The 230,686-nt window shown below is 71.5% G+C and carries 213 protein-coding genes, 4 tRNA genes, 1 other RNA gene, 4 pseudogenes and 1 riboswitch (1 of these 223 cut by a window edge); of the genes and pseudogenes, 90 read left to right on the top strand and 132 right to left on the bottom strand.

From position 1 onward, the window contains the following. Both ABD250_RS07625 and ABD250_RS07620 read left to right on the top strand, forming a co-directional pair. On the top strand, positions 1-191 hold the 3' end of the coding sequence (locus ABD250_RS07625; RefSeq protein ID WP_182658470.1) for a redoxin domain-containing protein. It extends 310 nt beyond the left edge of the window; the window shows 191 of its 501 coding nt (coding positions 311-501); the start codon falls outside the window, past its left edge; its stop codon occupies positions 189-191. An 8-nt stretch (positions 192-199) separates the two neighbouring features. Next, a complete protein-coding gene (locus ABD250_RS07620; protein ID WP_344391573.1) occupies positions 200-910 on the top strand; it encodes a TetR/AcrR family transcriptional regulator in 711 nt (236 codons plus the stop codon). Positions 911-1,062: 152 nt separating this feature from the next. On the opposite strand, the gene ABD250_RS07615 is transcribed toward ABD250_RS07620, so the two are convergent. From ABD250_RS07615 to ABD250_RS07605, 3 genes are all read right to left on the bottom strand, one after another. Beyond that, a complete protein-coding gene (locus ABD250_RS07615; RefSeq protein ID WP_344391571.1) occupies positions 1,063-1,578 on the bottom strand; it encodes a holo-ACP synthase in 516 nt (171 codons plus the stop codon). Continuing rightward, on the bottom strand, positions 1,575-10,949 hold the full coding sequence (locus ABD250_RS07610; protein WP_344391569.1) for a fatty acid synthase subunit beta domain-containing protein: 9,375 nt from the start codon (positions 10,947-10,949) through the stop codon (positions 1,575-1,577). The genes ABD250_RS07615 and ABD250_RS07610 overlap by 4 nt, the downstream gene beginning before the upstream one ends. Before the next feature lie 318 nt (positions 10,950-11,267). Then, positions 11,268-11,762, bottom strand: a complete 495-nt coding sequence (locus ABD250_RS07605) for a hypothetical protein (RefSeq protein ID WP_241730593.1) — start codon at positions 11,760-11,762, stop codon at positions 11,268-11,270. 170 nt (positions 11,763-11,932) lie between these two features. Here ABD250_RS07605 and ABD250_RS07600 point away from each other — a divergent pair, with 170 nt between their 5' ends. The 8 genes and pseudogenes from ABD250_RS07600 to ABD250_RS07565 all read left to right on the top strand — a co-directional run bounded on the left by ABD250_RS07600 (position 11,933) and on the right by ABD250_RS07565 (position 17,735). Continuing rightward, positions 11,933-13,552, top strand: coding sequence for a sodium-dependent transporter (locus tag ABD250_RS07600; protein WP_182658372.1), 1,620 nt, complete (start codon positions 11,933-11,935; stop codon positions 13,550-13,552). A 3-nt stretch (positions 13,553-13,555) separates the two neighbouring features. Next, positions 13,556-13,708, top strand: a complete 153-nt coding sequence (locus ABD250_RS07595) for a methionine/alanine import family NSS transporter small subunit (RefSeq protein WP_182658371.1) — start codon at positions 13,556-13,558, stop codon at positions 13,706-13,708. 153 nt (positions 13,709-13,861) lie between these two features. Beyond that, positions 13,862-14,725 (top strand): maleylpyruvate isomerase family mycothiol-dependent enzyme, encoded by an 864-nt coding sequence (locus ABD250_RS07590; RefSeq protein ID WP_182658370.1) that lies wholly within the window; start codon positions 13,862-13,864, stop codon positions 14,723-14,725. Between the two features lie 79 nt (positions 14,726-14,804). Continuing rightward, positions 14,805-15,314, top strand: coding sequence for a gluconokinase (locus ABD250_RS07585; RefSeq protein WP_182658374.1), 510 nt, complete (start codon positions 14,805-14,807; stop codon positions 15,312-15,314). A gap of 202 nt (positions 15,315-15,516) precedes the next feature. Beyond that, a pseudogene (locus tag ABD250_RS07580) lies at positions 15,517-16,084 on the top strand (DUF1538 family protein); the annotation flags it as partial. Between the two features lie 24 nt (positions 16,085-16,108). Further along, positions 16,109-16,936, top strand: coding sequence for a DUF1538 domain-containing protein (locus ABD250_RS07575; protein ID WP_311201590.1), 828 nt, complete (start codon positions 16,109-16,111; stop codon positions 16,934-16,936). Next, on the top strand, positions 16,933-17,283 hold the full coding sequence (locus ABD250_RS07570; protein ID WP_182658964.1) for a P-II family nitrogen regulator: 351 nt from the start codon (positions 16,933-16,935) through the stop codon (positions 17,281-17,283). The genes ABD250_RS07575 and ABD250_RS07570 overlap by 4 nt, the downstream gene beginning before the upstream one ends. A 62-nt stretch (positions 17,284-17,345) precedes the next feature. Then, positions 17,346-17,735, top strand: a complete 390-nt coding sequence (locus tag ABD250_RS07565) for a CBS domain-containing protein (protein ID WP_182643873.1) — start codon at positions 17,346-17,348, stop codon at positions 17,733-17,735. Positions 17,736-17,752: 17 nt separating this feature from the next. On the opposite strand, the gene ABD250_RS07560 is transcribed toward ABD250_RS07565, so the two are convergent. After that, positions 17,753-17,834 (bottom strand) — tRNA-Leu (locus ABD250_RS07560). A gap of 58 nt (positions 17,835-17,892) precedes the next feature. Between ABD250_RS07560 and ABD250_RS07555 the strand changes: the two genes are divergently transcribed. Beyond that, a complete protein-coding gene (locus ABD250_RS07555; RefSeq protein ID WP_182658963.1) occupies positions 17,893-18,429 on the top strand; it encodes a hypothetical protein in 537 nt (178 codons plus the stop codon). Then, positions 18,426-18,800, top strand: a complete 375-nt coding sequence (locus ABD250_RS07550) for a DUF3817 domain-containing protein (protein WP_344391558.1) — start codon at positions 18,426-18,428, stop codon at positions 18,798-18,800. The genes ABD250_RS07555 and ABD250_RS07550 overlap by 4 nt, the downstream gene beginning before the upstream one ends. Before the next feature lie 37 nt (positions 18,801-18,837). Here ABD250_RS07550 and ABD250_RS07545 read toward each other — a convergent pair whose 3' ends face one another. The 7 genes from ABD250_RS07545 to clpS all read right to left on the bottom strand — a co-directional run bounded on the left by ABD250_RS07545 (position 18,838) and on the right by clpS (position 23,633). Then, the gene (locus ABD250_RS07545; protein ID WP_344391556.1) at positions 18,838-19,500 is read right to left on the bottom strand and encodes a non-canonical purine NTP pyrophosphatase; all 663 of its coding nucleotides are present in this window, start codon (positions 19,498-19,500) and stop codon (positions 18,838-18,840) included. Then, complete coding sequence (rph, locus tag ABD250_RS07540) at positions 19,497-20,288, bottom strand: ribonuclease PH (RefSeq protein ID WP_259845019.1); 792 nt, start codon at positions 20,286-20,288, stop codon at positions 19,497-19,499. The genes ABD250_RS07545 and rph overlap by 4 nt, the downstream gene beginning before the upstream one ends. Positions 20,289-20,355: 67 nt before the next feature. Next, entirely contained in the window at positions 20,356-21,135 is a 780-nt protein-coding gene (locus ABD250_RS07535; RefSeq protein ID WP_182659542.1) for an MBL fold metallo-hydrolase, read from the bottom strand. An 82-nt stretch (positions 21,136-21,217) separates the two neighbouring features. Further along, complete coding sequence (gene murI / locus ABD250_RS07530) at positions 21,218-22,033, bottom strand: glutamate racemase (RefSeq protein ID WP_179524845.1); 816 nt, start codon at positions 22,031-22,033, stop codon at positions 21,218-21,220. After that, a complete protein-coding gene (locus tag ABD250_RS07525; protein WP_179524844.1) occupies positions 22,030-22,713 on the bottom strand; it encodes a rhomboid family intramembrane serine protease in 684 nt (227 codons plus the stop codon). Before ABD250_RS07525 ends, murI begins: the two co-directional genes overlap by 4 nt. A gap of 10 nt (positions 22,714-22,723) precedes the next feature. Beyond that, the gene (locus tag ABD250_RS07520; protein WP_179524843.1) at positions 22,724-23,335 is read right to left on the bottom strand and encodes a DUF2017 domain-containing protein; all 612 of its coding nucleotides are present in this window, start codon (positions 23,333-23,335) and stop codon (positions 22,724-22,726) included. 4 nt (positions 23,336-23,339) lie between these two features. Then, positions 23,340-23,633, bottom strand: a complete 294-nt coding sequence (gene clpS, locus ABD250_RS07515) for an ATP-dependent Clp protease adapter ClpS (RefSeq protein WP_370650897.1) — start codon at positions 23,631-23,633, stop codon at positions 23,340-23,342. Positions 23,634-23,737: 104 nt separating this feature from the next. On the opposite strand from clpS, the gene ABD250_RS07510 reads away from it, so the two are divergent. Together ABD250_RS07510 and ABD250_RS07505 are read left to right on the top strand one after the other, a co-directional pair. Next, positions 23,738-25,090, top strand: a complete 1,353-nt coding sequence (locus tag ABD250_RS07510; RefSeq protein ID WP_182657986.1) for a nicotinate phosphoribosyltransferase — start codon at positions 23,738-23,740, stop codon at positions 25,088-25,090. Between the two features lie 36 nt (positions 25,091-25,126). Continuing rightward, positions 25,127-27,235 carry an ATP-dependent DNA helicase gene (locus ABD250_RS07505; RefSeq protein WP_182657987.1) on the top strand — a complete coding sequence of 703 codons (2,109 nt, stop codon included), beginning with the start codon at positions 25,127-25,129 and terminating at the stop codon, positions 27,233-27,235. A gap of 260 nt (positions 27,236-27,495) precedes the next feature. On the opposite strand, the gene ABD250_RS07500 is transcribed toward ABD250_RS07505, so the two are convergent. The 3 genes from ABD250_RS07500 to ctaD all read right to left on the bottom strand — a co-directional run bounded on the left by ABD250_RS07500 (position 27,496) and on the right by ctaD (position 31,437). After that, complete coding sequence (locus ABD250_RS07500) at positions 27,496-28,308, bottom strand: aminoacyl-tRNA hydrolase (protein ID WP_259845009.1); 813 nt, start codon at positions 28,306-28,308, stop codon at positions 27,496-27,498. Further along, complete coding sequence (gene serB / locus ABD250_RS07495; protein WP_182657689.1) at positions 28,305-29,534, bottom strand: phosphoserine phosphatase SerB; 1,230 nt, start codon at positions 29,532-29,534, stop codon at positions 28,305-28,307. The genes ABD250_RS07500 and serB overlap by 4 nt, the downstream gene beginning before the upstream one ends. 142 nt (positions 29,535-29,676) lie before the next feature. Beyond that, on the bottom strand, positions 29,677-31,437 hold the full coding sequence (gene ctaD / locus ABD250_RS07490) for an aa3-type cytochrome oxidase subunit I (protein WP_107748506.1): 1,761 nt from the start codon (positions 31,435-31,437) through the stop codon (positions 29,677-29,679). 331 nt (positions 31,438-31,768) lie between these two features. On the opposite strand from ctaD, the gene ABD250_RS07485 reads away from it, so the two are divergent. Further along, positions 31,769-32,830, top strand: coding sequence for a TroA family protein (locus ABD250_RS07485; RefSeq protein ID WP_338404113.1), 1,062 nt, complete (start codon positions 31,769-31,771; stop codon positions 32,828-32,830). Between the two features lie 103 nt (positions 32,831-32,933). Here the strand turns inward: ABD250_RS07485 and nrdF are convergent, their stop codons facing one another. The 5 genes from nrdF to ykgO form a co-directional block, all read right to left on the bottom strand. Next, on the bottom strand, positions 32,934-33,950 hold the full coding sequence (gene nrdF / locus ABD250_RS07480; protein WP_182609498.1) for a class 1b ribonucleoside-diphosphate reductase subunit beta: 1,017 nt from the start codon (positions 33,948-33,950) through the stop codon (positions 32,934-32,936). A gap of 55 nt (positions 33,951-34,005) precedes the next feature. Next, positions 34,006-36,087 carry a class 1b ribonucleoside-diphosphate reductase subunit alpha gene (nrdE, locus tag ABD250_RS07475; protein WP_241730439.1) on the bottom strand — a complete coding sequence of 694 codons (2,082 nt, stop codon included), beginning with the start codon at positions 36,085-36,087 and terminating at the stop codon, positions 34,006-34,008. Positions 36,088-36,155: 68 nt separating this feature from the next. Further along, positions 36,156-36,602 carry a class Ib ribonucleoside-diphosphate reductase assembly flavoprotein NrdI gene (nrdI, locus tag ABD250_RS07470; protein ID WP_182657691.1) on the bottom strand — a complete coding sequence of 149 codons (447 nt, stop codon included), beginning with the start codon at positions 36,600-36,602 and terminating at the stop codon, positions 36,156-36,158. 44 nt (positions 36,603-36,646) lie between these two features. After that, positions 36,647-36,877: a glutaredoxin-like protein NrdH gene (gene nrdH, locus ABD250_RS07465; RefSeq protein ID WP_277817551.1), complete on the bottom strand. Its 231-nt coding sequence runs from the start codon at positions 36,875-36,877 to the stop codon at positions 36,647-36,649. A 585-nt stretch (positions 36,878-37,462) separates the two neighbouring features. Beyond that, positions 37,463-37,585 (bottom strand): type B 50S ribosomal protein L36, encoded by a 123-nt coding sequence (gene ykgO, locus ABD250_RS07460; protein ID WP_003852698.1) that lies wholly within the window; start codon positions 37,583-37,585, stop codon positions 37,463-37,465. 215 nt (positions 37,586-37,800) lie between these two features. On the opposite strand from ykgO, the gene nadE reads away from it, so the two are divergent. Then, positions 37,801-38,673 carry an ammonia-dependent NAD(+) synthetase gene (nadE, locus tag ABD250_RS07455; RefSeq protein ID WP_182658178.1) on the top strand — a complete coding sequence of 291 codons (873 nt, stop codon included), beginning with the start codon at positions 37,801-37,803 and terminating at the stop codon, positions 38,671-38,673. Between the two features lie 55 nt (positions 38,674-38,728). On the opposite strand, the gene ABD250_RS07450 is transcribed toward nadE, so the two are convergent. Both ABD250_RS07450 and ABD250_RS07445 read right to left on the bottom strand, forming a co-directional pair. After that, entirely contained in the window at positions 38,729-39,823 is a 1,095-nt protein-coding gene (locus ABD250_RS07450) for a serine hydrolase domain-containing protein (RefSeq protein WP_182658179.1), read from the bottom strand. 61 nt (positions 39,824-39,884) lie between these two features. Then, on the bottom strand, positions 39,885-41,234 hold the full coding sequence (locus tag ABD250_RS07445) for a glycoside hydrolase family 1 protein (RefSeq protein ID WP_182658180.1): 1,350 nt from the start codon (positions 41,232-41,234) through the stop codon (positions 39,885-39,887). Between the two features lie 132 nt (positions 41,235-41,366). Here ABD250_RS07445 and ABD250_RS07440 point away from each other — a divergent pair, with 132 nt between their 5' ends. Continuing rightward, entirely contained in the window at positions 41,367-41,786 is a 420-nt protein-coding gene (locus ABD250_RS07440) for a YccF domain-containing protein (protein ID WP_182658181.1), read from the top strand. Here ABD250_RS07440 and ABD250_RS07435 read toward each other — a convergent pair. Then, positions 41,738-42,619, bottom strand: coding sequence for a helix-turn-helix domain-containing protein (locus ABD250_RS07435; RefSeq protein ID WP_182658182.1), 882 nt, complete (start codon positions 42,617-42,619; stop codon positions 41,738-41,740). The genes ABD250_RS07440 and ABD250_RS07435 overlap by 49 nt on opposite strands. A gap of 80 nt (positions 42,620-42,699) precedes the next feature. On the opposite strand from ABD250_RS07435, the gene ABD250_RS07430 reads away from it, so the two are divergent. Then, the gene (locus ABD250_RS07430; protein ID WP_182658183.1) at positions 42,700-43,206 is read left to right on the top strand and encodes a VOC family protein; all 507 of its coding nucleotides are present in this window, start codon (positions 42,700-42,702) and stop codon (positions 43,204-43,206) included. 73 nt (positions 43,207-43,279) lie between these two features. On the opposite strand, the gene ABD250_RS07425 is transcribed toward ABD250_RS07430, so the two are convergent. The 10 genes from ABD250_RS07425 to prfB all read right to left on the bottom strand — a co-directional run bounded on the left by ABD250_RS07425 (position 43,280) and on the right by prfB (position 50,588). After that, a tRNA-Ala gene (locus ABD250_RS07425) sits at positions 43,280-43,352 on the bottom strand. 133 nt (positions 43,353-43,485) lie between these two features. Continuing rightward, positions 43,486-44,229 carry a thioredoxin domain-containing protein gene (locus ABD250_RS07420; RefSeq protein WP_182658184.1) on the bottom strand — a complete coding sequence of 248 codons (744 nt, stop codon included), beginning with the start codon at positions 44,227-44,229 and terminating at the stop codon, positions 43,486-43,488. A 166-nt stretch (positions 44,230-44,395) separates the two neighbouring features. Then, positions 44,396-44,769, bottom strand: a transfer-messenger RNA (tmRNA) gene (gene ssrA, locus ABD250_RS07415). Between the two features lie 83 nt (positions 44,770-44,852). After that, a complete protein-coding gene (locus tag ABD250_RS07410; RefSeq protein WP_182638675.1) occupies positions 44,853-45,701 on the bottom strand; it encodes a DMT family transporter in 849 nt (282 codons plus the stop codon). Next, on the bottom strand, positions 45,698-46,207 hold the full coding sequence (gene smpB / locus ABD250_RS07405) for an SsrA-binding protein SmpB (protein ID WP_182658185.1): 510 nt from the start codon (positions 46,205-46,207) through the stop codon (positions 45,698-45,700). The genes ABD250_RS07410 and smpB overlap by 4 nt, the downstream gene beginning before the upstream one ends. A gap of 59 nt (positions 46,208-46,266) precedes the next feature. Then, entirely contained in the window at positions 46,267-47,169 is a 903-nt protein-coding gene (ftsX, locus tag ABD250_RS07400; RefSeq protein WP_182658186.1) for a permease-like cell division protein FtsX, read from the bottom strand. Further along, positions 47,169-47,858, bottom strand: a complete 690-nt coding sequence (gene ftsE / locus ABD250_RS07395) for a cell division ATP-binding protein FtsE (protein ID WP_182658187.1) — start codon at positions 47,856-47,858, stop codon at positions 47,169-47,171. Before ftsE ends, ftsX begins: the two co-directional genes overlap by 1 nt. A 53-nt stretch (positions 47,859-47,911) precedes the next feature. Then, on the bottom strand, positions 47,912-48,586 hold the full coding sequence (locus tag ABD250_RS07390) for a hypothetical protein (protein WP_182658188.1): 675 nt from the start codon (positions 48,584-48,586) through the stop codon (positions 47,912-47,914). Then, positions 48,586-49,482, bottom strand: coding sequence for a mechanosensitive ion channel domain-containing protein (locus ABD250_RS07385; RefSeq protein WP_182658189.1), 897 nt, complete (start codon positions 49,480-49,482; stop codon positions 48,586-48,588). The genes ABD250_RS07390 and ABD250_RS07385 overlap by 1 nt, the downstream gene beginning before the upstream one ends. Then, positions 49,479-50,588 (bottom strand): peptide chain release factor 2, encoded by a 1,110-nt coding sequence (gene prfB / locus ABD250_RS07380; RefSeq protein ID WP_179524822.1) that lies wholly within the window; start codon positions 50,586-50,588, stop codon positions 49,479-49,481. Before prfB ends, ABD250_RS07385 begins: the two co-directional genes overlap by 4 nt. A 166-nt stretch (positions 50,589-50,754) precedes the next feature. Here prfB and ABD250_RS07375 point away from each other — a divergent pair, with 166 nt between their 5' ends. The 4 genes from ABD250_RS07375 (at position 50,755) to ABD250_RS07360 (ending at position 54,971) form a co-directional block, all read left to right on the top strand. Next, the gene (locus ABD250_RS07375; RefSeq protein WP_182638672.1) at positions 50,755-51,564 is read left to right on the top strand and encodes an inositol monophosphatase family protein; all 810 of its coding nucleotides are present in this window, start codon (positions 50,755-50,757) and stop codon (positions 51,562-51,564) included. Positions 51,565-51,684: 120 nt separating this feature from the next. Next, positions 51,685-53,091: an acyl-CoA dehydrogenase family protein gene (locus ABD250_RS07370; protein WP_182652425.1), complete on the top strand. Its 1,407-nt coding sequence runs from the start codon at positions 51,685-51,687 to the stop codon at positions 53,089-53,091. Positions 53,092-53,140: 49 nt separating this feature from the next. Then, entirely contained in the window at positions 53,141-54,346 is a 1,206-nt protein-coding gene (locus ABD250_RS07365; protein WP_179524819.1) for an acyl-CoA dehydrogenase family protein, read from the top strand. A 136-nt stretch (positions 54,347-54,482) separates the two neighbouring features. After that, the gene (locus ABD250_RS07360) at positions 54,483-54,971 is read left to right on the top strand and encodes a GAF domain-containing protein (protein WP_179524818.1); all 489 of its coding nucleotides are present in this window, start codon (positions 54,483-54,485) and stop codon (positions 54,969-54,971) included. 18 nt (positions 54,972-54,989) lie between these two features. Here ABD250_RS07360 and ABD250_RS07355 read toward each other — a convergent pair whose 3' ends face one another. The 3 genes from ABD250_RS07355 to ABD250_RS07345 form a co-directional block, all read right to left on the bottom strand. After that, the gene (locus tag ABD250_RS07355; protein WP_344391532.1) at positions 54,990-55,457 is read right to left on the bottom strand and encodes a hypothetical protein; all 468 of its coding nucleotides are present in this window, start codon (positions 55,455-55,457) and stop codon (positions 54,990-54,992) included. A 151-nt stretch (positions 55,458-55,608) separates the two neighbouring features. Beyond that, a complete protein-coding gene (locus ABD250_RS07350) occupies positions 55,609-56,319 on the bottom strand; it encodes a chymotrypsin family serine protease (protein WP_179524816.1) in 711 nt (236 codons plus the stop codon). Between the two features lie 165 nt (positions 56,320-56,484). Next, positions 56,485-57,087, bottom strand: a complete 603-nt coding sequence (locus ABD250_RS07345; RefSeq protein WP_179524815.1) for a TetR/AcrR family transcriptional regulator — start codon at positions 57,085-57,087, stop codon at positions 56,485-56,487. A gap of 157 nt (positions 57,088-57,244) precedes the next feature. On the opposite strand from ABD250_RS07345, the gene ABD250_RS07340 reads away from it, so the two are divergent. Further along, positions 57,245-58,405 (top strand): acyl-CoA dehydrogenase family protein, encoded by a 1,161-nt coding sequence (locus ABD250_RS07340; protein WP_179524814.1) that lies wholly within the window; start codon positions 57,245-57,247, stop codon positions 58,403-58,405. Positions 58,406-58,415: 10 nt separating this feature from the next. Here the strand turns inward: ABD250_RS07340 and ABD250_RS07335 are convergent, their stop codons facing one another. From ABD250_RS07335 to ABD250_RS07295, 9 genes are all read right to left on the bottom strand, one after another. Then, positions 58,416-59,522, bottom strand: a complete 1,107-nt coding sequence (locus tag ABD250_RS07335; RefSeq protein WP_182658191.1) for an FAD-dependent oxidoreductase — start codon at positions 59,520-59,522, stop codon at positions 58,416-58,418. Positions 59,523-59,576: 54 nt separating this feature from the next. After that, positions 59,577-60,410, bottom strand: a complete 834-nt coding sequence (locus ABD250_RS07330; protein WP_182658192.1) for an enoyl-CoA hydratase/isomerase family protein — start codon at positions 60,408-60,410, stop codon at positions 59,577-59,579. Further along, positions 60,388-61,854 (bottom strand): aldehyde dehydrogenase, encoded by a 1,467-nt coding sequence (locus ABD250_RS07325; RefSeq protein ID WP_182658193.1) that lies wholly within the window; start codon positions 61,852-61,854, stop codon positions 60,388-60,390. Before ABD250_RS07325 ends, ABD250_RS07330 begins: the two co-directional genes overlap by 23 nt. A 231-nt stretch (positions 61,855-62,085) precedes the next feature. After that, positions 62,086-62,748, bottom strand: coding sequence for an ABC transporter permease (locus ABD250_RS07320; RefSeq protein ID WP_206685731.1), 663 nt, complete (start codon positions 62,746-62,748; stop codon positions 62,086-62,088). A gap of 85 nt (positions 62,749-62,833) precedes the next feature. Further along, positions 62,834-63,589: an ABC transporter ATP-binding protein gene (locus ABD250_RS07315; protein WP_182658194.1), complete on the bottom strand. Its 756-nt coding sequence runs from the start codon at positions 63,587-63,589 to the stop codon at positions 62,834-62,836. Then, positions 63,582-64,133 carry a TetR/AcrR family transcriptional regulator gene (locus ABD250_RS07310; RefSeq protein WP_206685732.1) on the bottom strand — a complete coding sequence of 184 codons (552 nt, stop codon included), beginning with the start codon at positions 64,131-64,133 and terminating at the stop codon, positions 63,582-63,584. Before ABD250_RS07310 ends, ABD250_RS07315 begins: the two co-directional genes overlap by 8 nt. Positions 64,134-64,253: 120 nt before the next feature. Further along, a tRNA-Met gene (locus ABD250_RS07305) sits at positions 64,254-64,330 on the bottom strand. 113 nt (positions 64,331-64,443) lie between these two features. Next, positions 64,444-67,479 carry a UPF0182 family protein gene (locus tag ABD250_RS07300; protein WP_182658195.1) on the bottom strand — a complete coding sequence of 1,012 codons (3,036 nt, stop codon included), beginning with the start codon at positions 67,477-67,479 and terminating at the stop codon, positions 64,444-64,446. A 66-nt stretch (positions 67,480-67,545) separates the two neighbouring features. Beyond that, positions 67,546-68,604, bottom strand: a complete 1,059-nt coding sequence (locus tag ABD250_RS07295; protein WP_182658196.1) for a PDZ domain-containing protein — start codon at positions 68,602-68,604, stop codon at positions 67,546-67,548. A gap of 80 nt (positions 68,605-68,684) precedes the next feature. On the opposite strand from ABD250_RS07295, the gene ABD250_RS07290 reads away from it, so the two are divergent. Continuing rightward, positions 68,685-70,073 carry a zinc-dependent metalloprotease gene (locus ABD250_RS07290; RefSeq protein WP_182658197.1) on the top strand — a complete coding sequence of 463 codons (1,389 nt, stop codon included), beginning with the start codon at positions 68,685-68,687 and terminating at the stop codon, positions 70,071-70,073. A gap of 66 nt (positions 70,074-70,139) precedes the next feature. Here the strand turns inward: ABD250_RS07290 and ABD250_RS07285 are convergent, their stop codons facing one another. Next, on the bottom strand, positions 70,140-70,853 hold the full coding sequence (locus tag ABD250_RS07285; protein WP_338404148.1) for a M48 metallopeptidase family protein: 714 nt from the start codon (positions 70,851-70,853) through the stop codon (positions 70,140-70,142). A gap of 123 nt (positions 70,854-70,976) precedes the next feature. Here ABD250_RS07285 and ABD250_RS07280 point away from each other — a divergent pair, with 123 nt between their 5' ends. Continuing rightward, positions 70,977-71,951, top strand: coding sequence for a hypothetical protein (locus ABD250_RS07280; RefSeq protein ID WP_344391525.1), 975 nt, complete (start codon positions 70,977-70,979; stop codon positions 71,949-71,951). 8 nt (positions 71,952-71,959) lie between these two features. Further along, positions 71,960-73,276, top strand: a complete 1,317-nt coding sequence (locus ABD250_RS07275; protein ID WP_179524805.1) for an ABC1 kinase family protein — start codon at positions 71,960-71,962, stop codon at positions 73,274-73,276. A gap of 21 nt (positions 73,277-73,297) precedes the next feature. Here ABD250_RS07275 and ABD250_RS07270 read toward each other — a convergent pair whose 3' ends face one another. After that, positions 73,298-75,418, bottom strand: a complete 2,121-nt coding sequence (locus ABD250_RS07270) for an ATP-dependent DNA helicase UvrD2 (RefSeq protein WP_338404176.1) — start codon at positions 75,416-75,418, stop codon at positions 73,298-73,300. An 85-nt stretch (positions 75,419-75,503) separates the two neighbouring features. Here ABD250_RS07270 and ABD250_RS07265 point away from each other — a divergent pair, with 85 nt between their 5' ends. Further along, positions 75,504-75,776, top strand: a complete 273-nt coding sequence (locus ABD250_RS07265) for a mycoredoxin (protein WP_179524804.1) — start codon at positions 75,504-75,506, stop codon at positions 75,774-75,776. On the opposite strand, the gene nudC is transcribed toward ABD250_RS07265, so the two are convergent. The 8 genes from nudC to ABD250_RS07225 form a co-directional block, all read right to left on the bottom strand. Continuing rightward, entirely contained in the window at positions 75,773-76,687 is a 915-nt protein-coding gene (nudC, locus tag ABD250_RS07260) for an NAD(+) diphosphatase (RefSeq protein WP_179524803.1), read from the bottom strand. The two genes, ABD250_RS07265 and nudC, sit on opposite strands and share 4 nt — an antisense overlap. 98 nt (positions 76,688-76,785) lie before the next feature. Continuing rightward, a complete protein-coding gene (locus ABD250_RS07255; protein WP_179524802.1) occupies positions 76,786-77,865 on the bottom strand; it encodes a potassium channel family protein in 1,080 nt (359 codons plus the stop codon). Between the two features lie 62 nt (positions 77,866-77,927). Then, positions 77,928-81,254: an ATP-dependent DNA helicase gene (locus tag ABD250_RS07250; protein ID WP_344391521.1), complete on the bottom strand. Its 3,327-nt coding sequence runs from the start codon at positions 81,252-81,254 to the stop codon at positions 77,928-77,930. Further along, a complete protein-coding gene (locus tag ABD250_RS07245) occupies positions 81,251-84,550 on the bottom strand; it encodes a PD-(D/E)XK nuclease family protein (protein ID WP_344391519.1) in 3,300 nt (1,099 codons plus the stop codon). Before ABD250_RS07245 ends, ABD250_RS07250 begins: the two co-directional genes overlap by 4 nt. 67 nt (positions 84,551-84,617) lie before the next feature. Beyond that, positions 84,618-85,850: an MFS transporter gene (locus ABD250_RS07240; protein ID WP_344391516.1), complete on the bottom strand. Its 1,233-nt coding sequence runs from the start codon at positions 85,848-85,850 to the stop codon at positions 84,618-84,620. After that, entirely contained in the window at positions 85,847-86,740 is an 894-nt protein-coding gene (locus ABD250_RS07235) for a TIGR02569 family protein (protein WP_259847266.1), read from the bottom strand. Before ABD250_RS07235 ends, ABD250_RS07240 begins: the two co-directional genes overlap by 4 nt. A gap of 26 nt (positions 86,741-86,766) precedes the next feature. Next, a complete protein-coding gene (gene moeB, locus ABD250_RS07230) occupies positions 86,767-88,026 on the bottom strand; it encodes a molybdopterin-synthase adenylyltransferase MoeB (RefSeq protein ID WP_344391514.1) in 1,260 nt (419 codons plus the stop codon). Continuing rightward, positions 87,990-89,033, bottom strand: a complete 1,044-nt coding sequence (locus tag ABD250_RS07225) for a DUF3152 domain-containing protein (protein WP_182658700.1) — start codon at positions 89,031-89,033, stop codon at positions 87,990-87,992. Before ABD250_RS07225 ends, moeB begins: the two co-directional genes overlap by 37 nt. A 159-nt stretch (positions 89,034-89,192) precedes the next feature. Here ABD250_RS07225 and ABD250_RS07220 point away from each other — a divergent pair, with 159 nt between their 5' ends. After that, entirely contained in the window at positions 89,193-89,852 is a 660-nt protein-coding gene (locus tag ABD250_RS07220) for a TetR/AcrR family transcriptional regulator (RefSeq protein ID WP_179524796.1), read from the top strand. On the opposite strand, the gene ABD250_RS07215 is transcribed toward ABD250_RS07220, so the two are convergent. Beyond that, positions 89,849-90,076, bottom strand: a complete 228-nt coding sequence (locus ABD250_RS07215) for a DUF3107 domain-containing protein (RefSeq protein ID WP_107748545.1) — start codon at positions 90,074-90,076, stop codon at positions 89,849-89,851. The genes ABD250_RS07220 and ABD250_RS07215 overlap by 4 nt on opposite strands. Before the next feature lie 288 nt (positions 90,077-90,364). Between ABD250_RS07215 and ABD250_RS07210 the strand changes: the two genes are divergently transcribed. Further along, positions 90,365-91,906, top strand: coding sequence for a DEAD/DEAH box helicase (locus ABD250_RS07210; RefSeq protein ID WP_259848409.1), 1,542 nt, complete (start codon positions 90,365-90,367; stop codon positions 91,904-91,906). A 26-nt stretch (positions 91,907-91,932) separates the two neighbouring features. Then, positions 91,933-93,225: an Rv3212 family protein gene (locus ABD250_RS07205; RefSeq protein ID WP_182658789.1), complete on the top strand. Its 1,293-nt coding sequence runs from the start codon at positions 91,933-91,935 to the stop codon at positions 93,223-93,225. Between the two features lie 40 nt (positions 93,226-93,265). Here the strand turns inward: ABD250_RS07205 and ABD250_RS07200 are convergent, their stop codons facing one another. Then, the gene (locus ABD250_RS07200) at positions 93,266-93,697 is read right to left on the bottom strand and encodes a hypothetical protein (protein ID WP_338404193.1); all 432 of its coding nucleotides are present in this window, start codon (positions 93,695-93,697) and stop codon (positions 93,266-93,268) included. 392 nt (positions 93,698-94,089) lie between these two features. Here ABD250_RS07200 and ABD250_RS07195 point away from each other — a divergent pair, with 392 nt between their 5' ends. Next, the gene (locus ABD250_RS07195) at positions 94,090-94,338 is read left to right on the top strand and encodes a WhiB family transcriptional regulator (RefSeq protein WP_179524794.1); all 249 of its coding nucleotides are present in this window, start codon (positions 94,090-94,092) and stop codon (positions 94,336-94,338) included. A 155-nt stretch (positions 94,339-94,493) separates the two neighbouring features. Here the strand turns inward: ABD250_RS07195 and ABD250_RS07190 are convergent, their stop codons facing one another. Then, positions 94,494-94,709: a biotin/lipoyl-binding carrier protein gene (locus tag ABD250_RS07190; protein WP_017836613.1), complete on the bottom strand. Its 216-nt coding sequence runs from the start codon at positions 94,707-94,709 to the stop codon at positions 94,494-94,496. A gap of 104 nt (positions 94,710-94,813) precedes the next feature. On the opposite strand from ABD250_RS07190, the gene ABD250_RS18085 reads away from it, so the two are divergent. After that, positions 94,814-94,888, top strand: coding sequence for a 50S ribosomal protein bL37 (locus ABD250_RS18085; RefSeq protein ID WP_370650909.1), 75 nt, complete (start codon positions 94,814-94,816; stop codon positions 94,886-94,888). Between the two features lie 73 nt (positions 94,889-94,961). On the opposite strand, the gene ABD250_RS07185 is transcribed toward ABD250_RS18085, so the two are convergent. Together ABD250_RS07185 and ABD250_RS07180 are read right to left on the bottom strand one after the other, a co-directional pair. After that, positions 94,962-95,291 carry a zf-HC2 domain-containing protein gene (locus ABD250_RS07185; protein ID WP_179524793.1) on the bottom strand — a complete coding sequence of 110 codons (330 nt, stop codon included), beginning with the start codon at positions 95,289-95,291 and terminating at the stop codon, positions 94,962-94,964. Continuing rightward, a complete protein-coding gene (locus ABD250_RS07180) occupies positions 95,288-95,965 on the bottom strand; it encodes a sigma-70 family RNA polymerase sigma factor (RefSeq protein ID WP_179524792.1) in 678 nt (225 codons plus the stop codon). The genes ABD250_RS07185 and ABD250_RS07180 overlap by 4 nt, the downstream gene beginning before the upstream one ends. 105 nt (positions 95,966-96,070) lie before the next feature. Here ABD250_RS07180 and ABD250_RS07175 point away from each other — a divergent pair, with 105 nt between their 5' ends. After that, the gene (locus ABD250_RS07175) at positions 96,071-96,607 is read left to right on the top strand and encodes a YbaK/EbsC family protein (protein WP_182658788.1); all 537 of its coding nucleotides are present in this window, start codon (positions 96,071-96,073) and stop codon (positions 96,605-96,607) included. A gap of 7 nt (positions 96,608-96,614) precedes the next feature. Here the strand turns inward: ABD250_RS07175 and ABD250_RS07170 are convergent, their stop codons facing one another. Then, a complete protein-coding gene (locus ABD250_RS07170) occupies positions 96,615-97,409 on the bottom strand; it encodes an SOS response-associated peptidase (RefSeq protein WP_182610188.1) in 795 nt (264 codons plus the stop codon). Between the two features lie 41 nt (positions 97,410-97,450). On the opposite strand from ABD250_RS07170, the gene aroA reads away from it, so the two are divergent. Further along, positions 97,451-98,773 (top strand): 3-phosphoshikimate 1-carboxyvinyltransferase, encoded by a 1,323-nt coding sequence (gene aroA, locus ABD250_RS07165; protein WP_344391502.1) that lies wholly within the window; start codon positions 97,451-97,453, stop codon positions 98,771-98,773. Positions 98,774-98,777: 4 nt separating this feature from the next. After that, positions 98,778-99,827 (top strand): ribosome small subunit-dependent GTPase A, encoded by a 1,050-nt coding sequence (gene rsgA, locus ABD250_RS07160; protein WP_179524789.1) that lies wholly within the window; start codon positions 98,778-98,780, stop codon positions 99,825-99,827. A 13-nt stretch (positions 99,828-99,840) separates the two neighbouring features. On the opposite strand, the gene ABD250_RS07155 is transcribed toward rsgA, so the two are convergent. The 4 genes from ABD250_RS07155 to ABD250_RS07140 all read right to left on the bottom strand — a co-directional run bounded on the left by ABD250_RS07155 (position 99,841) and on the right by ABD250_RS07140 (position 103,508). Next, positions 99,841-100,959, bottom strand: a complete 1,119-nt coding sequence (locus tag ABD250_RS07155) for a ferredoxin reductase (protein ID WP_179524788.1) — start codon at positions 100,957-100,959, stop codon at positions 99,841-99,843. 144 nt (positions 100,960-101,103) lie between these two features. After that, on the bottom strand, positions 101,104-101,625 hold the full coding sequence (locus ABD250_RS07150; RefSeq protein ID WP_179524787.1) for a DUF6912 family protein: 522 nt from the start codon (positions 101,623-101,625) through the stop codon (positions 101,104-101,106). Positions 101,626-101,687: 62 nt separating this feature from the next. Beyond that, positions 101,688-103,094: a wax ester/triacylglycerol synthase family O-acyltransferase gene (locus ABD250_RS07145; protein WP_179524786.1), complete on the bottom strand. Its 1,407-nt coding sequence runs from the start codon at positions 103,092-103,094 to the stop codon at positions 101,688-101,690. Positions 103,095-103,097: 3 nt separating this feature from the next. After that, complete coding sequence (locus ABD250_RS07140) at positions 103,098-103,508, bottom strand: HAD family hydrolase (protein WP_179524785.1); 411 nt, start codon at positions 103,506-103,508, stop codon at positions 103,098-103,100. A gap of 131 nt (positions 103,509-103,639) precedes the next feature. Between ABD250_RS07140 and ABD250_RS07135 the strand changes: the two genes are divergently transcribed. Then, positions 103,640-104,203, top strand: a complete 564-nt coding sequence (locus tag ABD250_RS07135) for an Rv3235 family protein (protein WP_241730677.1) — start codon at positions 103,640-103,642, stop codon at positions 104,201-104,203. A gap of 6 nt (positions 104,204-104,209) precedes the next feature. On the opposite strand, the gene secA is transcribed toward ABD250_RS07135, so the two are convergent. The 12 genes from secA to ABD250_RS07075 form a co-directional block, all read right to left on the bottom strand. Beyond that, positions 104,210-106,987, bottom strand: a complete 2,778-nt coding sequence (gene secA / locus ABD250_RS07130) for a preprotein translocase subunit SecA (protein WP_179524783.1) — start codon at positions 106,985-106,987, stop codon at positions 104,210-104,212. A 165-nt stretch (positions 106,988-107,152) separates the two neighbouring features. After that, a complete protein-coding gene (hpf, locus tag ABD250_RS07125) occupies positions 107,153-107,836 on the bottom strand; it encodes a ribosome hibernation-promoting factor, HPF/YfiA family (protein WP_182609975.1) in 684 nt (227 codons plus the stop codon). A 242-nt stretch (positions 107,837-108,078) separates the two neighbouring features. Next, positions 108,079-108,690: a ComF family protein gene (locus ABD250_RS07120; protein ID WP_304812959.1), complete on the bottom strand. Its 612-nt coding sequence runs from the start codon at positions 108,688-108,690 to the stop codon at positions 108,079-108,081. Positions 108,691-108,850: 160 nt separating this feature from the next. Further along, positions 108,851-110,590: an LpqB family beta-propeller domain-containing protein gene (locus ABD250_RS07115; protein WP_182658672.1), complete on the bottom strand. Its 1,740-nt coding sequence runs from the start codon at positions 110,588-110,590 to the stop codon at positions 108,851-108,853. After that, complete coding sequence (gene mtrB / locus ABD250_RS07110) at positions 110,587-112,314, bottom strand: MtrAB system histidine kinase MtrB (RefSeq protein WP_182658671.1); 1,728 nt, start codon at positions 112,312-112,314, stop codon at positions 110,587-110,589. The genes ABD250_RS07115 and mtrB overlap by 4 nt, the downstream gene beginning before the upstream one ends. Further along, positions 112,311-112,991, bottom strand: coding sequence for an MtrAB system response regulator MtrA (gene mtrA, locus ABD250_RS07105; RefSeq protein ID WP_187700704.1), 681 nt, complete (start codon positions 112,989-112,991; stop codon positions 112,311-112,313). Before mtrA ends, mtrB begins: the two co-directional genes overlap by 4 nt. Before the next feature lie 162 nt (positions 112,992-113,153). Then, a complete protein-coding gene (locus tag ABD250_RS07100) occupies positions 113,154-113,792 on the bottom strand; it encodes a dTMP kinase (protein WP_182658670.1) in 639 nt (212 codons plus the stop codon). A 9-nt stretch (positions 113,793-113,801) separates the two neighbouring features. Then, the gene (ahcY, locus tag ABD250_RS07095; RefSeq protein ID WP_182658669.1) at positions 113,802-115,268 is read right to left on the bottom strand and encodes an adenosylhomocysteinase; all 1,467 of its coding nucleotides are present in this window, start codon (positions 115,266-115,268) and stop codon (positions 113,802-113,804) included. Positions 115,269-115,327: 59 nt separating this feature from the next. Further along, positions 115,328-116,569: a mannose-6-phosphate isomerase, class I gene (gene manA, locus ABD250_RS07090; RefSeq protein ID WP_182658668.1), complete on the bottom strand. Its 1,242-nt coding sequence runs from the start codon at positions 116,567-116,569 to the stop codon at positions 115,328-115,330. A 4-nt stretch (positions 116,570-116,573) separates the two neighbouring features. Beyond that, a complete protein-coding gene (locus ABD250_RS07085) occupies positions 116,574-117,668 on the bottom strand; it encodes a hypothetical protein (protein ID WP_344391487.1) in 1,095 nt (364 codons plus the stop codon). Further along, complete coding sequence (locus tag ABD250_RS07080; RefSeq protein ID WP_182659261.1) at positions 117,661-119,037, bottom strand: phosphomannomutase/phosphoglucomutase; 1,377 nt, start codon at positions 119,035-119,037, stop codon at positions 117,661-117,663. The genes ABD250_RS07085 and ABD250_RS07080 overlap by 8 nt, the downstream gene beginning before the upstream one ends. Positions 119,038-119,144: 107 nt before the next feature. Further along, entirely contained in the window at positions 119,145-119,621 is a 477-nt protein-coding gene (locus tag ABD250_RS07075; RefSeq protein WP_344391485.1) for a DUF3499 domain-containing protein, read from the bottom strand. Between the two features lie 235 nt (positions 119,622-119,856). Between ABD250_RS07075 and ABD250_RS07070 the strand changes: the two genes are divergently transcribed. Next, the gene (locus ABD250_RS07070) at positions 119,857-120,309 is read left to right on the top strand and encodes a metallopeptidase family protein (protein WP_344391912.1); all 453 of its coding nucleotides are present in this window, start codon (positions 119,857-119,859) and stop codon (positions 120,307-120,309) included. Between the two features lie 75 nt (positions 120,310-120,384). Here the strand turns inward: ABD250_RS07070 and ABD250_RS07065 are convergent, their stop codons facing one another. After that, positions 120,385-120,696 carry a WhiB family transcriptional regulator gene (locus ABD250_RS07065; protein ID WP_241727050.1) on the bottom strand — a complete coding sequence of 104 codons (312 nt, stop codon included), beginning with the start codon at positions 120,694-120,696 and terminating at the stop codon, positions 120,385-120,387. A 260-nt stretch (positions 120,697-120,956) separates the two neighbouring features. Between ABD250_RS07065 and cofD the strand changes: the two genes are divergently transcribed. Continuing rightward, positions 120,957-122,009 carry a 2-phospho-L-lactate transferase gene (gene cofD / locus ABD250_RS07060; protein ID WP_344391480.1) on the top strand — a complete coding sequence of 351 codons (1,053 nt, stop codon included), beginning with the start codon at positions 120,957-120,959 and terminating at the stop codon, positions 122,007-122,009. Beyond that, positions 122,006-123,421, top strand: coding sequence for a coenzyme F420-0:L-glutamate ligase (locus ABD250_RS07055; protein WP_344391477.1), 1,416 nt, complete (start codon positions 122,006-122,008; stop codon positions 123,419-123,421). Before cofD ends, ABD250_RS07055 begins: the two co-directional genes overlap by 4 nt. A 5-nt stretch (positions 123,422-123,426) precedes the next feature. Here the strand turns inward: ABD250_RS07055 and manB are convergent, their stop codons facing one another. Beyond that, a complete protein-coding gene (manB, locus tag ABD250_RS07050; protein ID WP_344391475.1) occupies positions 123,427-124,539 on the bottom strand; it encodes a mannose-1-phosphate guanylyltransferase in 1,113 nt (370 codons plus the stop codon). A gap of 81 nt (positions 124,540-124,620) precedes the next feature. Further along, complete coding sequence (locus ABD250_RS07045; protein WP_182659271.1) at positions 124,621-125,499, bottom strand: glycosyltransferase; 879 nt, start codon at positions 125,497-125,499, stop codon at positions 124,621-124,623. A gap of 180 nt (positions 125,500-125,679) precedes the next feature. On the opposite strand from ABD250_RS07045, the gene ABD250_RS07040 reads away from it, so the two are divergent. Further along, positions 125,680-127,233, top strand: coding sequence for an LCP family protein (locus ABD250_RS07040; protein ID WP_259846301.1), 1,554 nt, complete (start codon positions 125,680-125,682; stop codon positions 127,231-127,233). A gap of 37 nt (positions 127,234-127,270) precedes the next feature. After that, entirely contained in the window at positions 127,271-127,957 is a 687-nt protein-coding gene (locus ABD250_RS07035) for a TIGR03089 family protein (protein WP_344391471.1), read from the top strand. A 117-nt stretch (positions 127,958-128,074) separates the two neighbouring features. Here ABD250_RS07035 and ABD250_RS07030 read toward each other — a convergent pair whose 3' ends face one another. The 5 genes from ABD250_RS07030 to ABD250_RS07010 form a co-directional block, all read right to left on the bottom strand. Continuing rightward, entirely contained in the window at positions 128,075-129,244 is a 1,170-nt protein-coding gene (locus ABD250_RS07030; protein ID WP_182657832.1) for an acyl-CoA dehydrogenase family protein, read from the bottom strand. A gap of 234 nt (positions 129,245-129,478) precedes the next feature. Next, positions 129,479-129,991, bottom strand: coding sequence for a 5-(carboxyamino)imidazole ribonucleotide mutase (gene purE, locus ABD250_RS07025; protein ID WP_182657833.1), 513 nt, complete (start codon positions 129,989-129,991; stop codon positions 129,479-129,481). 29 nt (positions 129,992-130,020) lie between these two features. After that, entirely contained in the window at positions 130,021-131,307 is a 1,287-nt protein-coding gene (locus ABD250_RS07020; RefSeq protein ID WP_182653442.1) for a 5-(carboxyamino)imidazole ribonucleotide synthase, read from the bottom strand. Between the two features lie 22 nt (positions 131,308-131,329). Next, positions 131,330-131,893 (bottom strand): PH domain-containing protein, encoded by a 564-nt coding sequence (locus ABD250_RS07015; protein ID WP_182609608.1) that lies wholly within the window; start codon positions 131,891-131,893, stop codon positions 131,330-131,332. Positions 131,894-131,896: 3 nt separating this feature from the next. After that, a complete protein-coding gene (locus ABD250_RS07010) occupies positions 131,897-132,775 on the bottom strand; it encodes a biotin--[acetyl-CoA-carboxylase] ligase (RefSeq protein ID WP_182657834.1) in 879 nt (292 codons plus the stop codon). A 106-nt stretch (positions 132,776-132,881) separates the two neighbouring features. Here ABD250_RS07010 and ABD250_RS07005 point away from each other — a divergent pair, with 106 nt between their 5' ends. From ABD250_RS07005 to ABD250_RS06985, 5 genes are all read left to right on the top strand, one after another. Then, complete coding sequence (locus ABD250_RS07005) at positions 132,882-134,531, top strand: acyl-CoA carboxylase subunit beta (RefSeq protein ID WP_182657835.1); 1,650 nt, start codon at positions 132,882-132,884, stop codon at positions 134,529-134,531. Further along, complete coding sequence (locus ABD250_RS07000) at positions 134,528-134,794, top strand: acyl-CoA carboxylase subunit epsilon (protein WP_017836652.1); 267 nt, start codon at positions 134,528-134,530, stop codon at positions 134,792-134,794. Before ABD250_RS07005 ends, ABD250_RS07000 begins: the two co-directional genes overlap by 4 nt. Before the next feature lie 220 nt (positions 134,795-135,014). Beyond that, entirely contained in the window at positions 135,015-135,440 is a 426-nt protein-coding gene (locus tag ABD250_RS06995) for a cupin domain-containing protein (protein WP_344391465.1), read from the top strand. 21 nt (positions 135,441-135,461) lie between these two features. Continuing rightward, entirely contained in the window at positions 135,462-136,142 is a 681-nt protein-coding gene (locus tag ABD250_RS06990; protein WP_182640501.1) for a Maf family protein, read from the top strand. 165 nt (positions 136,143-136,307) lie between these two features. Continuing rightward, the gene (locus tag ABD250_RS06985; protein ID WP_182658235.1) at positions 136,308-138,095 is read left to right on the top strand and encodes an ATP-binding protein; all 1,788 of its coding nucleotides are present in this window, start codon (positions 136,308-136,310) and stop codon (positions 138,093-138,095) included. 224 nt (positions 138,096-138,319) lie between these two features. Here the strand turns inward: ABD250_RS06985 and ABD250_RS06980 are convergent, their stop codons facing one another. Continuing rightward, a complete protein-coding gene (locus ABD250_RS06980; protein ID WP_179524760.1) occupies positions 138,320-140,095 on the bottom strand; it encodes a glycerol-3-phosphate dehydrogenase/oxidase in 1,776 nt (591 codons plus the stop codon). 79 nt (positions 140,096-140,174) lie between these two features. Here ABD250_RS06980 and glpK point away from each other — a divergent pair, with 79 nt between their 5' ends. Beyond that, positions 140,175-141,734 carry a glycerol kinase GlpK gene (gene glpK / locus ABD250_RS06975; RefSeq protein WP_182616180.1) on the top strand — a complete coding sequence of 520 codons (1,560 nt, stop codon included), beginning with the start codon at positions 140,175-140,177 and terminating at the stop codon, positions 141,732-141,734. On the opposite strand, the gene ABD250_RS06970 is transcribed toward glpK, so the two are convergent. The 4 genes from ABD250_RS06970 to ABD250_RS06955 form a co-directional block, all read right to left on the bottom strand. Beyond that, positions 141,735-142,808, bottom strand: a complete 1,074-nt coding sequence (locus ABD250_RS06970) for an ABC transporter ATP-binding protein (protein WP_182645687.1) — start codon at positions 142,806-142,808, stop codon at positions 141,735-141,737. Further along, entirely contained in the window at positions 142,805-144,364 is a 1,560-nt protein-coding gene (locus ABD250_RS06965; RefSeq protein ID WP_259846280.1) for an ABC transporter permease, read from the bottom strand. Before ABD250_RS06965 ends, ABD250_RS06970 begins: the two co-directional genes overlap by 4 nt. Before the next feature lie 55 nt (positions 144,365-144,419). After that, positions 144,420-145,445, bottom strand: a complete 1,026-nt coding sequence (locus ABD250_RS06960) for an iron ABC transporter substrate-binding protein (protein WP_179524757.1) — start codon at positions 145,443-145,445, stop codon at positions 144,420-144,422. 100 nt (positions 145,446-145,545) lie between these two features. Then, positions 145,546-146,952, bottom strand: a complete 1,407-nt coding sequence (locus tag ABD250_RS06955; RefSeq protein ID WP_179524756.1) for an NAD(P)H-quinone dehydrogenase — start codon at positions 146,950-146,952, stop codon at positions 145,546-145,548. Between the two features lie 152 nt (positions 146,953-147,104). Here ABD250_RS06955 and ABD250_RS18080 point away from each other — a divergent pair. From ABD250_RS18080 to ABD250_RS06940, 4 genes and pseudogenes are all read left to right on the top strand, one after another. After that, positions 147,105-147,389 (top strand): annotated as a pseudogene (locus tag ABD250_RS18080) (gamma-glutamylcyclotransferase family protein); the annotation flags it as partial. A 93-nt stretch (positions 147,390-147,482) separates the two neighbouring features. After that, positions 147,483-147,641, top strand: a pseudogene (locus tag ABD250_RS18075) (gamma-glutamylcyclotransferase); the annotation flags it as partial. 34 nt (positions 147,642-147,675) lie between these two features. Continuing rightward, the gene (locus tag ABD250_RS06945; protein WP_344391910.1) at positions 147,676-148,509 is read left to right on the top strand and encodes a purine-nucleoside phosphorylase; all 834 of its coding nucleotides are present in this window, start codon (positions 147,676-147,678) and stop codon (positions 148,507-148,509) included. 24 nt (positions 148,510-148,533) lie between these two features. Next, positions 148,534-150,024 (top strand): phosphohexomutase domain-containing protein, encoded by a 1,491-nt coding sequence (locus ABD250_RS06940; protein WP_344391457.1) that lies wholly within the window; start codon positions 148,534-148,536, stop codon positions 150,022-150,024. 95 nt (positions 150,025-150,119) lie between these two features. Here ABD250_RS06940 and upp read toward each other — a convergent pair whose 3' ends face one another. Next, positions 150,120-150,743, bottom strand: coding sequence for a uracil phosphoribosyltransferase (gene upp / locus ABD250_RS06935; protein ID WP_182659578.1), 624 nt, complete (start codon positions 150,741-150,743; stop codon positions 150,120-150,122). A 107-nt stretch (positions 150,744-150,850) separates the two neighbouring features. Between upp and ABD250_RS06930 the strand changes: the two genes are divergently transcribed. From ABD250_RS06930 to ABD250_RS06910, 5 genes are read left to right on the top strand one after another with little or no spacing between them, the layout of a single operon-like run. Beyond that, on the top strand, positions 150,851-151,198 hold the full coding sequence (locus ABD250_RS06930) for a type VII secretion target (RefSeq protein WP_182659577.1): 348 nt from the start codon (positions 150,851-150,853) through the stop codon (positions 151,196-151,198). Then, positions 151,195-152,340, top strand: coding sequence for a C40 family peptidase (locus ABD250_RS06925; protein ID WP_182659576.1), 1,146 nt, complete (start codon positions 151,195-151,197; stop codon positions 152,338-152,340). The genes ABD250_RS06930 and ABD250_RS06925 overlap by 4 nt, the downstream gene beginning before the upstream one ends. Next, positions 152,337-152,708: a hypothetical protein gene (locus ABD250_RS06920; RefSeq protein ID WP_344391453.1), complete on the top strand. Its 372-nt coding sequence runs from the start codon at positions 152,337-152,339 to the stop codon at positions 152,706-152,708. Before ABD250_RS06925 ends, ABD250_RS06920 begins: the two co-directional genes overlap by 4 nt. After that, a complete protein-coding gene (locus tag ABD250_RS06915; protein ID WP_304815629.1) occupies positions 152,705-153,085 on the top strand; it encodes a YbaB/EbfC family nucleoid-associated protein in 381 nt (126 codons plus the stop codon). The genes ABD250_RS06920 and ABD250_RS06915 overlap by 4 nt, the downstream gene beginning before the upstream one ends. A gap of 24 nt (positions 153,086-153,109) precedes the next feature. Further along, positions 153,110-154,330, top strand: a complete 1,221-nt coding sequence (locus tag ABD250_RS06910; RefSeq protein ID WP_182659564.1) for a primosomal protein — start codon at positions 153,110-153,112, stop codon at positions 154,328-154,330. 228 nt (positions 154,331-154,558) lie between these two features. Here the strand turns inward: ABD250_RS06910 and ABD250_RS06905 are convergent, their stop codons facing one another. Together ABD250_RS06905 and ABD250_RS06900 are read right to left on the bottom strand one after the other, a co-directional pair. Then, positions 154,559-155,863 (bottom strand): thymidine phosphorylase, encoded by a 1,305-nt coding sequence (locus tag ABD250_RS06905; protein ID WP_344391451.1) that lies wholly within the window; start codon positions 155,861-155,863, stop codon positions 154,559-154,561. Then, positions 155,860-156,288, bottom strand: a complete 429-nt coding sequence (locus tag ABD250_RS06900) for a cytidine deaminase (RefSeq protein WP_182658292.1) — start codon at positions 156,286-156,288, stop codon at positions 155,860-155,862. Before ABD250_RS06900 ends, ABD250_RS06905 begins: the two co-directional genes overlap by 4 nt. Positions 156,289-156,479: 191 nt before the next feature. Between ABD250_RS06900 and sdhC the strand changes: the two genes are divergently transcribed. The 5 genes from sdhC (at position 156,480) to ABD250_RS06875 (ending at position 161,462) form a co-directional block, all read left to right on the top strand. Further along, on the top strand, positions 156,480-156,887 hold the full coding sequence (gene sdhC, locus ABD250_RS06895) for a succinate dehydrogenase, cytochrome b556 subunit (RefSeq protein WP_182609616.1): 408 nt from the start codon (positions 156,480-156,482) through the stop codon (positions 156,885-156,887). A gap of 14 nt (positions 156,888-156,901) precedes the next feature. Further along, positions 156,902-157,333 (top strand): succinate dehydrogenase hydrophobic membrane anchor subunit, encoded by a 432-nt coding sequence (locus ABD250_RS06890; RefSeq protein WP_179524745.1) that lies wholly within the window; start codon positions 156,902-156,904, stop codon positions 157,331-157,333. Positions 157,334-157,381: 48 nt separating this feature from the next. Beyond that, positions 157,382-159,148, top strand: a complete 1,767-nt coding sequence (gene sdhA, locus ABD250_RS06885) for a succinate dehydrogenase flavoprotein subunit (protein ID WP_182658293.1) — start codon at positions 157,382-157,384, stop codon at positions 159,146-159,148. After that, a complete protein-coding gene (locus ABD250_RS06880; RefSeq protein ID WP_179524744.1) occupies positions 159,148-159,939 on the top strand; it encodes a succinate dehydrogenase iron-sulfur subunit in 792 nt (263 codons plus the stop codon). The genes sdhA and ABD250_RS06880 overlap by 1 nt, the downstream gene beginning before the upstream one ends. Positions 159,940-160,058: 119 nt before the next feature. Next, on the top strand, positions 160,059-161,462 hold the full coding sequence (locus tag ABD250_RS06875) for a D-alanyl-D-alanine carboxypeptidase family protein (protein ID WP_344391448.1): 1,404 nt from the start codon (positions 160,059-160,061) through the stop codon (positions 161,460-161,462). Positions 161,463-161,499: 37 nt separating this feature from the next. Here ABD250_RS06875 and ABD250_RS06870 read toward each other — a convergent pair whose 3' ends face one another. Next, entirely contained in the window at positions 161,500-162,099 is a 600-nt protein-coding gene (locus tag ABD250_RS06870; protein ID WP_179524742.1) for a TetR/AcrR family transcriptional regulator, read from the bottom strand. 252 nt (positions 162,100-162,351) lie between these two features. Between ABD250_RS06870 and ABD250_RS06865 the strand changes: the two genes are divergently transcribed. The 4 genes from ABD250_RS06865 (at position 162,352) to ABD250_RS06850 (ending at position 166,083) form a co-directional block, all read left to right on the top strand. Beyond that, the gene (locus ABD250_RS06865; RefSeq protein ID WP_182658698.1) at positions 162,352-163,500 is read left to right on the top strand and encodes a flavin reductase family protein; all 1,149 of its coding nucleotides are present in this window, start codon (positions 162,352-162,354) and stop codon (positions 163,498-163,500) included. 64 nt (positions 163,501-163,564) lie between these two features. After that, positions 163,565-164,749: a fatty acid desaturase family protein gene (locus ABD250_RS06860; RefSeq protein ID WP_182658697.1), complete on the top strand. Its 1,185-nt coding sequence runs from the start codon at positions 163,565-163,567 to the stop codon at positions 164,747-164,749. A 44-nt stretch (positions 164,750-164,793) separates the two neighbouring features. After that, positions 164,794-165,036, top strand: coding sequence for a hypothetical protein (locus tag ABD250_RS06855; protein WP_182658696.1), 243 nt, complete (start codon positions 164,794-164,796; stop codon positions 165,034-165,036). Between the two features lie 69 nt (positions 165,037-165,105). Beyond that, entirely contained in the window at positions 165,106-166,083 is a 978-nt protein-coding gene (locus tag ABD250_RS06850; RefSeq protein ID WP_344391444.1) for an RNase H family protein, read from the top strand. A 29-nt stretch (positions 166,084-166,112) separates the two neighbouring features. Here ABD250_RS06850 and trpS read toward each other — a convergent pair whose 3' ends face one another. From trpS to ABD250_RS06835, 3 genes are all read right to left on the bottom strand, one after another. Beyond that, a complete protein-coding gene (gene trpS, locus ABD250_RS06845) occupies positions 166,113-167,189 on the bottom strand; it encodes a tryptophan--tRNA ligase (RefSeq protein ID WP_182658011.1) in 1,077 nt (358 codons plus the stop codon). Positions 167,190-167,233: 44 nt separating this feature from the next. Next, positions 167,234-167,707: a PPOX class F420-dependent oxidoreductase gene (locus ABD250_RS06840; protein ID WP_182658010.1), complete on the bottom strand. Its 474-nt coding sequence runs from the start codon at positions 167,705-167,707 to the stop codon at positions 167,234-167,236. Positions 167,708-167,785: 78 nt separating this feature from the next. Continuing rightward, positions 167,786-168,631, bottom strand: coding sequence for an exodeoxyribonuclease III (locus tag ABD250_RS06835; protein WP_182644266.1), 846 nt, complete (start codon positions 168,629-168,631; stop codon positions 167,786-167,788). Between the two features lie 82 nt (positions 168,632-168,713). Here ABD250_RS06835 and ABD250_RS06830 point away from each other — a divergent pair, with 82 nt between their 5' ends. Genes ABD250_RS06830 through ABD250_RS06820 form a run of 3 tightly spaced genes read left to right on the top strand, consistent with a single transcriptional unit; the run spans position 168,714 to position 172,047 of the window. Continuing rightward, the gene (locus tag ABD250_RS06830) at positions 168,714-170,252 is read left to right on the top strand and encodes an FAD-dependent oxidoreductase (RefSeq protein ID WP_241730498.1); all 1,539 of its coding nucleotides are present in this window, start codon (positions 168,714-168,716) and stop codon (positions 170,250-170,252) included. Between the two features lie 3 nt (positions 170,253-170,255). Further along, positions 170,256-171,443: a hypothetical protein gene (locus ABD250_RS06825; RefSeq protein WP_206685725.1), complete on the top strand. Its 1,188-nt coding sequence runs from the start codon at positions 170,256-170,258 to the stop codon at positions 171,441-171,443. A 4-nt stretch (positions 171,444-171,447) separates the two neighbouring features. Then, positions 171,448-172,047: a TetR/AcrR family transcriptional regulator gene (locus ABD250_RS06820; protein ID WP_182658009.1), complete on the top strand. Its 600-nt coding sequence runs from the start codon at positions 171,448-171,450 to the stop codon at positions 172,045-172,047. On the opposite strand, the gene ABD250_RS06815 is transcribed toward ABD250_RS06820, so the two are convergent. The 3 genes from ABD250_RS06815 to ABD250_RS06805 form a co-directional block, all read right to left on the bottom strand. Continuing rightward, the gene (locus ABD250_RS06815) at positions 172,034-173,248 is read right to left on the bottom strand and encodes an MFS transporter (RefSeq protein WP_338404133.1); all 1,215 of its coding nucleotides are present in this window, start codon (positions 173,246-173,248) and stop codon (positions 172,034-172,036) included. The two genes, ABD250_RS06820 and ABD250_RS06815, sit on opposite strands and share 14 nt — an antisense overlap. Before the next feature lie 49 nt (positions 173,249-173,297). After that, on the bottom strand, positions 173,298-174,170 hold the full coding sequence (locus ABD250_RS06810; RefSeq protein ID WP_182639157.1) for a bile acid:sodium symporter: 873 nt from the start codon (positions 174,168-174,170) through the stop codon (positions 173,298-173,300). 79 nt (positions 174,171-174,249) lie between these two features. Beyond that, on the bottom strand, positions 174,250-175,467 hold the full coding sequence (locus tag ABD250_RS06805; protein ID WP_182618215.1) for an NADP-dependent isocitrate dehydrogenase: 1,218 nt from the start codon (positions 175,465-175,467) through the stop codon (positions 174,250-174,252). Between the two features lie 155 nt (positions 175,468-175,622). Beyond that, positions 175,623-175,738, top strand: a riboswitch (SAM riboswitch). A 52-nt stretch (positions 175,739-175,790) separates the two neighbouring features. On the opposite strand from ABD250_RS06805, the gene ABD250_RS06800 reads away from it, so the two are divergent. From ABD250_RS06800 to ABD250_RS06790, 3 genes are read left to right on the top strand one after another with little or no spacing between them, the layout of a single operon-like run. After that, positions 175,791-177,125 carry an O-acetylhomoserine aminocarboxypropyltransferase/cysteine synthase family protein gene (locus tag ABD250_RS06800; protein WP_182618216.1) on the top strand — a complete coding sequence of 445 codons (1,335 nt, stop codon included), beginning with the start codon at positions 175,791-175,793 and terminating at the stop codon, positions 177,123-177,125. Positions 177,126-177,136: 11 nt separating this feature from the next. Next, complete coding sequence (gene metX, locus ABD250_RS06795) at positions 177,137-178,306, top strand: homoserine O-acetyltransferase MetX (protein WP_179524717.1); 1,170 nt, start codon at positions 177,137-177,139, stop codon at positions 178,304-178,306. After that, positions 178,303-178,740, top strand: a complete 438-nt coding sequence (locus ABD250_RS06790; protein WP_179524716.1) for a hypothetical protein — start codon at positions 178,303-178,305, stop codon at positions 178,738-178,740. The genes metX and ABD250_RS06790 overlap by 4 nt, the downstream gene beginning before the upstream one ends. Before the next feature lie 87 nt (positions 178,741-178,827). Here the strand turns inward: ABD250_RS06790 and ABD250_RS06785 are convergent, their stop codons facing one another. Together ABD250_RS06785 and ABD250_RS06780 are read right to left on the bottom strand one after the other, a co-directional pair. After that, positions 178,828-179,175, bottom strand: a complete 348-nt coding sequence (locus ABD250_RS06785) for a DUF3017 domain-containing protein (RefSeq protein ID WP_344391431.1) — start codon at positions 179,173-179,175, stop codon at positions 178,828-178,830. Positions 179,176-179,181: 6 nt separating this feature from the next. After that, positions 179,182-180,042, bottom strand: a complete 861-nt coding sequence (locus ABD250_RS06780; protein WP_182658736.1) for a bifunctional methylenetetrahydrofolate dehydrogenase/methenyltetrahydrofolate cyclohydrolase — start codon at positions 180,040-180,042, stop codon at positions 179,182-179,184. A gap of 60 nt (positions 180,043-180,102) precedes the next feature. Between ABD250_RS06780 and ABD250_RS06775 the strand changes: the two genes are divergently transcribed. The 5 genes from ABD250_RS06775 to ABD250_RS06755 are packed head-to-tail and all read left to right on the top strand — an operon-like array spanning position 180,103 to position 184,043. Continuing rightward, positions 180,103-180,594: a tRNA (cytidine(34)-2'-O)-methyltransferase gene (locus ABD250_RS06775; protein ID WP_095717925.1), complete on the top strand. Its 492-nt coding sequence runs from the start codon at positions 180,103-180,105 to the stop codon at positions 180,592-180,594. Positions 180,595-180,608: 14 nt separating this feature from the next. Then, positions 180,609-181,607 carry a metal ABC transporter substrate-binding protein gene (locus tag ABD250_RS06770; RefSeq protein WP_182617968.1) on the top strand — a complete coding sequence of 333 codons (999 nt, stop codon included), beginning with the start codon at positions 180,609-180,611 and terminating at the stop codon, positions 181,605-181,607. Beyond that, the gene (locus tag ABD250_RS06765; RefSeq protein WP_259846646.1) at positions 181,604-182,401 is read left to right on the top strand and encodes a metal ABC transporter ATP-binding protein; all 798 of its coding nucleotides are present in this window, start codon (positions 181,604-181,606) and stop codon (positions 182,399-182,401) included. The genes ABD250_RS06770 and ABD250_RS06765 overlap by 4 nt, the downstream gene beginning before the upstream one ends. Next, on the top strand, positions 182,401-183,270 hold the full coding sequence (locus ABD250_RS06760) for a metal ABC transporter permease (protein ID WP_182658738.1): 870 nt from the start codon (positions 182,401-182,403) through the stop codon (positions 183,268-183,270). Before ABD250_RS06765 ends, ABD250_RS06760 begins: the two co-directional genes overlap by 1 nt. After that, on the top strand, positions 183,267-184,043 hold the full coding sequence (locus ABD250_RS06755; RefSeq protein ID WP_344391428.1) for a metal-dependent transcriptional regulator: 777 nt from the start codon (positions 183,267-183,269) through the stop codon (positions 184,041-184,043). The genes ABD250_RS06760 and ABD250_RS06755 overlap by 4 nt, the downstream gene beginning before the upstream one ends. A gap of 30 nt (positions 184,044-184,073) precedes the next feature. Here the strand turns inward: ABD250_RS06755 and ABD250_RS06750 are convergent, their stop codons facing one another. From ABD250_RS06750 to ABD250_RS06740, 3 genes are all read right to left on the bottom strand, one after another. Continuing rightward, positions 184,074-185,432 carry an FAD-binding oxidoreductase gene (locus tag ABD250_RS06750; RefSeq protein WP_344391426.1) on the bottom strand — a complete coding sequence of 453 codons (1,359 nt, stop codon included), beginning with the start codon at positions 185,430-185,432 and terminating at the stop codon, positions 184,074-184,076. Between the two features lie 335 nt (positions 185,433-185,767). Continuing rightward, the gene (locus ABD250_RS06745) at positions 185,768-189,091 is read right to left on the bottom strand and encodes an error-prone DNA polymerase (protein ID WP_344391425.1); all 3,324 of its coding nucleotides are present in this window, start codon (positions 189,089-189,091) and stop codon (positions 185,768-185,770) included. Between the two features lie 33 nt (positions 189,092-189,124). Then, positions 189,125-190,048, bottom strand: a complete 924-nt coding sequence (locus ABD250_RS06740; protein ID WP_344391423.1) for a ferredoxin family protein — start codon at positions 190,046-190,048, stop codon at positions 189,125-189,127. A gap of 86 nt (positions 190,049-190,134) precedes the next feature. Here ABD250_RS06740 and ABD250_RS06735 point away from each other — a divergent pair, with 86 nt between their 5' ends. After that, positions 190,135-190,776, top strand: coding sequence for an AMIN-like domain-containing (lipo)protein (locus ABD250_RS06735; RefSeq protein WP_344391420.1), 642 nt, complete (start codon positions 190,135-190,137; stop codon positions 190,774-190,776). A gap of 50 nt (positions 190,777-190,826) precedes the next feature. On the opposite strand, the gene ABD250_RS06730 is transcribed toward ABD250_RS06735, so the two are convergent. Together ABD250_RS06730 and ABD250_RS06725 are read right to left on the bottom strand one after the other, a co-directional pair. Beyond that, positions 190,827-192,479 (bottom strand): DNA polymerase Y family protein, encoded by a 1,653-nt coding sequence (locus ABD250_RS06730; RefSeq protein ID WP_344391419.1) that lies wholly within the window; start codon positions 192,477-192,479, stop codon positions 190,827-190,829. Next, positions 192,476-192,985, bottom strand: a complete 510-nt coding sequence (locus ABD250_RS06725; protein ID WP_344391417.1) for a hypothetical protein — start codon at positions 192,983-192,985, stop codon at positions 192,476-192,478. The genes ABD250_RS06730 and ABD250_RS06725 overlap by 4 nt, the downstream gene beginning before the upstream one ends. A 443-nt stretch (positions 192,986-193,428) precedes the next feature. Here ABD250_RS06725 and ABD250_RS06720 point away from each other — a divergent pair, with 443 nt between their 5' ends. Both ABD250_RS06720 and ABD250_RS06715 read left to right on the top strand, forming a co-directional pair. Beyond that, the gene (locus ABD250_RS06720) at positions 193,429-194,709 is read left to right on the top strand and encodes a DUF2254 domain-containing protein (RefSeq protein WP_182658544.1); all 1,281 of its coding nucleotides are present in this window, start codon (positions 193,429-193,431) and stop codon (positions 194,707-194,709) included. A 100-nt stretch (positions 194,710-194,809) separates the two neighbouring features. Next, on the top strand, positions 194,810-195,763 hold the full coding sequence (locus tag ABD250_RS06715; RefSeq protein WP_182658545.1) for an L-lactate dehydrogenase: 954 nt from the start codon (positions 194,810-194,812) through the stop codon (positions 195,761-195,763). A 1-nt stretch (position 195,764) separates the two neighbouring features. Here ABD250_RS06715 and ABD250_RS06710 read toward each other — a convergent pair whose 3' ends face one another. After that, positions 195,765-195,908, bottom strand: coding sequence for a hypothetical protein (locus tag ABD250_RS06710; RefSeq protein ID WP_179524701.1), 144 nt, complete (start codon positions 195,906-195,908; stop codon positions 195,765-195,767). A 120-nt stretch (positions 195,909-196,028) separates the two neighbouring features. Here ABD250_RS06710 and ABD250_RS06705 point away from each other — a divergent pair, with 120 nt between their 5' ends. Beyond that, positions 196,029-196,430 carry a DUF6157 family protein gene (locus ABD250_RS06705; RefSeq protein ID WP_182658546.1) on the top strand — a complete coding sequence of 134 codons (402 nt, stop codon included), beginning with the start codon at positions 196,029-196,031 and terminating at the stop codon, positions 196,428-196,430. On the opposite strand, the gene ABD250_RS06700 is transcribed toward ABD250_RS06705, so the two are convergent. From ABD250_RS06700 to ABD250_RS06685, 4 genes are all read right to left on the bottom strand, one after another. Then, complete coding sequence (locus ABD250_RS06700) at positions 196,427-197,044, bottom strand: GDSL-type esterase/lipase family protein (RefSeq protein ID WP_182658547.1); 618 nt, start codon at positions 197,042-197,044, stop codon at positions 196,427-196,429. The two genes, ABD250_RS06705 and ABD250_RS06700, sit on opposite strands and share 4 nt — an antisense overlap. A gap of 119 nt (positions 197,045-197,163) precedes the next feature. Next, positions 197,164-197,919, bottom strand: a complete 756-nt coding sequence (locus ABD250_RS06695) for a LuxR C-terminal-related transcriptional regulator (RefSeq protein ID WP_182658548.1) — start codon at positions 197,917-197,919, stop codon at positions 197,164-197,166. Next, positions 197,916-199,109, bottom strand: a complete 1,194-nt coding sequence (locus tag ABD250_RS06690; RefSeq protein WP_182658549.1) for an ATP-binding protein — start codon at positions 199,107-199,109, stop codon at positions 197,916-197,918. Before ABD250_RS06690 ends, ABD250_RS06695 begins: the two co-directional genes overlap by 4 nt. Before the next feature lie 80 nt (positions 199,110-199,189). Continuing rightward, positions 199,190-200,209 (bottom strand): mechanosensitive ion channel family protein, encoded by a 1,020-nt coding sequence (locus ABD250_RS06685; RefSeq protein ID WP_182658550.1) that lies wholly within the window; start codon positions 200,207-200,209, stop codon positions 199,190-199,192. 90 nt (positions 200,210-200,299) lie between these two features. On the opposite strand from ABD250_RS06685, the gene ABD250_RS06680 reads away from it, so the two are divergent. Continuing rightward, complete coding sequence (locus ABD250_RS06680; RefSeq protein ID WP_344391411.1) at positions 200,300-201,517, top strand: PspC domain-containing protein; 1,218 nt, start codon at positions 200,300-200,302, stop codon at positions 201,515-201,517. Continuing rightward, positions 201,514-201,951, top strand: coding sequence for a hypothetical protein (locus ABD250_RS06675; protein ID WP_182658475.1), 438 nt, complete (start codon positions 201,514-201,516; stop codon positions 201,949-201,951). The genes ABD250_RS06680 and ABD250_RS06675 overlap by 4 nt, the downstream gene beginning before the upstream one ends. Positions 201,952-201,994: 43 nt before the next feature. Here the strand turns inward: ABD250_RS06675 and guaA are convergent, their stop codons facing one another. Beyond that, entirely contained in the window at positions 201,995-203,590 is a 1,596-nt protein-coding gene (guaA, locus tag ABD250_RS06670; protein WP_182658476.1) for a glutamine-hydrolyzing GMP synthase, read from the bottom strand. A 161-nt stretch (positions 203,591-203,751) separates the two neighbouring features. On the opposite strand from guaA, the gene ABD250_RS06665 reads away from it, so the two are divergent. The 3 genes from ABD250_RS06665 (at position 203,752) to ABD250_RS06655 (ending at position 206,689) form a co-directional block, all read left to right on the top strand. Next, positions 203,752-204,741: a wax ester/triacylglycerol synthase domain-containing protein gene (locus ABD250_RS06665; RefSeq protein WP_241730607.1), complete on the top strand. Its 990-nt coding sequence runs from the start codon at positions 203,752-203,754 to the stop codon at positions 204,739-204,741. Continuing rightward, positions 204,738-205,268, top strand: a complete 531-nt coding sequence (locus ABD250_RS06660) for a WSD1 family O-acyltransferase (protein WP_338404169.1) — start codon at positions 204,738-204,740, stop codon at positions 205,266-205,268. Before ABD250_RS06665 ends, ABD250_RS06660 begins: the two co-directional genes overlap by 4 nt. Positions 205,269-205,471: 203 nt before the next feature. Continuing rightward, a complete protein-coding gene (locus tag ABD250_RS06655) occupies positions 205,472-206,689 on the top strand; it encodes a wax ester/triacylglycerol synthase family O-acyltransferase (protein ID WP_241730608.1) in 1,218 nt (405 codons plus the stop codon). Here the strand turns inward: ABD250_RS06655 and ABD250_RS06650 are convergent. From ABD250_RS06650 to guaB, 3 genes are all read right to left on the bottom strand, one after another. Beyond that, positions 206,661-208,448 (bottom strand): GMC family oxidoreductase, encoded by a 1,788-nt coding sequence (locus ABD250_RS06650; RefSeq protein WP_182609354.1) that lies wholly within the window; start codon positions 208,446-208,448, stop codon positions 206,661-206,663. The genes ABD250_RS06655 and ABD250_RS06650 overlap by 29 nt on opposite strands. A gap of 88 nt (positions 208,449-208,536) precedes the next feature. Then, positions 208,537-209,676: a GuaB3 family IMP dehydrogenase-related protein gene (locus tag ABD250_RS06645; protein ID WP_179524693.1), complete on the bottom strand. Its 1,140-nt coding sequence runs from the start codon at positions 209,674-209,676 to the stop codon at positions 208,537-208,539. A gap of 6 nt (positions 209,677-209,682) precedes the next feature. Then, entirely contained in the window at positions 209,683-211,218 is a 1,536-nt protein-coding gene (guaB, locus tag ABD250_RS06640; protein WP_182609355.1) for an IMP dehydrogenase, read from the bottom strand. A gap of 111 nt (positions 211,219-211,329) precedes the next feature. On the opposite strand from guaB, the gene ABD250_RS06635 reads away from it, so the two are divergent. Continuing rightward, positions 211,330-211,752 (top strand): DUF5319 domain-containing protein, encoded by a 423-nt coding sequence (locus ABD250_RS06635; RefSeq protein WP_370650868.1) that lies wholly within the window; start codon positions 211,330-211,332, stop codon positions 211,750-211,752. A gap of 81 nt (positions 211,753-211,833) precedes the next feature. Here ABD250_RS06635 and ABD250_RS06630 read toward each other — a convergent pair whose 3' ends face one another. From ABD250_RS06630 to groES, 4 genes are all read right to left on the bottom strand, one after another. Continuing rightward, positions 211,834-212,850 (bottom strand): hypothetical protein, encoded by a 1,017-nt coding sequence (locus tag ABD250_RS06630; RefSeq protein WP_344391403.1) that lies wholly within the window; start codon positions 212,848-212,850, stop codon positions 211,834-211,836. Further along, positions 212,847-213,428: a sigma-70 family RNA polymerase sigma factor gene (locus ABD250_RS06625; RefSeq protein WP_179524690.1), complete on the bottom strand. Its 582-nt coding sequence runs from the start codon at positions 213,426-213,428 to the stop codon at positions 212,847-212,849. The genes ABD250_RS06630 and ABD250_RS06625 overlap by 4 nt, the downstream gene beginning before the upstream one ends. Positions 213,429-213,698: 270 nt before the next feature. Then, on the bottom strand, positions 213,699-215,321 hold the full coding sequence (gene groL / locus ABD250_RS06620; protein ID WP_179524689.1) for a chaperonin GroEL: 1,623 nt from the start codon (positions 215,319-215,321) through the stop codon (positions 213,699-213,701). A gap of 144 nt (positions 215,322-215,465) precedes the next feature. Next, positions 215,466-215,753, bottom strand: coding sequence for a co-chaperone GroES (gene groES / locus ABD250_RS06615; protein ID WP_017837219.1), 288 nt, complete (start codon positions 215,751-215,753; stop codon positions 215,466-215,468). 271 nt (positions 215,754-216,024) lie between these two features. On the opposite strand from groES, the gene ABD250_RS06610 reads away from it, so the two are divergent. Continuing rightward, a complete protein-coding gene (locus ABD250_RS06610) occupies positions 216,025-216,396 on the top strand; it encodes a DUF4190 domain-containing protein (RefSeq protein ID WP_182658473.1) in 372 nt (123 codons plus the stop codon). Positions 216,397-216,432: 36 nt separating this feature from the next. On the opposite strand, the gene tsaD is transcribed toward ABD250_RS06610, so the two are convergent. From tsaD to glmS, 8 genes are all read right to left on the bottom strand, one after another. Continuing rightward, on the bottom strand, positions 216,433-217,470 hold the full coding sequence (gene tsaD, locus ABD250_RS06605) for a tRNA (adenosine(37)-N6)-threonylcarbamoyltransferase complex transferase subunit TsaD (RefSeq protein ID WP_182641210.1): 1,038 nt from the start codon (positions 217,468-217,470) through the stop codon (positions 216,433-216,435). Further along, on the bottom strand, positions 217,467-217,919 hold the full coding sequence (gene rimI, locus ABD250_RS06600; RefSeq protein WP_182610144.1) for a ribosomal protein S18-alanine N-acetyltransferase: 453 nt from the start codon (positions 217,917-217,919) through the stop codon (positions 217,467-217,469). The genes tsaD and rimI overlap by 4 nt, the downstream gene beginning before the upstream one ends. 68 nt (positions 217,920-217,987) lie before the next feature. Then, positions 217,988-218,740: a tRNA (adenosine(37)-N6)-threonylcarbamoyltransferase complex dimerization subunit type 1 TsaB gene (gene tsaB, locus ABD250_RS06595; RefSeq protein WP_259847903.1), complete on the bottom strand. Its 753-nt coding sequence runs from the start codon at positions 218,738-218,740 to the stop codon at positions 217,988-217,990. Positions 218,741-218,745: 5 nt separating this feature from the next. Beyond that, entirely contained in the window at positions 218,746-219,258 is a 513-nt protein-coding gene (gene tsaE / locus ABD250_RS06590) for a tRNA (adenosine(37)-N6)-threonylcarbamoyltransferase complex ATPase subunit type 1 TsaE (protein ID WP_179524685.1), read from the bottom strand. Continuing rightward, on the bottom strand, positions 219,255-220,634 hold the full coding sequence (locus tag ABD250_RS06585) for an alpha/beta fold hydrolase (protein WP_344391391.1): 1,380 nt from the start codon (positions 220,632-220,634) through the stop codon (positions 219,255-219,257). Before ABD250_RS06585 ends, tsaE begins: the two co-directional genes overlap by 4 nt. Continuing rightward, a complete protein-coding gene (gene alr / locus ABD250_RS06580) occupies positions 220,631-221,818 on the bottom strand; it encodes an alanine racemase (RefSeq protein ID WP_425551877.1) in 1,188 nt (395 codons plus the stop codon). Before alr ends, ABD250_RS06585 begins: the two co-directional genes overlap by 4 nt. 29 nt (positions 221,819-221,847) lie before the next feature. Continuing rightward, positions 221,848-223,341: a bifunctional ADP-dependent NAD(P)H-hydrate dehydratase/NAD(P)H-hydrate epimerase gene (locus tag ABD250_RS06575; protein ID WP_344391387.1), complete on the bottom strand. Its 1,494-nt coding sequence runs from the start codon at positions 223,339-223,341 to the stop codon at positions 221,848-221,850. 40 nt (positions 223,342-223,381) lie between these two features. Beyond that, a complete protein-coding gene (gene glmS, locus ABD250_RS06570; RefSeq protein WP_182610790.1) occupies positions 223,382-225,238 on the bottom strand; it encodes a glutamine--fructose-6-phosphate transaminase (isomerizing) in 1,857 nt (618 codons plus the stop codon). Between the two features lie 73 nt (positions 225,239-225,311). Here glmS and ABD250_RS06565 point away from each other — a divergent pair, with 73 nt between their 5' ends. Then, positions 225,312-226,184 (top strand): dienelactone hydrolase family protein, encoded by an 873-nt coding sequence (locus ABD250_RS06565; protein WP_344391382.1) that lies wholly within the window; start codon positions 225,312-225,314, stop codon positions 226,182-226,184. Positions 226,185-226,227: 43 nt separating this feature from the next. On the opposite strand, the gene glmM is transcribed toward ABD250_RS06565, so the two are convergent. The 3 genes from glmM to rplM all read right to left on the bottom strand — a co-directional run bounded on the left by glmM (position 226,228) and on the right by rplM (position 228,720). Continuing rightward, positions 226,228-227,580: a phosphoglucosamine mutase gene (gene glmM / locus ABD250_RS06560; protein ID WP_344391380.1), complete on the bottom strand. Its 1,353-nt coding sequence runs from the start codon at positions 227,578-227,580 to the stop codon at positions 226,228-226,230. A 157-nt stretch (positions 227,581-227,737) separates the two neighbouring features. Then, positions 227,738-228,280, bottom strand: coding sequence for a 30S ribosomal protein S9 (gene rpsI, locus ABD250_RS06555; protein WP_179524679.1), 543 nt, complete (start codon positions 228,278-228,280; stop codon positions 227,738-227,740). Beyond that, complete coding sequence (gene rplM, locus ABD250_RS06550) at positions 228,277-228,720, bottom strand: 50S ribosomal protein L13 (RefSeq protein WP_107748654.1); 444 nt, start codon at positions 228,718-228,720, stop codon at positions 228,277-228,279. Before rplM ends, rpsI begins: the two co-directional genes overlap by 4 nt. Positions 228,721-228,934: 214 nt before the next feature. On the opposite strand from rplM, the gene ABD250_RS06545 reads away from it, so the two are divergent. Continuing rightward, a tRNA-Arg gene (locus ABD250_RS06545) sits at positions 228,935-229,010 on the top strand. A gap of 228 nt (positions 229,011-229,238) precedes the next feature. After that, entirely contained in the window at positions 229,239-229,565 is a 327-nt protein-coding gene (locus ABD250_RS06540) for a hypothetical protein (RefSeq protein ID WP_179524678.1), read from the top strand. Positions 229,566-229,646: 81 nt separating this feature from the next. Here ABD250_RS06540 and ABD250_RS06535 read toward each other — a convergent pair whose 3' ends face one another. Together ABD250_RS06535 and ABD250_RS06530 are read right to left on the bottom strand one after the other, a co-directional pair. Continuing rightward, the gene (locus tag ABD250_RS06535) at positions 229,647-230,120 is read right to left on the bottom strand and encodes a hypothetical protein (protein ID WP_241730590.1); all 474 of its coding nucleotides are present in this window, start codon (positions 230,118-230,120) and stop codon (positions 229,647-229,649) included. Positions 230,121-230,360: 240 nt separating this feature from the next. Next, positions 230,361-230,686: pseudogene (locus tag ABD250_RS06530) on the bottom strand (cation acetate symporter); the annotation flags it as partial.

Raw genomic sequence — 230,686 nt, 5'->3', positions numbered from 1 at the left:
TCACCGAGTGGGGTGCGTTCGGGGAGAAGAAGAACTACGGCAAGACCGTGATGGGCGTGATCCGCTCGACGTTCGCCGTGGAGTCAGACGGGACGCTCTCCCTCGCCCGGTACAACGTCCGGGCCAAGGGCCACGTGGCGATGCTCGCGAAGCTCCTCGGTGTGGAACTGCCCGAACCCACGGAGGGCTGACGCCACCCATGCCGACCGACCCGCCCGAGCGAGTGCAGAAACCAGCACGGGATCCCGCGGACGAGGCCGTCCAGGACGAGCCGAACATCCTGGTGCCCCGCCGCCGGCCCATCCAGGAGAGGAGCCGGCGCAAGTTCCAGGCGCTGCTGTCCTCGGCGCGGGACGTCCTGGTCGAGGTGGGTTTCGACTCGTTCACCTGCGAGGAGGTGGCCTCCCGCGCGGGGGTCCCCATCGGGACGCTGTACCAGTTCTTCGCCAACAAGTACGTCCTGGTGTGCGAGCTGGACCGCCAGGACGCCCACGGGGTGATCGAGGAGATCGAGCGTTTCGCGCAGAAGATCCCCGCGCTGGACTGGCCGGAACTGCTGAACGACTTCCTCGACCACCTGGCGGACCTGTGGCTGAGCGATCCCTCCCGGCGGGCGGTCTGGTTGGCCACGCAGGCGACCCCGGCCACCCGTGCCACCGCCGCGGTCAACGAGCGCGAGCTCGCCAGGATGATCGCCAGCGTGCTCGCCCCGCTCATGCCGGCCACCGAGCGCCAGCGCCGCGCGTTCATGGCCGACGTGCTGGTCCACGTGGCCTATTCGATGCTGAACTTCTCCGTCAGCGCCGGCTCCGCCACGGGCGAGGACATCCACGACGCCACCGTCACGGAGCTCAAGCGGATGCTCACCGCCTACCTGTGGCTGGCGGAGAAGGAAGCCCAGGTCGGCTGACGTACGCCGGCGACGGCAGGTCGGCGGCGCTGCCTGACGCCGGCCGGCCGGCGGCGCGGGTGGCGGACTTCTGGTGCGAGAAGTCGGCCCCCGGACGCGACTCCCGTCCGCCAACCGGGGATACCGCGCCGACCGGGTGACCGGACACCCCGCTACCCGGCCATCGGCCCCTCGAGCACCACGAACGCCAGCGCCGCGTCGCCGTCGTGGCTCAGCGAGACGTGCCAGCGGACGCCCTCCCCCACCGTCGCCGCGACCTGCCGGGCAGCCTCGCCGCCCAGTCGCACCGCCGGCCGGCCCCACGCGTCGCACACGGTCTCGATCTCGGACCACACCAGCAGGTCCGGCGAGATCGGCGGCGCGGAACCGTAGAGCGCCGCCGACCAGGCCTTGACCACGGCCTCCTTCGCCGCCCACCGGGCGGCCAGGTGACGGACCAGGTGGGTGGACCGACCGGATGACGACGACGAGGACCTCGGCCCCGAGACCTCGACACCCGCCGGCTGGGCGTCGTGCACGGCCCCACGGGCCTCGGCGCGCTCGCGGCACTGCCGTCGCTCCGTCGGCGAGAAGGCGGTGGTGAACCGCGTCCCCGGCTCGGCCAGGGACGCGGCGAAGGCGCCGATGTCGACTGTGTCGACCCCGACGCCCCGCACCGCCACGGTCACCGCCAGTCGCTGGCCGCGAGCACGCCGTCGGAGTCGAGACGGGCGGCCGGGTCCAGCAGGACCGCGGCCTCGCGCTCCTTGACCTCGTCGGCCGACCCCTCACCGAGTCGACGCGCCTCCGGACGGCTGTAGAGGGACTCGCCGCCGTAGATCGCGTCGGTCAGGCGCCGGGCGCCGTCGCGCTCGCGCCCCAGCGCCGCCTCGCGGATGCGCTCCGACTCCTGCTCGCCGAGCTGCGCGGCCACCGCGCGATGGAACGCCTCGGGGTGCGTCACGGCGATGAGCCCGGACACGTGACCGAACCCGAGCGAGGTGAGCAGGCCGGCCTTGAGCGGCAGGTCCCCGCCCAGCTGCAGCGTCTCGCGCAGCCACACCAGGTGCCGGTGCCGGTCCAGGACGTCGTCGACGCAGTCCAGGGCCCGGTTGGGGGGCAGTGTCCCCGAACGCAGCATCTGGGTCAGCCCGATGAGCTGGAACGCGGCCGCGCCACCTTTGGCGTGCCCGGTGAGCGACTTCTGCGAGACGACGAACAACGGGTTGCCGTCGGAGCGACCGATCGCCGCCCCGAGCCGCTCGTGCAGGTCCGACTCGTTGGGGTCGTTGGCCTTGGTCGAGGTGTCGTGCTTGCTCACCACGGCCAGGTCGTCCGCGGTCAGGCCGAGCTCTGCGAGACCCCGGGCCAGCGGCGACCGCTTTCCACCACGGCCCGCGCCGAGCGCGCCGAGCCCCGGAGCGGGGATCGAGGTGTGCGCACCGTCGGCGTACGACCCCGCCCAGGCCACCACCCCGTGCACCGGCAGCCCCATGCGGGCCGCGACGTCGCCACGGGCCAGCAGGATGGTGCCGCCGCCCTGGGACTCGACGAACCCGCCGCGCCGCCGGTCGTTCGCCCGGCTGTAGTGGCGCTCGTCGATCCCCTTGGCGGCCATCGCCGCGGAGTCCGCGGTGGCGGACATGTCGGCGAAGCCCTGGATGCCCTCGGTGGACAGGTCGTCGAACCCGCCGGCCACCACGAACTCCGCCTTGCCGGCGCGGATCTTGTCGAAGCCCTCCTCGACGCTCACCGCGGTGGTGGCACAGGCCGCAACCGGGTGGACCATCGAGCCGTATCCGCCGACGTAGGACTGCATGACGTGGGCGGCCACGACGTTGGGCAGCGCCTCCTGCAGCGTGTCGTTGGCGCGGCTACGGCCCAGGATGCCGTCGATGTAGAGCGAGCGCATGCTCGTCATACCGCCCATGCCGGTGCCCTGCGTGTTGGCGACATCGGCCGGGTGGACGTGGGCCAGCAACTCCGCCGGGGTGAAGCCCGAGGAGATGAAGGCGTCCACGGTGGCCACCAGGTTCCACGCCGCCACCCGGTCGATCCCGGAGACCATGTCGGCGGGGATGCCCCACACCGTCGGGTCGAAGCCGGTGGGGATCTGGCCACCCACGATGCGGGTGAGCGTGGTGCGGCGGGGGACGCGGATCTCGGTGCCCGCCTTGCGGGTGACCGTCCACTCGCCGTCCTCGCTGCGGGTGACGACGGTGTTCTCCGGATCGTCCTCCTGGTACGCGCGGGCCTGGCCCTCGTCGTCCACGACGAAGGACAGGTCCTCCGGCAGGAACACCGAGGTCAGCTGCGGCGAGGCGCCCGCGAACATCTCCGCGCGCGAATCGTCGGCGTAGGTGCGCACGCCCACCCGGGCGAGCACCTCGTCGTGGAAACGCTCGGCGATGTCCGCCTCGTCGATCGGGTCACCGGACCCGGTGACGGTCCAGCCGGCGCGCGGCGAGTCCTCCCAGGTGATGAGCCCGGTCGACCAGGCCAGCTCGACCACGCCGGCGGCGCTGAGGTCGCCGGTGGTCTCCACCTCGAAGCGGGTGCGGGCGCTGCCGTAGGGCCCGACCTCGCCGGAGCCCACGATCACGACCATGTCCTCGAGGTCCTGGGTGACCTGGCCCCACTCGGGGCGCTCGTCGGCGGTGACGGTCTGCAGCGACGGCAGGGCCGCGAGGGTCCCGTCGGCGTCCTCGGTCGAGGCCTCGGTCACCGGGGCCGGACGGTCCGCGGCGAGCGCGGCCATGTCCAGGTCGGCGGTGCCGAGACCCCCGGTGAGGTCGACGGTGAGGGGCGCCTCGCCGGCGGACCGACGGACGTCTGGGGTGCACGAGTCCAGCAGCTCGGCGGCGATCCCCGCGGTGGACCAGGTGGACACGCCCGCGGCCTCCACGGCGTCGACGAGCGGATCGTTGTGGCCCATCAGCCCGGTGCCCCGGACCCAGCCGATGATCGCGTGGACGAACGTCACGCGCTCGGACCAGGACTTCTCCGAGCCCCACTTGGCGATCATGGCGTCGAGCGCGGCCTTGGCCTCGCCGTAGGCGCCGTCGCCACCGAAGATCCCGCGGTTGGGCGAGCCCGGCAGCACCACGTGCAGACGGGAGTCGACGTCGGTGTCGGCGCCGATCGCGCCGAGCCCGGCGACGAGCTTCTCCACGCCCCACAACAGGACGCGCATCTCGGTCTCGGCCCGCGGGCCGGCGTCGGCCATCGAACCCTGGACACGCGGGGCGGCGAACGGGAAGAGCAGCGTCGGCGTGAGCGGCGCCTTGAGGACGGTGGTCTGGCCACCGGCCGACTCGGCGTGCTCGGATCCGACCCACTCGACCAGCGCGTCGACGTCCGAGTACGACGTGAGGTTGGCCGGCAGCACCCACAGCGCCGCGCCACCGCGGGCGTGGGAACGGTAGAGGTCCTTGAAGAAGGCCAGCTTGGACTGGTCCAGGTTCGAGGTGGTGGCCACCACGGTGGCCCCTCCCGCCAGGAGCTTTCCGGTGACGGCGGCGGCGATGGAGCCCTTGCCGGCACCGGTGACGACGGCGACGTCGCCCGCGTACCGGCCGACGAACTCCTCGGAGGCCGCCTCCGCGATCTCCCGGTAGGTGACCGCGAGGGCGTCCCGCCGGGCTCCGGCGGCCCGCTCGGCCCACCAGCGGGCCTGCTCGGCCACGATGTCGCCGGCACCGCGGAAGGCCTCCGCGGCGTCGGCGGGGACGTCGGTCCGGGTCCAGAGACGGGCCAGGTCCTCGCGTGCCGAGGCCCAGCGGTCGTCCATGAGGACGGCACGACCGGAGTCGAAGGCCGGGGCCACCACGCGGCGCCAGTCGGCGCCCAGCTCGGCGGCCACCAGGTCGGCGAGCTCGGTGTCGGGGTCGGCCTCGGCGAGCAGGTCCACGGCCTCGGGCTCGAGATGCCCCAGACGGGTGAGCACGCCACGCGCGGCCCGGGCCAGGACGCCGTCGGTCCCGGTGATCTCGTCGGCGAACTCGGTCAGTGCCGCGGAGTCGACGACCCCGCCGCCGCCGGCTCCGGAGGACGGCATGGCCACGGCCACGCCGTTGGCCGCTCCGACCGAGCGGACGGCCGCGTCGATGAGCTCGTCCAGCCCGGCCACGTCCTTGACGCCCGAGGCGTCGAGCGTCGCCAGGTCGCCGCCGCGGATCGAGGCGCCGTCGCGGGTACCGAGGGCGATCTCGGCGGTGACGTGCTGGGCCCAGCCGGTCCCGAGCTCCCAGGGGCCGGTGACGCGCTCGGTGATGTACGCGGCCCGCTTACCGGTGCGGCCCAGGACCGCACGCAGCGCCTCGCCGACCGCGTCGGACAGGACGGGGCCGAAGGGCGAGTAGCCGCGGGCCAGGCGCGAGACCTGGTCGGACAGGGTCGGGAAGTCCGCCTCGGCCGCGCCGTCGATGGCGCCCAGGCTCAGCTCCGTGCCCAGGTCCAGCAGCAGCTGGTTGCGGCGCGAGGAGACGCCGTCACACAACGTCTCGATGGAGTCACCGGGCGCGATCTGCTCGGGACGGACCTTGGTGCGCAGCGCCACCAGCATGCGGGTGGCCGCGGGGGCGCCGAATTCCAGGTCGTCCGGGCGGGGTGCGCCGGGGGCGGCCTCGGCTGCCGCCGGGGTGGTGGATCGGTCCGCACCGGCCGTGCCGGGGGTGTTGACGGCCGGTGCGGGGTCTGTGGGGGCCGCCTGGTCGGCGGCCGGGGTGGTGGACTCGGTGGCGTCCACCGAGTCGTCGTCGTCGACCTCCACGCTGGGCGGCAGGGTGCCGTACAACGCCGCCGAGTCGCGCTCGACGTTGAGTACCTGGGCGCGGGGGCCCCGGTGCGTGGGCAGGTCGAGGGTCTTGGAGGCGAGGTTCGCCACGGTCGGGGCGTTCGCCACACCGACCTCGACGAAGCACTCGATGCCGAGTCCGCCGCGCTCCACGGGCGTGAAGAGCAGCTCCTGGGTCTCGATCCAGCGGACCGGGCTGGCGAACTGCCAGGCCAGCAGCTCGACCAGGAGGAGGCGTCCCAGACGCGTCGGGGTGGCAGACCAGGAGTCCCAGTCGGCCAGGACGTCGGCGAGGGAGTCGGCCGGCACGAGGTCGGCGATCTCCTGCACGAAGTCACGCTCGAGGCTGAACAGGCGCGGGACCAGGTTGGGGATGTAGCGGCCCACCAGCACCGAGATGTCGATGTCGTGCGGGATCAGCGCGTCGAGGGTGGCCCGGAAGTCCGGGACGCCGCCGCGCAGGACGGTGGAGTGGAAGGGCACGTCGATGCCCGGCACCAGGATGAAGGCGTTCTTGCCCCCGGACCGCTCGAGCTCACGCTCGACGGCCTTCTCCAGCGCCTTGCAGCCGGCGACGGTGCCGGCCAGCGCGTACTGGGATCCCGCGAGGTTGTAGTTGACGATCTCGATGAACTCACCCGAGTCCTCGGCCACGGCGGCCACCCAGTCCACGACCTCGTCGTCGCCGATGCCCATCTGCGACGGCCGGATCGCGGCCATCCGGTAGTCGGACCGGCCCTCGGAATCGCGCGGGACCAGCTCGTGCATGGTCGCTCCGCGCTGGAAGACGATCTCCAGCAGCGGCTCGAGCTCGAGCGTGCCGGAGATGGCGGCCAGGGCGTCGTACTCGCCGATCGAGTGGCCGGCGAAGTAGGCGCCGTCGATGAACAACCCGTCGGCCTCGAGTTCGGCGCGCTGCGCCACCGCGAGGCACGCCATGGCGACCTGGGTGAACTGGGTCAGGTAGAGCACGCCGTCGGGATGCCGGTGGACGGTGCCACGGACGGTCACCTCGGTCGGGTTCTCACGGACGAGCGCCAGGATGGAGAAGCCGAGGGCCTCGCGGGTGTGCGCGTCGGCGCGGTCCCAGATCTCGCGGGCGGCCGGGCAGCGGGTGCGTCCCTCCATGCCCATCCCCTTGGCCTGGATGCCCTGGCCGGGGAAGGCGTAGACGGTGCGCGGGGCCTCGGTCAGGGCGGTGGCGGCCATGACGGTGGCACCGTCGACCGTGCACGTGACCTCGAGGACCTGGCCGCCGGCGAGACGGCCGGTCTGGACGGCACGGACCTTGATGTGGTCGCCCGGTCGGACCGGGGCGAGCATGCGGGCGGTCCAGCCGGCGATCCGCAGGGCGGGGGTCTTCCCGTCCGAGGCCTGGACCGCGTGCTGCGCGGCGGCCGAGAGCCACATTCCGTGGACGATCACGCCACCCAGGCCGGCGAGGTCGGCCGCGGTGTCGGAGACGTGGATGGGGTTGTGGTCGCCGGAGACCAGCGCGAAGGCGGTCATGTCGTGCGGCGCGATGAGCGCGGTGGACACCCGCTGCTGGCGGCTCGTCTCGGCCGGGGTCACGGGTGCGCCCTCGGCGCTGACCAGGGCGCCGCCGGCCGGGCGGGGGTCGCCCACCTCGGCGCCGCCGGTGCGGCCGCGGATCGCGAACCGCTCCGAGAGGGTGCACAGGGGGGACTGCGAGCCGTCGGCGGAGACCGAGGCGACCTCGACCGACACCTCGACGACACGTCCGAGGTCGGTGTCGCGGACGTCTCCCGACCGGGCGACGACGACGAGATCGGTCGACTGCTCCGGGAGCGCGGAATGCATGCGGACCCCGTGGTCCAGATGGACCAGGTCCAGCAGGCCCTCGACCACGGTTCCGGCGCCGCGCGGGCGACGCGCCTGCCCGAGGACCGCGAACACGGCCGGCCACGCCGCACCCACGAGGGCGTCCGGGACGCCGTCCGAGGTGATGAGCGGGGTGGGCAGGCTGCCGGCGGTGACGCCGGTGTGGTCGGAGGCGAGGGTGGGCTCGAAGGTGAACCGGGCGGTGGCGACACCATCGGCGACCTCGGGCAGGGCCTCGATCGCGGTCCCTCCGGCTCCGCCACGGCCCACGCCGGCTGCGGTGCTCAGAAGGGTGCGCATGGCGGCTTCCGCGGCGGCGTCGGTGACGACCGGTGCGGCGCCCGTGGCCACGGAGTCACCCAGGGTGATCGTGATGGTCATCTCGGTCGGACCGATGGGCAGGGTCAGGTCGACGGTGCGCCCGTCCGCCGCCGGGGTCAGCACCGCGCCGGAGACCGGGTGGTGGCCGATGCCGTTCGAGTCGATCTCCCAGGCGTGCAGGACGCCGAGGCGGTGGACAGGGCTCACCACGAGGCGGCCCGCCCACGAGACGTCGGGCGCGTTGAGCACGTCCGCGACCGGGCCCTGTGCGGTGGTCACGGTGCCACGGCGGCGGCCGCTCACGGCCTCGGTGGAGGGCAGGTAGCCACGGACACGGTCGACGGTGGCGGACTCGAAGCGATCGAGCAACTCGCCGACAGGCTCGTCCACCCGGGTGATCCCGGCGACAGCGGTGGTGCCGGGGATGATGCACACGGCGTCGGCGTCGTAGCGGGCGTCATGGGCCTGCCACAGTGAGTCCGAGCGCCACCAGCGACGGACGTCGCCGTCGATGACGGGCACGAACGGGACGGGCTTGCCCGGCATGCGACAGATGTCGAGGAACTCGGCGGCGTCGGCGGGGTGCAGAGTCGCGGTGGCCAGGTCCGGGTAGCGGGCAGCGAGTGCGTCGACGACCTCGGTGGGTCGTTCCATCGCCTCGGCGCGGGGGAAGGCCGAGACGATGCGACCGGTGTCCGCGGCGTCCAGGCGGGCTTCGGCGCGCTGCACCATGCGGTGGAAGCGCTCGCGGATCGTGGGATCGAGCCACACCGAGTGGGCGCTCTCGGCCACCGCCCCGGAGGCGGTGCCGGCGGCGGGAGCGGAGGCGAGGGAGAGCTCGGCGAACCGGCGAAGCCACTGCTCGTAGGTCATGGTCCCGAGGTCACCGAAGTACGGCTTGGCGGTGCCGTTGATCGCGGCGACGATCTCCTCGCGGCGCTCGGCCACGGCCTCGGCGTCGCCGGCGACCTCGTCCAGCAGACGCCCGGTGCGGGCGGCGGTGTTGTCGATCTCGTGGATGTCCGCGCCGAGCTGGCTGCGGCCGGAGGCCATTCCGCCGTCGGCCTGGCCGGCACCCACCCAGTGGTCCACGCCGACGGTGTCCACGAGGAGCTGCTTGACCTGCGGGCTGGTGGTGGCCTCGAGCGTCGCCATGGCGGCGGTGCCCACGAGGATGCCGTCGACGGGCATGGCCGGGTAGCCGTGGGCGTTGGCCCAGGATCCGGTGAGGTAGTCCGCGGCCCGCTCCGGGGTGCCGATCCCGCCGCCGACGCACAGGACCACGTTGGGCCGGTCGCGCAGCATCGGGTAGGTGGCCAGCAGGAGGGCGTCGAGGTCCTCCCAGGAGTGGTGGCCGCCCGCGCGCCCGCCCTCGACCTGCACGATCACGGGCATATGGGGTACCTCGGCGGCGATCCGCACGACCTGGCGGATCTGCGCGACCGTGCCCGGCTTGAAGCTCACGTGGCGCAGTCCCGCCTCGGTGAGCTCCTCGATGAGGGCCACGGACTCGTCGAGCTCGGGGATGCCGGCGGTGACGATCACCCCGTCGAAGGGGACGCCCGCGGCGCGGGCCTTCTGGACCAGTCGCTTGCCGCCGACCTGCAGCTTCCACAGGTACGGGTCGAGGAACAGGGAGTTGAACTGCGCGCTGCGGCCGGGCTCGAGGAGCTCGGTGAGGCGCTGGGTGTTCTCGGCGAAGATCGGCTCGGTCACCTGACCACCGCCGGCGAGCTCGGCCCAGTGGCCGGCGTTGGCCGCGGCCGCGACGATCTCCGGGTCCACGGTGGTCGGGGTCATCCCGGCCAGCAGGATCGGCGAGCAGCCGGTGAGGCGGGTGAACGACGTCTCCACGTGCACGCTGCCGTCGGGCAGGGTGATGAGCTGGGGCTGGTACGCCGTCCACGGGCGCTCGATCGACGGGGTGGCACCCGGCGTGAAGAGGTTGCGCAGCCCGCCGCGGGTGGCGGCGGCGACCACACCGACGCCCTGGCCGCGGACCACCGAGCGGTTGAGGCGGGTCAGGGCCTCGCCCGGGCCCATGTCGAGGATCCACTCCGCGCCGGAGTGCAGGGTCTCGGCCATCTCCTCGACCCAGTCGACGGGCTCGGCGAAGACCTGGCGGGCCAACGCGGCCGCGCGGTCGGCGTCCAGGCCACAACGGGCCGCCCAGTCGGACACGATGTCCACCGCGGGGGCCATCGCGGGATGGTGGAAACCGACCTCCACCTCGAGGGGGTCGAAGACGGGGGCGAAGACGGGGGCGAAGACCTCGCCGCCGGTGAGCTTGGCCTCGCGACGGCGGCGGGACTCGGCCTCGAGGTCCGCGCAGTGACGGCGCAGGTCCTCGAGATCGTCCGGACGGCCCACCACGACGTGACGGCGTTGCGCGTTGCGGATGGAGACGGTCGGCCGCAGTGCGGGGTCGACCGCGGAGAAGACCTCGTCGACGAGGGCGCGCAGTCGCGCGCCGTCGATGCCCGACACGCCGACCATGGGGCTGGCCTCGCCACGGCGGAACAGGCCCGTGCGGCGACCGATCAGGGTGGCGGCGGCGCCGATGAGCTCGGCCATCGCCAGGAGGCGGTCGTCGATCGACCCGAAGGTCTCGACCGATTCCACGGCGAGGATGCCCTGGGAGTGTCCGACCACGGCGGCGGGGGCGGTGTCGTTGACGTCGAAGCCCTCGGCGGCGAGCGCGCGGACGGCGCCCACCTGGGTGAGCAGGACGGCCGGCAGGGAGACCGCGGCGGAGGAGAGCGACGCCTCGTCGGGGAGGTCACCGTGGTCCTCGTCCTCGCCGGTGGTGGTGTTGGCCCACTCGATGGGGCGGAAGCCGTGGGGCCGGACCACCGCGATCTCGTCGTGGACCGGCTCGGTGAGGGCGACGGAGGAGTCGACGAGGTCCTGCAGTTCGGGACCGATCCCGGTGCCGTCGATGAGGTCGCTCAACGCGTCGCGCCACGCGATCCCCTGTCCCCCGAAGGCGAGGGCGTAGGCGGTGCCCTCACGCAGGTCGTCCGCGAGCGCGCGGGCCTGGCGGCGGGCCGCGTGTCCGGTCTCGAGCGGGCGGGGTGTGAGGTCGCGGTCGTCGATCGTCACGTGTGGAACTCCTTGGCAACTTCGTCTGGGACATCTCCACGCCGAGACCAGTTGCTGGTCCGACGCAGGGCACAGACTGCCACAGGAAGTTGAGGGAGACCTCAGCTTGAGGGGGTACGGCCGTCCGTTCGGGGGTTAGCCGAGGGGGCCGACGCGTGAGCCCGATCACAATACGGAGCTGGTGGTTCCCCCATATACACAGGTGAGGGGCACCTCAGGTTTAGGGGCACCCATGTTACCGAATCGTTATCTCGTTCTCAGGGGTGATCCGCCCGACGACGGCGTGTCGCCGTCGCCTCCCACGCCCCGGCACAGCCGTCAGGCGCCGCACCGGAGAACGGCCATCATCTCGGCGTCGAGACCCTCGGTGGGGCACAGGTCGACGGCCAGACGGCGCGGCCCGGACGACCACTCGACGTGGGCCGTCCGGACCTCGTCGCCGACGGCGATCGTGACCAGTCCGCCGATCCCCGGTTGCTCTTCGGGCGCCAGCCCCCCTCGTCCGACCGTCTCGACGGCGGTCACCTCGGCGACCGTCGCCGGACCCGGAGCGGGGATCAGACGCACCTGCACCCTGGTGCCGTCGAACGCGCCGACCCAGGCCGCCAGCATCCCCGTCCCGTCCGCGCGCAGGTCGAGGGTGTACCCGTGCGCGAACCACGACCCGGTCTCGCGGACCACCTCGGCGGGAGAGGGCACGGGGGCTGCCGACGTCGGGGTGGCGACGAGGGTGGACACCCCCGCCATCGACGCCACGAGCGCGACCGCGGCCAGCGCGCGTCCCGCTCTCCGTCTCACCTGCATTGTCCTCATGAAGTCACTGTAGTCCCGCCAGTAACACGATCAGGTGCCACGAATGCGTCGAAATGGTCACCAAAACCCCAACCCGCCGACTAGATGTTGGGAGTTGTGGGGACCACACCTATCGTCGTTCCGTCACACCCGGCGGATCCGCCGCCCGATCGCCCGACAAGGAGCCGACCATGACCAGCCCGCCCAACCAAGGTGGGGTGACACCGAGAGAGACATTCTCCCGTCGCTCCGTCTTCGTCTTCGCCGCCATCGGCTCCGCCGTCGGCCTCGGCAACATCTGGCGTTTCCCCTTCGTCGCGTACGACAACGGTGGCGGCGCCTTCCTGCTCCCCTACCTCGTGGCACTGCTCACCGCGGGTCTCCCGCTGCTGTTCTTCGACTACGCCATCGGGCACCGCTTCCGCGGTTCCGCCCCTCTGAGCTTCCGACGGATGAACCGCTTCGCCGAGCCGATCGGCTGGATCCAGGTCCTGGTGTCCTTCGTCATCGCGGTCTACTACGCGGTGATCATCGCCTGGGCGGCCTGCTACGCGTGGTTCTCCGTCGACGAACGCTGGGGGCAGACGTACGAGGAGTCGGCCACGTTCTTCGCCGAGGACTTCCTCCGCGCCGGCAGCGGGTTCGGGATCGACTTCGTCCCGGGCATCGCGCTCGTCCTGGTGGTCGTGTGGATCGTCACGCTCGGGGTCCTGCTCGCGGGCGTCCAGAACGGCATCGGCCGGACCGCGCTGCTCTTCGTCCCGCTCCTGGTGGCACTCTTCGCCGCCCTCGTCGTGCGGTCGCTCTTCCTCGACGGCGCGATGGACGGCCTCAACAACTTCTTCACCCCGGACTGGGGCGTGCTCACCGAGCCGAGCGTGTGGATCGCGGCCTACGGCCAGATCTTCTTCTCCCTCTCGGTCGGCTTCGGCATCATGCTCACCTACTCGTCCTACCTCAAGCGCAAGTCCAACCTCACGAGCTCCGGCCTGGTCGTGGGCTTCTCCAACTCCGCCTTCGAGGTCCTCGCGGGCATCGGCGTGTTCGCCACGCTCGGCTTCCTCGTCTCCACGTCGGCGGGCGCGGGCTGGGAGGACGTCGGCGGCGGTCCGGGTCTGGCGTTCATCGCCTTCCCGGCTCTGATCTCGCAGATGCCCGGCGGCCCGATCTGGGGCGTGGTCTTCTTCATCTGCCTCATCCTGGCCGGCATTACCTCGCTCATCTCCATCGTCCAGGTGGTCATCTCGTCCTTCCAGGACAAGATGGGCAGCAGCCGCACCGTCTCGGTGCTGGCCGTGGGCATCCCGATGGCGGTCGCCTCGATCCTGCTCATGCCCACCGAGACCGGGCTGCAGAACCTCGATGTGATGGACAAGTTCGTCAACAGCCTCGGCATCGTCGGCATCACCCTCATCGCCCTCATCGTGGTGATCTTCGTGATGCGGCTGGCCCCCACACTGCGCGCCCACCTCAACTCGGTGTCCTCGTGGAAGGTCGGCACGTTCTGGATCGTCTGCCTGGCGGTCATCACGCCGATCGTCCTGGGTTACGCCCTGATCCGCGAGATCATGTCCCTCGTCTCCGAGCCCTACGAGGGATACGACGCCGCCATCCTGGGCGTCTGGGGCTGGGGCATGATCGGGACCATCCTCGTCCTGTCGATCGTCCTGTCGGCCCTGCCCTGGCGGGGGGCCCGCCAGCTCGACGGGCCGCCGAGCGTCGACGACGACCCGAGCGACTACAGCTACGAGGAGGGACTCACCCGTCCCGACGAGAACCCGGCTCCCACCCACACGCCCAAGGAGGCCTGAGCCATGGACGCTCCCGCGATCATCATGATGGTGCTGTTCCTGCTCGTGATCTGGGGCGGACTCGTCGCCAGCATCGTGCACTACGTCGGTCACCCCGACGACCCGGAGGGGGCCACAGCCCGTCCGCGAACTCTGACCTCGCGCCGCACGACCTGATCGCCGGCCCCGGCGTCCGCACACCACAGCGGCGCCGGGGCCGGAGTCGTCGAGGTGCCCGGACCAGTCATCGCACCGGAACTGTCACTGCATCGTGAACGCTGACGGTCAAGTGGCCGGGTCCGTCCCCACCGCGGCAGTAGCCTGGTGACCATGGAGACCGAGGGCCGCGACGCCACCACCACAGAACCCACCGGCAGCGCACCCGTCGAGGTGCGCCACCTGATCCAGCAATGGAAGCGCCTCGACGAGCTCCTCACGGGACTGAAGAGAGACGACTGGGCCGCACCCACGGCCCTCCCCGGATGGACCGTCCGCGACGTGGTGGCGCACATCGCCGGAACGGAGCACCTGCTCTCGGGCGAACCGGTACCGGACGTCGACCTCCCGCCCTCGGCCGACGAGTACGTCCGCAACCCCATCGGGGAGCTCAACGAGAAGTTCGTGCAGGAGGCCCGTCCGCTGGCGGTCGAGGACGCGTTCGCGGACTTCCGGGAGGCGGTGGCCGAGCGCACGGGACAGCTCGCCGAGATGACCCCGCAGCAGTTCGAGGCCGAGTCCGACTCCCCCGTCGGTCGCGTCCCGTTCCGTCGCTTCATGGGCGTGCGCGTCTTCGACTGCTGGATCCACGAGGACGACATCCGCCACGCCCTCGGCATGCAACACCACCTCGGCAGCGGCCCGGGGCGGTTCGCCCTCGACGAGATCGTGCGCTCCCTCCCCCGGACCGTGGGCAAGAAGGCCGGCGCCCCGGACGGCGCCCGCGTCCGGTTCCGGGTCACGGGTGAGTCCGACACCGATCTCCCGATGGCCGTCGACGTGATGGTCGCCGGCCGGGCGGGACTCGTGGACGTCGACGACTCCGCGCGGACCACGGTCGAGCTGGTGTTCGACACCCCGACCTTCGTCCGTGCGGCGACCGGCAGGATCACCGCCGAACCCGGCAACGGCGTGGAGATCAGTGGCGACGAGGACCTGGGCAGGAAGATCCTCGGGTCGATGGCCTTCACCATCTGACAGGCCCGTGGCGACTCCGACGGGGCCGGTGCCGGATCGGGCAGAGCCGTTGCCCGCGGCCGTTGCGCACATCGTGGTGATGGGGGTGTCCGGGGCCGGTAAGTCGACCGTCGCCCGCGCGATCGCCGAGCGGACGGGTGCCCTGTTCCTCGACGCCGACGACCTGCATCCCCCCGCCAACCGCCGGAAGCTGGGCGCCGGCGAGCCGCTCACCGACCTCGACCGCGGGCCGTGGCTCGACGCGGTCCGGGACAGGATGCGGCAGCGGGAACGGGAGGGGGCCCGCACCGGCCCGGACCCCGGCGTCGTCGTCGCGTGTTCGGCACTGCGCCGCGCCTACCGCGACGTCCTCCGGGACGTCGACCGGCCGGTGTTCTTCGTCGGACTCGGCGCCGACCCGGAGCTCCTCGCCGCCCGCCTCGCCGCTCGACGCGGGCACTTCGCATCCCACCGGATCCTCGAATCGCAGCTGGCCACCCTGGAGTCCCTGGGCCCGGACGAGGACGGGATCACCTGCCCGATCGCGCTTCCGGTCGAGGAGATCGCCGACAGGGCCCTCGCCGCGCTCCGGAAGGACCGTCGTCGGTGAGCCGGCGGTGAGTCCGCGGTGAGCCGGCGGTGAGTCCGCGGTGAGCCGGCGGTGAGTCCGCGGTGAGCCGGCGGTGAGGTCGCACCGACCCGGTGGACCGACCACGGTCCCGCGACCGTTCCGTGGACGCCCCGGTGGTCGTACGTCAGACTGGGATCCAGGCCGCCTGTCGACCCGACCCCGGAAGAGGACCCCAGCCTCCATGGAGGATCTCCGACACTTCGCCCAGGAGTTCCGGAAAGCCCTGAGGAACCTGTTGCCCATCGTGGCCGTGGTGGTGGCCTTCCAGCTGCTCGTCTTCCGCCGGATGCCCGAGGACCCGTTACAGCTGGTCGCCGGACTGCTGATCGTGGGGGTGGGGATCGCCCTGTTCCTCCAGGGCCTGGACCTGAGCGTGTTCCCGGTGGGCAAGAACCTCGCCAACCAGTTCACCCGCCGCGGGGCCCTGGGGCTGCTGCTCACCTTCGGCTTCGCCATCGGATTCGCCGCGGTCGTGGCCGAACCCGCCCTGATCGCGGTTCGCCGTGTCCGTGGGTCTCGTCCTGGTCCTGGGGATCCTGCGCGTGCTGCGGGGGTGGGCGGTCCACCGGATCCTCATCGGCGGCTACGTGGTGGTCCTGGTGGCCACGTTCGTGGCCCCGCCGGAGATCGTGGGCCTGGCCTTCGACTCCGGCGGGGTGACCACCAACGTCGTGACCGTGCCGTTGATCGCCGCGATCGGGATCGGGTTGGCCAACTCGATCCGGGGCCGCAGCGCCCTCACGGACGGCTTCGGCCTGGTCGCGCTGTGTGTGATGGTCCCGATGATCGGGGTGCAGCTCTACGGGATGTGGGTCTACACCTTCGGCGGTGGCGGCGGTACGCCCACCACGGGGTCTGACCAGGGCTCCACCCCGCTCTGGCTGGAGCACGTGGTGGGCCTGGCTGAGATGGTCCGCGACGTGGCGCCCATGGTGATCGTCGTCCTGTTCTTCCAGTACGTCGCGCTGCGCCGCAAGCTGTCCCACCCGCTGCGCGTGGCCGTCGGGTTCGTCATGGTCCTGGTGGGGCTCTACGCCTTCGTGGTGGGCCTGACGATGGGGCTCTTCCCGCTGGGCACGCAGATGGCCGAGCAGCTCATCGACCGCGGCGTGCCGGCGCTGATCCTGCTGTTCGCCCTGCTCATCGGGTTCGCCACCACCATGGCCGAGCCGGCCCTGGTGGCCATCGCCGACCAGGCCGAGAACGTCTCGCCGGCCGGGATCAACGCCACCGCCATCCGCCTGGTCGTGGCCACGGGGGTGGCGGTCGGAATCGCGCTGGGGGTGTACCGCATCCTGTCCGGCGGGCCGCTGCACTACTTCATCATGGTCTCCTACGCCGTGGTCATCGTCCTGGTTGTCCTGGCCCCGAAGTACATCGTCGCCCTGGTCTTCGACCTCGGCGGGGTCACCACATCCGAGGTCACCGTGCCGCTGGTCACCGCCCTGGGCATCGGACTGGCCAGCGCCATCGACGGCCGCAGCGCGCTGCTCGACGGCTTCGGCCTCATCGCCTCCGCCTCGATCTTCCCGATCATCTCCGTCCTGCTCTATGCCATCGCCCTCGAGAGAATCCCCCGCCTGCGGAAGGAATCGTCATGAAATTCACGGCTGTCGTAGTGATCGCCCCCCCGGAGCTGGAGGACACCGCCATCGAGGTCGCGCAACGAGCCGGGGCGACCGGGGTGACGATCCTGGAGGGCAAGGGCATCGGCGCGCAGCAGAAGAAGACCTTCTTCGGCCTGACCTTCGAGGGCTCCCAGTCAGTGCTGCTCATGGTCGTGGGCACCCACCTGGCCACCCCGATCCTCAAATCCCTGCACGAGATCCTGGTCGACGGGGACAACTCCCACGGCATCGCCTTCAACGTCCCCATCGAGCACCTCACGGGGATAGACCCGCGGCAACTGGTGACGTTCGAGGAATACATGCGCCGGGAGAACACCTGAGCCACGCCCACCCGCTCCCCCGCGCGCGCCCCATACCGCCCGTACAACCCAGGAGGACCCCCATGCTCACCGTCCAACAGGTCATGGTGCCCGAGGTGATCACCATCTCCCCCTACGCCACCCTGCGCGAGGCGCTGTCGATGATGCGCTCCCATCGGGTCAAGAGCCTCGTGGTGGACCGCCAGCACCCCCACGATGCCTACGGTCTGCTCAGCTACAACGAGCTGCTGCGCGCCATCGTCGTCGAGGAGGGCGACGTGGACCTGCTCAACGTCTACGACGCCGCCGTCAAGCCCGCCATCTCCGTGGGAGAGGACCTGTCGGTGAACCAGGCCGCGGCCATGATGAGCCGGTTCCACCTCAACCGCCTGGTCGTGGTCCGCGGCAACGACCTCATCGGCCTGCTCACGATGAACGACATCCTCGCCCGGCTGATCGATGAGCTCGACTGAACCGCGATCTGTGACGGTGCGCCCGGGGAGACTTGAACTCCCACGTCCGTAGACACTGGAACCTAAATCCAGCGCGTCTGCCAATTCCGCCACGGGCGCCCGCCCGGGGGTGCCGGGCGAGGTGAGCTTACCGCGCCGTCGGCGGTATCGTGGAGGGGTGTCCGACACCCTGAGCAACCGCACGGTCGGAGGCGACCCCGCCTCCGGCCCGCCGGTCTCGACCAAGGTCAGGCACCGCCCCTCGTGGATCGCGTTCGTCGTCCTGGGCTCGATCTTCTGCCTGGGGATGGGGTTCTGGCAGCTCGCCCGCTACCAGGAGGCCACGGGGACGGTGCAGAACCTCGGCTACACCTTCATGTGGCCGTTCCTGGCGGGGTTCCTGGTCTACGCGTACCTGAAGTACGTCCGACTGGAGGCCGACGAGGCCGAGTCGGCCCTCCCAGCCGCCGGTGCCGACGGGGACGAGGGTGACGACGACGAGGTCGACGGCCACCCCGACGCTCCGCCCCTGCGCCGGGGTTCGCGCAGGCAGGAGATCGTCACGGAGATCCCCGCGGACCTTCTGCCCCGGCGTCCCGCCGCGGAGGCCCGGACCGGAGATGAGGCTCTGGACGCCTACAACTCATACCTCGCCGAGCTGGCCCGTCAGGACGCGGCCGCCGGCGACCGTCACCAGGAGAGACACACCACATGACCGTCGCAGCCACCCCGGAGACCGACGACCGCAAGCCGGATCCCGACGGCAAGGTCCGCGGGGCGCTCGCCCGGTACCGCGTCCTGGCCTGGATCACCGGCGTCTGGCTGCTGGTCCTCACCGTCGAGATGATCTACAAGTACCTGATCCTGGACAACTCCTCGGACGCTCCCGACTGGTTCACCTACATCGGACAGGCCCACGGTGTCTTCTACATCTTCTACCTGTTCATGACCCTCGACCTGGCGATCAAGGCCCGGTGGCCCGCCTCCCGCACCCTGCTGACCGCCCTGGCCGGGACGGTCCCGTTCCTGTCGTTCTGGTTCGAGCACAAGCGGACCCGGGACGTCCGAGCCGAATACGCGATCTGAGCCGGCGCCGATCTGAACCGGCGCCGATCCGAGCCGGTCAGTCCGTCCGGCTGCGCTCGGCGAGCTCCCGGAGCGCCGGCACGAGCGCCCGCAGGGCCCGGCCGCGGTGGGAGTCGGCGTCCTTCTCCCCCGGTGTGAGTTCCGCCGCGGAGCGGTCCGACCCCTCGGGCAGGAACAGCGGGTCGTAGCCGAACCCGCCCTCGCCGCGCGGATCCCGGAGCACGTGTCCGGCCCACCGCCCCTCCGCGACCCGCTCGACCGGATTCTCCGTCGACGTTTCCGGGTCCACCGCCGGGTCAGCCGCCGAGTACACCAGGGCGCAGCTGGAGAAGAAGGCCGCGCCACGGCGGTCGTCGGGCACATCAGACAGCTGCCCCACCAGGAGCGCGTTGTTGGCCGCGTCGTCGCCGTGACGGCCCGCCCAGCGCGCGGAGAGCACGCCCGGCATCCCGTTCAGCGCGTCCACGGCCAGCCCGGAGTCGTCGGCCAGGCACGCCAGGCCCGTCGCCCTCCACCCGGATCTCGCCTTGATCAGAGCGTTGTCCTCGAACGTCGCGCCGTCCTCCGGCTCCTCGGGGAACTCCGGCACCTCGTCCAGGCCGACCGGCTCGATGCCGACGATCCCCTCGGACTCCAGCACGCGGCGCAGCTCGGCGAGCTTCTTGGCGTTCCGGCTCGCGACCAGCAGTCGCACGGTCACGGCTGGCGCCCCGCGGTCCGGGCGGCCGGAGGCGCGGGCAGCTCACCCGGGTAGGGGGCGGCGAGGGCCTCGCGCTGCAACTCGAACAGCTTGTCGCAGCCGGCCTGCGCGGAGTCGAGCATCGCATCGAGGGTGTCCCGCCCGAACGCGGCGCCCTCGGCCGTCCCCTGGACCTCGACGAGCTGCCCGGCGTCGGTGCAGACGACGTTCATATCCACCCCGGCGCGCGAGTCCTCCTCGTAGGGCAGGTCGCACAGGACCCGCCCGTCCACCACGCCGACGCTCACGGCCGCCACCGCGGACGTGAGCGGGTTGCCGGTGACGGCACCCTTCGCCTTGAGCCAGGTCACCGCGTCCGCGAGCGCGACGTAGGCCCCGGTGATGGCGGCCGTCCGGGTACCGCCGTCGGCCTGCAGGACGTCGCAGTCCAGGGCGATGGTGTTCTCCCCCAGCGCGGACAGGTCGATGCACGCGCGCAGCGACCGGCCGACCAGCCGGCTGATCTCGTGGGTGCGGCCACCCACCTTGCCCCGCACCGACTCGCGCCCCGAGCGCTCGTGGGTGGCGGCGGGGAGCATCGCGTACTCCGCGGTCAGCCAGCCCAGGCCCGACCCCTTGCGCCAGCGCGGCACGCCCTCGGTCACACTCGCCGTGCACATCACGCGGGTCTGTCCGAAGGTCACGAGAACCGAGCCCGCCGGGTGCGAGGTGAAACCCCGCGTGATGGTCACGTCGCGGAGGTCGCCGTCCGCGCGTCCGTCTGCTCTGCCGTCAGTAGATGAGGTCACGCCCGCCGATACTAGCGGCCGGCACCCGGAGACCGGGCCTCGGACACCGGGCCCCGGAACCCGACGCTCAGACCTCGAGCCTGAGATCAGGCTCCGCCAACAGGACCTCGCCGTCGAACTGCGCGGCGGCCTCGGCGCGCACGGCCTCGCGGTCCGTCCACGGGGGGATGTGGGTCAGCACCAGACGGCCCACCCCGGCCAGTCGGGCGGTCCGGCCGGCCTCGGCACCGGACATGTGGATCCCCGGCGGGCGGCCCTCCTCGTGGGTCCACGAGGCCTCGCAGAGGAACACGTGGGCGCCGGCCGCGAGTTCGACCAGCGAGTCGCAGTAGGCGGTGTCACCGCTGTAGGCCAGGACGCGACCGGACTCCGACGTCAGGCGCATCCCGTAGGACTCCGGCGGGTGATCCACCCGGTCGGCCCGCACGCGCAGGCCCACCTCGCCGTCGTCGCCCGTCATCTCCACGTCGGGCGTCACATCCCACGACCCCACCTCGAAGGTGTCCGACAGGTCGTCCACCGCCCCCGGTTCCTCCGCCGAGGCGACCCCGATCCGGTACGCGGTCCCGGACGGCCCGATGAGCGGCACCCGGACCGCGCGCTCGGCCTCCGGACCGTAGCGCCGCAACACCAACAGGCCCGGGACGTCCAGGCAGTGATCGGCGTGGAGATGGGACAACAGGATCATGGCGTCCTCCGGCGCGATGTACCGCTGCAGAGCCCCCAACACCCCCGGCCCCATGTCGATCACGACCGGGGCGACCCCCTCGACCTCCACCAGATACCCGGACGCCGGCGAGGTGGGTCCGCCGATACTCCCCGAGCAACCCAGGACAGTCAGAAACATGGGCACCATCGTGCCACGGCCGGCGCGAGGTCGCCCGGAGTGTGCCCCGGCGGGCGACCCGGAACCGGTCCGCGGGTAGGGATCACACCGCACCCGCGAGGCCGACCGACACGAGACCGGGTCCGAGGAACCGGGACGCCACCCTTCGGAAGCTGTCCGGGTCACCGGTCACGAGGTACTCCCGCGTCGCCGGATCCGCCGCGTCGTGGGGGCGCAGCAGGTCCGCGGCGGTGAGCACGCGCAGCACGTCCTTGGCGGTCTCCTCGGCGCTGGAGACCAGCGTGACGTGATCGCCCACCGCGAGCTGGACCACCCCGGACAGCAGGGGGTAGTGGGTGCACCCCAGGACCAGGGTGTCCACGTCCGCGTCCCGGATCGGCGCGAGGTACGCCTCCGCCAGACCCAGGACCTGCCGACCGCTGGTGATCCCGCGCTCCACGAACTCGACGAACTTCGGGCACGCCACCGAGGTCAGGTGGACCCCGGCCGCCGCGGCCACGGCGTCGTCGTAGGCCAGCGACGCGACCGTGGCGCGCGTGGCGATCACCCCGATGCGGCCCGAGCGCGTGGTGGCCACCGCCCGCCTGGCCGCCGGCTGGATCACCTCCACCACCGGTACCGGGTAGCGCTCGCGCGCGTCCCGCAGCATCGCCGCCGAGGCGGTGTTGCACGCGATCACCAGAGCCTTGACCCCGCGGTCGACGAGGGAGTCCGCGACCGCCAGGGCGTGCTCGCGGACCCGGGCCAGGGGCAGCGGCCCGTACGGACCGTTGGCCGTGTCCCCCACGTAGATCAGCGACTCGTCGGGGAGCTGGTCCATGATCGCCCGGGCCACGGTGAGTCCACCCGCCCCCGAGTCGAACACCCCGACCGGGGCCAGTGGATCGGGAGACGTCACCTCGGCGAGCCGGCGTTCCGCCGCTGCCCGGCGGTGACCGCCTGTGGCGTCCGGTCGCGTTTGAGTCCGTACGCCGAGAGGACCCCGCCGATGGCCCCGCCGAGGTGACCCTGCCAGGACACGCCGTCCAGCATCGGGGACAGTCCCGCGAGCGCCTCGAACCCGTAGTAGAAGCCGATGACCAGACCGACGACCAGGTGCAGGAACCGGCGGGAGAACAGACCCCGGACGATCACGTAGAAGATGTAGCCGAACACGATGCCGGACGCCCCGATGTGGACGGTCCCGGTGCCGCCCAGGACCCACGACACGACACCCGAGGCCAGCCACGAGATGAGCGTGACGCTGATCAGGGGCCGGATCCCGGACATCGCGATGATCGATCCCAGGACGAGCAGGGCGATCGAGTTGCCGATCAGGTGCGCCCAGTCCCCGTGGAGGAAGGGTTGGAAGATGATGCCGGGGAGCCCGTCGGTCGAGAGCGGACGCACCCCGTAGCCGTCGAGCCCCTGCGGGGGCCCGATGGTGGCCTGGATGACCTGGTCGGCCGCCTCGACCACCCACATCAGTGCGACGAAGGCGAAGAGCAGGATCAGTGCCGGCCAGCGGCGTGGCCCCTGAGGGACGGGCCGGGCGGTCTGGACGCCCCCCGCCCGGAACGTGCGTGGATCTGGATTCACCGTGTTCTCCTCACTTCCCGGTCAGAGCGGTGCACAGGGAGTCCTGCATGAAGGTCAACCAGTGGTAGACGTCCAGGTGCGCCGACCTCGGGTCGTCCTCCGCGACGAACTCGGGGATGTCGGTGGCCGGGACGCCGTCCACCGCCCCGGCCTCGAGCAGCAACGCGCCCAGGCCGAGCCTGACGTCGTTGAGACACCCCATCCAGGCCTGTGCCTGCTCGGGGCTGAGCGAGACCGTCCCCCCACGCGCCGGGAGGGACCTGAGGACCGTCGACGCCGCGGCGAGCTTGACGTCGATGATCTCCGGCTCGTGGATCATGCGCATGCCCGAGTTGTGTGCGCGGGCGACCGCGGCGGCGTCCGCGTCGGATCCCCCACCCGGCTCGGGCCGGTGGAAGTCGGGGAGCAGGCGGGCGAGCGGGGCCTCGACGGGGAGCTCGGAGTGGCCGCTGCGCATCCCGGTGATCTCTGCCAACTCGTCCCTCGGCGCGGAGTCGCGCCGCTGCTCGAGCATGTCGACGATGTTGGACACCAGGGCGTGGAGGATCTGCACCTCGTGACCCTCCATGACCGCCTTGACCCGGGGGCCGGTGAGGGAGGACTTGCGCTGCCAGGCCTTCACGGGCTCAGACCTCCCGCTGCATGGTGGCCCACAGTCCGGCCTCCTGCAGCTTCCGGACGTCGTTCTCCACCTTGTCCCGGCTCCCGGACGAGACCACCGCGCGGCCGTCGTTGTGGACCTTGAGCATGAGCTCGTGCGCCTTCTCCCTGCTGTAGCCGAAGACCCGCTGGAACACGAAGGTCACGTAGCTCATCAGGTTGACCGGGTCGTCCCACACCACGGTGAGCCAGGGACTGTCCACCCCGGCGTCGAGCTCGGTGTCCGTGGCTTCCACGGGCGCGGCCGACGGCATCGCCATCACGGGGACGACGCTCCGGTCGTCCGCGATCTGTGTGGTCACGGTGTGCATACGGCCAAGGATACGGATTACCGCCGGGTCGGCCACGCCGTAGAGTCAGCCGGGTGACCGCGACCGCGCCGACGCGCGCCCCTCACCCGCCGGGCCGTCCGTCCAGCGCACTGCTCACGGACAAGTACGAGCTCACGATGATCCGGGCCGCACTGGCCGACGGGACCGCCGACCGCCCCTGTGTGTTCGAGGTGTTCGCCCGACGGCTCCCGGCGGGTCGCCGGTACGGCGTCGTCGGCGGCACGGGCCGACTCCTGGAGCGGCTCCGGGACTTCCGCTTCGGCGAGGAGGAGCTCGCGGTGGTGGCCGACTCCCTCGACGAGCGGACCCTCGGGTGGTTGCGGGATTTCCGGTTCACCGGCCACATCGACGGGTACCCCGAGGGGGAACTGTTCTTCCCGGGATCCCCGGTGCTGAGCATCCGGGGCGGGTTCGCCGAGTGCGTGCTGCTCGAGACCCTGGTCCTGTCCGTGCTCAACCACGACAGCGCGATCGCCTCCGCCGCCGCGCGCATGACCGCGGCGGCGGACGGCCGACCGATCATCGAGATGGGGTCGCGCCGCACCCACGAGGAGGCCGCGGTGGCGGCGGCCCGCGCGGCGTACCTCACGGGGTTCGCGTCCACCTCCAACGTCGAGGCGACCCGGCGGCACGGGGTCCCCTCCGCCGGCACGTCCGCGCACGCGTTCACCCTGCTGCACACCGGACCGGACGGCCCGGACGAGGCGTCCGCCTTCCGATCCCAGGTGGCCACCCTCGGTGTGGACACCACCCTGCTGGTGGACACGTACGACATCACCCGCGGCGTGGCCACGGCGATCGAGGTGGCCGGGCCCGGGCTGGGGGGCGTCCGGATCGACTCGGGCGACCTCGGGATGCTCGCCCGCCAGGTCCGTGTCCAGCTGGACTCCCTGGGCGCCCACCGGACCCGGATCGTGGTCTCCGGAGATCTCGACGAGTACGCGATCGCGGCCCTGCGGGCCGAACCCGTCGACGCGTACGGGGTGGGAACCCGGCTGGTGACCGGCTCCGGCGCCCCCACCGCCGGGATGGTCTACAAGCTCGTCGAGGTGGACGGCATACCGGTGGCCAAGCGGTCCGCACACAAGGAGTCCCTGCCGGGTGCCAAGCGCGCGGTCCGGCTGCACCGGCGTTCGGGCACCGCGGTCGAGGAGGTGCTCCTGCCGTGGGCGGGTTCCCTGCCGGCCGACCCGGGTCTGGAGCAGCGGGACCTGATGGTCCCCCTCATGCGCGACGGCGACACCGCGGCCGACCTGCCGACCCTGGCCGAGTCGCGGGCGCTCCACGAGTCCGCGATGGTGACCCTGCCGTGGGAGGGTCTGGCCCTGAGCGAGGGCGAGCCGGCGGTCCCCGTGCGGGTGGTGCCGCCCGGACCCCGGCGCTGATCCGCCCGCCTCCGACGCAGCCGATAGGGTGACCGGGTGACCGACTCGCTCCCGACCGTCTCCGACCTGCTCGCCACCGCGGTCGAGAGCCTGGGCGGCAGCGAGCGCGCGGGCCAGGTCCGTATGGCCGAGGCGGTGGGCAACGCCCTGTCCACCGGCGAGCACCTCGCGGTCCAGGCCGGCACGGGCACCGGCAAATCGCTGGCCTACCTGGTGCCGTCACTGCGGCACGCCGTGACGACCGGGGGGACGGTGGTGGTCTCCACCGCCACGATCGCGTTGCAGAACCAGCTGGTGGACCGCGACCTCCCCCGGCTGGCCGCCGCTCTCAAGCCGCAGCTCGGCATGACGCCCTCACACGCGATCCTCAAGGGCCGCGGGAACTACCTGTGCCTGCACCGCGTCTCGTCAGGCCCGGTCGACGAGGCCGATCCCGACGAGGTGGTGTCGGAGGAGCTGTTCGACCTCCCGATCGGTGGCGAATCCACCGCTGCCCGCACCCCACGCGAGACCTCCCCGCGCGACTCCGGGCCCGGGTCGCGACTCGGCCAGGAGATCGCCCGGCTGCACGACTGGGCGCAGGACACCGAGACCGGCGACCGCGACGACCTGCCCCGCGGGGTGTCCGACGCGGCGTGGCGCCAGGTGTCGGTGACCAGCCGCGAGTGCCTCGGGCAGTTGTGCCCCGAGTTCTCCGAGTGTTTCGCCGAACGGGCACGGCAGGAGGCGGGTCGGGCGGACGTGGTGGTGACCAACCACGCCCTGCTCGCGATCGACGCCATGACCGACGTCTCCATCCTCCCCGAGCACGACGCGGTGGTGATCGACGAGGCCCACGAGCTCTCCGACCGGGTGACCGGCGTGACGACGGCGGAGCTCACCGGTGCCGCCGTGATCCAGGCGGCCCGCCGCGCGGCCAAGCTCGTGGATCAGCAGACCGCCGATCGCATGGTGGCGGCGGGCGAGGGTCTGGCGAGTCTGCTCGAGCTGTGTCCCGAGGGGCGGTGGGACCTCCTGCCCGAGGGCGCCGACCTCGCGCTGGCCGCGGTCCGGCACACCGCCGAGAACTGCCGGAGCGCCGTTCCCGGCCCCAAGCCCGGAGAGGTCGCGAACGATCCCCAGGGCGCCTCCGACCGGCAGAAGACCCTCGCGGCACTCGACGAGGTCGCCGATGCGGCCGACCGAATGCTGTCCTCGTACGAGCGCCCGGTGACCGAGCGTCTGGAGATCGTGTGGATGAGCGAGGAGGACCGCCGCGGCCGGATCCTGCGCGTCGCCCCGCTGTCCGTGGCCGGGCTGCTCCGGGCGCGGTTGTTCGCCGAATCCACCGTGATCCTCACCTCGGCCACGCTCACGACCGGCGGGAGGTTCGACGGCCTGGCGGCCACCTGGGGGTTGCCGCCGGCATCGTCCTCCCGCCCCGACCCCGCGACCGCCGTCGCCCTGGAACCACCCTCGGACGACGACGCCGGCAGTCTCCGCTGGACCGGGCTGGACGCCGGGTCGCCCTTCGACTACCGCCGCAACGGCATCCTCTACGTGGCCTCGCATCTCCCGGCGCCGGGCCGGGAGGGCGCCTCCCCCGAGGCGGGTGACGAGCTGGTCGACCTCGTCACCGCTGCCGGCGGACGCACCCTCGGGCTCTTCTCCTCGATGCGCGGGGCCAAGGCCGCGGCGGAACTGCTGCGCGAACGACTCGACACCCCGGTGCTGTGCCAGGGCGAGGACTCGACCGCCAACCTGGTGGCGCAGTTCGCGGCGGACGAGGAGACCACGCTGGTGGGCACCCTCTCGTTGTGGCAGGGCGTCGACGTTCCCGGGCGGTCGCTCTCGCTCGTGGTGATCGATCGCATCCCCTTCCCGCGGCCGGACGACCCCCTGCTCTCGGCGCGTCAGCGCGCGGTCGGGGCCCGCGGTGGCAACGGCTTCCTCGCCGTCGCCGGCAACCACGCCGCGCTACTCCTCGCCCAGGGGGTCGGGAGGCTCCTGCGCCGTACCGACGACCGGGGCGTCGTGGCGGTCCTCGACTCCCGGTTGGCGACCGCTCGCTACGGCGGCTATCTCCGGGCCTCTCTGCCACCGTTCTGGCAGACCACCGACCGGGACGTGGTGATCGGCGCCCTCGAGCGGCTCCGCGGCGCCTGAGACCGCGGTCCGGCTCCCCCAGCCGCGCGCCCCGTTTCCCCCACCCGCGCGCGCAGCCGCTCCAGCGCCTGCTCCCCCAGCCGCGCGCAGCCGCTCCAGCGCCTGCTCCCCCAGCCGCAGCCGCTCGCGGCGATGTACCCTCGCCTGCCCCATTGCTCACGCCGCCGTGCATGCCAAGGAGCGGCTGTGGGAGCATTCCGTCGGCTCCGGTGGGTGTATTCCGTCGGCTCCGGTGGGTGGATTCCGCCCGGCTGCGGGTGTCAGCGCTCGTCGACGGCGATGACCGTCAGCGAGCCCGGCGCGACCTCCGTGTACCCGGCGTCGACCACGGCGGCCACTCCCGGGGCACGGGCGGACACGGCCGCCGAGAGGTCGCGCCACCGGGCGGGGTCCGCCTCACGGACGGCCACCGGGAGCCCGCCGTCGATCCATCGCTCGAGCCGGTCGCGGTCCATCTCCGCGATCAGCACCATCACGCCGTGACCGACCTGGGCGGCGGCCTTCCCCACGGACATCTCCAGCGCCCTGTCGACCCACACCACCGGCACACCCGGCGGCGGAGGGCCGGGATCGTCACGCTCGAGGTCGGTACCCCCGATCTGCAGACGGCCGAGTCGCGGGTCCACCTCGTCGACCGGGCCGGGGACGAACGCCCGGGCCGCGCACCCGTCCACCTCGCGGGTCACACCGTCGACCTCGAGAGCGGTACGCCACTGGGCGCCTCGCGCCCGCCGCGCGATCTTGCGCATCCGGGCGTCCAACCACGCGCCGTAGGCCTCGTGCCACCGCCCACCCGGCGCGACACGCTCGTCCAGGCACAGCGCGGCGACGGCGCCCGCGACGGCCTCGAGCAGCGGGGTCCGTCCGGGGAGGTCCGCCTTGGGCAGGTGCAGCACGATCGGCATGGAGCGGACGGTGCCGCGGTCATCCGGGTCCTCGGTCCCGGCCGACCCGGCGCGGAGTCGGGCGTGGCACCAGTCGAGCGCGGCACCGGTCGCAGGATCTCCCGCCGGTGGTGCGTCGGTCGGTGGCTCCTCGGGACGCGGCCCCTCGACCTGTGGTCCCTCGGTCACACGAGCGGGACGCGGCGGTAGGTGCCGGCGGCGGTGTCGGCCGCCTCGATCTCGTCGCGCGTGATGCCGAGGACGAACAGGACGGTGTCGAGGAACGGCTTGGACAGCGACGCGTCGGCCACCTCGCGGAGGGCGGGCTTGGCGCAGAACGCGATCCCCAGCCCCGCAGCGGTGAGCATGTCGATGTCGTTCGCCCCGTCACCCACCGCGACGGTCTGGCTCAACGAGATGCCGAGCTCCTCGGCGAACTCGCGCAGGTAGTCGGCTTTGGCCTCACGGTCCACCACCTCGCCGATGACGCGGCCGGTGAGCACGCCGTCCTCGATCTCGAGCGTGTTGGCCCGCGCGAAGTCGAGACCCAGCTCCTCGGCGAGGCCGGCGATCACCTGGATGAACCCGCCCGACACCACTCCGCAGCGGATGCCGAGACGCTTGAGCGTGCGGATCGTCGTCCGCGCACCCGGGGTCAGAACGATGCTGGCCGCGACCTCGTCGAGGACGGTGGCCGGCAGTCCGGCCAGGGTCGCCACGCGCTCGTGGAGGGACTGGGCGAAGTCCAGCTCCCCCCGCATCGCGCGCTCGGTCACCGCGCGGACCTCGGCCTCCCTGCCCGCGTGGGCGGCGAGCATCTCGATGACCTCACCCTGGACCAGGGTGGAGTCCACGTCGAACACCACCAGACGCTTGGACCGGCGGCCCAGCCCGGCGCCGTCCACCGAGATGTCGACGCCGTGCGCGTCCGACAGGGGCGCCATCGCCTCGCGCAACCTGGCGTCGTCGGCGGCGTCACGACCGGCGGTCGAGACGTGCAGCTCCAGACCTGTCACCGGGTAGTCGGCGATCCCCCGGATGGTGTCGATGTTCGCACCGATCGACGCGAGCGAACCCGCCACCGCGGAGAACGCCGACGCGGTGACCGGACTGCCGAGGATCACCACCGCGTGGGTGGACGGCGGGGTCGCGGGCGCGATGTCGTCGAACTGGACCTCCAGCTGCATCCCCAGATCGTGGACCTGGTCGGTGAGCTCGCGGACCACGGCCACGACGTCCGCGTCGGCTTCCACCCGGACCATGAGCCCCAGGGAGAGGTGGCCGTTGACCACGACCTGCTCGACGTCCACCAGGTCGGCGTGGTGGGAGGCGAGGACCGCCATGATCCTCGCTGTCACACCTGGCCGGTCGGGTCCGGTGACGGTGAGTAGTGCCGGGGTGCCGGGGGTGCTCACGTGTGCTCCTGACGAGTGTTCGTGCTGGTGACTGGGGGTGATGGGCAGGAAGGGCTGACACGCGCCGAACCCCGCCGGAGGACGAGCCTACCGACGGGGTTCAGCGGGGACCGACGCCCGTGGGTGAGTACGGGCGGGTGGGTCAGCCTCTCTGCGGTGACGAGCCGCGCTCGGCCACGTCCTTGACCGCAGCCGGGTCCTGGGCCGCGGCCCGGCCCCCGACGTGGGCCTCCGCACGCATGCGCTCGCTCATGTGCGGGTAGTGCAGTTCGAACGCCGGCCGCTCGGAGCGGATCCGGGGCAGGGTCACGAAGTTGTGACGCGGCGGCGGGCACGAAGTGGCCCACTCGAGCGAGTTGCCCGCACCCCACGGGTCGTCGACCGTGACGATCTCACCGTAGCGCCAGCTCTTGATGACGTTCCAGATGAACGGCAGCATCGCGATCCCGAGGATGAACGAGCCGATGGTGGAGATCTGGTTGAGCACCGTGAAGTTGTCCGTCGCCAGGTAGTCAGCGTAGCGACGGGCCATTCCCTGGTTGCCCAGCCAGTGCTGCACGAGGAACGTGGTGTGGAAGCCGATGAACATCAGCCAGAAGTGCCACTTGCCCAACCTCTCGTCGAGCATCCGGCCCGTCATCTTGGGGAACCAGAAGTACACGCCGGCGAACGTGGCGAACACGATCGTGCCGAACAGCGTGTAGTGGAAGTGGGCGACGATGAAGTACGTGTCCGAGATGTGGAAGTCGATCGGCGCCGCAGCCATCATGACGCCCGTCAGACCACCGAAGAGGAAGGTCACGATGAAGCCGAGCGCGAAGATCATCGGCGTCTCGAACGTCATCTTCCCGCGCCACATGGTGCCGATCCAGTTGAAGAACTTCACACCCGTGGGAACGGCGATGAGGAACGTCATGAAGGAGAAGAACGGCAGGAGCACGGCGCCCGTGACGAACATGTGGTGCGCCCAGACCGCCATGGACAGCGCGGCGATCGCGAGGGTCGCGAAGACCAGACCGGCGTACCCGAAGAGGGGCTTGCGCGAGAAGACCGGGAACACCTCGGAGACGATGCCGAAGAACGGCAGCGCGAGGACGTACACCTCGGGGTGACCGAAGAACCAGAACAGGTGCTGCCACAGGATGGCGCCACCGTTGCCCGGGTCGTAGATGCGGCCACCGAACTGACGGTCGTAGAAGACGCCGAGGGCCGCGGCGGTGAGCAGCGGGAAGATCAGCAGGATCAGGACCGAGGCCACCAGGATGTTCCACGTGAAGATCGGCATCCGGAACATGGTCATGCCCGGCGCGCGCAGGCAGATGATCGTGGTGACGAAGTTGACGGCGCCGAGAATGGAACCGATACCGCCGATGCCGACGCCGAGGATCCACAGGTCCGCGCCGACGGCCGGCGAGTGGATCTTGTCGGCCAACGGCATGTACATCGTCCAGCCGAACGCCGCTGCACCACCGGGGGTGATGAAGCCGGACAGCATGATGATGCCGCCCGCCGTGAACAGCCAGTAGCCCAGGGCGTTCAACCGCGGGAAGGCGACGTCGGGGGCACCGATCTGCAGCGGCATGATGTAGTTCGCGAAGCCGATCACGATCGGCGTTCCGTACAGCAGCAGCATGACCGTGCCGTGCATCGTGAACAGCTGGTTGAACTGCTCGTTGGACAGGAACTGCATGCCCGGGACGAAGAGCTCCGCCCGGATGAGCAGGGCCATGAGCCCGCCGATGAAGAAGAAGACGAAACAGGTGACGATGTACATCAGGCCGAGCAGCTTGTGATCGGTCGTCGTCATCATCTTCCACACGAACGAACCCGGCCGGGCGGTGCCCGTGGGTACGCCCGGCGGATGGTCGAGATCGTCGACCGGCTTGGGGGCCACTGCGGTCATAAGGGTCCTCCTGAACGCCTCACCCGACGCCGCGGGTCGAACCACCGACCCCACGTCGAACGCAAAGGAATAGTGCGTGAGGGCAATCCTAACCCTCCGCTGAGAGCGTCCACCACTCACCCCGCCGAACTCGCCGGGGCGGGTCAGCTGCGGGAATCCGGCCCCGCCACGACACGCCCGAGATGACGCTCGGACCCGCCTCGACCTCCACTTCGACTGCGCCCGCGACCCATCTCCTAGGCTCTCCCCCATGACCGATCTCGCGCCGAGCCGTCACCGCCCTCGCGGACGGGGGTATCCTTCCACCCCCGTACGGGTCACGGTGGGCGTCGTGGGCCCGCTCGTCGTCGGCCTCGTGCTCGCCGGGTGCGGGCCGTCCCCCGTCGACATGGTCGAGCACCCCGTCACCACGACCCCCTCACGGATGGCCGGCGAGGAGCTCCAGCGCTCCGCCGAACCGGAGGAGTCGTGTTCGCCCGTACCGGCGCCGGCCGAGTTCGCCGGCAACGGCGTCAGGCGGGTCGAGTCCGTGGACCCGGCCGACGCGACGGTCGAGGTCCCCCGGTCGCCGGAACGGATCCTGGCGCTCGGGGCCGGGGCCGTGGACGTCGCGTGCGGCCTGGGGCTGCAGGACCTCGTCGTCGGGACCTCCGGTCTGCCCCGCGACGCCGACGTCTACCTCCCCACGCCCCTCGTGGGACTGCCCGACCTCGCGATCACCGGCGACTCGGGCGCGGAGGAGGCCGCGGCCGCGGCCCGTGAACTCGACCCCGACCTCATCGTGTTGGCGGACTCACCCGATCCCGACCCGTCCGTGGTGCGGGCGTTGGCGGAGGTCGCCCCGACGGTCGTGTACGACGCGCGGGCTCTGAACTGGACCGAGAGCACCGAGGCGATCGCCGACGCCTACGGGCGACCGCGTGCCGGCGGGGATCTCCTGCTGGACGTGATCGACCGGGCCCGGTTCACCGCCGACGCCACCACCCCGAGCGACACCTGGGTCTCGCTCGTCTCCGTCTCCGACGCCGACGGCGTCGCGGTCCAGCGGCCGGACACACTCGGGAGCCTCATGCTCGAGGCGGTCGGTGCCGGCCGACCCCCGGCGCAGCGCACGCGGGACGGCCAGCGGATCGAACCCGCCCCAGAGTCTCCTCCCGTGGGCGATGAACTCGACGGTGACGTGATCTTCGCCGTGGTGGGCGGCGGTGACGGTTCGGAGCAGTCCGCGCGGGAGGCCTTCGCCACCGAGCGGTGGACGGACCTCGACGCGGTGGGCGCCCGCCGCATGTTCGTCGTGGACCGGGCCGTGTGGGAGGGATCCGGCCCGGTGGCCGCGCGCGCGGTCCTCGACGACATCCGGAGTTCCATCAACGGGATCGCCCCGGACGGGTAGCCGGGGAGCCGGCCGAGCCGACAGGACGACCCGGCGCACCTGCCGGACGACCTCACCCCGGCACCTGATCGGGTGCCGGGGTGAGGTGGTGACGACGGTCGGGTCAGAAGTCCCAGTCCTCGTCCTCCGTGGCGACGGCCTTGCCCATGACGTAGGAGCTGCCGGAACCCGAGAAGAAGTCGTGGTTCTCGTCGGCGTTCGGGCTGAGCGCCGAGAGGATCGCGGGGTCGACGTTGGTCTCGTCCTTGGGGAACATCCCCTCGTATCCGAGGTTCATCAGCGCCTTGTTGGCGTTGTAGCGCAGGAACTTCTTGACATCCTCGGTCCACCCCACCGTGTCGTAGAGGTCCTCGGTGTAGTCCGCCTCGTTGTCGTACAACTCGAAGAGCAACTCGAAGGTGTAATCCTTCAACTCGTCGCGCTCGGCCTGCCCGATCTGCTCGAGGGCACGCTGGTACTTGTATCCGATGTAGTAGCCGTGCACGGCCTCGTCCCGGATGATGAGCCGGATGATGTCCGCCGTGTTGGTGAGCTTGGCCCGCGAGGACCAGCGCATGGGCAGGTAGAAGCCCGAGTAGAAGAGGAACGACTCGAGGAGGGTCGAGGCGATCTTGCGCTTGAGGGGATCCTCCCCGGAGTAGTACCCGAGGATGATGTGCGCCTTGCGCTGCAGGAAGGTGTTCTCCTCCGCCCAGCGGAAGGCGTCGTCGACCTGCGGAGTGGAGCAGAGCGTCGAGAAGATGGTGGAGTAGCTCTTGGCGTGGACCGACTCCATGAACGCGATGTTGGTGAGCACCGCCTCCTCGTGGGGGGTCGACGCGTCGGGGATCATGCTCACCGCGCCGACCGTCCCCTGGAGGGTGTCCAGCAGCGTCAGGCCGGTGAAGACCCGGGTGGTGAGCTGTTGCTCCGAGTCCGTCAGGGTCTGCCACGACGGGATGTCGTTGGACACCGGGACCTTCTCAGGCAACCAGAAGTTACTGGTGAGCCGACCCCAGACCTGATCGTCGACCTCGTCCGTGACGCGGTTCCAGTTGATCGCCGACACCCGGTCGACGAGCCGGGGGGCGACCCCGGCGGCGGGGCTGTGGGATCCCGGAGCGTGCAGCTCGGCGGTCATCGGATCTCCTCGTGATGGCGGGGGCGGTTCGGGGCGCAGGCCTGAGGCCCGGGGGTCAGAGCATGCACGAGACGCAGCCCTCGACCTCGGTGCCCTCGAGCGCGAGCTGGCGCACGCGGATGTAGTACAGGGTCTTGATCCCCTTGCGCCACGCGTAGATCTGGGCGCGGTTCACGTCGCGGGTGCTGGCCGTGTCCTTGAAGAACAGGGTCAGCGAGAGGCCCTGGTCCACGTGCTGGGTGGCCGCCGCGTACGTGTCGATGATCTTCTCGTACCCGATCTCGTACGCGTCCTGGTAGTAGTCCAGGTTGTCGTTGGTCAGGTAGGGCGCCGGGTAGTAGACGCGACCGATCTTGCCCTCCTTGCGGATTTCGATCCGGGACGCGACAGGGTGGATCGACGAGGTCGAGTTGTTGATGTAGCTGATCGACCCGGTGGGCGGCACGGCCTGCAGGTTCTGGTTGTAGATGCCGTACTGCTGCACCTCGGCCTTGAGTGCGCGCCAGTCGTCCTGGGTGGGCACCGCGACGCCCGCCTCGGTGAACAGCTGGCGCACCCGCTCGGTGGCCGGCTCCCACGCCCGGTCCGTGTACTTGTCGAAGAACTCGCCGGACGCGTACGTGGACTCCGGGAACCCGGCGAACCACGTCCCCCGCTCCCGCGCGAGGAGGTTCGACGACCGGACCGCGTGGTAGAGCACCGTGTAGAAGTAGATGTTCGTGAAGTCCACGCCCTCGGAGGACCCGTAGTGGATCCGCTCGCGGGCGAGGTAGCCGTGGAGGTTCATCTGTCCCAGGCCGATCGCGTGGGACTCGGCGTTGCCCCGCTCGATCGACGGGACCGAGTCGATGTGGGTCTGGTCGGACACCGCGGTCAGGCCCCGGATCGCCGTCTCGATGGTCCGGCCGAAGTCCGGCGAGTCCATGGCCTTGGCGATGTTGAGGGAGCCGAGGTTGCAGGAGATGTCCTTGCCCACGTGCGAGTAGGTGAGGTCCTCGTTGTACGTCGACGGCGTGGAGACCTGGAGGATCTCCGAGCACAGGTTCGAGTGCGTGATCTTGCCGGCGATCGGGTTGGCCCGGTTCACCGTGTCCTCGTACATGATGTACGGGTAGCCGGACTCGAACTGCAGCTCGGCGAGGGTCTGGAAGAAGTGCCGCGCGTTGATCTTGGTCTTCTTGATCCGGCTGTCCTCGACCATCTCGGTGTAGTGCTCCGTGATGTCGACGTCCGCGAAAGGCTTGCCGTAGATCCGCTCGACGTCGTACGGAGAGAACAGGTACATGTCGTCGTTGCGCTTGGCCAGTTCGAACGTGATGTCCGGGATCACCACGCCCAGCGACAGGGTCTTGATGCGGATCTTCTCGTCCGCGTTCTCCCGCTTGGTGTCGAGGAACTTGAAGATGTCCGGGTGGTGCGCGTGCAGGTACACCGCTCCGGCACCCTGGCGGGCACCGAGCTGGTTGGCGTAGGAGAAGGAGTCCTCCAGCAGCTTCATCACGGGGATGACGCCGGAGGACTGGTTCTCGATGTGCTTGATCGGGGCGCCGTGCTCGCGGAGGTTCGACAGCAGCAGTGCCACCCCGCCACCGCGCTTGGACAGCTGCAACGCGGAGTTGATGTTGCGGCCGATGGACTCCATGTTGTCCTCGATACGCAGCAGGAAGCAGGAGACGGGCTCGCCGCGCTGCTTCTTGCCCGAGTTCAGGAACGTGGGGGTGGCCGGCTGGAAGCGACCGTCGATGATCTCGTCGACCAGGCGGCGGGCGAGGTCCTCGTCGCCGTCCGCGAGCGTGAGGGCGACCATGCAGACGCGATCCTCGTAGCGCTCGAGGTAGCGCTTCCCGTCGAAGGTCTTGAGCGTGTACGAGGTGTAGTACTTGAACGCGCCGAGGAACGTGGGGAAGCGGAACTTCTTGGCGTAGGCGTGGTCGAACAGCTCGCGCACGTAGTTACGCGTGTACCGGTCGAGCACCTCCCGCTCGTAGTAGTTCTTGTCGACCAGGTAGTCCAGCTTCTCGTCCAGGTTGTGGAAGAAGACCGTGTTCTGGTTGACGTGCTGGAGGAAGTACTCCCGCGCGGCCTCACGGTCCTTGTCGAACTGGATCCTGCCGTCCGCGTCGTAGAGGTTGAGCATGGCGTTGAGCGCGTGGTAATCCAGGCGCTGCCCCTCGCCCGCCTCGCCGGCGATGGTGCCTTCGGGGGTCACGGTCGGTGCTGCCAAAACTCTTCCAATCCCTCGCGGACGCGGATGACGTCCTCGTGTGTGCCCATCAGTTCGAACCGGTAGAGGTACGGGACCTCGAGCTTCCGGGCGATCACGTCGCCGGAGGCCGCATAGTCCGAACCGAAGTTGGTGTTGCCGGCGGCGATCACGCCCCGGCAGAGGCTTCTGTTGTGCGCGTTGTTCAGGAACGCGACCACCTGTCGTGGGACCGACGCCCCGGTCCTGCCCGTGACCTCGAGGCACCCCCCGTACGTCGGGACGATCAGAACATACGGGTCCGACACGATCGGCACCGCGTCGGTCCTCCGCGTGGGTATGCGCAGCGCCGGGAGCCCCAGACGGTCGACGAACCGCTTGGTGTTCTCGGAGACGTTGGAGAAGTAGACGATCCTCACCGGCTCGGTGGCCGGCAGCGGAGCCGCCATGACTGCCCCCTTCGGATCACATGTGTCCCGGGTCCGCCCCGGGGTCAGGCCGCGACGGTGACGAGGGCCTTGATCCGGTCCGGCCGGAAACCGGACCAGTGGTCGGAACCGGACACCACGACGGGAGCCTGGAGGTATCCGAGGGCCATCACGTACTCACGCGCGTCGTCGTCGACGGAGATGTCGACCACCCGGTACTCGACGCCCTGCTTGTCGAGCGCCTTGTAGGTGGCGTTGCACTGGACGCAGGCGGGCTTGGTGTAGACGGTGACCATCAGTCGTGGACCTCTTTCGGCACGGGCGCCGGGGAGGCGCGGAGGGGATCTTCTCGGACGGTCATCGGTTCCGGCGCTTCCGCCCGGCCTGTGGATAACCGCGGTGTCTGTCAGGGTTCACAGCCCGAATGCCACAAGTGGTATTCCTCGGGGGCCGCAACACTCTAGACACTACCCCTAGTGTCCGACGAGTCAATCGACCACAACATTTTGGTCTTACAACGGTGGTATTCCCAGGTCGCGATCCCGCCTTGTGGACACTTGCCACCCACCGTTGGAACGGTCGACCCGAATGCCGGCGCAACGCTCCCCGACCGCCACCCTGCCACGCGCGAGACGGCGCCGGAGACCCCGTCCGGCGCCCCACAGGTCGTCCCCAACCACCCCACACCTTGTCCCCAACCGCTCCACAGGGGCGACGGCGCCACCGTCGCGGAAGGGGCACCGGGAGGCCCCGCGGCGGCGGGGTCGTCGGGGGTCACCGTCGGCGCGGGTCTGCCCCGCCCCCACGACGACGACGAGGGCCCGCCGCCGGCGAACCGGAGGCGGGCCCTCGAGGGTGCGTGGGATCCCACGCGGACGGACTCAGCCCTGGCGGGCCTTGAAACGGGGGTCCTTCTTGTTGATCACGTAGACCTTGCCGCGACGACGGACAACCTGGGCGCCCGGCTTGTTCTTCAGCGACCGAAGGGACTTGCGGACCTTCATCTGGCGCTCCTTAGGCTCTCGGGGCGGCCGTGATGGCCGCCGACACGACTGGGGATGACTGCGCGACACGTCCGACCCGGAGGTCGGATGCACGACACACAACTGGTCCATCGTAACGGACTGCCCCGTCAGAACTCCAACCGGCGGAACCGGGCACCTCGCCCGCCCTGTCCGCATGTCACGCAGAAGACACACGGGCTTCCTATGCTGACGCCATGACTCAGTCCTCTGCCGCCACCGGCGCTCTCCGCGCGTCCATCATCGCCGAACTCGGCGTTCGTCCCGACATCGATCCGGAGCAGGAGGTGGCCCGGCGGGTGGCGTTCCTGGCCGAGTACCTCCGTAGCACTCCCGCCACGGGTTTCGTCCTGGGGATCAGCGGCGGCCAGGACTCCACCCTGACGGGCCGCCTCTGCCAGCTCGCCGCCGAGAGACTCCGCGACGAGGGCCTGCCCGACGCCCGGTTCGTCGCCATGCGGCTCCCCCACGGAACCCAGGCGGACGAGGACGACGCCGTCGCGGCCCTGGACTTCATCCGGCCCGATGCCCGCGTCACCGTCGACATCCGGGCAGCCTCGGAGGCCTCCTCGGTTGCGGCTGCGGCTGCGCTGGAGGACCTTCCCGACCACGGGGGCCCGCTCCGGGACTTCGTCCGCGGGAACGTCAAGGCGCGCCAGCGGATGGTCGCGCAGTACGCGGTGGCCGGGCAGCTCGGCCACCTCGTCGTCGGCACCGATCACGCCGCCGAGGCGGCCACCGGTTTCTTCACCAAGTACGGCGACGGCGGGGTCGACCTGACCCCCCTGACCGGCCTCACCAAACGGCAGGGCGCAGCGCTGCTGCAGCACCTCGGCGCACCGGAGTCGACCTGGCGGAAGGTCCCCACCGCCGATCTCGAGGATGACCGTCCGGGCCTGCCCGACGAGGAGGCACTGGGAGTGACGTACGAGCAGATCGACGACTACCTGGAAGGCCGCGACGGCGTACCGACGGAGGCCGCTGCCCGGATCGAGCAACTCTTCCTGGCCACCCGCCACAAGCGGGCGGTCCCGGCCACGCCACTGGACACCTGGTGGCGCGAGGGGTGACGACCCGACGGTCGGCCACCGCCGACCGTCGGAGACGACCGGCACCGACGACCGGTCACCGCAACAGCGCCCACACCGAGTCCAGCGCATCCGCCGTCCCCGGTACGTCGAAGGCCTGCGTGGTGAACACCGCCGCGCAGCGGCCCGTGCGCCGGTCGACGTAGCCGATCGTCCCCAGCCCCCCGGCCCAGCCGACGACCCCGTCCGGGCGGATCTCCACCTGCATCCCGTACCCGCAACCGGGACCGATGAACCCCTCCGCACCGGCGCGCTGCCGCGGGGTCAGGTGGTCGGTCGTCATCTCCTCCACGTACTCCGGACCCAGGACGATCCCGCCGTCGACCAGGATGTCGAGGAAGGCCAGATAGTCGGCGACGGTCGAGGCCAGGCCGCACGCCAGGGACTCGAAGCGAGGCGGGTGGGCGAACATGCTCCGGATGTCCAGCGACCGGAGACCCCCGTCGGGTCCGAGCCCGTAGCAGGTGGGGATCCGATCCGGGTCGGCGGTGAAGTCGCAGTCCGCCAGACCGAGCGGACCCGTGACGTGCTCGGCCACCAACCCGGACACGGTGGCGCCCGTGGCCCGCGCCAGGAGCACCCCGAGGACGTCGCTGCTGGTGTGGTAGTGCCAGCCACGGCCCGGCTGGTCCACCAGGGGCAGCCCACCGAGCAGCCGGAGGTACTCGTCCGGCTCCATCGGCGGAGCGTAGGGGCCCGGTGCCACCTGGCGCTCGCTCATGGCGTCGGTCAGCGGGCTGCCCGCGCCCGCCCAGCCGACGCCGGCGGTCATGGTGAGGAGGTGGCGCAGCGTGATCTGCCGCCCGGCCGGCACGGTGCGGTCGATCGGCCCGTCCGGCCGGGTGAGGACCCGTGGGGCGGACAGCTCCGGCAGGAGTATGGCCACCGGGTCGTCGAGCGCGAGGATCCCGAGCTCGACCAACCTCAGTGCGAGCACGCCGCCCACCGGCTTGGTGGTGGACGACAGCGGGAACACCGCGTCCTCGTCGAGCGCGGGGCCGCCGCGCGACCGCGTCCCACCCGCCGCGATCCGCGATCGACCGTTTTCCCGGATCCCGCAGACGTATCCCGTCAGCCGACCGGAGTCGACCAGGGTGTCGAGTTCCCCGGTGACGGAGGCGAACCGTTCCATGGGCTGACCCTACGTCCGGGGTGCCGGCTGGTGAAGGGCTCGTCGGAGGTGGTCCGGGCCGTCAGCCCACCAACCGCGCGAGCGGACCGTGGACGTCGACGGGATGGAGGCAGGTATCGGGGATCGTCCCCAGCGAGCACGTGCCCACCGGCAGGACCGGGCGGTAGCCCTCCGGGACGCCGCCGCGCGCGATCACGTCCCGGTACGCGTCGACCCCGGAGGTCGGTCTGCGCTCGAGCGTCGGATCGGTGAGCACGTCGACCTGGTAGAGGCCGAAACGGGAGTCGTAGCTGCCCCACTCGTAGTTGTCGACCAGGGACCAGTGGTTGTAACCGATCACCGGATACCCGTCGGCGACCGCGCGCTGGATCCAGAAGACGACGTCCCGGAGGTAGTCGCCACGCTCGAAGGAGTCCTCCCGGTGGCCGTTGTGGGTGGGCATCCCGTTCTCGACGATGAACAGCGGCTTTCCGGGGAAGTGCCTGGCGTAGTGCACGATCGACTCGTACATCCCCTCCGGCTGCGGACGGACCCCGGCGAAGTCGTCCCAGGCCGCGCGGATGGTGGTGAGGTTGTCGAGCGCGATGCCGTAGTAGTAGTCGACTCCGATGAAGTCAAGCTCGTCGCGGATGTAGTTGAGCAGCAGATCGTCCGTGGCCGGTGCGAACGCGGGCAGGTACGCCTCGTTGGCGGTCACCATCGCGTTCGGGTCGGCCCGGTGAGCGGCGTGGTATCCCAGCTTGTGGGCCGCGACCACGTTGTCGCGGAACGCGGTGAACTGGTGCAGCCCGACCAGACCTATGCGGAGTTCGTGGCTGAAGAACACGAGGGGTTCGTTGAAGGTGACCCACATCGTCCCGTCGCCGGCCCACCGCTCGGTGATGAGCTCGGCGTAGCGACCGAACGCCTCCACCGAGTCCGGCGAGAGGAACCCACCTCGGTCGACCAGCCATCCCGGATACACGTAGTGGACCATCGTGATCATGGGCGTCATCCCGTGCGCCCGGATGGTGTCGAGGATGCGGTCGTACCGACGTAACGCCTCCTCGTCGTAGCGCCCCGGTTCCGGCTCGATCCGGGACCACTCCACGCTGAGCCTGAACGTGGTGACCCCCATGTCCGCGGCACGGGCGATGTCCTCGGGGTACCTGTTCCAGAAGTCCACGGCATCGTTGACCGGGTCTGCCTCTCCACGCGCCGCGGCGGCGTCGACGTACCGCTTCCAGTTGGAGTCCATATTTGAACCCTCGACCTGGAAACCCGAGGTCGCCACCCCCCAGTGGAACCCCTCGGCCATCCGCGCCTCGGCCCGCGCCTGCACGGATACCGCGATCAGAGCGGTCGCGACCATCCCTATGGCGAGCACCAGCGCGAGCAGAATCCTGGTGACGGCACACTTATGAACACCCATCACCAAAACATGACACATGCCTCGCCGGGCGTCAGCGCTTTGGGCACCGGGTCCCGCATCCGGCGCACGAGGCCCAGCATCCGGCGCACCGGTACCGGGTCGGCGGACCCCCGCGGCGACTACCGTGGTGAGATGCGAACCCTGGGAAACGTGCTCTGGTTTCTTCTCGCCGGCTGGTGGTTGGCGCTGGCCTACGTCATCGCCGGGATCATCGCCTGCATCCTGATCATCACCATCCCGTTCGGCATCGCGTCGTTCCGACTCGCGGCGTACGTCCTGTGGCCGTTCGGGCGGCGGACCGAGTTCCGCAGGGATGCCGGTGCGTTCTCCCTGATCGGCAACATCCTGTGGATCCTGGTGCTCGGCTGGGAACTGGCGATCGCCCACCTGGTCGCCGGGTTGCTGCTGTGCCTGACGATCGTGGGCATCCCCTTCGGCATCGCCTGCTGGAAGATGGTCCCGCTGGCCCTGCTCCCCCTCGGCCAGCGGATCGTGCCCATCCGTCACCCTTCGGAGGATCCCTTCGCCGCCGCGCCGGGCGCACGGCGGTAGGAGCGGGGGCTCAGGCCGAGGACCGTGCGGAAGTCCGCGCTGAGGTGAGCGTGGTCGGAGTATCCGAGTTCCGCGGCGATCCGGGCGATCGTCACCGACGGGTCCTCGCGTAGCCGCTGTGCGGCCTCCTGGAGCCGGTACCGACGGATCATCGCCAGTGGCGGTAGTCCCACGTAGCGGTGCGCGAGTCGCTGCACCGCCCGTGTCGAGACGCCCAGGGCTTCGGCGACCTGGTCCACTCGCACGATCGACCGGTCCGAGGCGACGAGGTCCTCCATCGCATTGGCCATGACGCCGCCGGCGTCCGGGGCGGCCAGGTTCGCGGCGGCCCAGGCGGAGAAGTAGCGCAGCGCCCGGTCGCGGGCGACGGACTCGCCCTGGTCGATGCTCCGCTGGTCGGTCCCGCGCTGGTCGGTTTCACTCGTCCGGCCGACGACCTCGTCCACCTGTCCCATCGCCGCCATGACGGCACGATGCAGCTCGGGGGCCTCGAACGGGGTCTCCGCGTCGCGGAGGCGCCGGGGTTCGGCCGTCAACGAGGCCAGCCCGGCCGGACGGAGCAGGGCCCCGACCGCCCAACCGGTACCGCTCAGGTCGCGGTGGGAGATGCCGGTCGTCGGTCCGGAGAGGCTGACTCCTTCCGGGTCGACGACGAGATTCGACGCGGGAAACGGCAGCAGCTCCTGCCGGGAGGTCTCCCCCGGCGCGAGACGCCAGCGCGGGATCCAGAACCAGCGGATGCGGTCACGCAGTTCCCGCGGGGCGTCCTCGCGGTGGAAGGTGGGCAGCCGGTCCGGGTAGAGGACCCCGCGTCGATCACCGAGATCGGACATCGTCCCCTCCCCGCGTGCCCCACGCGACTGCGTCGCGAATCTTCAAGCCGCTCACGTGCATGCTCTCGTAGGTTCATCGCATGACAGAGAACACCACGCCCCGGACCGGGGTCACCGGAGAACACACCACCGACGGCGTCCCCCACGGGTCGACCAGCCTCACCCCGTTCCTCGCGGTCGAGAGAGCGGGTGACGCCCTCGAATTCTATTCCTCGGTGTTCGGCGCCCGGGTGGTCGACGTGACGGAGATGGGCGGGATCGTCGTGCACGCCGAACTCGACTTCGGCAACGGCCGGCTCCAACTCGGCGAGCCCAGTCCCCGGTTCGGGCTCGTGCCACCGCCCTCCGGGGAGGTGGCCTGCTATTCGATCGGGATGTACTGCGCGGACGTCGACGAGGTGGTCCACCGGGCCGAACTTGCCGGTGCCACGATCCGTGAACCCGTGAGCGACTTCGTCTCCGGCGACCGGTTCGCCTCGATCCGCGATCCGTACGGCGTCCGCTGGTCGATCATGTCCCGCGTGGAGGACCTGTCGGAGTCCGAGAGCGCACGTCGGGTCGCCGAGTGGGCCGCGCAGCAGGGATAGAGATGAAAAGAGCCCGGCCGGTGGCCGGGCTCTTGCTCGCATGAACCATCCGTTGCCGGATCGGTTGCTCGGGTGGAGCTAAGGGGACTCGAACCCCTGACCCCCACACTGCCAGTGTGGTGCGCTACCAGCTGCGCCATAGCCCCGTATCGGTTGTTCCGCCGCTCACCTCTCGGCGACCGGCTCGACCAAAGTTACACCATCCCGCTTCGGCCCTCCAAATCGCCTCCGGCCCCGCCCTGGACGGGCGGGGCCGGTATCGATCGGCGCGGACCGGGGTCAGGCGAGGATGTTGTCCAGCCAGGCCGGATCGCCGATCTCCACGACCTCGCCCTCGTAGGCGACGGTGGGGGTGGAGACGCGGTCGGTGACCTCCCGGATACTGTCCTGCGAATTGTCGGCGGTATCCGAGGCCTTCTCCATCCCGCCATTGGTCTCCACGTTGCCGATGCACTCGACGGTGTCGGCGTTCGCGCCGGCCGCCTCGGCGGTGGCCGCCAGCTCCCGCGCGGAACGGTCACCGCCGCCCTCGGTGGGCTGCTGGTCGAAAAAGGCGTTCTTGACGTCGAAGAAGACCGGCAGCGAGTCCTTGGCCGCGACGCACTGGACAGCGGCGATGGCCCGCGTGGAGTACTCGCCCGACGCCGACTGGCGGTCGAGGAAGTTGAGGGTGTGGAACTCCACGCGCAGGTCACCGGCCTCGACGGCCTCGGCGATCGGGACGCCGTTCTGCCCCTCGAAGGAGGCACACGCCGGGCACATGAAGTCCTCCCAGATCTGGACGGTCGGGGCGGTCTCCTCCCCCACCGCGATCACACCCGTGTCCGAGATCTCGATCAGCTCGTCGGCCGTCTCACCGAACGTGATCGGGTTGGCCTCGCCGCCCCGCTGGGCCATCCACACGACACCGCCGAGGACCAGGACGGCGACGGCGATCAGCGCCGCGACCGTGATCAGCATCCCGTTGTTCTTCTTGGTCTTCAGGACCTTCGTGCTCTTGTTACCTGCGGACTTGGCGTTCACGTGTGGGTGGGCCTTTCTCTCCTGGGAAACCGTCGGCCCTTTCCGAGCGACTGGCGACTACCGAGAGGGTACCGAAACCGCCTGAGTCCTCTTTCAGGTGAGGGCAGGTGGCGAGGCCGAAATGCACCGAGCCCCCGGTCGGTGATCGACCGGGGGCTCGGCCCGATGGTGGAGCTGCCGGGAATTGAACCCGGGTCCTCCGCAGCATCGGCAGGGCTTCTCCGTGCGCAGTCCGCGTTGGCCTCTACTCGGATCTCGCCCTCATGCGGACATGTCGGCGATGACGATCCCAGTCACTGTTGGATGTCCCGACCCACCCCGTGACCGGGTGAGCCGGTGATCCCTCTAGATGATGCCGGTGACCGGGGCGAGGGCGACCCCGGGCCGACAGACTACGGGCTCGCTGTCAGGCAGCGAGGGCGTAGTCGCGCTGATTGGTATCGGCGCGTAATTGGTTGCCACGACGCTTACGGTGGTCTCTGGCCTGCACCGGCACGCTTCCCCTGCGTCAACTCACGTAGTCGAAACCACATCAGCCCCGTCAGGTCCGCCGACTCTCATCGACGGACCACTGACCCTACCCCGACCGGGGCCCCACCGCCAGGGTGAGCTCCGTCTCCACCTCAGCCCAGCGCGAGCAGTGCGATCGCCACCCCCGCCAGTGCGAGCCCCGCGATCTGGACCGCGCGAAGGCGCTCCCCTCCGTGCGTGATGGCCAGCGCCACCGTGAAGGCGGGGTAGAGCGCGGCGATCACGCTCACCAGCGAGAGCATGCCCGCCTGGGAGGCGAAGTAGAAGGCTCCGTTGGCGACCGCGTCGAACACGGCGATCACCAGGCCGATGGCGATGAGGCGCCGGGAGAACCTGAACGACTCGCGGGCGGCGAACGCCGCCGCCAGGACGACCCCGGTGGCGCCCACCCGCGACGCCGCGACCGGCCACAGCCCCTCACCCGCCGGGACCTGTGCCAGCAGGACGAAGAAGCCCGCGAACGCCAGCCCCGAGATCACCGTGAGCGCCATCAACGGCCAGGTGAGGCGACCGTGTCCGATCGACGAACCCTCGTCGCTCTCCAGTGAGACGAGGACCGTGGCGACGAGCGCCACCGACATCCCGACCAGGGCTGCCGCCCCGGGCCGCTCCCCCGCCACCAACCCGAACGCGAGCGGCACCGACGCGGCCAGAACCGCCGTGATCGGCGAGATCACGCTCATCGGCCCGCGCGAGAGCGCGACGTAGAACGACCACACCGCGAGACCTGACAGGAGGCCCGAAGTCAGCCCCCAGGCCAACCCGACCAGGGTCGGTGACCCCCCGGACACCACCGCCGCCGCCCCGACCAGCACGATCGACAGCGGGTACGACACGCTGACGACCCTCAGTGCACGGGCCCGCCGGGACGCGACCCCGCCGAGGTAGTCGCTGATGCCGTACGCCACCGCCGAGGTCGACGCCAGCGCGACCGGCATCATGCGTGCATGCCCTTGATCCTTCTGCCGAGTTCGCGCACGGCCTCGCGTTCGGCGGTCCGTTTGGCGATGTCGTGCCGCTTGTCGTGGGCCTGCTTACCCCGCGCGACGGCCAGTTCGACCTTGACCCGTCCGTTCACGAAGTAGAGGGACAGCGGGACCAGCGTGGCGTTGCCGTCCCGCACCTTGCCGACGAGCGAATCGATCTCGCGCCGGTGCAGAAGCAGTTTGCGGGCCCGCTTGGGTGCATGGTTGGTCCAGTTCCCGTGGGAGTACTCGGGGATGTGGAGCCCGCGGAGCCACACCTCGCCGTCGTCGATCGTCGCGAACGCGTCGACCAACGACGCCTGGCCCTCGCGCATGCTCTTGATCTCTGTACCCAACAGCGCGATGCCCGCCTCGTGGGTGTCGAGGATGGAGTACTCGTGCCGGGCCTTGCGGTTGCTCGCGACCACGCTGCCGTCACGGCCGAGGGACGACGCGCCCTTCTTCTTGTTCTTCTTGGCCACGTCGGTTCACCTCCTCGTCCGTCCGTCGGGCAGATCCCCCACTCTAGATCAGTACGGGATCACTGCCGAACCGTGATCCGCAGCGTGACCCACGCCGTGAGCGCGGACACCACCGCGCCCGCCACCACGAGGACCGGGGCCAGCATCAGGATGTCGACGGTGGTGATCCGTTCCACCAGGTTCGCCCGGTACGCCTCGGCCAGCACTCTGTCGAGGAAGACGACCTTGGCCGCCAGCAGCCCGCCGACCGCGAGCAGCGAACCGACCACCGACGCGAGAACGGCTTCCACCACGAACGGCAGTTCGGTGTACCAGCGGCTCGCCCCCACCAGGCGCATGATTCCCAGCGCGGTCCGGCGGGTGAAGGCCGCGATCTGCGTCATGTTGGCGATGAGCAGGACGGTGGCCAGGAGCTGGACCACCGCGACGGCGAACGCGGCGTTCCGGATGCCGTCCAGGACGGAGAAGACGCGCTCGACCAGCTCCCCCTGCCCCTGCACGACCTCGATCCCCGCGACACCCTCCAGGTCCTCGGCCACGGACTCCGCACGGGTGGGGTCGTCGAGGGTGAGCGTGAATCGCGACCCCAGGGCGTCCGGGGAGGTCGACTCCACCAGGACGGGGTCGGTGGAGGCGAAGAGCTCGACGAACTCCTCGTACGTCTCCTGCGGGTTCTTGTACTCCACCGAGGCCACGCCGGCCGTGGCCTCCAACTCGTCCCGGATCCCACCGCACGCCGAGGTGCAGTCGGGGTCCTCGAGGGAGATGGCCCGGTCCACGTAGACACGGAACTCGTTGAGGTAGTCGTACTTGACCTGGCTGGCCGAGGCAGTCATGACCACCAGCACCCCGGCGCCGAGCATCGCCAACGCGACGGCGGTGGTGATGATCATGGCCAGCGTCATCGACAGGTTGCGGCGCAGGCCCTGTGCGACCTCGGACGCGATGAACCGCGCGGCCATCAGCGCCCCACCCCGTAGGTGCCGCGGGAGTCGTCGCGGACGACCCTTCCGTCGACCAACTCCACCACGCGGCGTCGCGAGCGGTCGACGATGTGTCGGTCGTGCGTGGCCATGAGGACCGTGGTCCCGGTCCGATTGATTCGGTCGAGCAGCAGCATGATGTCCTCGCTGGTCTCGGGGTCGAGGTTGCCGGTCGGTTCGTCGGCGAGCAACAGCTTCGGTCGGTTGACGACCGCCCTCGCGATCGCCACGCGTTGCTGTTCGCCGCCGGAGAGTTCGTGTGGCCGACGACCGGCCTCGCGTACCAGACCCACCATCTCGAGCGTCTCGGGAACGACCTCGTCGATCGTCCGGCGGGACTTGCCGATCACCTGCAGCGCGAACGCCACGTTCTCGGCCACGGTCTTGTCCGGCAGCAACCGGAAATCCTGGAAGACACAGCCGAGCGAGCGACGCAGCGCCGGCACGGACGAGGCCTTCATCCTGGTGAGGTCGTGGCCGGCGACGACCAGGGTCCCGGAGTCGGGCCGGTCCTCGCGGAGCAGTAGACGCAGGAAGGTCGACTTTCCCGACCCGGAGGCGCCGATGAGGAAGGCGAACTCGCCCTCGGCGATCTCGACGGTCACGTCGGACAGAGCCGGGCGCGTCGAGGACGCGTACGACTTGGTCACATGGGAAGCACTGATCACGCGAGTAGCCTAGCGCTACTCCAGCCACACGGCAGTCAATGGAGCCGCCGGTGTCAGCTCGTGGTCACGGGATTCTCTCCGGCACCGGCGTCGCCGGAATCCTCTCCCTGTCGCGCCTGCTCCTGCGGCGACTGCTCCTGCGGTGACTGCTGCGGCGGCGCCTGCTGCCCGGTCGCTCCCGTGGGGGACGTCGGGGTCTGGCGTCCCGGCGGCGGCGTCGTTCCGGTGACCGGCGGTGACGTCTGCGGAGTGGCGGTCGGAACCGTCGTCTGGTCGACCGTGGTCCCCGGGGTCGGCGACTCCTCGACGGGTGTCGTCCCCTCGGCCGGCGCGGGCGGTTCGGTCTCGGCGGTGTCCGTCTGGGGCGGTGGGGGCCCGAAACGGGCGACCGGCTGGTCCTTGACCAGCGAATAGAGCATAGCGAACAGGACGAACGCCACCAGCAGGATCGCGGTGGTCCGCGACATCCTGAAGAACTCCCCGAGCAGGGACACGATCTTCGGTCGCGGCCGACGGGACGGCGCATCGGGATCGGTGGTCCCCCCGAGACCCAGCGGATCGCCGCTGATCAGGGGCTCACGCGTGGTCGCCGCCTCGGTCCGCGCGCTGTCCTCGGCCTCCGGGCCGAGCTCGCCGGACGAGACCGCGTCGGAGGTCGTGCCCTCAGGTGTGTGGTCGTCGGGCGTGTGGTCTTCGGCTGTCGTGTCGTCGTCTCGGCGCTCGGCCATCACGCGCTCCCCTCTCCGGTCTGCGGTCGGAGCATGCCCGCCCGGATCGCGGCCAGGGCCTCGGGCTCCAGAACGATCCCCTCCGCGCGGAACCGGCGCAGGATGACCGCGCGCATCCGTCGGCCCACCTCCCACTGCATGCCGGGCTTGGTCCGGGCCAGCAACCGGATCACGGTCTGCTCCAGCCGGATCGACTGCACACCCATCACGGTGGGTTCGTCCAGGACGTACTGGCCCACCCGGTCGTCGTCGGTGATCTCGCGACAGACCTGTGCGAGCACCTCGTTGGCCTTGTCCATGTCGGCGTTGTTGGGCACCGGGACGTCGATGATCGCACGCGCCCAGTCCTGCGACTGGTTGATCGCGGTGACGATCTGGCCGTTGGGGACGATCACCGCCTCGCCGTCGAGGGTCCGCAGGCGGGTGATGCGCAGGGTGACGTCCTCGACGGTTCCCGCGGCGACGCCCGTCGCAGTGGTGAGCTCCACGATGTCGCCGTAGCCGTATTGACGCTCGGCCAGGACGAAGAACCCGGCCAGGAAGTCCTGGACGATCTTCTGGGCACCGAAGCCCAGCGCCGCACCGAGCACGGTGGCCGGGGCGACGAGTGCGACCAGGTTGACGCCGAAGCGCAGGAGGATCTGGATTCCGAACAGGATGTACAGCACGCCCACGGCGACGTACGAGATCACCTGGATCAGCGAGTGGAGGTGCTTGGACTCCTCCGACCAGAAATCCTCGTCGGTGTGTTTGGCGTCGATCCGATCGGTCCACATCCGCGCGATCTTGGCGATCACCCGCGTCATCAGGGCGGCGCCCAGCACGAGGAGGACGACCTCGAGGCCGTTGTTGCTGAGCCAGTTCAGGATGGGATTGAAGTCAGTCTGGAACCTCACTCCGCGTCGGCCCCCTCCCGCATCCGCCACCGGATGCCCGCCTCGATGAACCCGTCCAGGTCGCCGTCCAGGACCGCCGACGGGTTGTTGACCTCGAACTCCGTCCGCAGGTCCTTGACCATCTGGTACGGGTGCAGGACGTACGACCGCATCTGGTTACCCCAGGAGGCGTTGCCGCCCGAACCGAGCGCGTCCATGGCGGCCCGCTCCTCCTGTTGCTTGCGTGCGAGCAGCTTGGCCTGCAGGACCTTCATGGCCGCGACCTTGTTCTGCAACTGCGACTTCTCGTTCTGACACGTCACCACGATCCCGGTGGGGACGTGGGTGAGGCGGACCGCCGAGTCGGTCGTGTTGACGGACTGCCCGCCGGGGCCGGACGAGCGGTAGACGTCGACGCGCACCTCGTTCTCGTTGACCTCGATCGAGTCGGTCGTCTCCACCACCGGCAGCACCTCGACCTCGGCGAACGAGGTCTGCCGCCTGCCCTGGTTGTCGAACGGGCTGATGCGGACGAGTCGGTGGGTCCCCTGCTCGACGGAGAGTGTGCCGTACATGTACGGGTCATGGACGACGAAGGTCGCCGACTTGATGCCCGCCTCCTCCGCGTACGAGGTGTCGTACACCTCGACCTTGTGGCCGGCCTTCTCCGCCCACCGCACATACATGCGCATGAGCATCTCGGCGAAGTCCGCGGCGTCGACACCGCCGGCACCGGCACGGATGTTGACCACGGCCTCACGCTGGTCGTACTCGCCGCTGAGCATCGTCTTGACCTCGATGGCCTCGACGTCCTCACGCAGCTGGAGGCGCTCGGCGTCCGCGTCCTCGACGGCTCCGTCCCCCTCCTCCTCCGCCAGCTCGTACATCAGCGGGAGGTCCTCGATGCGTTGGCGCAGCTCGCGACACCTGCGCAGGTCGGCCTGGATGTAGGAGAGCTCGCTGGTGACCTTCTGCGCCCGGTCCTGGTCGTTCCACAGGTCGGGGTCGGCGGCCATCTGCTCCAGCTCATCGACACGGCGGGCGAGCTCCTCGATGTCGAGGACCTTCTCGACCGTGGTCATGGTGGCGTCGAGGGCTGCGATGTCGGCGGAAACGTCGGGGTGCACGGGATCCAACTCTACGCGGCCGGGCGTCCGCCCCGCGTTTCCCCACCCGCCACCCTCCCGCGGTCCGGCGCACACCCCGTCGTCGACTCACGGGGGTAGCGTCGCGGGCGACGGACCCGCTACCGCCCGAGGTCAGCGGGCCACTGCGGCCCAGCGGAGGAAACCGATGTCCCCTGAGACCCGCCACCTGCGCCCTCCGTCCGACGAGGCCGTCGCGCCGATGACCGACGCGGACCTGGCCGCCAGACTCGTCGTCGACGCCGGGTCCCTGGCTCGACGTCTGCGCGAGGACGGCCTGGACGTCCGCCACAAGACCTCGGTCTCCGACGTGGTCACCGAGGCCGACCGGGCCGCCGAGCGCCAGATCACCGCCCTCCTGTCCCGCCACCGCCCTGACGACGGGGTCCTCGGCGAGGAGGGCACCCTGGTCCCCGGTCGTCACGAACGCAGGTGGGTCGTCGACCCGGTCGACGGGACCTACAACTTCGTCAGCGGCTCGGACTACTGGTGTTCGGCCGTGGCCGTCACCGGGCCGGACGACTACCTGCTCGGGGCCGTCCACCGGCCCGTCACCGGGGACACCTTCGTCGGGGGTTCGGACGTACCCACCCGTCGGAACGGCGTCCCCGTGACCCGACTCACCCCCGGCGACCTCGCCGCCGGAAGTCTGGCCACCTATCTCCACCCGCCGTTCTTCGCCGACCCCGACCTCGCCGACCCCTTCCACCGGGTCAGCCGAGGTGCGGCGACGATCCGGATGCTCGGATCGGGCTCCGTCGACCTGGCGTCGGTCGCCTGCGGCGTCCACTCGGTGTGGTGTCAGCACTCGTGCCCGGAGTGGGACTGGCTCCCCGGACGGGCCCTGGTCGAGGGCGCGGGTGGGCTCTGCGCGACCGTCGAGGTGAACGGCTACGACTGGTTCGTGGCGGGCCGTCCGGGGGCCGTCGAGCAGGCCGTGGCGCTCCTCCGGGGCTGAGCCCGAGGCTCTCACCAGGGGCTGGGACGACTTGAGGGCAAAGTCTGGCGTTCGGAACTTACTCCGAAGTAAGATGTCCCCGACAGCACCGTCCACCGTCCGTCACGAGAACAGCTGGTGATGATGAGCAAGAACCCCACGTCCCCGTCCACGACCGGACGCGCGGAGGCCTCCACCCCGGGTAAGAACCCCACGAGGATCGACGCGATCGGAGCCGCGATGCGCGCGCTCACGACGATCACCGGGTCGGAGTTCGCCGAGCGCTTCAATCTGCGCCAGAAGGTCGACCGGGTCACCTACGAGGCCACCAAGACCGGCTTCAAGACCCTCGGCGCCGCCACCAAGTCGTTCAAGAAGGTCTCCGGATCCGGCGCGCCCAAGCGTCTGCCCGACGCCGACTCCGAGGCGAGGCCCGACCTGTTCGACCTCACCCTGGACGACGACCAGCAGATGATCGTCGAGACAGTCCGGGACTTCGCCGCCGAGGTCGTCCGACCGGCCGCTCACGACGCGGACCACGCCGCCGAGGCCCCCGCGTCGCTGCTGACCCGGTCCGCCGAGATCGGCGCCACCATGCTCAACGTGCCCGAGGAGTTCGAGGGCATCGCCTCCGAGCGCGGCGTGGTGACCAACTCGCTGGTCGCCGAGGCGTTGGCCTACGGCGACATGGGTCTGGCCCTGCCGATCCTGGCGCCCTCCGGCGTCGCGACCACCCTGACCCAGTTCGGGTCGGACGCCCAGCAGAAGTCCTATCTGCCGGCCTTCGCCTCCGAGCAGGTCCCGGCGGCCGCCGTCGTGGTGGCCGAGCCCCGTCCGCTCTTCGATCCGTTCGAGCTCAAGACCACCGCCACCCGCGGGCCGGGTGGGTTCACGCTCAACGGCGTCAAGTCGATGGTGCCCACCGCCGGGAGCGCCGAGCTCTTCGTCGTCGCCGCCTCTCTCGACGGGTTCCCGACCCTCTTCGTGGTCGAGTCCGACACCGACGGACTCGTGGTGGAGGCGGACCCGTCCATGGGCCTGCGCGCCGCGGGTCTGGGGCGGATCGTCCTCACCGACGTCTCCCTCCCGGCCGACGCGGTCCTCGGTGGCCCCGACGCCTCCCCGGAGGAGCGGGCCAGGACCTATGCCGACGTGATCCGTCTGTCGCGACTGGGCTGGGCCTCGCTCGCGGTGGGCACCTCGCACGCGGTCCTCGACTACGTGACCCCGTACGTCAAGGAGCGCCAGGCCTTCGGCGAACCCGTCGCGCACCGCCAGGCGGTCGCCTTCGCCGTCGCCGACATGGCCACCGAGCTCGACGGCATGCGCCTGGTGACCTGGCGCGGCGCGTCGCGCGCCGAACAGGGTCTGCCCTTCGCACGCGAAGCGGCCCTCGCCCGCAAGATCGCCGCGGACAAGGGAATGAGGATCGGCCTCGACGGCGTCCAGCTGCTCGGTGGACACGGCTTCACCAAGGAGCACCCCGTCGAGCGCTGGTACCGCGACCTGCGCGCCGTGGGTGTGGCCGAGGGCGTGGTGGTCCTGTGAGCACCGCCCACCTCGCCTCCCGCCCCACCAGCACGAAGGACCACTGACGATGATCAATCTCGAACTCCCCAAGCGGCTCGAGGCGGGCGCCAACCAGGCCCGCCAGGTCGCCACGCAGATCTTCCGTCCCGTCTCCCGCAAGTACGACCTCGCGGAGCACGAGTACCCCGTCGAGCTCGACACGCTCAAGGCCATGATGGAGGCCATGGAGGACGCCGGTCAGGCCGCCTCCGGTGCCACCATGGGCTCGGGCGGCGCACCGCGTCGCGAAGGCGTCTCCAACGGCGGCAACATGAAGTCGCTGCTCAACATCATCGAGACGTGCTGGGGCGACGTGGGCCTCACCCTCTCGATCCCCCGCCAGGGTCTGGGCAACTCCGCGATCGCCGCAGTGGCCAGCGAGGAGCAGATGGAGAAGTTCGGGCGGGTGTGGGCCTCCATGGCCATCACCGAGCCCGAGTTCGGGTCCGACTCGGCCGCCGTGTCGACCACCGCCCGCCTCGAGGGCGACGAGTACGTGATCAACGGCACCAAGATCTACGTGACCTCCGGCGCCCGCGCCGACCACATCGTGGTCTGGGCGACGCTGGACAAGACCAAGGGCCGCGCGGCCATCAAATCGTTCGTGGTCCCACGCGAGCACCCCGGTGTCTCCGTGGACCGGCTCGAGCACAAGCTCGGCATCCGCGCCTCGGATACCGCGCAGATCACCTTCGACAACTGCCGGATCCCCAAGGAGAACCTCCTGGGCGACCCGGAGGTCCGCGTGGACAAGGGCTTCGCCGGCGCCATGCAGACCTTCGACAACACCCGGCCGCTGGTGGCCGGCATGGCCGTCGGTGTCGCCCGCGCCGCGCTGGAGGAGATCCGCACCCTGCTCGAGGAGGCCGGACTCGAGATCGACTACGACCGGCCCGCCACCAGCCAGCCGGCCGCGGTGGCCAAGTACCTCGAGCTCGAGGCGGACTGGGAGTCCGCGTACCTGCTCACGCTCCGCGCCGCGTGGATGGCCGACAACAAGATGCCCAACACCAAGGAGGCGTCGATGTGCAAGGCCAAGGCCGGGCGCACCGGCTCCGCCGTCACCCTGGGCGCGGTCGAGCTGGCCGGCAGCTACGGCTACTCCGAGCGCAGCTTCCTGGAGAAGTGGTCGCGCGACTCCAAGATCCTCGACATCTTCGAGGGCACCCAGCAGATCCAGCAGCTGGTGATCGCGCGGCGCATCCTCGACCTGTCGAGCGCCGAACTGAAGTGAGCCGCGGCCGTATGCGCGGTTGAGAACGACGGACGCCTCCGTGGATCATTGATCCGCGGAGGCGTTCCTCGTTCGCGGGGCTCGCCCTTCCCGCACCCGTCCCACCCGAGCAGGTGCCCCGAGAGGAGCAGTTCCGATGGCGGCTGACGACGTTCCCCTGTTCAGGGCCCCGATGCGGTCGAGGGACGACGCCGTGGCGGACGGGGTGGGTGTCGAGCGGGGCCTGCGCGTCGGGCTCTGCGGCATGGGCGGCCGCCTGGCGGGGCCGCCACCCTCATCGCTCGCAGAGGCGGTCGACGCCGCCGCGGCGCAGCACGACGACAGGCTGGCCCGCCGCCTCGAACGGTTCGCCCGAGTGCCCGACGGTGCATATGTGTGGACCCGGGACGTCGACGGCAACTACTGGCTCGGGCGTCTCGGGGGGCCGTGGCGCTACGACGACTCGGACGAGGCGCACGAGGTGGACCTGGTCCACGTCCGGGACTGCCGGTGGCGATCGGAGCCGACAGACCGGTCGATCGTCCCCGCCGCCGTGCGGGCCACGTTCGCCCGGGGTGGCCGCAACTGGCAGCGCATCCGGTCGGAGGCTGGTGCGGCCGAGACCGAAGAGCTGTGGAGGCGATGAGGGGCGTCGAACTACGTGCTACCCGGTCAGAGCCGGATCCACGAACTGCTCGTCCGCCTCGGCCCACACGTCCTCGCGACCGATCCCGTCGGGGTCGAGCCGATCGACCGTCTCGGGTAGGTACACCATCCGCACCATCTCCTGACCGTTCTGTTCCTCCGGCTGGTCCCCGGGCGCGGTGAACGCGGTGATCTCCACCGTCCCCGACCAGTCGGACCCCTGAACGGCCCGGAGCACGGCGATCGAATCGTCCTGCGCACTCTCCACGGCGGAGGACGGGGTGGCCCCCTGCCGGATCGGGAAGTCCACGGCGACGAGTCCCGGTTCGAACTCGACGCCCGCGTCCTCCACCTCCGCCGTGATGGCGTCGGCGAGCGCCGTCTGGGGGTCCTCCGCAGCGGGCTGCGCGGACTCCTCGGCGTTACCCGTGAACAAGAACACCAGGACGCCGACGACGACCACCACGACGACCAGCGCGAGGATCATGAACATTCCGCGACTCGCCCGGTCGCGTCGCTCGGGGGGGAACAGGGGTGTCGGTGTGGGTCATGGGGTCACCTCTCGTCCGGGGTGACCCCAGTCGTACCAGGCGGGCCGGTGATCCACACCGGTTTCGGGCGGCCGGTCCGGCCGCCGGTCAGGCCATCCGGAAGCCGCGTCCGGGCCAGTTCCGGTCGGTGGCGTCGGCCACGATCGCGTCGAACGAGTACGCCAGCGCCGGGAGGAACACGGGTGACTGCACGGGGTGGAGGCAGGACGGCAGGAGAGCGCCGATGCTTCCGACCGATCCCGCGGCCGGCGGCATGTGTCCGCCGGACAGCAACCCCACGAGGCGGCCGTCGCGGGTCACGGGCCCGCCGGAGTCCCCGTAGCCAGCACACGCATGGCTCCAGAACTCGTTGCCGTCGCGCTGCCACGTGATGCCGCAGGTATGCCCGGTGGACATCCCGTCCTTGCAGACCACGTCGCCGAATTCCGGGGCGGGACCGCGTCCGGTGACCCCGGGTTGGCGCACGGGCACAACGACGCCCGGGTTGAGGCGGATCACCGAGTAGTCGAGGATCTCGTTGCGCGTCGCGACGGTGCCGATGACACCGGCTCCCGGGTCGCCCCGGAGGATGACCGGGGCGTTGATCCGATCGCTGCAGTGGGCGGCGGTGAAGGCGACGGGCGTGCCGGCGGCGTCGTAACCCGCCGCGGTGAGGGTGCACCCGGCAACGCCGTTGACCAGCACGGGGGTGCCCCCGGAGACCGGGATCGCGGCCTGGGCCGCGGCGGGGGCCGCGAGGGCGGTCGCACCGGCCATCACGGCGGTCACTGCGAGCCTGGCCAGACCGGTGAACCTCATGAGCGTGTCCTTCCCACCCCGGCAGACTGCCCGGGTATACGCGCTCACAGCCTAACGGGCGCGGGCTCCGACTGCACGACGGGCGCGGGCCGCCCCTCGCGGCGGCCCGGCCGTCTGACGTGCCCGGTCGACCTGAGCTCCCCTCGACCTCAGTGCCCCTCGACCTCAGTGCCCCTCGACCGTGATCCTGATCGAGGGGCACTCGCCCGGGTCGCCACCGATATGCGCCCAGATGGCCTCGACCACGGGCCGGAGGAACAACTCCCCCACCTGGTCGACGAGCGTCCGGACCACCTGGACCTTGTCCGAGGTCCGCGTGGAGGCGAGACCCCCGCGCCGCAGCCCCTCGACCTCCCTGGTGGTGAGGTCGACGATCGCCTCCAGCAGCGGGGCCCCGCGGCCGTCGGGCTCCAGCAGGGCCCGGTTGAGGTAGCTCACGAGCTGCGGGTTCTGCCGGAGCATCTCGCGGACGGCGACGTTCCGGGCCTCCACCACCTCCGCGGCCGTCCCGGTGTGCTCCACGGTCGACAACGCCCCGACCACCCGCTCCACCACGAGATCGTCCACGGCGCGGCGCAGGCCGTCCTTGGTGCCGAAGTGGTGCTGGATCAGTCCGATCGTCACCCCGACCTCGGCGGCCACCCGGCGCATCGAGACCCTGTCCTCGCCGTACTCGGCGTACAGGGCCAGTGCGGCGTAGCGGATCCGCGCCCGCGCCGTGAGGTCCCCGTCCGCGGCCACGCCCCGGTCGGCAGTGGTTCCGGCCATGCGCCCCACCCCTTCCCCGCCCTCGAACGGCGTCTGCGTTCGGTCGATACCTGAGACGATACCGCGACAATACGATTGCATAGCAAAGCATGCACTCGTATTGTGGTGGTCGAGCGGGGCCGCCCGGGCCCACGCGACCGACCCCTGGAGACTCCCCGTGTTCGAGACCGCCCCCTACCGCTCCCCGTGGATGACCGACGACCTGGACGCCCTCCGCGCCCACACGCGTGCGTTCCTGGACAAGGAGACCGCGCCGAACCTCGAGCGGTGGGCCGCCGAGGGCGCCGTGGACCGCGGGTTCTGGAACAAGGCCGGCGATGCGGGCCTGCTGTGCATCTCCATCCCCGAGGAGTACGGCGGCGGCGGGGGCACGTTCGCGCACGAGACGGTCATCGCCGAGGAGCAGACCCGCGCGCTCGACGACGGCTGGGGCAACTCGGTCCACAGCACGATCGTGGCCCACTACCTGCTCCAGTACGGAACGGAGGAGCAGAAGACCCGCTTCCTGCCCAAGCTCGCCACCGGCGAGATGGTGGGGGCGATCGCCATGACCGAGCCCGGAGCGGGGTCCGACCTCCAGGCGCTGCGCACCACGGCGGTCCGGGACGGCGACGACCTGGTGGTCAACGGCGCCAAGACGTTCATCTCGAACGGCATGCACTGCGACCTGCTGATCATCGTGGCCCGCACCGGCGGCGAGGGCGCCCAGGGGTTGTCCCTGCTCCTCGCCGAGACCACCGACCTGCCGGGTTTCGACCGCGGTCGCAAGCTCGACAAGATCGGTCTGAAGTACCAGGACACGATGGAGCTGTTCTTCGACGACATGCGGATCCCCGCCGCCAACATCCTCGGCGGCGAGGAGGGTGAGGGCCAGGGCTTCATCCAGCTCATGCAGCAGTTGCCCCAGGAGCGGCTCATCATCGCCGTCACCGCCGTGGCGGCGGCCGAGACCGCGGTCCGGCTCGCGATCGACTACGCCAAGGAGCGCGAGGCGTTCGGCAAGCCCATCCTGAAGTTCCAGAACCTCCGCTTCGAGCTGGCCGAGTGCAAGACCGAGGCCCTGGCCGCGCGCACCCTCCTGGACCACTGCATCACCCTGCACCTGGAGGGCAAGCTGGACCCGGCCACGGCGTCCATGGCCAAGTACTTCTGCACCGACAAGCAGTGCGAGATCATCGACCGCTGCCTGCAGGTCTTCGGCGGCTACGGCTTCATGACCGAGTACCCGATCGCGCGGATGTACGCCTCCGCCCGCGTGCAGAAGATCTACGGCGGGACCAACGAGATCATGAAGGAACTGATCTCCCGGACGCTCTGATACCGGCTCATCAGATTTCGGTCGTGATCGCACGGACGGCGTCACGGCCCGCCCGGTTGGCCCCCACGGTCGACTGGGACGGGCCGTAGCCGATCAGGAACAGCCGCGGCTCGTCGAGCGCCCGTCCGTCGACCACACGGATCCCCCCGGCCGGGGTGCGCAGACCGAGCGGCGCCAGGTGGGAGACGGCGGGCCGGAACCCGGTGGCCCACAGGATCGCGTCGGCGGGTTCGAGCGTCCCGTCCGGCATCCGCACCCCGTCGGGCTCGATCCGGGTGAACATCGGGTGTCGGACGAGCGCCCCGCGGGCCTCCGCGCGATCGATCCACGGGGTGCGGTACATGCCGGTCACCCGGATCACGCTCTCCGGCGCCAGCCCCATGGCCGTGCGCTCGGCGACCGCGGAGATGGCGGCCGAGAAGTTCTCCGGGGGCGGTCTCGTGGCCCACTCGATCTCCCGTCGGGTCACCCAGAAGGTGTCGGCCACGCGCGAGATCTCCTCGAGCAGCTGGGTCGCCGAGATCCCCGAGCCCACGACCACCACGCGCTGCCCGGCGAACTCCTCGGCCCGGACGTAGTCGTGGACGTGGACGTGGCGCCCGCGGAAGCTCTCGCGGCCGGGGTAGTGCGGCCAGAAGGGTCGCGTCCACGTCCCCGTGGCGTTGATGACGTACCGCGCGTGCCACACCTCGTCGTCGTCACCGGCCCCGTCGGACCGGGTGGTGACGACGACGAGGCGGCCGTCTCCCGTGCCGTCCCGCCGGTCCGGGGTGCGGCGCACCTGCCGCACCCACACCGGTCGCCTGACCCCCAGCGAGAACCGCTCCTCGTAGTCGGCGAAGTAGGCGGGCAACACCTCCCGGCTGGGCAGTGCGGGATCCACCTCGGGCACCGGGACGCCCGGGAGCCCGAAGATCCCGTTGACGGTGCTCATGGTGAGCGACTCCCACCGGTGCCGCCACGCCCCGCCGGGGCCGTCCTCGCCGTCGAGCATGACGTAGGTCCGATCGCCGGCGGTGGACCGGTCGGCGGGGACGAAGCCCCGGCGCTGCAGGTGGTACCCGGCGGACAGTCCGGCCTGCCCCGCACCGATCACCACCACGTCGACGTCGACCATCACGACATCATCGTCGCGTACCGGCCCCGGGACGGGTGGTCGGGACCCCCGCCGTCACGCCCCGTCGGGGAGCGCGGTGAAGTCCGCGGGCCGTCCCTCGGCGAACGCGGCCAGGGCCTCGGAGTTCGCGGGCCCGCCCATGAGTTCGGCGAAGCACTGGTTCTCGCGTTCACGCGCCTCGGCGATCTGGCGGGCCAGCGGCTCGACCATCGTCCGCTTGACCGCCCGCAGACTCGAGATCGGCAGCCTCGCCAGGCGCGTGGCGTGCTCGGTGGCCACCGTGAGCAGCTCCTCTGCAGGACACAGACGCCACACCAGGCCCATCTCGTGGGCCTCGGCGGCGCTGATCCACTCGGAGGACAGCAACACCCAGGCGGCGTTCTGACGACCCACGAGCCGAGGGAGCAGGTAGCTCGAGGCGGCCTCCGGCGCCACCCCGAGGCTGGTGAAGGGGCACTTGAGGCGGGCGTCGTCGGCCATGAAGGCAAGATCGGCGAACCCGATCACGGTCGTGCCGATCCCGAGGCCGAGCCCGTTGATCGCCAGGACCAGGGGCTTGTCGAACGCGGCCAGGGCGTCGATCAGGCCGATGAACCCGTGCTCACCGGGGACGAAGTCGGGATTGGTGACCCGCTCGGCCATCTCGACCAGGTCGGTCCCCGCACTGAACGCCCGGCCCTGCCCGGTGAGCAGCACCACCGCCACCGTCGGATCGGCCGACGCCTCGTGCAGCGCGACGGTGAGCGCGTCGTACAGCCCCTCGTCGAACGCGTTGAGCGCCTCCGGTCGCGCGAGCGTCAGTGTGCGGACCCGGTCGGCGTCCCGCACCTGTAGCGGCGATGTCCCCTCCCCGGCCACGGCGAGATCAGGCGCCGGCCGCGGGCGCATCGAGGTAGACGGACTTGACCTCCGTGTACTGCGCCAGGCCCTCGGGGCCGAACTCGCGGCCGACCCCCGATGCCTTGAAACCGCCGAACGGGGCCGAGAAGTCCATCGTGTACGTGTTGACCCCGTAGGTCCCGGTGCGGACCCGGCGGGCCACGCCCAGCCCCGCCTCCCGGTCCGCCGTCCACACCGTGCCCGCCAGTCCGTACTCCGAGTCGTTGGCGATGCGGACGGCGTCGTCGACGTCGTCGTACGCGATCACCGACAGGACCGGCCCGAAGATCTCCTCCTGGGCGATCCGCATGGAGTTGTCGACCCCGGCGAACACGGTCGGCTGGACGTACCAGCCGGTGTCCAGACCGTCCGGGCGGCCGGTCCCGCCGGTGAGGAGCTGGGCGCCTTCCTGCTGCCCGAGCTCGATGTAGGAGGACACGCGCTCCTGCTGCCTCTGCGCCACCATCGGCCCGATCTCCGTGGCGGGATCCAGCGGGTCACCGACGACCATCGACCCGATCCCCTCGGCCAGTGCCCGGGCGACCTCGTCGTGCCGCTCCCGGCTCACCAGGATCCGGGTCTGCGCCACGCACGCCTGCCCCGAGTTCATGACGCCCAGGAATTTGATCCCCTCGACCACACTCGCCAGGTCGGCGTCGTCCAGCACGATCGCCGCGGACTTGCCCCCGAGCTCCAGCGAACACCGCTTGAGCTGCTCGCCGCAGATCGCCCCGATCTTCCGGCCCGCCGCGGTGGACCCGGTGAAGGCCACCTTGTCGACCCCGGGGTGACGCACCAGGTGCTCCCCCACCTCGCGGCCGCCGGCCACGATGCTCACCACGCCCGCCGGCACCCCGGCCTCGATCAGCAGCTCACCCAGCAGGTAGGTGTCGAGCGGGGTCTCGGGGGCCGGCTTGATCACGATCGTGCAGCCGGTGAGCAGCGCCGGGATCAGCTTGGACAGCACGGTGAACTGGGGGACGTTCCACGGCGGGATCGCCGCGACCACGCCCACCGGCTCGTGGCGGACCAGCACCTCCCCGCCGAGCACGCCCGGCCGGGTCTCCTCCCACGGGAACTCGCGGGCGATGTTGACGAACGCCTCGATCTGCATCCACGGGGCGGGGGCCTGGGCCAGCTTGCTGAACGAGATCGGTGACCCCATCTCGGTGGAGATCAGGGTCGCCATGTCGTCCAGCCGTGCGGCGTAGAGGGCCGAGAGACGGGCGACCACCTCGATCCGCTCCTGGGGACTCATCCGCGGCCACGGACCCGAGTCGAACGCCTCCCGCGCCGCGGCCACGGCGGCGTCCACGTCGGCGACCGAGCCCTCCGGGACGCGGGCGACCATCTCCTCGGTGTGGGGACTGATCACCTCGATGACGCTGTCCGTCGCGGGAGAGCGCCACTCGGTGCCGATCAGAAAGGCGTCGCGGTCGAGGGAGGTGGTCATGGGCGGTCTCCTGGGTGTCACTGGATGGGATCCTGTCGCAACGGACGCGCGAACAGACACCTGTCTACTGTAGGACCCCCGATGCGCTCGGGATGCGTTTTCGAGAACGCGTTCCAGGTTGGTGTGCCGGCCCCCGGGGGATCGTGGGGTCCCCGGCGTCGGAGTCCCTCGGGCTCCCCGGCGTCGAGTCGCTCGGTCTCACCCCTCGGCATCGCCCCTCAGCAGCGCCCCTCAGCGGTCGAGCTGGAGCCTCCGCCATGTCGCGACCGTGAGCGCGGTGGAGACCAGCGGGATCACCCCGACCAGGGCGAGCTGCAGCGGCGACACCCCGCTGCCGCCGCTCATCGCCCACAGCGTCGGGGCGGCGAACGGCATCCATCCGCCGGCGCCGACGAGGACGCCGACCTGCGCCACGATGACGATCGCTATCGTCGCCGCGACCCCCACGAGCGTCGATCGCGTCACGGTCGTGACCCAGGCGACGGGAGTGACGATCGCACTCGTCAACACCCCGAGCGCGGTCTGACGCGCGAGGCCGGCCCAGACCTCGGACGTCGGCGCTCCGAGCCCCCCGACCAGTCCGACGACAACGAGCGCGCCGGCCAGGGCGAGCGCCGTCCCCACGCTCCACAGCGCGAACACGGCGATCTTGGCCGCAGCGATGGACCCCCGCCCGACAGGCAGGGCGAACAACGCGCTCACCGTCGCATCGGAGAACTCGCGCCCGAAGATCCAGGCCAGCACGATGCCGTAGCCGAGGAGGCCCCCGGCGCCGGTGATCTGCGCCGCCGAGAAGAGCAGACCGGCCCAGTCGGCGGTGGCGCCGGGGCCGAGCTTCGCCACGAGGTCGGGCTGCCCGGAGGTCACCGCGAGCAGCATCGCACCCGACAGCACGGCGATCCCCCGACGATCGCGGTCGTGGCGACGATCCCCACCAGCGAAGACCGCAGCTTGACCGCCTCGGTCGACAGGGCCGGACTCACCGCGGGCCCCCGCCCTCGGACGTGGCGTCCTGCGCGGACTCGTCGTCGAGTCGGACGGCCTCGAAGAAGGCCCTCTCGAGCTCCGACCCTCCGGGCGGGAGCTCCCCGATGACGCGCCCGCCGTTCATCACGACGATGCGGTCGGCGATGCGGGCGACCTCGTCGAGGTGATGACTGCTCACGAGGACGCCGGCCCCCGCGCCCGCGAGTCCGACGAGGTGTTCCCGGAGGAGGATGACGCCCCGGGGGTCGAGTGCGTTGCCCGGTTCATCGAGCACCACGACGGACGGGGAGTGCTGCAGGGCCGCGGCGAGCCCGACCCGCTGCCGGTTACCGAGCGACAGCACCCGCAGGCGACGGTCGGCGTACGGCTCCAGGGCGAACGTGCGCATCGCCGAGTCGACGATCGCGCCGGGGTCACCCACACCCCGTAGCCTCGCGCTCGACACCAGGTTCTGGCGCACGGTCAACTCCGGGTATCCGGGCGCTCCGTCGACGAACTGGCCGACCCTGGCCCACTCCGCGGCGGGAGGCGAGTCGCCGGCCAGCACTCGACCGCGCAGCAGTACCCGGCCCGCATCCGCACGCAGCATCCCGAGCAGGACACGCAACAGAGTCGTCTTGCCCGCTCCGTTCAGACCGACGAGCGCGACGATCTCCCCCTCCCCCACGGTGAGGTCGACGTCATGGATCCCCGCGCCGGCGCGGAAGCACCGGGTCACCCGCTCAGCGCGGATCGCTGGCTCAGTCATCGCGGCCCTCCAGGACCCGGAACACGTGCTCCAGGGCGCTGTCGAGGTCCGGGTCGGTGCCGACCGCCCACTCGAGGAGCGACGCGTTGAGGGCGGCCACGACGGCGGCCGCGGCGATGCGGGCGGCGGGCGGGGTCACGGCTCGCCCCGCGAGGGCGGAGACGATCGCGTCCTCCGTGGCCCGGCTCCCCGCCGCGAGAGCACCCGCCAGAGAAGGAGTCTCGGCGACGATCCGGAGTCGCTCACGCACGGCCTCCGCGGCGGGTTCCGGCACAGAGTTCCACGAGTCCCGGATCCCGCGCACGACCGCCGTCAACGGGGGCTCGTCCGCCGGCCGGCGCGCGATCGCGTCCGCGATGAGGGGGTCGTAGGGGTCGTCCACGAGCAGCGCCGCCTTGGTCGGGAAGTGGCGGAAGAGGGTCATCTCGCTGACGCCCGCCCGTCCGGCCACGGCCGCCGTGGTGACGCCGTCGTACCCGCGGTCACCCATCAGCTCCAGGGCGGCACGGAGCAGTCGTTCGCGCGTCTGCTCGGACCGACCCATACCCAGAATGTTAGTGACTAACAACAGGGGCGCGCAATCCCCATGCCCGAGGCGGCGCCCTGTCGCACGAACGACAAAGGCCCCCTGACCGGATTCTCACCCGGTCAGGGGGCCTCATCGTGGTAGCGGGGACAGGATTTGAACCTGCGACCTCTGGGTTATGAGCCCAGCGAGCTACCGAGCTGCTCCACCCCGCGTCGTTTGCGTCTATGACACTACGTGCCAGTCACCGCGGAAGGCAAATCGGTGGACGCGAAACGAACAGAACATGACCCAACTCACACCGGGGGTGACATATCCCCTGGTCAGGTCAGTTCCCGAGGGCCTGGTAGGCATCGACCGCCTCCTGCAGATCCTCGAGAGCCTGTCCCAGCGCGGACAGGTCACCGCCCTGTGCCGAACGGACCGCGTTCAGCGCCTGATTGATGTCCCGCACCGCGGCCGCCCGCTCGGCGTCGTCTCCACCGCCGGTGGCGGGCGCCGCCGGGCGCGGAACGCTCGGCCGGGACGCGCCCGCGACCTCACCCTCCGCCTCGGCCTCGGCCGCACCGCTCTCGTCGATCCGCACGACGTCCGGGTCGGCCTCGATGCCCACCTGGCGCAGTGCCTCGTAGAGCGTGGGCGCATAACCCACCGCGCGGTCATAGGAGACCATCACGCGCAGCAACCGCGGGAACGCCGAGTCCTGGTCCTTGCGCTGGGTGTAGATGGGCTCCACGTACAGGACCGAGTCGTCGGCCAACGGCAGCGCCAGGAGGTTGCCCTCGGTGATCTCGGCGGTCTCACCCCACAGCCGGCGGTCCTCGGCGATCGCCGGCGAGGCGATCATGATGTCCTGCGCCTGGTTGGGTCCCTGTGCGAGGGGCTCGGTGGGGCGCTGCACGCGAACCGTGATGTCGCCGTAGGTGTCCGGGTCCGAGCTCGCCGACATGTGCGCCGCGAGGAACTCGCGCTCGTACCCGCGGAACGCGGAGATCAGCTGGAACGACGGTTCGTCCGATTCGGGATCGGTCGGGTCGGAGACCACCACGTAGTACGGCGGCTGACTGGGGCCCTCCACCGGGCCTCGGTTGGCGGCCTGCGCACCCGCCGGTCCGCCGGCCGGCCCGCCCGCGGGCGGGGTCGGGTTCTGGATCGACGAGGTCACGGTGGGATCGGAGGGCACCGACCAGAAGGCGTCGTTGGTGAAGAACTGGCCCGGGTCGTCGACCTGGTACTTGGCCAGCAGCTCACGCTGGACCTTGAACAGGTCCTCCGGGTAGCGCAGGTGCTCCTCGAGCTCCTCCGAGATCGCGTCCCGCGGCTGCACGATGCCGGGTAGGGCCTTCATCCAGGTCTGCAGCACCGGGTCCGACTCGTCGAACGCGTAGAGGTCCACCGTGCCGTCGTAGGCGTCGACCGTGGCCTTGACCGAGTTGCGGATGTACGAGACCTCCTCGTCCGGCAGCACCCGGCCGCCGGCCTCGTTGGTCGAGTCCGCCGTCATCGCCTCCAGCGAACTCAGCTCGGCGTACGGATAGGTCTTGAGCGTGGTGTACCCGTCGACGATCCACTTGATCCGTCCGTCGATCACGGCCGGGTACGTATTGGTGTCGGTGGTCAGCCACGGGGCGACCTTCTGGACACGGTCGCGGGGGTCGCGGTCGTAGATGATCTTGGAGTCGTCGCCGATCAGGCTGGACAGCAGGATGTTGCGCTCGGCGAACCTCAGCGCGTAGGCCGTGCGGTTGATCCAGCCGCCGATCGGGACCCCGCCCTCGCCGGTGTAGGTGTACTGCTGGGTGTCCGTGTCGTACTCGCGCGGGCCCTCGCCGTTGTCGCCGACGATGGCGTAGTCGGGGTCGGACTGGGCGATCAGCGGACCGAAGTAGGTCCGCGGCTGGGTCACCGGGATCACCATCTCCTGACCACTGGCGATGGCCTCGAGGTCGGAGACCTGGAAGTTCGGCAGTCCGCCGCGATCCGAGCCGGCGTCGTCCGCGATCTCGTTGACGCGGTTGGCGGGCGCGGAGACGAAGCCGTTGCCGTGGGTGTAGACGGTGTGCCGGTTGATCCAGTCCCGCTGGTTGGCCTGCAGGGACTCCGGGTTGAGCTCACGGGCGGCCACGAGGAAGTCCCGCATCTCACCGTCGATCGTGTACCTGTCGATGCCGAGCGTCTCGGGGAAGCCGTAGAAGTTCCGCAGCTGGTGCAGCTGGGTGAACGTGGGCGAGAGGACGTTGGGGTCGAGCACGCGGACGTTGGACAGCGTCGTGACGTCCGAGCCCGCCTCCCGCGGGTTCGGGTCGGCCGAGCCCCAGTTCTCTATGTAGGTGACGCGGTCGTCCCCGATGTCGTACGCGGCCCGCGTGGCCTCGATGTTGCGGGCGATGTACTCCCGTTCCTTCTCGGCGCGGTTGGGGTTGACGGAGAACTGCTCCACGGCGAGCGGCCAGGCCGAGCCCACCACGAGCGCGGAGAACAGCAGGAGCACGGTAGCGAGCGCGGGGATGCGCAGGTCCCTGATCACGATCGCGGAGAAAAAGGCGATCGCGCAGACGATGGCCACGGAGAACATGAAGATCTTGGCCGGGATCAGCGCGTTGACATCGGTGTGTCCGGCACCGGTGAACGTCGCGTTCTCCCGGAACAGCAGCTCGTAGCGGTCGAGCCAGTAGGCGGCCGCCTTGAGCAGGATGAACAGTCCGGCGAGGCTGACCAGCTGGATCCGCGCGGCGCGGGTCAGCGCACCCTCACGCGCTCCGGGACGGAGCCCACCGAACAGGTAGTGCGTGACGAGGTTGGCGATAAACGCCAGGACCACGGCCACCATGAGCCAGGTGACGATCGACCGCCACAGCGGCAGCTCGAAGGCGTAGAAGGAGATGTCGAGCCCGAACTGCGCATCCGTCTGACCGAACGGCGTGGAGTTGAAGAACGCCAGGACCGACTGCCAGCCCGACTGCGCCACCGAACCGGCGAGGAGGCCGATCGCGACAGGGACCCACAGCACCGTCTTGGCCGGCGAGTCGCCGAGAGCCGCCCGGTACCTCGCCAACGCATCGGGCATCCCCGGCTGTGCCAGGAACACCGGCCGGTACCGGAAGGCCAGCAGGATCCCCGCGGCGATCGCGAGTCCCACCAGGAGGGCGACCACGACGAACAGACCGATCCGCGTGAGCAGTTCGGTCCTCATCACACTGGTGGCGTCGACCGAGCCGAACCACAGCCAGTTGGTGTAGGTGGAGTTGATCCTCGGCAGTACCTGGATCAGGACGATGAGGATGACGATGGAGATGGCGACGGCTCGGCCGCGACGTGAGATCGCGATCGGCCGACCGGGATTACCGGGTGGGCGGACGGACACCGGGGAAGCTCCTGGACTGCTGGGGCGGACATGCTCGTGGAACCCACCTTACGGAAAAGCGTCGCCTCACCCGCAGGTCGGTGGCTCTCCCCCGGAAACGGCCTCCTCCAGCGCCTCCAGCGCGCCCCGGAGGGTGTCCACCTCGATCAGGCGGATGCCACCCGGTGGGTCCTGCACGGCTTCCGCACAGTTTCCGGCGGGGACGAGGAACTCGGTCGCCCCCGCATCCCGGGCGGCACGGATCTTGTGCGTGATCCCCCCGATCGGCCCGACGGTTCCGTCGACCCGGATCGTGCCCGATCCGGCGACCTCGGCCCCGCCGGTCAACTCGCCCGGGGACAGCTTGTCCACGATCGCGATCGCCAGGACCAGCCCCGCCGAGGGGCCGCCCACGTTCGGGTCGATGTTGATCTCGACGTCCGTCCCGTCGGCCGGTGTGTCGCCGACGAGGATGCCCAGGCGGCCCTGGTCGGGATCGCCGTCCGGTCCGGCGGGCTGCAACGTCGTCGTCGTCGTCTCCTCGCGCCCGTCCCTGGTGAACCCGATCCGGACCTCGTCGCCCGGACGGTGGGCGCTGACCTGCTCGACCACCGCTGTCGAATCCGAGACCCGCTCCCCGCCGATCGAGGTCAGGATGTCGCCCTCACGGAGGAGGTCGGCCGCCGCGCCCTCCGGGTCGACGGCCTCGACCCGGGGCTGCATCGGGATCCCCAGGTACCCGTAGGCGGCGGCCTCGGCCGAGTTCTCCGACCCCACCATCTCCGCGGCGTTGGACTCGCGGACCTCGTCCCTCGACCGTTCCGGGGGGAAGACCTGGTCGCGGGGGACCACCATCTGCACCGGATCCAGCCAGAACCTCATGGCGTCGAGCAGGGTCAGGTTGTCGCGGACCGCGACCGTCGTCATCCGTAGTGCTCCGGAGGTCTCCTCCGCCTCACGCCCGCTGACCTCGACGACGGGGACAGTCTCCACCCCGTCGCCACGCTCGACCTCGACCTCCCCGAGGGTGTCGTAGGTGGGCCCGGGGCCCATGGCCACGAGCGGCACGGTCGCCGACGTGGCCAGGACGAGCAGCAGCACCGCCGGGACCAGAGCGGCGAGGAGGGTCAGCAGTCGGCGACTCACGGGGGCAAGGGTAGTCCGCGCGGGCGGAACCGTGACGTCGCGCCCGGACCTGCGCACCCGTCGGGCTGTACCGTTGTGGCATGAACCAGCCCTTCGGTTTCTCCGCTTCCGATGACGACGGTCGCGACGACGACCGGGGCCGCGACCCGGGCGGCCCCGGCGGTTTCGACCCCTCCCAGTTCGGTCAGTTCGGCCAGATGCTCTCCCAGTTCGGGCAGATGCTCGGCTCCATGGGGTCGGCGATGACCGGGCCCGGCGCCTCCGGCCCGGTGAACTACCAGCTCGCCCGCACCGTGGCACTGCAGGCCCTCGGCCGTACCCCGGTCGTGAGCGAGGCCTCCGGCACCGCCGCGCAGGAGTCCGTCCGGCTGGCCGAGCTGTGGCTGGACGAGACCACGATGTTCCCCTCCGGCGTACACCGGACCGAGGTGTGGACCCCCCAGCAGTGGGTCGAACAGTCCCTCCCCACGTGGGAGAAGATCTGCACCCCGGTCGCCGAGCAGATGAACTCGGCCACCAAGGGGGCGATGCCCGAGGAGGCGCGCCAGCTCGCCGGCCCGCTCCTGGGAATGCTCGACCAGATGGGCGGCATGGGCTTCGGGATGCAGCTCGGCCAGGGACTGGGCAAGCTCGCCCCCGCCGTGCTGTTCTCCTCCGAGGTGGGGCTCCCGTTCGGGGACGACGGCGTGGCCGCCCTGTGCCCGACCGCGATCGACGCGTTCGCCGAGGAGCTCGAGCTGCCCCGCCAGGAGGTCGTGGTGTTCCTGGCCGCGCGCGAGGCCGCGCACATCCGGTTGTTCGCCGGAGCGCCCTGGCTGCGGGCTCGGGTGCTGGCCACCGTCGAGGAGTACGCCCGCGGGATCCGGGTCGACACCTCGGGGCTCGACGACCTGGCCTCGGGACTCGACCCGTCCATCCTCCAGGACCCCACCAAGCTCCAGGAACTGCTGTCCGGCGGCGCGGGCGCCATCGGCCCCAAGGTGACGAATGTCAACGAGGCCGCGCTCGGCCGCCTCGAGACGCTGCTCGCCCTGGTCGAGGGCTGGGTCGACGCGGTCGTCACCGCCGCGGTCGGTGACCGACTGCCCAGCGCGGACAAGCTGCGCGAGATGTGGCTGCGACGCCGGGCCACCGGTGGCGCGGCCGAGCAGGCCTTCGCCGGTCTCGTCGGTCTCGAACTGCGCCCGCGGAAGGCGCGCGAGGCCTCGGAGCTGTGGCGCCGGGTCGGAGAGGCGGTCGGCACGGATCGCCGCGACGGCCTGTGGAGCCATCCGGACCTGCTCCCCGTGGGCGAGGACCTCGAGAACCCCGCCGCGGTGATCGACCGGCTCCTCGACGAGACCACCGGGGACCAGTCCGGGGTGGACGAGATCGAGAAGTTCCTCCGCGAGTCCGGGGCCGGGGACGGATCGGGCGACAGCGGCAACGGCAACGGCAACGACACGGACGGTCCCGCGCGGGACGCCTGACCACCCGACCGACGGACGGGTGGGCCGCGGGGTCGAGGGGTCGGCGGGGTCGAGGGGTCGGCGGGCCTATCGCCGGTCGGCCGTCAGGTCGGGTCCGTGCGCGGACCCCTGGTCGTCGGCCAGGGAGTCGTCGGCCCGGGAGTCGTCGTCCTGCACCAGGTCCCCCACACCCTCTCCGCCACCGGCCGCTCCGTCGCCGGCCGGCCCTGGGGTCCTCGCGTACGCCTCGAGGAAACCCATGGCCCGCTCGGTACGGGGATAGCGCCGCACCTCCGCCCAGAACTGCGGTGTGTGCCCGCCCGGTACCACGAGATGGGCGAGCTCGTGCACGACGACGTAGTCCAGCACGTACGAGGGGACCTCACGCAGCGCGTCGCTGACCCTGATCTCCCCCGACCCCGGTGAACACGAGGCCCACCGGGTGGTCATGGCGGGCACCCACCGGATCGACGCCGGACGCGGGCGTCCGTCCATCCACCTGGCCGACAGGGTGGTCGCTCGTCGCATCAGATCCTCGTCGGACGCGCGGCTCCCCGACCGCCGTCCGGAACGACGCAGGCGCGCCAGCATGTCGACGACGAGCCGGCGCTCCTCGGCCCGGGGCAGCCCCGCCGGCATGAGCACCACCACGGTCCGGCCCTCCACGCGCGCCGAGACCGTCCGCTTGCGTCGGCGCGACCGCCGCACCTCGATCCTGGGGTCATCAGGGCTGGTGGGCAGCCCGTCGTCGGGGCGGGAGTCCGGGTCGACATCGGGGTCCGGGCGGGGCGGGGACGGCACGCCGACCACGGTAGACGACCAGGGATCACGCCGTTCTCCACAGGCGGCCCCTGGCACGCCGGGCCTGTGGACAACCCCTGACGAGCTCCCCCGCGGTGACCGTGCTCGTGCCACGATGTGCCCGTGTCACCAGCGACCGACTCCGTCGTCCTCCCGCCCCACGCTCCCCCGGACAGCGCCCCCACCTCCAGGAACCCCGTCCGCGCCGTCCTGCGGGCCGGGACCGTCGTGGTGGTGCGCGACCACGAGTCGGTACAGGTGGGTCTGGCTCCGGACCGCGCGGTCGTGGTGGTCGCCCCCACCTCGTGCGGGCCCAGGGGGTTGGCCTCGCTCCTCCTCGACCTCGACGCGGGCGCGGACCTCGACGAGGTCGCCACCCGGGCCGGGGTCGACGCCGCCGACCTGCCCGCTGTCGCCAGGATCCTGGCCCGCCTGGCCGAGCTCGGCCACGTCCGGCTCGCCGGCCCGGACGTCGCCGCACCGGAGCCGGTGCCCACCCCGCGACCGACCGCCGTCCGACAGGTCCACATCCTCGGGAGGGGCCAGCTGTCAGAGGTGCTGCGTGGACCGCTGTCGGTCAACGGCTGCCGGGTCACGACCGGTCCCGACCCGGGACTGGCCTTCGACCGCGACCGTCCGCCCTGGACCCGCCGCGGCCCGACACCGGACCTGGTGATCCTGACCGGGTCGATCGCGGTGGATCCGGTGGTGGCCTCCGCCCTCACCCGCTCCGGTCAGGTGCATCTCCACGTGTACGCCCGCGACGGCCGGGTGGTGGTGGGGCCCACCGTGATCCCCGGGGCGAGTCCGTGTCTGCGGTGCGTGGACCTGTTCCGCGCCGGACGTGACCCGCGGTGGCCGTTCGTCGCCGCCCAGCTCGTCGGTCGATCCCCCTCGGCCGGAGTGCCCGCGCTCACTGCGGCAGCCGCCCTGGTCCTCGCCGAGGTCTCCGCCAGCCGTGAGGCCGACCGCCCCCTCCAGACCATCGGGGCGTCCGTCGAGATCAATCCCGCCGAGGGGCTGTGGAGAAGGCTCGAATGGCCGGCCTCCGATCGCTGTACCTGCGGCGCGGCGACATATCGGCATCCTCTGTCATGATTGGAGGCGTGGCCGATCTCCCCCGCACCTCATCCCGCCGAGCAGCGCGCCTCGCAGGCCTGCCCCTGGGAATCGCCGGACGAGCCGCCGGGTCGCTGGGACGTCGAGCTCTGGGCAGGGGCGAGGGCGTACTGACCGAGGAGCTGGCCGACCAGGCGGCCGAACAGGTCTTCGCCGTGCTCGGAGAGCTCAAGGGCGGGGCGATGAAGGTGGGTCAGGCTCTCAGCGTGTTCGAGGCCGGGATGCCCGACAAGTACGCGGGCCCGTTCCGCGAGGCGCTCACCAAGCTCCAGGCCGAGGCTCCGCCGCTGCCCCCCGCCGAGGTCGAGCAGGTCCTCGACACCCAACTCGGCCTGCGGTGGCGGGAGCGGTTCGCCGAGTTCAACACCTCCGCGGCCGCCGCGGCCTCGATCGGGCAGGTGCACCGCGCGGTCTGGTCGGACGGTCGGGAGGTGGCGGTGAAGATCCAGTACCCCGGGGCCGACGAGGCGTTGCGCTCGGACCTCCGTCAGCTCCGACGTCTCTCCCCGCTCCTGCGGCCCCTCAACCCCGGCACCGACGTCAAAGGGGTCATCGACGAGTTGTACGACAGCGCCGTGGCCGAACTGGACTACCGGGGGGAGGCCGACACGCAGCGGGTGTTCGCCGCCGCGTTCCGCGACGACCCGCTGATCCGCGTCCCCGCCGTGCTCGCCTCCGCCCCGAAGGTCCTGGTCACCGAGTGGGCCGAGGGTCGCACGCTCGGCCGGATCGCCGCGAGCGGGACCCAGGAGGAGCGCGACCGGGCCGGTGGACTGCTGGCGGAGTTCCAGTTCTGTTCCCCCGCCCGCGCGAGGATGATGCACGGCGACCCGCACCCCGGCAACTTCCTCCTCGCGGACGACGGTCGGATGGTGGTGCTGGACTTCGGGGCGTCACTCCCGCTACCGGACGGCATGCCCGCGGTCCTCACCTCGATGATGCGGCTCGCGCTGGCCGGGGAGTCCGAGGAGCTGCTCGCCCTCATGACGCGCTCCGGGTACGTGGGCCGGGGCGGGTTGGACCCCGCGGACGCGATGGCCTTCCTCGGGCCCTTCATCGAGCCGATGCGCAAGCCCGAGTTCCACTTCGACCGCAAGTGGATGCAGGGGATCATGGCGGTGTACGGGGACGTCTCCGGCCGTGAGTTCCGGACCTCGCGGTCCTTCACGCTTCCCCGCGAATACGTCCTCATCCACCGGGTGCTCTCGGCCTCGGTGGGCATGCTGTGCCAGCTCGAGGCGACCGCCCCGTACCGGCAGATCGTCCATCGCTGGATGCCGGAGATCTTCCCCGACGAGGAGTGAGCCACTCCGGACCGGCCGGGATCAGCCCTCCCTGACCAGGCGGAGGACATCGTCCCCGTACTCGCCGAGCTTGTGCGCCCCGATCCCGCCGATGCGCCCGAGCGCCCGGGTGTCCGCGGGACGCTCGCGGGCGATCTGCACGAGGGTGTCGTTGGTGAACACCGTGTACGCGGGCTTGCCGATGCGTTCCGACGTCTCCCTGCGCCAGTCGCGCAGCCGCTCGAACAACCCGGTGTCGACCTCCACCGAGCAGTCGGGGCACGATCCCAGCGCCCGGTGCATCGGCCCGGTGAGCCGCTCCCCGCATCCGCGACAACGCCCCTTGTCCGGGGAGTCGGACGTCTGGCGGCTTCCCCCGGGCGCCGGTGCCGGGCGGACCGGGTCGAGGAAGCGGCTGGGACGGCGTGTGGCGCGGCCCCCGGCCCGTCGGCTGCGGCTCCACGAGACGGACAGGTGCTCCCGTGCCCGGGTGACCCCCACGTACAGCAGTCGCCGCTCCTCCTCGATGGCGTCCGGCCCGGCCTTGATCGCGTGACTGATGGGCAGGCTGCCCTCGTGCACCCCGAGGAGGAACACCGCATCCCATTCGAGCCCCTTGGCGGCGTGGAACGACGCCAGGGTCACCCCGCGCTGGTCAGGGGCGTGCCTCGCGGCGGCGCGGGCTCTCAGACCGGCGACCACCGGGAGTAGTCCGGGGCGGTCCTCGGTGGTGGCGATCTCCTCCACGAGGCCCATCAGCGCGGTCAGCGACTCCCACTTCTCCCGGGCCTGGGCGCCCGACGGCTCGGCGGCCGTGAGACCCAACGGTTCCAGTGACGCCCGGATCACCCGCGCGACGTCGGTGGGGTCGGTGAGCGCGGAGTGCTCCTCCGTGACCGCCTCGTCGGTGCCGTCGACCAGTCTGTCGATCGCCGACATCGCGCGCCTGATCACCGTCCGGTCGAAGAAGCCCTCCCCACCCTTGAGCCGATAACCGATCCCCACCTCGTCCAGCGCGGCCTCGATGCGCTCCGACTGCGCGTTGACGCGGTAGAGGACCGCGACCTCCGAGGGGTCGAGCCCACCGTGGACCAGATCGGCGATCGCCCCGGCGACCGCCTCCGCCTCCGCGTCCTCGTCCGGGTACTCGGTGAGGACGGGGTCGGGCCCCGCCGGACGCATTCCACGGAGGGTGAGACCGGCTGATCGGAACCGCCCCGCGCCAGCCCCGATCACCGCGTTGGCCAGGTCGACCACCTGCGGGGTGGACCGGTAGTCCGACTCCAGGCGGACGACGGTCGCCTCCGGGTAGCGCTCGGCGAATCCGAGCAGATAGTCCGGATCGGCCCCGGCGAAGGAGTAGATGGTCTGGTTGACGTCGCCCACCACGGTGAGGTCGTCGCGCCGACCGAGCCAGGCCGACAGCAGGCGCTGCTGGGCGGGGGTGACGTCCTGGAACTCGTCCACCACGAAGCACCGGTAGCGGTCCCGGAACTCCTCCGCGATCGCCGGGACCTCCTCCACCAGTTCCGCCATGTGGCCCAGCAGATCGTCGAAGTCGAGCATGCGGACCGGGCCCGACACCTTGAGATCCTCGTACGCCCGGAACGCCCGCGCCACCTCCGGGGCGGGGGCCGGGAGGTCACGACTGAGTGCGACCGCCCGCTCGGCGTACGTGTCGGGGGTGAGCAGACTGGACTTGGCCCAGCCGATCTCGGTGAGGACGTCCCGGATCGTCTCCGTCGAGGGATCCAGCCCCACCCGGCGGACCGCCTGCGCGACCGCCCGGAACTGTCCGTCGAGCAGCTGCCAGGGTTCCTCGCCGTAGACCCGCGGCCAGAAGTAGGAGAGGTTGCGCAGGGCCGCCGAGTGGAAGGTCCGCGCCTGGACCGGCCCCGTCCCCGCGTCCGCCACGCCCAGCCCGGCGAGCCGCATGCGCAGTTCCCCTGCCGCGCGGGCGGTGAACGTGACGGCCAGGACCTGGTCCCCACGGACGTGTCCGGTGGTCACCAGGTGGGCGATGCGCCGGGTGATGGTGCGCGTCTTGCCGGTCCCCGCGCCCGCGAGGATGCAGACGGGTCCGCGGGGCGCCAGGACGGCCCGCCGCTGCTGGGGGTCCAGTCCGTCGAGGGCCGAGTCCCGGTCACGCCGCACGTCATCCACGCCACCATGGTGGCATCCGGCCCCGACACATCCCCGTGGGCCTCCCCCGGGATGATTCCCCGGTCTCCGAGCGTTGGACCCCGTCATGAGCGATCTCACGAACGATGCCGAGGCCCTGACCCTCTACACCACCACGTGGTGCCCCTTCTGTACCCGGCTCAAGAAGCTGCTGGACGAGAAGGAGATCGGTTACACGGAGATCGACGTGGACGCCGACGCCGAGGCCGCGGCGTTCGTCGAGAGCGTCAACGGCGGCAACCGTGTCGTCCCGACGGCGCTGTACTCGGACGGCACCACCGCCACCAACCCCCCGGCCTCCCAGGTGAGGGCCAAGCTCGCCGAGCTCGCGGACGCCTAACGGTCCACCGCGGCGACCCACGACCGGAGCATCACGTGGGCGATCGATACCGGTGGGGCCACCATGAGGTCGCCCCGTCCGTCGAGCGCGGCGCGGACCTCGTCGACGTCGAACCAGGCGGCCTCACTGATCTCCTCGTCCTCGAGCACGATCGGCGCGTCCGGGTCCCCGACCGCGTGGAAACCCACCATCAGTGAGCGGGGGAACGGCCAGGGTTGGCTGCCGAGGTAGCGGACCCGGTCGACCTCCACGCCGACCTCCTCCTTCACCTCGCGCCGGACACAACCCTCCAGGGACTCCCCCGCCTCCACGAATCCGGCGACGTGGGAGTACATCCCGGCCGGCCAGACCGGTTGACGTGCCAGGAGCACCCGGCGCCCACCGTCGTGGACCAGGCAGATCACGGCCGGGTCCGTGCGTGGGTACTCGGGTCCTCCGTGGAACGGGTCCTCGATGGCCCAGCCCGCGTCCACGCGGCGCGGATGGTGCTGCGGTTCCCGGCCCCGCACGGTGTCCCGGTGCCAGCCGAGCAGGGCGAGGGCCTGCGAGGCCAGTGAGCCGTCGCCCTCGACCAGGTCCGCTCCGGTCACCCGGAGTGACGCCACCGCCGGGTCATCGGGCAGCTCCTCCACGGGCAGGGCCCAGATGTGGCGCCCCTCGTCCGTACGCCCGAGGAACACCGCGGTCTCCGGCAGCTCCTCGGCGTGGTCCGACGCGGGTTCCAACCGGATGCGTCGACGGCCCCCGGCCGCCGGGTCCGTGGCGAACCGGTTGCGGCGGTCGACCCGCAGCACCCGCGCGGTGGCCCATCCCCGCGACAGACCGTCGACGTCCTGCCTGAGCGGCGCGGCCCGGTCGGGCGCGGCGACGGACAGCACGGGGTCGGAGTCGAGGCTGAAGTCCAGCGGCATGGTCGGGGTTCCTTCTCGCAGATCTTGAGGGAGCGGTCAGCGTGCCAGCCCGGCGGACGCCGCGGCCACCCGGACCGCCCGCGTCGCCGGCCCTGGTCTCAGCCCGAGACCATCTTGATGTAGAGCAGGCGGTCCCCGGTCTCCAGGGCGTCCGCCTCGGGTTCGTTGACCTTGATCAGCTGACCCTTGCGGACCACTCCCAGGACGAGCTCGGCCAGATGGCGCGGCGAGCCGCCGACCTCGGACTCCTCCACGCGCCGTTCGGCGATGGAGAACCCCTCGTCGGGGGTCAGCAGGTCCTCCATCATCCCCACGACGGTCGGGGTGATGGTCGCCAGGCCGAGCAGGCGCCCGGCCGTCTCGGCGGAGACCACCACGGAGTCCGCGCCCGACTGCTTCAGCAGATGCTTGTTGTCCGACTCACGAACGGTGGCGACGATCTTGGCGTTGGGTGCCAGCTCGCGCGCGGTCAGCGTGACCAGCACCGCGGTGTCGTCGGAGTTGGTCGCCACCACCACGGCCGCGGCGCGGGTGACGCCCGCGAGCTTGAGGACGTCCGACCGGGTGGCCGAGCCCTGGACGGTGACCAGTCCGCGGGCGGCCGCGGACCTGAGTGCCTGGGGGTCGGTGTCGACCACGACGATGTCGTCGGGGGCGATCTCGTCGGCGAGCATCGCCGCGACGGCCGACCTGCCCTTGGTGCCGTAGCCGACGACGACGGTGTGGTTACGCACGAGGTTCCTCCAACGCTGGATCCTGAGGGCCTGACGGGACTGCTCGGTGAGCACCGACAGGGTGGTACCGACGAGCAGGATCAGGAAGAGCACGCGCAGCGGCGTGATCAGAATGGCGTTCAGCAGCCGCGCCTGCTGGGTGATCGGGGAGATGTCCCCGTAACCCGTGGTCGAGAGGGAGACGGTGGCGTAGTAGAAGGCGTCGACGACCGTGATCCGGCCGTCGGCCCCACCGCCGCCTTCATACCCCTCCTGATCGAGATACACCACGAGGGCCGCCAGGGCCAGCGTGAGCACGGCCATCAGGACGCGCTTGCCGATGAGCCGCCACGGGCTCTCGGCGTTCGCGGGGATGCTCACCACGCCCACGAGGATGTGGTCGGGGCTCTCGTCCAAGGGGTCGCTGCTGCGGACACGGGACGCGAGTGCGCGCTTCCTCACCATCGGCAGCTCCGTTCCGGGACGGGACCGCCGTCGATCATCGGGGTCACCGGGACCATCGTGGCCTATCGGTCACCGTCGGACAACAACCGGCCTCTCCCCGGTCCGGTGGAGAGGAGTCGGAGCAGCTCCTCCGCGTCGGGGAGATCGGCCGGTTCGACGGTCCTCCCGGCGCGGACGTAGTGGAAGGCGGCCCGGACCCTGTGGAGTTCGACCGGTCGTCCGAGCCTGGCGGAGACGACTCTCGCCCACGCGTAGCGGTAGACCGCCAACTGGAGCGAGACCGCGGGCATCTCCCCGGGGCCAGGGACCCGCCCGGTCTTCCAGTCGACGACGATCCAGTCGTCCCCGTCCGCGAACACCGCGTCCATGCGGCCACGCAGCAGATGCTCCCCGAGTCCGACCTCGAACGGCACCTCCACCGCCTCGGGTGTCTGTCGGGCCCATCGCGACGATTCGAAGGCCTGCTGCAACGCCGTGAGGTCCGACTCCGACACACCGTCGACCGCGCCATGGTCCCCGGCGCCGGGGAGATCGTCGATGTCCAGCAGGTGGGTGGCCCCGAAGCGGTGTTCCAGCCACAGGTGGAACCGCGTTCCGCGACGGGCGAAGCGGTCGGGCCGGAACGGCACCGGTCGGCGGAGGCGATCGGTGAACGCGTCGGGATCGGTCGCCATGGCCACCACCTCACCCGCGGTCAGCCGCCGCGGCAGGACCACGGCGTCACGCTGCTCGGCGGCCCGGCGCGCATCCGCGAGCAGCGGCGCCGCCATGAGGTGCCAGCCCCGGGCGGACCCGTGATCGGGCACAGGGTCGGTCTCGGGGTCCACCGGTGAGGCCAGCGCCACCGCGCGGGCCGCGGACGTGCGGTCCTCCTCCGCCGCACGCGGCCAGGTGGCCTCCACCACCGCCTCGGTGGCCGGATTGGTGGCCGATGGTGTGACGACGAGGTGGTCCGTCTCCCCCAGCGGCTCGGGTCCGCGGCACGACTCGAGTACCTCGTCGAGGAACTCCGACGGGCCCCGGGGGGTGGAACCGCTCCCGTGCCAGTGCGAGGCCGAGAGCAGCAGAGAGTGTTCCGCTCGGGTGACGGCCACGTAGAACAGGCGTCGGTCCTCGTCGAGCGAACGCTTCTTGACGCGGTCGATGTGAGACCTGAGCGCGGCCTCCAGGAGCTTGCGGTCCGCGACCCCGTCGAGCCGGGGCACGGGCACCCCGCCGGGGTTGTCCCCGTCCTCCCGGTCCCCGCGCAGCTCCTCCGGCAGGTGGGTGGCCGCCCGGATCGAGGTCTGGGGCGCCCGGTCGGAGGGGAAGATCCCGACCGACAGGTGGGGCACGGCGACGATCTCCCACTCCAACCCCTTGGCCGAGTGCACGGTGAGGATCTGCACCCGGCCCGGGGTGGCGGCGACCTCACCCCGGGCGAGCCCGCCGTCGACGGTGCGCGCCAGGTCGAGGTGTGCCAGGAAGGCGTCCAGCCCCGGACCCCGGTCGGCCCGGAACCCCGCGGCCACCTCCTGCAGTTCGTCGAGTTGCTCGCGGGCCTCTCCCCCACCCACACGCTCCCGCAGGCGTACCTCGGCATCCAGACCCAACGCCTGCTCCGCGGCGGCCACGAGCCTGGCCGGGGGCGCGGACGACCGGGCCCTGAGCCCGGCGATGATGCGGGAGAGCTCGGTGATCCGGGCGAGGCCGGCCGGGCTGTAGTCACCCTCGGGGCCCGGATCGGCGAGCGCGTCCGCGAGTCCCGCCGCGTCGGTCTCCTCCCCCCGGGCGATGGCGTCCAGGACGTCCTCGAGCTCCCCGACGGAGGACAGCGCCCCCGCGGCCCCGACCGGACGCCGGAGCGAGAGCACGGCCGCCCGTCTGGCCAACGCGGCCAGGTCGGCGGCCCCGAGGGCGAACCGGGGGCCGCCGAGCAGACGGACGAGTGGTGCGCCGGCACCGGGACGGGCGACCACCGTGAGCAGCGAGACCACGTCCGCGACCTCGGGGACGTCCAGGAGCCCGCCCACCCCGACCACCTCCACCGCCAGCCCGCGGGCCTCCAGCGCCTCGGCGATGAGACCGGAGTCGCCGTTGCGGCGGACCAACACGGCGGCGGTGGGGACACGGCCGGCCGCCACCGCCGAGCGGTACCGGGACGCCACCGAGTCGGCCAGCCACTCCCGCTCGGCCTCCGCCGTGTCCAGCACCGCCACCCTCAGGTCCGCGGGAGGGGCCCCGGGGCGCGCGCGCAGCTGTGGGACCGGCACGGAGCCCGGCCGGTCCCGCAGCGGCAGGGTGATCCGGTTGGCCAGGGAGAGCACCTCAGGGGGATTGCGCCACGAGGTGGTGAGCTCGCGGAGGTGGGACCGCCGCCCTCCGGGGCGGGGGAAGTCGTCGCGGAAGCGGTCGAGGTTGGAGGCCGAGGCCCCCCGCCACCCGTAGATGGACTGCATCGGGTCCCCCACCGCCGTGACCGCGGGGACCGGGCCCGCGCCGCCGCCGAACAACGAGGTCAGCAGGACCCGCTGGGAGTGGCCCGTGTCCTGGTACTCGTCCAGCAGCACGACGCGGAACGCCCGACGTTCGGCCGCGCCGACCTGGGGATGGTCGCGGGCCACCGTCGCGGCGAGCGCCATCTGTGAGGCGTGGTCCAGCGCGGACTCCTCGCGCATCCGGGCGGAGACCGCGTCCACCAGATCGGCCAGCTCGTCGCGGTGCCCCGGGACGGTGGCGACCTCGTCGAGCCATCTGGTCGGGGCCGCACGCTGGCCGGGCCCCCCGGGCAGGGTGGCGACGAGGGTGGTGAGGAGATCGGGGTGGGAGCGCAGGTCGTCGGTGCTCACGAGATGCTCGGACAGTTGCCCTGCCAGAGTCAGGACGTCGCGGGTCACCTGCGCGGCGGACGACCCCGTGGCGAGCGGGGACTCCCACCGCGAGACGACGTCGTACGCGAGCTGGAACGCCGCCGTGGGCGTGAGCAGGCGGGAGTCCGGTTCGACCGGGACGAGCAGGCCGTAGGACCCGAGGAGTGTGCCCGCGAACGCGTGATAGGTCGAGATCTGCGGATCCTCCGTGCGTATCGACTCCGCGATCCGGGGATCCGCCCCGGGGCCGGTGCACAGCGGGCTCGCGGCGAGCGCCTCGAGCCGTCGCCGGATCCTCCTGGACAGCTGCTGGGCGGCCTTGCGCGTGAAGGTGAGCCCCAGGATCTCCGACGGGCGCGCGTGACCGTTGGCCACCAGCCACACCACGCGGGCGGCCATGGTCTCGGTCTTGCCCGCGCCGGCGCCGGCCAGGACGAGTGTCGGCTCCGTGGGGCCGGCGATCACCGCGGCCTGTTCCGGGGTCGGACGGTGGACGCCGAGTGCGTCAGCGATGTCGTGGGGTCCTGTCGACGAGGTCACCCGCTCACCTGCCGACCCTCGGGTTGGGCGGGGCAGCTGGAACGGACGCCGCAGTGGTCGCACCACCGTCCCACACGGGCCGTGTAGTCCGGCCCCACCGTCGCACGGCCGGCCTCGACCACGCGCTCGGTCAGGGCCTCCGCGCCCTCGCTGCCGAGCGGATCCTGGACTCGCTCCGTGGGCATGCGGCCCTCCCGGCCCCCGAGGTACACCAGGAGCCCTCCCCCCGGCGCACGACCCGCGGCGGACTCGACAGCGCCCTCCGACACCGCCAGCTGGTACAGGGCGAGCTGGGGATGTGTCGCGGCCACCGCCTTGGACACGGCGCCGGGTGAGGTCTTGATGTCCACGGGGACCACCTCGCCGGCGCGGGTGGCCTCGAGTCGATCGATCCGCCCGCGGATCCGCACCCCACCCCGGACGTCGAAGGCGAACGCCTCCTCCACCCCCGCGGTCGTGTACTCGCCCCGGGTCTCGGTCCGCCACCGCCGGAACGTCTCGGCCATGCCCACCATCGATTCCGCACCCCTCTCGGCGAACCAGCCGCGGGCACGCGTGAGCGCCTCGGCCCGGCGGTGTACCGCCGCCCGGAGGGCGTCCTCGCCGATCCCCCCCTCCACCGCCTGGGTGAGCGCGTGGACCGCCGAACCACGGATGAGCGCCGCCTCCGACCCCGGATCGGCGGAATCACCCCTGACCTTCTGCAGGAACCACCGGAGCGGACATTCCTCGAGCGCTCCGAACCCCGACGGAGACAGCACGACCACCGGCTCCCCCGGTGCCACGGGGAAGGGGGGCGCCGCGGTGGACGGCCCGCCCGAGCCGTACCAGGCCCCGGGGTCCGCCTCGGCGACCCCGGCGTCCCGGAGCCCTGCCAGGAGACCCGCGGCGTGGGTGGCGTCCGCCGGGCCCGTGGACGGATCGAGCAGCGCGGCCCGGAGATCGACGGCCAGGTGCTGCAGCGTGAACACCGTCGGGGCGTAGCGGGCGGCGGCGGCCGCCTCGGCTCCGGGGCGCAACCCGTCCGCACCGCCCGCGTCGCCGCCGGTCGTGGAGAGGTCCGAGATCTCGTCGACGAACCGGGACGGGGCGACGTCACCCTCCTCCGGGGATTCGACGGCGGTCACGAGCAGGTGGCTCCGTGCACGGGAGCAGGCCACGTAGAACAACCGCCGTTCCTCGGCCGCGCGGGCCGCGGCGGAGGACACGGTCCGCTCGGACTCCGACGGCAGTGGTCCGTCGCCGGCCACCTCCGTCAGGTCCACGAGCTCGTCGACCCCGAGCAGACCCGACCGCCGGCGGGGCGCCGGCCAGCGCCCGTCCTGGACCCCGCACACGACCACCGAGCGCCATTGCCGACCCACGGCGGCGTGGGCGGACAGCACGCTCACGGCCCCGCCCCGGGCGCGGGTGTCCGTCCGTCGGGGGGCGGGGAGGTCCTCCCTCGACACCACCTCGCAGAAGAGCGCGACGGACCCCCCGGGGACGCGGTCCACGTAGTCCGCCGCGTGATCGAACAGGGACACCACCGCGTCCAGGGACCGGTCCGCCGAGCGGGACCACGGGTCCGCGGCCACGGCCTGCCGGACGAGCCGCCGCTCCATCCTCGAGGCCGACCACGCCGCCCAGAGCACCTCCTCGACCGCCGCTCCCGCTCGGAGCGACTCGAGCACCGCGGTCCGGGCGTGCCGGATCCGGGTGACCGGCGCGAGCTCGACCGCGGTGAGACCGGACGGCGCCGGGTCCCCCTCCGCCAGGACGAGGGTGCGCAGCGTCTGGGCGCTCGGCTCCGATCCACCGATCCCGGAGCGGCGGATCCCACGCCGCAGCCGACGCATCGCGACGGCGTCGGCACGTCCGATCGGTCCGGACAGCAGGGTGAGGATGCGCTCGGCATCCGTCCCGTCGGCCCCCTGCAGCGCCGACCTCACCAGCAGGAGGAGCGCCGCCACCACGGGGTCGTGCGCCGGGGGCAGCTCGGCGCCCGCGTCGACCACCGGGACGCCGGCCGCGTCGAGGGCGGGCAGCAGGGTGTCGACGACCGCGGGCAGTGACCTGCTGACGACCGCCATCTCCCCGTAGTCGACACCGTCGAGCACGTGGCGTCTGCGCAGGAAGTCCGCGACCACGGCGGCCTCCGCGGCGGCCGACCGGGCGACGGTGACCGTCACCGAGCCCTCCCCGCCGGTCCCGCCGGCTCCCGGGCCGCCCGCGACCTCACGGGGCCGGTGACGGGCCGCCCCGGGCAGGCGGGAGCCGATCCGTGCCGCCACCGCCGCGACCGCGGGGTCCATCCGGTGCCCCGCCTGCAGGTCCACCGCCCGGCCGCCCTGGTCCACGACCGCGCGGGCGAGACCGCCGTCCGCGCCGCGGAAACGGAACACGGACTGGTCCCCGTCCTCGACGACCAGCAGGAGCTCCGCGCCCCCACCGACCGCGGCCACGAATTCCGCCGCGAGCGGGTCGAGGTGGTGCGCGTCGTCGACCACCACCAGTCGGCGGGAGCGGAACGACTCCCTGAGCTGTGGATCCGCGGTCAGCGCGTCCAGCGCCGCACCCACGAGCTCGGCGGCGTTGAGGGCCTCGGGGACGTCGGACTCCCCACCCCGTAGTCCCGAGCGCAGGGCCATCTGCTCCTCGTGACGGCGGAAGAAGCCGGCCGCGGCGACCCACGCGGGTCTGCCCGCCGACCGGCCCAGCCGCGCGAGCTCACGGGGGCCGATCCCCCGCTCCAGTGAGCGCAACAGGAGGTCACGGAGCTCGCGCGCGAAACCGACGGTGGCCAACGCGGGCCGGAGCTGCTCGGGCCAGTGCGGCGCACCGTCGGCGACCTCGCCCAGCAGGGTCTCCCGGATCAGGGCGTCGTGCTCCGCTCCCGTCCGGAGCCGCGGCGGCGGGGCGTCGACGCGGGCGGCCGCCAGCCGGACCACGGCGTGGGCCAGGGAATGGACGGTGCGGACCGGCGCATCCGTGCTGACGACGGCCTCCGGCGGGAGTCCACGGGTGACCTCCCCGAGTAGTGCGGACCCGGCGGTCGCGGATCCGGTGAGGACCAGGACACCGTCCATCCCCACGCCGCCCGTCACCGCGGCGCGGACCACGTCCACGACGAGCGAGGTCTTCCCACTCCCGGGCCCGCCACGCACGACCCAGCGGTCCTGGCGGCCGACCGCGCGGGGACCCCAGTCCCGTCCGACCAGGTCACCGAGCTCGGGCGGCCACCGGCGTAGCGGCGCGGCCTCCACGGTGCGGGAGGAGTGCGGCGCTCCGGCGGTCGGTGCTGCGGACTTCGTCACTGCTCGATGAGACCACACCACTACGACAGTGCCGCGGCCGGAGATCCGGCCAGGCGCGCCGGCGGCGTCAGCGCAGGGTGTCCTCGAGCATCCGGGGGCGACACGCGATCCGGCCGACCACGCACATCACCGCGAGCACCACCGTCAGGAACGCCAGACCCCCGCCGAGACCCGGACCCGACAGGAGGAAACCGAAGACGAGGGGCCCGAGGCTCGCGGCCGTGTAGCCGACGCCCTGCGAGAACCCGGAGAGGGCGGCGGATCCGGCCTGGGTCCGCGTGCGGAGGTTGATGAGAGTCAGGCAGAGGGGGAACGTGCTGGGACCGACACCGAGCAGGCAGATCCACACCCACGGCGCGGCACCGGGCGCCCAGAGCAGGCCGGCGAAGCCGGCCAGGTAACAGACCACCGAGACGACGACGACGGGGTACGGGTCCTCGAACCGGCCCGCCGCCCACGGGACGACCAGGGCGGCGATGAGACCGATGGCCGAGTACACCGCCAGCGCGAGACCCCCCTCGGCCCGCGTCATCCCGATCGACTCCGCCACGGCCGGGAGCCACGTGAAGAAGGCGTAGGTGCACAGGGAGTTGGTCCCGAAGAACAACGCGAGGGCGAGCCCGACGGGCGAGCGCCACGGCCGGACCCGCTGTGCCGGGCCGGTCCCGCCGACGGCACCGACGGCGGGGGGTCCGGCGGTGTCCGACCCGCCCCGCAGGATCTCGACGACCCAGGGCACCGCCGCGACCATCGCGAGAACGGCCCACCACCCTATGGAGACCCGCCACCCGGCGGCCTCCTCCACGGGGACCGCCACCAGCGCCGGCACGACCGTGCCGAGCTGGAGTCCGGTGATGTACGCCATGCTCACGGCCGCGACGTGCCGGGGGAAGTACTTCTTGACCAGCGGCGGGGCCACCACGTTGCCGATGCCCATCCCGGCCAGCGCGACGAGGGATCCCAGCCCCATCACCCACGGGTCGTGGGCGAGGGCACGGAGGACCTGGCCGGCCGCGGCCGCCGTCATCGCCAGCACGGTCAGCAGTTCGAGTCCCATCCGCCGCAGCACGATCGGGGTGAGGACGCCCCAGAGGGCGAACATCACCGTGGGCACCATCCCGAGCAGTCCCATACCCCCCGCACCGAGGCCGATCTCGGCGTCGATGACCCCCAGCAGGGGGCTCAGGGAGGTGACCGCGGTGCGGAGGTTGAGCGAGACGAGGACGACGCCGAGCAGGGCCACCACGGGGAACGCCAGCGCGCCCGACGGGGAGCCTGCTCGCGAGGAGCGGCCGTTCACGAGTCCGGGTCGCCGATGAACTCCTCGACGGTCCGGGCCATGGCCTGCAACCCGTCCATCGCCGCCGGTCGGGATCCGGGGTGCAGCGCGTGCACCGCGAGCCGGAACACCGCCGCGCGCAACACCATCTGGCGCCACTCGTCGAGGTGGCGCCACCGCGCGAGCACCCCGCTGTCGACGGTCCCCCACGAGAGGTGGTCGATCGCGACGACCGCCGCCGACCACGAGGCAGGGCGGGCGTAGGGGACGACGTCCGTCAGCGCGGGTTCGTCCGACGCGTCGAACAGCAGGCCCCGCGCGAGATCGCCGTGCACCACCCCGGTACCCGCCACCGCGGCGACCGGTCGGCGGAGCCGGATGAGCCCCGTCGCCCCGAGCAGCGCGGCCGCGCGGTGGGTGGCGAAGGGGGTGCCGCTGTCCTCCATGCCGGGTCCGAGGTCGAGTTCGGGGTCCCCGTCCCAGGCCGCCGCCTCGGCGATCGCGAACAGATCGGTCTCCGTCCACGGGCGGGCGGCCGGGCGCCGGGTCAGACGGGGCCGGTCGACACCGGCCAGAGCGGCGTTGATCCTCGCCGACCAGGCGATGGTCTCGTCGGCGCGGGCCTCGGGGCGTCCGGACACCGCTCGATCTGCCCGCCACCCGCTGACCACGTGCCTGCCGTCGGTCGACCGCACCGGCAGGGCCACGCGGAGACCGGTGACGTCGAGTTCCTCCCGCACGCGGGCGGACCAGTTGGCCAAGGCCGTGTCCGCGACCGGACGGAAGACCACGGAGGACCCCGGCGAGGCGACGAGCCAGCCCGTCCCGGACCCGGCGACCACGGGTGCGGCCGTGCCGCCCACCACGCCGAAGGCGCCGCGGACGTGGTCGGGGACGGTCACGTCGTTCACGTCGTTCACCGTACCCACCCCACGGGTCAGTACCCGGGCAGGGACGGGTCGACGTCGCGGGTCCAGGCCTCGATACCACCCTCCAGCGACCGCACGCCGGCGAAACCCGCCCCGGTCAGCATCGCCGCCGCCCGCGCCGAGCGGATCCCCGACTTGCAGTACACGACGATCGGCCCCCGGGCCGCGGCGCGCCCGAGGACCCCGGTCGGGTCGGTGGCCACCTCGGCGACCGAGTCCAGCGGAACCCAGACGGAGGGGTCGATCATCGCGACGGCCCGCTCCCCGGCACCGCGGACGTCGACCAGGACGGGCGCGACGGACCCGGACGATCCCGCGTCCGCCAGTTCCGCGGCGAGGTCCGCGGCCGAGACGGTGGGGACGTCGTCCAGGTCGGCCGGTCGGACCGCGCAGGTCTCGTCGGTGCCCTCCGGCAGGGACGTCACCGGGGCACGGGACGGGTCCGGCCGGATGGTCACGGTCCGGTGGGTGGTCTCGAGGAGGTCCATCAACACGAGCCGGCCGAGCAGTGGCCGGCCGGCCCCGGTGATCAGCTTGACCGCCTCCATCACCATCATCGACCCGACCGTTCCGCACAGTGCGCCCACGACGCCGGCCTCGGCGCAGCTCGGAACGGAACCGGGCGGCGGCGGGGCCGGGTAGAGGTCGCGGAGGGTGACGGGGTCGACGGGCGCGGGCGGTCGCGACCAGAAGACGGCGAGCTGGGCCCGGAAGCGGTCGATGGTCCCCCAGACGACCGGGATCCCGGCGATCTCGCAGGCGTCGGAGACGAGGTACCGGGTGGCGAAGTTGTCGCTTCCGTCCATCACCAGATCGTGACCCTCGAGGAGGGCGTCGATGTTCACCGCGTCGAGACGGGCGTGGACCGCCTCGACCCTGACCCCGGGTGCCAACTCGGCCAGTCGATCCCGGGCCGACTCGACCTTCGGGCGGCCGATGGCCGGTACGGAGTGGATCACCTGCCGTTGCAGGTTGCCGAGGTCCACCTCGTCGTCGTCGATCACGGTGATCCGCCCGACACCCGCCGCGGCGAGGTACATCAGGACCGGCGCGCCCAGTCCCCCCGCGCCCACCACGAACACCGACGCGGCGCGCAGGCGACGCTGCCCCTCGTCACCGATGGCCCCGAGCAGGAGATGCCGGGAGTAGCGCGCGCGCTCCTCCGCCGAGAGCTGCGGCACCGGATCCACGAGAGGGGGGAGCGCCCCGGACACCCCGCCGGTCACGGGGTTCACCGGGCCACCGGCGGGCCGTCGGGGAACGGCCATGCGTTGTACAGGCAGGTGTCGTCGTTGTCCGGGACCACACCCTCGTTGTCGAGCAGGAAGATCTCGTTGTTGGCGACCCCGAGGGTCTGTTGCATCATGATCGGCGCGAGCGCTCCGTCCGCGGGGCACGGCTCGTGATCCGGGTAGCCGATCGCGTGGCCGACCTCGTGGTTGACGAGGTACTGACGGTAGGACCCGATGTCCCCCTGGAAGGACCGCGCACCACGGATCCACCGGGCCAGGTTGAGGTAGACCCTCTCGGTGGACGGGTTGTAGCAGCTGGTCTCGAGCTCGATCTCGTATCCGCAGTTCTCGCGGACCGTGAGGGGACTGGCGAGTGTCACCCGGAACGCGGGCTCGTCCCGGGCCGTGCGCCGGAACGCCACGGCCCCGTCCGCCGTCCAGCTCTTGGGATTGGCCAACGTCGCATCCACCATCCGGGCCACCGAGTCGTCGCCACCGAAGTCCGTCGTGTCGACGCCCTCCTCGACCTCGACGGTGTAGGTGAACTGCTCGGCGTCGGGACGCCCGACACGGTCCGTGCCCCCGGGCACGATCCGGAACCGACCCTCGCCGGCCTCGGCGAACGGTCCACCGTCCGGCAGCTCCCCGCTCGGGGGCACCTCACCCCGGGGTGGCTCCCCCATGAGCGCCGGCGTCTCCTCCGCCTCGCCGACGGCCGCGCCGTCGCCCGCCCCGGTACCCGTCACGGAGTCGGCTATCACGAGTGCCGTGAGCACGACCAGCACCGGGATCGCGTACGCCCGCCAGCCCCACGTGGTGAAGAACCGACCGACGGGGCTCTGCTTACGCAGGTGGTCCCTGGCGCCGGGGACCGAGCGACGACGACCGGGGGTCGTCTCCTCCGCCGGGTCCCACGGGGCCCGCAGCGGCTCACCGTGGGGTGGGTAGTACGGAGAGCGGTCCCCGCGGTGTGCCGGAGCGTCAGCCCGCGAGATGGACCCGGCGTCGACACCGTCCGACGTCCGGCGACGGCCGTCGCTCATCCGCACACCTCCAGGTCCGCTCCGGTCAGGCTCGAGTCAAGGTCTCCACGATCCCACATCCCGAGGTGGTCGCCTTCTCCGGCACTCCGCCCGTACGGGTATTGTCCGTCTGGCCCGGTCGACCGTCGACCCGACGTCCGGGAGGACAGGAGCCAGACGATGACTAGCCCGGGCGGACCGTCCCCGACGGCTCCGGGGCGCGCCAGGGCGACCCGGCTGCCCCGAGGAGCCCGACGACGCCAGCTCCTCGACGCGGCGGGGACCGTGTTCGTGGACCAGGGCTTCCACGCCTCCGGGATGGACGACATCGCCGTCCTGGCCGGGGTCTCCAAACCGGTGCTGTACCAGCACTTCGATTCCAAGCGCGACCTGTACATCGAGGTGCTGCGGCATCACGTGGACGAGCTCCTCGGCCGCATCCGGGCGGCGCTGGACTCGACCTCGGACAACCGGCGTCGCGTCGAGGCGGCGGTCGACACGTTCTTCGCGTACGCCGATTCCGACACCCGCGGCTTCCGGCTGGTGTTCACCTCCGAGTCCGGCGACGAGGAGGTCCGGCGCGAGCTCGACCGCGCCACCGACGGCTGCATCGACGCCGTACACGACCTGGTCAGGGGCGATTCCGGGCTCGACGCGCACCGGTCGCGTCTGCTCGCGGTGGGCCTCGTGGGTGCGAGCCGGGTCAGCGCCGGCCACTGGCTCGACGCGGGCCGACCGATCTCCCGCGCCGACGCCGTCTCCACGACCGTCACCCTGTGCTGGGGCGGACTGTCGAAGATCCCTCGTCAGGGCGGGGACCGGCCCGCCCCGGACGCCTAGGAGAGGAACCCGACCGCGCGCCGCGCCGACTCACCGATCTCGACGTAGGCGACCCGGTCGGTCGACACGAGATAGCGCCGACCCTTCTCGTCGTCCAGCTCCAACACTGCCTTGCTCTCCGCGGTGAGAGCGGCCTCCACGCGGGCGTGCACGTCCTCCGGGTTCATCCCGGTCTTGAACACGAGTTCGCGATTGCTGTCGGCGATGCCGATCTTGACCTCCACGGTGCCTGCCCTTCTCATCGTCGGCGCATGTCTCGCCGTCGTCGGTGATACGTGGGACCCAGGCTAGCCCGGACCCGGTGTCCCGCGGCGTCACGGGATAGGGTGGACCCACGTGGATCACACCCGCGCCCGGTCCGCTGGTCGGACCCCGCACCGAGGATCCGCGTGGAAATGTGCGCGCGCCCCGCTCGCCGAGGCCGTCCATCGGAAGGCCCGTCCTCCCGCGCGCGAGACGAGAAAGGCACCGCCCTGTCCACTACAGATGTGACCACCAGCGAAGTCGACGGCATGGCCACGACGACCGCGGTCGTCGACGCCCCGTCCTCCGACTCCTCCCCCAGCTTCGCCGAACTCGGCGTCCGCCCCGAGATCGTCACCGCGCTCGGTGAGCGCGGCATCACCCACACCTTCGCCATCCAGGAACTCACCCTCCCACTGGCGCTGGCGGGGTCCGACCTCATCGGCCAGGCCCGTACGGGGATGGGCAAGACCTACGGCTTCGGCGTCCCCCTCCTGCACCGCATCTCGACGGGCGAGGTGACCCGGGAGCTCGACGGCACGCCACGGGCCCTCATCATCGTTCCCACCCGCGAGCTGTGCGTCCAGGTCACCCAGGACCTCAAGATCGCCGCCACCGGTCTCACCGCCCCCGGCGGGTCGGGAACCCGGCCGCTCAAGGTGCTGGCCATCTACGGCGGAACCCCCTACGAACAGCAGACCGACGCCCTGGAGAAGGGCGTCGACGTGGTGGTGGGAACCCCCGGCCGTCTGCTCGACCTGGCCAACCAGTCGAAGCTGGTGCTCGGCAAGGTCGAGGTGCTGGTCCTCGACGAGGCCGACGAGATGCTCGACCTGGGCTTCCTGCCGGACATCGAGAAGCTGCTCCGGATGGTCCCGGAGCAACGGCAGACCATGCTCTTCTCGGCCACCATGCCGGGACCGATCATCACCCTGGCGCGGACGTTCCTCACCAAGCCCACGCACATCCGGGCGGAGGCCGCCGACTCCGGCGCCACGCACGAGAACACCACCCAGTTCGTCTACCGGGCGCACTCCATGGACAAGCCCGAGGTGGTCTCACGGATCCTGCAGGCGGACGGACGCGGCGCCACGATGATCTTCTGCCGCACCAAGCGCACGGCCCAGAAGCTCGCCGACGACCTGGCCGAACGAGGCTTCCGCGTGGGGGCGATCCACGGCGACCTGGGCCAGGGCGCTCGCGAGAAGTCACTCAAGGCGTTCCGCACCGGGGACGTCGACGTCCTCGTGGCGACCGATGTCGCGGCGCGCGGAATCGACGTCGACGACGTGACCCACGTCATCAACTACCAGTGCCCCGAGGACGAGAAGACCTACGTCCACCGGATCGGCCGCACCGGTCGGGCCGGCCGCAAGGGCGTCGCCGTCACCCTCGTGGACTGGGACGACCTGCCCCGCTGGGGCCTCATCGACAAGGCGCTCGGCCTGGGGCACGGCGAGCCCGCCGAGACCTATTCGACCTCCCCCCATCTGCGCGCCGAGCTCGGCATCCCCGAGGGCGCGGGGGGCCGGGTCGGGGCCGCGACCGGGACCGGCTCAGGCCGGCGACCGGCCGATCGCGAGGCCCGGGGATCCGGACGCGGATCCGGCGCTCCCCGCCGTCGCACCCGCACCCCGGACGCCTCCCCCGGCACGCGGCCCCCCACCCCGGACGCCACCACCGCGGCCTCCGACGCCGCCCCGGGCGGGGACGCGGGCGCGGGTGGGGCGCCCTCCGCCGACGGCGCCCCGCGGCGTCGGCGTCGGCGGCGGCGCCCCTCGTCGTCGTCCGACTCCACCGGTCGGGACTGACCCGACCCCCACCCCCTGGAAGGCACGTGCGCACACTCAGGAGCGGGTCCGGACGCCGTCTGCCGTTCGTCGACGTCCCCCCCGAACGCCGGACGCGACGAGATCTGGTCACCGCCGCGGTGATCGCCGTCGTCATGGTGCTGGCGGCGGTCGCCGTGCTGCTGTCCGGGAGCGCGACCGGGTCTGAGCTGCGTGCCGCGGACGCGGAGCAGCCCGAGTACGGCCCGGCCACCGATCCCCCCACGTCGCTCCAACCGCTCTGGATGCACGGCTCCGCCGGGACCGGCCCCCCGCTCACCACCAAGGGCAACCTCGTCACCGTCTCCCCGGACGGGGTGCTGGTCGGCCGGGACGCGGGTTCCGGGGAGGAGAGCTGGTCCTACACGCACGCGGGGCGGTTCTGTGCCGGAGCGTTCTACGCCGATCGACTCGTCGCCGCGTTCGACGGCGCCTCCGGGTGCAGTGACGTGACGTCCCTCGACCCGACCCGCCAGGAGTACGCGAGCACCAGACAGAGTGTGTATCCGGACTCGATGGAACTCACCGGCTCGTGGAAGCACGTCCTGGCGTTCAGCCCGGACCGCCTCGAGATCTGGCGCGACGACCTGGTCCGGACGGTCGAGTACGGGGCCGTGGAGGCTCCGCAGGAGGCCGGGATGCAACCCCGCACCGGGTGCACCCTCGTGACCGCGGATCTCACCGACGAGCGCTTCGCCGTGACGGAGCGCTGCCCCGGCGAGGACTCCGTCAGGCTGACGATCTCGAAGACCGTCCCCGAGGACAATCGCGCCCCCGAGGAGATCGCCTCGGACCCGACCGGTGCCGACGGTCTGTGGATCATCGAGGTGACCGAGCAGGGGGTCCTGGCGCTCCGGAACCAGGGCCCCGACTGGACCGTCGAGTGGTTCACCTCCCCCACCGAACACTCGACCGTGCTCGCTCTGGAGGGTGAGCCGGCCGTGCTGCCCTCGCACGAGTCCGTCTCGGGCGACAGCGCTCAGGTGAGATGGTTCGACGGACGTTCCACGCACGCCTTCGACGGGCCGTCCGGGAGATACTCGTGGACCCTGGGCGGGTCGACGGGCCCCGGACTGACCGGGGGCTGGTCCGCCGACCCCGCGGCCCATGCGACGGGCGAGTGGGTGCTGGTGCCGGTCGCCGACGGGCTCGCGCTCCTGGACCACGACACCGGGCGCGAGGTCCGTCGCCTGGCCGGGCAGGCGGCACCGGGACCGGGCGTGACGGGGCTCGCCCAGATCGGCGACATCCTGTACGAACGCCACGCGGGAGAGATCCGCGCGTACAAGCTCGTCGCCTGACCCCCCGGGGTGGATACGGGAGCCGTGCGGGTCGGCAGGGTCAGACGGCGTACCACTCGATCGCGTCCCTGCGGAACAGCGACACCAGCGCGACAGCGCAGACCACGGCGAGGATCAGACCGGCGAGGTACTGGTCCGATCCCACCCCCACGTACCAGGCCACGAACAGCAACAACAACTCCGCGATCACCACGAGTCCACGGCCCCACCGTCGACCCCGCAACAGGCCCACACCGGCCGCGAGAAGGCCGCCCCCGAGGATCGCGAACCACACCGCGGTGCCGTAGCCACTGATGACGACGGTCTCCTCGCGATGGCCTCCGGCCGCCCGGATGGCGAGGGCCACGGCCACTCCGACGCCGATGAGGCCCTGCGCGGAGGAGATCCACCCGGCCAGGCGCACGGGCGTGGGGATCGCGGTGCGGGGATCGAGGCGATCCGGCGGGGGGCGGTGGTCGTCAGGTCGGCTCACGTTCACCTCCACAGGGTATGTCGCGGTGACGGCCGGGCCCGCACCACCCTTGCGGACTGGACTCCGATTAACCCATTACAGCCTCTGGCGTGCGATTTCGGTTCGATTTGACAACCGGGGTGACCTTTGCCACATCGCGGCGGGAGAGGGTTGACTTGTCATGGAATCGTGGCACGATCATTCGTAACAGCGCAGACGCACATTGTTTGCCTTGCCTTAACCGGGAGCTGCTCCTCACGGAGCGAGCCCTCGGAACGGGTACACCCCCACCACATCACCGGATGTGACACAGCGCGTACGTCCGCGTGCCGATCCTCGCAGATCGGCGCGTCGCCGGCGTCTTCCCGTGTCCGGTTGACCCGATAACGGTCTCGTAACCGTAAGGAGTTCCCATGGACTGGCGCCACAAGGCCATCTGCCGCGACGAGGATCCCGAGCTGTTCTTCCCCGTCGGCAATTCCGGACCCGCCCTCGCGCAGATCGCCGAGGCGAAGATCGTCTGTAACCGTTGCCCCGTCACCTCCGAGTGCCTGGCCTGGGCCCTCGAGTCCGGCCAGGACGCGGGCGTCTGGGGCGGCATGAGCGAGGACGAGCGTCGCGCGCTCAAGCGTCGCCGCGCCCGCACCCGCACCGCGGTCTGATCACCGCCACCTGATCACCGCATTCTGGTGACCGCGCTCCCACGGTACGCGGTCCGGTCGGCGACCTGAACGGACGCCCGACCCCACGAGAACGACGAAGGCCGGTTCCCCTCCCGCGCGGGAGGGGAACCGGCCTTCGTCGTGACGGTCGATCGTCAGCCGATGACGGCGATGAGGTCTCCGGCCTGGATGACGTCGCCGGGGGCGACGGCCACCTCGGTGACGGTGCCGGCCGTCTCGCACAACACCGGGATCTCCATCTTCATGGACTCGAGGAGCACGATCGTGTCACCCTCGGCGACCTCGGTGCCGACGGCTGCGACGACCTCCATGACATTCGCGACCATCTCGGCACGGACCTGTTCAGTCATTCGGATGTTCCTCTGCTTTCCTCACGCGGCGGCCCCCGGACTCCTCAATGCAACCACACGGGGGTTCTCATGGGAGACTTGTACACCGACGAAAGGAGGCGACCATGGGCAAGCGTGGCCGCAAGAGGCGGGATCGCCGCAAGAAGAACGCCAACCACGGCAAGCGTCCGAACAGCTGAGTCCGGACCATCAGAACCGAGCGAGGGGCGGACACCGTGTCGGTGTCCGCCCCTCGCCTCGTCTCCGGTGAGGTCAGTGCGGGTCCCGCCGGTGGACGGTCGTGGTCCGGTGCACCACCGTCGTCCCGTCGGAATCGGTCGTGGTGACCGTGGTGCGTCGGATCTCCACCATGAGTCGTTCCCTCAACCCCGACGGCGCCTTCTCGCAACACGAGCGGGACAACTTGGCCTTGAGCCGCCGCTCCGAGAGGAAGAGTTCACGGCAGGGCGGACACCCGGCGAGGTGATGCTCGAGCCTCGAACGACAGGCGTCGTCGCACTCGAGGTCCACCAGCAGGGACAGGTCGCGCCGGGCGGCCTCACAGTCGATCTGGTCGAGCCGCGGGTCGTGTTCCCTCGTCACTTCGCGCCCTCCGTCCTGTCACGACCGAAGCCACGCTCGGTCGCCACGTCCCGGAGCAGCTCGCGGAGCTGCTTGCGTCCTCGGTGGAGGCGTGACATCACGGTCCCCAACGGGGTGTCCATGATCTCGGCGATCTCCTTGTACGGCAGGTCCTGGACGTCCGCGTAGTACACGGCCATCCGGAACTCCTCGGGGAGCTGGGCGAGCGCGGACCGGATCTCGTCGTCCGGCAGCAGTTCCATCGCCTCGACCTCCGCCGAGCGCAGGCCGGTGGAGGTGTGCTCCGCCGCCGCCGCCAGCTGCCAGTCCGTGATCTCCTCGGTCGGATACTGGGCGGGTTGGCGCTGCCGCTTGCGGTAGTGGTTGATGTACGCGTTGGTGAGGATGCGGTGCATCCAGGCCCGGAAGTTGGTCCCGGGCTTGAAGGAGTGGAAACCCGCGTACGCCTTCGCGTACGCCTCCTGCACCAGGTCCTCCGCATCGGCCGGGTTGCGGGTCATCCGCAGCGCGGCACCGTACAACTGATCGAGGAGCGGCATGGCCAACTCCTCGAACTGTTCGGCGCGTTGGTCGGACTCGTCGGGCTGCAACTCGGTCGGCAACCGGTACTCCTCACCTGTCGATGACCCGGAGTCTATCCGCACGCCGGGGGCGTCGAGGACCGCGGTCCGCATCGCACCCTCCTCTCCCGATCCCGGGGACAGTCCCGGGTACCTGCTCTCCTCAACGCCGTCCACGGTCACGCTATTCCGGCCGGTGCCGTCACTAGGCTGGGCAGGATGAGCCGTAAGCGCACGGGACACGGGAAGTCCGACTCGGCGGCGACCCCCGCCATCGCCGCACTCCGGTCCGCCGGGGTCGACCACGAGGTGCACACCTACGACGTGGGAAGCGGCGCGTTCGGCGACGAGGCCGCCCGCGTCATGGGCGAGCGACTCGGGATCGACGCCGCCAGGGTGTTCAAGACCCTGGTGCTCGCCACCGCCCGCCCCCCGGCGGGCACCCGGATCCCGCTGGCTGTCGCGGTCCTGCCGGTCACGGCGATGCTCGACCTCAAGGCGGCGGCCGCCGCGCTGTCCTCCGGGAAGGCCTCGCTCGCCCCCGTCGACGTCGCGGAGAAGGCCACCGGGTACGTGGTCGGCGGAGTGTCCCCCCTCGGGCAGAAGAGGTCGCTGGCGACCGTGGTCGACAGCTCCGCGTGGGATCACCCCACGATCCTGTGCAGCGCCGGCCGTCGGGGGTGGGAGATCGAACTGGCACCCGCGGACCTCGTCGGCCTCACGGGAGCCACGGCGGCGTCGATCGCCGCCCGGTGACGCCGTGCTAGAAGAGCATCCCGGCGGACGGGTCCACCGGCCGGACCAGTTCCGGGCCCTCGTTCCTGACGTTGGAGACCGCGCGTGAGACCGGCCTGATCTCCACCGAGTCGGCCCACTGCCCCAGGTCGCCGCCCGCGCCGTCGACCAGGGCCCTCGGGTCACCGATCACGGAGGGGTCGAGCCAGTCGGAGACCACGGACGGGTGCACCACGAGCGGCATGCGGTCGTGGACGCGGCGCAGCGGTCCGAGCGCCTCGGTGGTGAGGATCGTGCACGACAACTGCGTGACGGTCTGGTCGCCGGGGTCACGCCGGGCCTCCCACAGCCCCGCCATGAGCAGCCCCTCGTCGCCGGGCAGGCTCATGTGGAACGGCTGCTTGGGGCCCGCCCTGCCGCCGGGCGTCGCCGGCTCCCCCGGGACCCACTCGTACCAGCCGTCCATCGGGACCACGCAGTGGCGCCGCGCGACGGCGGTACGGAAGGAGGGCTTCTCGAACGCCGTCTCGACCCGCGCGTTGAACAGGGTGGGCAGCCTGCCCGGGTCCCTGGCCCAGGACGGCACCAGGCCCCAGCGCATGGCACGCAGGATCCGTCGGGGGCCGGCGGGATCGTCGAGGCGTTCGCGCGGGGCGTCCAGGACGAGGGCGGGGACGGTGGTGGTGGGCGCGATGTTGAACCTCGGGGAGACCGGGCCCCGGTCGGGCCACAACCCCGGTGGCGGCGAGGACGCCTCGTCGACGGCATCGAGCTCCACGGCGAGTCGCGCCGGATCCGAGGAGAGGGAGAACCGTCCACACATGCGGTCCATCCTCCCACCCGGACCGGGCGGGATCGGGGTCGATGCGCGACAATGACCAGGTGAGTCATTGGAACGCCCCCGTCGCCGGCACTCCCGTGGAGGCCGTCGTCCCCGTACCCGGGTCCAAGTCGCTGACCAACCGCGCCCTGGTCCTGGCCGCGCTGGCCGACGCCCCCGCCCGGCTGAGCGGGACGTTGCGCAGCCGGGACACCGACCTGATGATCGGGGCGCTCACCGCGCTCGGCACCCGGATCGAGGGCCCCACGGGGCCGCCCGCGCCGGGCGACACCGACCTGGTGGTCACGCCGGGGAGCCTGCACGGGGCGGACGTGGAGTGTGGCCTGGCGGGGACGGTCATGCGCTTCGTGCCACCGCTGGCCGCACTCGCCACCGGCACCTCGACGTTCGACGGCGACCCGGCCGCGCGGGTACGACCCCAGGCCACGGTCCTGGACGCGCTCCGTGCCCTGGGCGCCGACGTCACCGGGGACAGCCTGCCGTTCACCGTCGCCGGGGCGGGCTCCCTGCGGGGTGGCCGGGTCGAGATGGACGCCTCCGCCTCGTCGCAGTTCGTCTCCGGCCTCCTGCTCTCCGCCGCCCGCTTCGACGAGGGGGTGGAGCTGATCCACGTGGGCGGTGCCGCCGTCCCGTCCGGCCCGCACATCGAGATGACACTGGCGATGCTGCGGGAATCCGGGGTGGTCGTCGAGCACCCCACCGCGTCGTCCTGGCACGTGGCACCGGGGCCGATCTCGGCCGTCGACCGCGTGGTGGAACCCGATCTGTCCAATGCGACCCCGTTCCTGGCCGCGGCCGCCGTCACCGGCGGGTCCGTCCGCGTCCCCCGCTGGCCGGTCTCCACCACGCAACCCGGGGACGCCATCCGCGGGATCCTCCGGGACATGGGCGCGTCAGTCACCCTGGAGACCGCCGACGGGGCCGAGCACGGAACCCTCGTCGTCGTCGGGCCCGACCGCCTCTCCCCCATCGAGGCGGACCTGTCCGCCATCGGTGAACTCACCCCCACGATCGCCGCGCTGTGCGCGCTCGCCGACGGCCCGTCACGGTTGACCGGGATCGCGCACCTGCGCGGGCACGAGACCGATCGCCTCGCCGCCCTCGCCGCCGAGCTCGGTGCGGTGGGGTGCGGTGTCACGGAGCTCGACGACGGCCTCGTGATCGTCCCGGGCCCCCTGCGCGGTGCCCCGTGGCGCGCCTACGCCGATCACCGCATGGCGACCGCCGGCGCGATCATCGGTCTCGTGGTGCCGGGGGTCGAGGTGGACGACATCGACTCCACCGCCAAGACCATGCCGGGCTTCACCTCGATGTGGACCGCCATGCTCGCCGGGCGGGCGATGTAGGGCCATGGCCACCAGGCGGGGCGGGAGCGGGGCGCGCGGCTGGGACGAGTCCGACATCCGGATCCGGCCGGGCAAGGGGTCCAGACCCCGCACCAAGCGCAGGCCCAGCCACTCCGACGCCGCGTCCGCGATGGTCGTGAGCGTCGACCGCGGACGCTGGGGATGTGTGCTGCTGGACGACGGCCCGGACCACGTGGCCGGGACCCGGATCGTCACCATGCGGGCCCGGGAGCTGGGCCGCACGCCGATCGTCGTGGGCGACCACGTCGGCGTGGTGGGAGACCTCACCGGCACCCGGGACACCCTGTCGAGGATCGTCCGGGTCGAGGAGCGGAGCACGGTCCTGCGCCGGACCGCCGACGACTCCGACCCCTACGAGCGGGTGGTGGTGGCGAACGCCGAACTGCTGCTGATCGTGGTCGCGGTCGCGGACCCCCCGCCGCGCGCCGGCTTCGTCGCCCGCGCGCTCGTGGCGGCCTATACCGGCGGTCTCGATCCGGTCCTCTGCCTGACCAAGGGGGATCTCGACGACCCGTCGGTCTTCGCCGCCGAGTTCGAGGCGCTCGACGTCCCCGTGCTCCGGACGGGGATCGACGACGACCTCACCGCGCTGCACGAACGGATCGACGGTCGGATCTCCGCCATGATCGGCCACTCGGGCGTCGGCAAGTCCACGCTCGTCAACCGCTTGATCCCCGACGCCCACCGGGCGACCGGCGTGGTCTCCGGAGTCGGCAAGGGCCGACACACCTCGACCCAGTCGGTCGCCCTCGAACTGGGTACCGGGGGCTGGGTGGTGGACACCCCGGGGATCCGCAGTTTCGGCCTCGCGCACGTCTCGCCCGACGACGTGGTGGCGTCGTTCTCCGACCTGGACGCGATCGTGCAGGACTGCCCCCGGGGCTGTACCCACCAGGGCCCGCCCGCGGACCCGGAGTGCAGGTTCGACGCCATAGCCGACCCCGCCGTGCACCGGCGCGCCCTGGCCGTCCGCGAGCTCCTCGGCGTCCTGCAGTCCAACGACGCGTGGGCGCTGGGGACCGATCAGGACTGACGCCCCGCCGCGGTCAGAGCTTGAGCTCGACGTCCCCCAACGCCACCGAGATGCACGTCTGGATCCGCTCGCCGGGGCCGTGGTCGGTGCCGTTGCGCAGGTCGCGGACATGCCCCTCGTCGAGTCCCACGACGCAGGTCTGGCAGATGCCCATCCGGCAGCCGAACGGCATCTGCACGCCCACCTGCTCGCCGCCCTCGAGGATGGTGGTGGCACCGTCGAGCTCCACCGTCTTGCCGGTCGAACCGAACGTGACGGTCCCGCCCGAGGCCCCGGCGTCCCGGTTGACCGTGAAGCGCTCCACGTGGAGATCGTCGCGGCCGGTGGCGTCGAAGTGCTCGTCGAGCTCGTCGAGCATCGCGTTGGGGCCGCACGCCCAGGTCGGCCGCTCCGACCAGTCGGGGACGAGGGCGGACATCTGGCGGGAGTCGATGCGGCCCTCCTCGCTGGTGACCCGCAGGTGCAGGACGTACCCGGGCTGGGTCTTCTCGAGGGCGCGCAACTCCTCCAGGAACAGGGCGTCCTCCCTCTCGCGCACCGAGTGCACGTGGACGACGTCGGGGAACGGCTCGGTGACCGAGCGGCGGTCCAACGAGCGGAGCATGCCCATGACCGGCGTGATGCCGGATCCGGCCGTGACGAACATCAGCTTGGGCGGCGTCGGCGTGGGCAGGTGGAAGTCCCCCGCCGGGGCGGCGAGGCGGACGATGGTGCCGGGCTCGACGGTGCCGACGATGTGGTTGCTGAGCAACCCCTCGGGCAGGGCCTTGACGGTGACCGAGTACTCGCCACGACCCGTGGTGGGCGCCGAGGTCAGGGAGTAGGAGCGCCAGGTCCAGCGGCCGTCGAGGAGGACGCCGATTCCCAGGTACTGTCCCGGCTGGTAGTGCGGGGTCGCGCCCCACCCGGGCTTGATGACGAGGGTGACGGTGTCCTCCGCCTCGCGGCGCACCGTGACCACCTCTCCACGCAGCTCCCGGGAGGACCACAACGGGTAGATGAGCGAGGAGTAGTCGTCCATCCGCAGCGGGTGGGTGAGGCGGTTGAGGAAGCGATGCGCGGCCCGCGGTTCGGGAACCCTCGCGGCCGCTGCCCGCAGTACACGGTTGAGTCCACTGGTCGACTCGGTCACTGGTGCCTCCTTGGGGCCGGGAACCGCGCGGCCCGAGGACCGGGCCGACGGTGCCGGAGATGAGAACCTACGGTAGCGAAGGTTAGCGCCTGGCGGACACCGCACGGGCGTGATCCCGGTAACCGGGACGGCCCTCCGGGGTTCTCAGAGCAGATTGAGCAGGAACGGCAGCTCCGCCGCGTCGTACCAGGCGAGATCGAGGTCGAGAGCGTCCCCCACGGTGAGTTCGGCGTCCTCGTCCCCCAGGTCGGCGCGATCCACGGCCGCGACCGCGGCCTCGACTGGGCCGGCCGCGCCCGCGAGGTCCACGTGGACGGCCGCGACCTCGTCCATCGCCACGGTCCCCCTCGTCAGGCGGACGACCGCGGTGTCCAGATCGGGCCGGGGCCGGGCGTCGGCGTCGGGGACGTCCACACTCACCACCACGCGGCGGTACGGGTGCGCCTCGTGCACCGCGCCGGAGTCGATCTCACCGCCGAGCAACCGGAGCGAGGCGCGGGCGGCCTCGAGGAACGCGACGTGCTCGATCTCCTCGGTGTCCCCCTGGGCATACGACTCGACGAGCGCGGGGGTCGCGGCGAACGCGGTCGCGCTGCGTACGGGCATCTCCCCGCCGTCGAGCAGGGTCTCCAGCATCGCGAGCGTGGCAGGGATGAACAGGCGCATGGTGGTGCCTTCCTCGGGTGGGCGGGGCCGGTCGGCGGTCGGTACCGGTCGGCGGGTACCGGTCAGCGGGCGGTCCCGGTGAGCTCGTCGAGTGCCGACGAGATGAGCTCGCCGATCTCCTCCACGTCCGGAACCGCCTGGCGATCCGCCGTGAATCCGCAGTAGACGATCCCCGAGTAGCTGCTCATCGACACGGCCAGCGCCTGACCGTCGAGCAGCGCGGGGACGGGGTAGACCTCGGCGAGCTCGCCGTCGCCCCAGAACATCTTGTGCTGCGGTCCCGGTGCGTTGGTGACGACCAGGTCGTAACTGTCCGACGGCAACATGATCGCCGCCCGGGAGCCCAGCGCGTGCAGGGTGGGCGGGGCGAATCCGGAGAGGCGGGCCAGCGACTTGGCGCCGACGGCCTGCCTCGGGTGGCGCTGTGTGGCCGTCTCCCTCGAGATCTGCGCGAGCCGCATCCGGGGGTTGGGCTCCCCCACCGGCATGCCGATGAGGGCCGAGGCGATCTCGGCGGAGGTCGCCTCGGCCGAGACCTCCGACCCCTCGACCGGTCCGGTCTCCGAGGAGACCGCCATCGGCACGATCGCCCGGAGCGTGTCGGCCGTCGAGAGCGGGTGGCCGCAGGACAGGATCCACGAGCGCAGCGCCCCGCACAGGACGGCCAGGACCACGTCGTTGACCTTGCACCCGTGCTCCCTGGCGATCGTCCGCGCCTGGTCCAGGGGGAACGAGGCCAGTCCCACGCGGCTGCCGCGCGGGCGGGAGGTCCGGAACATCTCCGCCAGCCCCCCGGGCGGTCGCAGGACCGTCAGACTCGCGGCCCCGACCAGACCACGGCTCGCCCTCTCCACCGCGTTGACCAGTCGTGCCGAGCGCCGGACCAACTCCAACGGGTCCGTGGCGATGGTGATGAGCGCGTCCAGGACGAGCACGCCGTCGCCCGGCGAGGGCACGGGGGTCCAGGTGGCCACCTCGTCCACGTCCGCGGACGCCCTCTCGTCGGTCATGAGTACCTGAGCGAGGTCCACGGCGTTGGGGCCGCCCAGGAGGACGTGATGGGTCTTGGTGAGAACAGCCAGCCGCCCGTCGGCGAGTCCCTCGATGAGGTAGAGCTCCCACAGCGGTCGGCCGGGCTCGAGCGGGCGGTCGACCAGCCTGGCCACCAGATCGGCGAGCTGGCGCACGCCCCCGGGAGCCGGCAGTGCGGACCTGCGGACGTGGAAGCTCAGGTCGAAGTCCGGATCGTCGACCCAGACCGCCCGCGCGAGGCCGAACGGGACGTACCGGATGCGCTGGCGGAACCTGGGGGCGTCGGCGAGTCTGGCGTCGACGAACTCCATGACGCGGTCGATGTCCCACGGATCGTCCCGGGAGACGAGCGCGAGGGAACACGAGTGCCGACTCCGCGATCGGGTGGCGTCCCCGAGGAGCAGATCCGCGTCCGCCGTCGCCAGCCTGGTCGCCACGGGTCAGACCGCCTCGTCCAGCCCGAGCAGTCCCCGGATCTCCACGGCCGCACGGTCGAACACCTGGTAGAACACGCCGATCATGCCGGTCTGGACGGCGCCCAGGACGTTCTCGATGGCGTCGTCGACCATGACGCACTCCCGGGGCTCCAGCTCGAGCCGTCGCGCCGCCTCGAGGAACGCCTCGGGATCGGGCTTCTCGACGCCGGTCCGGCCGCTGAGCACCACGTGATCGATGCCGTAGGCGCGGGCGTCCTCACGCACCCGATCGGCCCCCGGCCCCTCGGGCTCGTTGCTGAGGACCGCCAGGCGCACGTCGTTGGCACGCGCACCGAGAAGGATCTCCCGCCAGCTCTCGCGGTCCTCATCCGTGCCGTCCAGCACCCCGAAGTAGTCGACAATCAGTCCTCGCATGGGGACAGCCTAGGCAACGCCCGTCGACGGTGCAGGAGCGGAGCCGGAACCGACCGCCCGTCCCCGTGCGTCAAACGACATAGAAGAACGCGAGACCGGCCCGGTCCTCGCCGGAGGGAGCAGGAGAACACATGGCCCCGACACCCGTGTCACCGCCGTCGACGGGACGATCCGCGCCCTGTCGGGACGCCTCGTTCGACGAGTGCAGGGTCAGACCGCTCCCCTCGACGGAACCCGTCTCCGCTGCCCGACGGCACGACCGGACGAGCCCACCGGTCGCGGATCCGGTGGCGGTCCCGGTGCCCGTGCCGGACCCCGAGCACGCGGTACCGGTCCCGGCGAGGCGGGCGGCCCACGCCCTGGTGATCATGGCCCTCGAGGTCGTCGACCGGAAGCGGGCCCCACACCACACCCGGGGCGCGTTCCCACCCCACCTCGTCGAGATGCTCAGGACCCTGGCCCGCGGAGGGGTCCCCGGCCGGCACCTCGGTCCCGCGCGGGTCCATCGCCTCCACATCCACGCCGCCGATCCCGGGGCCCCCGGCGGCGGGGACTCCCGCGGATCCGGGGACGGTGGCCGCGCCGACTACGAGGTGTGCGCCACGTACGCCCGCGGGCCGCGACTGTTCGCCGTCGCGGCCCGCATCAGGGTCACCGATACCGGGGCGACCTGCACGGCCCTCCGGTTGGTCTAGCCTCGTTCAGCTCTTGCGCCCCCGGGACGCGGCCTTGGCGGCCCGCTCGCGTCGTTCGAGCCGGTCCTGACGTTCCTGGGAGCGGCGCTCGGCGCGGTTCGCCGGGACGCCCTCGTCGACGAGCTGGGCCTCCCCTGTCTCCGAGGGGCCCGAGAACTGCATCTGGTCATCGGTGACGTCGCGACCGGTGCCCGCGGCCTGCAGGATCGGGTTGGCGCCCGCGAGGGACGCCGCCTGCGCCGCGGAGGGGGCGGCCAGCGTCTTCTGCTGGGGGCTGGCCTCGACCTTGACGTTGAACAGGAACGCGACGGTCTCCTCGCGCACCCCGTCCATCATGGCCGCGAACATGTCGTAGCCCTCACGCTGGTACTCGACCAGGGGGTCACGCTGGGCCATGGCCCGCAGCCCGATGCCCTCCTTGAGGTAGTCCATCTCGTAGAGGTGCTCGCGCCACTTGCGGTCCAGGACCTGGAGCATGATCGAGCGCTCCAGCTGGCGCATGGCACCTTCGCCGCCGATGCCCTCGATCTCGGACTCACGCTCGTCGTACCGGGCGAAGACGTCGTCGAGGATCGCGTCCTTGAGGTTCTTGGCCGACAGGTCACCCGCCGCCCCGTACTCGTCGCCGTCGATGATCGACTGCGCGGTGATCGAGACCGGGTACAGCTGCCCCAGGGCGTCCCACAGCTTGTCGAGGTCCCAGTCCTCGACATAGCCCTCGGCGGCGGCACCGTCGACGTAGGCGCTGACCACCTGGTAGATCATCGACTCGACCTGGTCGGTGATGTCCTCGCCCTCGAGGATCCGCTTGCGCTCGCCGTAGATCACGGTGCGCTGCTGGTTCATCACCTCGTCGTACTTGAGGACGTCCTTGCGGATCTCGAAGTTCTGCGACTCGACCTGGGTCTGGGCGTTCTTCACGGCTCGCGAGACCATCCCGGCCTCGATCGGCACGTCGTCGGGCAGGCTCAACCGGTTCATGATCGCCTCGACGGCCGCACCGTTGAATCGGCGCATGAGCTCGTCACCCAGGGAGAGGTAGAACCGGGACTCGCCCGGGTCGCCCTGGCGTCCCGAACGCCCACGCAGCTGGTTGTCGATGCGCCGCGAGTCGTGGCGCTCGGTCCCCAGCACGTAGAGACCGCCGGCCTCGCGGACGCGCTCGGCCTCCTGCTTGCTGAGCTTGCGCATGCGCTCGATCTCGGCGTCCCACGCCTCCTCGTACTCCTCCGGGGTGTCCACGGGATTGAGCCCGCGCTCGCGGAGGTTGAGGTCGGCGATGATGTCCGGGTTGCCGCCGAGCACGATGTCGGTGCCACGGCCGGCCATGTTGGTCGCCACCGTGACCGCGCCCGGTCGACCGGCCTGCGCGATGATCTGGGCTTCCGAGGCGTGGAACTTGGCGTTGAGCACGTGGTGCTTGATGCCCTTGCGGGTGAGCAGCTTGGACAGGTGCTCACTGCGCTCGACGGACGCGGTGCCCACGAGGACCGGCTGCTTCTTCTCCACGCGCTCGGCGATGTCCTCCACGACCGCGGTGAACTTCGACTCCTCGGTCTTGTAGATCAGGTCGGCCTGGTCCTCGCGCGCCATCGGCCGGTTGGTCGGGATCGGCATGACCTCGAGCTTGTAGATCGAGTAGAGCTCGGCGGCCTCGGTCTCGGCCGTACCGGTCATCCCGGCCAGCTTCTCGTAGAGACGGAAGTAGTTCTGCAGCGTGATGGTGGCCAGGGTCTGGTTCTCGGCCTTGATCTCCACCCGCTCCTTGGCCTCGATGGCCTGGTGCATGCCCTCGTTGTAGCGGCGTCCGTCGAGCACGCGCCCCGTGAACTCGTCGACGATGATCACGTCGCCGTCGCGGACGATGTAGTCCTTGTCCTTGGTGAACAGCTCCTTGGCCTTGATGGAGTTGTTCAGGTAGCTCACCAGGGGTGAGTTGGCCGCCTCGTAGAGGTTGTCGATCCCGAGCTGGTCCTCCACGTACTCGACGCCCTGCTCGGTCACGCCGATCGTCCGCTTCTTGCGGTCGACCTCGTAGTGCGTGCCCTCCTCGAGCAGCGGGGCGATGCGGGCGAACTCCGCGTACCACTTGCTCGATCCGTCGGCCGGGCCCGAGATGATGAGCGGGGTCCGCGCCTCGTCGATCAGGATCGAGTCGACCTCGTCGACGATCGCGTAGTGGTGGCCCCGCTGGACCAGTTCCGCGGTGTCGTGCGCCATGTTGTCGCGCAGGTAGTCGAAGCCGAACTCGTTGTTGGTGCCGTAGGTGATGTCGGCGGAGTAGGACTCCCGGCGCTGCGCCGGGGTCATGCCGCCGAGGATCGCGCCCACGGACAGTCCGAGGAACCGGTGGACGCGGCCCATCCACTCCGCGTCGCGCTTGGCCAGGTAGTCGTTGACCGTGACCACGTGGACGCCCTGACCCGACAGGGCGTTGAGGTAGGCGGGCAGGACACAGGTCAGGGTCTTGCCCTCACCGGTCTTCATCTCCGCCACGGCCCCGGTGTGCAGGACGATGGCGCCGACGATCTGCACCTTGTACGGCCGCTGCCCGAGGACCCGGTAGGCGGCCTCGCGGGCCACCGCGAACGCCTCCGGGAGCAGGTCGTCCAGCGTCTCACCCTCAGCCAACCGGGCCTTGAACTCGTCGGTCTTGGCGCGGAGCTCGTCGTCGCTCAGCTTCTCCGTCTGGTCGGACAGAGTATCCACGTACTCGGCGAGAGCGCTGTACCGCTTGAGCTTTCGACCTTCGCCGGCTCGGAGCAGCTTGGAAAGGATGGACACAGTCTCGAACGTCCTCGTGGTCGGGTTGATCGGGAAATCTGGCTACCTGCGCGGGGGCCACGCGGGCCCTCGGTTCATCCTAGGTGCTGTCGGCCGCCGATACACGCCGAGGGCGGCCCGGTCCATGCGGACCGGACCGCCCCCGGGGCGTATGGGCTGCGACCGTCAGGCCTCGTCACTCAGCGTGATGAGTCCGTAGTCGAACGCGTGCCGCCGGTAGACGACGGTGGCGTTGCCGGACTCGGTGTCCCGGAAGAGGTAGAAGTCGTGTCCCACGAGTTCCATCTTCTCCAGGGCTTCGTCGACCGACATCGGGGTCCCGTCGTGCTCCTTGCGGCGCACGATCTGGCCGGGGAGCTGGTCGTCGACCCCGTCCGCGTACTCGTCCATGACATCCGCCGGTGCCGCCTCGGGCGCGAGCTCCGCGGTGGCCTCGGCGACGGACTGCGGTCGACGGTGCCCGGAGTGGCTGATCTTCCGGCGGGTGCGTGCCTTGCGCATCTGCCGCTCGAGCTTGGCGACCGCCGACTCCAGGGCGGCGTAGAAGGTGTCCTCCGCCGCCTCGGCGCGGGCGACACCCGGCTTGCCCTTGAGGGTGATCTCGATCCGCTGGCTGGCCTTGGCCAGGCGTGGGTTCTTCTCGTGCAGAAGGACCACGTCGAACCGGGTGATCGCGGGCGAGATCTTCTCGATCTTCGCGAGCTTGGTGTGGATCCGGGTCGCGAAGTGGTCGGGGACCTCGACGTTCCGGCCCTTGATGGTCACCTGCGCATCAGGGGCACCGGGGTCGTCGGTCGACGGACCGTCGAAGGTGGCGGGGTCGAGCAGGACTGCGGGGGTCTTCGCCATCGAAGCTCCTCCTCATCGGGCCTGCGGCGGGCCTCTGCGACCGACCCGGTTACCGCCCGGGACCCCGGTCGAGGGGCACACCCACATGGCTGAGTGGACACTCTCCGGACGGGGCGACCACCGGACAAATTCAGTGAAAGTGCTGGTGAACCCCGTCCGAACCCAACGATACCCGGTCGTCTGGGCAGTGGACCGTAGTCGCGGCAAGTCGTCCGGAACTCACCCACGGGCAGCCCCGGACCTCACGCGGCGGTGACCCCGAGCACCCCGTCGACCCGCAGCCCGCCCTCGCCCAGCACCCCCACACACGCGGCGGCGGTGGCCCCCGTGGTGACCACGTCGTCCACCAGCAGGACCGTCGCCGGGGTCCCGATCAACTCCTCGACCGTCGACGGGGCCCCGGGCGTGGCCAGGATCAGGGTGCCCCGCGGCCGCCGGCGGATCCGGCCCGACAGATTGTCCGCCCTCGCCCGCGCGCCCAGTCCGGCGGCGTCGCGGACCCTGCCCCGGACCTCGAGCACCGGGGCCACGGCCACCGGCCCGCCCGGCACGGACCCCGCCAGGTCGGCGGCGAGGACGTCCACCAGTCCTCGGACGTGGTCGAACCCGCGTCGACGGCGGGCCCGGGCGGACGCCGGTGCGGGGACGAGCACCGTCGGACGTTCGGACGCCTCCGCAATCTCGCCCGCCGCCCTCAGCGCGTCGACCCCAGCGGCGAGCGCGGCACCGATCGGGGAGGCGAGGTCGGGACGCCCGCGGTCCTTGTAGGCCGACACCGCGCGGGCCGCGGGACCGGCGTGCCGGGCGAGCGCCCACACGGGCACACCGAGATCCGCGCGGGTCCGCACGTGCACCGGGCCCCCGGCCAGGGTCGACGCACACCGTGGGCACCACCGCTCCCGTGCGCACCCGCACCCAGCGCACTCGAGGGGGACCACGAGATCCGCCAGGGCCGCGGCCCACCCGGGTCCACCTGGGCGCCCCCGGTTCGCGCCGGCCCCCGTCGGCACCGGGTCAGCCCGCGACGACCGGGTCCGCCCGGATGGCGGCCAGTCCGTTGATCTCCCGCCAGTAGCGATCCCCGGTCTCGGCCGCCGTGTCGAGCCTCAGGAGGGACCGCTGGTCCACCACGTACACCTCGCGGCCCGCGGCGGCGATCGCCGTGACGGGTCCGGCGATGTTGCGCTGGGACAACGGCTCGGTCATCGCGCCGTCCACGGTGATCGTCGTGACGGGTGCCTCGCTGGTGTCACGACCCACGACGATCGTGGACCGGTCACGCCACGCCACCACGGTGGCCGACTCCCCCAACGCACGGCCGATCTGCCGGAAGGTGCCGGCCAGCGGTTGCCCGGTCTCCGCCGAGAGTGCGCCGATGAACACCTTGCCGTCGACCACCACCGCCAGCTGGGCCCCGGACTGGTCGATCCGCAGCCCCGTGACCCGTGACCCCAGTGCGCGGATCGGGGCACCGTCCATCTCCTGGACCGACGGGGCGTCACCTCCCGCGCCGACCCGCACCAGCCTGGCGTCGTCGGCCATCACCCAGGCCCGTCCGTCCACGGGGTGGAACGTGGGTCCGGTCAGGGTCCGGGCGGCCAGGGCCTCGGCGGGCTCGCCGTCGATCGCCCCGATCAGCAGCCTCTGCGGCCCCGCGCGGTCCTCGTCGGCGACCACCGCCAGCACCCTGTCGTCGTGGGACATGGTCGCGCTCCGTCCCCCGCGGACCTCCGACCAGGGACCTCCGGCCGGTCGGGCGCCGGTCGCCTCGAGCCGCACCAGACCGTCGGCGGCGGTGAGCGCGTTGCGCATGGGCTCCACCGGCGGATACGGGTCGAACGTCCGGACGTCCTCCGTCGTCCACCCGTCCACGAAGCGCTCGTCCAGAGGCGCGCCGTCCCGTTCGAGACGGTACGGACCGGGCACATCCGCGCGGGCCAGGGTCCACACGACCTGGGCGGCGAACTGTGTGGTGGCCTGACTGCTCAGCACCGGCAGGCCGGTGAAGTCGATGGAGGTCCCGCTGACCTCCTCCCCGTCGGCGGTCTGGTCGGGGCGGACCGACACCGAGGTGGGGACCCGGGACAGCACGGCGGACTCGAGCCCGGGGCGGGGCCCGGTGGCGAGCAGGTTGACCAGCGAGAAACCCAGGTCGGTCCGGTCCGCGGCCGTCCACCGGGTGTCGGGGACCAGCGAGTCCCCGGAACCGGAGAGGAAGAACAGGTCGCGCTGGGCGTAGGTGGAGACGAACTCGGTCCGTTCGATCACGACCCCCGGGGGCAACCGGTCGATGCGCCACTGGCCGTCCTGCCGGGCCAGGCCGATCGTCACCTCGAGCTGCCCCACGTCCTCCCTGAAGATGCCGCCGGGGTCGAGCGAACCGACCTTCTCGGCGCGCAGCGTGTACTCGGCCCGGTCCGCGCCGCGGCCACCCTCCGCGCTGAGGTCCGCGCGGAGGACGATCGTCGTCTCCGCGGAATCGTCCCAGGTCTCCGCCGCCTCCGGGGTGAGGAACTGCCGGGCCGCCGCGTGTCGCTGGTCGGCGATCGCGGCCGCCTTGAGGAAGTCCCGGACGAGGAGGTCCGGCTCCTGGTCGGGCACCGGGGTGGGAACGGCCAGGCCAGCCCCGGACGGCGAGAAGGTGTCGATGACCTGGGGCGACGACGACGAGGGCAGCGTCGCGCATCCGGTGGCACCGAGCGCGGCCGCGCAGACCAGCGCCACCGCCGCGGCCAGTGCCCTCACGCGGTTCACGAGCGGGCCTCCTCGGTCCCGGGGACGCGGTCCAGCGGGGTCGGGGACCCGGTGCTCACCAGCCGCGCCTCGTCCTCCGGGGTCAACGGCAGCGGGCTCGAGGTGAGGGTGCCCCCGTGGCGCCGGGGGATGGTCAGCCGGAAGCACGACCCCTCCCCGGGGCTGCCCCAGCAGTCCAGCCGGCCGCCGTGCAGCCTGGCGTCCTCGAGCGCGATCGCCAGACCGAGTCCGGTCCCGCCCGACCGACGGACCCGGGAGGGATCCGCCCGCCAGAAGCGGTTGAACACGAGCGACTCCTCGCCGGGCTTGAGCCCCACGCCGTGATCGCGCACCGAGACCGCGAGCGCCGCCTCGGACCCGCGGAGGGTCACCCGGACGGGCTTGGACTCCGAGTGGTCGAGTGCGTTGGCCACCAGGTTGCGCAGGATGCGCTCCACCCGTCGGGAGTCCACCTCGGCCACCACCGGCTCGGCCGGCATGTCCAGCTCGACCTGTACGCCCGCCGACTCCGCGATGTGCGACACGGTGGACACCGCGTCCTCGACCGCCCCCCGCACGTCCAGCGCGGTCACCGAGAGCTCTGCCATTCCGGCGTCGTGGCGGGAGACCTCCAGGAGGTCGGTGAGAAGGCTCTCGAACCGGTCGAGTTCGGACTCCAGCAGCTCGACGGCCCGCTTGGTCGGGGGGTCGAGGTCACCGGCGGAGTCGGAGATGATGTCCGCCGCCATCCGGACAGTGGTCAGCGGGGTGCGCAGCTCGTGCGAGACGTCCGAGGTGAAACGCTTCTGCAGGTCGCCGAACTCCTCCAGCTGGGTGATCTGGTCGGACAGGCTCTGTGCCATGTCGTTGAACGCCATCGCCAGTCGGGCGACGTCGTCCTCTCCCCGGATCACCATCCGTTCCTTGAGGTGACCGTTGGCGAACCGCTGCGCGATCGACGCCGCCTGGCGGACCGGCAGCACCACCTGCCGTGCGACCATCCACGCGATCGCCGCACTGAGCACGATGATCGCCAGGCCGGCGGTCGCGACGATCCCGCGCATGATCCCGAGCGTCTGTTCCTCGGCGATGAGCGGATAGACCAGGTAGAGCTCGAGCCCGGGGATCGACGAGTCCGTCGGCGTCCCGATGATCAGCGCCTTGGCGGGCTCTCCCCGGAAATCTACCGTGACGTACTGGTAGGCGACCCGGCCCCGCTGGACCAGCGACTGCAACTCCGGGGGCACCTGCGAGTCGGCCGGGCTGACGACCTGCCCGCGCCCGGTCTGGTCGGGCACCACCAGGATCGGGTCGAAGGTGCCCGCGTGCACCGACTCCCCGTCGGAGGCGATGCCCCGCTCCCCCAGTGCGCTGCGCGCCTGGTCGAGGCGGGACTGCTCACTGGTCCCCTCGTCGGTCGCGGCGATCTGCGCCTCGACGGTGACCCGCAGCCGGCCCGCCTGCTCGACCGCGGCGTCCAGTTTGGTCGAGAGCAACTGCGCGGCCATCTGGCTCTGCAGCATGAACGCGATCGTGAGGATCACGCCCATGGACAGCGCGAGGGTCGAGGTGACCACCCGGAGCTGGAGGGATCGCCGCCACATGCGCGCGAACCGCATCCCCAGGACGGTGAGGTCCAGGTCCCGGATCCGCTCCAGGAGGGTCGACGACGAGTCGGTCATGTCCCGGGTGTCGCGCTCGTCGCCGGAGGACGCCGCCGCGTCGTCCGGACGACGTGCGGTCACGAGACCGGACCGGCCTTGTACCCGACTCCGCGCACGGTGAGGACGACCTCGGGGTTCTCCGGGTCCTTCTCGATCTTCGCGCGCAGGCGCTGGACGTGCACGTTGACCAGCCGGGTGTCGGCCGAGTGACGGTAGCCCCAGACGTGTTCGAGCAGGACCTCGCGGGTGAAGACCTGGCGGGGCTTGCGGGCGAGCTCCACCAGCAGGTCGAACTCCAACGGCGTGAGCGGGATCGGCGTGCCCTCACGCGTCACGGTGTGGGCGGGCACGTCGATCGTCACATCACCGATGTGCAGGAGTTCACTCGGCTCGTCCTCACCCCGGCGCAGACGCGCCCGGATGCGGGCCACGAGCTCCTTGGGCTTGAACGGCTTCATGATGTAGTCGTCGGCTCCGGACTCCAACCCCAGGACCACGTCCACGGTGTCCGTCTTGGCCGTGAGCATGACGATCGGCACCCTGGACTCGCCGCGGATGTCCCGACACACGTCGATCCCGCTCCGGCCCGGGAGCATGAGGTCGAGCAGGACCAGATCGGGCTGGACCGCCCGGAAGGTCTCGATGGCCTGGACGCCGTCGCCCACGACCTCGGTCTCGAACCCCTCGCCCCGCAGGACGATGGTGAGCATCTCTGCCAGTGCGGCGTCGTCGTCGACGACGAGGATCTTCGGGGTCATTGTCACCACTTGTGTCGGCGTGAGTGTCGGCATGTGTCCATGGAGACCTTACCCGGCCGCACCGACGGGCCGGGCCCACGGTTCGGCTCGGTCGCCGAGAACCCGGTGGTCGAGAACGCAGGAGTCGAGAACGCAGGAGTCGAGAACCCGGGATCCGAGAACTCAGGAACCGACCACGAGGTCCGCCAGCTCCCGCACGTCGGGGTCGACGTCCAGCACCCGCCAGGGCGAGCGCCATCCGGACGCGGCGAGCCGACGGTAGGTCTCCCCCGTCGCCGTCTGGAGGGCCGCGTCCCTCTCGTAGCGGTCCCGGGTGCGACCCGGGTCCGCCGACTCCCGGGAACCAGCCCTCTCGGCGGCCAGTGCGGTCGGCGTGTCCAACAGGATCTGCAGGTCCGGCAGCGGCAGACCGAGTCGGTCGAACTCGAGCTCACCGATCCAGCGGATCACCTCCGCCTCCCGCCCGGGTCCGAGCCGGGCCGCCGTGTAGGCGGCGTTGGAGGCCACGTACCGGTCGAGCAGGACCACGTCGTGGGAGGCGGCCAGTTCGCGGAGCTCGGCGAGGGCCGCGTGTCGGTCCAGGGCGAACAGCAACGCCATCGCGTGCGGGGAGTCGGCCGTACCGGCCTGGCCGCCGTGCAGGGCGTCGGCGGCCAGGTCGGCGTGCAGGGTCCCGTACCGGGGGAACGCCAGACGCCCGACCGACACACCCCGGTCGGTGAGCTCACCGACCAGGGCGGTCGTCAGGGTGTTCTTGCCCGCGCCGTCGAGCCCCTCGACGACGACCAGACGCGCGACCACGGGATCGGATCAGTACCGGTAGTGGTCGGGCTTGTACGGGCCCTCGACGTCCACACCGATGTACTCGGCCTGGTCCTTGGCGAGCGTGGTGAGCGATCCACCGAGTGCCTCGACGTGCAGGCGCGCGACCTTCTCGTCGAGGATCTTGGGCAGCAGGTGGACGCCGATCGGGTACTGGTCGGCCTTGCTGAACAGCTCGATCTGGGCGATCACCTGGTCGGAGAAACTGGTGGACATCACGAACGACGGGTGGCCGGTGGCGTTGCCGAGGTTGAGCAGACGCCCCTCCGACAGCACGATGATCGAGCGGCCGTCGGAGTCGAAGACGAACTCGTCGACCTGCGGCTTGATGTTGATGCGGGTGACGTCCGCCGCGGACTCCAGTCCGGCCATGTCGATCTCGTTGTCGAAGTGGCCGATGTTGCCCAGGATCGCCTTGTTCTTCATCCGCTTCATGTGGTCGAAGGTGATGATGTCCTTGTTGCCGGTGGCCGTGATGATGATGTCGGCCGCCTCGATGGCCTCGTCCACGGTCACCACGTCGAAGCCGTCCATGAGGGCCTGCAGCGCGTTGATCGGGTCGATCTCGGTGACCTGGACGCGCGCGCCCTGGCCGGCGAGGGCCTCGGCGCACCCCTTGCCCACGTCGCCGTAACCGCACACCAGGGCCTTCTTACCTCCGATGAGGGCGTCGGTGCCGCGGTTGATGCCGTCCAGCAACGAGTGGCGGGTGCCGTACTTGTTGTCGAACTTGCTCTTGGTGACCGCGTCGTTGACGTTGATCGCCGGGAACGGCAGCACACCCTCGGCGTGGAAGTGGTACAGGCGGTGTACGCCGGTGGTGGTCTCCTCGGTGACGCCCTGGACCGACTCGGCGATGGCCGTGTACCTGCCCGGGTGGGCCGGCACGGACTCGCGCAGCAGCGCGTGGAAGACCTTCTCCTCCGCCGACCAGGCGGGGTCGTCCGACGGCACGGCCCCGGCCTGCTCGAACTCCTTGCCCTTGATCACGAGCATGGTGGCGTCGCCACCGTCGTCGAGGATCATGTTGGGATCGGTGCCGGGCCAGGTCATGATCTGCTCCGTGCACCACCAGTACTCGGTGAGCGTCTCGCCCTTCCACGCGAACACCGGCACGCCGGACGGGGCCTCGGGCGTGCCCTCCGGGCCCACGACGACGGCGGCGGCCGCCTCGTCCTGGGTGGAGAAGATGTTGCACGAGGCCCACCGGACCTCCGCGCCCAGCGCGGTCAGGGTCTCGATCAACACGGCGGTCTGCACCGTCATGTGGATGGACCCGGCGATCCGGGCCCCCGCCAGCGGCTGCTCCGCCCCGTACTCCTCACGCAGCGCCATCAGGCCGGGCATCTCGTGCTCGGCCAGACGGATCTGCTTGCGGCCCGCCTCCGCCAGCGACAGATCCGCCACCTTGAACTCGACACCGTTGACGGACTGCACGTGCAGATCAGCGGACATGTGTGCGACCAGCTCCTCGTAGTTCGGAAAAGACTTCCGCACCACACTAGCGGGGAGCCCTACCGGTACGCCGTCCCCGTCTCCGGACCGCCGACCCGGGTGCGGAAGACGGTGGCCCCTCCTGCGGCCTCCAGCTCCACGACCGGTGTCGAGGCGGGGACCCACACCCCGTGGCCGGGCCCCAGCGTCTCCGTGGCCCCGTTCTCGGACACGCACACCCGGCCGGAGGTGCACAACAGGATCTCCGGGCCGTCGGTCCGGTAGCTGACCGGGCCGGCGCCGGCGGGCAGCGCGATGCGCGAGAGCGCGAAATCGGGCTCGGGCGTGGGGTAGTCCATCTCCCCGGGGATCCCGCGGTCGGCGGGGACCGGCCGCACAGTGGGGTCCGCCAGCGGGTCGAACGCGAGCACCCGCATCAACTCCGGGACGTCGACGTGCTTGGGTGTCAGGCCCCCGCGCAGGACGTTGTCCGAGTTGGCCATCACCTCCACCCCGACACCGCGGAGATAGGCATGGAGCTGACCGGGTCCCAGGTACACGGCCTGTCCCGGCCGGAGCACCACCCTGTTGAGCAGCAGGGCACCCAGGACCCCGGGATCCGTGGGATACCGCTCGGCGAGCTCGACCACGGTCGTGGCCTCGTTCGACCACTCGCCGGCGACGCCCTCCGCGGTGAGGTACCCCACGGCACCGGTGACCAGGTCCGCCACCACCGTCTCCAGCGCGATGTGCGGCATCGTCACGACGGTGGTGAACACCGCACGGAGACCCTCCGCGTCCGGCTGGCCGTCCAGCATGTCGCGGTAGGGGCGCAGGGCCGGCACGTCGAGGGCGTCGAACAACGCCACGGTCCGGGCCACGGGACGGAATCCCACCAGCGCGTGGAACTCGGTCAGTGCCACCAGGATCTCGGGTTTGTGGTTGGTGTCGCGGTAGTTGCGATCGGGGGCGTGGACGGCGATCCCCCGCGCGTCCTCGGCGGCGAAACCCTCCCTCGCCCTCTCCGGGGACGGGTGCGCCTGCAGGGAGAGCGCCTGCTCGGCGGACAGGAGCTTGACGAGGAACGGCAGACCGCCCCCGTGTTCCGCGGCCACCCGCGTCCCGAGCTCACCCTCGGGGTCGGCCGCGATCCGCGCGTCCAACCCCCGCCCGTCGGCGCAGAGCGACGAGCCGGAGTCGTGGGCGCCGAACCAGTGCTCGGCCACCGGGTGCGGTGCCGGGGAGTGGGTTCCGCACAGCTCGGGGAGCGCGGTCCGGGAGCCCCATGCGTACGCCTGGACCACCGGGATGAGAGCCACCACGGGTCTAGAGCCCCCCCACCAACAGGTACGCGGCGGAGAGTTCGGTCCGTGCCATGAGCGCGGCCACCTTTCCGCTCAACGGGGCCGGTGCGGCACCGACCGTGTCCCGACCACGATCGGAGATCCACTCGACGTCCGCGAGCGGGCCCGCGGCCAGGCGGACGAACTCCTCGTCCGCGCTCAACACCATACCGAGGTGCCGGATGGTCCTGTCCTCCCGTTCGCCGTCCAGCTGGTCGTCGTGGAACAGACTCGCGAGGGGGTCCACGGCGGGCAGCCCACGGGCGCGCTCGGCCTGGGACCGGACGGCGTCTGTGACCGAGGAGGTCGCCGTGACCCGGCCGGCGTCGCAGAACGCGGCCACCGCCCTGTCGCAGTAGGCCGCGGACAACGGATCCGCGTGGATCCAGACGAGCGGGTCCGTCCCGGCGACCGCGGTGGCGAGGAGCTTGGCCGGGTTGACCGGGGTGGCGAGATCGGGCCCCAGACCCTCGAGTTCGACGTCGACCGCGTCCGCGGCCACGCCGACATCCAGTCCCGGGACCCCGAGGGCGGTCAGGACCGCCATCCCGGCGGCCAGGTGGTGCAGGACCCCGCGGTGCGGCGGGAGGTACGGGAGCGGGGGCAGCCAGACGGCCCGACCCCCTCCGGACTCGCCGACGGGACCCTCCCTCGGCACGTCCACCACGACCATCGCACCCCGGTGGGCGGCGGACTCGACGGCGGACGCGAGGTCCCGGTCGCCGGCATCGTCTCCGGAGACCAGGACGACGTCCAGGGCCCCGACCCAGGTGGGGAGGGTGTGGGCGTGGACCAGCGGTGGGACGGCGGCTCCGCCGACGACCTCGCAGAGGGCGGCGACCACCCGGGCGGCGTGGCGGGCCCGGTCCGAGCGACCGGAGACCCACACGAGCGCCCGGGGCCGGAACCCGGTGAGGCCGTCCAGCGCCCCCGAGTCGACGGCCGTCGCGACTGACCGGAGCTGTGCCCCGGCCATCGACGCGTGGAGCAGGGCTCCGGTGGCGTCGGAGGAGCGCAGGGCCTCGGCGTCGTCCAGGTCCACCCGGCCGGCCCCGGTGTCGCTGGTCAGGTCAGGCACGGACGATCGCGAGGACCTCGTCGACCACCGCGGCGACGTCCTCCCTGGTGGGCGCCTCCGCGTTGAGTCGCAGCAGCGGTTCGGTGTTGGAGGCCCGCAGGTTGAACCACGCGCCGTCGCCGAGGTCGACGGTCACGCCGTCGAGTCGGTCCACCGACACGGCACGGCCGGAGAAGGCGTCGATGACCTCCTCCATCCGGGCCACCTGTTCCTCCGCGGAGTCCAGCGTCGAGTTGATCTCCCCGGACGCCGCGTACCGGGTGTACTCCGCCATCACCTGTGACAGCGGGGCGTCCTGCTCCCCGAGGGCGGCGAGGGTGTGCATCGCGGCGAGCATCCCCGAGTCGGCGCCCCAGAAGTCACGGAAGTAGTAGTGCGCCGAGTGCTCGCCGCCGAAGATCGCACCGGTGTCCGCCATCTGGGCCTTGATGAAGCTGTGGCCGACGCGGGTACGGACCGCGACGCCGCCCTTCTCCTCGACCAGTTCGGGGACGGCCCGCGAGGTGATGAGGTTGTAGATGATCGAGGCGCCGGGTTCCTTGTCGAGCTCGCGCCCGGCCACCAGCGCCGTGATGGCCGACGGGGCGACGGGCTCGCCCCGCTCGTCCACCACGAAGCAGCGGTCGGCGTCGCCGTCGAAGGCGAGGCCGATGTCCGCCCCGCTCTCACGGACCAGCGCCTGGAGATCGACCAGGTTGGCCGGTTCGAGGGGGTTGGCCTCGTGATTGGGGAAGTTCCCGTCGAGCTCGAAGTACAGCGGGACGATCTCCAGCGGCAGTCCGCTGAGGACCGCGGGCACGGTGTGGCCGCCCATCCCGTTCCCGGCGTCGACCGCCACCTTGAGCTGACGGATACCCGACAGGTCGACCAGCTCCCGGAGGTAGGCACCGTAGCCATCGAGGACGTCACGCTCGGAGACCGTCCCGGCCTCACCGTCGTGTGCGGGTACCCCCGCGACGACCTCGTCGGCGATCGTCCGGAGTCCGGACTCCTGACCGACCGGCTTCGCGCCCGCACGGCACAGCTTGATGCCGTTGTACCGGGCAGGGTTGTGGCTGGCGGTGAACATGGCGCCCGGGCAGTCGAGCAGTCCCGAGGCGTAGTAGAGCTGGTCGGTCGACGCGAGACCGATCGTCACCACGTCCAGACCCTGTGAGGTGACGCCGTCCCCGAACGCCCGGGACAATGACGGGGAGGAGTCCCGCATGTCATGGCCGACCACCACGGTCTCCGACCCCTCGGACCGCATCAGACGGGCGAACGACGCGCCCACCTCACGGACGAAGTCCTCGTCGATCTGCTCGCCCACGACGCCGCGGACATCGTAGGCCTTGATGACGGCTCGGACGGACTCGGCGCTGCGTGCCACGTGCTGCTCCAGGGATGAGAGGCGGTCGGACGGTGTCATCATTCGACCCTACCCGCCGGGTTCCCGGCCGGGCCGTCGCTTGCGGCCACGGGCCGGTCGGTGTCCCGTCAGCCGAGACCCGGCCCCGGCTCCCGCGCGCGGTCGACGGGCACCGCCGAGGGGGCCTCGTCGCCGTCGGGGGTGTTGGGGACCACCCGCAGGTGGGGGCGACCGCCGGAGGGCTCCACCGGTGCCTCGGCGAGCACGGGCCCGGGGTCGGAGACCCCCAACCGCCGCAACCGGTCCGCGTCCACGAGGGCGGCTCCCGCTCTCCGGCCACCGACAGGCCCGCCGGCCACGGCGTCCAACAGGGCGGTGAGATCGGAGTCCTCCGCCGAGGCGTCGATATCGGGATGGCGGACCAGGTCCCACCCCCGGGGGGCGGTGATGCGCAGGGCGTGCGCCGCGCAGAGGTCCCACGAGTGTGGTTCCCGGATCGCCGGGAGCGGTCCGACGACGGCGGTCGAGTCCGCGTAGACGTAGGTGAGCGTGGCGACCGCACGATTGGGGCACCCCGGGCGGCAGCAACGACGGTTCTCACTCACGAGACCCCAGAGTAGTCCCGTGCGGCCGCCTCGTGCGCCCCGACCCGCCGCGCCGGTGCCGCGGAGCCCGTGGCTCGGCGGCTACCCTCGCGTCATGAGCCCACACGCACCGGTCCCCGGACGGCCGCCCACAGGGAACGCGATCCCGGGCGCCGGCCAGACCGACGTGTGTTCGGGCAGCAGGATCTCGGTCCGGGACTTCCCGGGCGACCCCGGACGCAGTGGTCGGCGAGTGGTGACCTCCCGACGTGCCGCCCGGCGGGGGCACGGCCCGCGCGGTCCGATCCTGCCCCCGGAGGTCCCCCGCTGGCGGAGCCGCGCCGCCGAGTTCGACGCCGCCGCGCTCGAGGCGTTCGCCGAGATCGACCAGCACTGGCATTCCCGCCTTGTGCACCTGGACCTCGCCGTCGACATGGTGCCGCGGATGCGGTTGAAGCCCGGTGAGACCTGGCCGGAGGAGGTCGTGGCGGACGGCCTGGTGCCGCTCGCCCGGCTGGTCCCCGCCGGCGTCGACCGGGCCGGCCAGCCCACACGGGCCCGGTTGGTCCTGTTCCGCAGGCCGCTCACCCGCCGGGCACCCGGCGGGGACGACCTGCGCGACCTGGTCTACTCGGTCCTGGTGGAACTCGTGTCGCAACACCTGGAGATCTCACCCGACGAGGTCGAGGCCGGCCCCAACGACGACTGACCACCCCGTGGGGTGGTCAGTCAGTGGTGAGGCAGGTGCCGTGGAGAGCCCCGGTCCCACGGGCCCCGGACGGGCTCACATCACGGCTTCTCGCTTGATCCGTCGACGCTCGCGCTCCGACAGTCCACCCCAGATGCCGAAGCGCTCGTCGTTGGCCAGCGCGTACTCGAGGCACTCGGCCTTGACCTCGCATCCCGTGCAGATCTTCTTGGCCTCGCGGGTCGAGCCACCCTTCTCCGGGAAGAACGCCTCGGGATCGGTCTGGGAACAGAGGGCCCGGTCCTGCCAGCTCTCCTCCTCGTCCTCCACGAAGAGCGCACCGGTGCCGAAGTCGACCAGGGTCAGCTCGGGTCCCGCTGCGGTGCGTGACTGTCGATCCACGGTCATCCCCTCGTGTTACGTTGCTCGTCGCTCGTGCGTCTGCCCGGCCCGGCGTGCCGCTCCGATACGAATGACACACCTGTGATTACACACATGCGAGTCGCCCAGGTCAAGCGAAATCGGGGATACCTAGCATTTTCGTGCGTGGGCCCCGCGAGTGACACGCCGCGGATTGTGTGGCGTGGGACACCATCGCGCGTCGGGCCGGGGTCCGAACACCCGGCCACCCGGGCCGCACCGCCACCCCGTCACTACTCTTGGTCGACGTGAGGATCTGTGTAGTGGCCGGTGGCGTCGGTGGCGCCCGTTTCCTGCTCGGCGCGCGCCGCCTTCTCGGGCTGGACCCCGCGTCCGGGGCCGCGGGCACCCCGCCCCCCGGAGGCGAGCCCGTCCACGGCCTCGACGCGGTGGTCAACGTCGGGGACGACGCGTGGATGCACGGCGTCCGGATCTGTCCGGACCTCGACACCTGCATGTACACCCTCGGCGGGGGCATCGACCCCGACCGCGGATGGGGCCACGCGGACGAGACGTGGAACTGCCGCGACGAACTCGCCGCCTACGGCGTGCAGCCCGACTGGTTCGGACTCGGGGACAAGGACCTGGCCACCCACCTGGTCCGCACCCAGATGTTGGGCGCCGGTTACCGGTTGACCGACGTCACCGAGGCCCTGTCCACCCGCTGGTCCCCCGGCGTCCGGCTGTTGCCGGTGACCGACGACCGCTGCGAGACGCACGTCGTGGTCCCCGGCGGCCCCGATGGTGCTCAGGGGGACGGTGAGCGGGCGATCCACTTCCAGGAATGGTGGGTCCGGCACCGGGCCGCGTTGCCCGCCTCCGGATTCGTACAGATCGGCGCCGACGCGGCCCGGCCCACCCCGGAGACGCTCGAGGCCATCGAGGCGGCCGACCTCGTCGTCGTCGCCCCGTCCAACCCCGTGGTCTCCGTCGGCGCGATCCTCGCCGTCCCCGGGATCCGCGCCGCGCTGCGTTCCACCTCCGCGCCGGTCGTGGGGGTGAGCCCCGTGATCGGTGGCGCCGTGCTGCGCGGGATGGCCGACGCGTGCCTCACCGCGATCGGGGTGGAGACCTCCGCCCTGGCCGTGGCCCGCCACTTCGGGGCCCGATCCGGCACCGGTCTGCTCGACGGATGGCTGGTCGCTCCCGGCGACGGCCCCACCGACGCCACCGGCGAGGTGGACGGGATCGCCGTCCGCGAGGCGCCGCTGCTCATGACCGATCCCGACGCCACGGCGCGGATGGTGGCCGCCGCGATCGACCTGGCCGGGCTCGAGGTCCCCGTGCGGTCCGGGCGATGACCGACGACGCGGTCCCCGAGATCCGGCACTGGTCGGGGGAACACGCCGCCCCCGCCGACCTCGGGCTGTGGGCTCCGGACGGCCTGCCCGAGTTCCGGCCGGGCGACGACCTCGCGGGAATCCTGGCCACCGCGCTCACCGCCGACCCGCACGGCCTGGTCGACGGCGACGTCGTGGTGCTCACCTCCAAGGTGCTGTCCAAGACCGAGGGACGGATCGTGCCCGCCCCCACGGACCCCGACGAGCGGGACGCCCTGCGCCGACGCCTCGTCGACGAGGAGTCCGTGCGGGTGGTGGCCCGGGTGAACCGGACGTTGATCACCGAGAACCGGCTGGGCATCGTCCAGGCCGCCGCCGGGGTCGACGGCTCCAACGTGGACGCCCGCGAGCTCGCCCTGCTCCCCGAGGACCCCGACGCCTCCGCCGCCGCCCTCGCCCGTGACCTCCACCGGCTGACCGGGGCGCGCGTGGGCGTGGTGGTGACCGACACCATGGGGCGGGCCTGGCGCACCGGACAGACCGACGTGGCGATCGGCGCCGCGGGTCTGCGGGTCTCCGTCGGGTACGACGGTGCCGTGGACCGCCAGGGCAACGAGCTGTTCGTCACCGACGTCGCCGTGGCCGACGAGATCGCCGCGGCGGCCGACCTGGTCAAGGGGAAGCTGGGCGCCCGACCCGTCGCGGTGGTGCGGGGGGTGGGACACCTGCTACTCCCGGACGACGACGAGGACATCGGCCCCCGGCGGGCCCGCGACCTGGTCCGGGACAGCGCTTCGGACCTGTTCCGGCTGGGCACCGCCGAGGCGCTGGCTCAGGGACGACGCGACGCCGTGCCCGGCCGCCGCTCGGTCCGCCGGTTCTCCGACGAGCCGGTCCCCGCGGAGGTGCTCGCCGACGCGGTGGCCGACGCGCTCACCGCGCCGGCTCCGCACCACAGCACCCCGATCCGGTTCGTCCGGGTGTCCGGGGACGCGCGGCACCGGCTGCTCGACGCGCTGCGCGCGGACTGGGAGGCGGACCTGCGGGCGGACGGGCATTCCGGCGACGTCCTGGCCCGACGCCTGGCCCGCGGCGATCTGCTGCGCACCTGCCCGGAGCTGATCCTGCCGTTCGTCGACGACTCGGCCGGCGCCCACGACTACCCGGACCCGCGCCGCAACACCTGCGAGGAGACCATGTTCACCGTGGCCGGCGGCGCCGCCGTGCAGTCGCTGCTGGTGGCCCTGGCCGCGCGCGGACTGGGGTCCTGCTGGGTGGGGTCGACCATCTTCGCCGCCGACACCACGCGCCGGGAGCTCGCCCTGCCGGCGTCCTGGCGGCCCCTGGGGGCGGTGGCCGTCGGCGTCCCGGCCGAGAAGGTCCCGCCCCGGGTCCCGCGCCCGGCCGGGGACGGCTACCTGACCGTGGAGTAGCGGAGCTACATGTCCGTGGAGTAACGGATCCCGCCGTCGGGGATCACGACCCCGGGCCAGACCCGGGCCCCGCGCAACAACTCGCAGCGCGCACCTATGTCCGCGCCGTCGCCGATCACCCCGTCGCGGATCAGCGCCCGGTGCCCGATGCGGGCGCCGAAGCCGATGATCGACCGTTCGACCGTCGCCCCGGCCTCGATACGGGCGCCGTCGAAGACCACGGCGCCGTCCAGTCGGGCACCGGCCCCGATCTCCGCGCCCCGACCGACGACGGTCCCGCCCACCAGGACGGCGCCCGCCCCGATACCGGCGCCCTCGTGCACCAGGGACTCCCCCGCGTGGCCGTGCAGCGCCGGCGACGGGGCGATCCCGCGCACCAGGTCCGCCGATCCGCGCACGAAGTCCTCCGGCGTGCCCATGTCGCGCCAGTAGGCGGAGTCGACGAATCCGAAGACCCGCTTGCCCTCGGCGAGCAGCTGCGGGAAGGTCTCGCGCTCCACCGAGACGGGGACGCCCTCGGGGATCTGTGCGATCAGGTCGCGCCGGAAGACGTAGCAGCCGGCGTTGATCTGATCGGTCGGCGGGTCCTGCGTCTTCTCCAGGAACTCCAGGACCCGACCGTCGTCGTCGGTCGGCACACAGCCGAACGCACGGGGATCGGAGACCCGGACCAGGTGCATGGTCAGATCCGCGCTCTTGGCGTGGTGGAGATCGAGGATCCGGGTGAGATCGGTCCCGCCCAGCACGTCGCCGTTGAACACCATGATCGTCGAGGCGGTGAGCTCGTCCAGGACGTTGCGGATGCCGCCGCCCGTGCCCAGTGGCTCGGTCTCCACCACGTACGTCAGCTCCAGATCGAGGTCGGACCCGTCCCCGAAATGCTCCTCGAACACCTCCGCCTTGAACGACGTGCCCAGCACCACGCGCCGGATGCCCGCCGCCCGGATCCGCGAGAGCAGATGGGTGAGGAAGGGCAGACCGGCCGTGGGCAACATGGGCTTGGGCGCCGAGATGGTCAGCGGCCGCAGGCGGGTCCCCTTGCCGCCCACCAGGACCACCGCCTCGGTGTCGGCGATCAGATCGCGCGGCTCGGCGCTGGAGGGGGTCGTCGAGGTCACAGTCCTACTCCCGATGTCGTGGGGCCCCGGCCGCGCGCTCGCGCGGCCCACACGGGCCGGTGGATGGTCTCGTCCGGCGCGTCAGCGAAGATCGCGCCGGGCGGACCGGATCGCGAGGCGGCACCGTAGTTCCAGACCCGCCTTGAGCGCCCAGCGTATCGGTGCCTGCCACGCGGCCGGATGCCTGTCCGCCTGGAACAGGTACGCGCTGTCGTGGTGTGCCCGGAGCGTGAACTCCGGCACGGTCCTGGCCGCGTGCCCCTGGTCGTGGTGGATCACCGACGACGGCACGTAGACGCTCTGCCACCCTGCTCGGCCGAGCCGGTCCCCCAGGTCCACGTCCTCCAGGTACATGAAGTACCGCTCGTCGAACCCGCCGAGCGCGTCGAACGCCTCGCGCCGCAGCAGCAGACACGACCCGGACAACCACCCCGCGGTCCGCTCGGAATCCATGTCGGAGTCGTCGAGGTACCGGGCGGTCCACGGGTTACCCGGCCACATCGGACCCAGCAGGGCGTGACCGATACCAGCGCCGAGCCGCGGTACGGCGCGGGCCGAGGGGTACACCGAACCGTCGGTCTCCGCGATCCTCGGGCCGAACGCCGCCGCCCGGGGCCACCGGTGGGCGGCGGCGAGCAGCGCGTCCACGGAACCCGGCTCGAACCACACGTCCGGGTTGACGACCAGCACGAACTCCTGGTCGAACTCCCCTAGGCGCCGGGCGATCTCGGTGACGGCACGGTTGATGGCGGTCCCGTACCCCAGGTTCCCGCCCGTCGGGAAGAACTCGGCGAAGTCGTGCGCGGCCGCCGCCGCCTCGGGCGCGCCGTCGGTGGAGCCGTTGTCCGCCATCACCAACCCCACCGGCCGCGTCGTGGACCCGGGCAGGGTCTCGACGAAGTGGCGGAGGTGGTCGCCGGGAGAATAGGTCACCGTCACGACGGGCAGTCGGGTCGTCACGCGCAACACCCTACGACGCCGCACGCCGATTCCGACGCCCGGCGCGCGGCGCGGTACCGTGGGGTCATCATCGGCGGCCTCGCGCGGCCCCCGTGCCGCACCGACGGCACCGCCCCGCGGGCCGGTCACCCCTCTCACGAGAGCGGACCGACCGCCCCGATTCGACGACAAGGACGGTGGATGAGCGCCGAGCTACCAGCGACGCCCCGGCGCGCACCCGCCCCCGGGCGCGGTCGGCGCCACGCGACCCCCTCCCGCCCGCTGGGCTCGCGGATCGCCCGCACCCTCGCCGCTCTGGCATCCGTGTTCTGCCTCCTGGTGACCGGCGTGGGCTGGTCGCTGTTCAACGGTCTGAGCTCCGACCTGTCCTCCGCCGGAGGTCTCGACGTGGGGGACGGCGGGCTCGACGGCGCCGTCGACATCCTCCTGGTGGGGACGGACAACCGCACCGACGCCCAGGGCAACGCGCTCAGCCAGGAGGAACTCGCCACCGTCCGGACCGGCGAGGACGAGGGCGAGAACACGGACACGATCCTGCTCATCCGGATCCCGGAGGACGGGAGCTCGGCCACCGCGATCTCGATCCCCCGGGACGTCTACGTGGAGACCCGGGACATCGGGGGCAGCAAGATCAACGGTGTCTACGCCGGATACAAGCAGACGTACCTCGACGAGGCCGTGGCGAACGACCCCGACGGTGCGCTCACCGAGCAGGACCAACGCGACGCCGTCCAGGCCGGTCGTAACGGGTTGATCAACACCGTCCGCGATCTCACCGGCGTGCAGGCCGACCACTACGCCGAGATCGGGTTGCTGGGATTCGTCCTGCTCACCGACGCCGTCGGTGGCGTGCCGGTGTGCCTGAACGAGGACGTCGACGAACCGCTGTCCGGCGCGAACTTCCGGGCCGGGGTCCAGACCGTGTCCGGCTCCGACGCCCTGAGCTTCGTGCGTCAGCGGCACGACCTGCCCGCGGGCGACCTCGACCGGATCGTCCGCCAGCAGGCGTTCATGTCCCAGCTGGTCAAGAAGACCCTGTCCGCCGGCACCCTCGCGGACCCGACGAAGCTCGGAGCGCTCGTCGACGCGGCCCGACGGTCGTTCGTCATCGACGAGAACTGGGACTTCGTGGACTTCGCGATGAAGCTCCAGGACATCAGCGGCGGGAACGTGCGGTTCGAGACCATCCCGGTCACGAGCATCGACTCCTTCACCGAATGGGGCGAGTCCATCGTCACCGTCGACCCCGACCAGGTCGCGGAGTTCGTCGGCGGATTCGCCAGTACCGACGACGTGGAGGAGGAACAGGAGCAGACCGGCACCCCGGGGGTGGACCCCGCCGCCGTGACCGTCTCGGTGGTCAACACCACCGCGATCGACGGTCTGGCGGCCCGGGTCTCCGGTTCCCTGTCCGAACTCGGGTATGCCGTCGGGGACCTGCTCACCGATCCGGCAGCGGCGTACACCTCCCACGTCGCCGCCGGTTCGGCCGACGACCCCTCGGCGTTCGCGGTCTCCGACGCGCTGGGCGGGTTGCCCGTCCAGGTGGATCCCGCGGTGCCCCCCGGGGCGGTCCGCGTGGTCCTGGCGGAGGACTACAGCGGTCCCACGGGGGACGCCTCCGCGACCGAGTCCTACTCCCCCGAGACCACCACCTACGCCCCGTTGCCACCGTCGATCGCGCAGCGTCCGACCTTCGACGCCGGTGGTTCGGACGTCCCCTGTGTGAACTGACCGAGCCGCACCCGACCGACCGTCCGGAGGACGACCCGTGAACACCGCCGCAGACACCGTGCTCCAGCCGCTCCTCGCAGCGGACCCGGGCGCGCCGCTGGTCACGCACTACGACCTCGGCGCACCGTCCCGGATCGAGCTGTCCGTGACCTCCACCGCCAACTGGGCCGCCAAGATCGCCGGGCTGCTGCGGGACGAGGTGAGCGTGGCCCCGGGTGACGTCGTGGTGTGCGACCTGCCGGCCCACTGGCTCACCGCCGGGGTGCTGCTGGGTGTCTGGTGGGCAGGGGCCGAGGTGCGGACCGGGCCGGCCGACGACGCCGTGGCGGTGATCACCACCGCCGACCGCCTGGAACGCCACCCGGCCGATGTCGAGACGCTCCTCATGACCACCGACCCGATGGGTCGCCCACTGGCAGCGGTCGGCGTGGACGTCCCCCCGGGCGTCATCGACCTGGCCGAGTCGTGCCGGATCCACCCGGACGCGTTCGTGCCGTCCGGGCAGGGTCCGCACGCCCTGGACGGGCAGTCGATCGAGCACCTGGCGGACCCGACGGTGTCGGGCCGCGCGCTCGTCGCCGGCCGCGAGCGGGACGACGTCGTGACCGTCCTCGCCCGGATCCTCGCCTCCGGGGGCTCCGCCGTCCTGGTCACCGGGGCGGACCCGGATGCGCCGGGGGTCGCCGACGTGGCCACCACGGAGCGGACCACCCTCACCCTCTGACGGCCCGGCGCCGCGGCACCGCGCCACCCCGCGGCCGTGCATCCACGTCGAGAGCCGCCACCCCCGGTCGGAAGTGGCGGCTCTCGTGTGCCGGTCGGCGGGCCGGCGCCCGGAGGATCAGCCCAGGAGCTGACGCGCCATGACCATGCGGTTGATCTGGTTGGTGCCCTCGTAGATCTGGGTGATCTTGGCGTCGCGCATCATGCGCTCGACCGGGAAGTCGCGGGTGTAGCCCGCGCCGCCGAAGAGCTGCACGGCGTTGGTCGTGACCTCCATCGCGACGTCCGAGGCGAACGTCTTGGACGCAGCGGCCATGAAGCCCAGCTTCTGCCCACCCGGCGCGCTGCCGCGCTCGGCGTTGGCGGCGGCGGTGTACACCATGAGGCGGGAGGCCTGCACCTTCATCGCCATGTCGGCGAGCATGAACTGGGTGTTCTGGAAGTCCGAGATCGCCTTGCCGAACTGCTTGCGCTCCTTGGTGTAGGCGATCGCCGCGTCGAGCGCACCCTGGGCCAGGCCCACGGCCTGGGCGCCGATGGTCGGGCGGGTGTGGTCCAGCGTCTGCAGCGCGGTCTTGAAGCCGGTGCCCGGCTCACCGATGATCCGGTCGCCCGGGATGCGGACGTTCTCGAAGTAGAGCTCCGCGGTGGGCGAACCCTTGATTCCGAGCTTCTTCTCCGTCTTGGAGACGCCGAAACCCTCGTCGTCGGCGTGCACCATGAACGCGGAGATGCCGCCGGCGCCCTTCTCGGGGTCCGTGACGGCCATGACGGTGTACCAGGTGGACTTTCCGCCGTTGGTGATCCACGCCTTGCCGCCGTTGAGGATCCAGTCGTCGCCGTCCTGACGGGCCCGCGTGCGCATGGCCGCGGCGTCGGACCCTGCCTCGCGCTCCGACAGGGCGTACGAGGCCATCGCGCCCTCGGCGATCCCGGGCAGGACCATCTGCTTGAGGTCCTCACCACCGGCCAGGATCAGGCCCATCGTGCCGAGCTTGTTCACGGCCGGGATCAGGGAGGACGAACCGCAGACGCGCGCGACCTCCTCGATCACGATGCACGCCGCGACCGAGTCCGCGCCCTGCCCGCCGTACTCCTCCGGCACGTGGACCGCGTTGAAACCCGAGGCGTTGAGCGCATCGAGTGCCTCCTGCGGGAACCGCTCGTTCTCGTCGACGTCCGCGGCGTGCGGCTCGATCTCCTTCTCGGAGAGGGCACGGATCGCCGCGCGGAGCTCCTCGTGCTCCTCCGCGGGCTGGTACAGGTCGAAGTCGGGGTTACCGGACATGTGCGGTCCTCCAAGAGGGAATCGTCGGTGCAGATCGCGCGGCGGACACCGTCCGGGGCACCTCCCGGCGATGTCGACGACGCACCTTATCCGTCGATATCGCCGCGGGGTCTGACGTGCCGCGCCCGGCCACCCAATTTACCAGTCGGGCACCGCCCGCCCCGCCCGGGCGGCGGGCCTCCCGGGCGGGGCGGGCATGGCAGCGGAGGACGGGGCCGCGGAGGACGGGGTGGATCAGCCCAGCAGGCTCTGGCGCAGGGCGGCGTCCTTACGCTCCACCATCGCCTCCAGCTTGGCCTGGAAACCCTCCATCCGGGACCGGAGCGCGGGGTCGGAGGCGGCGAGGATCCGGACCGCCAGGAGCCCGGCGTTGCGGGCCCCGCCGATCGACACGGTGGCCACGGGCACCCCTGCCGGCATCTGCACGATCGAGAGCAGCGAGTCCATGCCGTCGAGGTGCTTGAGGGGCACCGGTACGCCGATGACCGGCAGCGGGGTGGCGGAGGCGACCATCCCGGGCAGGTGCGCGGCCCCGCCGGCACCAGCGATCACCACACGGATCCCCCGGCCGGCGGCCGAGCGGGCGTAGTCCAGCATCTTCTGCGGGGTCCGGTGCGCCGAGACCACGCCCACCTCGAAGGGGATCCCGAACTCGGCGAGCGCCTCGGCGGCGCCCTCCATCGTCGGCCAGTCGGAGTCGCTGCCCATGATCAGACCGACCTGCGGCCCGCCCTGTGGTGCGGTCATGGTGGTGCCTTTCGTCGAAGGGGGTGACGTCAGCGGTCGAAGTCCCCGACCGGCGCCCCCGTGTGGGGGTCCCAGCCGTCGGCCCATTCCCCGTGGGAGAGCCAGTGGGCGGCGTGCTCGGCCACCGCGCGGACCGTGGCCACCTGGTCGGCGTCATCCGGGTCGACCCCGGGGTCGGCGAGGACGTTGACGTGACCGATCTTGCGTCCCGGCCGCTCGGACTTCCCGTAGAGGTGGACCTTGGCGTGCGGGAACCGGGCCCCGAGGTGGTGCACCCGCTCGTCCATGCTCATCTCCGGGGCCCGGGCCGCGCCGAGCACGTTGGCCATCACGGTCACGGGGGCCGTCGGGACGGTGGAACCCAGCGGATAGTCGAGAACGGCCCGCAGATGCTGCTCGAACTGGCTGGTGGTGGCTCCGTCCATGGTCCAGTGTCCGGAGTTGTGCGGTCGCATCGCCAGTTCGTTCACCAGCACACCCGGGCGGCCGTCGGAGCCGGTGACCTCGAAGAGTTCGACCGCCATCACCCCGGTGACGTCGAGGTGTTCGGCCAGGCGCAGGGCGGTGGCCTGGACCGCGGAGCGGAGATCGTCGGGCAGCCCGGTGGCCGGTGCCACCACCACCGCGCAGATCCCGTCGCGCTGGACCGTCTCCACGACGGGCCACACCGCTCCCTGTCCGAAGGGCGAGCGGGCGACCAGGGCGGACAGTTCCCGGGTCCACGGCACGCGTGCCTCGGCCATCATCGGCACACCGGCGTCGAGTTGCTCGGTCGCGATGCGCTCGGCCTCCTCCAGCGAGCCCGGCATCCACACGCCGCGGCCGTCGTAGCCGCCGCGCGCGGCCTTGAGGACGATGTGCCCCTCCTGCTCGCCGTGGAAGCGCCGGACGTCCTCGACGGAGTCGACCGCCGTGAACGGCGGGATCGGCGCCCCGATCTCCTCGAGCGCGCGGCGCATGACCAGCTTGTCCTGGGCGTGGATGAGCGCCGAGGCCCGGGGCCGCACCGCGACGCCGGCGGACTCGAGCTCGACGAGGATCTCCGGTGGCACGTGCTCGTGGTCGAAGGTCATCACGTCGGCGCCGGCCGCGACACCCCGGACCGCGTCCGGGTCGTCGTGGGCGCCGATCACGACGTCGGGGGTGACCTGCGCGGCCGGGTCCTGCGGGTCGGCGGCGAGAACGCGCAGGGTCTGGCCGAGCGCCACCGCCGACTGGTGCGTCATGCGGGCGAGCTGCCCGCCTCCGATCATCGCCACGACGGGCGAACCGAGAGGATTGCGGCGGATGCGCGAGTCGTCGTTCACGTGGTCCATGTTCTCACGGGTGGTGGGGAGGTCACCGACGCCCCGGCAGCCCCCAGCGGAAGCGGGGTGGCGGGGCGAGGGGGCCGGGCGGGGGCACCGCGGGCAGACGGAGCAGTTCGTCGTAGACCGTGGCGTGGACCCGCGCCACGGCGGGGACATGGTCGATCTCGACCGGGGGCAGGTGTCCGCACTCGAGGATGAGACACCCGGTGCCCAGGGCCCGGTCGGTGAGGGTGTGCCGGAACCGCACGGCACTGATCCGGCGCAACGGCACGTCCACACACCGTCGCGTCGAGCCGGCCGGCCGGTAGAGCACGCGCTCGTCGGTCACCACGAGGTCGGTGCGCGCCCACCGCAGCGCGGGCCACAGGCCGAAGCGCAGGACAACGAGGAGGTAGATCCCCGCCACCATCGCCCAGGTCGCGGCCCGGTCCCCCGAGTGCACGACCTGCGTCTCGATGAACCCCCCGGCGATCCCGGCGAGACCGGCGCCGATCACCGTCACCAGTGCGGGGCGCACGAGCGCGCGCCAGTGCGGGTGGCTGTGGACGATCAGCGTCTCCCCCGGAGAGACGACCGAACGGACGAACCCCACGGGTCAGCCGCCCCACCGGCCGGCGGCCGGACGCACGTGGGTCACGTCCCCGGCGGCCACGGACAGCTCCCCGTCCGGGGTGACGACGACGAGGCGGCCCTCCCTGTCCACGCGTGCGGCTCGCCCTGTCCGTACGACGTCGCCCGGCAGTTCGACGCGGACCTCGGCCCCGACGGTCGAGCAGGCCGCCGAGTACTCGGCCATGAGCTCGTCCGAGATGGTCGATCCGCTCCCGCGTTCGCATCGACGCCACTGCTCGTGCCGGTGCGCCAGGGCCTCGAGGACCGCCCGTGCGACGACGTCACGGTCGGTCGTCCCACCGGAGAGGGCGAGGGAGGTCGCGTGCGGGACGGGCAGTTGCTCCCGCGTCAGTGTCACGTTGATCCCCACACCCACCACCAGCGCGGGAAGGCGCAACTCGAAGTCCCCCTCCGCGGGGACCGTCGTCATCTCCGAGAGGATCCCCGCGATCTTGCCCCCGTCGACGAGCACGTCGTTGGGCCACTTGAGCGTGGCGTCCACCCCGCCCGCCGCCACGAGCCCGTCCCGGATCGCGAGACCAGTGACCAGGGGCAGCCACCCGAACAGGGTGGGTGAGACCGCGCCGGGCCGCAGCAGGACGCTCACCACCACCTGGGTCCGCGGAGGCGCCGTCCACGTGCGTCCGAGCCGCCCGCGTCCCGAGGCCTGGTACTCGGCCAGGAGCACACCGCGGTCCGCGGCACCCAGTCCCGCTCGCCTCATCGCCTCGGCGTTGGTCGACCCGACCTCCTCGAGCACCTCGAGCGAGGTGTACGGCGCACCCGGCCCCTCGACCAGCTCCCGGCGGAGGGCATCGGCGTCGAGCGGGCGCGGCGATTCGGGTCCGGGGTCTGCGTGCACGACGTCCAGAGTAGGTCCGAACCCCGCCCGACGGCGGGGTCGGTGTCGGGGGAGTAGGCCGGGTCACGTCGCCACGGAGCCACCCGAGTCGTTAGAGTCTTACAACATGACGACTGCCTCAGAACCGGACGTGAGTGACGACGTCCAGACCGACGCTGCGACGCCCGACATCCACACGACCGCCGGGAAGCTGTCCGAGCTGCGTCGGCGGCTCGACGAAGCCCGTGCACCGATGGGACAGGCCGCGGTCGACAGGACGCACGACAAGGGCCTGATGACGGCCCGCGAGCGGATCGAGAACCTGCTCGATCCGGGCTCGTTCGTCGAGATCGACGCGCTCGCCCGCCACCGTGCCACGACCTTCGGCCTGGCCGAGCGTCGGCCGCTGGGCGACGGTGTGATCACCGGGTACGGCACCGTCGACGGCCGGAGCGTCTGCGTGTTCTCGCAGGACGCCACCGTCTTCGGCGGCTCCCTCGGTGAGGTCTACGGCGAGAAGATCGTCAAGGTCATGGACCTGGCCCTCAAGACCGGCCGGCCGATGATCGGCATCAACCACGGAGCCGGTGCCCGCATCCAGGAGGGTGTGGTCTCACTCGGTCTGTACGGGGAGATCTTCCACCGCAACGTCCAGGCATCCGGGGTGATCCCGCAGGTGTCCCTGGTCATGGGCCCCTCCGCCGGTGGCCACGTCTACTCCCCCGCCCTCACCGACTTCACCGTGATGGTCGACAAGACCTCGCAGATGTTCGTCACCGGCCCGGACGTCATCAAGACGGTCACCGGCGAGGAGGTCACCCAGGAGGAGCTCGGCGGTGCCACCACGCACATGACCAAGTCGGGCGTCTCCCACTACACCGCGAACGACGAGCAGGACGCCCTCGACTACGTCAAGGACCTGCTGTCCTACCTGCCCAGCAACAACCGGGCCGAGGCCCCCCGGTTCCCGGTCCCGCCGACCGAGGGCGCGATCGAGGACAACCTCACCCTCGAGGACCACGAGCTGGACACGATCATCCCGGACTCCTCCAACAGCCCGTACGACATGCACGAGGTCATCTCGCACATCGTCGACGACGGCGAGTTCCTCGAGACCCAGGCGCAGTACGCCATGAACGTGATCGTCGGGTTCGGCCGGGTCGAGGGCCGCAGCGTCGGCGTGGTGGCCAACCAGCCCACCCAGTTCGCCGGGTGCCTGGACATCAAGGCCTCCGAGAAGGCCGCACGCTTCGTCCGCACCTGCGACGCCTTCAACATCCCCATCCTCACCCTGGTCGACGTCCCCGGCTTCCTGCCGGGGACCGGCCAGGAGTTCGACGGGATCATCCGCCGCGGCGCGAAGCTGCTGTACGCCTACGGTGAGGCCACGGTCGGCAAGGTCACCGTGATCACCCGCAAGGCCTACGGCGGCGCGTACGACGTCATGGGTTCCAAGCACATGGGCGCCGACATCAACCTGGCGTGGCCGACGGCCGAGATCGCCGTCATGGGCGCGTCCGGGGCCGTCGGGTTCGTCTACCGCGACCAGCTCAAGCAGGCCGCCGCGAACGGGGACGACGTCGACGCGCTCCGACTGAAGCTCCAGGCCGAGTACGAGGACACCCTCGTCAACCCGTACGTCGCCGCCGAGCGGGGTTACGTCGACGCCGTCATCCCGCCGTCGCACACGCGGCTGCAGGTGGCCCAGGCGCTCCGACTGCTCGACCGCAAGGTCGTCGAGGTGCCCGCCAAGAAGCACGGGAACATCCCGCTGTGACCGCCGCCGAGCAGCAGCAGGACGCGGAGAAGTCGGCCACGGACGACAAGGCCGCGGCGCCGTTCTTCCAGGTCGTGCGCGGCAACCCCACCGCGGTCGAGGTGGGCATCCTGTCCGCCGTACTGGCGACCGCGCAGGGTAACGCCGTCCACGAGGGCGAGTTCCCCACGGGCATCAAGGACGACTGGGGGTCCTACGAGGACCGACTGCGGCCGCCGTTCGGGTACAACCCCACGTCGTTCCTCAACCGCCGCCAGTACTGACCCGGCCCACACACGGCAGCACCACACAGCCGCCCCCGACCACACAGCCGCCCCCGTCCCTGCCCGCCTGCGCGCACCAAAGCGCAGGCGGGCGTCCAGGGCCGGGGGCGGCTACGGTCTGTCCGTACAGGCGCGCGGGCGGATGCGGACCGGCTGCGCGGCAACCACACCGGGCGCCCGGCCCGTAGGTTGGGGTACACCAACTGCCAGGAGGCGCCGAATGTCCGACGAGCCCACCACCCCCGAGCCCGCCACCCCCGCCCCCACCTCCGTCGACTCCACGCGCGACGACCGTGACCACGGCAGCCGCGCCGGGACCACCGAGGGCACCGCCACCCACCTGACCGACATCATCGGTCGCGAGGAGCCGTTCGAGAACCGGCCGCGGGCCTCCGTCGTGCACGAGGACGAGTCCGCCAAGATCGTGGCGTTCGAATTCGGGGAGGGTCATGAGCTCGGCGACCACGCGGCCCACCACCCGGTCCTCGTCCAGGTGCTCCGGGGCCGGGTGGAGTTCGGCCTGCCCGACCGCACGGTCGTCCTGGTGCCCGGTGAGGTACTCCACCTCACACCGAGGCTGCGGCACTCGGTGCGCGCGCTCGAGCCCACCACGCTCACCGTCACCATGCTGCTGCCGCGGGCCTGAGGCCCTGGCTACGCTGGGCCCATGATCACGTTCGTCCTCGCCTCGGCCTCCCCGTCCCGACTGCGGATCCTCCAGCAGGCCGGCGTGGACCCGCTCATCCGACACCCGCAGGTCGACGAGGACGCCCTCCAGGCCGCGCTCCCCGCGGGCACCCCGCATGTGCGCGTGGTGGAGGAACTGGCCCGCGCCAAGGCGCAGGACGTCCTCGATCGTGAGGGCGGGGCACTCGCGGCCGAGGCCCGTGCCGCGGGTGCCGACACGCTCATCGTGGTGGGCTGCGACTCGATGCTCCTGGTCGACGGCCGGCTCGAGGGCAAGCCGCACACCTACGAGCGGGCGATGGCGCGGTGGCGCAGGATGCGCGGTCGTCACGGGGTCCTGATCACCGGCCACGCCCTGATGGTCGCCGACCTCACCGGGGACGGCCCCCTCGTCGTCACCCGGAGCGGGTCCGACACCTCCGACACCACGGTTCACTTCGGCGCCCCGTCGGACGCCGACCTCGACGTCTACCTGCGCACCGGCGAGCCCCTCGAATGCGCCGGCGCCTTCACCATCGAATCGCTCGGCGGCTGGTTCATCGACCGGATAGACGGCGACCCGTCGAGCGTCATCGGACTCAGCCTGCCGCTGTTGCGGCGCCTCCTCGAGGGGGCCGGGATCCACGCGCACCAGTTGTGGCGCCCCGAGCTCCGCAGCTGAACAGCAGGTCAGAGAGGCGACGATCTGCTCGGCCCGCCCCCGTGGGGCAGCCCTTCGACCCCCAAACCCACACATGAGGGGGGCCTCTCATTAGACTGCTGGAGAATATCGGTGCCCCTACCGGGCGCACCGGTCTAAGAGACGTCCATCACCAGGAGGCCCTGAGTGCCCAGTCATGCCAGCTCTCACATCACCAAGGTCCTCGTCGCCAACCGCGGCGAGATCGCTGTACGTGTGATCCGCGCGGCGAAGGACGCCGGTCTGGCCAGCGTGGCCGTGTACGCCGAGCCCGACGCCGATGCCCTGTTCGTCAAGCTGGCCGACGAGGCCTTCGCCCTGGGGGGCACCACCTCCGCGGAGTCCTACCTGGTCTTCGACAAGATCCTCAACGCGGCCGCCAAGTCCGGAGCCGACGCCATCCACCCCGGGTACGGCTTCCTCTCCGAGAACGCCGACTTCGCGCAGGCCGTCATCGACGCCGGGCTGATCTGGATCGGCCCCCCGCCGAGCGCCATCCGCGACCTGGGCGACAAGGTCACCGCCCGCCACATCGCCGAGCGCGCCAAGGCTCCGATGGCGGCCGGCACCAAGGACCCCGTCGCCAATGCCGACGAGGTCGTGAAGTTCGCGGAGGAGTACGGCCTGCCCATCGCCATCAAGGCCGCCTTCGGTGGCGGCGGGCGCGGGATGAAGGTCGCCCACGAGATGTCCGAGGTCGCCGAGCTCTTCGACTCGGCCACCCGTGAGGCCACCGCCGCCTTCGGTCGCGGCGAGTGCTTCGTCGAGCAGTACCTCGACAAGGCGCGCCACGTCGAGGCCCAGGTCCTCGCCGACCAGCACGGCAACGTCGTCGTCGCCGGCACCCGCGACTGCTCGCTGCAGCGTCGCTTCCAGAAGCTCGTCGAGGAGGCCCCGGCCCCGTTCCTCACCGACGACCAGCGCAAGCGGATCCACGACTCCGCCAAGGCAATCTGCAAGGAGGCCGGTTACTACGGCGCCGGCACGGTCGAGTACATGGTCCAGGGCGACACGATCTCCTTCCTCGAGGTCAACACCCGCCTCCAGGTGGAGCACCCGGTCACCGAGGAGACCGCGGGCATCGACCTCGTGCTGCAGCAGTTCAAGATCGCCGAGGGTGAGGTGCTCGAGTTCACCGAGGACCCGACCCCGCGCGGCCACGCGTTCGAATTCCGCATCAACGGCGAGGACGCCGGACGCGGCTTCCTGCCCGCCCCCGGCACGATCACGGGCTACCACGAGCCCAGCGGGCCGGGCGTCCGCGTCGACTCCGGCGTCGAGCAGGGCGACACGATCGGTGGCCAGTTCGACTCGATGCTGGCCAAGCTGATCGTGTGGGGCGAGGACCGCGACCAGGCGCTCGCGCGGTCGGCCCGTGCCCTCGCGGAGTTCACGGTCGAGGGAATGGCCACCGTCATCCCGTTCCACGCCCACGTCGTCGCCAACCCCGCCTTCGTGGGTGACGGGAAGGGCTTCGACGTCTACACCAAGTGGATCGAGGAGGAGTGGGACAACCCGATCGAGCCGTGGAGCGCCACCGGCGCCCCCGCCGACGACGACGAGCCGGTCGAGCGCAAGAAGGTCGTCGTCGAGGTGGACGGCCGCCGCGTCGAGGTCTCGCTGCCCGGTGACCTGGCCTTCGGCGGGTCGCACAACGGTGGCACCGTCCGCCGCAAGGCCAAGGCCCGCACCCGTGGCGGGGCCGCCGGTGCCGCCGCCTCCGGGGACGCCGTCTCGGCCCCCATGCAGGGCACCGTGGTGAAGGTGGCCGTCGAGGAGGGCCAGGAGGTCAAGTCCGGTGAGCTCATCGCCGTGCTCGAGGCCATGAAGATGGAGAACCCGGTCACCGCCCACAAGGACGGCGTCGTCACCGACCTGTCCGTGGACGCCGGCGCCGCGGTCACCCAGGGAACGGTGCTCTGCGAGATCAAGTGACCCGCTGACGGCGTCGTCCACCCCGGGCCGCGCCGTCGGGCCCGCCCCTCCCCCGGATCCGCTGCTCTCCTGCGCCATCCGCTGCCCCACCGGACAGCCGATCGCGCAGGGCGGCAGCGGATTTCCGGTGTCAGGGGGTGCGGAGCGCGGCCGTGCCGGTTCCGACCCCCATCACGCGCTGGTCGGGATAGGTGGTCCCTCGGTCGGGAAGGGTGGCCCCTCGGTCAGGCCGGGTGGTCGACGACCGGCTCGGCGCTCGCGGGGTCGACGGTCGCCTCCACCAGGAACTCGCGGACCTCGGGGACGCCGCGGAGGAAGCCGTCCGCCTCGTCGTCGGAGTCCGTCACCTGGCTGGCCAGCTCCGCGGCGACCCGTTGCTCGAACATCTCGACCTCCCGCTCGACGCGGTCGGTATCCCAGTCCAGCACCTCCGCCATGAGCTGCGCGGCCTCGCGGGCGCACGCCACCCCTCCGTGCTGGTACTCCATGGAGATCCGGGTCCGGCGGACCAGGACGTCCTCCAGGTGCAGAGCGGCCTCCGCGAGCGCGGCGTAGACGATCTCGACCCGGAGGTAGCGATCGGCGCCGTCGAGGGTCTCCAGCAGATCGGGGCGGTCCGCCGCCAGGTCCAGCACGTCCTCGAGAAGCGAACCGTAGCGGTCGAGCAGGTGCTGGACCTGCTCCTCCCTGATCTCGTAGTGGTCCGCGATCCGGTCCGCGCGGTTGACCATCGCCGGGTAGCCGTCGGCACCGAGGAGGGGGATGCGATCGGTGGTGGAGGCCGGAACGGATTCCGCGCGCTCCGGTCCCAGCTCGGCCACCGCGGCGTCGACCGCGTCCGCCGCCATGACCCGGTAGGTGGTGTACTTGCCGCCCGCCACCACCACGGCCCCGGGAGCCGCGCGCATCACCGCGTGTTCCCGCGAGAGCTTGGCGGTGGAGTCGGCCCCGCCCGAGAGCAGCGGGCGCAGTCCCGCGTAGACACCGCGGACGTCGTCCCGCCCGATCGGGGTCGTGAGCACGGCGTTGACGTGCCCGAGGATGTAATCGATGTCCGCACCCGTCGCCGCGGGGTGTGCCAGATCGAGCTGCCAGTCGGTGTCGGTGGTGCCGATGATCCAGTATTCGCCCCAGGGGATGACGAAGAGCACCGACTTCTCGGTGCGCAGGATGAGGGCGGCCTCCGAGTCGACCTTGTCACGGTCCACCACGATGTGGACCCCCTTGGAGGCACGCACCGTGAAGCCGCCCTCCTCCCCCAGCATCTCCTGCAGGTGGTCGGTCCACACCCCCGCCGCGTTGAGCACCACCCCGGCCCGGACGTCGGTCTCCCGTCCGGTCTCGGCGTCGCGGACCCGCACGCCGGTCACTCGTTCGCCCTCCCGCAGGTAGCCGATCACCTGCGTGGAGTTGGCGACCACCGCGCCGTGCAGGGCGGCGGTGCGGGCGAGCGTGAGGGTGTGGCGGGCGTCGTCGACCAACGTGTCCCAGTACCGGATCCCCCCCACCACGACGTCCTCGCGCAGACCCGGCGCCACGCGCCGTGCACCGGCGCGGCTGTAGTGCTTCTGCGGCGGGACGCTCTTGGCGCCGCCCATGAGGTCGTAGAGGACGAATCCCGCGGCCATGTAGGGGCGCTCCCAGAACCGGCGGGTGAGCGGGAAGAGGAACTTGAGCGGTTTGACCAGGTGCGGGGCCAGTCGGGTCATGCTGAGCTCGCGCTCGTGGAGGGCCTCGGCGACGAGCCCGAAGTCGAGTTGCTCGAGATACCGGAGCCCGCCGTGGAACATCTTGGAGCTGCGCGAGGAGGTCCCGGCGGCGAAGTCGCGGGCCTCCACCACCGCGACGCTCAGGCCGCGCGTGGCCGCGTCGACAGCGCTGCCGGTGCCCACCACACCGCCACCCACGATCACGATGTCGAAGGACTCCTCCGACAACCTCCGCCATGCCTCGGCCCGGCGCTCGGGACCGAGGACGGACCGTGATCTGATCGTGGGCATCGTGCTCCCTCCGGGGCCGGGTATCGGTTTCCGGCCGGTTGCGCCCGACTCTACGCCCGGGCGGACGTAGTCTGACGACGTGACGCGTAACACGTTCATCCTCGCGATCGACCAGGGGACCACGTCCTCGCGGGCCATCCTCTTCGACCACGACGGTCTGCCGGTGCCCGCGGCGACCGCCCAGGTCGAACACCGGCAGATCCTGCCCCGGGCCGGATGGGTGGAACACGACCCGCTGGAGATCTGGGAGAACGTGCGGACGACCATGGCCCAGGTGGCCGGTCACGCCGACCTCGAACCGGCGTTGGTGAGCGCGATCGGCATCACCAACCAACGGGAGACCGTGGTGGTGTGGGAGCGGGAGACCGGTGAGCCGGTCTACAACGCGATCGTCTGGCAGGACACCCGGACCTCCGGGATCTGCGCCCGGTTGGCGGAGGGCCACCCCGACGGAGACAACAGGTTCCGCGATGCGACCGGGTTGCCCCTGTCCACCTACTTCGCGGGTCCGAAGATCCGGTGGATCCTCGATCACCTCGACGCCGAGGGCCGACGCGGCACCGAGCGGGCCGAGGCCGGCGAGCTGCTGGCCGGGACCATCGACTCGTGGCTGGTGTGGAATCTCACCGGCGGCCGCCGCGGCGGGACCGACGGCGAACCGGCGCTCCACGTCACCGACGTCACCAACGCCTCCCGCACCCTGCTCATGGATCTGCGGACCCTGGAGTGGTGCGACGAGCTCTGCCGCGAGATCGGGGTGCCGCGGGCGATGCTCCCCGACATCGTGCCGTCCTCGGGGGTGATCGGTCACGTGACCGAGCGTCGCATGTTCGGCGGGACCCCCATCGCGGGGATCCTCGGCGACCAACAGGCGGCCATGTTCGGCCAGACCTGCTTCGACCCCGGCGACGCCAAGAACACCTACGGGACCGGCGCGTTCCTGCTGCTCAACACCGGCACCACCCCCCAGTTCAGCGACAACGGGCTGCTCACCACCGTCTGCTACAAGCTCGGGGACGCCGACGCCGTGTACGCGCTGGAGGGCTCCGTGGCGGTGGCGGGCTCGCTTGTGCAGTGGCTACGGGACAACCTCGGGGTGATCTCGAGCGCCGAGGAGACCGAGGAACTGGCGACGTCACTGGAGGACAACGGCGACTGCTATCTCGTGCCCGCGTTCTCCGGACTTCTCGCCCCTCGCTGGCGCCCGGACGCGCGTGGCACCCTGGTGGGCCTGACCCGGTTCCACACCCGGGCACACCTGGCGCGAGCGGCGCTCGAGGCCACCGCGTTCCAGTCCCGCGAGATGACCGACGCGATGGCCGCCGACGCCGGCGAGACCGCCGACGCGCTGCGTGTCGACGGCGGGATGGTGGTCAACGACTACCTGATGCAGTTCCAGGCCGACATCCTGGGCATCGACGTGATCCGGCCCGAGGTCACCGAGACCACCGCCCTGGGTGCCGCCTTCGCCGCGGGGCTGGCGGTGGGCCAGTGGGACTCCCCCGACCGGCTCCGGGAGTTGTGGCGGGAGGACCGGCGGTGGGAGCCACGCATGGCCGAGGACGAGCGCGCGCGCCTGTGGGGCCGCTGGAACGACGCCGTCGAACGGACCCTGGGCTGGGCCGCCACCGAGAGCTGATCAGGCGGGCACCGACGGCCCCGCGTGGAAGACGGCGGGACGCAAGGGCGTGACCTCCACCCGGGCCCCCACCTCGAAGACCTCCCCGCCGGAGACCGGGACCGCGAAGCTCTGCTCGGTGCCGTCGACACACATCCGGATGAGGGTCGACGCGCCGACGAACTCGACGCCGGTGCACACGCCGTGCCCCTCCTGCCCGACCCGACGGACCGTCAGGCTCTCGGGGCGCCACAGGACGGTGCCGGACCCGCGTGCGGGCGTGTCGAGTGGGACGGCGCCGATGGTGGTGTGTGCGACCCCTCCGTCCGCGGTGGCCGGGAGAAGGACGACCTCCCCCGCCAGCTGGGCGACCTCGCGGCTCACCGGGTGGTAGTAGAGCCGTTCGGGGGTGTCGACCTGGGCGAGGCGGCCGTCGATGAGCACGGCGACCCGATCGGCGGTGGCCAGCGCCTCCGCGCGGTCGTGGGTGACGAGGACCGACGTCGCGCCGGACTCGGCGAGCAGGGTCGAGACCTCCGCCCGGACCCGTCCCCGCAGGGCGGCGTCGAGCGCGCTGAACGGTTCGTCCAGCAGGATCAGTCCCGAGCCCGGGGCGAGCGCGCGTGCGAGCGCGACCCGCTGTTGCTGCCCGCCGGACAGCCGGGAGGGACGCTCGTCGGCCCGGTCCGCCAGCCCCACCAACTCGAGGACCTCACGGACCCGGGCCGCCCGCTCGGCGCGGCTGCGCCACCGCGCCACGGGATCGACCGGTACGAGTCCGAACCCGACGTTCCGGGCCACGGACAGGTGCGGGAACAGGGCCCCCTGTTGGGGGACCAGTCCAATCCCGCGGTGCTGGGCGGGCAGTGGGTCCACGCGGCGGCCGTCGACGAGGATGCGTCCCGCCGAGACCGGGTGCAGCCCGGCGATCATGCGCAGCACGGTGGTCTTGCCCGACCCGGACGCACCGAGAACGGCCAGCGCCTCACCGGAGCCCACTGTCAGATCGAGGTCCCGGACGACGGTGGTGCCCCCGTACCCACCGGTCACGCCGCGGAGCTCGAGCACGCCGCCGGGGCGCTTCCTCACCGTCATGTGGCACCCACCTGTGTCTCCTCCGAACGGGCCGCGATGGCGGTCCGTGCCGGGACGCCTCGCCCGGACCCTCCCGCGCCCCACCCGAACGACCTGCCGAGGACCGCGGCGGGGATCACGGCCACGGCCACGAGCATCGCGGCATAGGGAGCGGCCTGGGAGTACGCCGCCACCTCGGTGTGGGCCCACATCGCGGAGGCCAGTGTCTCCGTCCCCGTGGGGCGCAGGAGAAGGGTCGCGGGCAGTTCCTTGGCCACGCTGAGGAACACCAGGCTGCCCCCCGCGAGGACACCCGGCATCGATAGTGGGGCGACGACGCGGAGGAAGGTCCGGAACCGGCCGGAGCCCAACGCTCCCGAGGCGTCCTCGAGCGCGGTCGGGATCGCGCCGATCGCGGACCGGACCACGCCCACGGCGAGCGGGAGGAACAGCACCACGTACCCGAACACGAGCATCGGCAACTGCTGGTACAGGCCGGGGACCAGCCGGATCCCCACGAACACCACGGCCAACCCGACCGTGATCCCGGGGAGCGCGAATCCGATCTGGGCGACCGCCTCGGTGGCCCGGGCGACCGGGCCGTTCGACCGGGCCGCGAGGATGCCGATGGGCAGGGCCAACACGATCGTCACGAGCGCGGCGATGCCCGACACCCCCGCGGTGGTGGCCGCCGCCGCGAGGACCGGTCCCCACGCCACGTCCACCTCGGCGGCGGCCCGCACCCACCGGACCAGCCCGACGAGCGGGGCGAGGACGCCACCGGTCAGGACGAATCCGACGACCACGAGCGCCGGCGTTCTGAACCGTCCGAGCGGGACCCGGTCGGGAAGGGAGTCCACACCGGCACCGACCCTGGCGACCTCGCCCCGTCGGGCCCGCCGCTCTCCCACCATCACCACCAGCGCCACCAGGATGAGCACGCAGGCCAGCACCGCCGCGGGCACCCGGTCGAACGAGGCGCGGTAGCTGTGGTAGATCCCGACGGTGAACGCCTCGTACCGCAGCATGGCCACGGCTCCGAAGTCGGACAGCGTGTACAGCGCCACCAGCAGCGCCCCCGCGGCGACCGCGGGCCGGATCTGACGCAACGTCACCCCGAGCACGGCCCTGACCGATCCGCGCCCCAGCGTCCGGGCCACCTCCTCCAGCCCGGGGTCCACGGCCCGCAGCGCCGCGGCCGCGGGGAGGAAGACGTACGGATAGCAGGAGATCGTCAACACGATGACGGAGCCGGGCAGGCCGAGGAACTGCGGGAAGTCCGCGACCCACAGGTAGCCGAGGACGTAGGAGGGCATCGCCAGTGGCACGCAGAGCAGTGCGCCGACCACCGGGGCCCCGGGGAGATCCGTCCTCACCGTCAACCACGCGAGCGCGACACCCACCACGACGCTCGCCGCGGTGACCAGGACCACCAGCACGACCGTGTTGACCAGCAGTTCGGCTGACCGACCGGACCGGACCACCTCGATGGCGTAGGCCGGGCCCCGTTCCCCCGCCCGGATGATCAGATAGACCAGCGGGATGAGGGCCGCGGAGCACGCCAGAGTGGCGGCCACCCCGAGGAGGGGGCGACCGCCACGGAGACGGGAACGGACGTCTATGACGGACCCGTCAGATCATGCCCACGCGCGTGAGCATCTGCTGGGTCTGCTCGAGCCCGTCGAGGTCCCCGAGGTCGATGTCGGGGCCTCCCAGGGTCTCGAGGGGGGGCAGGCCGACGGCCTCCGAGGTGATGCCCGGCACCACCGGGTACTCGCTGTCCTCCTCGAGGAAGTAGAGCTGGGCCTGCTCGCCGAGGAGTTCCTCCACCACGCGCAGGGCGTCCTCGGGCCGGTCCGTGGAGGCCAGCACGCCGACGCCGGCCACGTTGACCAGTGCGCCGGGGTCGCCCTTGGTCAGGTAGTGGACCCGGGCCCGCATGTTCTCCTCGCCCTTCTCCTGGGCGGTGTTGTACCAGTAGTAGTGGTTGGTGAGCCCGAGCTCGACCTCTCCGGTGTCGGCGGCCTCGAGGAGGGCCACGTTGTTGTCGTACGTCCTGGGCTCGTTGGCCAGGAAGTCGCGGAGCCACTGCTCGGCCGCCTCGTCGCCGCGGTCGACCCGCAGCCCGGTGACGAACGACTGGAACGAGGCGTTGGTGGGGGCGTAGCCGACCTTGCCCCGCCACTCCGGCTCGGTGAGGGCGTCGATGGTGTCCGGCACCTCGGACTCCTCGAGCACCTCGGAGTCGTAGACCAGGACACGGGCGCGGAGGCTCGTGGCGACCCACGTCCCGTCGGTGGCCCGGTACTCGGCGGGGACCTGTGCGACCGTCGCCTCGTCGAGCCGCGTGAGCAGGCCCTCCTTGGACAACGCGCCCAGCGCGCCGGCGTCCTGGGAGAAGAAGATGTCGGCCGGGCTGGCCTCGCCCTCCTCGGCGATCTGCGCCGCCATCTCGGGGGTGCTCGCGTACCGCACCTCCAGGTCGATGCCGGTGTTCTCCTCGATCTGGGCCAGCAGCGGGCCGACGAGGTTCTCGCTGCGGCCCGAGTAGACCACCAACGCGTCCGAGTCGTCTCCGGCGCCGTCCGTGGTGCAGGCCGCCAGACCCACCACGAGCGAACCGGCAGCGGCGATCGCGGCCAGGCGGCGTCGCATCATCACGGTTCCTCCCTCACAGTCCCGGTGCCGCGTCACGGGCACCGGGTGTGAGCTTAGCCTAAACTTATCCTGGCGCTCAGGCCGGTCCACCGGCCCGGGATCAGTCCAGGTCGTCGTGCCGCATGAGCTGCCGGGCGGCCTCGGTGATCGACCCGGTCATCGAGGGATAGACGGAGAACGACCCCGCGAGGTCACCCACGGTGAGCTGATTCCGCACGGCCACGGAGACGGGCAGGATGAGCTCGGAGGCGGTCGGCGCCACGATCACCCCTCCGATGACCACACCCGAGGCGGGGCGGCAGAACAGCTTGACGAAACCGCGGCGCAGACTGCGCATCTTGGCCCTCGGATTGCCCGCCAGCGGGAACACCTCGACGCGGGCGGGGACCTCACCGCTCTCGATCTGCGCGTGGGAGATTCCCACGGTGGCGATCTCGGGCCGTGTGAACACCGCCGAGGCCACGGTGCGGAGCTTGATGGGACTGACCCCCTCGCCCAGCGCGTGGTACATCGCGATCCGGCCCTGCATCGCCGCGACGGAGGCCAACGGGAACAGATCGGTGCAGTCGCCCGCCGCGTAGATGCCGGCGGCGGTGGTCCGCGAGACGCGGTCGACCTTGATGTGACCGCTGCGCTGGACCTCGATGCCGGCGCTCTCCAACCCGAGGTCGCCGGTGTTGGGAACCGAACCGACGCACATCAGTGCGTGCGAACCCTTGACGGTCCGGCCGTCGCCCAGTCGGACGATGATCCCGTCCTCGTGGTGTTCGACCGCGTCCGCACGCGCGTGCTTGACCAGCGAGACGCCACGCTCGCTGAGCGCCTCCTCCAGCACCAGCGCCGCGTCGGCGTCCTCGTGGGGCAGCACACGGTCGCGGCTGGACACCATGGTGACCTTGACGCCCATCTCGGTGAACGCGGAGACGAACTCGGCGCCGGTCACACCGGAACCCACGACCACCAGGTGGGAGGGGAGTTCGGTGAGGTCGTAGAGCTGCCGCCAGGTCAGGATCCGCTCCCCGTCCGGCTCGGCGCCGGAGAGGATGCGCGGGTTGGACCCGGTGGCGACCAGGACCACGTCCGCGTCGAGGATCTTCTCCCGGCCGCCGTCCAGCGACACGTGGACGCGGTGCGACGCCATGCCCGGCTGCGAGTCGTGCAGTCGCGCGGTCCCCGAGAGCAGTCGCACGCCCTCGCGCTGGAGCTGGGACCTGATGTCGGCGGACTGGGCGCGGGCCAGGGACTTGACCCGACCGTTGACCTGGCCGAGCCGGTACGCGGTGGGGTCGAAGTGCATCTCGACGCCCATCTCCTCGGCGCGACGCATGTCGGTGCGCACACCCGTGGTGGCGATGAACGTCTTGGACGGCACGCAGTCGGTCAGCACGCAGTTGCCGCCGATCCCCTCGGCGTCCACGATCGTGACGTCCGCACCGTACTGCGCGGCCACCAGCGCGGCCTCGTAACCGGCGGGTCCGCCGCCGATGATGATGATGCGCTGGGTCACAGGTGGTCCTCCACGGGTCACGGGGTCGGGGCCGGGCGCCGCGGGCCACTGTGGTGGACCGCGTCGCGTCCGCCGTACACGGTAGTCGAACCGGCGGCACGCGGCCGGAGGACGCCGGGGCCACACCCGGCGGAGGGACTACTCTGGTCGCCGTGCCTCTCTACGCCGCGTACGGGACCAACATGCATCCCGAACAGATGAACGCCCGCGCGCCGCACTCCCCGTTCGCCGGAACCGGTTGGCTGGAGGGCTGGCGCCTGACCTTCGCGGGCGAGGACCCCACGTGGGAGGGCGCCGTGGCCACCGTGGTCGAGGACCCCGAGTCGAGGGTGTTCGTGGTGCTCTACGACGTCCCCGACGAGGACGCCCGCGCCCTCGACCGATGGGAGGGCACGGACCGGATCCCGGCCCGGAAGATCCGGGTCCGGGTGGAGCGCCGTCCCACCGTCCCCCCCGGCCCCCCGGTGGGGGCCCAGGAGTCCGAGTTCGCGGTCGCCTCGCCCTCCCCCACCGCGCCCGAGGGCACCGAGCTGGTCTGGCTGTACGTCATGGACGCCTTCGAGGGGGGCCTGCCGTCGGCGCGCTACCTCGGACTGTTGGCGGACGCGGCCGAGTGCGCGGGTGCCCCCGACTCCTACGTGCGGCAGCTGCGCACCCGGGAATCCCGCAACGTGGGCCCGGGCGCCTAGCGTCGTGCCGTCCGTCCCCCTGCCGCCCACCCCCGTGTCTCCGCTCCTCACCCCCACCCCGGACGCCCGGGCGACCGCCGACGCCGTCGCCCGCGCGTGCGGCCGGTCGGTGCACGAGGTGACCCTGGTCCTGGGCTCGGGCTGGTCCGAGGTCGTCGTGGGCCTGGCCGACCCCGGGACCGCGGTCACCATCCCGATGGCCGATCTGCCGGGGTTCGCGCCGCCGTCGGCCGCCGGCCACCGCGGAACGGTCACGAGTTGTCTGGTCGACGGGGTGCCACTGCTGTCCGTGGCCGGGCGGAGCCACCTCTACGAGGGACTGGGTACCGACCCCGTCGTCCACCCCGCGCACGTCGCGGCCGCCGTCGGCTCCGACGTCCTGGTGCTCACCAACGCCGCCGGCGGCGTGCGGGACGGCCTGGCGGTCGGTGACCTGCTCCTGATCTCGGACCACCTCAACCTCACGGGCCGCTCCCCGCTGACCGGTGCCGCGTTCGTCGACCTCGTGGACGCCTACTCACCCCGCCTACGCGAGGCCGCCGCGCAGGCGCTCCGGGCGGCCACCGGGACCCGGCCCGGCGAGGGCGTCTACGCCGCGATGCCCGGACCCCAGTACGAGACCCCCGCCGAGATACGCATGCTGCGCACCCTCGGCGCGGACCTGGTGGGGATGTCGACCGTTCCGGAGACCGTGGCGGCCAGGGGGCTCGGACTCCGGGTGCTGGCCCTGTCCCTGGTGACCAACCTCGCGGCCGGGGTCACCGGGCAGCCCCTCGACCACGCCGAGGTCCTCGCCGCGGGCTCCGCGGGGGCCGGGCGACTCATCGGCGCCCTGCGCGCGCTCGTCCCCGCCGTCGCGCGGGGCTGAGCAGGACATGCCCGCGAGCACGCCGTGTCCCTGACCTTCGGCACCGCCGGCGTCCGCGCCCCGCTGGGTCCCGGGCCGGACCGGATGAACGCCGGGACCGTCGCCCTGGTCGCCACCGCCGTCGCCCGCCACGTGCGGATGCGTGAACCCGCCGGCTCGACCGTGATCGTGGGGGGTGACGCCCGGCACGGGTCCGCGCGGTTCGTGGAGGTGGCCGCCGCGGTCCTGGCCGCCCACGGCCTCGTCGTCGTCGTCCCCGGGTCGCCCGTCCCCACCCCCGTCGTCGCGGCAGCGGTGCGGGCGCGGGGCGCGGTCGCCGGCCTGATGGTGACGGCCTCGCACAACCCCGCCACCGACAACGGGATCAAGGTCTACGGCCCCGGCGGCGTGCAGATCGTGCCGCCGACGGACGCCGAGATCGAGCGGCACCTCACGGCCGCGGCGCGGGAGGGGGTCGACGTCCCGCACGCCGGTGCGTCCGGCGTGCTGGTGGACCCCACACTCGTCGACGACTACGTGGCCTCCGTCGTCACCGGCCTACCGACCCCCGCTCGGCCCCCGCGCGTGGCCCTGACCCCCGTCCACGGCGTGGGAGGCGAGATCTGCCGCCGCGTCCTTGCCGGGATCGGGGTCGACGACGTCACGCTGGTGGCCGAGCAGGCGGGCCCGGACCCGGACTTCCCCACCGTCGACTCCCCCAACCCGGAGCGACCGGGCACCACCCTGCGGCTTCGCCGGTTGGCCGAGGAGATCGGCGCCGACGTGGCGCTGGCGCTCGACCCGGACGCCGACCGCTGCGCCACGGGGTTCGTGGGCGCCGACGGCCGGTGGCGGATGCTCGACGGCGACGAGACCGGCGGGCTGCTCGCCGATCACCTGCTGACCTCCCCGCTCCCCGGATCGGCCCGGACCGTCGGGAGCGACTCCGGCGCGCCGGTCGTGGCCTCGACCATCGTGTCCTCGAGACTGCCCTCGCTCCTCGTCCCGGCCCGCGGGGGCCGACACGTGGAGACGCCCACCGGGTTCAAGTGGCTGGTCCGGGCCGGCGATCCCCTCCGCTACGCGTACGAGGAGGCGATCGGCCACTGTGTGCTGCCGGACGTGGTGGCGGACAAGGACGGGATCTCCGCGGCCGGCGCGTGGTGCGCGATGATCGGATCGGGCGGCCCGCCGGTCGGGGCGAGGCTCGACGCGCTCGCCGAGGAGTTCGGGGCGCATGTGCGGCGCAACGTCCCGCTCCCTCTTCAGCCCGGCTCCGACCCCGCCGTGGAACTCCGGCGGGCGGCCGATCTGCTGGTCTCGACCGGCACGGTGACCCCGTTGGACGGCTCCGCCGGTTTCCGTGTCTCGACCCCGGGCGCCCGCGCGGTGATCCGTCCGTCCGGTACCGAGCCCCTGCTCAAGACCTACGTCGAGGCGTGGACCCCGGCACGACCGTCCGCGTCCGACCGGGCGGACGCGGCGCGACGGGTGGCCGCTCTCGCCGACTCGGTCGCCTCGGCCGTCGCCTCCTGAGCGGGGGGCGTCCGAGCTGAGGGCTCCCGGCGGAGGGCTACCGCGCGGAGGGTTTCCGAGCGGTGGCGTCCCAGCGGTGGCGTCCCGGGTCCCGGTCAGCGGGGGCCGAACAGGCGGTCGCCGGCGTCGCCGAGTCCGGGGACGATGAAGGCGTCGTCGTCGAGCCGGTCGTCGACCGTCGCGGTGACGAGCCGGGCCGCCAGCCCCGACGCCCGCACCGTCTCGATGCCCTCCGGTGCGCACAGGACACAGACCACCGTGACCCCGGTCGCGCCGCGCTCGGCGAGGGTCTCCAGGGTCGAGACCAGTGAGCCCCCGGTGGCGAGCATCGGGTCCAGCACCACCACGTGCCGGCCCGAGAGGTCGTCGGGCAGGGAGCACAGGTAGGACACCGGGACGTGGGTCTCCTCGTCGCGCGCCAGGCCCACGAACCCGACCTGCGCTCCGGGGAGCAACCGGGTGGCCGGGTCCAGCAGACCCAGTCCCGCCCGCAGGACCGGCACCACGAGCGGGACGCCGTCCACCGCGACACCGGTCGTCTCGGCCACGGGCGTGGTGACGGGCACCTCGGTGGTCGGGATGGAGCGGAAGGCCTCGTAGCAGAGCATGGTGCCGAGCGCGTCCATCGCCGCCCGGAAGCCGGCGGTGTCGGTGGCGGAGTCCCGCAGCGTACGGAGCCGGTCTCCGACCAGCGGGTGGTCCACGACGATGATGTCCATGCCCGACAGGATTCCACAACGGAGAATTCTCCGATCGGGCGGAACCGGAGCGAGTCCGCGAAGCGTCGAACCCTGTGACGGGACAAGAGGCGACGAGGGGCGAGGCAATGGCGGACGGAGCGATCGACGTCCACGAGGACGGATTGCGGGAGCTGGGTACGGGGCTGACCACGTTGGCCGAGGTCCTGGGGGGAACGCTCGGGGCCGTGGACTCGCTACCCATCGACGCGGTGGCACCGGTACTCGGACCGGTCGGGGCCGACTTCATGTCGGCGCTGCTCACGGCCACCGCGCGGCACCGGGAGGTGCTCGCCGGGGTGGCGCGGGTCAGCGACGCCGCAGGGCAGCTGGTCCTGGAGACCGGCCGGTTGTACTCCGAGACCGACGCGGCGGGTGCCGACGCCCTCGGCGCCGCCGGGACCGACGTCGCCGGGATCACGGTGCCGGGCCGATGATCGCTGACGCGCTGGCCTACGCGGGGCCCATCCGGCAGATCCTCGACCTGCTCTCGGCCGAGGAGTTCGTCCCCGAGCCGGCCCGGGACGTCATGCGACCGGTCAGTGACGGGTTGGAGGTGGCCCAGCGGCTCGGGCCACCGCTCGAGCGACTGCTCTCGGAGACGTGGGATTCGCTGGCCTCACTGGGCGCCGCCCACTCGGTGGCCGAGATCGGTCGGACGGTGGGGGCGCTCACGGAGTCCGCGGTCGAGATCGCGAGGGTCACCGCCGTCGCCGCCGACATCGTGGTCCGCGGCACCATCGAGGTCATCGGCATCGTGCAGCAGTTCATCGCCCGCGCCGCGGCGCTGGGACCCACGCTGATGACCCCGCCCGGCCAGGTCGCGCTGCTGGGTCTGGCGACGGAACACCTGGCCCGCGGCATCCAGGTGGCCGAGCGGGTCCAACTCGAGCTCAAGGGACCGACCCTCGAGCTGCGTGCCGTCGCCGCCGGCATCCCCGATGCCCCGGGCGTACCGGGGGGCATCACGGACTCGAGTACGGGCGGAGCGATCAACGCCTCGACCGCCGCCCACACCGGCTCCGGACCCGGTTCGCTCGGCTCCTCGGGAACCGCCTCCGCGGACGGCATCTCGCCGAGTGGCGCCGCGTACCCGGGTGGCGCCGGGGACCCGGGTGGCGCCGGGGGGTCAGCGAGCGGAGCGGGAGACTCCGCAGGGGCCGGGGCAGGGGTGCTCGGGGGCGGTGTCGACGTCGTGCTGCCCGACGGGTCCGTGGCCACCGCGCCCAACGAGCAGGCCGCCGGGGCCGTCCGCAACGCGCTCAGCCAGCAGGGTGTGCCCTACGTGTGGGGCGGGACCACTCCCGGCCAGGGTCTGGACTGCAGCGGCCTGACCCAGTGGGCGTACCGGGACGCCGGGGTCGAGATCCCCCGTCTGGCCCAGGAACAGGGAGTGGGGGCACAGGTGTCGCGGTCGGACCTCATGCCTGGCGACCTGGCGGTGTGGGACGGCCATGTCGCGATGTACATCGGCAACGGCCAACTCGTCGAGGCCGGTGACCCCGTGTCGGTCTCGGGGCTGCGTACCGACAACATCGGCATGTCCTTCTACGGCTTCTACCGTCCGACCGGCGGATGACGGCCGAGACCTGCCGCCACACCGACCCGATGACCGGGGTCGTCGCCGAGGTCGGTACCGACGGCGTGCCGGTGGGCCTGGCGCTGCCCGCGGAGCTGCTCGACCGCGGGCCCGCGGACGTCGCGCGGGCGGTACTGCGCACTCTCACGGCAGCGGCGTGCGAGGCCCGCGAGCTGCTCGACCGACTGGCCGAGCAGGAATGGGACGGGCAGGAATGGGACGGGCAGGAATGGGACGGGCAGGAATGGGACGGGCAGGAATGGGAGCTAGCGGACTGGGATGACGCGGACCGGGGCGCGGAGGGGTGGGAAACCCCGGAGGCGGGCCGGGCGGACACGAGCGACGGCCCGACGGGGGGTGCCACGTGAGCGGCGGCGGGTTGGACGTCGAGGCGTTCCTCGATCGCCTGCGCGGGATCGCCGCCGAGTGGGAGTCCGCCCACGACCAACTGGAGACACTGCGGGTGGTGGCCTCGAGCCCGGACCGGATCGCCACCGCCACCGCCGACTCCGGTGGCGCGGTGATCGACCTCGTACTGTCGGCCGGGTTGCGCGCCCACGGCTGCGAGACGGTGGCGTCCGCCATCCTCGAGGCCACCTCCAGTGCCGTCAGGCAGGCCAACGCCCGACGCGCCGAGCTGGTCTCGGGGTCGGTCGCCCTCGCGGTGAGCGGCCGCGCGCAGGCCGCCGAGGCCGCCGGGGACGACTCAGCCGGTGCCCTGTCGGCGGGCCGTGGCACCGGCTGACGGGCCGTGGATATGCTGACCGGCATGGCCAAGGACATAGTCCCGATCGAGCTCGGTCTCCCTGAGGGAGACGTCACGACCCTCTGGGCGCCCAGTTGGCGGGAGGACAACGACGACTGGGAGGCGTTCCTCGGCCTCGACGAGGACCTCTACGCGTTCGATTCGACCGCCGAACTCCTGGCCCTGGTCCGGAGCGGCGCGCAACATGATCTGCAGGACCACCCGTCCTGGGACGAGTTCGCGACCTCCGACGTGCTGGCGTTCCGCGCCGCGGACGAGAACTGCTACGACCTCGTCGGCGTCCTCGAACTCCTCGGCGAGAACCCCACGGAGTCCTCGGTCGACGAGATCGACCAGTCCTTCACCATCGCCCGCTCGATCGGCGAGGTGTGCGAGTTGGACACCGTCACCAAGTTCTTCAACGGCAACCCGATCCTCGCCGCCGTCACCCGCGGGATGGACGAGTTCTACGGGCGGGACGGGTTGAAGCTGTGGAAGTCCATCCGGAAGACCGTCGCCAAGGGCTGGGACGACGTGCTCGACGCGATCCAGGACGTCATGACCACCCCCGAGGTCCCGCGCGCCGAGGTCGATCGCGCCCGAGCGGACCTGGAGGCCGCTGAGGCCGCGCTCCCCGAGCCCGCGCCCGAGCCCGAGGCCGCCCCCACCGGGTACCCGGAGGGTTCGCTGTGGGAGACGGTCGGGATCGACCCCGTGAAGATCATCTTCGCCGATCAGGAGTACCTGAGCCTGCGCTGCTATCTCGGCGATCGGCCGGTGTTCCTCGGCGACGGCGACCAGGCGTACGTGTTCACCAGCGCCCGCGGCCTGTCCCGGTACCTGGCGGACAACGACGACGAGACGCTCAGCCACGTGGCGACCTACGAGCGCGTCAAACTCGCGGCGATCGACGGCAGCCTGGACATCCACGTGACCGAGGACAACACCTACGTCCTCGCCGGCCTCGACCGCGACATCGAGGTCGGCCCCGGGATGGTCGACTCCGGTCAGCTCGCGCTCGCGGTGGAGCTGGTCACCGACCTCGCGAACTACGTGGGCGACTCCGACCTCGAGTCCGCGGTCACCGGCCGCGGGACCTCCTTGCGCCGGTTCCTGCACTACGTCCTCAACCCGGACGACGCCAGGCTGCTCGAGCCCAGTGCGCCGTTCGACGACGAGGCCGGCGAATGGCGCGACCTGGTCGACGACGTCGAACGCCTGATGACCACCCCCGACATCGCCTAACCTCACCTCGCCTCACCTCACCTCGCGTCGCCTCGCGTCGCCTCGCGTCGCCTCGCGTCGCCTCGCGTCGCCTCGCGTCGCCTCGCGTCGCCTCGCGTCGCCTCGCGTCGCCTCGCCTCATCGAGAAGAGCGTTCCGCACACTTCCACTCGGGAGATGCGGTCGAAACAGTCTTCTCGATGGGGGGTTGGGGTCGAGGGGGTCGAGGGCTGCTCGGCGGGCTGGTGCGTCACCACCCGCGTAGTCGGCCAAGCACGACCCCGGCCGGCCCCCGCGCGGTCCCGGGCGCCCCGATCTCCAGGGCGGACGCCAGCTCGGTGAGCGCCGCGGGCACCCGCCCCGGGTCCCCTGCGTGGACGGTGGCGACCACCTCGCCGGCCCGTACCGGGTCGCCCTCGACGCGATGCAGCAGCACGCCGGCGGCGGGGTCGACGGTCTCGCCAGGTCGGGTACGCCCGGCACCGGCCAACCACGACGCGCGGCCCACACCCAGGGCATCCCACGTCAACTCCCCCGAGTCCGGCGCCCGCAGCTCCTCCGTGTGCGCGGCCACCGGCAGCGCGGCGTCGGGATCGCCGCCCTGGGCGCTGATCATCGCGCGGAACGAGTCCATGGCCCGCCCGTCACGGAGTCGTTCGCGCGGGTCGTCGTCGATCCCGACCGCGGCCAGGGCCTCCTGCGCCAACGCGCAGGTCAGATCGACCATGTCGGGCGGGCCGCCCCCGGCGAGGATCTCTACGCATTCAGCCACCTCGACGGCGTTGCCCACCGCCCGACCCAGTGGCGTGTGGTTGGCGGTCACGAGTGCGCTGGTCCGGACGCCGGCCGCCGTGCCGATGGCGACCATCACCCGGGCCAGCTCGTCCGCGTCGGCGCGGTCGGGTCGGAAGGCCCCGGACCCGCACTTGACGTCGAGCACCAGCGCGCCGGTGCCCTCGGCGATCTTCTTGCTCATGATCGACGCCGCCAGCATGGGGATGGACGGGACGGTCCCGGTGACGTCCCGTAGGGCGTAGAGGGCCCGGTCGGCGGGCGCGAGATCGGCTCCGGCCGCGCAGATCACGGCCCCGGTCTCCTCGAGGATCCGGCGCCTGGTGGCGGCGTCCAGGTCGGCGCGCCAGCCGGGGATCGCCTCGAGTTTGTCGAGGGTCCCGCCCGTGTGACCGAGCCCGCGCCCCGAGAGCTGGGGCACCGCCAGCTCCCAGGTCGCCAACAGGGGGGTCAGCACGAGCGTCACCGAGTCGCCCACACCGCCGGTCGAGTGCTTGTCCACCGTGGGGACGCGACGACCGGCGCGCGTCAGGTCGGACAGGTCCAACCGGGTGCCGGAGTCGACCATCGCCGCGGTCCAGCGGGCGATCTCGCGATCGGTCATGCCCCGGAAGTACACCGCCATCGCCAACGCGGACATCTGCTCGGGGGGCACCACACCGCGGGTGTACCCGTCGACGATCCAGTCGATCTCGTCGTCGTCGAGCTCGTTGCCGTCGCGCTTGGCCTCGATGATCCGCACGGCGTCGATCGACCGGGTCACGTCAGGTCCTCCGGCCCGAAGGCGTCCGGCAGGAGCTCGCCCAGGCGGACGGGGCCGCGGGCGGTGTGGACGACCAGGTCCGGGCCGCCGTGTTCGTGGAGGAGTTGGCGGCACCGCCCGCACGGTGAGAGCGGGTCACCGTCGTGGCCGACGACGACGAGCTCGAGCAGTCTCCCGCCACCCGTGCGGTGGAGGTCGGACACGAGCGAGCATTCCGCGCAGAGTGTGAGCCCGTAGGAGGCGTTCTCGACGTTGCACCCGGTTACGATCCTGCACTCGTCGCCGCCGGGTTCCGACGCCAGGGCGGCGGCCCCCACCCCCAATCCTGAGTACGGCCGGTAGGCGTTCCGGGCGGCCGCCAGCGCGGCCTCGCGCAGACCGTTGACGGCCGCGTTCCTCTGTGCTGCGGTTTCGTCGACCGACACCCTTTTCTACCCTCCGGTAACTTCGATTAGGGTCCCCTAACAGGCATTACCCGTTCGGACCACCGTACCCACCCTGCTTCTCGTCCGCGTCCTCTCAGGTCTAAAGTCCTAGTAGGCGCCCGCTGTGCTCTCGGGCAGGGAACGCGCGCCGATGGCACCACGCCCAGACGATTCGGAGGCACGACAAGCCCATGAGTACTGCGCAGGCGCCGGCGCGTCCGGCCCCCAATAAGAAGATCAGCATCTACAAGGGTGACCCGGGGATGTGGTCGTGGGTCGCGCACCGCATCTCGGGCGTGGCGATCTTCTTCTTCCTCTTCGTGCACGTGCTGGACACCTCGCTCGTCACGGTGAGCCCGGAGACCTACAACGCGGTCATCGACTCGTACAAGACCCCGATCGTCGGGCTCCTGGAGGTCGGCCTGGTCGCTCTGGTCCTCTTCCACGCGCTCAACGGTCTGCGCATCGTCGCCATCGACTTCTGGTCCAAGGGCGCGAAGTACCAGCGCCAGATGCTCTGGGCCGTCCTGGCGATCTGGGTCGTGGTCTTCGCCGCGGCGACCGCCCGCCTCCTCTTCCTTCTCTTCCAGCACATCTAAGGAGAACGATCACCATGGCAGACGCACCTGTTCTCCAGACGTCATACGATCGCCCCGCCTCGCTCGCCCAGCCGCGCTCCCCGCGCCTGCGCTCACGCGGCAACTTCGAGCGCACCGCGTGGATCTTCATGCGCGCCTCGGGCGTCGCGCTGGTCATCCTCACGCTCGGCCACCTCACCGTGGGCCTGATGATCGACGAGGGAGTCCACCGGATCGACTGGGCCTACGTCGCGGATCGCTGGCAGAGCCCGTTCTGGGCCACGTGGGACCTCCTCATGCTCTGGTTGGCACAGCTCCACGGCGCGAACGGCGTCCGGACGGTCATCGCGGACTATTCGCGCAAGGACTCGACGCGGTTCTGGCTCAACGCGATCCTCATCGCCGCGACCGTCCTCGTCCTGGCCCTGGGCACCTACGCCCTCTTCGGCCTCGCCTACGACGTCTGATCGACGCCTGCGGACCGTTCCACTTCGAAAGCGAGCACTGAGAATCCCATGACCGATCGTCAGGTCCACCAGCACCAGTACGACGTGGTAATCGTCGGCGCCGGCGGCGCAGGCATGCGCGCGGCCATCGAGTCGGGCCCGCGGACCCGTACCGCAGTCCTCACCAAGCTCTACCCCACCCGCTCCCACACCGGCGCCGCCCAGGGCGGCATGTGCGCCGCCCTCGCGAACGTCGAGGAGGACAACTGGGAGTGGCACACGTTCGACACGGTCAAGGGCGGCGACTACCTCGTCGACCAGGACGCCGCGGAGATCATGGCCAAAGAGGCCATCACCGCGGTCATCGACCTGGAGAACATGGGCCTGCCGTTCAACCGCACGCCCGAGGGCAAGATCGACCAGCGTCGTTTCGGTGGTCACACCCGCGACCACGGCAAGGCGCCCGTGCGACGGGCCTGCTACGCCGCCGACCGCACGGGTCACATGATCCTGCAGACGCTCTACCAGAACTGTGTCAAGCACAACGTGGAGTTCTTCAACGAGTTCTACGTGCTGGACCTCTGCCTCACCGAGACCCCCGAGGGCCCCGTCGCCACCGGGTGCGTCGCCTACGAGCTCGCCTCCGGCGACCTGCACGTCTTCCACTCCAAGGCCACCGTCTTCGCGACCGGTGGTTCGGGACGGATGTACAAGACCACCTCCAACGCCCACACCCTCACCGGTGACGGCATGGCCGTGGTCTTCCGCAAGGGCCTGCCCCTGGAGGACATGGAGTTCCACCAGTTCCACCCGACGGGACTCGCGGGCCTGGGCATCCTCATCTCCGAGGCCGTCCGCGGCGAGGGCGGCATCCTGCGCAACGCGGACGGCGAGCGCTTCATGGAGCGCTACGCCCCCACCATCAAGGACCTCGCGCCGCGTGACATCGTCGCCCGCTCGATGGTCCTCGAGGTGCGCGAGGGCCGCGGCGCCGGGCCCGAGAAGGACTACGTCTACATCGACGTGACCCACCTCGGCGCGGACGTGCTCGAGGAGAAGCTCCCCGACATCACCGAGTTCTCCCGCACCTACCTGGGTGTCGACCCGGTCACCGAGCTGGTCCCGGTGTTCCCCACCTGTCACTACGTCATGGGCGGCATCCCGACCAACGTCAAGGGTGAGGTCCTCCGCACCAACAACGACGTGGTGCCCGGTCTCTACGCCGCCGGCGAGTGCGCGTGCGTGTCCGTGCACGGGTCCAACCGTCTGGGCACCAACTCGCTGCTGGACATCAACGTGTTCGGCCGCCGGGCGGGGATCGCCGCCGCGGACTACGCTGCAGGCCACGACTTCGTCGAACTCCCCGAGGAGCCCGAGAAGATGGTCCGTGAGTGGATGGAGAGCATGCTCGCCGACCACGGCGCGGAGAACGCCAACGACATCCGGACCGAGATGCAGGCCATGATGGACGACAAGGCGTCGGTGTACCGCACCGAGCAGTCGCTCACCGAGGCGCGTGACGAGCTCCGCGCCCTGAAGAAGCGCTACGCCGACGTCACCGTCAGCGACAAGGGCAAGCGGTTCAACACCGAACTCCTCGAGGCCGTCGAGCTGGGCTTCCTCCTGGAGCTGGCGGAGGTCACGGTCGTGGGTGCGCTCAACCGCAAGGAGTCCCGTGGCGGACACGCCCGCGAGGACTACCCGGACCGCAACGACGACGAGTTCATGAAGCACACGATGGCGTTCAAGGACGGCCTCGGCCTCCTCTCCGAGATCCGGCTGGACTGGAAGCCGGTTGTGCAGACCCGCTACGAGCCGATGGAGCGTAAGTACTGATGACCACCGCAGTCGACACCACCAAGGCCACCGACGGCAAGGACCCGGGCTCGAACCGCCCGGTGCCGCCCGGCTCCACCATGGTCACGCTCAAGATCGCCCGGTTCAACCCGGAGGATCCGGACTCGGCGGGTTGGAAGGAGTACGAGGTCCCGGCCCTGCCGTCGGACCGTCTGCTCAACCTGCTGATGTACGTGAAGAACTACATCGACGGCAGCCTCGCGTTCCGCCGGTCGTGCGCACACGGCATCTGTGGGTCGGACGCCATGCTGATCAACGGGGTCAACCGCCTGGCGTGCAAGGTCCTCATGAAGGACATGCTCCCCAAGGACGGCAAGTCCATCACCATCACCATCGCCCCGATCCGCGGGCTGCCGGTGGAGAAGGACCTGTACGTCGACATGGAGCCGTTCTTCAAGTCGTTCCGTGACGTCATGCCGTACCTCATCACGTCCGGGAACCAGCCGACGGCCGAGCGGATCCAGTCCCAGACGGACCGGGCCCGCTTCGACGACACCACCAAGTGCATCCTCTGCGCCTGCTGCACGACCTCGTGCCCGGTGTTCTGGGCGGACGGGTCGTACTTCGGCCCGGCGGCGATCGTCAACGCGCACCGGTTCATCTTCGACTCCCGTGACGAGGGTGCGGCCGAGCGACTCGAGATCCTCAACGACGCCGAGGGGGTCTGGCGGTGCCGCACGACCTTCAACTGCACCGACGCGTGCCCCCGTGGCATCCAGGTGACCAAGGCGATCCAGGAGGTCAAGCGCGCCCTGCTGTTCGCGCGCTGACCTCCCGTGGTCTCCCCGGCGGGGCCGCACCCTCTCTGAGCGGAGGGTGCGGCCCCGCCGGCGTCTTCCCGGGCGGGTCCCGTCCGGAACGGCCCCACACGGACGTAGACTCGGTACCCGTGACCGGCCCTCGACGACGCCCCGCGCTCAGAACAGTCGGCCTCGTCACGGCAGCATTCGTGGGATTGGGTCCGCTCGCCCTCGCCGGTCCCGCTACGGCCGTCGAGCCGGAGCGGGCGACCGCCCTGACCGAGCCGCCCCCGGCCGCGGTGTTGCCGTCAACCACGTCGCTCGAGTACTTCGACACCCCCCGCGACCTCACCGGGTGCCCGTACCGCACCTCCCCGCCCGCCCCCGTCGACGAATCCGAGGTCCCGCTGCCCGGCCGGACCTCGCCCGTGCCTCCCCCGGTGCCCGAGACGCCCCCGGGCGGCGACTCGCTCGCCGGGTGTGACGTCGTGGCACCGGACGGCTTCGAGGTGCCCCGAGACGTCACCGCCAGCGCGTGGATGATCTCGGACCTGGACACGGGCGAGGTGGTGGCCGCGCGCGATCCGCATGGTCGCTACCGCCCGGCGAGTCTGATCAAGACCCTGCTCGCCACCGTGGCCCTGGACACCCTGGACGCGGACCGCGTGATCGAGGTGTCCGACGAGGACCTCCTGGGCGCCGAGGGCAGCCTGGTGGGGATCGGCCCGGGCGGTCAGTACTCGGTCGACCGCCTGGTGCGGGGCCTGCTCATGTCCTCGGGTAACGACGCGGCCCTCGTGCTCGCCCGGCGGATGGGCGGGGTCGAGAAAACCCTGGAGGCGATGAACGCGCACGCGGCCGGGCTCGGCGCCGTGAGCACTCACGCGGCGACCGTGAACGGCCTGGACGGGCCCGGGATGATGTCGACGGCGTACGACCTGTCGCTCATCTTCCGCGACGCCATGACCCGCCCGGGGTTCGCCGGCATCGTGGGCACGGAGATGTCCGGGTTCCCCGGGTATCCCGCGGGCGAGGGCGCGGGCGCACCCGATCCGGCCGCCGCGCCGGCCCTCACCGGTCCGACGACGCGCGGGGACGGGACCGTGGTCAACCCGGGTTTCGTGCTGGCCAACGACAACCAGCTGCTCTACAACTACCCGGGGGCGATCGGCGGCAAGACCGGCTTCACCGACGACGCCCGACACACGTTCATCGGGGCGGCCGAGCGGGACGGACGACGACTGGCGGTGGTTCTCCTCGACGGCACCCGTGTGCCCGCGTCGCCGTGGGAACAGGCGGCGCGGTTGCTCGATGCCGGCTTCGACACCGACGACTCCGTGGGGCGGTTGGTGACGGGACCGCCGGCCGATCCGGGAGCGGGGACCGAGCATCAGGCCTCCGGCCCTCTCGGCGCCGTGGGTACGGCCGCTCAGCTCGACCCGTCCGGTACGAGGGGCTCCGTACTCGTGCAGTACGGGCCGTGGCTGGCCGTGGGCGCGGCGGGGTTGGTCGTGGCGGCCGGTGCGGTCATGGCACTGCGGTCGCGCCGCTGACCGACCCGCGGGCCGTGGACCGCGCGACGCCGAACCGTCAGGAGACCGTGCCGGCTCCGGCGAGGATGACCCTCAGGCGGCCGGTGCACTCCTCGACAGCCGCGCGGGCGTCGTAGCCCACCGCCACCTCCACGAGGAGTCGCAACAGGACGACGACGACGAGGTCTGCCGCGATATCCACCGCGCTTCCGTCCGCGCCGGAGAGCGTCTCGAGCCGTCCCAGGGTGATCCCCAGCCGTCGGCGTGCGGAGTCGACGGCCGCCGAGAGCACCCGGTGGTCGGCATGGGCGGTGTCGACGAGCCCGCGGGCGAGCACCGACCAGGTCTGCGGGTCCCGGACGGCGGCGGCCGAGGCCCGACCGGGCCAGTCCACGACGGGATCCGATGCCGGCCCTGCGACGAGGTCGTCGACGAGCTCGCCCAGCGCCTCGGCAGCCCCCGCCGCGATCTCGGTGGCCAGGGCGTCCACCGACTCGAAGTGCCGGTAGAACGCGGTGGGGACGATGCCCGCCTCGCGTGCGAGCTCGCGGACGACCAGGCCGGAGAATCCCCGCGTGGCCACCGCGTGGCGGCCCGCGGCAACGATGAGTGCACGTGTGTGCCGCTTCTGCTCCGCCCGGGTACCTGGTGTCGCCACGCCCGTGATGCTATCGCCTGAGGCCTGTATCCGCATGTGGGGAACCCCCCGTCGGAGTGTGACCCACGTGACAGCGGCGGGCCCCTTTCCATTTGAGAGAACGTATGTACACTCAAACTCGTCCGGTGGTCGAACCGGCCGGATACGCCCCCGTGGTGCAGCCGCGACCGTGAGGTCGGGACCGCACATCACGGCAGTAGGCCGCGTCCGACGGCGCACGACCACACCGACCACTACCTTCCGGAGGTCCTCATGACCGCCCCGACCATCAGCCGACTCTTCTCCCGCGGGATCACCCGCACCCTGCTCACCCCGCACCCGGTGGAGCACTACGTCCGCTCACTCGGAGTGAGCTGGTCCGACGACCCGACCGGCGCGACGGTCGTCGCCGTCGACCGGCCCGTCTCCGACGTCACCGTCATCACGCTCCGGCTCCCGGCCGGGGTCGACCGGCCCGCCCCCGGAGCCGCTCTCGAGATCGGCGTGGTGGTCGACGGCGTCGTCCACCGCCGTCACTACTCCCCGGTGGACTCCGCCGCGCGGTCCGACGGCCTGGCGACGATCGCCGTCCGCCGGCATCCGGGGGGCGTGGTCTCCGAACACCTGTGGTCCGAGGCCGCTCCCGGGATGCGACTGCTCCTCGGGAACCCCGTCGGGGAGGTCACCCTCCCGGACGCACGCCCGACCGACGTGCTGTTGGTCAGCGGCGGCAGCGGCATCACCCCGATGCTCTCCATCGCCTCCACCCTCGCCGGGGAGGGCCACTGCGGGGAGGGGGCCACCGGCCGTGTCGCGTGGCTCCACTACGCCCGCCGGGTCGAGGACGTGCCGTTCCGTGACCGGATCCGCGAACTCTCGCGCGCCGGTGTCGAGGTCCGGGTGGTCCCCACCGTGGCACCGGACCCGTCAGACACCTCGGGCCACCCGGACCCGTCAGTCACCTCCGACCCGTCGTCGCGGGACCTGGTCGGCCACCTGACAGAGGGCCACCTCGACGAGGTGGCGCCGTGGCACGCCGATTCCACCGTCTTCCTCTGCGGGCCCGACGGCCTGGCCGACGGCCTGGCCGACGCACTCGGAGCAGACCGCTACGCGGACGTCCTCCGCGAGCGGTTCACCGCCTCCAACGGACCCGTGCCGGAGGGCGACGGCGGAACCGTCACCCACGTCAGGAGCGGTGTGTCGGCGCTCAACTCCGGCACCACGCTGTTGGAGGGCGCGGAGGCCGCGGGGCTGTCCCCGAAGCACGGCTGCCGGATGGGCATCTGCCACACCTGCACCGCCGTCCGGGTCTCCGGCGCCACCCGCGACCTCAGGACGGGCGAGGTCGACACCGAACCCGGTTGCCTAGTCCAGATCTGTGTCTCCGCGCCCGTGGGCGACGTCGAGATCGAGCTCTAGACCTCCCCGACACAGTCACATCCCAACCCGTACTCCCACCGGAACGACCGGAAGGACTCCCGTCATGACCCTCCTGCAGCTCCCCACCATCCGCTCCACGAAGCCGAAGACCGAGAAGCCCGACGCCACCGGCCCCGAGCCCGTGGTGCTGTCCGCCGAATCGGTGGAGATCATCGGCCGTGAGCTCGACGCCATCCGCGACCGCGTGGTGGCCGACCTGGGCACCGCCGACCGCGACTACATCCTCCGCGTGGTCCGCATGCAGCGTCGACTCGAACTGACCGGGCGCGCCCTGATGTTCCTCGGCTTCCTGCCGCCCGCGTGGCTCGCAGGAGTGGCCGCGCTGAGCGCCTCCAAGATCCTCGACAACATGGAGATCGGCCACAACGTCATGCACGGCCAGTACGACTGGATGCGCGACGACATGCTCCACTCGTCCAGCTTCGAGTGGGACAACGTGTGCCCGTCCGACCAGTGGCGACACTCGCACAACTACATGCACCACACGCACACCAACATCCTGGACCTCGATCGGGACATCGGATACGGCATCCTGCGCATGGAGTACGAGCAGAAGTGGACCCCGCTGCGCCTGGGCAACCCGCTGTACGCATTCGGGCTCATGATGGCGTTCGAGTGGGGCGTGATGCTCCACGACCTCGAGTACGACAACGTGCTCAAGGGCAAGCGCAAGTGGTCGGACGTCAAGGGCCTGCTCGCCGGGTGGTGGGGCAAGATGCGCGGCCAGGTCGCCAAGGACTACATCGTCCACCCGGCGCTCACCGGCCCGCTGTTCCCGCTCACCTTCGCGGGCAACCTCACCGCCAACCTCGTCCGCAACGTCTGGGCGTTCTCGGTGATCTTCTGCGGGCACTTCCCCTCCGGCGCGCAGGTCTTCACCCAGGAGGAGACGGCCGAGGAGACCCGCGGCGAGTGGTACGTGCGCCAGATGCTCGGCTCGGCCAACATCTCGGGAAGCCCGTTCATGCACCTGGCCACCGGCAACCTCTCGCACCAGATCGAGCACCACCTCTTCCCCGATCTGCCCGCGCACCGCTACCCGGAGATCGCCGAGGAGGTCCGGGCGCTCTGCGAGGAGCACGGCCTTCCGTACACGACCGGCCCGCTGTGGAAGCAGGTGGCGAACGTGTGGTCCAAGATGTTCCGGCTCGCCCTGCCGCTGTCGCCCACCCCGGCGGACACGCCGGCCGTGCTCATCGAGCGCAGGAAGGTGACACCCGCGGCCTGAGCCGGGGTAACTTCGTGGACACCACTGACGAAGGGAGCGCATCGATGGGCGACTTCGAGCGCAACAAGGACCAGGTCCAGGCAGGTGTCCAGGCGGGGGCGTCCCTCGTCGGCCGCATCGCCGTCATCATCACCGACGCGATCGGGTCCATCGCCAAGGAGGTCGGTGACTTCGTCACCGACGGGATCGAGATGAGGGAGGCAGCCCGGGCCGCCCGCCTCGACGAGCGCAAGCACTCTCCCGCGATCGACCTGGACGGCATCGAGGACGGCGAACTGCAGGGATGAGACCGTTGGTGACCCGATGACCGTGGCCGGTGGGGCCTCCCCCCGGCCACGGTGGCATCATCGCTCGACGTGACGATCATCGCCGCCGCGGACGGCTCCGCTCTCGGTAACCCCGGCCCGGCCGGATGGGCCTGGTACATCGACGAGTCGCGGTGGCGCTGCGGCGGCTGGACACGCGGAACCAACAACCAGGGCGAGCTCGCCGCGGTCCTGGATCTCCTCCGCCAGACCGCGCACTCCCCCGAGCCCCTCCACATCCTGTGCGACTCGCAGTACGTCATCAACTCGGTGACCAAGTGGATGGTCGGCTGGAAGCGCAAGGGCTGGAAGAAGGCCGACGGCAAGCCCGTTCTCAACGTCGAGGTCATGAAGGCGCTCGACGAGGCGATGACGGGCCGCGAGGTCACCTTCGAGTGGGTCAAGGGTCACGCCGGCCACGAGCTCAACGAGAAGGCGGACGTCCTGGCCAACGGGGCCGCCAAGGCCCATGCGTCGCGTCGGGAGCCCGAGGCCGGCCCCGGGTTCCCGGGCGCGCAGGCGGTGGGCGCGGGTGACGACCCGGCCGTCCCCCCGGCCGCCGACGGGGGCACCGGGTCCGCGGGGGCGCGGCGGTCGAGCGGGTCGGCGGACACCACGACGACGACAAAGCCCGCCGTTACGTCCGAGCCCGACCTGTTCTCGATGGACTCCGACGCGGCCGCGTCACACCCGGCGGCCGAGGAACTGGTGGTGGACCTCGAGCGGGCGTTGCTCACCGACGCTGTCCGCCGGGACCGCAGGAAGCTCACCCGGCTGCTGGACGTGCGGTGGCGGCAGGTCGACCCGGCGGGCAGGACGTGGACCCGCCGCGAACTCGGTGATGCCGACGTCTCCCCCGGCGGCGTCGAACTCGAGGTCGTGGAGACGCGACGCCTGGCCGATGACGTGGTGCTCCTGCTGTGGCGTGCCTCCGGCCCCCGCGGGGCGTCGTCGGTGCACAGTTCGATCTGGCAGCGCACGGGCGACGACTGGAAGCAGATCTACCAGCAGGGCACCCGCGAGGGCTGAGCCCCCGGCAGCGGGATCAGCGGGTCCGATTAGCCGCGGCGGGGAGCGGTGAACCCGACCGCCTGGTAGACCTGCGAGAGCACCGGCCCGGCCACGGACCTCGCACGATCTGCTCCGTCGGCCAGGATCCGCTCGAGCTCGGCCCTGTCCGACATGTACTCGTCGAACCGACCGCGCAACGGGGTGACGAAGGCCTCGAGGGCATCGGCGGTGTCGGTCTTGAGCGCACCGTACCCTGCCCCCGCAGCCTGGTAATCGGCCACGATGTCCGCCACCGGCCGCCCGGTGAACGCCGACTGGATGGTCAGCAGGTTCGACACACCCGGCTTCATCTCGCGGTCGAAGCGGATGTCACCATCGGAGTCCGTCACCGCGCTGCGGATGCGCTTGGCGGAGACCTTCGGGTCGTCGAGCAGGTTGACGATCCCCTTGGGGTTCTCCCCCGACTTGCTCATCTTGGCCGTGGGGTCCTGCAGGTCGTAGATCTTCGCCGACCCCTCGAGGATCTTGCCCTCGGGCACCACGAAGGTCTTCTTGTAGCGGGAGTTGAACCGCATCGCCAGATCGCGGGTCAGCTCGAGGTGCTGACGCTGGTCCTCCCCCACGGGCACGAGATGCGGGCGATAGAGCAGGATGTCGGCGGCCATGAGCACCGGGTAGGTGAACAGCCCCACCGTGGTCCCGTCCGTGCCCTGCTTGGACGACTTGTCCTTGAACTGCGTCATCCGAGCGGCCTCACCGTAACCGGTGATGCACCCCAGCACCCAGGCCAGTTCGGCATGCTCGGGGACGTGCGACTGCACGAACAACACCGAGCGGGCGGGGTCCACCCCGAGCGCGAGCAGCTGCGCGCACCCGCGGAACACCCGCTCGCGCAGTTCCTTGGGGTCCTGCCTGACGGTGATCGCGTGCAGGTCAGGGATGAAGTAGTACGCGTCGTAGTCGTCCTGCAGGTCCACCCACTGCCGCACGGCGCCCAGGTAGTTGCCGAGATGGTAGGAGTCGGCGGTGGGCTGGATGCCGGACAGGACGCGCTGGCGCGTCGCGGGCGCCCCGGTCGCGGCGGTCGTGGGCGCAGGAGCTGCGGAAGTGGACTGCTCAGACATGGCGCCCATCTTCCCACGGCGCCCCCGGCCCCCCGATCACGCCCTCATCGGCCGGTGGACCGGTCCTGCTCGGGCGGGAACCCGCCCGTCGCCACCGGCCCCCAGTCGTCGATCGTCACCCGGATGAGGCATTTGCCCTGCCGCACCATGGCCTCGCGGTACTCGTCCCAGTCGCTGTGTTCGCCGGCGACGCTGCGGAAGTACTCGACCAGCGGCTCGACGGCACCGGGCAGGTCGACGATCTCGCCGGTGCCGTCCAGGTGGACGTACGGGCCGGTGAAATCGTCGGACAGGACGCACACGCTGACCGCCGGGTCTCGTCGGATGTTCCCGACCTTCGCCCGCTGCGGGTAGGTGGCCACGACGAGCCTGCCCTCAGAGTCGACACCACAGGTCACGGGCGAGCTCTGCAACCCTCCCGAGGACTTCCGCGTGATGAGCACCGCGCGGTGCCGCGGGCGCAGGAACTCCTCGAGTCCGGCTCGGTCAGGACGGTCGGCAGTCGCATACGTCGGCATGGAGCCGAGGTTACGGATGTGCTCGCCGCGCGGCATCCGCGATCGCGGGCCCCTCCGGTGCGGACGCCCTCGTCGTCGTCACTCGTAGACGACGGTGACCGGCGCGTGGTCGGACCACCGCATGTCGTAGGCACTCGCACGGTCCACCCGATCGGCCACGGCACGATCGACCAGGCCGTCGGTCACCACGTGGTAGTCGATGCGCCAGCCCGCGTCGTTGTCGAAGGCCTTGCCCCGTTGGCTCCACCACGAGTACGGGCCGATCTCGTCGGGGCGACGATGGCGCACGATGTCGGTCCACCCGCTGGCGTCGGCGAACAACTCTGACATCCACTCACGCTCGTGGGGCAGGAAGCCGGAGCTCTTGTGGTTCCCCTTGTGGTTCTTCAGGTCCGCCTCGCGGTGGGCGATGTTCCAGTCGCCGCAGATGATCATCTCGTGACCGTCGCGGGCGCCGACCACCTTCGCGCTCTCGGCGAGGTGCTCCCGGAAGCTCGCCATGAAGCGGTCCTTCTCGTCCTGCTTGGGGGTCTCGGCCGTCCCGGAGGGCAGGTAGAGGCTGGCCACGGTGACGGTCTCCCCGTCGACGGCGCCGGGGTACACCGCCTCGATGTAGCGGCCGGACTCGTCGAACTCGGGATCACCGTGCCCGATGCGCACCTCCGCGGGCTCGTGCCGGGACAACAGCGCGACGCCGGCCCGGCCCTTGAGCGAGGAGGCGGAGCCGACGAGGTGCCAGCCGGCGTCGAGGGCCGGAGCGAGCGCCTTACGGGTCTGGCCCTCGTCGGCGCGGACCTCCTGGAGCGCGACCACGTCCGCGCCACTGCCCTCCAGCCAGGGCAGGAATCCGAGGTTGGTCTCCGACCGCTGCTTGACGGCGGCGCGGATCCCGTTGACGTTGACGGTGCTGACGGTGAGGCTCACGCCGATCAGGTTACCGATCGTCCGAAGAGTGACCGTTGACACACCGCGCATACATTCATACATTACGACAATCATTGTATGAATGAAGGAGATCGGGATGCACGGAGCGACGGCAGTGGTCCTCGGCGGGAGCGTGGCGGGCCTGTGTTCGGCCGGCGTGCTGGCGCCGCACTTCGACAGGGTGGTGGTCCTCGAGCGGGACGAGCTTCCGCCCGGCGCCGAGCACCGGCGCGGGGTCCCCCAGAGCAAGCACCCGCACTTCGTCCTCAACGCCGGGCGACGCGCGATCGGCACGATCTTCCCCGGGTTCGAGGAGTCACTCATCGAGGCCGGCGGGATGCTGCTGATGCCCTCGATGGACGCGGCCTACGGCGAGATGGACGGCTGGGGGCCGCGCAAGACCAGCACCATGACGATGATCTACTCCTCCCGCATCCTCATCGAGCGTGTCCTGCGGGAGAAGGTCCGCGACCTGCCGACCATCGAGATCCGCGAGGGCGTGACCGCGTCGGGCCTGTCCACCACCGGAGGCGGGACACCGGCCGGGCGAGTGACCGGGGTGGAGTACCGCGACGCGCACGGCGAGACCCGGATCCTCGAGGCCGATCTCGTGGTGGACGCCCTGGGCCGCGGGTCCTCGGTCCGGGACTGGATCGCGGCCGCCGGCTGGCCGGCCGTCCCCGAGAAGACCCTCGACGCCAAGGTCACCTACACCTCCCGCTGGTACCAACTCCCGGATGCCTCGGAGAGGCCGCCGAACTGGTGGTGGAAGCACCTGGTCCTGACCCCCACCCAGGACACCGGCCCCCATCCGCAGGAGCACGAGTTCCTCTCCAACTTCTTCCCTGTCGAGGGTGACCTCGCGATCTCGTGCATGGGCTCGTGGGGGATCCGGATGCCGCGCACGCCCGAGACGTTCGAGGCCGCCGCCGACCGACTCCGCGCGCCCACCTTCGCCGCCGCCATGCGGGCCGGCACCCCGATCTCGGAGGTGCACCTCACCCGCGCCACGGGCAACAAGTGGCGCCGCTACGACGAGCTGGCACACCCACCGCTGGGCCTGGTGGCCATCGGGGACGCGGCCTGCGCCTTCAATCCGTTCTACGCGCAGGGGATGAGCTCGGCCGCCCGCTCGGCAGTCGTGCTCTCCGACATCCTGGCCGAGCACCGGTCACTCGACTCCTCGTTCACCCGCGCGTTCCTCGACCGGCAGCGCGCGTCGCTGGAAGTGCCGTGGATGCTGGCCATGGCCCGCGACCAGGGATACGACTTCGCCGAGGGCACGGAGGTCGCGCCCGCGTGGCGACGCAGGATCATGTCCCGGGTGTCGTGGCCGGTGTTCAACGCCATCACCGCCGCCGCCCGTGAGGACGACCACGTGGAGCAGACGTTCACCGCGGTGTTCAACCTCGACAAGTCGCTCCGCGACATGATGACGGACCCGCGCTTCGTCTACGGCCTGCTGCGCCACAAGGTCCGCGAGGCGCTCGGCCGCACCCGCGTGCCGGGTGGCTTCGACATCCGCCTCGACCCGCCCGGTACCGACTACTCCGATCCCGCGAACCCCGTCGAACCGGCGGCCTCCGCCGTCCGGTCGGCGACCCGACAGACGAAGGGCTGAGCGATGGCGTACTCCTGTGAACCCGATGCCCGGCAGGTCGCCGATTTCCTCGGCTTCTCCTGCGACGACGCACACCCCGTGGGGGCCGTTCGCTCACCGTTCGCCCTCGAGCACTGGACCATGCCCCTGCTCGAGGTGCTGATCATCGCCGGTGCGGTCTTCGCCCTCGTGCACGCGTGGCGGCGCTGGAGGCGCGACGGCGACCCGGTCAACCTCGGGCTGTGGTTCGCCTCCCTGATCTACCTGGCGGTCATCGAGCCGCCGCTGTACTTCCCCGAGTGGTTCGGTCTGCAGGACTACGTGGGCTTCATCTTCTCCCACAACGTCTTCACCGTGCAGTTCATGTTCGACCGACTGCCGCTGTACATCGTGGCGTTCTACCCGGTGATCTCACAGCTCACCTACGAGCTCGTCCGCGCCCTGGGGATCTTCGCCCGGCGCGGGGCCGCGATCGGGGCGATCGCCACCGCGTTCGCCAGCCAGGTGTTCTACGAGATCTTCGACCAACTCGGGCCCCAGCTCAGGTGGTGGGCGTGGAACCCCGACAACATGATCAACACGCCGATGTTCGCCTCCGTACCGATGAACAGCATGTGGGTGTTCGCCTCGGTGTCCTTCGGCGTCATGGTGTGGCTCGTCGTCACGCTCCTGGGCGGGCCCGGGCGCACCGGAACGCCCATCGGCGGCGGCTCGGTGGCCTGGCGGACCGTCGTCGCGGGGGTGCTCACCCCGGTGCTCATGGTGATCCTGGCCGCGCCCACCAGGGTCGGCGTGGACGCCGAGAGCGAGGGAACCCTCCAACGGACCATCCTCTGGACGTTCCTCGGCATCCTCTGGCTCGTCGGCCTGTGGCTGCTGGCGGACGGGACCCGCCGGACCTGGCGGGGCTCCACGCCACCGGTCGCCTCACCGGCCTTCGTCCGCGTCTACCCTGCCCTCTACGTCGGTGTACACGCGGCGTTCTGGATCGCGGCACTCCCGGCCTTCCTGGGAGCGACGGACGGGGTCACCGCCGGAGGCACCCCGATCGGGAGCGGGTGGTACGCGCTCGCCTGCTTCGCGGTCGCGACCTGGTTCGTCGTCGCGGCGCTCCTGGCGACCCGGTCCCCCTCCGGCGAGGTCGACTCCGCCCCCGGCACCACCGCGGGCACCGGGGATCCGCGGACGCGCGGGGCCGATGTGACACCCTGATCCGATGGCGAGACACGGGTGGGGCGGCCGGCCCCCGGCGGACGAGGAGGAGGCGCGTCAGCGCATCATCGACGCCACCGCCGGCCTGATCGACCGGCACGGGGTCGCCAAGACGACGCTCTCCGACGTCGCGGCCGAGCTCGGCGTGACCCGGCAGACGGTGTACCGACACCTCGGGAGCATCGGCGAGATCGTGAGCGTCGTCGCGGCTCGTGGTGCCGAGGACTTCGTCGACCGGATGGTCTCCCACCTCGAGGGCAGCCGGACCCCGGCGGAGGCCGTGGTCGAGGGCATCCTGTTCTGTCTGCGCACGGTGCCGAGCGACCCACGACTCAACCTGCTGCTGCAACTCGGCGACACCGCCACCTTCAGCCGGGCGGCCACCTCGCCGATGATGCTCGACTACGGCTCGGCGATGCTGCGCCGGTTCCCCGTGGAGTGGGCGGACGCCGGGGTCTCCGACGCCGACCTCGACGGTCTCGCGGAGATGATCATGCGACTGCTCATCTCGCTGTTGGACTCCTCCACGGACGTGCCGCGCCCGGAGGACGAGGTCCGGGCGCTGCTCGACCGGTGGCTCGTGCCGGCGCTCACCCCGTCGTGACCACGTCCCGGTCCGGTCGGGGGGCGGCCAGAACCGCGCCTACGAGGATCGCCAATCCGGCCGCCGCGAGGGCGGCCCCCGCGAGGGCCGGGGAGGTGTAGCCGAAGCCCAGCGCGATCACCACTCCGCCGAGCCACGCCCCCAGGGCGTTGGCGGCGTTGAGCGCCGAGTGATTGAGCGCGGCCGCCAGCGTCTGCCCCCGGCCCGCGTACTGCATCAGCCGGGCCTGCAGTCCGGGCACGAGTGCCGACCCCGTCGCCCCCACGAGGAACAGGCCCACCAGTGCCGTGACCGGATGGTGCGCGGCCACCGTGAACAGGGCCAGGACCACGGTCATGGCCGAGGCGATCGCGACCAACCCGCGGTCGAGGTCCCGGTCCGCGACCACGCCGCCCAGCAGGTTGCCGGTCACCATGCCGAGACCGTAGACGGCCAGCACTGCGGGCATCCAGCCGCGGTCGATCCCCGCGACGTCGACCATCGTCCACTGGATGTAGGTGTAGACGGCGAACATCCCGCCGAACCCCACACCGCCCACGGCCAGGGTCGCCAGGATCTGCGGGCGGGCCAGCGCGGCCAACTCCTCGCGCGCCCTGACCACCACCGCGCCCGACGGTTCGGGGACGACGACGAAGATGGCCGCCACGGTCAGTGCCCCGATCACCCCGACCGCGAGGAAGGCCGCCTGCCACCCGGCGGCCTCCCCGAGCCACGTGGCCGCGGGGACACCGATCACGGTCGCCACCGACAGACCCAGCAGGACCAGCGACACCGCGCGAGCCTGCTTGCCCGGGCCGGCGAGCGAGGCCGCGACCAGCGAGGCCACACCGAAGTAGGCCCCGTGCGGGATGCCGGCGAGGAAGCGCGCGGCCACCAGGATCTCGGCGGAGGGCGCGAAGGCGGCGGCGGTGTTGCCCACGGTGAACAACGCCATGAGCACCAGGAGCAGGGTGCGGCGGCGCCACCGGGAGGTCCACACGGTCAACAGCGGTGCGCCCACGACCACCCCGAGCGCATAGGCGGTGATGACGTGTCCCGCCTGTGGTTCGGTGAGCCCGAAGTCGTCGGCGATCGACCTCAACAGGCCCATCGCCGCGAACTCCGTGACGCCGATGCCGAACCCGCCCAGCGCCAGGGCGAGGATCGCGACCGCCACGCGGCGGGGGGTCGGCGCGGGGCCGGTGGCGGGGCTCGTGGTCACCGGAGCAGGCTACGCCCACCCCTGCGCGGGCCCGCCCTGACAGACCCGATCAGGGGGCGGTGCGCATGAGGCGCCGACCGCCGTAGACCACCAGGAACGCGGTGACGTACATGACGATGCTGTAGACGGCGGCGGCCAGCCCCACCTCCTCGTCGCCGATCACGGTGAAGGCGATGAGCAGGGTCAACGTGGTGTTCTTGATGCCGAACTCGACCGCGATCGCGATCTGTTCGGCGCGGCGCAGCCGGCACACCCAGGCGAGCAGTCCGCCCACCACGATCAGAGCCAGGTTCAGGACGACGACCGCGGGTCCCACGGCCACGACGAGGTCGACGATGCGGTCCCTCTCGCCGAGCACGATGCCCACGATGAGCAGCACCAGGACGACGAGTCCGACGATGCCCACGAAGCGCTCGATGCGGGCGGCCAGGGCGGGCCTCCTCGCGCGGAGGAGCATGCCGAGAAGGACCGGGATGAGGATGACACCCAGGAGGAGCCCGAAGGTCTGGCCGAGCGGGACGGTCACCTCGGCGTCGGAGGCCCCCGGGATGACCCGCGCGCCGATACCGAACCACATCGGCAGCGTGAGGATCACGGCCACGGAGGTCAGGGCGGTGAGGATGACCGACAGCGCGACGTTGCCGCGGGCCAGATAGGTGATGAGGTTGGACGTCGCCCCGCCGGGGGTCGCCGCGACCAGGACGACGCCGAGGGCCAGCATCGCGGGGAGCCCGAAGACCAGGGCCACGACCACGCCCGTCAGCGGCACCAGGACCAGCTGGCCGAACAGTCCGACGATCGTGGCCCACGGCGACCTGGCCTGGACCGCGAAGTCCTCCTTGGTCAGGCTGAGCCCGATGCCGACCATGATGATCGCCAGCGCGACGGGCAGGCCTATGTCGATCAGGGGACTCTGGTCCACGTGGTGCTCCTCGGGTGCTCGCGGGTCGGCGGACGGCGGCCCTCATGTGAGATGGACCACTGTCCGACACCGTAGCCGCTCAGGCGCGGGCCCTCTTGAGGTTCTGGTCCAGGGCGGCGAGGAAATCCTCGGTGGTGAGGTGGTCCTGGTCCTCGCCGACCAGGAGGGCGAGATCCTTGGTCATCTGGCCGCCCTCGACGGTCGAGATGACGACGTCCTCGAGTTGGTGCGCGAACTCGATGACCTCGGGGGTGTTGTCGAGAGTGCCCCGGTGCTCGAGCCCGCGGGTCCAGGCGAAGATCGACGCGATCGGGTTGGTGGAGGTGGGCTCGCCCTGCTGGTGCCGCCGGAAGTGGCGGGTGACCGTCCCGTGCGCGGCCTCGGCCTCGCAGGTCTTCCCGTCCGGAGTGAGCAGGACCGAGGTCATCAGGCCGAGCGAGCCGAAGCCCTGGGCCACCGTGTCGGACTGCACGTCGCCGTCATAGTTCTTGCAGGCCCAGACGTACCCGCCCTCCCACTTGAGCGCGGAGGCGACCATGTCGTCGATGAGTCGGTGCTCGTAGGTCAGGTCGGCGGCGTCGAAATCCGCCTTGAACTCGCGGTCGAAGACGTCCTGGAAGATGTCCTTGAACGCGCCGTCGTAGGCCTTGAGGATCGTGTTCTTGGTCGACAGGTACACCGGGTAACCGTGCTGCAGTCCGTAGTTGAACGACGCGCGTGCGAAGTCCTCGATGGACTCGGTGAAGTTGTACATCCCCATGACCACACCGCCGTCGTCCGGCATCTCGACGATCTCGTGCTCGATCGGCTCGGAACCGTCGGCCGGCGTGTAGGTGATGGTGACAGTGCCCGCTCCGGGCACCCTGAAGTCGGTGGCGCGGTACTGGTCGCCAAAGGCGTGCCGGCCGACGATGATCGGCTTGGTCCAGCCCGGCACCAGGCGGGGGACGGTGGAGATGATGATCGGGGCGCGGAAGATCGTCCCGCCGAGGATGTTGCGGATCGTGCCGTTCGGCGAGCGGTACATCCGCTTGAGACCGAACTCCTCCATGCGGGCCTCGTCCGGCGTGATGGTCGCGCACTTGACCCCCACCCCGTGCTTCTTGATGGCGTTGGCGGCGTCCACGGTGACCTGGTCGTCCGTGGCGTCGCGGTTGGAGATGCCGAGGTCGTAGTACTCGAGGTCCACGTCCAGGTAGGGGTGGATGAGCTCGTCCTTGATGAACTTCCAGATGATGCGGGTCATCTCGTCGCCGTCGAGTTCGACGACCGTCCCCTCGACCTTGATCCTGGCCATCGGACCCTCTCTCCCCGCTCGCCCCTCCGGGGCCCGCGTGTCGGCACCACTGTGACGTACGCCTCATCTTACGGATCCGCCCGGTTCCCGAGAGGCCCCTGCGCGCCGTTACCCCTCGTTGCCGCCGCCGAGCGGCTTAGGCTAACCTCTCCCCAGGTCATGAGTTCCAGCGACAAGCCCCGGCTCGCTGGACGGCAACCCTCCACCGCGGTGGGGTGCCCCGGGAGACGACCTGGCCACCACCCACCCGGGTGACAGGCAAGCGCGGGTCCGCTGTCGTCAAGCGGCCGGACCCTTCTGACGAGAGGAGGGGCTCCGCCCCGATGACGTACGACAACAGCAATCCCGACTGGGCCTTCGAGACCCGCCAGATCCACGCCGGTCAGCCGGTCGACTCCGACACCGGTGCGCGCAACCTGCCGATCTACCAGACCACCTCGTACGTCTTCGCGGACGCCAAGCAGGCCGCGGACCGGTTCGCGCTCGCCGAGATGGGCCCGATCTACACCCGGATCACCAACCCCACGGTCGCCGCCGCGGAGGATCGCATCGCGTCGCTCGAGGGCGGCGTCGCCGGGCTGCTCTTCGCGTCCGGCCAGGCCGCCGAGACCGCGGTCATCCAGGCGATCGCGCAGTCCGGTGGCCACGTGGTGGCCTCCCCCCGCCTCTACGGCGGTACCGACACCCTGCTCCGGCACACGCTGCCCAAGTACGGCATCGAGACCACGTTCGTGGAGAACCCGGACGACCCCGCCTCCTGGCAGGCGGCGGTACGGCCGGACACCAAGCTGTTCTACGGCGAGTCCATCTCGAACCCGCTGAACGACATCCTCGACATCCCGGCGATCGCCGAGGTCGCGCACCGCAACCAGGTTCCGCTCGTCATCGACAACACGGTGGCCACCCCGTACCTCATCCGCCCGCTGGAGCTGGGGGCGGATGTCGTCGTCTCCTCGGCCACCAAGTACCTCGGCGGCCACGGCGCCTCCCTCGGCGGCGTCCTGGTCGACGGCGGGAAGTTCGACTGGCGCGTGCAGCGGGACGGGCAGGACGTGTTCCCGTCCTTCACCACCCCGGATCCCGCGTACCACGGTCTGGTCTACGCCGACCTCGGGGCGCCCGCCCTCGCGCTCAAGGCCCGCGTGACGCTCCTGCGCGACACCGGCGCGGCGGCCTCCCCGTTCAACGCGTGGACCCTGGTCCAGGGCATCGACACCCTGAGCCTGCGCATCGAGCGCCATGTGTCCAACGCGCAGCGGGTGGCCGAGTGGCTCGAGGCGCGCGAGGACGTGGCGGGCGTCCAGTACGCCGGCCTGGCCTCCTCGCCGTACAACGCGCTGCAGAAGAAGCTGTCCCCCAAGGGTGCGGGCGCGATCGTCACGTTCGACCTCGCGGTGCCGCAGGGCGCGTCCGAGGAGGACATCACGACGCGGGCGTGGACGTTCATCGACGCGCTCAAGCTGCACTCGTGCCTGGTCAACATCGGCGACGTCCGGTCGCTGGTGTGCCACCCGGCCACCACCACCCATTCCCAGGGCACGCCCGAGGCCAACGCGATCGCCGGGGTCACCACGGCGACCGTCCGTCTGTCGGTGGGCATCGAGGCCGTCGACGACATCATCGGTGACCTCGAGCTCGGTTTCGCCGCGCTCTCCTGACGTCCGCCCGCATGGTCCGCCCCACCGATCCACTCGCGCTGTTGCCCCCGGGCGACGGCACCCTCGGCCGTGTCGCCATCGGCGACCTCACGCTGGTCACGGGTGTCGTCCTCCCGGGGGTGACCCTCGCGGTGCAGCGGTGGGGCCGGATCTCGGAGGACCGGTCCAACATCGTCCTGGTCGAACACGCGCTGACCGGGGACTCCCACGTGGTCGGCTCCGTGGACTCGCTCCACCCGACGCCCGGGTGGTGGAACGGACTCGTCGGGCCCGGGCTGCCGCTGGACACCGACCGCTACTGCGTGCTGTCGGTCAACGTGCTCGGCGGGTGTCGGGGGTCGACGGGCCCCAGTTCACTGCACCCCGACGGCCACTACTGGGGCGCCCGCTTCCCGGCCGTGTCCGTCCGCGACATGGTGGAGGCCGAGCGGGTCCTGGCCGACCTGCTGGGGATCGAGCGGTGGGCCGCGGTGATCGGCGGTTCCATGGGCGGGGCCAGGACCCTCGAGTGGATGGTCACCCATCCGGACCGCGTCCGGGCGGGCTGTGTCCTCGCGGTCGGGGCGCGCGCCTCCGCGGACCAGATCGGGGTGCAGACCGCGCAGATCATGGCCGTGACCTCCGACCCCCACTGGCAGCAGGGCGGGTACCACGGCACCGGCCGCACCCCCGTCGCCGGACTCGGGATCGCCCGTCGCATCGCGCACCTGTCCTACCGGGGAGAGCTGGAACTGGACGAGCGGTTCGCCAACCGTCCGCAACCCGGTGAGGACCCCCGGGGCGAGGACCTGTCGATGTCGGGGCGCTTCGCCGTGCAGTCCTACCTCGACCACCAGGCCGGCAAGCTCGTCTCCCGCTTCGACGCCTGCACCTATGTCCTGCTCACCGACGCACTCAACCGTCACGACGTGGGCCTGGGACGAGGCGGGGTCGAACAGGCCCTGCGCTCCTGTCCCGTTCCCTGTGTGATCGGCGGGGTGACCACCGACCGCCTCTATCCCCTGCGCCAGCAGGAGGAGCTCGCCGCGCTGTTGCCCGGCGCCGATCCACTGGTGGTGATCGACAGCCCGGCGGGTCACGACGGCTTCCTCACCGAGTCCGACGTGGTGGGCCCCATGCTCGCCAGGACGCTCGAACTCGCCGCACAGGGATCCCCCGACCGAACCCGAGGACATGCATGACCGACCGCGATCACAGCCCCCGGCCCGCCGCCCTCGGCCTGACGGGACTGGCAGTGGGGCTCGGCATCATCGGCGTGGCCATCGGCTTCGCCACGCTGCTGGGGATCACCGCCACGGCCAGCGGCGGCGGCGACACCACCGAGTACGGGCCGATGGCGGTGACCGCCGCGTCGTCGCTGGCGCTGGGGGTGCTGCTGATCGTGGGCGCGGTGCTGCTGTGGCGCGCCCACCGTGCGGCCCGCGTCGTCATCGCGGTGGCGGTGGCGCTGCTCGTCGTGAGCTCGCTCGCGCGGATGGTGGTCGACAGCGTCACGTTCATCTCGGTGCTGGGGAGCGTGCTCTCGCTGTGCGCTCTGGTGGCGATGGGGGTGCTGCTCGCCTCGGACGGCGTCCGCGACCACGTCCGCGAGGGCGTCCCCCTGCGACTGACCTAGTCCGGAGCTGACCTAGTCCGGAGCTGACCTGGTCCGGGAGCTGACCTGGTCCGGAGCTGACCTGGTCGGGCGTGTGACGGGTCGGCCTCAGCCCGTCCCGAGGGAGTCGATCGACGTGGCGAGCCACAGGACGACCGCGCCGATCACCACGTAGAAGGCCACGTCGAAGCCCTTGCTCCGCACGCCGAGCAGCCGCGCGCGCTCGTCGGGCACCACCCCCCGCAGGACCGCGGCGGCCAGGGCCACGAGGCCCAGCAGGAACGCACCGCGGCGCCACCGCTCGAACATCACGAACCCGAGTGACACCGCCATGCCGACGAGCACCAGCGCGAGCGGCCACTGGGCCCGGATCTGGGACAAGCGCAGCCGCGCGGGCCGGGTGCGCCGCGGCCGGGCATCGGTCGGCCGCGGCCGGTCGGGGGCGGGGTGGGTCATGCGGGCCTAGGACGTCCCCGCGGCGAGCCGCTCGCAGCGCTCGACCACGTTGGCCAGCAGGAACGCCCGCGTGAGCGGACCGACGCCACCCGGGTTCGGGGAGACCGCACCGGCGACGTCCCACACGTCCGGGTGGACGTCGCCGGCCAGCTTCCCGTCGAGCCGGGACACCCCCACGTCGAGGATCGCCGCGCCCGGCTTGACCATGTCCGGCGTGAGCATGTGGGCCACCCCGGCCGCGGCCACGATCACGTCGGCCCGCCGCGTCTCGGCGGCCAGGTCCCGGGTTCCGGTGTGGCACAGGGTGACGGTCGAGTTCTCGCTGCGGCGGGTGAGCATCAGCCCGATCGGGCGCCCCACGGTGACCCCGCGGCCGATCACCACCACGTGTGCCCCGTCGAGTTCGACACCGAATCGCCGCAGGAGGTGGATGGCGCCGTTGGGGGTGCACGGCAGAGGGGCCGTCGCGTTGAGGACCAGCTTGCCGAGGTTGACGGGATGCAGTCCGTCCGCGTCCTTGGCCGGGTCGATGCGCTCGAGGATCGCGTTCTCGTCGAGGTGCTTCGGCAGCGGCAGCTGAACGATGTACCCGGTACACGCGGGATCGGCGTTGAGCTCGTCGATCACGGCCTCGAGCTCGGCCTGACCGGTCTCGGCGGGCAGGTCACGCCGGATGGAGGCGATGCCGACCTGCTCGCAGTCGCGGTGCTTCATCTTGACGTAGGAGTGGCTGCCCGGGTCGTCGCCCACCAGGACCGTTCCCAGCCCCGGGGTGGTGCCCTTGTCGCGCAACGCGGCGACCCGGTCGGTGAGGTCGGCGACGATCTCGTCGCGGGTGAGCTTTCCGTCCAGCTTGATAGCGGTCACGGGCGCCAGTATCCCACTCCGGAGCGGCCACGTCGCCAGCGCACTGCGAGAATGGCCGCCATGACCGGAGCCGGCGTGCGTGTGTTGTTCGACCGACCCCGCATCCCCCCCAACACCGGCAACGCGATCCGGCTGGCGGCGGGGGCGGGGTGTGAACTCCATCTGGCCGGGCCACTGGGCTTCGACCTGTCCGAACCGCAGCTGCGGCGGGCGGGGCTCGACTACCACGACCTGGCGCACGTGGAGGTCCACGAGGATCTCGAGGCCGCGTACGCGCGACTACTCCCGGCGCGGGTGTGGGCGTTCACCGTGCGGGCCGACCGCTCGCTGCCGGAGATCCGGTTCTCCCCCGGTGACGTCCTGCTGTTCGGGCCCGAGCCCACCGGTCTGGCCCCGGACGTGCTGGCCGACGAGCGCGTGACCGCGACGGTGCGCATCCCCATGCTGGCGGGTCGCCGCTCCATGAACCTGTCCAACGCCGCCGCCGTGGTGGTCTACGAGGCCTGGAGGCAGCAGGGCTACCCAGGCGGTATGGATATTCCGCCACTTTGACTTAATATTTCGGTATGCCGAAATCTCATCTGGCCGGGGGCCGCAATCCCCGGGCCGGTCGCCGGCGACCCTGGTCCCCCGCGGCCGCGGTCGTCGTCGCACTCGTGACCGCGATCGTGGCGGCCGCCTGCACCACCGGCACCTGGGGAGCGGTCGACGTGGACGACCGGCCCCGGTTCGCCGCCCGGGAGGCCGACGACCGGGTCGTGGTGGCCACGACCTTCACGATCCTCGCGGACATGGCCCGCCGCGTCGGTGGAGACCGGGTCCGGGTGGAGTCGGTGACGACCCCGGGCGCCGACATCCACCAGTACGAGCCGTCCGTCGACGACCTCAAGCGGGTCGAGGGCGCGGACCTGGTGGTGAGCAACGGTCTCGGCATGGACGACTGGCTGCTGCGCTTCATCGACGGGACCGACGCACGCCACGTGGTCACCTCCGAGGGGGTCGACCCGCTGCCGGTGCGCTCCGGCAACTACACCGGGCGGCCCAACCCCCACGCGTGGATGTCGCCCGACGAGGGCGCGAGATACATCCGGACGATCGCCCGCGCCCTGACCGAGGTCGACCCGGAGGGAGCCGAGGGGTACCTCGCTCGCGCCGAGGACTACGTGGCCGAACTCGACGAGCTGGCGTCCCGCGCCCGCGCGGCCGTGGCGGCGGTGCCGCAGGACCGCCGTGTCCTGGTCACGTGCGAGGGCGCGTTCTCCTACCTGGCCCGGGACCTCGGCCTGGAGGAGCTCTACCTGTGGCCGGTCAACAGCGAGTCCCAGGGGCTGCCGCGTCAGGTCACCGCCCTGATCGACGAGGTGCGTGATCGTGAGATCCCCGCCGTCTTCTGCGAGTCGACGGTCTCCGGCGCGGCGATGGAGCAGGTCGCGGCCGAAACGGGCAGCAGGGTCGCCGGCCTGCTGTACGTCGACTCCCTCTCCGCGCCCAGCGGCCCGGTGCCCACCTACCTCGACCTGCTCGACCACGACCTCGAGACGATCACCCGGGAGCTGACGTCATGACCGACCGCCCACTGCCCTTCTCCGTGCACACGGGCCCGCCCGCCGTCGTCGTCACCGACCTCACCGTCGACCGCGGCCAGATCCGCGCGCTCGACTCGGTGTCGCTCTCGGTGCCGACCGGGGAGATCACCGTGCTGCTCGGCCCCAACGGGTCCGGGAAGTCCACCCTGCTCCAGTCGCTGCTCGGCCTTGTCACCCCCACCGGTGGATCGGTGCGCCTCCTCGGTTCCCCGGTCCGGCGCGCGCTACGCACCGGACGGGTGGCGGCGGTGCCCCAGTCGGACGGACTCGACGAGCGGTTCCCGGTCACCGCCGGTGAGGTGGTCATGCAGGGCCGCCGCCGCTTCACCGGTCCGTGGCGCCGCCCGTCCGCCGCCGACCGACTGGCGGTCGACGAGGCCCTGGACCGGGTCGGGTTGTCGCCGATCGCGGGGCGGCGCATCGGCGAGCTCTCGGGCGGTCAACGGCGACGGGTCCTGCTGGCCCGCTGCCTGGCCCAGGAGGCCGAGCTGCTGCTCCTCGACGAACCGTTCAGCGGCATGGACGCCGGCAGCGAGGAGGTCTACATCGACGTGCTGCGCGAGCTCACCGCCTCGGGGCGGACCGCACTGGTCTCCACCCACCACCTGGGCACGGTCGAGCGGCTCGCGGACTCGGTCGCCCTGCTCAACGGTCGGCTGGTGGCGCACGGCCCCGTGGCCGAGACCACCACCCCCCAGATCCTGTCCACGTTGCTCGGGGCGCGGCTGCCCGCCGTCGACGACCGGACGCCGACCGCCGAGGGAGCACTGTGATGATCGATCTGCTCGTCGAGCCGATGAGTTACGAGTTCATGCGGCGCGCCCTGCTCGTGGTGGCCGCCTCCGGTGTGGCCGGCGCGTTGCTGAGCTGCTGGCTGGTCCACATGGGCTGGTCTCTCATGGGTGACGCGGTCTCCCACGCCGTCCTGCCCGGTGTGGTGATCGCCGCCCTGATCGGCATCCCGTTCGCGGTCGGCGCACTCATCGCCGCGCTGGTCGCGGTGGCGCTCATCGGCGCGGTCCGAGAGGGGGGGACGGTGCGGGAGGACGCGGCCATGGGCATCGTCTTCACCGCCCTGTTCTCGTTCGGACTGGTCCTCATCGCCCGGTTCCCCAGCGGGCAGGACCTGCACTCGATCCTGTTCGGCAGCGTCCTCGGGGTGCGCGATTCCGACCTCGTCCAGGTGTTGGCGGTCTCGGCGTTCACGGTGATCGTGCTGCTGGCCTTCCGCCGCGATCTCATCATGCTGGCCTTCGACCGGCTGCACGCCCACACCCTGGGGCTCAGGACGCGGGCGCTGACCGGGCTCCTGCTCGCCACCCTCGCCACCGCCACCGTGGCGGGGGTCCAGTCGGTGGGCGTGATCCTGGTGGTGGCCACGCTCATCATCCCCGGCGCGACCGCCCAGTTGGTGGCCGACACCATGCGGGGGACGATGATCGTCGCCGTCGTCGTCGCCCTGGTCGGTGGCGTCACCGGCCTGTACGCCGGCTACTACGCCGACCTCCCCCCGGGCCCGGTAGTGGTCCTCGCGCAGGCCGTCATCTTCACCGCGGCGCAGCTGTTCGCCCCCCGGCGCGGCGTGATCCCGCGGGCCGCGGCGGGCGCCCGGGCCCGGCGATCGGGGATGATAACGGCATGACCGTCGACCCGCCCCGTGCAGATGTACCCGGTGCAAATGCACCCAGAGGCCTCGCCGATCTCACGCCGACCATCCAGGCCTATCTCATGGCCGCCCACCACCTGGGGGCCGGCGGCGGGCCCGTCACCCCGGGTGCGCTGGCCGACCGTCTCGGCGCCTCCCCCTCCTCCGTCACCGAGGGCGTCCGCAAGCTCGCCGCCATGGGGTTGGCGCAGCACCGCCCCTACGCGCCCGTCGAGCTCACCGAGGCCGGGAGGTCGTTCGCGGTGGCCATGGTCCGCCGCCACCGGATCCTCGAGACGTTCCTCGCCCGGTGCCTGGACTACCCGTGGGACGAGGTGCACGCCGAGGCCGACGCCCTCGAGCACGTGGTCTCCGACCGGTTCGTCGACGCCCTGGACGGCTTCCTCGACCACCCGCGCCGCGACCCGCACGGCGACCCCATCCCCACCCGCGACGGGCGGCTTGACCAGCTCGCCGACGTCCCCCTGGACCGGGTGCCCGAGGGCGGCGCCGGTGTGGTCACGCGGGTGTCCGACCGGGACAACTCCGTCCTGCGGCACCTGGCCGAGATCGGCCTGCGCCCCGATTCGCCGGTCGAGGTGGTCTCCCGCCAGGTCGAGCTGGGGATCATCACGGTGGCCCTGGGCGGGCGGGTGGTGCCGGTGGGCACGCCGGTCGCGGCGGCGGTGCGGGTCCGGGTTCCGGCCGGCGACGACGGCGGCGGCGGCGACCACAACAACGTCGACGACGACGACGAGGTCGCGCAGTAACCTCGCGAGCGGACCGCCGCCCCGGTGACGTCAGAACATCGTCCCCGGGTTGAGGATCCCCTGCGGGTCCAGCGCCGTCTTGATGCGGCGGTTCAACTCCATCACGTCCTCGCCCAGCTGGGCGGGCAGCCACGGCGCCTTGAGGCGTCCCACGCCGTGTTCGCCGGTGATCGTCCCTCCCATCCCGATCGCCAGGTCCATCACCTCGCCGAACGCCGCCTGGGCCCGGTGAGCGCGGTCCGGGTCGTCGTCGGCCAGCACGATGATCGGGTGCGTGTTGCCGTCACCGGCGTGGGCGACCAGGGCGATCGGCACATCACGCCGGGCCGAGATCTCCTCGATCCCGGCGACCAGCTCGGGAAGCGCGGGCAACGGCACGCCGACGTCCTCGAGGAGCAGCGTCCCGGTCTTGCCCAGGCTGGTGAACGCGGCCCGACGCGCGACCGTGAACTGCTCCCCCTCCTCGGGATCGTCGGTCGCGAACACCTCGCTCGCGCCGTGGGTGCGGAACGCCTCGGCCATGAACTCCGTCTCGGCCGCGCGGTCGGGTCCGGTGAGGTCGGACTGGGCCAGCAGCATCGCACCGGCCGAGGTGTCCAGGCCCATCCTCAGGTCCGCCTCGACGGCCCGGATCGAGACGTTGTCCATGAACTCGAGCATCGCCGGGCGGATCCGGCGGGTGACGGCCAGGACGGCGTCGCTGCACGCCACCACGTCCGGGAAGATCCCCACCACGGTGGAACGGGGCGGCTGTTCGGGGATGAGCCGCACGATGATCTCGGTGACGATCCCCAACGTGCCCTCGCTCCCCACGAAGAGCTTGGTCAGGCTCAACCCGGCGGTGTCCTTGAGCCGCGCGCCGCCCAGTCGCACCGCGGTGCCGTCGGCCAACACCACCGTCATCCCGAGGACGTAGTCGGTCGTCACCCCGTACTTCACGCAGCACAGACCGCCGGCGTTGGTGGCGATGTTGCCGCCGATCGAGCAGATCTCGTACGACGAGGGGTCCGGCGGATACCAGAGTCCGTGCTCGGCGACGGCCCGCTTGACCTCGACGTTGAGCAGACCCGGCTGGACTGTCGCGGTGCGGGTGACCGGGTCGACGTCGATGTCGCGCATGAGCTCGGTGGACAACACGATGCCGCCCTCGACCGCCGTCGCTCCCCCGGACAGTCCCGAACCGGCCCCCCGCGGGACCACCGGCACGCCGTGCGCACTCGCCCAGCGCATGACCTCCTGCACGTCCTCGGTCGACCGCGCGCGCACCACGGCGAGCGGCATCCCCGGGTCCGGGGCCTTGGCCCAGTCCTGGCGGTATCCCTCGAGCACGTCCGCGTCCGTGAGCACGGAGGCGCTGTCGAGGCGGGCACGGAGGTCGTCCAGGATCATGACCCGAACCTACGACGAACCCTTGCGGGGGCGCATGTGGATGGACGGGGTCCCCGGCGATCAGCCCTCCCGAGGAACATCACGGCCACGAGAACCGCCGCCGCCCCCACCACGGGGGCGGTGTGTGAGACCCCGTCGAACACGGCCCGTGTGGTGTCGTCGTGGCGGTCGTACTCCTCATGGCCCCGGGGCTACCACCCGCCCTCGCGCCGGGACACCGCCGACAGGCTGGTGCAGTGGGCGCGCGGGGAGGACGTCCGCTACATCTGATTCCGGGTTCGGCCTGAACCCGGCCTCGGCTGAACCCGGATTCGGCCGGGGCCGGGTAGTGGTCATCACCTGAAGTCCCGGCTGCGGCCGATCGCCATCCCCAGGTGGAGGCGTTCTATCTTGTCCGCCACCACGCTCACCGCGCCCGAGCGGTTCTCCACGGTGCCGCGGACGATGAGCGCCGGGGCGGAGGAGACGATCGGGCGGTAGCGCGCCCACAGGCCCACCGAGCACACGACGTTGGTCATGCCCGTCTCATCCTCGAGGCTGAGGAAGGTCACCCCCTCGGCGGTGGCGGGCCGCTGACGGTGGGTGACCGCACCGGCGACCTCCACCCGGCTGCCGTCGGGGACGTGGGCGAGCCCGGCGGTGGTGCACACCCCCCGGGAGTCGAGCCACGGCCGGGCGTGGACCGTCGGGTACTCCTCGGGGCTGATCCCGGTGGCGGCCAGATCCGCGGAGGTGAGTTCCAGGACGCTCATCCCCGGCAGTGCCGGGGCGTCGACCTGGCTCAGCCCGGGCAACATCCCGGGCCGTTGCCGGGCCGCGGTGGCCGCCGACCACAGGGCCGCCCGCCGCCCCCCGACGCCGAGCGCGTCGAGGGCCCCCGCAGTGGCCAGCGCCTCCATCTGTCGGACGGTCAGCCCGGTGCGGCCGGCGAGGTCGGCGGCCGAGAGGAACGGGCCGTGGGTATCGCGCTCGTCGGCGATCGCCGTGGCGAGGTCGGTGCCGATCGCCCGCACGGACTCCAGGCCGAGGCGCACCTCGGTGCCCCCGTTCTCACACGTGGCACCGCCGAGCGAGCGGTTGACGCAGGGGCGGTGCACGGTGACGCCGTGCCTGCGGGCGTCGGCCACGAGGGACTGCGGCGAGTAGAACCCCATCGGCTGGCTACGCAGCAGCGCCGCACAGAAGACGGCCGGGTGGTGGCACTTGAACCACGCCGAGTAGTAGACGATCGCCGCGAAGGACTGGGAGTGGCTCTCGGGGAAGCCGTAGTTGGCGAACGCGCACATCTTCTCCCAGATCCGCTCCCCCACCTCGGGCCCGGTGACCGGCGTACCGGGTGGGCTGGTGCCGATGCCGTGGAGGTCACGCATGCCCGCGAAGAACCTCTCCCGCAGCCGCGCCATCCGCTCGGGTGAGCGCTTGGCCCCCATCGCCCGGCGGAGCTGGTCCGCCTCCGCCCCGGTGAACCCGGCGATCTCGGTGGCGATCTGCATGAGCTGCTCCTGGAACAGCGGGATCCCCAGCGTCCGCCCCAGGGCCGCCTCGAGCGCGGGGTGGTCGAACACCACCTCCTCCCGCCCGTTGCGTCTACGGATGTAGGGGTGCACGGAGCCGCCCTGGATGGGGCCGGGGCGGATGAGCGCCACCTCCACCACGAGGTCGTAGAACGTCCGCGGCCGGAGTCTGGGCAGCGTGGCCATCTGCGCCCGCGACTCCACCTGGAACACCCCCACGGAATCACCCCGGCACAGCATCTCGTAGACCTCGGGATCGGAGAGGTCCAGTCGGGCCAGGTCCACCTCGAGGTCCTTGTGCTCGGCCGCGAGGTCGATGGCGTGGTGTAGCGCCGTGAGCATCCCCAGCCCCAGCATGTCGAACTTGACCAGACCGACCGCCGCGCAGTCGTCCTTGTCCCACTGCAGGACGGTCCGCCCGGCCATTCGTGCCCACTCGACGGGCACCACGTCGGCCACCGGCCGGTCGCAGATCACCATGCCGCCGGAGTGGATGCCGAGGTGCCGGGGCAGTCCGACGAGTCTGCGGGCCAGCGCCAGCACGTCGGCCGGGACGGTGTGCTCGGTGGCCTCCCGATCGTGGTTCTTCAGCCCCGACCACCGGTCGATGCTCTTGGACCACGCGTCCTGCTGCCCGGTGGAGTAGCCGAGTGCCCGGGCCACGTCCCGCACGGCGGACCGCCCCCGGTAGGTGATGACATTGGCCACCTGCGCGGCGTGGTCCCGCCCGTAGCGGGAGTAGACGTACTGGATGGCCTCCTCCCGGCGACCTGACTCGATGTCCACGTCGATATCGGGCGGACCGTCCCGCTCCGGGGACAGGAATCGCTCGAACAACAGGTGCGCGCCCACCGGGTCGACGTTGGTGATGCCGAGGGAGTAGCAGACCGCCGAGTTGGCGGCCGAACCCCTGCCCTGGCAGAGGATCCCCTCCCTACGACAGAACTCGACGATGTCGTGGACGACCAGGAAGTAGCCGGGGAACCCCAGCTCGGCGATCACCCCCAGCTCGCGGTCGATCTGGGCGTAGGCCTCCGGTGCCGACCCACGCCTCCCGTAGCGCCGTTCGGCCCCCGCATAGGTGAGTTCGGCGAGCCGGGTGTCCTCGGTGTGGCCCTCGGGAACGTCGAACGGCGGTAGCTCGGGGGCGATGAGCCTGAGGTCGAACGCACACTCGCGGCCCAGTCTCGCCGCGCCGGTGACGGCGTCCGGCCAGCGGTCGAACAGCTCTGCCATCTCCTCCCCCGGGCGCAGGTACGCCCCGCCGGCCGCGGGCAGGTGCGCGGCATGGGTCTCCAAGGCGCTGCGGGCTCCGAGCGCCGCCATGACCGAGGCCAGACGGGCGTCCTCCGGACCCGCACAGTGCGCGGCGGTGGTGGCCACGACGGGCAGACCCGCCGCGGCGGCGAGCGTGGCCAGCGCGTCACACCGCTCGGTGTCCTCGGGCACGCCGTGGTAGGTCAACTCGACGACCACCCGGTCCCTGCCGAACAGCTCGACGAGCTCGGTCAGCGCCGCGCCCGCGGCTGCGGTGTCGAAGTCGGACGCGCCCGCGCCGCCCCGCTCGAGGGCCCGCCGCACCCGTCCCCGGCGGCAGCCGGTGAGCACGTACCAGTGGCCGCCGGCGGCCTCGGCGAGTTCGGCGGTCTCGTACCGCGGCTCGCCCTTGGCCCCGCCCCTCAGGTGGGCGCGGGCGATCGCACGCGAGAGTCTGCGGTAGCCCTCCCCTCCGCGGGCCAACACGAGCAGGTGTTCACCCCCGGGCAGAGAGAGTTCGGCACCGAAGACGGTCGCGAGACCCAGCTCGGAGGCCGCCTCGGCGAAGCGGACGACTCCGTACAACCCGTCGTGGTCGGTGATCGCCAGCGCGGTCAGTCCCAGCTCCGCTGCCGCCTCCGCCATCGCCTCGGGCGAGGAGGCGCCGTCCAGGAAGCTGAAGGCGGAATGGGCGTGGAGCTCGGCGTAGGGCACGCTCCCCTGTGTGCGGGGCCGCTGCGGAGGGGTGTACTCCCCCCGTCGACGGGACCAGGCGGGGGCATCGCTGCCGTCGCCGGGGTGCGGGTTCTGGGGCCCACGCGGGTCCGGACGCCCGGACAGTACCCGCTCGAGCTCGGTCCAGGTCTTGGGGCCGTGGTACCAGTTCACCGGGCCTCACCCACCGGTGTCCGGTGCGTGGGCTCAGAGCTCGGTGAACGACTCCACGACCCACGCCGAGGCGTCGCCGGGCGGCTTGCGGCAACTCTGGGACCGCGGGGGGAGCGGGCGGGTGCCCGCCTCGACGCGCCAGGCGCGCCCGTCGGTGTGACGGACCACGGCCACGCGCGGGGAATCGGGGTCGAGGGTGACGACGAGGTCGTCCACCCCCGCCTCCACGCCGGAGTTCCGCACGGCGACCTCCGCCACCTGCCCGGCCGGTGGCCAGGTACTGCGGCCCCGCAGGTTCTCGGTGACGACCCGACCGTCCAGCACCGCCTCGACGATCCCGGCCGCGTGGGCCACCTCCGCGGGCCCGTAGGTGTAACCGGTGCCGGGGAGCAACAGGACCGGGGCGAAGCGGTGCCCTCCGGTGTGGGAGCACTCCCACACCGCGGCATCGGGATCGAGCGCGGACAGGCGCCCGCCCACCAGTGCCTCCAGCGCGGCCGCGACCGGGCGCCCCCGCACGGCGCAGCACTGGTCTCGCTTGGCGTGGGTGCACACGAGTGGGACAGGTGCCGCGACCTCGCGGGTCCCGGCCACGTGCCCGTCGGGAGACAGGTCCAGCCCGAGCAGTTCCTCGGGCCCGTCGACACGGCCGGTGCGGATGCTCCGCCGACCGGGACGGGTGTCACAGAGATAGAAGCGGTGCCGGTCGAGGCGCTGGCCCTCGCGGCCGGGCCGTCGGATGAAGAGCATGCGCGATCCACAGGCCGCGACGTGCTCCTTGAGACGTCGGGACAGGTCCTCGCCCAGCGCCTCACCGTCGAAGATGTCACGCCCCCACCGTCCGGGGACCTCCAGCAGCACCCACGACTCCTCGTGGGCGGCGGTGCCGGCCGGCGGCTCGTCAGCCGACTGCAAGGAGCACCAGTCCGGTTGTGTGGCGGAATCGGTATCTGACACGACCCCATGGTGCCCCATCCCGCGGGGAGGCGTAACTGTAGCCACCTTGTGGGACAAAAGTGACCAGAGGGACCTAGGCTGGAGGTATGCGTACCCGTCACCGCCGCCTCGCCGCGGCCGCCGCCCTCACCGCCGTCGTGTCCCTGGGTCTGGCGGGGTGTGGAGCCGACACCTCGACCGACACCCCCACCACGAGCCAGACGACCACGGCGGGATCCTCCCCGGCCGCGCTGGCCCGAGCCCTGGCACCGGACGAGACCGAGACCTCCGATCCCTCTGCCAGACCCGCGGACTCCGCTCCGAAGAGCGAGGACCCCGGCGATGCCGCCGAGCGCGCCCAGCTCGTCGTGACCGAGATCCGCGTGGGCGACTACCAGGGCAAGGACCGCGTGGTCTTCGAACTCGAGGGCCAGGGCGTCCCGGGATACTCCGTGGACTACGTTGACGCCCCCGCCCAGCAGGGCAGCGGCTTCCCCGTGGAGGTGCCCGGGGACTCGTTCCTCCAGGTGATGATCCGCGACCAGGTCCTGCCCACCATGACCTCCATGACGGAGGTCCCCGTGGGCACCGTCTCGAGCGACGAGGCGACCGGGGTGGCCGGGGTGGCCTTCGCGGGTCAGTTCGAGGGCCAGGCGCAATCCGTCATCGGCCTCGAGGGCACGGACCGCGCCTTCTCGGCCTTCCTCCTCCAGAACCCGACCCGCCTGGTGGTCGACATCGAGCGCTGAGCACGCCCGGCGAGCGACGGGGGCCGCGAACACGTTCATCCGTGGACGGTTCATTCGTATACCCCCTCGACGGTCCAACTCCCCGGTTCGTCCCCGACCAGGCAGCACAGCAGCAACGCGGCCGCCCGCTCGGGGACGACCTGTATCCGGGCCCTCGACCGGCGGGGCTCACCACCGGGACCCGGCTCCCACCAGGCCTCGTCGATCGGCCACGGCCGCGACCAGCCGAGCAACGCGCATCGACGGCCCGTCATCTCGACCGACTCGGGCCGCCCGGTGAGCAGGCCGCGCGGACCGACCCCGACCGGCGCCCCCGCCGCGGTGCGCAGCAGGACACCCCCGGCGAGGGGAACCCGTGCCACGACCCCTGACCCGGGGTCACGACTCTCACGGATCTCCAGCCGGTAGCCCGACCCCGGCCACACCACCGATGGCGACGGTGCCGGCAGAGCCCCCGGCCACGGCCCCTCCGTGACGGGGTCGGCCTGGGCGTCCCCGTACGGCAGGGACCGCACGCGATCGCCCGGACCTCGGCCGCCGACCTCCACGGGGACGCGGACCGACTCCGGTCCGAGCAGCCCCTGCACCCGCACGAGTGCGCGGTGCACACGCGCCTCCGCCAACCCCGCCTCGCCCCACAACCCCTCCTGGACGCGGCCGGCGGGCACCACCTCCACCGGCTCCAGGACGAGAGCGGTGACCGCCCCTCCGACACCACCGGCGATCGCGGTACCGGTGAGCCAGCCCTCCAACTGCCAGCGAAGCCGGTCAGCGGTGCCCTCCGGGGTGAGCGGAGCGGAACACCGCCACACCCGGTTGACCTCCACGCCCCCCTCGACCCGCGCGGTGATGGACAGACGCAGGCACGCGACCCCGGCCGCGGCGAGTACGGCGTGCAGCTCCCCCGCGAGCCGTCGCCCGAGGAACGCCGCCTCGTCGACTCGTTCCAGGGGCGGATCGCACCGGTGCTCGACCGTCGACCCCGTGGGCACCGCGGACACCGACGGGGGCCGCCACGGCACGGCACGGGCGATGCGGTGCGCCACCGCGCCCGCCTCGCCGAAGCGTGTGGCCACGTCCCGCAGCGGGAGCGCGGCGAAGTCCCCGAGCGTCCGGACACCGAGCCGATGCAACAGCCCGACCAGCTCTGCCAGCTCATCCGGATCACCCAGCGCGGGCTCCACCACGAGCGCGTCCACGGGTAGCCCGGCGAGGTAGTCGGCGTCCCCGCCCGGTTCCAGCAGCGCCGACCCGCGCGCGCCGAGCACGGCCGTGGGCAGCTCGTCCGCCAACCCCACCTGGCACTCCGTCCCGGCCGTCGCCACCGCGTCCACGACCCGGGTGACGACCTCCTCTACACCGCCGTGAAACCGCAGCGCCCCGGTCGCGGAGAACACGAACAGACCCGGCCGGAGCACCTCGATGCCCGGCACCACTGCGTCCAGTGCCTGCACCACGGGTTCGAACCACACGGCGTCCCGCGCCGGATCCGCCGCCACCACGACGAGCTCCGGGCACCGGAACTGCGCCTCACGCCGGCGCAGCCCACGCCGAACCCCGACCGCGCGCGCGACGGCGTTGCATGCGAGCACCCCGCGGGGGCCCACCACCGCGAGCGGCAGATGCAGGCCATGTCCCTCCGCCCGGGCCGCCGCGACCGCCGGCCAGTCCGGGCACCACACCGCCATGACCCGCGCGCTCATCCCGCCGCCACCCATTCCGCCGTACGGGACGGGGCCGCCCGACCGGAACACCGCACCACGGTGGACACCGAGGCCAGCCTGCCCGCGCCCGCACCCAGGCCGCTGTAGCGGCAGTGCCGCCCCGCCAGCGTCAACTCCGCGCCGGGCCAGCCCGGGCCCACGAGCAGCACCGCCCCCGCGGCTCGCACCCGACCGGCGAGCACGCGGGCCCGGGACGGGGCGACCGCCGCGACGCCTGGCCCCAGCAGGACCAGGTCCAGGCCGTCGAGCAGCACCGACACCACCGCGGCCGGGTCCGGGCCGGGGTCCGGGACCAGCGCCAGACAGTCCAGTCGGCCGCCCTGTTCCGCCACCGCGGCCACCCCGAGTTCCGGCCAGCCCACGACCGCGCACCGCGCCCCGGAGGCGGTGGCCGCAGCGAGCAGGCCCACCCGGAGAGTGGCGCTGCCGGAGACCGCGGTGACGCGGCCCGCCGGCAGCACCCCGCCCGGCAACAGGGGTGCCACGGAACCCGGCGCAGCCACGCCGGGAACCGACGCGCCGGACGCCTCCGCATCCGAAGACACCGCGGCGGGCACGTCCGGGGCCGGATCAAAGGGCGCGACCGCAGTCGCAGACCCTTCCGCACGTACGGTCACGGGTGCCCCCGAGCGCGCGGCCGCGGGCGGGCCCCCACCCGGCATCGCAGCCAGGCGACGACGCAATTCCGCGACACGATCCGCCGTGCCGAGGTCAGACAGATCAACAGCAGAAGTGCCCATTACCATCATCAGAACCTCCCGTCCCGGACGACGCGCCGCCAACCTCGTCAATCGAACTATTTTTCGACTACGAGCACAGTGAACACCATCGGTACGACACGGCGCAAGAACACCTGTTCGACATAGCCGAGCGAGGTTCTGGCGTCGGACTGGTCGGATACGCTGTGTCCACCATCGAGAGGAGAACCATGGCCGGGCTGCGTTTCCGACTCCGCCAGATCAGCCGACGCTTCTGGTTCCTCCCCGCCGTCATGACCCTCGCCGCACTGGCTCTCGCTCAGCTCGGGACATGGTTGTCCACCAATCCGGGAACGAACGACGGCGCGCCCACCTGGCTCTACGGCGGAGGAGTGGATGGTTCCCGGAGCATCCTCGCCGCCGTGGCGAGCAGCTCGATCGGAGTCGGCGGCACAGTGTTCTCCATCACCATCGCCGCCCTCTCCTATGCCGCCGGCACCATGGGTCCGCGCCTGCTCCAGAACTTCACCGAGGACCGCGGCAACCAGGTCACGTTAGGTGTGTTCATCTCCACCTTCGCCTTCAGCCTCTACAGCCTGCGCACGGTCACCGGCGGCGACGAGGGAGACCCGTTCGTCCCCCACTACAACGTCACCCTGGCGCTCATCCTGGCGCTCTGCTGCATCGCTGCTCTCGTGTTCTTCCTCGGCCATGTCACCAGCTCGATCAACACCACCCGTGTGGTCAACCTCCTCGCGGCAGACCTCCGGTCCTCCCTGCTCACCGCCACCGAGCAGACGGACCCGGAACAGGACGTCCTACCGCCGCCGGGCGCGGAGTTCTGGGCGAGAGCGGAGACACTATCCGCGAAGAAGGGCGGGTATCTGCAGCTGGTGGACCACGAGGGGCTGGTCGATCTCGCCGTCGAGACCGGGACGGTGATCCGACTTCTGGTCCGACCGGGGGACTACCTCTACCCCAACTCCCCCATCGCCGAGGGCGTGCCCACCCTGCCCGACGGCATCTACTCCCGGCTCACGGTCGGCACCTCCAGGACCCGCGAGCAGGACGTCGAGCACGCCGTCCGTCTGCTCGCCGAGGTGGGCACCCGTGCGCTGAGCCCAAGCACCAACGACCCGTTCACGGCGATCGACGTCATCGACCGCTTCGGCGACGCCCTGTGCACCCTCGAGGACCGGGAGTGGCCGACCGGGGTGCACTCGAGTGACGGCGAGGTCCGCCTCGTCGCGGCCACCTCGGACTTCGGGGGACTCGTCGACACGATGTTCGATCAGATGCGGCAGTTCGGTGCGGGTGCTCCGGCAGTCAGCATTCGGATGCTCGAAGTCTTCGCCGTCGCGGCGCGGGTTCTCGACGACCCCGGCCGGCGGGCGGTCGTCACCCGCCACGCCACGAAACTCCGCGACGACGCCCTCGGGGCAACCCGTAACGCCGACGACCGGGTCGCCATCGAGCGTCGTCACCGCGCCGTGCTCGAGGCCGCCGGATAGAGCGGGCGGCCCGGGGGTGGGGGGTGAGAGCCCGGCGGGAGAGACCGACGTTCACCCGGTGTCGCCCCGGCGGTCACCCCGCGCACCTACCCTGGCGGGCATGAAGGCCTCCATCGGGAACCGCATCGTGCTCATCGGCGCCGGGGACGTGGGCATCGCCTACGGTTACGCGCTCGTCAACCAGGGCCTGGCCGACCACCTATCCATCATCGACATCGACCACGACAAACTGGTCGGCGAGGTCATGGACCTCAACCACGGCGTCGTCTGGGCGCCCTCCCCCACCCTCGTCACGGAGGGCACCTACGAGGACTGCGCGGACGCCACGATGGTGGTGATCTGCGCCGGCGCCGCCCAGCGACCCGGTGAGTCGCGGCTCGACCTGGTCGGCAGGAACATGGCGATCTTCGAGGGGATCGTCGGCGACGTCATGGCAACCGGCTTCGACGGCATCCTGCTCGTGGCCACCAACCCCGTCGACATCCTCGCCCAGGCCTCGTGGCGCTACTCCGGCCTGCCCTCCGCGCAGGTCATCGGCTCCGGAACGATCCTCGATTCCGCGCGTTTCCGGTTCATGCTGGGCGAGTACTACGACGTCGCCCCGATGAGCGTGCACGCCTCGATCATCGGCGAGCACGGCGACACCGAACTACCGGTCTTCTCGTCGGCCAACGTCTCTGGGGTGCCACTGCGTCGGGATCTCGACGGGGACCCGGCCACGCGGGAACGGCTGGCCCAGATCTTCACGGAGACCAGGGACGCCGCCTACCGGATCATCGACTCCAAGGGGTCCACCAGCTACGGCATCGGCATGGGGCTCGCCCGCATCACGCGCGCCGTCCTGCGCAACGAACAGGTGTCGCTACCGGTCTCCACGTTGCTGCGGGGCGAGTACGGCCAGGACGGGATCTTCATCGGCGTCCCCGCGGTGATCGGCCGGACCGGCGTACAGCGCGTGGTGGAGCTGGAACTCGACGCCACCGAGACCGAACAGTTCGCCCGCAGCGCGTCTGCGCTGCGGGCGGTGTCGGAGCAGTTCGAGATACTGCGCTGAGTCAGGGGGTCGCGGGGGGATCGCTGGCCGGGAACGACTCGTCGCCCCACTCGTCGGCGACCGCGTCGTCGTGGTCATACCGGGCCTTGTCCGCGGGCTCCTCGGAATGCTGGCCGATGCGGTCAGGGTTCTGCGGACTCGTCATGATTCATCCTCCTGCCGCCGTACGGGGCGTGCGGCGATACTCAGATTACCGGAGACCACCGACCCCGGGCGCGACGGAGAGAACACCATCGCGGTCACTACGGGAACAGGAAAGAGCGCCATGCACAGCACCGACTACACCGACACACTGATCCTGCCCGCACCCGACACCAGGGCCGAGACGGCCACGGCACCGCCGGCCGGGAAACGCTCGATCGCCGAGTTGCAGTACGAGAGGCTCTCGGGTGCGGACTACACCTGGACGAGCGACGACCTGCTCTTCGACGTCCACTGCGCTCGCAAGGGCATCGGGGAGGCCGACCGCGCGGCCGAACGCGAGCAGTTCTTCTCCAAGGGCCAACCCTGCCTGCGCACCTCCCCGTTGACCAAGACGTACGGCTGGGCGATGCACTTCGACTCCGGCGGGAGGATCGCGCTGCTGCCCATGGGCTCGGACCGTCTGGCCGAACTGCAGACCGACCCGTCCGTGACGATCAGAACCGCCATGAAGAGTTCCCGCTAGCCCGGCTCGACGTCCGGCAGGGAGCGCAGCCACTCAAGCACCGGGCCGGAGATGACCCCGGCGAACTCCTCGTACCCCGCCGGACCGGGGTGCGCCCCGTCGCCGGCGGTGACCTCGCGCATCCACGCCCCGCCGGGCCGCAGGGAATCGAAGGTCGGCACGAACGGCACCCCGGCCTCGGCGCACACCGCGGCCATGGCCGCGGCACGGGCGGCGATCCGCTCGTTGACCTGCTCCCACATGACCGGTGGCGGCCCCACCACCAGGAACCGCCCCTCGGGAGCACGGGCGATCATCCCCCGCAGCGCCGAGACCGTGCCCGCCTCCTCGACGCGAAGGGCACCCTCGTGCTCCATCACGTCGTTGACGCCGAACTCTGCGATCACCGCCGTGGTCGGGAACGCGGCCCGTCGGCGGTCGACCTCGTCCCAACGGGCCAGGATCATCTCGGAGGTGTCCCCGCCGATCCCCGCGACGGTGGTGTGGAGGCTCAGGCCCACCCCGGCGCCCTCCTCGACCAGGTGCGCGGTCCATCCACGTCCGGTCTCGTCGCCGTACCCGGCCACGAAGGAGTCACCGATGATGCAGACGGGGAGGTCGCGCGGTTCGCTCACTACGCCACGGTAGCTGGCCGGCGAAAACGCCAAGAGTGTTCCGCACACCCCACTCCCGGGCGATGTGTGTGGAACGCTCTTCCGACGAACAGGCGCGCCGGGTGGGGGGGCGTCGCCCGTCAGTCCAGGTGTCGGGACTGCGCCCAGCGGGTGAGCGCGTGCCGGTTGGACTGCTGGGTCTTGCGCAGCACGTTGGAGGCGTGCGTCTCCACGGTCTTGACCGAGATGAACAGCTTCTCGGCGATCTCCTTGTAGGTGTACCCGCGTGCCAACAACCGCAGCACCTCCTTCTCCCGCGGAGTGAGGGAGTCGACCTCGGGGTCGTGGACGGGCTCACCCCGCTCCTCCGGCCCGGGAGCGGCGCGGGCGAACGCGTCCAGGACGAACCCGGCCAGGCGCGGGGAGAACACAGCGTCCCCGTCGGCCACGCGGCGCACGGCGTCGGCGAGCTCCCCACCGGAGATGGTCTTGGTGACGTATCCGCGCGCCCCGCCTCGGATCACGGCGATCACGTCCTCCGCGGCGTCGGAGACACTCAGGGCGAGGAAGGTGGACACGCGCGCGTCGGACCCGTCGGACGCACCAGATGCACCGGTCGTGCCGGACGCGTCGGAGGCGCCGCTCGGGTCGGCCCCGAGCACCGCGCGTAGCACGGCCACCCCGCCACCGTCGGGCATGTGCACGTCGAGCAGCACCACGTCTGGCCGCACCCGACCGATGCCGGCGACGGCCTCGGCCACCGACCCCGCCTCGCCCACCACCTCGATGCCGGCCTGGCCGGCGAGTTCGGCCCGGACACCGCTGCGGAACACCGCGTGGTCGTCGACGAGGAACACCCGGCACACCCTGACGCCACCCACCGGCTCGTCCGTCATTCGCCCTCCAGCGGCATCTCGATCCCGATCTCGGTTCCGCGACCGAGCGTACTGCGCACCGTCACACTGCCGCCCCTGCTCTCGACACGGTGCCGGATGGACTGGGACAACCCGTGTCGATCATCACCCACGTCGTCGGGGTCGAAGCCGCAGCCGCGATCCCGGACGAAGGCGCTGAGCACCTGACCGTCGTTCTCCACGAACACGTCAGCGGTGTCGACGCCGGCGTGCTTGGCCACGTTGACCAGGGCCTCGCGGACGGCGCCCAGCACCGCCTCCTCGGCGTCGCCCGCCGGGCCGTCCCCGCCCACCACCACCTGGTCCACACGCAGACCGTAGGCGTCCTCGACGTCCCCGACGATCACCTCGACGGCCCCGGCGATGGTGGCCGCACCCGAGGACATGCGCGACCCGGCCCCGAAGAGCCACTGCCGCAGCTCGCGCTCCTGCCGACGGGCCAGCCGCGACACCTGGGCGGGGTCGTCGGATCGCTTCTGGATCAACGCGAGCGTCTGCAACACGGAGTCGTGGAGGTGGGAGGCGATGTCGCTGCGCTCGGCCTCACGGATGCGGGCCGCACGTTCCTCCTCGAGGGACCGCCACAGCCGCAGCCCCACGGGGACGCTGAGCAGCACCACTCCGACCAGGGTCGCCAGCACCGCCAGGAAGGACGACCGCAGGGCGGCCAACTCGACCTGCCCCAGTACGACGACGGCGAGACCGACGACGACGAGGGTGGCACCGGTGGTGACCCTGGCCCAGTCGAAGACGGACCGGGGAGCCACCCGCCCCCCGCCGTCGTACTGCTGCCAGACCAGCCCGGCCCCCAGCGCCACGATGAGGACGGGCACGATCACGTGCAGCCCCGTCGCGGTGGTCACCATGAACGACAGCACCGACCCCACCATCGCCACGACCGCGAGGGCCATGCCACGCCGCCGCTCCCGCGCGTCCGCGGAGGCGGTCCCCTCCTGCGCCCGCGCCGACGGGGTCAGAGCCCACAGGGCGGAATAGAACAGCACACCCGCGCCGGACAGTGTGGCGAGCAGCACCATCGCCAGGCGCACATGGGTGACCCGCACCCCCAGGTGGGCCGCGAGCCCCGCGCACACGCCGGCGACGACGGACCCGTCGGAGATCCTGGTCAGCGGCGGATACCACCGGAAGCCGGCAGGCTGCACGGCGGTCATGGGCCGCCGTGGAGCGACCGGCGGTCGCGGCGCGGGTGCCGATACCTGATCGGTCGCGTTCTCACTCATACCCGCAATGGTCACAGATCACGACCCCGAGAGGTATCGGGGATCTCCCCCGGTTCGTCCGTCCCGGGAGGGGGCCCGCCCACCGCACGGATGTCGTAGGCCACGCTCGCCGGAGTGATCCCGAGTTCCTTCAGCCCGGCCACCAGGTCACGTGAGATGGCGTCCTTGACCGCCCGCGCCCCGTGACTGCCGACGACGAAGCGGACGGTCACGAGGATCCAGTCCTCCTGGAGGGAGACGAAGACCTGCGGTCCGAACTCGCGGACGTCGACCGCGTAGACGCGGCTCATCCGCTGCATACTCGCCATCGCCTCGTCGCTGAGTCGGCGCGTGTGCCGCTCGGCGCACGCGGAGAACATCTCGTCCACAGCGCGCAGATCGACGTCGAAGGGGAGGTTGACCGAGATCTCCTCCCAGAGGAAGGGGAAGCCGCGGGAGTAGTTGAAGACGGCCTCGTCGAAGATCACGCCGTTGGACACGGTCACCACCCGCCCGGTGAACTGGCGGCTCGGTACCCAGTTCCCGGTCTCCGATCCGGTCATGGACGACGGGGCCCCCATCTCCATGACGGTCGTCCGCAGGAAGCCGAGTGACATCACGTCGCCACGCACCTCCCCGACGGCGATCCGGTCACCGACGGCGAAGACCCTGCCCCGGAGGATGACGAAGTACCCCGCGAGACTCGCGATGACCTTCTGCAGGGCGAAGGCCAGCCCCGCGGTGACGAGCCCGATCCCCACGGTCAGGTCGGTCCCCGGCGTCACCCAGATAGAGAAGAGACCCAGCACGGCCACGACCGCGGTGAGGAGCTGGAGACCCTGTTTGGTCCAGAATCTGGATGCGGATCCCGCGGGGCCGGTGACCGTCCGCATGATCGTGCGCGACGCGGAGTTGAACAGCGACAGCACCACCAGCAGCGCCACGCTGAGGAGCACTTTGAGGACGGTGCGTCCGCTGACGCCGACCATCGTCACACCGAAGAACCGCAGAGGGTCGTCCGAGCTCAGGAATCCCACGACGGTGTCGACCATGCCGCCATCATCCCCGCCGGGTGCTCTCAGGGTCGAATATCAGGGTCGGCCCCCGATGTGGAAACACGGCCGGCCCACCACGATGGAGTCATGTCCAGCACCAGCACCCACGACGTCCCATCAGAGCTCCGCTCCCTGTGGCGGACCCGACCCGTCCGGACCCCGGACGACGCCAAGATCGCCGGCGTCTGTGGCGGATTCGGCCGTCGCTACGGGGTGGACCCCGTCCTCTTCCGCATCGCCTTCGTCATCGCCGCCCTCTGGGGCGGGGCCGGGGTGTTCCTGTACGCACTGATGTGGCTGCTCCTGCGCTCCGCCGGAGACGAGGTCTCCAAGGGGGAGGCGCTGATCGGGAAGGGCCGGGCATCCGGTTCCCGGATCACGGCCGCGGTCCTCGTCGTCGTCGTCCTCCTCAGCGCACCCACCTTCGGCGGTTCCGGGGAGAGCCTCGTGGTGGGGGCCGGGTTCCTCATGGGCGTCGCCATGCTCGCCGGCTGGTACGGACTCCACCGCCGCACCCCCGTGCCACCCACCGGGTGGTCCGAGGTGTCGGCCGTGCGACCGCGGTCGACGCGCGCCGGCACCAGCCGTGCCGCCGGGGCGTCGCAGGAACCGGGCTCCGGGCCCGACGCCCCCTACGGCCCGCCGGTCCCGCCCTCGTGGGACCCCCTCGGCGCCGCGCCGTTCGCCTGGGACCTGCCCGACCCCGGGACCACGCCCCCGCCCGCACCCGTGCCGACCCGTCCCCGGTCCCGGCTGACCAAGGTCACCCTCGGCCTGGCGCTCATCGCGGTGGCGGTGGCCGTGGGACTGGCCACCCTGGGCGGGGTGGTCTGGCTCGACGCCACGAGGATCGCCGCGATCGCGCTCGCCGTGGTGGCCGGTGGCCTGCTCGTCGGCGCCGTCACCCGCCGGGGACACGGACTGCTGGTCGTCGCCGGCCCCCTCGCCGGCTTCGTCCTGCTCGCCTCCCTGGTCCAGGTGCCCGACGGCGGCTGGGAGGGCACCGGGGAACAGCTGATCGAGATCACCGACCCCGCTCAGTTGGACGCCCCGATCAACCACCGGATCGGCAGCATCACCGTGGACATGCGGGAGCTGGAGTTGGACCGCGACCGCAGCTACAGCATCGCCAACAACGTCGGTGAGGTGCAGGTGCTGCTGCCCGACGGGGTCGCCGTGACCACGAACTGCACCACCGACCTCGGGAGCACGGACTGCCCGACCGGCCTGTCCGGCGATGCCTCCGGCCCCGTCCTGACCCTCAGCGTGTACACCGGCGTCGGCAGCATCGTGGTGACGCCGTGAACGCCCGGCCCGACGACGATCAGACCGACCCCACCGAACCGCAACCCACCGGGAGCACCGAGATGACCGGCCACGACCTGCACTCCGACACCACCACCCGCCCCGACCAGCCGCTCCACGACCCGCTCCCCTACGGCACCGGCTTCACCGACCCGCAGGGGTTCGGGTACGGCGTCGCCCCCGCGTACGCGGCCCCCACCGGGTACGGCGCCTCCCCCGGGTACGGGGTCGCCTACGAGCCCGAGCCCGCGACGGACGCGGTGGCGCGGCGCGAGGGCTCCGGATCGCCGGTGCTCGCCGTGGCCGGGCTGCTCTCGCTGGGGGTCGCCGTGTGGGCGACCCTGGGCGCACCGGTGATCACGACGACCGTGGTGATCACCGCGTCACTGGTACTGCTGGTCCTGGTCGGTCTGGCGATGGTCATCCGCCGCTGACCCCGTCGAAGCCGGGGGCAGATCCGTCAGAGCCGGGCCCGACTCACTCCCACTCGATGGTGCCCGGCGGCTTGCTGGTCACGTCCAGCACGACCCGGTTGACGTCCGGGACCTCGTTGGTGATCCGGTTGGAGATCAGCGCGAGCGTCTCGTACGGCACGCGCGTCCAGTCCGCGGTCATGGCGTCCTCGGAGCTCACCGGTCGCAGCACGATCGGGTGGCCGTAGGTGCGACCGTCGCCCTGGACGCCCACGGAGCGCACGTCGGCCAGCAGCACGACCGGGCACTGCCACACCGAGGCGTCGAGCCCGGCGGCGGTCATCTCCTCGCGCGCGATCGCGTCCGCCGCGCGCAGGGTCTCGAGCCGGTCCTTGTCGACCGCTCCGACGATCCTGATGGCCAGGCCCGGCCCGGGGAAGGGGTGCCGGCCGACGATCGCCTCCGGCAGCCCGAGTTCCCGACCCACGGCGCGGACCTCGTCCTTGAACAGCAGGCGCAGCGGCTCCACGAGGGAGAACTCGATGTCGTCCGGCAGGCCGCCCACGTTGTGGTGGCTCTTGATGTTGGCCGTCCCCGCACCCCCGCCGGACTCGACGACGTCCGGGTAGAGGGTCCCCTGGACGAGGAAATCCACCGAGGCGTCCACGCCGTCCCCGGACTCCTGGAGTTCGAGGGCCTGCGTCACAGCCCGCTCGAACGACCGGATGAACTCGCGACCGATGATCTTCCGCTTGGTCTCGGGGTCGCTGACACCGGCGAGGTGGCCGAGGTAGATCTCCGAATCGTCGAGCGTGATGAGGCGGGCTCCGGTGGCGGCCACGAAGTCGTTCTCCACCTGCTCCCGCTCCCCCGCGCGCAGCAGCCCGTGGTCGACGAACACGCAGGTGAGCCGGTCACCGATCGCCCGCTGGACCAGCGCGGCCGCCACGGCGGAGTCCACGCCGCCGGACAGACCGCAGATCGCGCGGCCCTCGCCGATCTGGTCGCGGACGGCCTCCACGAGCTGCTCCGCGATGTTGGACGCGGTCCACGTCGGTTGCAGGCCCGCGATCTCGGTGAGGAAGCGGGTGAGCACCTGCTGCCCGTGGGGCGAGTGCAGGACCTCGGGGTGGTACTGGACGCCGGCCATCCGTCGATCGACGCACTCGAACGCCGCGACCGGGGCGCCGGCGGACGAGGCGGTCACGGTGAATCCCTCGGGCGCCGACGTGACCGCGTCGCCGTGACTCATCCACACCGGGTGGGTCGCGGGAAGTCCTGCGTGCAGCACCCCACCGGACACGCCCACCTCGGTGCGCCCGTACTCGCGGTTGCCGGTGTGCGCGACCTCGCCCCCCAGCGCACCCGCCATGGACTGGAAGCCGTAACAGATGCCGAAGACCGGCAACCCGAGCTCGAGCACGGCCGGGTCGAGCGCAGGGGCACCGTCGGCGTAGACACTGGCCGGCCCCCCGGACAGGATCAGGGCGACCGGGTCCTTGTCCCGGATCTCCTCCACCGTCGCGGTGTGCGGGATCACCTCGGAGTAGATCCGCGCCTCGCGCACCCGTCGCGCGATGAGCTGCGCGTACTGGGCGCCGAAGTCCACGACGAGCACCGGCCGCGGCGGGGCGGGGGCTCCTGTCGTTCCGGCGGTGATCTGGGAGTCGGTCTGTGCGTTCTCGGCCACGGACCAGAGTCTAGGCCCCGTGGCCACTCCGCCGAACTCGGCCACTTTCGCCCCCGGGGTGTTCACAATGGAGCGCATCACGGCCGAGGCGTGTGGCCGACACCATCAATGGGGGGACACCGATGGAGAGGATGACCGGCTTCGACGCGAGCCTGCTGTACCTGGAGACCTCGCAACAGAAGCTCGTGGTGGGCGGGATCCTCGTCGTCGACGTCTCCGGACTGGAGTTCGAGTACTCCTTCGAGCGGCTCCGGACGGAGCTCGCACGGCGCGTCAAGGAGATCCCCGAGTTCCGCCGCAAGATCTACGACTCCCTTCTCAATCTCGGGCACCCCGCGTGGGTGGAGGAGTACGACCTCGACGTGACCGAGCACGTCCGTCGCGTCGAGGTGGACGCCCCGGGTGACGAGAACGCCGTGTTCGAGATGTGCGGGACCATCAGCAGTCGCCCGCTCGACCGGTCGAAGCCGCTCTGGGAGATGTGGGTGCTCGAGGGGTTGTCCGCGCCGGACACCGTGGCCGTCTTCTTCCGCGCCCACCACGCACTGCTCGACGGCACGAGCAGCGCCGCGATCCTGCGCAAGCTCAGTGCCGCGGGGCAGAAGCCCTCCTCCCGCGACCTGGACCTCGTGCGGATCCAGGCCGGTGGCGCCAACCCGATCCAATTGGTCACCGGTGGGCTGTGGGACTTCTACGTGCGACGCCCACTCACCATCGCGCGCCTGCTCCCCGAGGCCGCGATGCTACCGCTCCGACTGCGCAGGGCGACGGCGGAGAAGAAGGCCGGGCAGGAGGAGACCGTGGTGGAGAGGCCGGACCTCACCGAGGAGGCCGGCGACGTCCCGATCCCCAGGGCTGCGCCGTTCACCGCCCCGAGGACCCGGTTCAACGCGACGATCACCCCGCACCGGGCGGTCTGGGGCACCACGCTCGACATGTCGGAGATGAAGGAGGTCAAGACCGCCTTCGGGGTGACCGTCAACGACGTGTTCCTGTCCGTGGTGGGCGGCGGACTCCGTCGATACCTGCGATTCCACGACGATCTCCCCGAGAAGCCACTCATCGCCGTGGTCCCCGTCTCCACCCGGGGGACGACGGGCCCCAGGGCAACAACAGGGTGACCGTGTTGTTCGCCTCCCTGGGGACCGACATCCAGGATCCGCTCGAGCGTCTGCGGGCGGTGTCCGCGCGCACCCGACGGGGCAAGAAGCAGACGAAGAGCGGGATGCGCCCGGACTTCATCCAGGACCTGGCGAACCTGGCCCCGGCCGCGCCCCTGTCTCTGCTCATGCGCCTGTACGGCGACTTCAACCTCGCCGATCTGCACCCGGTCGTGCACAACCTCACCGTCTCCAACTTCCCCGGCCCCAGGAGAAAGCTGAACTTCCTCGGCGCGCGGGTCAAGCACATGTATCCGCTGGGTCCGCTGATGCACGGCTCCGGATTGTCCGTCACCGCCATGTCCCTGGGCGGCCAGCTGGACGTGGGGATCAACGCGTGCGAGCACCTCGTGCCCGACCCCGAACTGTTCGCCACCGGGCTGAGGGAATCGATGGACCGCCTGCTCGAACTGACCCGGGAGACGGCGGCCGGGGCCGAGGACACCGGGACGAACCAACCGGGGTCCACGACGACCGAGGAGGGGTGACCCGTGGAACGGATGAGCGGCCTCGACGCCAGCTTCCTGTACCTCGAGACCGACGAGCAGATGATGGTGATCAACGGGGTGGTCCACCTCGACGTCTCCACCATCTCCGAGGGGTACTCCTTCGAGCGACTCCGGTCCGGACTCGCCCGGCGGGTCAAGTCCGTCCCCCCGTTCCGGCGCAGGATCCATGACTCCGCCTCAACCTGGGACACCCGGCATGGGTGGAGGACTTCGACTTCGACATCACTCGTCACGTCCACCGGATCACGCTCGGTCCGGACGGCAGCGAGGACGACCTTCTGGCCACGTGCGGGGGGCTCGCCTCCACGCCGCTCGACCGCTCCCACCCGCTGTGGCAGGTGTGGATCATCGAGCGGGGTGATCCGGCAACTCCCGCCGTCACCGCGTTCTGCCGGGTCCACCACGCGCTCATCGACGGCATGCTCGGCGCCGAGATGCTCGCCACCCTCGCCGCCACTGACGCCTCCACGCCCACCCAGGATCCCGAACTCGTCCGTACCCACGTCGGCCGCGCCAACACCGTCCAGCTCATCGCCGGGGGCGCGCGGGACCTGATCGGCAGACCCCTGGCGTTCCTCCGCCTCCTGCCCGAGACGCTGTCCGTACCGATGGCGATGAAGCGGGCCCGGGGCCGGTCGGGCGGCGGCCCGTCCATGCCCGCCCCCTTCACGGCGCCGCGGACCCTGTTCAACCGCTCCCTCACCCCGCACCGCGCGGTGGCCACCGTGACACTCGACCTGGGGGCCGTCAAGCAGGTCACCGCGCGACTCGGCGGCACGGTCAACGACGTCCTGCTCACCGTGGTCGGCGGCGCGGTCCGGTCCTACCTCGAGGACCGGGGTGGCGCCCCCACTTCCTCGATGGTCGCGATCGTCCCCATGTCCACCCGCGCGGATCTGGCGACCGGCGGCGCGAACCAGGTCTCGGCGATGTTCGCCTCCCTCGCCACGGATCTGCCCGATCCGCTCGATCGCCACCACCGGATAGTCTCCGCGTCGGCGACCGCAAAGGAGCAGGCCGGGAGTATCCGGCCGACCCTGTTGGACAACTGGGGACGGATGAGCCCCCGCGGTCTCCTCGACGTGGGCATGCGGCTGTACGAGGCGCTCAGACTCGCCGACGTCCACCCGGTGATCTACAACCTGATCATCTCCAACGTGCCCGGACCCCGGAAGCCGCTCTACTTCCTCGGCGCACGGATCACCCACATGCACCCCTTCGGCCCGCTGCTACACGGTGCGGGGCTGTCGGTGACCGGTGTGTCGATCGACGGCCACATCGACCTGGGCGTGATCTCGTGCGAGCACCTCGTGCCCGACCCGGACGTGATCGCCCGTGGGATCGGGGCCGGGCTCGAGGAACTGCTCGAGCTCACGCGCGAGCGGGAGCACCCCCACTAGAGACCCCGACGATCGGCAGACGCAGCGCGCCGGGCGCCGCCTCCGGGACGATCGGCGACACGGGAGCCACCGGGGTCACGCGCTGGTAGGGCTCGCCCTGCGCGGGCCGGGGGTCCGCCTCGCCCTTGTTGGGCCACAGCGACATGGCCCGCTCGGCCTGCGCGGTGATGCTCAACGCGGGGTTCACACCGAGGTTCGCGGAGATCGCGGACCCGTCCACGATGTGCATCGTCGGGTAGTTCCACACCCGGTGGTAGGGGTCCACGACGCCGTTCTCGGGCGAGTCGGAGATCGCACATCCTCCCAGGAAGTGGGCGGTGAGCGGCATGTTCGCGATCTCGCCCCAGGTCCCGCCGGCCAGGCCGCCGATGTTCTCGGCGATCCGCCTGGTGGCCTCGTTTCCGGCGGGGATCCAGGTCGGATTGGGCTCGCCGTGGCCCTGCTTGCTGGTGACGTACCGGAATGGGCCGCGGCGCTTGACCGAGGTCTCCAGCGAGTTGTCGAGGTTCTGCATGACCAGGGCGATCACCGACCGCTGGCTCCACCGCCGCAGGTAGAACAGCTGCAGGAACATGCTCGGCTTGCGCCGGACCTCGTTGACCAGGGTGCGCCACCGCGGGAGCGGTCCGTCACCGTCCGTGAGCAGGGTCTGCAGGATCGCGATGGCGTTGGAGCCCTTGCCGTAGCGGACGGGCTCGATGTGGGTGTCGGACCGGGGATGGAAGGACGACGTGATGGCCACGCCCTCCGAGAAGTCCTGTTCCGGAAGGTAGTTGGGGCGCATCGCCCCGAGGATCGATTCGGAGTTGGTGCGGGTGAGCTTCCCGAGCGCGCCCGAGAGCCGGGGCAACGAGCCGTCGTCCTTGGCGTAGTGCAGCAGGTGCTGGGTACCCCAGGTGCCTGCCGCCATCACCACGTGCGAGGCGGTCACGGTGGTGACGCGCTTACCCCACCTGGTCCAGGCGCCGGTGCGCTCGAGCGTCACCTCCCACGTGCCGTCGGTCCGCTCGGTCACGCCGCTGACGGTCGTACGGTCGAGCACCCGGGCCCCTGCCCGCTCGGCCAGGCCGAGGTAGTTCTTGAGCAGGGTGTTCTTGGCCCCGTGCCGGCAGCCGGTCATGCACTCGCCGCACTCGATGCAGGCGGTCCGATCCGGGCCCGCGCCCCCGAAGTACGGGTCCCGGACGGTCTCGCCGGGCTTGCCCTCTCCCCCGGTCTTCTCCCCGAAGAACACCCCGACCGGCGTGTAGACGAAGGTGTCCTCGGCGCCCATGTCGCGGGCGACGGACTTCATGACCTCGTCGGAGTGGGTGTGGGTGGGGTTGGTGACCACTCCGAGCATGCGGCGTCCCTGGTCGTAGAACGGCGTGAGCTCGTCCTCCCAGTCGGTGATATGACCCCACTGCCGGTCCTTGAAGAACGGTGAGGTGGGCTTGTAGAGGGTGTTGGCGTAGTTGAGCGAGCCGCCGCCGACGCCCGCCCCGGCGAGGACCATGACGTCACGGAGCAGGTGCACGCGCTGGAGGCCGAACAGCTTCAGCTTGGGCGCCCAGACGTACCGGTTGAGCCGCCACGACGTCTTGGGGAAGTCCGAGTCCTCGAACCGGCGACCGGCCTCGACCACCGTGACGCGGTACCCCTTCTCCGACAGGCGCAGGGCCGTGACGCTACCGCCGAACCCGGACCCGATGACGAGGACATCCGTGTCGGGGCTCGAGGTGGAGGCGGTGGACGAGGCCGACGGCGTGGGTGACGTCATGGTGGGGCTCCCTGGTGGTCGAGGTGTAGGTCACAGTACCCGAGCACCAAGAACCTACCCGACAGTAGCTCCCGTTTTGTCCACCGCGTCAGGGGCGGACGGACAGGTCCACCTTCTGGAATCCCTTGACGTCCGAGTACCCGCACTTGGCCATCGCGCGACGGAGGCCACCCATGAGGTTCCGGGTTCCGTCCGGGACGCTCGTCGGCCCCTCCAGGACCTCTGCCAGGGGCGCCAGGGCCGTCTCGTCGTCGATCTCCGCCACGTGTCCACGGGGGACCTTGGGATGGGCGGACACGGCGTCCCAGTACACACCCCGCCCCGGGGACTCCAACGACCCGGCCAGCAACGGACCCAACACCACGGCGTCGGCGCCACACGCCACCGCACGGGCGATGTCACCCGAGGTGTAGATGTCGCCGTCGGCCAGTACGTGCACGTACCGGCCCCCCGTCTCGTCCAGGTAGTCGCGTCGCGCGGCCGCCGCGTCGGCGATCGCGGTGGCCATGTGGACCTCCATCCCGAGCACGGAACCCGTGGTGGTGACCCCCTCGACGCCGCCGTAACCCACGATCACACCGGCCGCACCCGTGCGCATGAGATGCAGGGCGGTCTTGTAGTCCACCACGCCGCCGGCGATCACCGGCACGTCGAGCTCGTGGATGAAGTCCTTGAGGTTCAGCGGCTCGTCCTCGCCGCTCACGTGTTCGGCGGAGATGATGGTGCCCTGGACGACGAGCAGGTCGATCCCGGCCGCGACCAGACCGGGCGTGAGGTCGCGCGCGTGCTGGGGGGACACCCGGACCGCGACCGTGCCGCCCTCGTCCCGGATCCGCCGGACCGCCGCCGCGAGCAGCTCGCGGTCGATCGGGGCGCGGTGCAGCTCCTGGAGACGCGCCACGGCCCGGTGGCCGGTCACGTCCTCGAGAGCGAGCTCGCGCAGCTCGGCGATCGCGGCCTCCGGATCCTGGTGGCGCGCCCACAGGCCCTCTCCGTTGAGGACGGCCAGGCCACCGAGCCTCGAGAACTCCACCGCCGACTCGGGTGAGACCACCGCGTCGGTCGGGTGGGTCATCACGGGCAGGTCCATCTGATAGGCGTCGATCTGCCAGGCCGTCGACACCTCCTTGGAGCTGCGGGTGCGTCGGGAGGGGACGATGTCCACCTCGCCGAGCCCGTACATCCGTCGGGCCTCACGGCCCATTCCGATCTCCACGACGTTGCGCACGCGCCCTCAGTCCTTGACGTTGTAGTTGGGGGCCTCGACGGTCATCTGGATCGCGTGGGGGTGGCTCTCCTTGAGCCCCGCCGCCGTGATCTGGACGAACTGGGCGCGGTTCATGTCCGGGATCGTGGCCGATCCCGTGTACCCCATCCCCGCGCGCAGTCCACCGGTGAGCTGGTGCAGGACCTGCGCGACGTCGCCGCGGTACGGCACCCGTCCCTCGATACCCTCGGGGACGAGCTTCTCCTCGGACAGCACGTCGTCCTGGAAGTAGCGGTCCTTGGAGAACGACTTCTCCTGCCCCGGCTTGCCCCGGCCGCGCATCGCGCCGACCGACCCCATCCCCCGGTAGACCTTGTACTGCTTGCCGTCCACGAAGATCAGCTCCCCGGGCGACTCCGTGCAGCCCGCGAGCAGCGAACCGAACATGCACGCCGACGCCCCGGCCGCGATCGCCTTGGCCACGTCCCCCGAGTACTGCATTCCGCCGTCGGCGATCACGGGGACGCCCGCGGCGTGGGCCGCCACGGAGGCCTCGAGGATCGCGGTGATCTGCGGGGCCCCCACCCCCGCGACGACGCGGGTGGTGCAGATGGAGCCGGGACCGATGCCGACCTTGATCGCGTCCGCGCCCGCATCGATCATGGCCTGGGCCGCGCCGCGGGTGGCGAGGTTGCCGCCGATCACCTGGACGCGGTCGCCGAGCTCACGCTTGACGCGGGCGACCATCTCGAGTGCGTTGCGGTTGTGGGCGTGGGCGGTGTCGACGACGAGGACGTCCACACCGGCGTCGGTGAGGGTCCCGGCGCGCTGCCAGGCGTCCTCGCCGGTCCCGATCGCCGCGGCCACGCGCAGTCGACCGTCGGAGTCCTTGGTGGCGTCCGGGTGCTTCTCGGTCTTCACGAAGTCCTTGACCGTGATGAGCCCGGTGAGGCGACCGTCGCCGTCCACGATCGGCAGCTTCTCGATCTTGTGGCGTCGCAGGAGTCCGAGGGCGGCCTCCGCCGTGACACCCTCCCGCGCGACGACGAGCGGTGCGCGGGTCATGACCTCGTCGACCCGACGCGACTTGTCCACCTCGAAACGCATGTCCCGGTTGGTGATGATGCCCACGAGTTCGCCCCGCTCGTCGGTCACCGGCAGGCCGGAGATCCGGTAACGGGCGCACATCTCGTCGACCTCGGCGAGGGTGTTGGCGGGAGCACAGGTGACCGGGTCGGTGACCATGCCCGCCTCCGACCGCTTGACCGTGTCCACCTGGGCCGCCTGGTCGGCCACGGAGAGGTTGCGGTGCAGCACCCCGATCCCGCCCTGGCGGGCCATGGAGATGGCCATCCGGGCCTCGGTGACGGTGTCCATCGCGGACGACACCAGCGGCACCCGCAACGTGATGTCCCGGGTGAGCCGGGTGCTCGTGTCGACCTCACTGGGGACCACCTCGGAGGCGGCCGGGAGCAGCAGCACGTCGTCGAAGGTCAGGCCCACCATGGCGACCTTGGTGGGATCGTCGCCGCCGGTGCGCACGGGGCCTCGCGACTCGCTCATCTGCCGTCCTCCTGGGGGTCGTCTGGGTCTGGAGTCCGAGGATAGTGCGTCCGGGGTCCCGGGCTCGAACCGTCGGCCCCGCCAGGTGGTGCCCACGGGTACGGTGGGAGCGTGAACGATCCCCTACGGCACGGAATGCCGCCCGACCCGTTCGCCGGCGATCCGGACGATCCGACCTCGGAACTGGCCGGGCTCGACCCCGTGGACGACGGCATCCCCTCCGGGCCGCTCGACGCGGAGGAACGCCGTGCGATCGAGGAGGACCTCGCCGATCTCGCGGAGTTCCGCGAACTCCTGGCCCCCACCGGCGTCAAGGGGGTGGCCGTGCAGTGCGAGGACTGCGCGGAGGAGCACTACCACGAGTGGGACATGCTCCGCGCCAACCTCATGCAGCTCCTGGAGGACGGCTCACTCCTGCCCCACGAGCCCGCGTTCGACCCCATCCCGGACGACTACGTCTCGTGGGACTACTGCCGCGGATACGCCGACGCGGTGCGCACGATGCGCCCGCGTCGTCTCTACTGGCGTCGCTGACCCGCCGGGCCGCGGCCACGACCGGTCCGCGACCACTGGGGTCCGCAATTACCTCCCCGTTCCGCCCCACCGGGGAGGGGGTCAGTTGGTGGGCTGGGTGGTCGCCGGAGCGCTGGTGGCCGCAGGCCCCGACGTCGGGACCTGGGTCACGGTGGTCCGTGTCGGTGACGGCGCCGGGCCCGTCCCGTCGACCTCGCCCGGTTGCGGCCGACCCGTGGTGGGCGCCAGGAAGTCCTGGATCCGCTGGGTGTCGATCGGGATCTGCAGCGTCGTCGAGATCCGCAGCCCGTCCAGCGGCAGCGGGATGACCGGCATACCGGGGGGCGGCGGCGGGATCAGGTTGGACGGAAGCGGCACGGGCACCCCGGGAACGAGCGTCGCGGGGCCCTGACCCGGACCGGGGGCCGGGGCGGGGGCGGGCGCGGGAGCAGGTGCGGGGGACGGGACCGAACTGGGCGTGACCCTGCTCAGATCGCGCCTGATCGCGTCGCGGCGCTTCATCAACTCGACGCGCTCGCTGGCGTCCGAGACCTCGTCCAGCCGGCCGGACACCTCGTCGAGGAGACGCTCGGCCCTCTCACGGTCGCCCTCGCGGGCCGCCAGATCCGCGGCGGCGAGGTGCTCGCTCAGGTCGCTGACCAGTTCCACCTCCCCGGCACGGTCGGCGAAGATCGTCTTGGAGACGCCCCACAGCGGGTCCCCGGGCATGACGCTGTGCGCGGCGACGGACAGACCGCCGACGATCACGGCCGCCACGGCCGCGGCCCCGGTCACCGCCTGCCACAACGCGGGGCGCTGCCCGTGGTGGTGTTCATGCGACCTGGCCCAGCCACGGCGGGGCCACAGGCGGGAGACGTTCGGCGCGAGCGCGGCCTCGATCTCCTCCTGCCCCGGCAGATCGGGCAGGGGCGCGGAGTCGACCTCCTCGCGCCAGTCGGCGAGCAGCGCGGCCAGGGCGTCGGAGCCGGCGGGGCGGTCGCCCACCCCGAGGACGCGCAGGAGCTCGTCGTCACGCTCCACCGCCTCCGGATCCGGACCGTGCGCGTCGAGGGAGGCGGCGTCGTCCCGGGTGCCGGGGTCGACATCGTCGTCGTTCATCGCCATCGCTCCTCTCCGTCCTGCTCGATCCTGGTCCGGAGCTGCTTCATGGCCCGGTGTTGGGCCACCCGCACGGCTCCGGCCGTGCTGTCCACTATCTCCGCGGTCTCCTCCGCGGAGAGTCCCACGACCACCCGCAGTCGGATGATCTCCCTCTGCTTCTCGGGCAGGGTTCCCAGTAGACGACTCATCGCCCTGGCCACCTCGCCGTCGAGGATGTGATCCTCCGGTCCCGTCTCCGTGGAGAGCACCTCCGGGAGGTACTCGACGGGATCCGACTTGTTCCGTGCGGCGCCCCGGTGCGCGTCCGCGACCTTGTGTGCGGCGATCCCGTACACGAAGGCCATGAAGGGACGACCCTGATCCCGGTACCCGGGCAACGCCGAGAGCACCGCGATCAGCACCTCCTGTGCGACATCGTCAGCAGAAAGGTTGACCCTCTCCGCACCCCCGACGCGGGAGCGGCAATACCGCACCACCCCGGGACGGACGAGTTCGAGTACCCGCGTGGCCGCCGAACGGTCTCCTTTGACCGCGGCGGCGACGGCGAGTTCCAACTCGTCTGCTGTACCTGTCATCGATTTAGGGGGGCCTCTCGTTACACGGGTGTGCTACGGGGCACGGCCTTTCTGTCGGGGTGCGGCGCCGGACCGTCGCGGTCTCACGTCCGGACCGTCGCGGCCGGCGGGGCGTGGGCACAGGATACTTCTGCGACCCCTGTGCCGGAGGTCATCCGGTGAGGGCCCAGCGTAGCCGCTCGGAGCGGGGTGAGACGACATCACCGGTCGCCGGACGACGAGCGGGCCCCGGTCCCGCGGGTGCGGGACCGGGGCCCGGTCGGGACGGGATCAGTGCGAGTGACCGGCGTGTGAGTGCCCGCCGGGCGCCTCCTGCTCGGGCTTCTCGACGATCGCCGTCTCGGTGGTCAGCACCATCCGCGCGACGGAACAGGCGTTGACGACGGCCGAGTGGGTGACCTTCACCGGGTCGATGATGCCCGCCGAGACGAGGTCACCGTACTCGCCGGTGGCGGCGTTGAAGCCGTCCCTCGGACCGAGGTCGGCGACCTTGCTCACCACGACGGAGCCGTCCTCGCCCGCGTTGGCGGCGATCCAGAACAGTGGCGCCGCCAGCGCCTTGCGGACGACGTTCACCCCCACCGCCTCGTCGGCGTCGGTGGTGTCCTCGGCGAGCCGGGCGAGCGACGCCGCGGCCTGGACGAGCACGGAACCGCCACCGGCGATCACGCCCTCCTCGACGGCGGCCTTGGCCGAGTTGACCGCGTCCTCGACGCGGAGCTTGCGCTCGGTGAGCTCCGTCTCGGTGGCGGCGCCGACGCGGATGACCGCGACGCCCCCGGAGAGCTTGGCGATGCGCTCCTCGAGCTTCTCGCGGTCCCAGTCGGAGTCGGTGTTCTCCGCCTCGCGGCGCAGCTGCGCCACCCGGGCGTCGACGTCGGCCTGGTCACCGTCACCGTCGACGATGATCGTCTCGTCCTTGGAGACGGTCACGCGGCGGGCGTGTCCGAGCACCTCGAGGCCACAGTCGGAGAGCTTCATGCCCAGGTCCGGGCTGACGACCTGACCCTTGAGGACGATAGCGAGATCGTCCTGGAAGGCCTTGCGGCGGTCGCCGAAGAACGGGGCCTTGATCGCGACGACCTTGATGGTCTTGCGGATCGAGTTGACGACCAGCGTCGACAACGCCTCGCCGTCGACGTCCTCGGCCACGACGAGCAGCGGCTTGCCGGTCTCGGCGACCTTCTCGAGCAGCGGGAGCAGGTCGGGGAGGGAGCTGATCTTCTCGCGGTGCAGCAGGACCAGGACATCCTCGTAGATGGCCTTCTGCTCGTCGGGGTCGGTGACGAAGTAGGGGCTGAGGTAGCCCTTGTCGAAGGCGATGCCCTCGGTCACGGCGACCTCGGTGTGCAGGCCCTGGGATTCCTCGACGGACACGACGCCGTTGACACCCACGGCGTCCATGGCCTCGGCGACCATCCGGCCCACCTCGGGGTCACGGGAGGAGACCGTGGCGACCTGCGCCACCCCCTCGGACCCCGACACCGGGGTGGCGGCGGACTTGAGGAACTCGACGACGGCGGCCGAGGCCTTCTCGATGCCCTTGCCCATGGCCATCGGGTTGGATCCGGCGGCCACGTTGCGCAGCCCCTCACGGATGAGCGCCTGCGCGAGCACCGTCGCGGTGGTCGTGCCGTCACCGGCCACGTCGTTGGTCTTGGTGGCGACGCTCTTGACCAGCTGGGCACCGAGATTCGCGAACGGCTCGGAGAGTTCGATCTCGCGGGCGATGGAGACACCGTCGTTCGTGACGGTGGGGCCACCGAAGGCCTTGGCCAACACGACGTGCCGACCCTTCGGGCCGAGCGTGACCTTGACGGTGTCGGCGAGTTGGTCGACACCGGCGAGCATGCCCTTACGGGCCTCCTCGTCGAACGCTATCAACTTGGACATTGATGGGACTCCTGGAAGGAAGAGGGTGTTCGGGACGGACGGGTCGTACTGCGTAACGGACCGGTGCGACACCGGTGAGACACCACCGCCCCGGCGGGCCGGACACTGGCCGGCGCCACCGGGGCGGGGTTGTACCGACTCACGTCAGTCGATGACCGCGAGAACGTCGCGCGAGGAGAGGATCAGGTACTCCTTGCCCTCGTACTTGATCTCGGTTCCGCCGTACTTGGAGTAGATGACCTTGTCCCCCTCCTTGATGTCCATGGGGATGCGGTCGCCGTCCTCGTCGAAGCGGCCCTTGCCGACCGCGACGACGGTGCCCTCCTGGGGCTTCTCCTTGGCGGTGTCCGGGATGACGAGGCCGGACGCCGTGGTGGTCTCGGCAGCGGTGGCCTCGACGAGAATCTTGTCCTCAAGCGGCTTGATCGCCACGATGGATCCTCCGTGTGTAGATGGCTGGTGTGTTCAGGGGGGCGGGGCACCGGGGTGGCGTCGTCGCGGGTGACGCGACCGGGTCCATGCCTATTGGCACTCTATATGCGCGAGTGCCAGCACTCAAGTGTCCCGGGTGCCCGATCCGGCCCCGTTCGCGGACGGCGAACACCACCCGGCCCCCACACACCCGCTCGAGCACGCCGCCGGGCGCGCGGGCCCCGCGTACGATCAGCGGGAAGTCCCGCCGCCCCCGGGAGGAGTCGTCGCCATGTCCCGTACCCCCTCCGGTGACGCGGACGCGTCCGGCCGGCGGGATCCGGAGGACCCCGGCGACGAGTCGCACGCCGGTCCCCCCGACGTCAACGGGACGGCGCTCGCCGCGGTCGTGTTGGCGGTGGGCAACGTCGTGTTCGGGTCCTTCCTCGGACTGTTCCTGCCCGCGGTCCCCGCGATCTTCGCGCTCGCGTCGGTCCTGCTCGGCCATCTCGCCCTGGCCAGGATCAACCGGACCGGACAGGCCGGGCGCGGTCTCGCCCTCACCGCCCTCGCGGTGGGGTACCTGTGGTTGGTCCTGATCACCCTGCTGATCTGCGGGATGCTGCTGTTCACCGGGTACGGCTTCGCACTGCTCGGGTTCTGAGGCACCCGCCTCACCACCCTCCTCACACCACCCGCCTCACACCAGCTGGGTCACCCCGACCGTGAGCCCCGGATCCGCCGCCACGGTGAGGGCACTGGGTTCGGCACCCGCCGCGAGGAGCGCGGACGCCACCGCCACGACCATCGCCCCGTTGTCCGTGCACAGCCGCGGCCGGGGGACGCGGAGGCGGATCCCGGCCTCGGCGCACCGCTGCGCCGCCAGCTCCCGCAGCCGGGAGTTCGCGGCGACGCCGCCGCCGACGAGCAGGGTCGACACCCCGAGATCTGTGCAGGCCCGCACGGCCTTCATGGTGAGCACGTCCGCCACGGCCTCCTGGAACGACGCGGCCACGTCGGCGACCTCGAGGTGCACCCCGTCGCGCTCGGCGGCCTCGATCCGGCGCGCGACGGAGGTCTTGAGCCCGGAGAAGGAGAAGTCGTGTCGGGCGTCCCGGGGCCCGGTCATCCCGCGGGGAAAGGGTATGGCCGCCGGGTCACCGGACGCCGCGAGTCGATCGATCACCGGACCGCCCGGGTAACCCAGTCCCAGGAGCCTCGCGACCTTGTCGTAGGCCTCCCCCGCCGCGTCGTCGACCGTCGAGCCGAGCTCCACCACCGGATCAGTGAGAGAGCGCACGTGCAGGAGCTGGGTGTGTCCGCCGGAGACCAGCAGCGCCACGCATTCGTCGAGCGGTCCGCCGTCGAACCCGGCCACGGCGACATGTCCCACCAGGTGGTTGACCGCGTAGAACGGTGTGCCCCACGCGGCGGCGTAGGCCTTGGCCGCCGAGGAGCCCACCAGCAGTGCACCGGACAACCCGGGCCCGATGGTCGCGGCCACGGCGTCGGGCCGGTCCACACCCGCCTCGGCGAGCGCCGCACGCACGGTCGGGACGAGCGCCTCGAGATGCGCGCGGGAGGCGATCTCGGGCACCACGCCGCCGAAGCGCGCGTGCTCGGACATCGACGAGGCCACCACGTCGGCGAGCAGCTCCGCGCGCCCGTCATCGTGCACCCGGGCGATCGCCACGCCCGTCTCGTCGCACGAACTCTCGATCCCCAGAACGGTCCTCATGAACTGTCTCCTCCTCCCGCGTCGGGTCCGTGGTGCGCCGGACGCACCATCAGGTGCGCGTCGGCCATGCTCGGACGGTAGTACCGGGGCCGTAGCCCCACCACCTCGAAACCGTGGGCCTCGTAGAGCGCGCGGGCCGGGACGTTGTCGGTCCGCACGTCCAGGACCACCGGGGCCGCCTCCGCGTCCGCCACCGCGAGCAGGCGACGCAGCATCGTGCGCCCGATCCCCCGACCCCGGAAGGCCGGATCGACGCCGATGGTGTGGACCTCGAACTCACGGTCCCCCGCCCGCCCGAGTGCCGCCAGCACGGCGTACCCGACCAGCGTGCCCTCCGACCGGGCGGCCAGACAGGTGGTGTGCCCGGAGCCGATCTCGGACAGGAACGATGCGGCAGACCACGGTCCGTCACCGCGGAAGAGCACTCGTTCGAGTTCCGCGCACCGCATCGCGTCGCCCGCGACCAGCGGATCGTAGACGACCCCGTCCACGGCGCCGCCGCCCGGCACCGGACCGCTCACCGCGGTGGCCCTCCGGCCTCGACGCCCCGCAACGCCGGGGACGGCTCCACCCGGCGTGGCGGCACCGCATCCGGTCGGCGCAGGTAGAGGGGCTCCAGCGGGGCCGGGACCGCTCCGCCGAGGAGATCCGCGGCGGCGGCCGCGACGAGCCCGGCCGGGTCCGGTGCGATCACCCGGTCCGGCGCGGTGGCCCCCACCTGGCCGCCGGTCCCGGCGTGCGGCTCACCCCAGACGAGCTCCCCGAGTCGGGTCGCGTCGCCCACCACGTGATCGACCCCGTCGGTGGCGATGTCGGCCGCGGGGCCGACCGTGGGCCCGGACACCCGGACGCCGTCCGGGGCGTACCGGGCGTGGTAGGCCTCGCGTCGGCGGGCGTCGGTGACGACGACGAGCTCGCCCGTCATCCCGGCGGCGCGCGCCCGCTGCGCGAGCCCGTCGAGCGAACACACGCCGTGCACGGGTCGGCCGAGGGCGTCGGCGAACGCGGCCGCGGTCGCCATCCCCACCCGCAGACCCGTGAACGGCCCCGGCCCCACGCCCACCACCACCGCGTCGAGGTCGCCGGGGGTCAAATCGGCCTCGGCCAGGCAGTCCAGGATGTGGGGGGTCAGCAGCTCCGCGTGGGCGCGCGCGTCCTCGGTGACCCGCGTGGCCAGGGGTGTGACGACCGGGCCGTGGTCCCCGTGGACGAGGCGGCAGACCCCGGCGGTGACGGCGGGGGTCGAGGTGTCGACGGCGAGGACCAGCACGGGGGTCAGGGTACCGCCGGGTGGGGCGGCCGCCCGGCCCGGTGCCAGGTGGCCGAGCGCACCTCGGTGTCCGCACCACGCTCGAGGGTGACGACGAGGGGTGCGGCGACGAGGGAGTCCACGAACCCGGCGCCCCACTCCACCACCACCACGTCATGGTCGAGCGCGGAGTCCAGGTCGAGGGACTCCAGCTGGTCGGCCAGGTCGACGGTCGTGGGCTGCGACCCGTCGGGGTTCTGGCCCCCCACCAGCCGGTAGGCGTCCACGTGGACCATCCCGGGGCCGTCCGGGGTCCCGGGGGCGTGCCGCCGGGCGATCACGAAGGTCGGGGAGGTCACCCGGCCGCGGACACCGAGGCCGGCGGCGATCCCCGTGGTGAGGGCGGTCTTCCCGGCGCCGAGTGGCCCGTCGAGCACCACGACGTCACCGGCCCGGAGCAGCCCCGCCAGTTCGACGCCGAGCGCACGGGTGTCGTCCACCGTCGGCAGTGTCCGCTCCCCCGGGACCCCGATCGTCACGACGCCGCGCTACGGCGCGCCGACGGGCCGCTGCGGGACGACGGGCCACTGCGGGACGACGGGCCGGTGCCCCTCGACGATCCTGAGCCACTCGACGATCCGGTGCCCCTCGACGATCCTGAGCCACTCGACGATCCGGTGCCCTTCGACGATTCGGTGCCGCTCGACTTCTCCCGCGTGCGTGCGCGCCACTCGACGATGGCGTCCGCGATGAGGTCGCCGAGGACCTCCGACACGTGCGCGGGCTCCTCCAACATCACCATGTGCCCCGCTCCGGGGACCACCACGAACTCGGCGTCCGGCAGCGCCTCGGCGATGTCCACCGAGCGGTCGAGGGGGGTGAGCAGGTCGCGGTCCCCGCACAACACCGTGGTGCGCACGTCGCGGAGCACGGGCACGGCCGCGGACTCGTCGTGCTGGGTGAGGGTCTCGAAGAAGTTCGCGATCGTCAGGACGTCCGTCGAGGCGATGAGCTTGTCCACGAACCTGGCGACGGTCGGGCTCATCTTGGCCGGGTCGCCGAACGAGCCGCCGTAGATGAACGGCGAGATGATCGCCCCGAGGGCCCTGCGGCTGCTGGTGAACACCGCGGGCGTGCGGCCGGCGAGGCCCACGAATCTGCTGACGGCCCTGCTGTCGAGCACGGCACCCAGGCCCGACTCCGACAGTTCCGCCATCGCCGTGGCGACCAGCCCCACGCCGAGCACGCGCTCGCGGACCGCGTCCTCGTGGCGGACGGCGTAGCCGAGGACCGTCATGCCCCCCATGGAGTGGCCGATCGCCACGATCGGGCCGGTCGGCGCCGTGGCGGAGATCACCGAGTTGAGGTCGGACGCCAGCTGGGCGATGGTCGAGTTGTCGCGCGAGCTCTTGCCGCTGAGTCCGTGACCGCGCTGATCGTAGAAGACCAGGCGGACCTCGGAGCCGAATCGGTCCTGGAGGTGCCGGCGCTGGAAGTGCCAGGAGTCCATCGACAGCGTGTACCCGTGGGCGAACACCACGGTCATCGGCGCGTCGGTCGGGCCGGCCTCCCGCACCGCGAGCGGGACACCGTCCGAGGCGGCGACCATCGAACCCCGGTCGACCCCGAGCTCCCACATGTCCTCGCCGGCCCACGGGTCACTTGCCCGGCGTCCCGGGAGGAGCGTGCCCACGGATCCGATCGTCGCGGCGCCGAGGGCGCTCAGACCCGCGGCGAGACCGCCCGGGGCCCGGATCTGCTCCTCGACGGACTCGGCGTCCCCGGTCTCCCCGCCCACCAGTTCGGGTGACCGGACCTCGACGGGATCCCCCGCAGCGGACCGGGAAGGGCGCCGGGGCCACCGGAGCCGGGGCATCGACCTCCGGCGCCCGGGCGAGTCGTCTTCTCCACTCATAGCGAACCCTCCCTCTGCCCGCCGCTGGCGTGGCGGGCCCCGAGAACGTGCTGGCGCACCGCTCGGCCTCGGACGGCTGTGACGACCTCGTAGTGGATGGTCCCGAGGGTGCGGGCCCACTCGGCGGCGGTGGGGCCCCCGTCGGAGCCGGTACCGAACAGGACGGCGGTGTCCCCCGCGCGGACCGAGTCGCCCGGGTCCGGTCCCAGGTCGACGACGAACTGGTCCATGCAGACGCGGCCGACGTTCGGGTACCGGCGTCCGTGGATCGACACGTCGAGCCTGCCCGAGAGCAGTCGCCACACCCCGTCGGCGTACCCCGCCGCCACGAGGGCCACCGTGGTGTCCCGCGGGGCGTGCCACGTGTGCCCGTAGCTCACCCCCTGACCGGCGGCGATGCGCTTGACCATCAGGACCTCGGCGGAGAACGTCATGGCCGGGACCAGCTCCGCCTCGAGACCGTCGACCGGGTTGAGCCCGTAGAGGGCGATCCCGGGGCGGACCATCTCGAAGCCGTCGTCCGGGCGGGTCAGGGTGGCCGCGGAGTTGGCGTGGTGGTTGACCGGGCACCGCACCCCGCGGGCGCGGGCCTGCGCCACGCACGCGTGCAGACGGTCGACCTGCTGGTCGATCACCGGGTTGCCCGGATCGTCGGCGTGCGCGAAGTGCGCCATCAGCCCGGTCACCTCGATGAGGCCCTCGTCGGAGGCGGCGACCAGCCGGTCGAGCAGGGAGGGCCACTCGTCGAGGGTGATGCCGGAGCGGGCGAGCCCGGTGTCGATCTTGGGGGTCACCCTGGCGCGGCGGCCGGTACGCCGGGCGGCGTCGAGAACGGTGTCGAGGTGGCCCGGGCTCGGGACCGCCAGGTCCACATCCGCCTCGAGCGCCACGCCGACGTCGTCACCCACCCCGAACAACCAGGCCAGGATCTCGGCGTCGATGCCCGCGTCACGCAGCTGCACTGCCTCGGCGATCGTCGTGACGCCCAGCGCGTCCGCCCCACCGCGCAGCGCCGCGAGCGAGACCGGCACGGCGCCGTGGCCGTAGGCGTCCGCCTTCACCACCGCCATGACCCGCGCACCGCGCGCGGCTCGCGCCAGGACGCGGGCGTTGTGCTCGATCGCGCCCAGGTCTATCTCGGCGCGGCACGGCGACGGGGGGACAATTGGACCCATTTCGTCCATTCTGCCAAACCCCTGCCTCCGGAGGCCATTCACGCACCGCGCAGCGCGGAGATCGCCGACGGCAACGCGCGCAGCAGGTCCCCGGCCCCGATCGGTGCGCCGGCCCCGCCGGTGCGTCCCGCGGCCACCCGCGCGGCCTCACCGTGGGCCACCGCCGCGGCCACCGCCGGCCAGGCGACCTCCCCGCCGCAGCCCAAGCCGTTCGCGAGCAACGCGCCGGCCACCCCGGACAACACGTCCCCGGAGCCCGCCGTCGCGGCCCAGGAGGACCCCGGGTCGATCGACCAGGTGGTCTCCCCGTCGTCGACCAGCGTCACCCGCCCCTTGAGCAGCACCGTCGCCGGGATCCCCCGGTCGCGCAGATCAGCGACGTACCGGCGCAGTGCACCGGACCGGTCCGTCCTGTCCCGGCCTCCGGTCAGCCTGTCGAACTCGCCGGCGTGGGGGGTGAGGAGTACCGGCGCGCTCGCGCTCCGCAGCACCACGGGGTGCCCCGCGACGCAGGTGAGCGCATCGGCGTCGAGGACGGTCGGCCTCCCCCGGGCCAGGATCGCGTCGATGTCGGCGACCGCCTCCGTCCCGGTCCCCGCCCCCGGCCCCACGACCCAGGCCTGCGCGGTCCCGGCCTCGGCGACGGACGGGTGGCACACCACCTCGGGACGGCCCGCGAGCACGTCCGTGGAGCCCGAGCCGACGTACCGGACCATCCCGGAGGTCGCCGCCACCGCCGCCGAGGCACACAGCACGGCCGCACCGGGGAAGCGCGCGGAACCCGCGCGGACGGCGACCACGCCCTGGGTGTACTTGTCGTCATCCGGCCCCGGCACCGGCCACGCCCGACCCACCTCGGCCGGGTCCGGGCGGAGCACAGTCAACGGTTCGGAGCCCATGTCCGCCAGCCCGATGTCGACCACCTCGACCCGGCCACACGTGGGAGAGGCGAGCAGGTGGGCGCGCCGGAGGGCCCCGAACGTGACGGTGACATCGGCCCGGACGTGCGCCTCGTGCACCGTTCCGGTGTCGGCGTCCACCCCGCTCGGGAGGTCCACCGCGACGAACGGGACCCCGGCCCCGGCGAGCGCGGCGACCGTCGCCGCCGCGGGCTCGCGTAGCGGGCCCGACCCCGCCAGCCCCACGACCCCGTCGATCACGACGTCCGGAGTGGACGAGTCCGTGCCGGTCCCGGCTGCGGCCACCCGGCCCCCGGCTCCGCGCAGGGCCTGAAGTGCCCGCCCGTGCACCCGCTCGGGGTCGAGCAGTACCGCCTCCACGCGACACCCCCGCCCACGCAGGACCGCGCCGGAATAGAGGGCGTCCCCGCCGTTGTCCCCGCTGCCCACGAGCAGCATGACCGACCGGCCGTAGACCCCTCCGGTCCGCCTCCGCAGGAGCGCGGCGGTGTGGTGGGCGACGCCCGAGGCGGCGCGGCGCATCACGGCGTCCGGGTCCCCCGCCGCCGCGGCCGCCTCGATGAGCGGGCGCTCGGCGGCCCGGATCGCCTCGACCGGGTGCGCGCGCAACATGACGTCCACGATCCCAGACGGAATCAGACCCGGGGGCGGATCACTCCACCGTGACGGACTTGGCCAGATTGCGGGGCTTGTCCACGTCGTACCCACGGGCCGCGGCGACCTCGGCGGCGAACGCCTGGTAGGGGATGGTCGCGAGCAACGGCTGGAGCAGGGTGGTCGAGGCCGGGATCGGGATGAAGTAGTCCGACAGCGGTCGCACCACCTCGTCCCCCTCCTCGGCGATCACGATGGTCCGGGCACCGCGGGCCCTGATCTCCTGGATGTTGCTCACGAGCTTGGAGTGCAGGACTCCCCGACCCTCGACCGGAGGCATGACGATGAAGACGGGCAGGCCGTCCTCGATCAGCGCGATCGGTCCGTGCTTGAGCTCACCCGCCGGGAACCCCTCGGCGTGCATGTACGCCAGCTCCTTGAGCTTGAGCGCGCCTTCGAGCGCCGTCGGATAGCCGACGTGGCGGCCGAGGAACAGCACCGACTTCGAGTCGGCCAGCTCCCGCGCGATCTCGCGGACCGGGTCGAGGGAGTCGACCACCTTCTGGATGGCCTCGGGCATCTTCTCGAGCTGACGGAACTCGGCCGCCACCTCGTCGGGGTACTTGGTGCCCCGGGCCTGCGCCAGCGCCAGTCCCACGAGGTAGTTGGCGGTGATCTGGGCCAGGTACGCCTTGGTGGAGGCCACGCCGATCTCGGGGCCGGCATGGGTGTACAGCACGGCGTCGGCCTCACGGGGGATCTGCGACCCGTTGGTGTTGCACACCGCCAGGACGCGGGCCTTCTGGGACTTGGCGTGACGCACGGCCTCGAGGGTGTCGGCGGTCTCACCCGACTGGGAGATGGCCACCACCAGGGTGGACCGGTCCAGCACCGGGTCCCGGTAGCGGAACTCCGAGGCGATCTCGACCTCGCAGGGCAGGCGGGTCCAGTGCTCGATGGCGTACTTGGCCACCATGCCGGAGTGGTACGCGCTGCCGCAGGCCACGATGAACACCTTGTCGATGTCCCTGAGGTCCTGGTCGCTGATCCGCTGCTCGTCGAGCACGATGCGGCCGTCCTGGAAGTGGCCGAGCAGGGTGTCGGCGACCGCCGCCGGCTGCTCGGCGATCTCCTTGAGCATGAAGTAGTCGTAGCCGCCCTTCTCCGCGGCGGCCAGGTCCCAGTCGATATGGAACGGGCGGCCCTCGGTGGGTTCGCCGGCGAGGTCGGTGATCTCGTAGCCATCGGCTCGCAGCACCACCACGTTGTCCTGGCCGAGTTCCACCGCCTCACGGGTGTGCTCGATGAACGCCGCGACGTCCGAACCGAGGAACATCTCGCCCTTCCCCACGCCCAGCACCAGCGGGGTCGACCGACGCGCCGCGACGAGGGTGCCCGGGTGGGCGGCGTGGCTGAAGACCAGGGTGAAGGCACCCTCGAGGCGGTTCAGCACGGCCCGGCACGAGGCGACGAAGTCCCCCGCGTGCGGTCCGGACGCCATCTCGCACATGAGCAGGTGCGCGGCCACCTCGGAGTCGGTGTCCGACACCAGTTCGACCCCCGCGGCCTCCAGCTCGGCGCGCAGCGGGGCGAAGTTCTCGATGATGCCGTTGTGCACGATCGCCACGTCGCCCGAGACGTGCGGGTGGGCGTTGCGGTCACTGGGGCGCCCGTGGGTGGCCCAGCGGGTGTGTCCGATCCCGGTGGTCCCCGGGAAGCTGTCGTGCCCGGCGGAGTCCAGCGCGGCCTCGAGGTTGGCGAGCTTGCCCTCCTTCTTCTCCACGCGCGAGGCGCCCGAACCGTCGAGGACGGCCACGCCCGAGGAGTCGTATCCGCGGTACTCCATCCGCCTCAGGGCCTCGACCACGACAGGGAGGGCAGCCTGATGCCCGACATAACCGACGATTCCGCACATGGCCGCTAAGTGTAGCCACGCCGTCCCGACGCCCCGGCACCGTCGACCCCCCGGAGGCGATACTGTGGCCCTCGTGGCCATCAAGACCAAAGCTCTGCTCGACAAGGTGAACCGGCGGGGCCCCTACGGGGTCGACACGGGCGATCTCGGTTTCACCGGGACGCCGGGCGTGGTGTTCGTCCCGCGTGACGCGCCGTCACCCGCCCCGGTGGTGGGCTTCGCCCACGACTGGACCAAGGGCCCCCGTGACTACACGGACACGCTCAAGCACCTCGCCTCGTGGGGCTTCGTCGTGGTCGCGCCCGCGACCGATCGGTCCCCCCGGCCGAACCACCAACACTTCGCCGACCACCTGTCGGCCGCGATCGAGGACGTCCTGCAGGCCAGGCTCGGCCGCGGGACCGTCCGCGCGGATCCCCGCCGGATCGGGCTGGCCGGTCACGGGCTCGGTGGCGGGGTCTGTGCCCTGCTGGCCTCCCAGCGCACCGATATCGGCGCGGTGGCGATGGCGTTCCCCACCGAGACCGTCCCGGCGGCCGCCGACCGGGCCATCACCATCGACGCGCCGGCCCTGCTGCTGTCGGCGTCCGGCGGGGTCCACGCCGAGGACGCGCGGGCGCTCCACCTGGCCTGGCGCGGCCCGATCGTGCACCGCCGTCTCGAGAAGGCCATCGAGACCGGCCTGGTCGAGGGCGCGCCGCTGGTCAAGTACGTCGGACTCGCGGACCCGGACCGCCGGACGCAACGCGCGGTTCGCCCGCTGCTGGCGGGGTATCTCCTGAGCACGCTCGCGGACGACGCCACCTACTCGGCGTTCGCCGATCCGGAGACGAAGCTCAAGGGCACCGTCTCGGTGACCGACGCGATGCTGGAGGAGGAGGACGACGACCTCGTGGCGGGGGCGCCGCCGCTGCTCAAGCTGGCCAAGAGCTTCACCGGGAGCTGAGCCGGGCGTCACCCGGAGTGGGGCCCGGCCACCGCACCGGGGCTCAGACCGCGGTGACGAGCCCCGCCAGTCGCTCGGCCACCTGGCGGGCGCAGTGCGCGTCCTCCGCCTCGACCATGACGCGGACCAGCTGCTCGGTTCCCGAGGGACGCAGCAGCACCCTGCCGCCCGAACCCAGTCGCGCCTCCTCCTCGGCCACGGCATCGCCCACCACCGAGGACGACACGACCGCGGCCTTGTCGTCCACCGGCACGTTGATCAGCACCTGCGGCAGGACCGTCATCACGCCGGCGAGCTCGGACAGTGGGCTGCCGGTCTCCGCCATCCGGGCCATGATGCGCAGTCCTGTGAGGACCCCGTCCCCGGTGGTCGCGTGGGCGGGGAGGACGAGGTGACCGGACTGCTCTCCGCCGAGGCTGTACCCGCCCTCGCGGAGCCGTTCGAGGACGTAGCGGTCCCCCACCTTGGTCTCGGTGACGTGGATCCCGGCGGCCTGCATGGCCACCTTGAGGCCGAGGTTGCTCATGATGGTCGCCACGAGGGTGTCACCCACCAGCTCTCCGGAGTCCCGCATCGCCAGGGCGAGGATCGCCATGATCTGGTCACCGTCGACGACCTCGCCGGAGGCGTCCACGGCCAGGCAGCGATCGGCGTCGCCGTCGTGCGCCAGACCGAGGTCCGCACCGTGTTCGCGCACCGCGGCGCGGACGTCATCCAGATGTGTGGAGCCGCACCCGTCGTTGATGTTGTACCCGTCGGGGTCGGCGTGGAGTTCGATCACGGTCGCCCCCGCGTCGCGGTAGGCACGCGGCGCCGCGACGCTGGCCGCCCCGTTGGCGCAGTCGACCACCACGACGAGCCCGTCCAGCCGCCCGGGCGTGGCGTCGAGCAGGTGCCGGACGTACCCGTCCAGTGCGTCCTCCGACGACGCGCGTGAGATCCGGCCGACCGCCGCCCCGGTGGGGCCGGTGATCGCGCCCTCCGTCAGGGCACCCTCGATCCGGTCCTCCATGTGGTCGCCGAGCTTGTGCCCGCCCGCGGCGAAGAACTTGATCCCGTTGTCGGGCATCGCGTTGTGCGAGGCCGAGATGACCGCACCGAGCGCCGCGCCGTGCTGGGCCGTCAGATGGGCGACGGCCGGGGTCGGGAGCTCGCCGACACACAGGACGTCCACCCCCTGGCTGGCCAGACCCGCGGCGAGGGCCGCCTCGAGCATCTCCCCCGACGCACGGGGGTCGCGGCCGATCACGGCCAGTGGGCGGGCCTGACCGCCCGGTGCCCCGGACTCGGCCGCGAGGACGGAGGCGGCGGCCGCTCCGAGGCGGACGGCCAGGTCCACGGTGAGCGTCCGATTGGCGAGTCCGCGAACCCCGTCGGTGCCGAACAGTCGGGTCATGGTGCGTGATCCTCCGGGGTAGTGGGACCGCCACCGCACTGGGGGTGGGTGTTCCGGACCGGGTAAGGATAGCCCCGGCCGTGAGGTCCCTTGGAAAACGAGCCAGAGCAGGCCCCCGCGATCGCGGGCGCCTGCTCTGCGGTGTCGAGCGCGGAGATCAGCGCTTCGAGTACTGCGGGGCCTTACGGGCCTTCTTGAGGCCGGCCTTCTTGCGCTCGACGGCGCGGGCGTCCCGGGTGAGGAAGCCTGCCTTCTTGAGCGCCGGGCGGTCGTCCGGCGCGTACTGGATCAGCGCGCGGGCGATGGCCAGACGCAGCGCGCCGGCCTGTCCGGAGGGGCCACCACCGTGGAGCAGCGCCACGATGTCGAACTGCTCCTCGCGCTCGACCAGGACGAGCGGCGACTTGACGAGCTGCTGGTGCACCTTGTTCGGGAAGTACTCCTCGAGGGTGCGACCGTTGAGGGTGAACTGGCCGGAGCCGGGCATGAGGCGGACGCGGGCGACGGCCTCCTTGCGACGGCCGACCGCCTGTGTCGGACCGGAGGAGACGACCGGGGCCAGCTGGGTCTCGGCGTCGGCCACGTAGTCGGTACCGCCGGCGTAGTCGGCCTCGCTGTAGTCCTCGGCGACCTCGGCGGCGAGTTCCGCCACCGTGTCATCGGCGAGCTCGGCCTCGGGGGTGATGTTCTCGTCGGTCACTGGGCCACCTGCTTGATCTCGTAGGGCACGGGCTGCTGGGCGGCGTGCGGATGCTCGGGGCCCGCGTACACCTTCAGCTTGGAGGCGACGGCACGACCGAGCTTGTTGCTCGGGAGCATGCCCTTGACGGCCTTCTCGACGACGCGGTCGGGGCGCGTGTCCATGGCCTTGCCGAGGGACTGCGACTTGAGCCCGCCCGGGAAACCGGAGTGACGGTGGTGCATGACGCGCTCGCGCTTGTTGGACGAGATCGCGACCTTGTCGGCGTTGATGATGATGACGAAGTCGCCGGTGTCGGCGTTCGGGGCGAACTGCGGCTTGTGCTTGCCACGGAGGATGTTGGCGACCTGCACGGCGAGTCGACCGAGAACCACATCAGTGGCGTCGATGACGTACCAGGCGCGCGTCACGTCCCCGGGCTTGGGGGTGTACGTGGACACAGGCAATACCTCTGTCTGTCTAGTGGGGCTGCCGGCCTGTCGGACGCCCACCCCCTCGCGCGGCGGCCGGTGGTGACCCGCGGAGGCGGTCCGTCGATCCCGGGACACGGGGACGACACGGACGCCAGCGGCCAAGCCTACCGCCCGGCTGTCGACACTCCAACTCGCCGATCACGGGACCGGCGCGGATCAGTTAGACTCTCCCCCGGTTCCCGCCCTCGTAGCTCAGTGGATAGAGCACGGCTCTCCTAAAGCCGGTGTCGGAGGTTCGATTCCTCTCGAGGGCACCACGGCGCGCGTCCGACCATCCGACGCCCGCCCCACCACCGCGGATGCCGCACGACGCCTCTCGGCCAGACCTGACGGGACCACTGACGCCGTTGACAGCAATACATGCACGTATGACAATCTGTGCATGCCATGGACGAGTGCCGACCCGCGAGCGATCCGGCGACTCCCGTGACATCCGCCAGCCATGCCCGGCGGCGACACGCCGGCGACGACCAGGAGCGACACCGATGACCGTGACCGACCACCCCAACGCCGAGCCCCACTCGCACACCCACGGACCCGGCTGCGGTCACGAGGCCGTGGTCCACGAGGATCACGTCGACTACCTGCACGACGGTCACCTGCACCGCGAGCACGACGGCCACTACGACGAGTGCACCACCTGCTCGTGCGACAACTGCACCGACAGTTGCGCGGTGTGCACCTGTACCGACTGCACCTGCGAGACCTGTAACCACAACGTGTGCTCGTGCGACAACTGCGGGGAGCGCCACGAGTGCGCGAACTGCGTGTGCGACGACTGCTCCTGCCCGACCTGCAGGCACGCGGCCTGAGTCACGGGTAGGCCGCCCGACCGGCCGGACGCACCCGAGCCCGCTGATGGATCATCAGCGGGCTCGGGTGCGTCACGGGGATCAGCGTCGCAGGGTCGCGGCGAACGCCCCTGTCAACGCGAGGATCGGCAGGCCGATGAACAGATGGACTATCGCCGCGGCCAACCCGTCGAGGAACGGCACCGTCACCAGCAGCGGGAGCGCCACCGCCGCGATGATCAGCAATCCCACGGTCCACGAGAAGAACTGCTGCGGGTTCGCCGTACCCACCAGCAGCAGGTACCAGAGGAGCCCGGCCAGGATCGCGGCCACCGCCCCGTAGACCGCGTACATGGTGGGGGTGTTGCCGCCGTTCGCCCACTGGTGGCCGAAGCGGCCGAACGCCGCCTCCACCACCCAGGCGATCAGCCACCCGGCGATCGCCGCCACGAGTGCCGTGGCCGCGACGCTGCCGAGGAACTTGCCCACGTCGATCGCGGGACCGCGGGGTTCACGGCGCTCCTGATAAGCGGCCTCGTTCGAGTAGGGCTCGTCGTACCCTGGGTCTCCGCCCATCTGCGAATACGCGCGCGAGTCGGGTTGCCCCATGCGCCGCGTCTGGTCGTCCTGTCCGGGATACATCTGTTCTGACCGCCTCCGAATCGGTGTGGTGGTCACCGAGGGTAGTCCCTTTGTCCACCGACTTCCCGTCGGTCGGGGTTCGACCCCCGGGGCGCACCGGGACGACGACGCGACCCGCCCGACCGCGTCTCGCGGTCGGGCGGGTCGGGATCGGTTCCGCCCGGGTGGGCCGGGTCAGTGGTTGATGGTCTTCTCCACACCGACGCCGGTGAGGGAGCGGACCTCCATCTCCACCCGCTTCTGCGGGAACTCGTCCTTCTTCCCGAGGAACGTGCCGATGATGCCGAGCAGGAACGCCAGCGGAATCGACACGATGCCCGGGTTGGACAGGGGGAACAGCGAGAAGTCGACACTGGTGATCATCGACTTCGGGCCACCCGAGACCGCGGGCGAGAGCGCGATCAGCACGAGTGTGCTGATCAGGCCGCCGTACATGGAGAACAGCGCACCGGTGGTGTTGAAGCGCTTCCAGAACAGCGAGTAGAGGATGGTCGGCAGGT

It is taken from the genome of Dietzia cercidiphylli (assembly GCF_039531545.1).
Taxonomy (GTDB): domain Bacteria; phylum Actinomycetota; class Actinomycetes; order Mycobacteriales; family Mycobacteriaceae; genus Dietzia; species Dietzia natronolimnaea.
This window is presented reverse-complemented; position numbering and strand designations above follow the sequence as displayed.

Bases quoted from the DNA above. Each gene is read 5' to 3' on its own strand.
- guaB (WP_182609355.1), bottom strand. From the start codon at position 211,218: ATGAGCGAGTCGCGAGGCCCCGTGCGCACCGGCGGCGACGATCCCACC.
- ABD250_RS06720 (WP_182658544.1), top strand. From the start codon at position 193,429: ATGGCCGGGCTGCGTTTCCGACTCCGCCAGATCAGCCGACGCTTCTGG.
- ABD250_RS06785 (WP_344391431.1), bottom strand. From the start codon at position 179,175: ATGACCCACCCCGCCCCCGACCGGCCGCGGCCGACCGATGCCCGGCCG.
- glmS (WP_182610790.1), bottom strand. From the start codon at position 225,238: ATGTGCGGAATCGTCGGTTATGTCGGGCATCAGGCTGCCCTCCCTGTC.
- trpS (WP_182658011.1), bottom strand. From the start codon at position 167,189: ATGTCTGAGCAGTCCACTTCCGCAGCTCCTGCGCCCACGACCGCCGCG.
- ABD250_RS07370 (WP_182652425.1), top strand. From the start codon at position 51,685: ATGATGAGCAAGAACCCCACGTCCCCGTCCACGACCGGACGCGCGGAG.
- nrdI (WP_182657691.1), bottom strand. From the start codon at position 36,602: ATGGCGGCTCCGCTGCCGGCCACCGAGCCGGTGAGGATCGTCTACTTC.
- ABD250_RS06995 (WP_344391465.1), top strand. From the start codon at position 135,015: ATGTCCGACGAGCCCACCACCCCCGAGCCCGCCACCCCCGCCCCCACC.
- ABD250_RS07445 (WP_182658180.1), bottom strand. From the start codon at position 41,234: ATGGGTGTTCATAAGTGTGCCGTCACCAGGATTCTGCTCGCGCTGGTG.
- ABD250_RS06610 (WP_182658473.1), top strand. From the start codon at position 216,025: ATGTCCCGTACCCCCTCCGGTGACGCGGACGCGTCCGGCCGGCGGGAT.
- nrdE (WP_241730439.1), bottom strand. From the start codon at position 36,087: ATGCTCAACCTCTACGACGCGGACGGCAGGATCCAGTTCGACAAGGAC.
- hpf (WP_182609975.1), bottom strand. From the start codon at position 107,836: ATGGCGAAGACCCCCGCAGTCCTGCTCGACCCCGCCACCTTCGACGGT.
- ABD250_RS06880 (WP_179524744.1), top strand. From the start codon at position 159,148: ATGACCACCGCAGTCGACACCACCAAGGCCACCGACGGCAAGGACCCG.
- ABD250_RS06910 (WP_182659564.1), top strand. From the start codon at position 153,110: ATGGCCAAGGACATAGTCCCGATCGAGCTCGGTCTCCCTGAGGGAGAC.
- ftsX (WP_182658186.1), bottom strand. From the start codon at position 47,169: ATGGCCGCGCGGTTCATCGCGTCCGAGGTCGCACAGGGCCTGCGCCGC.
- ABD250_RS07150 (WP_179524787.1), bottom strand. From the start codon at position 101,625: ATGCGCCTGTTCATCCCTGCCACGCTCGCGATGCTGGAGACCCTGCTC.
- ABD250_RS07005 (WP_182657835.1), top strand. From the start codon at position 132,882: ATGACGACTGCCTCAGAACCGGACGTGAGTGACGACGTCCAGACCGAC.
- ABD250_RS06710 (WP_179524701.1), bottom strand. From the start codon at position 195,908: ATGACGAGTCCGCAGAACCCTGACCGCATCGGCCAGCATTCCGAGGAG.
- ABD250_RS06690 (WP_182658549.1), bottom strand. From the start codon at position 199,109: ATGACCGCCGTGCAGCCTGCCGGCTTCCGGTGGTATCCGCCGCTGACC.
- sdhA (WP_182658293.1), top strand. From the start codon at position 157,382: ATGACCGATCGTCAGGTCCACCAGCACCAGTACGACGTGGTAATCGTC.
- ABD250_RS07565 (WP_182643873.1), top strand. From the start codon at position 17,346: ATGCTCACCGTCCAACAGGTCATGGTGCCCGAGGTGATCACCATCTCC.
- ABD250_RS06680 (WP_344391411.1), top strand. From the start codon at position 200,300: ATGTCCAGCACCAGCACCCACGACGTCCCATCAGAGCTCCGCTCCCTG.
- ABD250_RS06970 (WP_182645687.1), bottom strand. From the start codon at position 142,808: ATGACGGTGAGGAAGCGCCCCGGCGGCGTGCTCGAGCTCCGCGGCGTG.
- metX (WP_179524717.1), top strand. From the start codon at position 177,137: ATGGTCCGCCCCACCGATCCACTCGCGCTGTTGCCCCCGGGCGACGGC.
- moeB (WP_344391514.1), bottom strand. From the start codon at position 88,026: ATGGCCGTTCCCCGACGGCCCGCCGGTGGCCCGGTGAACCCCGTGACC.
- ABD250_RS06825 (WP_206685725.1), top strand. From the start codon at position 170,256: ATGGCGTACTCCTGTGAACCCGATGCCCGGCAGGTCGCCGATTTCCTC.
- ABD250_RS07450 (WP_182658179.1), bottom strand. From the start codon at position 39,823: ATGGAACGGTTCGCCTCCGTCACCGGGGAACTCGACACCCTGGTCGAC.
- ABD250_RS06575 (WP_344391387.1), bottom strand. From the start codon at position 223,341: ATGTTGCGCGCGCACCCGGTCGAGGCGATCCGGGCCGCCGAGCGCCCG.
- ABD250_RS07600 (WP_182658372.1), top strand. From the start codon at position 11,933: ATGACCAGCCCGCCCAACCAAGGTGGGGTGACACCGAGAGAGACATTC.
- ABD250_RS07390 (WP_182658188.1), bottom strand. From the start codon at position 48,586: ATGGCCGAGCGCCGAGACGACGACACGACAGCCGAAGACCACACGCCC.
- ABD250_RS07365 (WP_179524819.1), top strand. From the start codon at position 53,141: ATGATCAATCTCGAACTCCCCAAGCGGCTCGAGGCGGGCGCCAACCAG.
- alr (WP_425551877.1), bottom strand. From the start codon at position 221,818: ATGGACGAAATGGGTCCAATTGTCCCCCCGTCGCCGTGCCGCGCCGAG.
- ABD250_RS07345 (WP_179524815.1), bottom strand. From the start codon at position 57,087: ATGGCCGGAACCACTGCCGACCGGGGCGTGGCCGCGGACGGGGACCTC.
- ABD250_RS07225 (WP_182658700.1), bottom strand. From the start codon at position 89,033: ATGAGCGACGGCCGTCGCCGGACGTCGGACGGTGTCGACGCCGGGTCC.
- upp (WP_182659578.1), bottom strand. From the start codon at position 150,743: ATGGACATCATCGTCGTGGACCACCCGCTGGTCGGAGACCGGCTCCGT.
- nudC (WP_179524803.1), bottom strand. From the start codon at position 76,687: ATGCCGCTGGACTTCAGCCTCGACTCCGACCCCGTGCTGTCCGTCGCC.
- ABD250_RS06540 (WP_179524678.1), top strand. From the start codon at position 229,239: ATGACCGTGACCGACCACCCCAACGCCGAGCCCCACTCGCACACCCAC.
- ABD250_RS07310 (WP_206685732.1), bottom strand. From the start codon at position 64,133: ATGGGTCGGTCCGAGCAGACGCGCGAACGACTGCTCCGTGCCGCCCTG.
- ABD250_RS07375 (WP_182638672.1), top strand. From the start codon at position 50,755: ATGTCCCCTGAGACCCGCCACCTGCGCCCTCCGTCCGACGAGGCCGTC.
- ABD250_RS07620 (WP_344391573.1), top strand. From the start codon at position 200: ATGCCGACCGACCCGCCCGAGCGAGTGCAGAAACCAGCACGGGATCCC.
- ABD250_RS07030 (WP_182657832.1), bottom strand. From the start codon at position 129,244: ATGTCCGGTAACCCCGACTTCGACCTGTACCAGCCCGCGGAGGAGCAC.
- ABD250_RS07410 (WP_182638675.1), bottom strand. From the start codon at position 45,701: ATGATGCCGGTCGCGCTGGCGTCGACCTCGGCGGTGGCGTACGGCATC.
- ABD250_RS06735 (WP_344391420.1), top strand. From the start codon at position 190,135: ATGCGTACCCGTCACCGCCGCCTCGCCGCGGCCGCCGCCCTCACCGCC.
- aroA (WP_344391502.1), top strand. From the start codon at position 97,451: ATGCGCGACAATGACCAGGTGAGTCATTGGAACGCCCCCGTCGCCGGC.
- ABD250_RS07535 (WP_182659542.1), bottom strand. From the start codon at position 21,135: ATGTTTCTGACTGTCCTGGGTTGCTCGGGGAGTATCGGCGGACCCACC.
- ABD250_RS06925 (WP_182659576.1), top strand. From the start codon at position 151,195: ATGATCGCTGACGCGCTGGCCTACGCGGGGCCCATCCGGCAGATCCTC.
- ABD250_RS07605 (WP_241730593.1), bottom strand. From the start codon at position 11,762: ATGAGGACAATGCAGGTGAGACGGAGAGCGGGACGCGCGCTGGCCGCG.
- nadE (WP_182658178.1), top strand. From the start codon at position 37,801: ATGACTCAGTCCTCTGCCGCCACCGGCGCTCTCCGCGCGTCCATCATC.
- ABD250_RS06800 (WP_182618216.1), top strand. From the start codon at position 175,791: ATGACGTACGACAACAGCAATCCCGACTGGGCCTTCGAGACCCGCCAG.
- sdhC (WP_182609616.1), top strand. From the start codon at position 156,480: ATGAGTACTGCGCAGGCGCCGGCGCGTCCGGCCCCCAATAAGAAGATC.
- ABD250_RS06705 (WP_182658546.1), top strand. From the start codon at position 196,029: ATGCACAGCACCGACTACACCGACACACTGATCCTGCCCGCACCCGAC.
- ABD250_RS06625 (WP_179524690.1), bottom strand. From the start codon at position 213,428: ATGACAGGTACAGCAGACGAGTTGGAACTCGCCGTCGCCGCCGCGGTC.
- ctaD (WP_107748506.1), bottom strand. From the start codon at position 31,437: ATGACCGCAGTGGCCCCCAAGCCGGTCGACGATCTCGACCATCCGCCG.
- ABD250_RS07360 (WP_179524818.1), top strand. From the start codon at position 54,483: ATGGCGGCTGACGACGTTCCCCTGTTCAGGGCCCCGATGCGGTCGAGG.
- ABD250_RS06755 (WP_344391428.1), top strand. From the start codon at position 183,267: ATGACCGTCGACCCGCCCCGTGCAGATGTACCCGGTGCAAATGCACCC.
- ABD250_RS07435 (WP_182658182.1), bottom strand. From the start codon at position 42,619: ATGTCCGATCTCGGTGATCGACGCGGGGTCCTCTACCCGGACCGGCTG.
- ABD250_RS07290 (WP_182658197.1), top strand. From the start codon at position 68,685: ATGAACCAGCCCTTCGGTTTCTCCGCTTCCGATGACGACGGTCGCGAC.
- ABD250_RS06830 (WP_241730498.1), top strand. From the start codon at position 168,714: ATGAAGGAGATCGGGATGCACGGAGCGACGGCAGTGGTCCTCGGCGGG.
- ABD250_RS06990 (WP_182640501.1), top strand. From the start codon at position 135,462: ATGATCACGTTCGTCCTCGCCTCGGCCTCCCCGTCCCGACTGCGGATC.
- groL (WP_179524689.1), bottom strand. From the start codon at position 215,321: ATGTCCAAGTTGATAGCGTTCGACGAGGAGGCCCGTAAGGGCATGCTC.
- ABD250_RS07220 (WP_179524796.1), top strand. From the start codon at position 89,193: ATGACTAGCCCGGGCGGACCGTCCCCGACGGCTCCGGGGCGCGCCAGG.
- ABD250_RS06865 (WP_182658698.1), top strand. From the start codon at position 162,352: ATGACCGCCCCGACCATCAGCCGACTCTTCTCCCGCGGGATCACCCGC.
- ABD250_RS06920 (WP_344391453.1), top strand. From the start codon at position 152,337: ATGACGGCCGAGACCTGCCGCCACACCGACCCGATGACCGGGGTCGTC.
- ykgO (WP_003852698.1), bottom strand. From the start codon at position 37,585: ATGAAGGTCCGCAAGTCCCTTCGGTCGCTGAAGAACAAGCCGGGCGCC.
- ABD250_RS06715 (WP_182658545.1), top strand. From the start codon at position 194,810: ATGAAGGCCTCCATCGGGAACCGCATCGTGCTCATCGGCGCCGGGGAC.
- ABD250_RS07325 (WP_182658193.1), bottom strand. From the start codon at position 61,854: ATGACCACCTCCCTCGACCGCGACGCCTTTCTGATCGGCACCGAGTGG.
- purE (WP_182657833.1), bottom strand. From the start codon at position 129,991: ATGACCGCACCACAGGGCGGGCCGCAGGTCGGTCTGATCATGGGCAGC.
- ABD250_RS06750 (WP_344391426.1), bottom strand. From the start codon at position 185,432: ATGATCCTGGACGACCTCCGTGCCCGCCTCGACAGCGCCTCCGTGCTC.
- ahcY (WP_182658669.1), bottom strand. From the start codon at position 115,268: ATGTCCGCTGATCTGCACGTGCAGTCCGTCAACGGTGTCGAGTTCAAG.
- ABD250_RS07440 (WP_182658181.1), top strand. From the start codon at position 41,367: ATGCGAACCCTGGGAAACGTGCTCTGGTTTCTTCTCGCCGGCTGGTGG.
- ABD250_RS07190 (WP_017836613.1), bottom strand. From the start codon at position 94,709: ATGACTGAACAGGTCCGTGCCGAGATGGTCGCGAATGTCATGGAGGTC.
- ABD250_RS07020 (WP_182653442.1), bottom strand. From the start codon at position 131,307: ATGGACCACGTGAACGACGACTCGCGCATCCGCCGCAATCCTCTCGGT.
- ABD250_RS07590 (WP_182658370.1), top strand. From the start codon at position 13,862: ATGGAGACCGAGGGCCGCGACGCCACCACCACAGAACCCACCGGCAGC.
- ABD250_RS07175 (WP_182658788.1), top strand. From the start codon at position 96,071: ATGAGCCGTAAGCGCACGGGACACGGGAAGTCCGACTCGGCGGCGACC.
- ABD250_RS06860 (WP_182658697.1), top strand. From the start codon at position 163,565: ATGACCCTCCTGCAGCTCCCCACCATCCGCTCCACGAAGCCGAAGACC.
- ABD250_RS06775 (WP_095717925.1), top strand. From the start codon at position 180,103: ATGACCGGAGCCGGCGTGCGTGTGTTGTTCGACCGACCCCGCATCCCC.
- ABD250_RS07430 (WP_182658183.1), top strand. From the start codon at position 42,700: ATGACAGAGAACACCACGCCCCGGACCGGGGTCACCGGAGAACACACC.
- ABD250_RS06805 (WP_182618215.1), bottom strand. From the start codon at position 175,467: ATGGCCAGGATCAAGGTCGAGGGGACGGTCGTCGAACTCGACGGCGAC.
- ABD250_RS06790 (WP_179524716.1), top strand. From the start codon at position 178,303: ATGACCGACCGCGATCACAGCCCCCGGCCCGCCGCCCTCGGCCTGACG.
- ABD250_RS06760 (WP_182658738.1), top strand. From the start codon at position 182,401: ATGATCGATCTGCTCGTCGAGCCGATGAGTTACGAGTTCATGCGGCGC.
- ABD250_RS07265 (WP_179524804.1), top strand. From the start codon at position 75,504: ATGAGCGATCTCACGAACGATGCCGAGGCCCTGACCCTCTACACCACC.
- ABD250_RS06585 (WP_344391391.1), bottom strand. From the start codon at position 220,634: ATGAGTGGAGAAGACGACTCGCCCGGGCGCCGGAGGTCGATGCCCCGG.
- ABD250_RS06665 (WP_241730607.1), top strand. From the start codon at position 203,752: ATGACCGGCTTCGACGCGAGCCTGCTGTACCTGGAGACCTCGCAACAG.
- ABD250_RS07255 (WP_179524802.1), bottom strand. From the start codon at position 77,865: ATGGTGAGGAAGCGCGCACTCGCGTCCCGTGTCCGCAGCAGCGACCCC.
- ABD250_RS07140 (WP_179524785.1), bottom strand. From the start codon at position 103,508: ATGCGAGGACTGATTGTCGACTACTTCGGGGTGCTGGACGGCACGGAT.
- ABD250_RS06820 (WP_182658009.1), top strand. From the start codon at position 171,448: ATGGCGAGACACGGGTGGGGCGGCCGGCCCCCGGCGGACGAGGAGGAG.
- ABD250_RS07575 (WP_311201590.1), top strand. From the start codon at position 16,109: ATGGTCCCGATGATCGGGGTGCAGCTCTACGGGATGTGGGTCTACACC.
- ABD250_RS07055 (WP_344391477.1), top strand. From the start codon at position 122,006: ATGACCGACGACGCGGTCCCCGAGATCCGGCACTGGTCGGGGGAACAC.
- ABD250_RS06685 (WP_182658550.1), bottom strand. From the start codon at position 200,209: ATGGTCGACACCGTCGTGGGATTCCTGAGCTCGGACGACCCTCTGCGG.
- rimI (WP_182610144.1), bottom strand. From the start codon at position 217,919: ATGCGGTGCGCGGAACTCGAACGAGTGCTCTTCCGCGGTGACGGACCG.
- mtrA (WP_187700704.1), bottom strand. From the start codon at position 112,991: ATGACCCCGAAGATCCTCGTCGTCGACGACGACGCCGCACTGGCAGAG.
- ABD250_RS07170 (WP_182610188.1), bottom strand. From the start codon at position 97,409: ATGTGTGGACGGTTCTCCCTCTCCTCGGATCCGGCGCGACTCGCCGTG.
- ABD250_RS07195 (WP_179524794.1), top strand. From the start codon at position 94,090: ATGGACTGGCGCCACAAGGCCATCTGCCGCGACGAGGATCCCGAGCTG.
- ABD250_RS06890 (WP_179524745.1), top strand. From the start codon at position 156,902: ATGGCAGACGCACCTGTTCTCCAGACGTCATACGATCGCCCCGCCTCG.
- ABD250_RS07315 (WP_182658194.1), bottom strand. From the start codon at position 63,589: ATGACTGAGCCAGCGATCCGCGCTGAGCGGGTGACCCGGTGCTTCCGC.
- ABD250_RS06650 (WP_182609354.1), bottom strand. From the start codon at position 208,448: ATGACGTCACCCACGCCGTCGGCCTCGTCCACCGCCTCCACCTCGAGC.
- ABD250_RS07570 (WP_182658964.1), top strand. From the start codon at position 16,933: ATGAAATTCACGGCTGTCGTAGTGATCGCCCCCCCGGAGCTGGAGGAC.
- ABD250_RS07135 (WP_241730677.1), top strand. From the start codon at position 103,640: ATGGCCCCGACACCCGTGTCACCGCCGTCGACGGGACGATCCGCGCCC.
- ABD250_RS06855 (WP_182658696.1), top strand. From the start codon at position 164,794: ATGGGCGACTTCGAGCGCAACAAGGACCAGGTCCAGGCAGGTGTCCAG.
- ABD250_RS06535 (WP_241730590.1), bottom strand. From the start codon at position 230,120: ATGGGCGGAGACCCAGGGTACGACGAGCCCTACTCGAACGAGGCCGCT.
- ABD250_RS06730 (WP_344391419.1), bottom strand. From the start codon at position 192,479: ATGAGCGCGCGGGTCATGGCGGTGTGGTGCCCGGACTGGCCGGCGGTC.
- tsaD (WP_182641210.1), bottom strand. From the start codon at position 217,470: ATGAGGACCGTTCTGGGGATCGAGAGTTCGTGCGACGAGACGGGCGTG.
- ABD250_RS06765 (WP_259846646.1), top strand. From the start codon at position 181,604: ATGACCGACCGCCCACTGCCCTTCTCCGTGCACACGGGCCCGCCCGCC.
- ABD250_RS07210 (WP_259848409.1), top strand. From the start codon at position 90,365: ATGGCCACGACGACCGCGGTCGTCGACGCCCCGTCCTCCGACTCCTCC.
- nrdF (WP_182609498.1), bottom strand. From the start codon at position 33,950: ATGACCGCCGAGCTGCACGCTCCGGGATCCCACAGCCCCGCCGCCGGG.
- ABD250_RS07330 (WP_182658192.1), bottom strand. From the start codon at position 60,410: ATGCGCCCGCGGCCGGCGCCTGATCTCGCCGTGGCCGGGGAGGGGACA.
- ABD250_RS07550 (WP_344391558.1), top strand. From the start codon at position 18,426: ATGACCGTCGCAGCCACCCCGGAGACCGACGACCGCAAGCCGGATCCC.
- ABD250_RS07040 (WP_259846301.1), top strand. From the start codon at position 125,680: ATGAGCGCCGAGCTACCAGCGACGCCCCGGCGCGCACCCGCCCCCGGG.
- rsgA (WP_179524789.1), top strand. From the start codon at position 98,778: ATGGCCACCAGGCGGGGCGGGAGCGGGGCGCGCGGCTGGGACGAGTCC.
- ABD250_RS06930 (WP_182659577.1), top strand. From the start codon at position 150,851: ATGGCGGACGGAGCGATCGACGTCCACGAGGACGGATTGCGGGAGCTG.
- ABD250_RS07180 (WP_179524792.1), bottom strand. From the start codon at position 95,965: ATGCGGACCGCGGTCCTCGACGCCCCCGGCGTGCGGATAGACTCCGGG.
- ABD250_RS06840 (WP_182658010.1), bottom strand. From the start codon at position 167,707: ATGCCGACGTATGCGACTGCCGACCGTCCTGACCGAGCCGGACTCGAG.
- ABD250_RS06960 (WP_179524757.1), bottom strand. From the start codon at position 145,445: ATGATGCGACGCCGCCTGGCCGCGATCGCCGCTGCCGGTTCGCTCGTG.
- ABD250_RS06695 (WP_182658548.1), bottom strand. From the start codon at position 197,919: ATGACGGACGAGCCGGTGGGTGGCGTCAGGGTGTGCCGGGTGTTCCTC.
- ABD250_RS07335 (WP_182658191.1), bottom strand. From the start codon at position 59,522: ATGGTCGACGTCGACGTGGTGGTGATCGGTGCGGGGCAGGCCGGACTG.
- ABD250_RS06630 (WP_344391403.1), bottom strand. From the start codon at position 212,850: ATGAACGACGACGATGTCGACCCCGGCACCCGGGACGACGCCGCCTCC.
- ABD250_RS07065 (WP_241727050.1), bottom strand. From the start codon at position 120,696: ATGACCGTGGATCGACAGTCACGCACCGCAGCGGGACCCGAGCTGACC.
- ABD250_RS07595 (WP_182658371.1), top strand. From the start codon at position 13,556: ATGGACGCTCCCGCGATCATCATGATGGTGCTGTTCCTGCTCGTGATC.
- ABD250_RS07355 (WP_344391532.1), bottom strand. From the start codon at position 55,457: ATGATCCTCGCGCTGGTCGTCGTGGTGGTCGTCGTCGGCGTCCTGGTG.
- nrdH (WP_277817551.1), bottom strand. From the start codon at position 36,877: ATGGTCACCGTCTACACCAAGCCCGCCTGCGTCCAGTGCAACGCCACC.
- ABD250_RS07350 (WP_179524816.1), bottom strand. From the start codon at position 56,319: ATGAGGTTCACCGGTCTGGCCAGGCTCGCAGTGACCGCCGTGATGGCC.
- ABD250_RS06980 (WP_179524760.1), bottom strand. From the start codon at position 140,095: ATGCCCACGATCAGATCACGGTCCGTCCTCGGTCCCGAGCGCCGGGCC.
- ABD250_RS07585 (WP_182658374.1), top strand. From the start codon at position 14,805: ATGGGGGTGTCCGGGGCCGGTAAGTCGACCGTCGCCCGCGCGATCGCC.
- ABD250_RS06770 (WP_182617968.1), top strand. From the start codon at position 180,609: ATGCCGAAATCTCATCTGGCCGGGGGCCGCAATCCCCGGGCCGGTCGC.
- glmM (WP_344391380.1), bottom strand. From the start codon at position 227,580: ATGACCCGACTGTTCGGCACCGACGGGGTTCGCGGACTCGCCAATCGG.
- clpS (WP_370650897.1), bottom strand. From the start codon at position 23,633: ATGGCGATGCCGTCGGCCGCGCCCGTGGAAGCCACGGACACCGAGCTC.